Origin of the sequence: Klebsiella variicola (genome assembly GCF_000828055.2) — a bacterium.
Lineage (GTDB): Bacteria > Pseudomonadota > Gammaproteobacteria > Enterobacterales > Enterobacteriaceae > Klebsiella > Klebsiella variicola.
In genome coordinates, this window is the sequence record NZ_CP010523.2 from 1,646,099 (window position 1) to 1,876,784 (window position 230,686).

196 protein-coding genes, 3 tRNA genes, 5 pseudogenes, 1 riboswitch and 1 other annotated feature (2 of these 206 cut by a window edge) are annotated in these 230,686 nt (G+C 56.8%); of the genes and pseudogenes, 123 read left to right on the top strand and 81 right to left on the bottom strand.

All coding sequences use genetic code 11. The features are described from left to right. Both mglA and mglC read left to right on the top strand, forming a co-directional pair. A protein-coding gene (gene mglA / locus SP68_RS07830; RefSeq protein WP_008804029.1) for a galactose/methyl galactoside ABC transporter ATP-binding protein MglA crosses the window boundary here: on the top strand, positions 1-251 show its 3' end. The gene continues 1,270 nt to the left of window position 1, outside the view; the window shows 251 of its 1,521 coding nt (coding positions 1,271-1,521); its start codon lies off the left edge, out of view; the stop codon is at positions 249-251. A gap of 15 nt (positions 252-266) precedes the next feature. After that, positions 267-1,277: a galactose/methyl galactoside ABC transporter permease MglC gene (gene mglC, locus SP68_RS07835; protein ID WP_002912871.1), complete on the top strand. Its 1,011-nt coding sequence runs from the start codon at positions 267-269 to the stop codon at positions 1,275-1,277. Positions 1,278-1,318: 41 nt separating this feature from the next. Here mglC and SP68_RS07840 read toward each other — a convergent pair whose 3' ends face one another. From SP68_RS07840 to SP68_RS07870, 7 genes are all read right to left on the bottom strand, one after another. Continuing rightward, positions 1,319-1,765 (bottom strand): helix-turn-helix transcriptional regulator, encoded by a 447-nt coding sequence (locus tag SP68_RS07840; RefSeq protein WP_040968744.1) that lies wholly within the window; start codon positions 1,763-1,765, stop codon positions 1,319-1,321. Continuing rightward, positions 1,762-2,412 (bottom strand): HipA domain-containing protein, encoded by a 651-nt coding sequence (locus SP68_RS29190; RefSeq protein WP_223169293.1) that lies wholly within the window; start codon positions 2,410-2,412, stop codon positions 1,762-1,764. The genes SP68_RS07840 and SP68_RS29190 overlap by 4 nt, the downstream gene beginning before the upstream one ends. After that, positions 2,345-2,866, bottom strand: coding sequence for a hypothetical protein (locus tag SP68_RS29195; RefSeq protein ID WP_023340544.1), 522 nt, complete (start codon positions 2,864-2,866; stop codon positions 2,345-2,347). Before SP68_RS29195 ends, SP68_RS29190 begins: the two co-directional genes overlap by 68 nt. 114 nt (positions 2,867-2,980) lie before the next feature. Then, positions 2,981-3,712, bottom strand: a complete 732-nt coding sequence (gene sanA, locus SP68_RS07855) for an outer membrane permeability protein SanA (RefSeq protein WP_008804033.1) — start codon at positions 3,710-3,712, stop codon at positions 2,981-2,983. A gap of 292 nt (positions 3,713-4,004) precedes the next feature. Further along, a complete protein-coding gene (gene cdd / locus SP68_RS07860; RefSeq protein ID WP_012541034.1) occupies positions 4,005-4,889 on the bottom strand; it encodes a cytidine deaminase in 885 nt (294 codons plus the stop codon). A gap of 128 nt (positions 4,890-5,017) precedes the next feature. Continuing rightward, on the bottom strand, positions 5,018-5,713 hold the full coding sequence (locus SP68_RS07865) for a CidB/LrgB family autolysis modulator (RefSeq protein WP_008804035.1): 696 nt from the start codon (positions 5,711-5,713) through the stop codon (positions 5,018-5,020). Next, positions 5,703-6,107: a CidA/LrgA family protein gene (locus tag SP68_RS07870; protein WP_004201620.1), complete on the bottom strand. Its 405-nt coding sequence runs from the start codon at positions 6,105-6,107 to the stop codon at positions 5,703-5,705. Before SP68_RS07870 ends, SP68_RS07865 begins: the two co-directional genes overlap by 11 nt. Before the next feature lie 358 nt (positions 6,108-6,465). Between SP68_RS07870 and dusC the strand changes: the two genes are divergently transcribed. The 5 genes and pseudogenes from dusC (at position 6,466) to SP68_RS07895 (ending at position 13,524) form a co-directional block, all read left to right on the top strand. After that, on the top strand, positions 6,466-7,398 hold the full coding sequence (dusC, locus tag SP68_RS07875) for a tRNA dihydrouridine(16) synthase DusC (protein WP_012541036.1): 933 nt from the start codon (positions 6,466-6,468) through the stop codon (positions 7,396-7,398). 357 nt (positions 7,399-7,755) lie between these two features. Then, positions 7,756-9,120, top strand: coding sequence for a carbohydrate porin (locus tag SP68_RS07880; protein WP_012541037.1), 1,365 nt, complete (start codon positions 7,756-7,758; stop codon positions 9,118-9,120). 155 nt (positions 9,121-9,275) lie between these two features. Further along, positions 9,276-10,109: a transcriptional antiterminator BglG gene (gene bglG / locus SP68_RS07885; protein ID WP_002912842.1), complete on the top strand. Its 834-nt coding sequence runs from the start codon at positions 9,276-9,278 to the stop codon at positions 10,107-10,109. 30 nt (positions 10,110-10,139) lie between these two features. Continuing rightward, a pseudogene (gene bglF, locus SP68_RS07890) lies at positions 10,140-12,114 on the top strand (PTS beta-glucoside transporter subunit IIABC). Between the two features lie 15 nt (positions 12,115-12,129). Continuing rightward, a complete protein-coding gene (locus tag SP68_RS07895) occupies positions 12,130-13,524 on the top strand; it encodes a glycoside hydrolase family 1 protein (protein WP_008804039.1) in 1,395 nt (464 codons plus the stop codon). A gap of 33 nt (positions 13,525-13,557) precedes the next feature. On the opposite strand, the gene SP68_RS07900 is transcribed toward SP68_RS07895, so the two are convergent. Beyond that, complete coding sequence (locus tag SP68_RS07900) at positions 13,558-14,292, bottom strand: class I SAM-dependent methyltransferase (protein WP_008804040.1); 735 nt, start codon at positions 14,290-14,292, stop codon at positions 13,558-13,560. A gap of 128 nt (positions 14,293-14,420) precedes the next feature. On the opposite strand from SP68_RS07900, the gene mdtQ reads away from it, so the two are divergent. Beyond that, positions 14,421-15,860: a multidrug resistance outer membrane protein MdtQ gene (gene mdtQ, locus SP68_RS07905; RefSeq protein ID WP_008804041.1), complete on the top strand. Its 1,440-nt coding sequence runs from the start codon at positions 14,421-14,423 to the stop codon at positions 15,858-15,860. 32 nt (positions 15,861-15,892) lie between these two features. Here mdtQ and SP68_RS07910 read toward each other — a convergent pair whose 3' ends face one another. Then, positions 15,893-16,462 carry a DedA family protein gene (locus tag SP68_RS07910; protein ID WP_008804042.1) on the bottom strand — a complete coding sequence of 190 codons (570 nt, stop codon included), beginning with the start codon at positions 16,460-16,462 and terminating at the stop codon, positions 15,893-15,895. Between the two features lie 152 nt (positions 16,463-16,614). Here SP68_RS07910 and SP68_RS07915 point away from each other — a divergent pair, with 152 nt between their 5' ends. Both SP68_RS07915 and pbpG read left to right on the top strand, forming a co-directional pair. Continuing rightward, positions 16,615-17,202 (top strand): Yip1 family protein, encoded by a 588-nt coding sequence (locus SP68_RS07915; protein WP_008804043.1) that lies wholly within the window; start codon positions 16,615-16,617, stop codon positions 17,200-17,202. 188 nt (positions 17,203-17,390) lie between these two features. Further along, the gene (pbpG, locus tag SP68_RS07920) at positions 17,391-18,341 is read left to right on the top strand and encodes a D-alanyl-D-alanine endopeptidase (protein ID WP_022064810.1); all 951 of its coding nucleotides are present in this window, start codon (positions 17,391-17,393) and stop codon (positions 18,339-18,341) included. Between the two features lie 341 nt (positions 18,342-18,682). On the opposite strand, the gene SP68_RS07925 is transcribed toward pbpG, so the two are convergent. Continuing rightward, positions 18,683-19,237, bottom strand: a complete 555-nt coding sequence (locus SP68_RS07925; protein WP_008804045.1) for a GNAT family N-acetyltransferase — start codon at positions 19,235-19,237, stop codon at positions 18,683-18,685. An 85-nt stretch (positions 19,238-19,322) separates the two neighbouring features. Further along, positions 19,323-21,068 carry a D-lactate dehydrogenase gene (gene dld, locus SP68_RS07930; protein WP_008804046.1) on the bottom strand — a complete coding sequence of 582 codons (1,746 nt, stop codon included), beginning with the start codon at positions 21,066-21,068 and terminating at the stop codon, positions 19,323-19,325. Between the two features lie 194 nt (positions 21,069-21,262). Between dld and bglX the strand changes: the two genes are divergently transcribed. The 5 genes from bglX to SP68_RS07955 all read left to right on the top strand — a co-directional run bounded on the left by bglX (position 21,263) and on the right by SP68_RS07955 (position 27,440). Beyond that, positions 21,263-23,560: a beta-glucosidase BglX gene (gene bglX, locus SP68_RS07935; protein ID WP_071891534.1), complete on the top strand. Its 2,298-nt coding sequence runs from the start codon at positions 21,263-21,265 to the stop codon at positions 23,558-23,560. 136 nt (positions 23,561-23,696) lie between these two features. Next, a complete protein-coding gene (osmF, locus tag SP68_RS07940; protein WP_040968743.1) occupies positions 23,697-24,614 on the top strand; it encodes a glycine betaine ABC transporter substrate-binding protein OsmF in 918 nt (305 codons plus the stop codon). A gap of 7 nt (positions 24,615-24,621) precedes the next feature. Beyond that, a complete protein-coding gene (locus SP68_RS07945) occupies positions 24,622-25,779 on the top strand; it encodes an ABC transporter permease (protein ID WP_040968742.1) in 1,158 nt (385 codons plus the stop codon). Further along, entirely contained in the window at positions 25,772-26,719 is a 948-nt protein-coding gene (locus tag SP68_RS07950) for an ABC transporter ATP-binding protein (RefSeq protein WP_040968741.1), read from the top strand. Before SP68_RS07945 ends, SP68_RS07950 begins: the two co-directional genes overlap by 8 nt. Beyond that, positions 26,703-27,440 carry an ABC transporter permease gene (locus SP68_RS07955; protein ID WP_022064807.1) on the top strand — a complete coding sequence of 246 codons (738 nt, stop codon included), beginning with the start codon at positions 26,703-26,705 and terminating at the stop codon, positions 27,438-27,440. Before SP68_RS07950 ends, SP68_RS07955 begins: the two co-directional genes overlap by 17 nt. Here the strand turns inward: SP68_RS07955 and SP68_RS26205 are convergent. Continuing rightward, positions 27,415-27,528 (bottom strand): protein YohO, encoded by a 114-nt coding sequence (locus SP68_RS26205; RefSeq protein WP_002912762.1) that lies wholly within the window; start codon positions 27,526-27,528, stop codon positions 27,415-27,417. The genes SP68_RS07955 and SP68_RS26205 overlap by 26 nt on opposite strands. A gap of 229 nt (positions 27,529-27,757) precedes the next feature. Between SP68_RS26205 and SP68_RS07960 the strand changes: the two genes are divergently transcribed. Genes SP68_RS07960 through SP68_RS07970 form a run of 3 tightly spaced genes read left to right on the top strand, consistent with a single transcriptional unit; the run spans position 27,758 to position 30,677 of the window. Beyond that, a complete protein-coding gene (locus SP68_RS07960) occupies positions 27,758-29,446 on the top strand; it encodes a sensor histidine kinase (RefSeq protein WP_002912760.1) in 1,689 nt (562 codons plus the stop codon). After that, entirely contained in the window at positions 29,440-30,159 is a 720-nt protein-coding gene (gene btsR, locus SP68_RS07965; protein ID WP_008804052.1) for a two-component system response regulator BtsR, read from the top strand. The genes SP68_RS07960 and btsR overlap by 7 nt, the downstream gene beginning before the upstream one ends. A gap of 47 nt (positions 30,160-30,206) precedes the next feature. Continuing rightward, positions 30,207-30,677 (top strand): YehS family protein, encoded by a 471-nt coding sequence (locus SP68_RS07970; RefSeq protein ID WP_008804053.1) that lies wholly within the window; start codon positions 30,207-30,209, stop codon positions 30,675-30,677. 111 nt (positions 30,678-30,788) lie between these two features. Here SP68_RS07970 and metG read toward each other — a convergent pair whose 3' ends face one another. Then, a complete protein-coding gene (metG, locus tag SP68_RS07975; protein WP_002912753.1) occupies positions 30,789-32,822 on the bottom strand; it encodes a methionine--tRNA ligase in 2,034 nt (677 codons plus the stop codon). 153 nt (positions 32,823-32,975) lie between these two features. Between metG and apbC the strand changes: the two genes are divergently transcribed. Continuing rightward, positions 32,976-34,085: an iron-sulfur cluster carrier protein ApbC gene (gene apbC, locus SP68_RS07980; protein ID WP_008804054.1), complete on the top strand. Its 1,110-nt coding sequence runs from the start codon at positions 32,976-32,978 to the stop codon at positions 34,083-34,085. Here apbC and SP68_RS07985 read toward each other — a convergent pair. Both SP68_RS07985 and SP68_RS07990 read right to left on the bottom strand, forming a co-directional pair. Then, on the bottom strand, positions 34,082-34,543 hold the full coding sequence (locus SP68_RS07985; RefSeq protein WP_008804055.1) for a GNAT family N-acetyltransferase: 462 nt from the start codon (positions 34,541-34,543) through the stop codon (positions 34,082-34,084). The genes apbC and SP68_RS07985 overlap by 4 nt on opposite strands. Beyond that, the gene (locus SP68_RS07990) at positions 34,518-34,835 is read right to left on the bottom strand and encodes an RcnB family protein (protein WP_002912749.1); all 318 of its coding nucleotides are present in this window, start codon (positions 34,833-34,835) and stop codon (positions 34,518-34,520) included. Before SP68_RS07990 ends, SP68_RS07985 begins: the two co-directional genes overlap by 26 nt. A gap of 183 nt (positions 34,836-35,018) precedes the next feature. On the opposite strand from SP68_RS07990, the gene SP68_RS07995 reads away from it, so the two are divergent. Next, entirely contained in the window at positions 35,019-35,918 is a 900-nt protein-coding gene (locus SP68_RS07995) for a LysR family transcriptional regulator (protein ID WP_008804056.1), read from the top strand. On the opposite strand, the gene SP68_RS08000 is transcribed toward SP68_RS07995, so the two are convergent. Then, a complete protein-coding gene (locus tag SP68_RS08000; protein WP_012967563.1) occupies positions 35,908-37,251 on the bottom strand; it encodes an NCS2 family permease in 1,344 nt (447 codons plus the stop codon). The genes SP68_RS07995 and SP68_RS08000 overlap by 11 nt on opposite strands. A 2-nt stretch (positions 37,252-37,253) precedes the next feature. Continuing rightward, positions 37,254-39,065 (bottom strand): adenine deaminase, encoded by a 1,812-nt coding sequence (locus SP68_RS08005; RefSeq protein WP_022064804.1) that lies wholly within the window; start codon positions 39,063-39,065, stop codon positions 37,254-37,256. Between the two features lie 120 nt (positions 39,066-39,185). Between SP68_RS08005 and SP68_RS08010 the strand changes: the two genes are divergently transcribed. After that, positions 39,186-40,112 (top strand): LysR family transcriptional regulator, encoded by a 927-nt coding sequence (locus SP68_RS08010; protein ID WP_162499947.1) that lies wholly within the window; start codon positions 39,186-39,188, stop codon positions 40,110-40,112. Positions 40,113-40,194: 82 nt separating this feature from the next. Here the strand turns inward: SP68_RS08010 and SP68_RS08015 are convergent, their stop codons facing one another. Continuing rightward, positions 40,195-42,171, bottom strand: a complete 1,977-nt coding sequence (locus SP68_RS08015; RefSeq protein WP_040968739.1) for an alkyl/aryl-sulfatase — start codon at positions 42,169-42,171, stop codon at positions 40,195-40,197. Between the two features lie 202 nt (positions 42,172-42,373). Between SP68_RS08015 and SP68_RS08020 the strand changes: the two genes are divergently transcribed. After that, positions 42,374-43,009 carry a helix-turn-helix domain-containing protein gene (locus SP68_RS08020; RefSeq protein ID WP_008804061.1) on the top strand — a complete coding sequence of 212 codons (636 nt, stop codon included), beginning with the start codon at positions 42,374-42,376 and terminating at the stop codon, positions 43,007-43,009. A gap of 67 nt (positions 43,010-43,076) precedes the next feature. On the opposite strand, the gene SP68_RS08025 is transcribed toward SP68_RS08020, so the two are convergent. Further along, positions 43,077-45,053 (bottom strand): alkyl/aryl-sulfatase, encoded by a 1,977-nt coding sequence (locus SP68_RS08025; protein ID WP_040968738.1) that lies wholly within the window; start codon positions 45,051-45,053, stop codon positions 43,077-43,079. Between the two features lie 230 nt (positions 45,054-45,283). Next, a riboswitch (TPP riboswitch) is annotated at positions 45,284-45,381 on the top strand. 34 nt (positions 45,382-45,415) lie between these two features. Between SP68_RS08025 and thiM the strand changes: the two genes are divergently transcribed. The 3 genes from thiM (at position 45,416) to fbaB (ending at position 48,186) form a co-directional block, all read left to right on the top strand. Next, the gene (thiM, locus tag SP68_RS08030) at positions 45,416-46,189 is read left to right on the top strand and encodes a hydroxyethylthiazole kinase (RefSeq protein WP_012967567.1); all 774 of its coding nucleotides are present in this window, start codon (positions 45,416-45,418) and stop codon (positions 46,187-46,189) included. Further along, positions 46,186-46,986: a bifunctional hydroxymethylpyrimidine kinase/phosphomethylpyrimidine kinase gene (gene thiD / locus SP68_RS08035; RefSeq protein ID WP_040968737.1), complete on the top strand. Its 801-nt coding sequence runs from the start codon at positions 46,186-46,188 to the stop codon at positions 46,984-46,986. Before thiM ends, thiD begins: the two co-directional genes overlap by 4 nt. Positions 46,987-47,133: 147 nt before the next feature. Further along, positions 47,134-48,186, top strand: a complete 1,053-nt coding sequence (gene fbaB, locus SP68_RS08040) for a class I fructose-bisphosphate aldolase (RefSeq protein WP_004201578.1) — start codon at positions 47,134-47,136, stop codon at positions 48,184-48,186. 81 nt (positions 48,187-48,267) lie between these two features. On the opposite strand, the gene SP68_RS08045 is transcribed toward fbaB, so the two are convergent. Then, positions 48,268-49,209 (bottom strand): sugar-binding transcriptional regulator, encoded by a 942-nt coding sequence (locus tag SP68_RS08045; RefSeq protein WP_008804065.1) that lies wholly within the window; start codon positions 49,207-49,209, stop codon positions 48,268-48,270. 206 nt (positions 49,210-49,415) lie between these two features. Between SP68_RS08045 and dalD the strand changes: the two genes are divergently transcribed. The 10 genes from dalD (at position 49,416) to SP68_RS08095 (ending at position 61,064) form a co-directional block, all read left to right on the top strand. Beyond that, entirely contained in the window at positions 49,416-50,783 is a 1,368-nt protein-coding gene (dalD, locus tag SP68_RS08050) for a D-arabinitol 4-dehydrogenase (RefSeq protein WP_012541055.1), read from the top strand. 9 nt (positions 50,784-50,792) lie between these two features. Further along, on the top strand, positions 50,793-52,256 hold the full coding sequence (gene xylB / locus SP68_RS08055) for a xylulokinase (RefSeq protein WP_022065384.1): 1,464 nt from the start codon (positions 50,793-50,795) through the stop codon (positions 52,254-52,256). A 70-nt stretch (positions 52,257-52,326) separates the two neighbouring features. Next, on the top strand, positions 52,327-53,604 hold the full coding sequence (dalT, locus tag SP68_RS08060) for a D-arabinitol transporter (RefSeq protein WP_040968736.1): 1,278 nt from the start codon (positions 52,327-52,329) through the stop codon (positions 53,602-53,604). Positions 53,605-53,652: 48 nt separating this feature from the next. Beyond that, entirely contained in the window at positions 53,653-54,315 is a 663-nt protein-coding gene (locus tag SP68_RS08065; protein ID WP_040968735.1) for an HAD family hydrolase, read from the top strand. 297 nt (positions 54,316-54,612) lie between these two features. Then, positions 54,613-55,767, top strand: a complete 1,155-nt coding sequence (locus SP68_RS08070; protein WP_040968734.1) for a mandelate racemase family protein — start codon at positions 54,613-54,615, stop codon at positions 55,765-55,767. Positions 55,768-55,886: 119 nt separating this feature from the next. After that, the gene (locus SP68_RS08075; protein WP_040968733.1) at positions 55,887-57,509 is read left to right on the top strand and encodes an ABC transporter substrate-binding protein; all 1,623 of its coding nucleotides are present in this window, start codon (positions 55,887-55,889) and stop codon (positions 57,507-57,509) included. After that, positions 57,506-58,543 carry an ABC transporter permease gene (locus SP68_RS08080; RefSeq protein WP_040968732.1) on the top strand — a complete coding sequence of 346 codons (1,038 nt, stop codon included), beginning with the start codon at positions 57,506-57,508 and terminating at the stop codon, positions 58,541-58,543. The genes SP68_RS08075 and SP68_RS08080 overlap by 4 nt, the downstream gene beginning before the upstream one ends. Beyond that, positions 58,540-59,445: an ABC transporter permease gene (locus SP68_RS08085; protein WP_040968731.1), complete on the top strand. Its 906-nt coding sequence runs from the start codon at positions 58,540-58,542 to the stop codon at positions 59,443-59,445. The genes SP68_RS08080 and SP68_RS08085 overlap by 4 nt, the downstream gene beginning before the upstream one ends. Beyond that, positions 59,417-60,280 (top strand): ABC transporter ATP-binding protein, encoded by an 864-nt coding sequence (locus tag SP68_RS08090; RefSeq protein WP_040975965.1) that lies wholly within the window; start codon positions 59,417-59,419, stop codon positions 60,278-60,280. Before SP68_RS08085 ends, SP68_RS08090 begins: the two co-directional genes overlap by 29 nt. Before the next feature lie 10 nt (positions 60,281-60,290). Next, complete coding sequence (locus tag SP68_RS08095) at positions 60,291-61,064, top strand: ABC transporter ATP-binding protein (protein ID WP_040968730.1); 774 nt, start codon at positions 60,291-60,293, stop codon at positions 61,062-61,064. A 239-nt stretch (positions 61,065-61,303) separates the two neighbouring features. On the opposite strand, the gene yegS is transcribed toward SP68_RS08095, so the two are convergent. The 8 genes from yegS to SP68_RS08135 form a co-directional block, all read right to left on the bottom strand. Next, a complete protein-coding gene (gene yegS / locus SP68_RS08100; protein ID WP_162499946.1) occupies positions 61,304-62,227 on the bottom strand; it encodes a lipid kinase YegS in 924 nt (307 codons plus the stop codon). A 242-nt stretch (positions 62,228-62,469) separates the two neighbouring features. After that, on the bottom strand, positions 62,470-63,831 hold the full coding sequence (trhP, locus tag SP68_RS08105) for a prephenate-dependent tRNA uridine(34) hydroxylase TrhP (RefSeq protein ID WP_008804076.1): 1,362 nt from the start codon (positions 63,829-63,831) through the stop codon (positions 62,470-62,472). 320 nt (positions 63,832-64,151) lie between these two features. Beyond that, a complete protein-coding gene (gene baeR, locus SP68_RS08110) occupies positions 64,152-64,874 on the bottom strand; it encodes an envelope stress response regulator BaeR (protein WP_004201558.1) in 723 nt (240 codons plus the stop codon). Further along, a complete protein-coding gene (gene baeS / locus SP68_RS08115; protein ID WP_008804077.1) occupies positions 64,871-66,373 on the bottom strand; it encodes an envelope stress sensor histidine kinase BaeS in 1,503 nt (500 codons plus the stop codon). Before baeS ends, baeR begins: the two co-directional genes overlap by 4 nt. Then, the gene (mdtD, locus tag SP68_RS08120) at positions 66,370-67,785 is read right to left on the bottom strand and encodes an MFS transporter (protein WP_023297975.1); all 1,416 of its coding nucleotides are present in this window, start codon (positions 67,783-67,785) and stop codon (positions 66,370-66,372) included. Before mdtD ends, baeS begins: the two co-directional genes overlap by 4 nt. Before the next feature lies 1 nt (position 67,786). Further along, positions 67,787-70,864, bottom strand: a complete 3,078-nt coding sequence (gene mdtC, locus SP68_RS08125) for a multidrug efflux RND transporter permease subunit MdtC (RefSeq protein WP_040968729.1) — start codon at positions 70,862-70,864, stop codon at positions 67,787-67,789. After that, positions 70,865-73,987, bottom strand: a complete 3,123-nt coding sequence (locus SP68_RS08130; RefSeq protein WP_040968728.1) for an MdtB/MuxB family multidrug efflux RND transporter permease subunit — start codon at positions 73,985-73,987, stop codon at positions 70,865-70,867. Continuing rightward, a complete protein-coding gene (locus tag SP68_RS08135) occupies positions 73,987-75,225 on the bottom strand; it encodes an MdtA/MuxA family multidrug efflux RND transporter periplasmic adaptor subunit (protein ID WP_040968727.1) in 1,239 nt (412 codons plus the stop codon). The genes SP68_RS08130 and SP68_RS08135 overlap by 1 nt, the downstream gene beginning before the upstream one ends. Before the next feature lie 342 nt (positions 75,226-75,567). On the opposite strand from SP68_RS08135, the gene SP68_RS08140 reads away from it, so the two are divergent. Further along, on the top strand, positions 75,568-76,800 hold the full coding sequence (locus tag SP68_RS08140) for a dicarboxylate/amino acid:cation symporter (protein ID WP_155869522.1): 1,233 nt from the start codon (positions 75,568-75,570) through the stop codon (positions 76,798-76,800). Between the two features lie 274 nt (positions 76,801-77,074). Here SP68_RS08140 and SP68_RS08145 read toward each other — a convergent pair whose 3' ends face one another. From SP68_RS08145 to yegD, 5 genes are all read right to left on the bottom strand, one after another. Then, on the bottom strand, positions 77,075-77,686 hold the full coding sequence (locus tag SP68_RS08145) for a helix-turn-helix transcriptional regulator (protein WP_008804083.1): 612 nt from the start codon (positions 77,684-77,686) through the stop codon (positions 77,075-77,077). 115 nt (positions 77,687-77,801) lie between these two features. Beyond that, positions 77,802-77,942, bottom strand: coding sequence for a small membrane protein (locus tag SP68_RS28970; protein WP_046621842.1), 141 nt, complete (start codon positions 77,940-77,942; stop codon positions 77,802-77,804). A gap of 237 nt (positions 77,943-78,179) precedes the next feature. Beyond that, positions 78,180-78,881: a response regulator transcription factor gene (locus tag SP68_RS08150; RefSeq protein WP_012541069.1), complete on the bottom strand. Its 702-nt coding sequence runs from the start codon at positions 78,879-78,881 to the stop codon at positions 78,180-78,182. 14 nt (positions 78,882-78,895) lie between these two features. Next, entirely contained in the window at positions 78,896-80,752 is a 1,857-nt protein-coding gene (locus tag SP68_RS08155) for a sensor histidine kinase (protein ID WP_040975961.1), read from the bottom strand. Positions 80,753-81,041: 289 nt separating this feature from the next. Continuing rightward, positions 81,042-82,394, bottom strand: coding sequence for a molecular chaperone (yegD, locus tag SP68_RS08160; RefSeq protein ID WP_023322982.1), 1,353 nt, complete (start codon positions 82,392-82,394; stop codon positions 81,042-81,044). Positions 82,395-82,531: 137 nt separating this feature from the next. Here yegD and alkA point away from each other — a divergent pair, with 137 nt between their 5' ends. The 4 genes from alkA (at position 82,532) to asmA (ending at position 86,686) form a co-directional block, all read left to right on the top strand. After that, positions 82,532-83,380 carry a DNA-3-methyladenine glycosylase 2 gene (alkA, locus tag SP68_RS08165; protein WP_040968726.1) on the top strand — a complete coding sequence of 283 codons (849 nt, stop codon included), beginning with the start codon at positions 82,532-82,534 and terminating at the stop codon, positions 83,378-83,380. Positions 83,381-83,494: 114 nt separating this feature from the next. Next, positions 83,495-84,136 (top strand): uridine kinase, encoded by a 642-nt coding sequence (gene udk / locus SP68_RS08170; RefSeq protein ID WP_002912442.1) that lies wholly within the window; start codon positions 83,495-83,497, stop codon positions 84,134-84,136. A gap of 90 nt (positions 84,137-84,226) precedes the next feature. Then, positions 84,227-84,808: a dCTP deaminase gene (gene dcd / locus SP68_RS08175; RefSeq protein ID WP_004151145.1), complete on the top strand. Its 582-nt coding sequence runs from the start codon at positions 84,227-84,229 to the stop codon at positions 84,806-84,808. Positions 84,809-84,838: 30 nt separating this feature from the next. Continuing rightward, positions 84,839-86,686, top strand: coding sequence for an outer membrane assembly protein AsmA (gene asmA / locus SP68_RS08180; protein ID WP_022064670.1), 1,848 nt, complete (start codon positions 84,839-84,841; stop codon positions 86,684-86,686). Between the two features lie 400 nt (positions 86,687-87,086). On the opposite strand, the gene SP68_RS08185 is transcribed toward asmA, so the two are convergent. Beyond that, entirely contained in the window at positions 87,087-88,670 is a 1,584-nt protein-coding gene (locus SP68_RS08185; RefSeq protein WP_012541074.1) for a TerC family protein, read from the bottom strand. A gap of 770 nt (positions 88,671-89,440) precedes the next feature. On the opposite strand from SP68_RS08185, the pseudogene galF reads away from it, so the two are divergent. Together galF and SP68_RS08195 are read left to right on the top strand one after the other, a co-directional pair. Continuing rightward, positions 89,441-90,414, top strand: a pseudogene (gene galF, locus SP68_RS08190) (GalU regulator GalF). Between the two features lie 315 nt (positions 90,415-90,729). After that, positions 90,730-91,359, top strand: coding sequence for a phosphatase PAP2 family protein (locus SP68_RS08195; protein WP_040968725.1), 630 nt, complete (start codon positions 90,730-90,732; stop codon positions 91,357-91,359). 544 nt (positions 91,360-91,903) lie between these two features. Here the strand turns inward: SP68_RS08195 and SP68_RS29060 are convergent. Further along, positions 91,904-91,993 (bottom strand): annotated as a pseudogene (locus SP68_RS29060) (hypothetical protein); the annotation flags it as partial. 323 nt (positions 91,994-92,316) lie between these two features. Between SP68_RS29060 and SP68_RS08200 the strand changes: the two are divergent. From SP68_RS08200 to ugd, 20 genes are all read left to right on the top strand, one after another. Further along, on the top strand, positions 92,317-93,750 hold the full coding sequence (locus tag SP68_RS08200; protein ID WP_040968724.1) for a capsule assembly Wzi family protein: 1,434 nt from the start codon (positions 92,317-92,319) through the stop codon (positions 93,748-93,750). Between the two features lie 145 nt (positions 93,751-93,895). Beyond that, the gene (locus SP68_RS08205) at positions 93,896-95,029 is read left to right on the top strand and encodes a polysaccharide export protein (RefSeq protein WP_021469653.1); all 1,134 of its coding nucleotides are present in this window, start codon (positions 93,896-93,898) and stop codon (positions 95,027-95,029) included. A gap of 4 nt (positions 95,030-95,033) precedes the next feature. Continuing rightward, the gene (locus SP68_RS26210) at positions 95,034-95,468 is read left to right on the top strand and encodes an arsenate reductase/protein-tyrosine-phosphatase family protein (protein WP_071785244.1); all 435 of its coding nucleotides are present in this window, start codon (positions 95,034-95,036) and stop codon (positions 95,466-95,468) included. 14 nt (positions 95,469-95,482) lie between these two features. Further along, complete coding sequence (locus tag SP68_RS26215) at positions 95,483-97,633, top strand: polysaccharide biosynthesis tyrosine autokinase (protein WP_071891536.1); 2,151 nt, start codon at positions 95,483-95,485, stop codon at positions 97,631-97,633. Positions 97,634-97,706: 73 nt separating this feature from the next. Next, the gene (locus SP68_RS26220; protein WP_224224408.1) at positions 97,707-98,918 is read left to right on the top strand and encodes an oligosaccharide flippase family protein; all 1,212 of its coding nucleotides are present in this window, start codon (positions 97,707-97,709) and stop codon (positions 98,916-98,918) included. Further along, the gene (locus tag SP68_RS08215; protein WP_040968723.1) at positions 98,915-100,225 is read left to right on the top strand and encodes an O-antigen polymerase; all 1,311 of its coding nucleotides are present in this window, start codon (positions 98,915-98,917) and stop codon (positions 100,223-100,225) included. The genes SP68_RS26220 and SP68_RS08215 overlap by 4 nt, the downstream gene beginning before the upstream one ends. A gap of 12 nt (positions 100,226-100,237) precedes the next feature. Continuing rightward, positions 100,238-101,368, top strand: a complete 1,131-nt coding sequence (locus tag SP68_RS27315; protein ID WP_023147649.1) for a glycosyltransferase family 4 protein — start codon at positions 100,238-100,240, stop codon at positions 101,366-101,368. Positions 101,369-101,489: 121 nt separating this feature from the next. Next, positions 101,490-101,894 (top strand): acyltransferase, encoded by a 405-nt coding sequence (locus SP68_RS28755; protein WP_160118128.1) that lies wholly within the window; start codon positions 101,490-101,492, stop codon positions 101,892-101,894. Then, the gene (locus tag SP68_RS27760; RefSeq protein WP_071891542.1) at positions 101,887-102,429 is read left to right on the top strand and encodes an LbetaH domain-containing protein; all 543 of its coding nucleotides are present in this window, start codon (positions 101,887-101,889) and stop codon (positions 102,427-102,429) included. Before SP68_RS28755 ends, SP68_RS27760 begins: the two co-directional genes overlap by 8 nt. Beyond that, positions 102,422-103,348 (top strand): glycosyltransferase family 2 protein, encoded by a 927-nt coding sequence (locus SP68_RS26235; protein WP_071891544.1) that lies wholly within the window; start codon positions 102,422-102,424, stop codon positions 103,346-103,348. Before SP68_RS27760 ends, SP68_RS26235 begins: the two co-directional genes overlap by 8 nt. A gap of 7 nt (positions 103,349-103,355) precedes the next feature. Beyond that, positions 103,356-104,474, top strand: coding sequence for a GDP-mannose 4,6-dehydratase (gmd, locus tag SP68_RS08225; protein ID WP_040968722.1), 1,119 nt, complete (start codon positions 103,356-103,358; stop codon positions 104,472-104,474). Between the two features lie 3 nt (positions 104,475-104,477). Beyond that, on the top strand, positions 104,478-105,446 hold the full coding sequence (gene fcl / locus SP68_RS08230) for a GDP-L-fucose synthase (protein ID WP_040968721.1): 969 nt from the start codon (positions 104,478-104,480) through the stop codon (positions 105,444-105,446). 1 nt (position 105,447) lies between these two features. Beyond that, complete coding sequence (locus SP68_RS08235; protein WP_016244812.1) at positions 105,448-105,906, top strand: GDP-mannose mannosyl hydrolase; 459 nt, start codon at positions 105,448-105,450, stop codon at positions 105,904-105,906. Between the two features lie 11 nt (positions 105,907-105,917). Then, complete coding sequence (locus SP68_RS08240; RefSeq protein ID WP_040968720.1) at positions 105,918-107,132, top strand: glycosyltransferase WbuB; 1,215 nt, start codon at positions 105,918-105,920, stop codon at positions 107,130-107,132. 305 nt (positions 107,133-107,437) lie between these two features. Further along, on the top strand, positions 107,438-108,841 hold the full coding sequence (gene wcaJ, locus SP68_RS08245; RefSeq protein WP_021469641.1) for an undecaprenyl-phosphate glucose phosphotransferase: 1,404 nt from the start codon (positions 107,438-107,440) through the stop codon (positions 108,839-108,841). A 163-nt stretch (positions 108,842-109,004) separates the two neighbouring features. Further along, positions 109,005-110,411, top strand: a complete 1,407-nt coding sequence (gndA, locus tag SP68_RS08250) for an NADP-dependent phosphogluconate dehydrogenase (protein ID WP_032730785.1) — start codon at positions 109,005-109,007, stop codon at positions 110,409-110,411. Positions 110,412-110,593: 182 nt separating this feature from the next. Continuing rightward, positions 110,594-112,522, top strand: a complete 1,929-nt coding sequence (locus tag SP68_RS26240; protein ID WP_071891547.1) for a right-handed parallel beta-helix repeat-containing protein — start codon at positions 110,594-110,596, stop codon at positions 112,520-112,522. 289 nt (positions 112,523-112,811) lie between these two features. Continuing rightward, complete coding sequence (locus tag SP68_RS08255; RefSeq protein WP_023301774.1) at positions 112,812-114,227, top strand: mannose-1-phosphate guanylyltransferase/mannose-6-phosphate isomerase; 1,416 nt, start codon at positions 112,812-112,814, stop codon at positions 114,225-114,227. A gap of 22 nt (positions 114,228-114,249) precedes the next feature. Then, a complete protein-coding gene (gene rfbK, locus SP68_RS08260; protein ID WP_004899416.1) occupies positions 114,250-115,620 on the top strand; it encodes an O9 family phosphomannomutase RfbK in 1,371 nt (456 codons plus the stop codon). Positions 115,621-115,783: 163 nt separating this feature from the next. Then, complete coding sequence (ugd, locus tag SP68_RS08265; protein ID WP_000704907.1) at positions 115,784-116,950, top strand: UDP-glucose 6-dehydrogenase; 1,167 nt, start codon at positions 115,784-115,786, stop codon at positions 116,948-116,950. A gap of 423 nt (positions 116,951-117,373) precedes the next feature. Here ugd and SP68_RS27765 read toward each other — a convergent pair whose 3' ends face one another. Both SP68_RS27765 and SP68_RS08270 read right to left on the bottom strand, forming a co-directional pair. Further along, on the bottom strand, positions 117,374-117,496 hold the full coding sequence (locus tag SP68_RS27765) for a small membrane protein (RefSeq protein ID WP_004144151.1): 123 nt from the start codon (positions 117,494-117,496) through the stop codon (positions 117,374-117,376). Between the two features lie 399 nt (positions 117,497-117,895). Then, positions 117,896-118,900: an NAD-dependent epimerase gene (locus tag SP68_RS08270; RefSeq protein WP_040968719.1), complete on the bottom strand. Its 1,005-nt coding sequence runs from the start codon at positions 118,898-118,900 to the stop codon at positions 117,896-117,898. Positions 118,901-119,977: 1,077 nt separating this feature from the next. On the opposite strand from SP68_RS08270, the gene SP68_RS08275 reads away from it, so the two are divergent. The 8 genes from SP68_RS08275 to wbdC are packed head-to-tail and all read left to right on the top strand — an operon-like array spanning position 119,978 to position 131,883. Further along, positions 119,978-121,393 (top strand): mannose-1-phosphate guanylyltransferase/mannose-6-phosphate isomerase, encoded by a 1,416-nt coding sequence (locus SP68_RS08275; RefSeq protein WP_012967599.1) that lies wholly within the window; start codon positions 119,978-119,980, stop codon positions 121,391-121,393. A 22-nt stretch (positions 121,394-121,415) separates the two neighbouring features. Continuing rightward, positions 121,416-122,798 carry an O9 family phosphomannomutase RfbK gene (gene rfbK, locus SP68_RS08280; RefSeq protein ID WP_012967600.1) on the top strand — a complete coding sequence of 461 codons (1,383 nt, stop codon included), beginning with the start codon at positions 121,416-121,418 and terminating at the stop codon, positions 122,796-122,798. Positions 122,799-122,803: 5 nt separating this feature from the next. Beyond that, positions 122,804-123,589: an O9 family O-antigen export ABC transporter permease subunit gene (gene wzm, locus SP68_RS08285; RefSeq protein WP_012541095.1), complete on the top strand. Its 786-nt coding sequence runs from the start codon at positions 122,804-122,806 to the stop codon at positions 123,587-123,589. Between the two features lie 2 nt (positions 123,590-123,591). Beyond that, complete coding sequence (gene wzt / locus SP68_RS08290) at positions 123,592-124,887, top strand: O9 family O-antigen export ABC transporter ATP-binding subunit (RefSeq protein ID WP_012541096.1); 1,296 nt, start codon at positions 123,592-123,594, stop codon at positions 124,885-124,887. Positions 124,888-124,906: 19 nt separating this feature from the next. Further along, a complete protein-coding gene (locus SP68_RS08295; RefSeq protein WP_040968718.1) occupies positions 124,907-127,033 on the top strand; it encodes a class I SAM-dependent methyltransferase in 2,127 nt (708 codons plus the stop codon). 10 nt (positions 127,034-127,043) lie between these two features. Continuing rightward, the gene (wbdA, locus tag SP68_RS08300; protein ID WP_040968717.1) at positions 127,044-129,566 is read left to right on the top strand and encodes a polymannosyl GlcNAc-diphospho-ditrans,octacis-undecaprenol 2,3-alpha-mannosylpolymerase WbdA; all 2,523 of its coding nucleotides are present in this window, start codon (positions 127,044-127,046) and stop codon (positions 129,564-129,566) included. A gap of 46 nt (positions 129,567-129,612) precedes the next feature. After that, on the top strand, positions 129,613-130,758 hold the full coding sequence (locus tag SP68_RS08305) for a glycosyltransferase family 4 protein (RefSeq protein WP_008804110.1): 1,146 nt from the start codon (positions 129,613-129,615) through the stop codon (positions 130,756-130,758). Positions 130,759-130,767: 9 nt separating this feature from the next. Then, positions 130,768-131,883 (top strand): N-acetyl-alpha-D-glucosaminyl-diphospho-ditrans,octacis-undecaprenol 3-alpha-mannosyltransferase WbdC, encoded by a 1,116-nt coding sequence (wbdC, locus tag SP68_RS08310; RefSeq protein ID WP_004184789.1) that lies wholly within the window; start codon positions 130,768-130,770, stop codon positions 131,881-131,883. Positions 131,884-131,921: 38 nt separating this feature from the next. Here wbdC and hisIE read toward each other — a convergent pair whose 3' ends face one another. The 9 genes from hisIE to hisL all read right to left on the bottom strand — a co-directional run bounded on the left by hisIE (position 131,922) and on the right by hisL (position 139,158). Continuing rightward, positions 131,922-132,518, bottom strand: coding sequence for a bifunctional phosphoribosyl-AMP cyclohydrolase/phosphoribosyl-ATP diphosphatase HisIE (hisIE, locus tag SP68_RS08315; protein WP_008804111.1), 597 nt, complete (start codon positions 132,516-132,518; stop codon positions 131,922-131,924). Then, complete coding sequence (hisF, locus tag SP68_RS08320) at positions 132,512-133,288, bottom strand: imidazole glycerol phosphate synthase subunit HisF (protein WP_008804112.1); 777 nt, start codon at positions 133,286-133,288, stop codon at positions 132,512-132,514. The genes hisIE and hisF overlap by 7 nt, the downstream gene beginning before the upstream one ends. Beyond that, positions 133,270-134,007 carry a 1-(5-phosphoribosyl)-5-[(5-phosphoribosylamino)methylideneamino]imidazole-4-carboxamide isomerase gene (gene hisA, locus SP68_RS08325; RefSeq protein ID WP_004152515.1) on the bottom strand — a complete coding sequence of 246 codons (738 nt, stop codon included), beginning with the start codon at positions 134,005-134,007 and terminating at the stop codon, positions 133,270-133,272. Before hisA ends, hisF begins: the two co-directional genes overlap by 19 nt. Continuing rightward, complete coding sequence (gene hisH / locus SP68_RS08330; RefSeq protein WP_008804113.1) at positions 134,007-134,597, bottom strand: imidazole glycerol phosphate synthase subunit HisH; 591 nt, start codon at positions 134,595-134,597, stop codon at positions 134,007-134,009. The genes hisA and hisH overlap by 1 nt, the downstream gene beginning before the upstream one ends. Further along, on the bottom strand, positions 134,597-135,664 hold the full coding sequence (gene hisB, locus SP68_RS08335; protein WP_008804114.1) for a bifunctional histidinol-phosphatase/imidazoleglycerol-phosphate dehydratase HisB: 1,068 nt from the start codon (positions 135,662-135,664) through the stop codon (positions 134,597-134,599). Before hisB ends, hisH begins: the two co-directional genes overlap by 1 nt. Further along, positions 135,661-136,722, bottom strand: a complete 1,062-nt coding sequence (gene hisC / locus SP68_RS08340; RefSeq protein WP_040968716.1) for a histidinol-phosphate transaminase — start codon at positions 136,720-136,722, stop codon at positions 135,661-135,663. Before hisC ends, hisB begins: the two co-directional genes overlap by 4 nt. Further along, positions 136,719-138,023 (bottom strand): histidinol dehydrogenase, encoded by a 1,305-nt coding sequence (hisD, locus tag SP68_RS08345; RefSeq protein WP_008804115.1) that lies wholly within the window; start codon positions 138,021-138,023, stop codon positions 136,719-136,721. The genes hisC and hisD overlap by 4 nt, the downstream gene beginning before the upstream one ends. A 39-nt stretch (positions 138,024-138,062) precedes the next feature. Further along, on the bottom strand, positions 138,063-138,962 hold the full coding sequence (gene hisG / locus SP68_RS08350; protein WP_002912152.1) for an ATP phosphoribosyltransferase: 900 nt from the start codon (positions 138,960-138,962) through the stop codon (positions 138,063-138,065). 47 nt (positions 138,963-139,009) lie between these two features. Further along, positions 139,010-139,132, bottom strand: a sequence feature (His leader region). Beyond that, a complete protein-coding gene (gene hisL, locus SP68_RS27770; protein ID WP_004899375.1) occupies positions 139,108-139,158 on the bottom strand; it encodes a his operon leader peptide in 51 nt (16 codons plus the stop codon). Its footprint overlaps the feature before it by 25 nt. Positions 139,159-139,334: 176 nt before the next feature. Between hisL and SP68_RS08355 the strand changes: the two genes are divergently transcribed. The 4 genes from SP68_RS08355 (at position 139,335) to plaP (ending at position 142,736) form a co-directional block, all read left to right on the top strand. Then, positions 139,335-140,159 (top strand): SDR family oxidoreductase, encoded by an 825-nt coding sequence (locus SP68_RS08355; RefSeq protein WP_008804116.1) that lies wholly within the window; start codon positions 139,335-139,337, stop codon positions 140,157-140,159. 38 nt (positions 140,160-140,197) lie between these two features. Then, complete coding sequence (locus SP68_RS08360) at positions 140,198-141,088, top strand: LysR family transcriptional regulator (protein WP_032733324.1); 891 nt, start codon at positions 140,198-140,200, stop codon at positions 141,086-141,088. A gap of 237 nt (positions 141,089-141,325) precedes the next feature. Further along, positions 141,326-141,388, top strand: a complete 63-nt coding sequence (gene yoeI / locus SP68_RS29065) for a membrane protein YoeI (RefSeq protein WP_096335043.1) — start codon at positions 141,326-141,328, stop codon at positions 141,386-141,388. Then, positions 141,378-142,736, top strand: coding sequence for a putrescine/proton symporter PlaP (gene plaP, locus SP68_RS08365; protein WP_004148994.1), 1,359 nt, complete (start codon positions 141,378-141,380; stop codon positions 142,734-142,736). Before yoeI ends, plaP begins: the two co-directional genes overlap by 11 nt. A 2,824-nt stretch (positions 142,737-145,560) precedes the next feature. Here plaP and SP68_RS08370 read toward each other — a convergent pair. The 4 genes from SP68_RS08370 to nifL form a co-directional block, all read right to left on the bottom strand. After that, positions 145,561-146,076: a nitrogen fixation protein NifQ gene (locus tag SP68_RS08370; protein WP_040968715.1), complete on the bottom strand. Its 516-nt coding sequence runs from the start codon at positions 146,074-146,076 to the stop codon at positions 145,561-145,563. Beyond that, positions 146,076-147,482 (bottom strand): nitrogenase cofactor biosynthesis protein NifB, encoded by a 1,407-nt coding sequence (gene nifB, locus SP68_RS08375; RefSeq protein ID WP_040968714.1) that lies wholly within the window; start codon positions 147,480-147,482, stop codon positions 146,076-146,078. The genes SP68_RS08370 and nifB overlap by 1 nt, the downstream gene beginning before the upstream one ends. Positions 147,483-147,646: 164 nt before the next feature. Continuing rightward, on the bottom strand, positions 147,647-149,221 hold the full coding sequence (nifA, locus tag SP68_RS08380; protein ID WP_016161453.1) for a nif-specific transcriptional activator NifA: 1,575 nt from the start codon (positions 149,219-149,221) through the stop codon (positions 147,647-147,649). Further along, complete coding sequence (gene nifL / locus SP68_RS08385; protein WP_008804121.1) at positions 149,218-150,702, bottom strand: nitrogen fixation negative regulator NifL; 1,485 nt, start codon at positions 150,700-150,702, stop codon at positions 149,218-149,220. Before nifL ends, nifA begins: the two co-directional genes overlap by 4 nt. Positions 150,703-151,021: 319 nt before the next feature. Between nifL and SP68_RS08390 the strand changes: the two genes are divergently transcribed. Continuing rightward, complete coding sequence (locus SP68_RS08390) at positions 151,022-151,552, top strand: flavodoxin (RefSeq protein WP_040968713.1); 531 nt, start codon at positions 151,022-151,024, stop codon at positions 151,550-151,552. Positions 151,553-151,574: 22 nt separating this feature from the next. Here the strand turns inward: SP68_RS08390 and nifM are convergent, their stop codons facing one another. The 14 genes from nifM to nifH form a co-directional block, all read right to left on the bottom strand. Further along, positions 151,575-152,375: a nitrogen fixation protein NifM gene (gene nifM / locus SP68_RS08395; protein WP_040968712.1), complete on the bottom strand. Its 801-nt coding sequence runs from the start codon at positions 152,373-152,375 to the stop codon at positions 151,575-151,577. Then, on the bottom strand, positions 152,375-152,818 hold the full coding sequence (locus tag SP68_RS08400) for a nitrogen fixation protein NifZ (RefSeq protein WP_012541106.1): 444 nt from the start codon (positions 152,816-152,818) through the stop codon (positions 152,375-152,377). Before SP68_RS08400 ends, nifM begins: the two co-directional genes overlap by 1 nt. Further along, the gene (locus SP68_RS08405) at positions 152,815-153,072 is read right to left on the bottom strand and encodes a nitrogenase-stabilizing/protective protein NifW (protein WP_008804125.1); all 258 of its coding nucleotides are present in this window, start codon (positions 153,070-153,072) and stop codon (positions 152,815-152,817) included. Before SP68_RS08405 ends, SP68_RS08400 begins: the two co-directional genes overlap by 4 nt. A gap of 2 nt (positions 153,073-153,074) precedes the next feature. Then, a complete protein-coding gene (nifV, locus tag SP68_RS08410; protein WP_012967610.1) occupies positions 153,075-154,217 on the bottom strand; it encodes a homocitrate synthase in 1,143 nt (380 codons plus the stop codon). Positions 154,218-154,232: 15 nt separating this feature from the next. Then, a complete protein-coding gene (gene nifS, locus SP68_RS08415) occupies positions 154,233-155,435 on the bottom strand; it encodes a cysteine desulfurase NifS (RefSeq protein ID WP_023322950.1) in 1,203 nt (400 codons plus the stop codon). A gap of 15 nt (positions 155,436-155,450) precedes the next feature. Then, a complete protein-coding gene (nifU, locus tag SP68_RS08420) occupies positions 155,451-156,290 on the bottom strand; it encodes a Fe-S cluster assembly protein NifU (protein WP_008804128.1) in 840 nt (279 codons plus the stop codon). Between the two features lie 194 nt (positions 156,291-156,484). Then, on the bottom strand, positions 156,485-156,955 hold the full coding sequence (locus tag SP68_RS08425) for a NifB/NifX family molybdenum-iron cluster-binding protein (RefSeq protein WP_008804129.1): 471 nt from the start codon (positions 156,953-156,955) through the stop codon (positions 156,485-156,487). Then, on the bottom strand, positions 156,942-158,327 hold the full coding sequence (nifN, locus tag SP68_RS08430) for a nitrogenase iron-molybdenum cofactor biosynthesis protein NifN (protein WP_040968711.1): 1,386 nt from the start codon (positions 158,325-158,327) through the stop codon (positions 156,942-156,944). The genes SP68_RS08425 and nifN overlap by 14 nt, the downstream gene beginning before the upstream one ends. A gap of 9 nt (positions 158,328-158,336) precedes the next feature. Next, positions 158,337-159,710, bottom strand: a complete 1,374-nt coding sequence (nifE, locus tag SP68_RS08435) for a nitrogenase iron-molybdenum cofactor biosynthesis protein NifE (protein ID WP_012967613.1) — start codon at positions 159,708-159,710, stop codon at positions 158,337-158,339. A 555-nt stretch (positions 159,711-160,265) separates the two neighbouring features. After that, positions 160,266-160,928 (bottom strand): NifB/NifX family molybdenum-iron cluster-binding protein, encoded by a 663-nt coding sequence (locus SP68_RS08440; protein WP_012967614.1) that lies wholly within the window; start codon positions 160,926-160,928, stop codon positions 160,266-160,268. A gap of 10 nt (positions 160,929-160,938) precedes the next feature. Beyond that, positions 160,939-161,157 carry a putative nitrogen fixation protein NifT gene (gene nifT, locus SP68_RS08445; protein ID WP_004203557.1) on the bottom strand — a complete coding sequence of 73 codons (219 nt, stop codon included), beginning with the start codon at positions 161,155-161,157 and terminating at the stop codon, positions 160,939-160,941. A gap of 39 nt (positions 161,158-161,196) precedes the next feature. Further along, entirely contained in the window at positions 161,197-162,759 is a 1,563-nt protein-coding gene (nifK, locus tag SP68_RS08450) for a nitrogenase molybdenum-iron protein subunit beta (RefSeq protein ID WP_008804133.1), read from the bottom strand. 55 nt (positions 162,760-162,814) lie between these two features. Continuing rightward, complete coding sequence (gene nifD / locus SP68_RS08455; RefSeq protein ID WP_012541112.1) at positions 162,815-164,263, bottom strand: nitrogenase molybdenum-iron protein alpha chain; 1,449 nt, start codon at positions 164,261-164,263, stop codon at positions 162,815-162,817. Positions 164,264-164,279: 16 nt separating this feature from the next. Further along, positions 164,280-165,161, bottom strand: a complete 882-nt coding sequence (nifH, locus tag SP68_RS08460) for a nitrogenase iron protein (protein ID WP_004203553.1) — start codon at positions 165,159-165,161, stop codon at positions 164,280-164,282. Between the two features lie 403 nt (positions 165,162-165,564). Between nifH and nifJ the strand changes: the two genes are divergently transcribed. Then, positions 165,565-169,080, top strand: coding sequence for a pyruvate:ferredoxin (flavodoxin) oxidoreductase (nifJ, locus tag SP68_RS08465; RefSeq protein WP_040968710.1), 3,516 nt, complete (start codon positions 165,565-165,567; stop codon positions 169,078-169,080). A gap of 16 nt (positions 169,081-169,096) precedes the next feature. Here the strand turns inward: nifJ and SP68_RS08470 are convergent, their stop codons facing one another. Continuing rightward, on the bottom strand, positions 169,097-169,405 hold the full coding sequence (locus SP68_RS08470) for an ArsR/SmtB family transcription factor (RefSeq protein WP_008804136.1): 309 nt from the start codon (positions 169,403-169,405) through the stop codon (positions 169,097-169,099). A 240-nt stretch (positions 169,406-169,645) separates the two neighbouring features. On the opposite strand from SP68_RS08470, the gene fusA reads away from it, so the two are divergent. Next, the gene (gene fusA, locus SP68_RS08475) at positions 169,646-171,748 is read left to right on the top strand and encodes an elongation factor G (protein WP_008804137.1); all 2,103 of its coding nucleotides are present in this window, start codon (positions 169,646-169,648) and stop codon (positions 171,746-171,748) included. Between the two features lie 105 nt (positions 171,749-171,853). On the opposite strand, the gene sbcB is transcribed toward fusA, so the two are convergent. Beyond that, positions 171,854-173,278, bottom strand: a complete 1,425-nt coding sequence (gene sbcB / locus SP68_RS08480) for an exodeoxyribonuclease I (protein ID WP_023297932.1) — start codon at positions 173,276-173,278, stop codon at positions 171,854-171,856. A gap of 180 nt (positions 173,279-173,458) precedes the next feature. On the opposite strand from sbcB, the gene dacD reads away from it, so the two are divergent. The 6 genes from dacD to cobT all read left to right on the top strand — a co-directional run bounded on the left by dacD (position 173,459) and on the right by cobT (position 179,068). Further along, positions 173,459-174,622, top strand: a complete 1,164-nt coding sequence (gene dacD, locus SP68_RS08485; RefSeq protein WP_016161444.1) for a serine-type D-Ala-D-Ala carboxypeptidase DacD — start codon at positions 173,459-173,461, stop codon at positions 174,620-174,622. Between the two features lie 176 nt (positions 174,623-174,798). Continuing rightward, positions 174,799-175,272 (top strand): DNA gyrase inhibitor SbmC, encoded by a 474-nt coding sequence (gene sbmC / locus SP68_RS08490; RefSeq protein WP_012967620.1) that lies wholly within the window; start codon positions 174,799-174,801, stop codon positions 175,270-175,272. 98 nt (positions 175,273-175,370) lie between these two features. Then, complete coding sequence (locus SP68_RS08495; RefSeq protein WP_040968709.1) at positions 175,371-176,429, top strand: FUSC family protein; 1,059 nt, start codon at positions 175,371-175,373, stop codon at positions 176,427-176,429. 167 nt (positions 176,430-176,596) lie between these two features. Continuing rightward, complete coding sequence (locus SP68_RS08500) at positions 176,597-176,920, top strand: DUF496 family protein (RefSeq protein ID WP_002911883.1); 324 nt, start codon at positions 176,597-176,599, stop codon at positions 176,918-176,920. A gap of 312 nt (positions 176,921-177,232) precedes the next feature. After that, positions 177,233-177,973 (top strand): adenosylcobinamide-GDP ribazoletransferase, encoded by a 741-nt coding sequence (gene cobS, locus SP68_RS08505; RefSeq protein ID WP_008804142.1) that lies wholly within the window; start codon positions 177,233-177,235, stop codon positions 177,971-177,973. 27 nt (positions 177,974-178,000) lie between these two features. After that, complete coding sequence (cobT, locus tag SP68_RS08510; RefSeq protein WP_022065826.1) at positions 178,001-179,068, top strand: nicotinate-nucleotide--dimethylbenzimidazole phosphoribosyltransferase; 1,068 nt, start codon at positions 178,001-178,003, stop codon at positions 179,066-179,068. Between the two features lie 45 nt (positions 179,069-179,113). Here cobT and SP68_RS08515 read toward each other — a convergent pair whose 3' ends face one another. Further along, entirely contained in the window at positions 179,114-180,223 is a 1,110-nt protein-coding gene (locus SP68_RS08515) for an adenosylhomocysteinase (RefSeq protein ID WP_022065827.1), read from the bottom strand. Positions 180,224-180,423: 200 nt separating this feature from the next. Here SP68_RS08515 and SP68_RS08520 point away from each other — a divergent pair, with 200 nt between their 5' ends. Beyond that, positions 180,424-181,155 carry an HPP family protein gene (locus SP68_RS08520; RefSeq protein ID WP_040968708.1) on the top strand — a complete coding sequence of 244 codons (732 nt, stop codon included), beginning with the start codon at positions 180,424-180,426 and terminating at the stop codon, positions 181,153-181,155. Between the two features lie 21 nt (positions 181,156-181,176). Here the strand turns inward: SP68_RS08520 and SP68_RS08525 are convergent, their stop codons facing one another. Further along, a complete protein-coding gene (locus SP68_RS08525; RefSeq protein WP_008804146.1) occupies positions 181,177-181,566 on the bottom strand; it encodes a tautomerase family protein in 390 nt (129 codons plus the stop codon). A 115-nt stretch (positions 181,567-181,681) separates the two neighbouring features. Here SP68_RS08525 and SP68_RS08530 point away from each other — a divergent pair, with 115 nt between their 5' ends. Beyond that, the gene (locus tag SP68_RS08530; RefSeq protein WP_022065282.1) at positions 181,682-182,638 is read left to right on the top strand and encodes a LysR family transcriptional regulator; all 957 of its coding nucleotides are present in this window, start codon (positions 181,682-181,684) and stop codon (positions 182,636-182,638) included. Here SP68_RS08530 and SP68_RS08535 read toward each other — a convergent pair. Then, positions 182,598-183,338 (bottom strand): lipoyl protein ligase domain-containing protein, encoded by a 741-nt coding sequence (locus SP68_RS08535; RefSeq protein WP_022065281.1) that lies wholly within the window; start codon positions 183,336-183,338, stop codon positions 182,598-182,600. The genes SP68_RS08530 and SP68_RS08535 overlap by 41 nt on opposite strands. Before the next feature lie 46 nt (positions 183,339-183,384). Continuing rightward, positions 183,385-184,704, bottom strand: a complete 1,320-nt coding sequence (shiA, locus tag SP68_RS08540; protein ID WP_040968707.1) for a shikimate transporter — start codon at positions 184,702-184,704, stop codon at positions 183,385-183,387. A 306-nt stretch (positions 184,705-185,010) separates the two neighbouring features. On the opposite strand from shiA, the gene SP68_RS08545 reads away from it, so the two are divergent. Next, positions 185,011-185,508, top strand: coding sequence for a putative pterin-binding protein (locus SP68_RS08545; RefSeq protein ID WP_012541125.1), 498 nt, complete (start codon positions 185,011-185,013; stop codon positions 185,506-185,508). Positions 185,509-185,518: 10 nt separating this feature from the next. After that, the gene (locus SP68_RS08550) at positions 185,519-187,429 is read left to right on the top strand and encodes a putative bifunctional diguanylate cyclase/phosphodiesterase (RefSeq protein ID WP_012967625.1); all 1,911 of its coding nucleotides are present in this window, start codon (positions 185,519-185,521) and stop codon (positions 187,427-187,429) included. On the opposite strand, the pseudogene SP68_RS28760 reads toward SP68_RS08550, so the two are convergent. Then, positions 187,426-187,554, bottom strand: a pseudogene (locus SP68_RS28760) (hypothetical protein). The gene SP68_RS08550 and the pseudogene SP68_RS28760 overlap by 4 nt on opposite strands. A 97-nt stretch (positions 187,555-187,651) precedes the next feature. Here SP68_RS28760 and SP68_RS08555 point away from each other — a divergent pair. Together SP68_RS08555 and SP68_RS08560 are read left to right on the top strand one after the other, a co-directional pair. Continuing rightward, positions 187,652-187,984 carry a TehB family protein gene (locus SP68_RS08555; RefSeq protein ID WP_008804152.1) on the top strand — a complete coding sequence of 111 codons (333 nt, stop codon included), beginning with the start codon at positions 187,652-187,654 and terminating at the stop codon, positions 187,982-187,984. A gap of 6 nt (positions 187,985-187,990) precedes the next feature. Next, on the top strand, positions 187,991-188,326 hold the full coding sequence (locus SP68_RS08560; RefSeq protein WP_016161436.1) for a DUF1869 domain-containing protein: 336 nt from the start codon (positions 187,991-187,993) through the stop codon (positions 188,324-188,326). A gap of 5 nt (positions 188,327-188,331) precedes the next feature. On the opposite strand, the gene SP68_RS08565 is transcribed toward SP68_RS08560, so the two are convergent. Then, positions 188,332-189,246 carry a LysR substrate-binding domain-containing protein gene (locus tag SP68_RS08565; RefSeq protein ID WP_008804154.1) on the bottom strand — a complete coding sequence of 305 codons (915 nt, stop codon included), beginning with the start codon at positions 189,244-189,246 and terminating at the stop codon, positions 188,332-188,334. Between the two features lie 131 nt (positions 189,247-189,377). Between SP68_RS08565 and SP68_RS08570 the strand changes: the two genes are divergently transcribed. The 3 genes from SP68_RS08570 (at position 189,378) to SP68_RS08580 (ending at position 192,146) form a co-directional block, all read left to right on the top strand. Further along, positions 189,378-189,953: a hypothetical protein gene (locus tag SP68_RS08570; protein WP_012541129.1), complete on the top strand. Its 576-nt coding sequence runs from the start codon at positions 189,378-189,380 to the stop codon at positions 189,951-189,953. Between the two features lie 178 nt (positions 189,954-190,131). Next, the gene (locus SP68_RS08575) at positions 190,132-190,968 is read left to right on the top strand and encodes an alpha/beta fold hydrolase (RefSeq protein WP_008804155.1); all 837 of its coding nucleotides are present in this window, start codon (positions 190,132-190,134) and stop codon (positions 190,966-190,968) included. A 206-nt stretch (positions 190,969-191,174) separates the two neighbouring features. Then, positions 191,175-192,146 (top strand): sensor domain-containing diguanylate cyclase, encoded by a 972-nt coding sequence (locus tag SP68_RS08580; protein ID WP_008804156.1) that lies wholly within the window; start codon positions 191,175-191,177, stop codon positions 192,144-192,146. On the opposite strand, the gene SP68_RS08585 is transcribed toward SP68_RS08580, so the two are convergent. After that, the gene (locus SP68_RS08585; RefSeq protein WP_040968706.1) at positions 192,143-193,240 is read right to left on the bottom strand and encodes a protein kinase family protein; all 1,098 of its coding nucleotides are present in this window, start codon (positions 193,238-193,240) and stop codon (positions 192,143-192,145) included. The two genes, SP68_RS08580 and SP68_RS08585, sit on opposite strands and share 4 nt — an antisense overlap. Before the next feature lie 527 nt (positions 193,241-193,767). On the opposite strand from SP68_RS08585, the gene SP68_RS08590 reads away from it, so the two are divergent. Both SP68_RS08590 and SP68_RS08595 read left to right on the top strand, forming a co-directional pair. After that, positions 193,768-194,025 (top strand): AbrB/MazE/SpoVT family DNA-binding domain-containing protein, encoded by a 258-nt coding sequence (locus SP68_RS08590; protein WP_039104089.1) that lies wholly within the window; start codon positions 193,768-193,770, stop codon positions 194,023-194,025. Next, on the top strand, positions 194,026-194,358 hold the full coding sequence (locus SP68_RS08595) for a type II toxin-antitoxin system PemK/MazF family toxin (RefSeq protein WP_039104087.1): 333 nt from the start codon (positions 194,026-194,028) through the stop codon (positions 194,356-194,358). It begins immediately after the preceding gene. A 53-nt stretch (positions 194,359-194,411) separates the two neighbouring features. Here SP68_RS08595 and SP68_RS08600 read toward each other — a convergent pair. After that, positions 194,412-194,487 (bottom strand) — tRNA-Asn (locus SP68_RS08600). A gap of 5 nt (positions 194,488-194,492) precedes the next feature. Between SP68_RS08600 and SP68_RS29070 the strand changes: the two genes are divergently transcribed. The 3 genes from SP68_RS29070 (at position 194,493) to SP68_RS08610 (ending at position 196,321) form a co-directional block, all read left to right on the top strand. Continuing rightward, positions 194,493-194,672, top strand: coding sequence for a DUF5951 family protein (locus SP68_RS29070; protein ID WP_219163281.1), 180 nt, complete (start codon positions 194,493-194,495; stop codon positions 194,670-194,672). Between the two features lie 8 nt (positions 194,673-194,680). Continuing rightward, a complete protein-coding gene (locus SP68_RS08605) occupies positions 194,681-196,117 on the top strand; it encodes an EmmdR/YeeO family multidrug/toxin efflux MATE transporter (protein ID WP_016161429.1) in 1,437 nt (478 codons plus the stop codon). A 128-nt stretch (positions 196,118-196,245) separates the two neighbouring features. Continuing rightward, positions 196,246-196,321 (top strand) — tRNA-Asn (locus SP68_RS08610). Positions 196,322-196,489: 168 nt separating this feature from the next. Here SP68_RS08610 and SP68_RS08615 read toward each other — a convergent pair. Next, a complete protein-coding gene (locus SP68_RS08615; protein ID WP_008804170.1) occupies positions 196,490-197,944 on the bottom strand; it encodes an AMP nucleosidase in 1,455 nt (484 codons plus the stop codon). A gap of 130 nt (positions 197,945-198,074) precedes the next feature. After that, complete coding sequence (pmrD, locus tag SP68_RS08620) at positions 198,075-198,320, bottom strand: signal transduction protein PmrD (RefSeq protein WP_008804171.1); 246 nt, start codon at positions 198,318-198,320, stop codon at positions 198,075-198,077. A 270-nt stretch (positions 198,321-198,590) separates the two neighbouring features. Here pmrD and SP68_RS08625 point away from each other — a divergent pair, with 270 nt between their 5' ends. Next, positions 198,591-200,213, top strand: coding sequence for an alpha/beta hydrolase (locus tag SP68_RS08625; protein ID WP_032735978.1), 1,623 nt, complete (start codon positions 198,591-198,593; stop codon positions 200,211-200,213). Here SP68_RS08625 and SP68_RS08630 read toward each other — a convergent pair. From SP68_RS08630 to acuR, 3 genes and pseudogenes are all read right to left on the bottom strand, one after another. Then, entirely contained in the window at positions 200,124-201,056 is a 933-nt protein-coding gene (locus SP68_RS08630) for a nucleoside recognition domain-containing protein (protein ID WP_040968705.1), read from the bottom strand. The two genes, SP68_RS08625 and SP68_RS08630, sit on opposite strands and share 90 nt — an antisense overlap. Positions 201,057-201,173: 117 nt before the next feature. After that, positions 201,174-202,136 carry an MDR family oxidoreductase gene (locus SP68_RS08635; RefSeq protein WP_224224414.1) on the bottom strand — a complete coding sequence of 321 codons (963 nt, stop codon included), beginning with the start codon at positions 202,134-202,136 and terminating at the stop codon, positions 201,174-201,176. Then, positions 202,027-202,852 (bottom strand): annotated as a pseudogene (gene acuR, locus SP68_RS08640) (acrylate utilization transcriptional regulator AcuR). Before acuR ends, SP68_RS08635 begins: the two are co-directional and overlap by 110 nt. Before the next feature lie 559 nt (positions 202,853-203,411). Between acuR and SP68_RS08645 the strand changes: the two are divergent. The 8 genes from SP68_RS08645 (at position 203,412) to SP68_RS08680 (ending at position 211,801) form a co-directional block, all read left to right on the top strand. Then, positions 203,412-205,046, top strand: a complete 1,635-nt coding sequence (locus SP68_RS08645; protein ID WP_040968703.1) for a Na+/H+ antiporter — start codon at positions 203,412-203,414, stop codon at positions 205,044-205,046. Positions 205,047-205,473: 427 nt separating this feature from the next. Next, positions 205,474-206,430: a serine O-acetyltransferase EpsC gene (gene epsC / locus SP68_RS08650; protein WP_074188243.1), complete on the top strand. Its 957-nt coding sequence runs from the start codon at positions 205,474-205,476 to the stop codon at positions 206,428-206,430. 63 nt (positions 206,431-206,493) lie between these two features. Next, positions 206,494-207,399 carry a PLP-dependent cysteine synthase family protein gene (locus tag SP68_RS08655; RefSeq protein WP_012967642.1) on the top strand — a complete coding sequence of 302 codons (906 nt, stop codon included), beginning with the start codon at positions 206,494-206,496 and terminating at the stop codon, positions 207,397-207,399. Further along, on the top strand, positions 207,392-207,820 hold the full coding sequence (locus SP68_RS08660; protein WP_012541140.1) for a M67 family metallopeptidase: 429 nt from the start codon (positions 207,392-207,394) through the stop codon (positions 207,818-207,820). The genes SP68_RS08655 and SP68_RS08660 overlap by 8 nt, the downstream gene beginning before the upstream one ends. A 59-nt stretch (positions 207,821-207,879) precedes the next feature. Continuing rightward, positions 207,880-208,170, top strand: a complete 291-nt coding sequence (locus SP68_RS08665) for a MoaD/ThiS family protein (protein ID WP_008804180.1) — start codon at positions 207,880-207,882, stop codon at positions 208,168-208,170. Continuing rightward, positions 208,167-209,342: a molybdopterin-synthase adenylyltransferase MoeB gene (moeB, locus tag SP68_RS08670; RefSeq protein WP_012541141.1), complete on the top strand. Its 1,176-nt coding sequence runs from the start codon at positions 208,167-208,169 to the stop codon at positions 209,340-209,342. The genes SP68_RS08665 and moeB overlap by 4 nt, the downstream gene beginning before the upstream one ends. Positions 209,343-209,379: 37 nt before the next feature. Beyond that, a complete protein-coding gene (locus SP68_RS08675) occupies positions 209,380-210,324 on the top strand; it encodes a family 2A encapsulin nanocompartment shell protein (RefSeq protein WP_008804182.1) in 945 nt (314 codons plus the stop codon). Next, a complete protein-coding gene (locus tag SP68_RS08680; protein ID WP_032737119.1) occupies positions 210,311-211,801 on the top strand; it encodes a cysteine desulfurase in 1,491 nt (496 codons plus the stop codon). The genes SP68_RS08675 and SP68_RS08680 overlap by 14 nt, the downstream gene beginning before the upstream one ends. A 73-nt stretch (positions 211,802-211,874) precedes the next feature. Here the strand turns inward: SP68_RS08680 and SP68_RS08685 are convergent. Beyond that, a tRNA-Asn gene (locus SP68_RS08685) sits at positions 211,875-211,950 on the bottom strand. A gap of 330 nt (positions 211,951-212,280) precedes the next feature. Here SP68_RS08685 and nac point away from each other — a divergent pair. The 3 genes from nac (at position 212,281) to ldtA (ending at position 215,274) form a co-directional block, all read left to right on the top strand. Next, complete coding sequence (nac, locus tag SP68_RS08690) at positions 212,281-213,198, top strand: nitrogen assimilation transcriptional regulator NAC (RefSeq protein WP_002911729.1); 918 nt, start codon at positions 212,281-212,283, stop codon at positions 213,196-213,198. Positions 213,199-213,304: 106 nt separating this feature from the next. Beyond that, positions 213,305-214,255 carry an HTH-type transcriptional regulator Cbl gene (gene cbl, locus SP68_RS08695; protein ID WP_004180456.1) on the top strand — a complete coding sequence of 317 codons (951 nt, stop codon included), beginning with the start codon at positions 213,305-213,307 and terminating at the stop codon, positions 214,253-214,255. A gap of 77 nt (positions 214,256-214,332) precedes the next feature. Beyond that, positions 214,333-215,274: a L,D-transpeptidase gene (gene ldtA, locus SP68_RS08700; protein WP_040968702.1), complete on the top strand. Its 942-nt coding sequence runs from the start codon at positions 214,333-214,335 to the stop codon at positions 215,272-215,274. Positions 215,275-215,318: 44 nt separating this feature from the next. Here ldtA and SP68_RS08705 read toward each other — a convergent pair whose 3' ends face one another. Further along, positions 215,319-216,329, bottom strand: coding sequence for a GntR family transcriptional regulator (locus SP68_RS08705; protein ID WP_016161421.1), 1,011 nt, complete (start codon positions 216,327-216,329; stop codon positions 215,319-215,321). A 319-nt stretch (positions 216,330-216,648) separates the two neighbouring features. Here SP68_RS08705 and SP68_RS08710 point away from each other — a divergent pair, with 319 nt between their 5' ends. From SP68_RS08710 to SP68_RS27780, 14 genes are all read left to right on the top strand, one after another. Further along, complete coding sequence (locus SP68_RS08710) at positions 216,649-218,055, top strand: amidase family protein (RefSeq protein WP_040968701.1); 1,407 nt, start codon at positions 216,649-216,651, stop codon at positions 218,053-218,055. Positions 218,056-218,057: 2 nt separating this feature from the next. Then, positions 218,058-218,939, top strand: coding sequence for a polysaccharide deacetylase family protein (locus SP68_RS08715; protein WP_016161418.1), 882 nt, complete (start codon positions 218,058-218,060; stop codon positions 218,937-218,939). Between the two features lie 32 nt (positions 218,940-218,971). After that, on the top strand, positions 218,972-220,345 hold the full coding sequence (locus tag SP68_RS08720) for an MFS transporter (protein WP_022065160.1): 1,374 nt from the start codon (positions 218,972-218,974) through the stop codon (positions 220,343-220,345). A gap of 9 nt (positions 220,346-220,354) precedes the next feature. Beyond that, on the top strand, positions 220,355-221,131 hold the full coding sequence (locus SP68_RS08725; protein WP_077269393.1) for an SDR family NAD(P)-dependent oxidoreductase: 777 nt from the start codon (positions 220,355-220,357) through the stop codon (positions 221,129-221,131). 9 nt (positions 221,132-221,140) lie between these two features. After that, entirely contained in the window at positions 221,141-221,887 is a 747-nt protein-coding gene (locus tag SP68_RS08730; protein WP_022065159.1) for an SDR family NAD(P)-dependent oxidoreductase, read from the top strand. 10 nt (positions 221,888-221,897) lie between these two features. After that, positions 221,898-222,209 carry a hypothetical protein gene (locus SP68_RS08735; RefSeq protein WP_016161414.1) on the top strand — a complete coding sequence of 104 codons (312 nt, stop codon included), beginning with the start codon at positions 221,898-221,900 and terminating at the stop codon, positions 222,207-222,209. Next, the gene (locus SP68_RS08740) at positions 222,199-223,221 is read left to right on the top strand and encodes a CobW family GTP-binding protein (protein WP_040968700.1); all 1,023 of its coding nucleotides are present in this window, start codon (positions 222,199-222,201) and stop codon (positions 223,219-223,221) included. Before SP68_RS08735 ends, SP68_RS08740 begins: the two co-directional genes overlap by 11 nt. A gap of 4 nt (positions 223,222-223,225) precedes the next feature. Beyond that, positions 223,226-224,416 carry an ABC transporter substrate-binding protein gene (locus SP68_RS08745; protein ID WP_023297892.1) on the top strand — a complete coding sequence of 397 codons (1,191 nt, stop codon included), beginning with the start codon at positions 223,226-223,228 and terminating at the stop codon, positions 224,414-224,416. A 694-nt stretch (positions 224,417-225,110) separates the two neighbouring features. After that, on the top strand, positions 225,111-226,214 hold the full coding sequence (locus SP68_RS08750) for a hypothetical protein (protein WP_015875010.1): 1,104 nt from the start codon (positions 225,111-225,113) through the stop codon (positions 226,212-226,214). Between the two features lie 42 nt (positions 226,215-226,256). Next, entirely contained in the window at positions 226,257-226,805 is a 549-nt protein-coding gene (locus SP68_RS08755) for a winged helix-turn-helix transcriptional regulator (protein ID WP_015875009.1), read from the top strand. Between the two features lie 133 nt (positions 226,806-226,938). After that, positions 226,939-228,027 (top strand): multiubiquitin domain-containing protein, encoded by a 1,089-nt coding sequence (locus SP68_RS08760; protein WP_032447706.1) that lies wholly within the window; start codon positions 226,939-226,941, stop codon positions 228,025-228,027. Then, positions 228,024-229,394 carry a ThiF family adenylyltransferase gene (locus SP68_RS08765; RefSeq protein WP_015875007.1) on the top strand — a complete coding sequence of 457 codons (1,371 nt, stop codon included), beginning with the start codon at positions 228,024-228,026 and terminating at the stop codon, positions 229,392-229,394. The genes SP68_RS08760 and SP68_RS08765 overlap by 4 nt, the downstream gene beginning before the upstream one ends. A gap of 104 nt (positions 229,395-229,498) precedes the next feature. Continuing rightward, the gene (locus SP68_RS28825) at positions 229,499-229,741 is read left to right on the top strand and encodes a ubiquitination-like system serine protease family protein (RefSeq protein WP_224224413.1); all 243 of its coding nucleotides are present in this window, start codon (positions 229,499-229,501) and stop codon (positions 229,739-229,741) included. A gap of 300 nt (positions 229,742-230,041) precedes the next feature. Further along, positions 230,042-230,686 carry the 5' portion of a hypothetical protein gene (locus tag SP68_RS27780; RefSeq protein ID WP_136071152.1) on the top strand. 171 nt of this gene lie beyond the right edge of the window, so the window shows 645 of its 816 coding nt (coding positions 1-645); the start codon lies at positions 230,042-230,044; the stop codon falls past the right edge of the window.

The window sequence follows — 230,686 nt, forward strand, 5'->3', positions numbered from 1 at the left end:
AGCCGGAGATCCTGATGCTGGATGAGCCAACGCGCGGTATCGACGTCGGCGCCAAATTCGAGATCTACCAGCTGATTGCCGAGCTGGCTAAAAAAGACAAAGGGATCATTATTATTTCTTCCGAAATGCCGGAACTGCTGGGGATTACCGACCGCATTCTGGTGATGAGCAATGGCCTTGTCGCGGGCATTGTAGAGACTAAAACCACCACGCAAAACGAAATACTGCGTCTTGCGTCATTGCACCTTTAAGATCAGGGGCTTCACATGAGTGCGTTAAATAAAAAGAGTTTTCTCACTTACCTGAAAGAGGGTGGGATCTATGTCGTCCTTCTGGTCCTGTTGGCCATTATTATTTTCCAGGATCCGACATTTTTAAGTCTGCTCAACCTGAGTAATATTCTGACCCAGTCTTCGGTGCGTATTATTATTGCCCTGGGCGTGGCCGGACTTATCGTCACGCAGGGGACCGACCTCTCCGCCGGCCGTCAGGTGGGACTGGCGGCGGTGATTGCCGCCACCATGCTGCAGGCGGTGGATAATGCCAACAAGGTGTTCCCGGATATGGCGACCATGCCGATCCCGTTGGTGATCCTGCTGGTGTGCGCCATCGGGGCGGTCATCGGCCTGATTAACGGGATCGTCATCGCCTACCTGAACGTGACGCCGTTTATTACCACCCTCGGCACTATGATCATCGTGTACGGCATTAACTCGCTGTACTACGACTTCGTGGGCGCGTCGCCGATCTCCGGTTTTGACAGCCACTTCTCCCATTTTGCCCAGGGGTTTGTGGCGCTGGGCTCGTTCCGCCTGTCCTACATTACCTTCTACGCGCTGATTGCCGTCTTCTTTGTCTGGATCCTGTGGAACAAGACGCGCTTTGGTAAAAACATCTTCGCTATCGGCGGTAACCCGGAAGCGGCGAAAGTCTCCGGGGTTAACGTGGCGTTGAACCTGCTGATGATCTATGCCCTCTCCGGGGTGTTCTACGCCTTCGGCGGCCTGCTGGAAGCCGGGCGTATCGGCTCGGCGACCAATAACCTCGGCTTTATGTACGAACTGGACGCCATCGCCGCCTGTGTGGTGGGCGGCGTATCGTTCAGCGGCGGGGTAGGGACCGTATTCGGCGTGGTGACAGGGGTGATTATCTTCACCGTCATCAACTACGGCCTGACCTATATCGGCGTCAACCCTTACTGGCAGTACATTATTAAGGGGGCGATTATTATCTTCGCCGTGGCGCTGGACTCCCTGAAATACGCCCGTAAGAAATAAGATTGAACGCATCAAAAACCCGCGCCTGGCGCGGGTTTTTACTATTTAAATAGAGAAGAAATAAGTGTTTTAGAAATAGGGACGAGTCCTGTTTCAAGGCCAAACGGCTTATAGATTTTATTAATGATCTCGGCAGAATAATTGCCTTTATCATTTTCCACATCAGATAAGGTCTTACGAGAGACATCCACTAGCCGGGCATATTCATCCTGGCGTAAACCCAGAACTTCTACTCTCAGTTTTTTCAGGGCCTCTCCCTGGCTGATGGCGCCTAGCATGATGTCATAGATAATGGCGTGAATGACCGCCTGACGATCGACCGTTTTGACTTTTTTTAAACCAGCCGAGACGCGTTGTCTGCTTATCTCTGAACGAGCTTTTTTTTCCGTAGCCGTTACCCCGGTGGCGGGTAGGGATGGTGGGTTATCCGCCCGCAGCCTGGCTAAGGTATTTTGGATTTCTGTTTCTTTTTTATTCAGGGTCTTCATAACAGCCCCCAGCGAGCGAGTTTGTCAGGTATAAATTTAAAACCAATTGATGGCATTTCCAGAATCTGAACAGGAACGCCGCGTACTTTAAGACGGGATGGTAAATCAACGAGTTGAGATGCGGTTTCACTTAAAGCATTAAGCAATGTGTCAGGGGTGATCCATTCAGCCAAAGCTTGTGCGATGGCGCCAAAGTTATATTCGCCTCCTGATTCGCAGGCTAATGACCACTTCATCGTGCGCGGTATACCTTCCGGGTCGGCTTTCATTGGTGCAAAATCGTAGATTGGCGCAAGGATAATTTCATTATCTGCTTTCATAAATGCAGTATTACGTCCATGGTTATCACTATTGCCAAAAATAATGTTTAATAAGTCTCGACGTACCCAATCGATGATAAATCCTTGAACATCAAAGCGATAATTCTGTACTCTTACCATATTACTGGATGTGATCTTTTCGATTAGGATCCGCAACGTGGTTTCATGATCAAGTATCGTCGCTGGCGCTTTTTGTAACAGAGAATAGACTGACTCCATTCCCAATCTCATTATCCGGCCATCACCGTCTCTTCTGATATCAAATCGCGGCAACCAGAGAGAGGGATAATGTAGCCCCTCCTGCTGCGGCTCCTCGTTCCTGGTCATAGTCGAGAAAATCACTGGCACGATTCATGACATCAGTGACAGAGAACGTTTTACTGCTTGCCAGACTATCCCAGTCCGGCACCGAGTCTTTAATGCGTAAATTTCCCACTGGCGACATCGTGCCGAATTTGAGCAAGATGAAATTCTGCTGGCCCTGAGGAAGTTCACTGATATCTAAAAAGTTAACCCAGTAACGTCGGCTGGCGCCGCTTGGAATGATATCGTCTATAAATCTTAACCATCCAGGATTTCCGTGATCCTCAAAATAAAGCGAAACGGGATGGTTGAGCGACACGGCGTGATAGTCATCGCGTTCCAGAAAGTCGATGGCGTAATCGGTAAGATAGTCGATTTGTGTTGTAAACCAGTCCCCTTGCTCACTACCGGGGAATTTTATCAACGCAATGTCTTGCCACTCCGCATTGAGAAAGGCTTGTACCGTTAATGTTTCCATCTCGCCCTCCAAAAAGGATGATGAGTGAAATATTACGCATTAAAGAGCATTCATGCAATTAACGTTACTTATAATACGCATTGTTTTGGCATCGCATGATTAATGCATCTTATATCACTCATTGGCGGGTTTTGTGTTTTTCTGCAGTTCCAGCAGCTGCTCCGGAGTGACTGCCGGGTAGGACTGGGCGTCATCCGGTACGTCATGCTGTTGAGCCGGAATCGGGATGAGAGGGCCGAGAAAGCGCGGTTCCCGTTTGAAGATATAGAGGTCCGCCAGCGCGCCAAAGCGGGCGCCGAACTCGCGCAGCCGCACGCTCCACATATCCTTCGGCGACGGCACCGCGTAGCACTGGGCCTGGATCCCCATATGCAGGGCGATAAACAGCGCCCGTTCGCAGTGGAAGCGCTGGGTGATGATAATGAAGTCGTTGGTATCGAACACTTTGCGGGTGCGGACAATCGAGTCGAGCGTACGGAAGCCGGCATAGTCCAGCACGATATCGGCAGGATCGACGCCGCCTTTAATCAGGTCCCGACGCATGGTCATCGGTTCATTGTAGCTTTGCAGAGCATTATCGCCGCTCAGCAGCAGATAGTTGACCTTGCCGCTGTTGTAGGCGTTCAGCGCGCCCTGGATGCGGTAGCGGTAATACTGATTGATGACGCCGGTGCGGTAATATTTGGCGGTGCCCAGCACCACGCCGACCTGACGGTAGGGCAGGTCCTGCAGCTCATCATAGATATAGGGCGCGGTTTTCCAGCTCATCCAGCGGTCAAGGCCCAGCACGGTCAACAGCAGCAGGCCGAGCAGGACTAACAGGCTGTAGAACACACGCTTTAACATGAACTTGGCTCAATAATAGACAACGGAGTCTTCAGGCTACTTTACCCGCCGGGTAAGCGCAAGAAACCCGCGTTTGATTGCGGGGATTTTCAGCAATATAGACAGATCGCCGAACGCAGGTCGGGTAAGGCGTGAGCCGACACCCGGCATAGAGATCTTCAGCTCGCCATGGCGCGAACCGTAGGTCGGGTAAGCGTAGCGCCACCCGACAACATCTCGGTATATCAGGTCGACGGTATATCAGGTCGGCCGGATAAGGCGAAACCGTCATCCGGCAATCTGCTCAGGCTGATCAACCTAACAGGACGCGCTCGATATTCTGGCAGCCCAGCGCCTTCAGGGTTGCGACGGTGGCATCCCACTGGATCAGCGCCGCGTCGGCTTTCTCCGCGAGGATTGCCCGCTGGATAGCGGGATAATCATAGCCGTTGAGGCTCAGGAGATTCAGCGCCCCCTGCAGCGGCGGCAGCGTCGGATTGAACGCCGCGTTTTCCGCATAGCTGCCGCTGAAAATGGTGCCGTCTTTCAGCTCCAGCGCCACGCCGGAGGGCGAGTGGCTGTAGGGCGCATGGCAGCGGTTGGCGGCCTGAATGGCTGCCTGGGTCAGGGCATCGCCGCTCACCGGGAAGCCATGGTCCTGTGCATCCATCAGCAGGGTTTTGATCTCCAGATCTTTCGGACCAAAGGCGTCCGGCAGATAGTGCTCCAGGGCATGCGCTTCGCGGCCCGGCAGATGAATGCGCAGCGCCAGTCCGCTGTTCAGTTCGTTCATAAACTGACGGCAATGGCCGCACGGCGTGTAGTTCACCGTAATAGCGCGCAGGGAGGTCTCGCCGCGCAGCCAGGCGTGGCTGATGGCGCTCTGTTCGGCGTGAACGGTCTGCTGCATGGTCGCGCCGAGAAATTCCATATTGCCGCCAAAGTACCAGCGGCCGCTGACGCCGCGGGCGATCGCCCCGACGTTAAAATGAGAAAGGTCGGCGCGCGCGCAGGCGGCAGCAAGCGGCAGTAGCGCAAAGGCCAGCGCGTCTTCGTCCAGACCTGTCGCCTGCTGCAGCGTCGCCACCTGATCGGCTTCGAGCAGCGCCGGGAAGTGCGGGTCGGCGAGCATCGGGGCGATGGCCGCCTGCAGGTCTGCTGCCAGAGTCGTCAAAGCAGCTTGAAAACGTGAGTGCATAGCGTTGCCTCATAACAATGTAATGGGAAGCCAGTGTACGGGCGTCCAGCAGTCTCATATGTGATGAATATCTCATTGTTTATGCAACTTTGATTTGTTGCATTAAAAAATGTGATTTAAATCACAATTTATCCCACCACCGCGAGGATCAGCGGAAATAAGAACGGTGCCATCAACGAGGTGATGATCCCGCACAGCACCAGCGCCAGCGAGCTAAACGCCCCTTCCTGGTAGTCCAGTTCCGCACAGCGGGCAGTGCCGAGGGCGTGCGAGGCGGTACCCATTGACAGGCCGCGTGACGCTTTGGTGCGAATGCGCATCAGGTTAAGCAGCGTATGGCCGAATACCGCGCCGAGGATGCCGACAAAAATCACGCACACGGCGCTGATAGCCGGAATACCGCCGATGCTGCCGCTGACCGCCATGGCAATTGGCGTAGTGACTGACTTAGGCAGAATAGAGGCGGCGATTTGCGGCGTGGCGCCCATCAGCAGGGCGACGGTAGTACCGGTGATCATCGCCACGCAGCTGCCGATAAAGCAGATGGTGATGATTGATTTCCAGCGCGCGCGGATCTGGTGCAGTTGCTCATACAGTGGAAAGGCCAGCGCGACCACCGCCGGCTGCAGCAGATCGTTCAGGACTTTGCTGCCGGCAAAATAACGCTCATAGGAGATCCCGGTCAGCAGCAGAAACGGAATTATAACTACCATCGCCACCAGCAGCGGGTTGAGCAGCGGGAACTTAAAGCGGGCGGCCAGCCTGCGGGCGAGAAAAAAGACGATCAGGGTTAGCGGCAGCGACCACCAGATTTCATGCATCATTTTTCTTTTCCTTTTGCCCAATCACTTTACGTTCGCCATGCACCAGGTGAGAGCTCCAGCTCACCACCACAAACACCACCAGCGTGCTGATGGCGCAGGAGATGACGACTGGCCCCAGCTGGGCGCGCAGCAGATCCCAGTATTGCATCACGCCGACGCCGATGGGCACGAACAATAGCGCCATATAGCGGATCAGGATATTGCAGCCAGGATTGACCCACTGCGGCGGCATAATTTGCAGCGCCAGCAGCACGAAGAGGATCAGCATGCCGATGATGCTGCCGGGGATAGTGATGGGCAGCAGTCCGGCGATAAAAATTCCGGCGTATAAGCAGGCGTAAATCAGGACGAAGGCCCGCAGGTACTGCCAGATAATAGTCAGCGATTTACTCATGGTAATAACCCTTGATGAAGTGCATTCATCATACAATTAATCCCTAAAATGTGCTACCGATCACATCATGAATTCTACGCATAGCGCTGATAGCGTACGGGAACAATAGCCTCTCCCGGCAGGACCCGACAGCTCGCAGCTTAGGGTATATGGAGTCCCACGCTACCTTTTTGAACGAGGCGCGGCAAATAAAGGCGGCATGAGACGCCGCAGACTCCTGTAAAGCATAGAGATTATCTCCTCGCTTTGCCGCATTCGCCGAACGGGGAATGGCGTACGGCAGGCCGGACGCATTGAGCGCTTTCCACCAATGCCTGGAGGCGCTACCATAGCGCCTCTTTTTTTTCCGGATAACGATATGCGTGTTCTACTGGCGCCGATGGAAGGCGTGCTCGATTCGCTGGTGCGCGAGCTGCTGACCGAGGTTAACGATTACGATCTGTGCATCACCGAATTTCTGCGCGTGGTGGATCAACTGCTGCCGGTAAAATCGTTCTACAGGCTGTGCCCGGAACTGCATCATCAGAGCCGCACGCCGTCCGGCACCCGCGTGCGCGTCCAGCTGCTGGGACAATATCCCGAGTGGCTGGCGGAAAACGCCGCCCGCGCGGTGGAGCTGGGGTCGTGGGGGGTGGATTTAAACTGCGGCTGTCCGTCTAAGCTGGTGAACGGCAGCGGCGGCGGGGCGACGCTGCTGAAAGATCCGGAGCTGATCTATCGCGGTGCGAAAGCCATGCGCGAAGCGGTTCCCGATCATCTGCCGGTGACCGTCAAGGTGCGACTCGGCTGGGACAGCGGCGAACGGCGCTTCGAAATCGCCGATGCGGTGCAGCAGGCCGGGGCCAGCGAGCTGGTGGTTCACGGCCGCACCAAAGAAGATGGCTACAAAGCCGAACGCATTAACTGGCAGGCGATCGGTGAGATCCGCCAGCGTCTGACCATTCCGGTGGTGGCCAACGGCGAGATCTGGGACTGGCAAAGCGCCCAGGATTGTATGGCCGTCACCGGCTGCGATTCGGTGATGATTGGCCGCGGGGCGCTCAACGTACCGAACCTCAGCCGGGTGATCAAATACAACGAACCGCGCATGCCGTGGCCGCAGGTGGTTCAGCTGTTGCAAAAATATACCCGCCTGGAAAAGCAGGGCGACACCGGTCTGTATCATGTGGCGAGAATTAAGCAATGGTTAGGCTATTTACGCAAGGAATATAGTGAGGCGCTGACCCTGTTTAATGAAATTCGCGCCCTGCAAACGTCTGCTGAAATAGCGGCGGCCATCGCCCGCTATTAAACACCATACTGTTATTTGCTTCACATATTATTACTTGCCTGCCTATTGCTGGTAGGCATGAGTTGAATAAAGTGATAATGTGCGGTCAATCAATTCAGGATTGCTACTGAACCCAGGCAAAACCTAAGCACTTTCGTCATTCGTGGCGGAAAGTGCTTAGGTTTTTTTTTTTGCTAAAATTCAATGGTGAAAAAATGGTTATGTAAAACAATAGGTTGTAATTAACGTTTTCTCTGGCATCGTCGCGGTTTTATTACCGGCGGACGCCCTTTGCCATTCATTTTTTAAAAAAGAAAACAGGTAAATAAATAGCCTGGGGATCCCCTTTGTTTTTATTCAGTCACGGTGGATATCACAATGCATAACAAAAAAATAAATCAGCTTTTGATCGGCGCGGCGCTGGCGGCAATGGTGCCTGCCGTGAGCGCCGCGGAAACTCCGGCGTGGAACGGCAGCGTGCTGGGGTTCGAAGCCGGGCAGCAGGGGCTGCTGGGCGATATGCTGGGCATTCGTCCGATCCTCGAAGAGAACGGCTTTCATTATAATCTCGGGTATCTTAACGAGATGGCCTACAACGCCGGCGGCGGTTACGACCATGATAAACACCTGGCCTATATTGACCAGGTGGCGCTGACCTTTACCCAGGATCTGGAGCGCTGGACCGGCATACCGGATGCGCGTCTCGAAGGCAACATCGTCAACCGTAACCACGATGATAACCTCACCACGAAACGGCTGCAGGATCCGCGGGTGAGTTTCAACGATCTGTCGCAGGAGAGTTGGGGCGGCGGGTCGATCACCCGCCTCGGCTGGCTGACCTTTGCCCGCAGCTTTGACGACCGTCGCCTGACCTGGCGCATCGGCATGATGAACAAGGTGCAAACTTTCGACCAGATCATTCCCTGCGATTTTCAGCTACTGACCCAGTGCGGTGGGAAATCGGCCAACTCGCTGACCTGGAATAACTGGAACATCCACACCTGGGGCACCACCCTGGAGTACAAGCTGACGCCGACGGTCACCCTGAAAGGCGGGGTGATGGAGCAAAACCCGCAGGCTACCGCGCGCAGTCACGCCTGGAGCGGGTCGACGAAGGGCAGCAAAGGCATTTTACTGCCGATGGAGATCGAAACCCGTCCGCTGATGAATGGCCTGCCGGGAGCCTATAACCTGGGTGTGGTCTGGACCAACGCGCCGCAAACCGACCTCTACAGCGGCAAATCCGGCGGCGCCGGGGCGACCGATCCGCAAGGCTACGCCGAGCACGACAGCACCTGGTTTATGTACGCCGGCCTGAACCAGCAGATCACCCGCCACGCCGACGACCCGCTGCGGGGGATGAGCGTCTCGCTGAGCGGCAGCCTCAGCGACCAGCGCAGTAACTATATCCACTCCGCCGTCGCCGCCTCCATGCGCTACCGCGGGCTGTTTGACGCCCGCCCGGAGGACTGGATTGGCTTTGGTCTGACGTGGATCGACATGAGCAGCCACTACGCACGTAACCAGCGCTATATGAATCAACTCAGCGGCGCCACCGACTATAACGACCCGGCTTACCAGCCGGTGGCCGGTCATTCGCTGAACGGCGAGCTCTATTATCGCTTCCGCCCGGTCTCCTGGCTGGAGCTGCAGCCGGGCCTGCAGTACTGGCACCGTCCGGGCGGCGTCGCGCAGACCCAGGACGCATGGGTGGTGGAGTGGAAAACGGTGGTGACTTTCTGATAGTCGCGATCTTAATCACGTTTTTTCACTTGTCAGGTTGAGCGCGCAGCAGAAGTTGTTACAGTGCGGGTGTTGGATTGCAACTGCTGCGGCAGGCAAAACCTGATCACCTGGCGTTTCGTCGGGGGTCAGGTTTTTTTGTTTCTGGGGTCTATATGCAAATCGCCAAAGTACTCAATAACAATGTGGTGGTGGTTCTTGACGAGCACCGGCGCGAACAGGTGGTGATGGGGCGAGGGCTGGCCTTTCAGAAACGCCCGGGCGACGTGCTGGACGACAGTAAAATTGAAAAAGTCTTCGCCTTACAGAGCGATGAACTGGTAGGCCGCTTAGGTGAGTTACTCAGTCAGATACCGTTAGAAGTGATGACCACCTGCGATCGCATTATCGACCTGGCACGCGGGCGGCTGGGCAAGCTACAGGAAAGTTTGTACATCACATTAACGGATCACTGTCATTTTGCTATCGAGCGGCAGAAAAAGGGCATCGCACTGCGTAACGTGCTGCTGTGGGAGATTAAGCGGCTGTATCCGAAGGAGTTCGCGCTGGGTCAGGAGGCAAGGGCCATTATTGCCAAAAGGCTTGGTGTGGAGCTGGCGGAGGATGAAGCCGGATTTATCGCCCTGCATCTGGTGACGGCGCAGCTCAACAGCGAAATGCCGGAGGTCATGCACGTGACCCGGGTGATGCAGGAGATCCTGCAGCTGGTGAAGTATCAGCTGCAGCTTAACTATGACGAAGAGTCATTGAGCTATCAGCGCTTTGTCACTCATCTCAAGTTCTTCGCCCAGCGGATGCTGACGCGCACGGTGGTGGAAGATGACGACGTCTCGCTGCACAGCGCGGTGAAAGATAACTACGCTAAAGCGTGGAAATGTGCGGAAACGGTGGCGACGCATCTGCAAAAGCAGTATCAGCGGTCGCTGACCACCGAAGAGATTATGTTTCTTGCCATTCATATCGAACGGGTAAGAAAAGAGGGGCGTTAATTCCCCCCAACAAAACTGGATTGTTACTGCATGATGCAGGCAAAACCTGAGCGCGACGCCCACCGGCGTGGTTCTCGGGTTTTTTTATTTTTTACTACTCAGTCGCCGGTTGTCTGCGGGCAGCGGCAGTAAGGAAAAGAGCATGGAATATAAAGCACTCGCGCAGGATATTCTCAACCGCGTCGGCGGCAAAGAGAACATTGTGAGTCTGGTTCACTGTGCGACACGTCTGCGTTTTAAACTGAAAGATAACGGCAAAGCCGATGCTGAAGGGCTGAAGGCCAATCCGGGCGTCATTATGGTGGTGGAAAGCGGTGGCCAGTTTCAGGTGGTGATTGGCAACCACGTTCACGACGTCTGGCTGGCGGTGCGCCAGGAGGCGGGGTTAAGCGATGACAGCGAACCGGTTGCCGGGGAAAAAGCGGCCAAAGGATCGGTGTTAAGCCAGCTTATCGACATCATTTCCGGCATTTTTACACCGTTTATCGGCGTGATGGCGGCGACCGGTCTGCTGAAAGGCCTGCTGGCGCTGGCGGTGACCTGCGGCTGGCTTACGCCGGAGCAGGGGACTTATAAAATCTGGTTTGCCGCCAGCGACGCGCTGTTCTTTTTCTTCCCGCTGTTTCTTGGCTATACCGCCGGGAAGAAGTTTGGCGGCAACCCGTTTATCTCGATGGTGATTGGCGGGGCGTTAACCCACCCGCTGATGATTCAGGCCTTTGAGGCCAGCCAGGCGCCGGGCGCGGCGGTGGAGCACTTTCTCGGCATCCCGGTGACCTTTATCAACTACAGCTCGTCAGTGATCCCGATTATTCTCGCCTCGTGGGTCTGCTGCTGGCTGGAGCGCAAGAGCAACGCGCTGTTGCCGTCATCAATGAAAAACTTCTTCACCCCGGCGATCTGCCTGGCGGTGGTGGTCCCGCTCACCTTCCTGGTGATTGGCCCGGTCGCCACCTGGCTGAGCCATCTGCTGGCCAACGGCTACCAGTTCATTTATGCGTTTGCCCCATGGCTGGCGGGCGCGGTACTGGGCGCCATGTGGCAGGTGTGCGTTATTTTTGGCCTGCACTGGGGGCTGGTGCCGTTGATGATCAACAACATGACGGTACTTGGTCACGACTCCATGCTGCCGATTATTCTTCCGGCGGTGATTGCCCAGGTGGGGGCGGTTCTGGGGATTTTGCTGGCCACCCGCGATGCGCGTCAGCGGATGCTGGCCGGTTCCGCCTTCTCTGCCGGGCTGTTTGGCATCACCGAGCCGGCTATCTACGGACTGACCCTGCCGCTGCGTCGTCCGTTTATCTTCGGCTGTATCGCCGGCGCCATCGGCGGGGCGATCACTGCCTTCAGTAATAGCCATGCTTACTCGTTCGGTGTGCCGAATATCTTTTTCCCGGCGCAGATGATCCCGCCTGGCGGGATTGACGCCAGCGTCTGGGGCGGGCTTATCGGCACCGGCGTGGCTTTCGTGCTTGCCTGCGTGCTGACCTTCTTCGCCGGCATGCCGCGCGCCAGCGCTGCACCGGGCGCCGTGACGGTAGCCCCGGCCTCGGCAAACGATATTCTGGCGCCGATGAGCGGCAGCGTTATCGCCCTTGAGCAGGTGCCGGATAGCACCTTCGCCAGCGGCCTGCTCGGCAAAGGCGTAGCCATTATCCCGGCGGTGGGCCAAGTGATTGCGCCATTCCCGGGCGAAGTAGCTTCCCTGTTTCAGACTAAACATGCCATCGGCCTGCAGAGCGACAGCGGCATTGAGCTGTTGATCCACGTCGGCATCGACACGGTCAAACTCGACGGCGTGCCGTTTACCGCACATGTCAAAGAGGGCGACAGGGTGCAGGCCGGCGATCTGCTGATCGAGTTCGATCGTCAGGCGATTCTGGATGCCGGTTACGACCTGGCGACCCCGATCATTATCAGCAACAGCGACGACTACCGGGAAATTGATACGGTGGCGTCCAGCGCCGTCGAAGCCGGCCAGCCGCTGTTGTCAGTCAGCCATTAATCACAGGAGAGAGAGATGAAAACATTCCCGGCGGATTTTTTATGGGGCGGCGCGACCGCGGCGAATCAGGTGGAAGGGGCTTATCTGGAAGAGGGCAAAGGCTTATCCACCTCCGATGTGCAGCCGCACGGCGTGTTCGGCGAGGTGGTCGAGCGCGTACCCGGCGACAGCGGTATTAAGGATGTGGCGATCGATTTTTACCATCGCTACCCGGAAGATATCGCTCTGTTCGCCGAGATGGGCTTTAACTGCCTGCGGGTGTCCATCGCCTGGACCCGCATCTATCCCAACGGCGATGACGCCGAGCCCAACGAAGCCGGTCTCGCGTTCTACGACAAGCTGTTCGACGAGATGGCGAAGCACAACATCACCCCGCTGGTGACGCTGTCGCATTATGAAATGCCGTGGGCGCTGGTAAAAAACTACGGCGGCTGGGGCAGCCGGGAGGTGATTGGTTTCTTTGAGCGCTACGCCCGCACGGTGTTCAGCCGCTATAAAAATAAGGTCAAATTGTGGCTGACCTTTAACGAAATCAATATGTCGCTGCATGCTCCGATGACCGGCGTCGGCCTGCCGGCCGGCAGCAGCAAAGGCGAGGTGTATCAGGCGATTCACCACCAGCTGGTGGCCAGCGCTCTGGCGGTTAAAGCCTGTCACGAGCTGGTGCCCGAGGGCAAAATCGGCAATATGCTGCTCGGCGGGCTGATGTATCCCCTGAGCTGCAAACCGGAAGATGTGTTTGAGACGCTGCAGGAGAACCGCAGCTGGCAGTTCTTTGGCGACGTGCAGGCGCGCGGCGCGTACCCGGGCTATATGCTGCGCTTTTTCCGCGACAACGGTATCACACTCACCATTACCGATGCCGATCGTGAAGCGCTGAAAACCACCGTCGACTTTATCTCCTTTAGCTACTACATGACCGGCTGCGTCACCGCCGACGAGGCGCTGAACCAGCAGGCGCGCGGCAATATTCTCAGCATGGTGCCGAACCCGCACCTGGCGAGCTCGGAGTGGGGCTGGCAGATAGACCCGCTGGGCCTGCGTACGCTGCTGAACGTGCTGTGGGATCGCTATCAGAAGCCGCTGTTTATCGTGGAAAATGGTCTGGGCGCCAAGGATAAGGTGGAAGCCGATGGCAGCATTAACGATGACTACCGCATCAGTTACCTGAACGACCATCTGGTGCAGGCGCGGGAAGCCATTGACGATGGCGTTGAGCTGATGGGCTTTACCAGCTGGGGGCCGATTGACCTGGTGAGCGCCTCGAAGGCGGAGCTGTCGAAGCGCTATGGCTTTATCTATGTCGACCGTCATGATGACGGCACCGGCACCCTGGCGCGCAGTAAGAAGAAGAGTTTTGACTGGTATAAAGAGGTGATTGCCAGCCGCGGCGCCAGCCTGAAAGCGTAAAGCATGCCCGCCCGGCCATCGCCGGGCGGGGGATTAGCCCGGTTTACGCGCGCGCAGTAAAAAGATCATCGGACGTTCTTTCTCTTCATCCAGGGCGGGCTGTTGGACAATCTGTTCGGCGCTCGGACCCCACTCATCCAGCTGCTCCAGCACAAAACCCGCGGCGATAAGCGCGTTTATCCAGCTTGAGAGCTTGCGATGTTGCTTGATGACGCCCTCGGCAAACCAGTTGCTGACGCGCTCGCCCTCCTGCTGATAGTGACTGACCGGCCAGCTTTTCTGTCCCTGGTCATCCACCCGCCAGCCCTGCTGCAAGGGGGCGGTATAGATGGGATGTTCGGCGGAAAAGACCAGGGTGCCGCCGGGAACCAGCGCCTGCTGCAGGGTGGCGAAGAGCGGCGCAATGTCCGGTAAATAATGCAGCGCCAGCGAGCTGTAGACCAGATCGCAGCTGTTGGCGGGCAGCGTCAGGGTTTGCAGATCGGCGCAGCGGTAGACAATCTCATCCCCGCGGGTCATCTCCCGCGCCTGCGCCAGCATGCGCTGGGAGATATCAAAACCGGTTATCTGGCTGGCTCCCTGCTGCTGTGCCCAGCGGCAAAACCAGCCGTAGCCGCAGCCGAGATCCACCACCCGCAAACCGGTTATCGGCGGCAACATTGCCTGCAGGGAAGGCCACTCCGGTGCGCCATCCAGCCCCTTCACCGAGCGATCGAGGGTCGCATAGCCGGCAAAAAACTGCGGGTCGTCATAAATATTCTGACTCATATTCATCCCTTGAATTGATAAGGTTGTTTATTTTTAGCTAACTAATAATTTAGTCACACGCTTTACTAAACGCGTTTAATTCAATTAACTTATGATAACCAACCTGATTAAGTTATCTGACCTGTCTAATGAAATTGATATTAAATAAAAGCGTGCTGGCGGCATTGCCCCTGGCCATCGCGCTGGCTGGCTGCGCGCCATCTCATGAGGTTGCTAATCCGCCGCAGCAGCAAATTCCAGCCTCCCATGTTTCCATGGATCTCCCTGCCGCCGTGAAAAATGGCTGGCCGCAGACCGACTGGTGGAAAGACTACCACGATGCCCAACTGGATAATCTGATTCAGCGCGCACTCGCCAATGCGCCGGATATGCAAATTGCCGAACAGCGCATCAGGCTTGCCGAAGCGCAGGCGCGAATGTCGCAGGCGAATCTTGGCCCGGAGATGGATTTCTCCGCCGATGTTGAACGCCAGCGCATGTCGGCCGAAGGCCTGATGGGGCCGTTCGCCACCGACACCGACGGCAATACCGGCCCGTGGTACACCAACGGCACCTTCGGCCTGACCGCTGGCTGGGATCTGGACCTGTGGGGTAAAAACCGCGCGCTGGTGAAAGCGCGCATCGGCGAGCTGAAAGCCCAGGTGGCGGAGCAGGCCCAGACCCGCGAATTGCTTTCTGGCAGCGTGGCGCGCCTGTACTGGCAGTGGCAGACGGAAGCGGCGATTAAAGCAGTGCTGCAGCAGGTGAAGGGTGAGCAAAATAATATCGTGACGGTCGACAAGGCCCTGTTGCAGCGCGGGATCACCAACTCCGCCGAAGGGGCGGAGAACGATATTAACGTCAGCAAAACCGACCAGCAGCTGGCGGACGTGGCGGGCACGATGAAAGAGATTGAAGCGCGCCTGATGGCCCTGACCAACAGCCAGAGCCAGTCGCTGAACCTCAAACCGGTCAGCCTGCCGACGGTCAGCGCGCAGCTGCCTGATACCCTCGGCTATGAGCTGCTGGCGCGCCGCCCGGATCTGCAGGTTGCTCACTGGTACATTGAGGCATCGCTGAGCGAAGTGGACGCGGCGAAAGCGGCGTTTTATCCCGACATCAATCTGATGGCGTTCCTGCAGCAGGATGCCCTGCACTTAAGCGATCTTTTCCGTCACTCGGCGCAGCAGATGGGCGTCACCGCCGGACTGACGCTGCCGATCTTTGACAGCGGCCGCCTCAATGCCAATCTGGATATCGCCAGCGCGCAGAACAGCCTGTCGATAGCGCAGTACAACAAAGCGGTGGTGGATGCCGTCAACCAGGTGGCGAAAACCGCCAGCCAGGTCGAGACGCTGATGGCCAAAAGCCAGCAGCAGCAGCAGGTTGAAAAAGACGCCCAGCGGGTGGTGAACCTGGCGCAGGCCCGAATGGCGGCGGGGATCTTACCCGGCTCCAGAGTCAGTATGGCGAAGCTCCCGGCGCTGCAGGAGCGCATTACCGCATTGCGCCTGCACGGCCAGTGGATTGACGCCAGCATTCAGCTGACTTCTGCTCTCGGCGGCGGCTATCACCAGAGCGTGAAATAACCGGCGCAACGGCGCGCCTTCGGGGGCGCCGTTTAGTCTTTCTTCTTCCTTTCTCGCCGCCTGAGCCACCAGTGGGCGGCAACCACCAGTCCTACCGCGAGGATCAGCCAGATCCAGTGCTTCAGATGGGCGTCCAGATGGTGCAGCCACGGGCCAACCACCTCGCCGCCGAGATAGCCAATGGTGGTAAACAGCAGGGCCCACACCAGCGCTCCGACAATATTCAACGGCAGGAAAATGCGCGGCGGCAGGCGGCTGGCGCCGATCAGCAGGGGGCCGATTACCCGGAAGCCATACATAAAGCGGGTGCCGATGACAAACAGCCACGGCCGGTGCTGGATCATGCGCTGCGCTTTACGTATTCGCGCCTTCTGGCTGGCGAAACGGCGCAGAATGCGTCCCCCGAAGCGGCGGCCGACCAGATAGAGCAGCTGATCGCCAATCATCCCGCCGAGGGCGACGGCGATCACCACCAGGGGAAACTTCAGTAACCCCTGATGCGCTGCGACGCCGCCCAGCAGGGTAATGGTCTCACCTTCCGCCATGCTGCCGACGATCAGCGCCGCGTAGCCATACTGGGAAATCAGGTGATTGATATCCATAAACAGCTTATCTCCTTATCTCATCACCTTTAATCATACACCCTGCTGACCAAAACGCGGTGACGCAGATTTTTTGTGCTGTACACAAAATAATCTACAGGGTGAATTATACTTGGATCAGTGCAGTACGAAGCCGTGACAAGGGGGACGCTATGAACCATGTCTGGGGGCTCTTCGCTCATCCCAACCGGGAAATGAGCGTGATAAAGAGCGAGAACGAAACCATTTCTCATCACTATACGCACCATGTGCTGCTGATGGCGGCGGTTCCGGTGGTGTGCGCCTTTATCGGCACTACGCAGCTGGGCTGGAACTTCGGCGACGGCACCGTTATTAAACTGTCGATGTTGACCGGTCTGGCGCTGGCGGTACTGTTTTACGCCGTGATGCTGGCCGGGGTGGCGATCATGGGGCGGGTTATCTGGTGGATGGCCAGGCAGTATCCGCAGCAGCCTTCGCTGAAACGCTGCATGGTGTTTGCCGGCTATGTGGCCACGCCGCTGTTTCTGAGCGGGATTGTGGCGCTCTATCCGCTGGTCTGGCTGTGCGCGCTGATCGGTACCATCGCGCTGTTTTACACCGGCTATCTGCTCTATCTGGGCATCCCGACCTTCCTGAGCATTAACCGGGAAGAGGGGTTAAGCTTCGCCAGTTCGACGCTGGCCATCGGAGTGCTGGTACTGGAAGTGCTGCTGGCGATCACCGTGGTACTGTGGGGGTATGGTTACCGACTCTTCTGATCGCACGTCACTGGATAATATGCATTGCCGGCAAATATGTATTTTGTGTCGGCAATGCAGCATTTCTTCACGATTCTTATTAGGCACAGGGCCTTACGGCGCGGTATGATGGCGTTTGCCAGCGATGTTGCCCACTTAACCTCGCGGCGTACGTTCCATAACGTGCAAAAATACTTTTCAGAATGCCCATGATGCCGAAATTTCGAGTCTCTTTGCTCAGCCTGACCTTGCTGCTGGCTGTGCCTTTTGCGCCCCAGGCGTTAGCAAAAACCTCCGCGGCGGTTGCCGCCTCGCAGCCGGATATCGCCTCCGGCAGCGCCATGATCGTCGATCTGGCCACCAAAAAAATCATCTATGCCAGCCAGCCGGATCTGGTGCGCCCGATGGCGTCAATCACCAAAGTGATGACCGCCATGGTGGTGCTCGATGCCCATCTGCCGATGGATGAGATGCTGACGGTGGATATCAGCCATACGCCGGAAATGAAGGGGATCTACTCCCGCGTGCGCCTCAACAGCCAAATCAGCCGCCGCACGATGCTGCTGCTGGCGCTGATGTCTTCCGAGAACCGCGCGGCCGCCAGCCTGGCGCATCACTATCCAGGCGGCTACGATGCCTTCATTCGCGCGATGAACGCCAAAGCCCAGGCGCTGGGCATGACTCATACCCGCTACGTGGAGCCGACGGGCCTGTCGGTGCATAACGTCTCCACCGCCCGCGATCTGACCAAACTGCTGATCGCCAGCGAGCAGTATCCGCTGATTGGCCAGCTGAGCACCACCAAAGAAGAGACCGCCACTTTCGCCCATCCGGCCTACAGCCTGCCGTTCCGCAACACCAACCATCTGGTGTATCGCGATAACTGGAATATCCAGCTGACTAAAACCGGCTTCACCAACGCTGCCGGCCACTGCCTGATTATGCGTACGGTGATTAACCAACGCCCGGTGGCGCTGGTGGTGATGGATGCCTTCGGTAAATACACCCACTTCGCCGACGCCAGCCGCTTGCGGACCTGGATCGAGACCGGGAAAGTGATGCCGGTACCCGCCTCGGCGCTGAGCTATAAAAAGCAGCGCGAATCGCAGATGGCAGAGGCGATGCTGAAAGGCGGCGCGCAGACCGCGCAGAACGATTAATCTACATGTCCCCCGGATGGCGGCGCATTGCGCCTTATCCGGGCTACGTGATTTGGCGCCGGGTTCGCCCCCTTCGCAGGCCCGGCAAGCGCAGCGCCGCCGGGCAATATACCCGACACCGTGCCGCGTTTGTGCCGGATGGCGGCTCGCGCCTTATCCGGGCTACGTGATTTGGCGCCGGGTTCGCCCCCTTCGTAGGCCCGGCAAGCGCAGCGCCGCCGGGCAATCAGGCCGAGTGCCGGTGTTTGTGCCGGATGGCGGCTGACGCCTCTACGGAACCGCGCTGAACGGTAGCCCGGCTAAGGCGTTTACGCCGCGAGCCGGGGATTTGACGCCGGATATCACTCCGGCAGCGTCCAGTCGCCGTCACCCAGCGCGCGCTGCATAATCAACGTATCTCGCCAGTCGCCCATCTTGTAGCCCACGCTGCGCAGTTGACCCGCCACGGTAAAACCAAACTTTTTATGGATCGCCAGCGAACCGGCATTGTTATGGCCATCACCGATGATCGCCAGCATCTGCCGCCACGGGCCTTTCTCGCATTCGGCGATCAGCCGCGACAGCAGCGCGCTGCCGATGCCGCGCCCGCCCATCCCGGATTCCACGTAGATCGATTCCTCAAGCGTGTAACGATAGGCCGGACGAGGCCGATAGAAGGTGGCGTAGCAGTAGCCGACGATGGCGCCGCGCCACAGCGCCACCAGCCAGGGCAGCCCGTTATCGCGGACGGTTTTGATCCGTTTACGCATTTCGTCAACGGTAGGGGGGATCTCTTCAAAGGAAGCGCGGCCATTGAGCACGTGCCAGACATACAGCGCGGCGATGGCGTGCGCATCGTCGGGCAGCGCTTCACGAATTTCTAAATCACTGTCGAGTAACGGGGCCTCTGCGGGCATGGCGGCGCTCCTGAATCTGCCGGAGAGACATTCTCCGGCGTGCAGCGTAATACAGAAGCGCCAGGCTGAATAGTCCTGCCGCTGATTATTGCGGATCTGCCGGGGAGACCGGCGTTGGTGCCGCTTCACCCCAGTATTTCTGCTTACTGGTTTTACCAATCCCCGGGTTCATGCTGTTGGTCGGATCGTTCTGGCGATAGAACTGCTGCAGGCTCTCCGGGGCCTCATACAGATGACCCACGTTATGCTCCGCCGGGTACTGGGCGCCGCGCGCTTTCAGCAACGCCAGCATCTGCTCTTTCAGAGCGTGGGCGTCGACCCCTTTCTTGACGATGTAATCCTGATGGAACACATGGCACATAAAGTGGCCATAGTAGAGCTTATGCACCAGCTGGCTGTCGATCTCCGGCGGCAGATGTTCGAACCACTCGGTATCGTTGCGGCGCAAGGCGATATCCAGCGCCAGAATATCTTCCACTTCGTCAGCATGCACCGCCTGATAGCGGATGGCCGCGCCGGCGGCGGCAAAGCGGTGCAGAAACGCCTTGCTGCCTTCCTCCGGCGTACAGGCGAAGAAATCCCCCTCGGCCTGCTGGAAGTATTCCGTCAGCCAGCGCTGCGCTTCTTCGATGCCATCCCCGGCCATCTTCAGCAGCAGATGATGTTCATATTTATCACGCCAGGTTTTCATCCGCTCCGGTAAGTGCGCCGGGAAGACGTGGCCGAGCTTCTGCATAAAGCGGTCGGTAAAGTGCGGCTTAAACAGCGAGACTTTCTCCAGCATCGCGTCGGTGCGCCCCTTCATGGTGAAGAAGAACGGCATTTTGTCGGTGCCGAGCTTGTCGATCATCAGGAAGGTGTCTTTGCCATACTTCTCGGCGATATCGTAAATATCGCGGTGCATATATTCCCCGGCCACCGGCAGATGCTGGAACTCGGCGAGGATATGGCGGCGGATCTCGGTCAATACCTGCGGCTGGTTGGTGCCAATGTAAAACACCTGCTGGCGTTTTTCCGCCGGGAAGGTATCCAGACGCGCGGCGAAAACCGCCAGCTTGCCGGCGCAGCCGGAGGATTCGAACAGGCGGTCCGGGTCGGCGTTGTAGCGCGCCGGGGTGTCGGCATCGACATCGCGCACGCGGGTCACATAGTCGTGATCGTGGGCGTGGCGGCCGTCGTGCAGCACATCGCTATCGCTGATGCGCTCGTCGTCGAGGCGGCTGAGGATCTGCTCCGGCGTGCTGCCGAGATCAATGCCCAGATGGTTGACCAGCTTCAGCTTGCCGTCGGCGTCAATCTGCGCGAACAGCGACATTTCGGTATAGGCGGGCCCGCGCTGCACCAGCGAACCGCCGGAGTTGTTGCAGATCCCGCCGATCACCGATGCGCCGATGCATGACGAGCCGATCACTGAGTGCGGCTCGCGACCCAGCGGTTTGAGCGCTTTTTCCAGCGAATAGAGGGTAGTGCCGGGCCAGGCCAGCACCTGCTCGCCTTTGTCCAGCAGATGCAGTTTATCCAGGCGCAGAGTGCTGATAATCACGATCTCGCGATCGTAATCATTGCCGTTGGGGGTCGAACCTTCGGTCAGGCCGGTGTTGGCCGCCTGCATCAGAATAATTTTATCGGCGTCTACGCAGGCGTTAAGCACGCGCCAGAGTTCCAGCAGGGTGCCGGGAAAGACAACCGCCAGCGCCTCGCCCTGACCGGAGCGGAAGCCTTTGCGGTAGCGTTGGGTTTTTGCCGGGTCGGTCAGCAGATGCGAAGGGCCAACCAGGCGCGCCAGATCCGCCAGAAACGTTTTATGGGTATTAGTGGGTGCAGATGACATGTTCCACTCCTTGTGGTGGTGCGCGAAATATCGAGGATAAGCATAGCGCTTTGTATGACAATTTGATGCATGAATGTTTCGCAAAAATCAGAGAAGAACCTTAGCATTCTGCGGGCGCGTTGTTTATATATATGGCAAACTGCGGTTTTTATTATGTTTTACCGAGTCCCCGTCTGAGAAAAAGCGAGATAACAATGAAATGGCTCTGCACTGTAGGCGTCGCCGTGAGTCTGGCGCTGCAACCCGCGCTGGCGGATGAACTGTTTGGTAACCACCCTCTGACCCCGCAGGCGCGGGATGCCTTTGTCACCGATCTGCTGAAAAAAATGACGGTAGACGAGAAAATCGGCCAGCTGCGTCTGATAAGCGTTGGCCCGGATAACCCGAAAGAGGCGATCCGCGACATGATCAAAAACGGTCAGGTGGGGGCGATTTTTAACACCGTCACCCGGCCGGATATCCGCGTGATGCAGGATCAGGTGATGCAGCTTAGCCGCCTGAAGATCCCATTGTTCTTTGCCTACGATGTGCTGCACGGTCAGCGCACCGTGTTCCCGATAAGCCTCGGCCTGGCCTCATCGTTTAACCTTGACGCCGTGAAGACCGTGGGCCGCGTGTCAGCTTATGAAGCCGCCGATGACGGCCTGAACATGACCTGGGCGCCGATGGTCGACGTCTCCCGCGACCCGCGCTGGGGACGCGCTTCCGAAGGGTTCGGGGAAGACACGTATCTGACCACGATGATGGGCCAGGCGATGGTGGAGTCGATGCAGGGCAAGAGCCCGGCGGACCGCTATTCGGTGATGACCAGCGTCAAGCACTTCGCCGCCTACGGCGCGGTGGAGGGCGGGAAAGAGTACAACACGGTCGACATGAGCCCGCAGCGCCTGTTCAACGACTATATGCCGCCGTACAAAGCCGGGCTTGATGCCGGCAGCGGCGCGGTGATGGTGGCCCTGAACTCGCTGAACGGCACCCCGGCGACTGCTGATTCCTGGCTGCTGAAAGACGTCCTGCGCGACCAGTGGGGCTTTAAAGGCATCACGGTCTCCGACCACGGCGCCATCAAAGAGTTGATTAAGCACGGCGTGGCCTCCGACCCGGAAGACGCGGTGCGCGTGGCGCTTAAGTCCGGCATCAACATGAGCATGAGTGACGAGTATTACAGCAAGTACCTGCCGGGGCTGGTGAAGTCTGGCAAGGTGACCATGGCCGAGCTGGATGACGCCACCCGTCATGTGCTCAACGTCAAATATGACATGGGGCTGTTCAACGATCCTTACAGCCACCTGGGACCAAAAGATTCTGACCCGCAGGACACCAACGCGGAAAGCCGCCTGCATCGCAAAGAGGCGCGGGAAGTGGCCCGCGAAAGTCTGGTACTGCTGAAAAACCGTCTCGATACGCTGCCGCTGAAAAAATCCGGCACTATCGCGGTGGTCGGTGCGCTGGCGGACAGCAAACGCGACATGATGGGCAGCTGGTCCGCGGCCGGGGTGGCCGACCAGTCGGTGACCGTCCTGACCGGCATCAAAGAAGCGCTGGGTGATAACGGTAAAGTGATTTACGCCAAAGGGGCGAACGTCACTGACGATAAAGGCATCGTCGATTTCCTTAACCTGTATGAGAACGCGGTGCAGGTTGACCCGCGCTCGCCGCAGGAAATGATCGACGAAGCCGTCGCGGCGGCGAAGCAATCCGACGTGGTGGTTGCCGTGGTGGGCGAAGCGCAGGGCATGGCGCATGAGGCCTCCAGCCGGACCGACATCACCCTGCCGCAGAGCCAGCGCAATCTTATTGCCGCCCTCAAAGCCACCGGCAAACCGCTGGTGCTGGTGCTGATGAACGGCCGTCCGCTGGCGCTGGTGAAAGAGGATCAGCAAGCCGATGCGCTGCTGGAGACCTGGTTTGCCGGCACTGAAGGCGGTCACGCCATCGCCGACGTGCTGTTTGGCGATTACAATCCGTCGGGCAAACTGCCGATGTCTTTCCCGCGCTCGGTGGGGCAGATCCCAACCTACTACAGCCACCTGAATACCGGCCGGCCTTATAATCCGGAGAAACCGAACAAGTACACCTCGCGTTACTTCGATGAAGCCAACGGCCCGCTGTATCCGTTTGGTTACGGCCTCAGCTACACCACCTTTAGCGTCTCCGATGTCACCATGTCGTCAGCCACCCTGCCGCGCGACGGCAGCGTGACCGCCAGCGTGCAGGTGACCAACACCGGCAAACGCGAAGGGGCAACGGTCATTCAGCTGTATCTGCAGGACGTCACTGCCTCCATGAGCCGGCCGGTGAAAATGCTGCGCGGCTTTAAAAAGGTCAACCTCAAGCCGGGCGAAACGCAAACCGTCAGCTTCCCGATTGACGTCAACGCGCTGAAGTTCTGGAACCAGCAGATGAAATACGTTGCTGAGCCGGGCAAATTCAATGTCTTTATCGGCGTGGACTCCGCCCGCGTGAAGCAGAGCGAGTTTGAACTGTTGTAAGGAATAGCCCTTAAGCTCAACGTGACACGTTAAAGGCCGATTAATCGGCCTTTTCTTTTTCGCATCGCTGGCAAATGGACTACGCTTTTCTCTTAAGCTTCTGTAAGCGAAGCGCAAAAGAACTGAGGGAAGCGGGATGAAGATGGCAATGAAATGGTCCGGTGCGCTGGCGCTGGTCGCCCTGATAAGTTTACCGCTGCAGGCGGCGGAGCCGGTGAAGGTCGGCTCGAAAATTGATACCGAAGGCGCGCTGCTGGGCAATATGATCCAGCAGGTGCTGGAAAGCCACGGCGTAAAAACGATTAATAAAATCCAGCTCGGCACCACGCCGGTGGTGCGCGGAGCGATTGTCGCCGGCGAGCTGGATATCTATCCGGAATATACCGGCAATGGCGCCTTCTTCTTCAAAGATGAAAACGACCCGGCGTGGAAGCATGCCCAACAGGGCTATGAGAAGGTGAAGCGCCTCGATCAGGAGAAACATCAGCTGGTATGGCTCACCCCGGCGCCGGCCAACAATACCTGGACTATCGCCGTGCGCCAGGACCTGGCGGAGAAAAATCACCTGACCTCGCTGGCCGACCTCAGTCGCTACCTGAAGCAGGGCGGCGAATTTAAGCTGGCGGCCTCGGCGGAGTTTATTGAGCGCCCGGACGCGCTGCCGGCGTTTGAAAAAGCGTATGGCTTCAACCTCAACCAGAACCAACTGTTGTCGCTGGCCGGGGGCGATACGGCGGTGACCATCAAAGCGGCGGCGCAGCAGACCTCGGGCGTAAACGCGGCGATGGCCTACGGCACTGACGGCCCGGTCGCGGCGCTGGGGTTACAGACGCTGAGCGACCCGCAGGGCGTGCAGCCGATTTATGCCCCGACGCCGGTGGTGCGTGAGGCAGTGCTCAAAGCCTATCCGCAGATCGCCGACTGGCTGAAGCCGGTCTTTGCCAGCCTCGATGAAAAAACCTTGCAGCAGCTGAACGCCCGCATTGCGGTGGAAGGCCAGGATGCGAAGCGCGTGGCGGCAGATTATCTGCAGCAGAAAGGCCTGCTGAAGTAAGCCACCGGTGACCATTCGCTGTACTCACCGCGTCGGCCTGCTGCTGACAGGTCTGCTGCTGGTTACGCTGGCGCTGCCGTTTATTACTTACGCGCCGAATCGCTTACTCTCCGGCGAAGGGCGCGGGCTGTGGCAGGTGATGCCCTGGCTCGCCGGCGTTCAGCTGGCGGCAATCCTTGCCGGGATGCTGCTTTGCTGGCTGCCAGGCAGGGCCGCGCCGCTTCTTCACCTGCTGCTGGCCGAACTGCTCTTCCCGCTGCTTATCTGGGGCAGTGGACAGGCGGCGCTTGAGCTCTCCCGGCACGGCTCGCCGCTGGCGCGCACCTCGCCCGGCAGCGGCCTGTGGCTGTCGCTGGCGCTTTGTCTGCTGCTGGCCAGCGAGGCCATCCGTCATCTTACCGTCCGGCCGCTGTGGCGCTGGCTGCTTAATGCGCAAGTCTGGCTGTTGCCCATCATCCTGCTTGCTACCGGGGCGCTCGATCAGCTCTCTCTGCTGAAGGAGTATGCCAACCGTCAGGAGGTATTTGACGACGCCCTGCGCCAGCATCTGCTTTTGCTGTTCGGCACCCTGCTGCCGGGCCTGCTCATTGGCCTGCCGCTGGGGGTATGGCTGTGGCGACGTCCGCGCTGGCAGGCGCCGGCCTTCACCGTGCTCAATGTGATCCAGACTATCCCGTCGGTGGCGCTGTTCGGCCTGCTGATTGCGCCACTTGCCGGCCTGGCGCGCTATTTCCCGGCGCTGGGCGAGCTGGGCGTCTCCGGGACCGGCATGGCGCCGGCCCTGATCGCCCTGACTTTGTATGCGCTGCTGCCGCTGGTGCGTGGGGTGGTGACCGGCCTCCAGCAGGTGCCGCAGGATGCCCTGGAGAGCGCGACGGCGATGGGCATGAGCGCCGGGCAGCGCTTTCGTCAGGTGCAGCTTCCGCTGGCGATGCCGGTGTTGTTGCGCAGCCTGCGGGTGGTCAGCGTGCAAACCGTCGGCATGGCGGTAGTGGCCGCGCTGATCGGCGCCGGCGGTTTTGGCGCGCTGGTGTTTCAGGGGCTGCTGAGCAGTGCGCTGGATCTGGTGCTGCTGGGCGTGGTGCCGACCATTGCCCTGGCGGTGGTGGTGGATGCCCTGTTCGCCCTGTGGGGCGCCTGGCTAAAAGGAGAGGCCAATGATTGAGTTTGAAGGGGTCAGCAAAGTGTTTGCCGGCCACCCGGCGGTGAAGGACCTGACCCTGGAGCTGCGCGAAGGCGCCTTCTCGGTGCTGGTGGGGACCTCCGGCTCGGGCAAGTCGACGACGCTGAAGATGATCAACCGCCTGCTGGAGCCGGACCGTGGCACTATTCGTTTTGCCGGCGAGGACATCCGTCAGCAGCCGGTCCTGATCCTGCGACGGCGGATGGGCTATGCCATCCAGTCTATCGGCCTGTTTCCGCACTGGACGGTGGCGCAGAATATCGCCACTGTGCCGCAGCTGCAAAAATGGCCGCGGGTGAGGATCGCCGACCGGGTCGACGAGCTGATGGCGTTGTTAGGGCTGGAGGCGACGCTGCGCGACCGTTACCCGCATCAGCTCTCCGGCGGCCAGCAGCAGCGGGTGGGTGTGGCCCGGGCGCTGGCGGCGGATCCGGAGGTGCTGTTGATGGATGAGCCCTTCGGCGCCCTCGACCCGGTGACCCGCGAGGCGCTGCAGCAGGAGATGCTGCGCATCCACCGGCTGCTGGGGCGGACGGTTGTGCTGGTGACCCATGATATTGACGAAGCGCTGCGTCTGGCGGACCACCTGGTGCTGATGGACGGGGGCGAGGTGGTCCAGCAGGGGGCGCCGCTGGAGATGCTCCTGCGGCCGAAAAATAGCTTTGTGCAGACCTTTTTTGGCCGCAGCGAGCTGGGCGTGCGCCTGCTGTCGCTGCGCGAGGTGGGGGACTATTTGCGTCCCGGCGAACGGCTGGCGGGCGAGGGGCTGACCGTCACCATGACCCTGCGGGAAGCGCTGTCGCAGTTTGTCGCCCGGCGCTGCGAGGCGCTGTCGGTGGTCGATGCCGAAGGCAGGCCCTGCGGCACGCTGCATTTTGCCGATCTGCTGCGCCAGGAGGCGAGCCATGAAGGCGCTTCGTGAGCCGCTGTGGTGGCTTATCGCGCTGTTTATCGGTCTGCTGGTAGGGCTGCCCTACAGCGCGCCGCTGTTCAGTCGGCTGTTCCCGGAGCTGCCGCGGCCGGTCTATCAGCAGGAGAGCTTCTGGGCGCTAACCCTCGATCACGGCTGGCTGGTGGTGGCGTCCAGTCTCGCGGCAACGGTTGTGGGACTGGGGGCAGGGGTGGCGGTCACCCGGCCCGCCGGCAGCGCGTTTCGCCCGCTGGTGGAGACCATCGCCGCTATCGGGCAGACCTTTCCGCCGGTGGCGGTGCTGGCGATGGCGGTGCCGGTGCTGGGATTTGGCTGGCTGCCCGCGCTCATCGCCCTCGCGCTGTATGGCATACTGCCGGTGTTGCAGGGGACGCTGGCCGGGCTGGGGTCGATACCGTCGGGGGTGTCAGGGGTGGCCGAAGGGATGGGAATGACCGGCTGGCAGCGTCTGTATAAGGTGGAGCTACCGCTGGCGGCCCCGGTGATACTGGCGGGGATCCGCACCTCGGTCATCGTCAATATTGGTACCGCGACCATTGCTTCGACGGTGGGGGCCAGTACGCTCGGGACGCCGATCATCATCGGCCTGAGCGGCTTTAATACCGCCTATATTGTTCAGGGGGCGCTGCTGGTGGCGCTGGCGGCGATTATCGTCGACCGCGCGTTTGAGCGTCTGACCCGCTGGATCAGCCGACACCGCCACGCACAATAAAGGAATAGCCGGCCAGCATTACGCCGCTGATCCCGCCGATGGCCATAAGTAAGAAGAGGGTGACGACCGCGATTTTCGCTGGCTTCATAATAGGCTCCTGATGTTAACAGGGGGATTATACGGTGAAGCACAGGTGTTAATGAAACATTAATTGCGGTTTAGCGCGCCGCGTCGGGGTTTTTGCCGCGTTTACTGAGCAACGCGCCGGAAAAAAGTGTGATCCTGTCCGTCATTTTTCATTTTTATGCAGGGCTTCAAAGAAAGTTTTCGCCAGGCAGGGTATGGTACGCGCTTTCAGGCATGTGTGGTTTGCGGGTATGTACGAGTTTGATCTGGTGTTGCTGCTGCTTCAGCAGATGTGCGTATTTTTGGTCATCGCGTGGTTGATGAGCAAAACCCGGCTGTTTATCCCCCTGATGCAAGTCACCGTTCGCCTGCCGCACAAGCTGCTGTGCTACGTCACCTTCTCCATTTTCTGCATTATGGGGACCTATTTCGGTCTGCATATCGAAGACTCCATCGCCAACACCCGCGCCATCGGCGCCGTGATGGGCGGCCTGCTCGGCGGCCCGGTGGTCGGCGGGCTGGTGGGGCTGACCGGCGGCCTGCACCGCTACTCGCTGGGGGGAATGACCGCCTTAAGCTGCATGGTCTCCACCATCGTCGAGGGGCTGCTGGGCGGGCTGGTGCACAGCGTGCTGGTCAAACGCGGCCGGCCGGACAAGGTCTTTAGCCCGCTGACCGCCGGGGCGATCACCTTCGTGGCCGAGCTTGTGCAGATGATGATCATTCTGCTGATTGCCCGCCCGTTCCAGGACGCCCTGCATCTGGTGCAGAGCATTGCTGCGCCGATGATGGTCACCAATACCGTCGGTGCGGCGCTGTTTATGCGCATTCTGCTGGATAAACGGGCGATGTTCGAGAAATACACCTCCGCCTTTTCCGCCACGGCGCTGAAGGTGGCGGCGTCGACCGAGGGGATCCTGCGTCAGGGATTCAACGAAGAGAACAGCATGAAGGTGGCCCAGGTGCTGATCCAGGAGCTGGATATCGGCGCGGTGGCGATCACCGATCGCGACAAGCTGCTGGCGTTTACCGGCATCGGCGACGATCACCATCTGCCGGGCAAGCCTATCTCCTCCTCGTATACGCAACGGGCGATTGAGACCGGGGAGGTGGTCTACGCCGATGGCAACGAGGTGCCTTACCGCTGCTCGATTCATCCGCACTGTAAGCTGGGGTCGACGCTGGTGATCCCCCTGCGCGGTGAGAACCAGCGGGTGATAGGCACCATTAAACTGTATGAGGCGAAAAATCGCCTGTTCAGTTCGATCAACCGCACCCTCGGGGAGGGGATTGCCCAGCTGCTGTCGGCGCAGATCCTCGCCGGACAGTACGAGCGGCAGAAGGCGCTGCTGACGCAATCTGAAATCAAGCTCCTGCACGCCCAGGTCAACCCGCACTTCCTGTTTAACGCGCTTAACACGCTGAAGGCGGTGATCCGCCGCGACAGCGATCAGGCCGGCCAGCTGGTGCAGTATCTGTCGACCTTCTTTCGTAAGAACCTGAAACGGCCGACGGAAATTGTCACGCTTGCCGATGAGATCGAGCATGTTAACGCCTATCTGCAGATTGAGAAGGCTCGCTTCCAGGCTAACCTGCAGATCCAGATGGCGGTGCCCGAGGGGCTGGCGCATCACCAGCTGCCCGCTTTCACCCTGCAGCCGATCGTGGAGAACGCCATTAAGCATGGTACATCGCAACATCTTGGCGTCGGCGAAATTACCATCCGCGCCAGCCAGGACGATCGCTGGCTGCAGCTGGATATCGAAGATAACGCCGGGCTGTACCGGGCCAACCCCCAGGCCAGCGGGCTGGGGATGAATCTGGTGGACAGGCGTCTGCGGGCGCGTTTTGGCGCCGACTGCGGCATCAGCGTCACCTGCGAGCCGGAGCGCTTTACCCGTGTCACCCTACGTCTGCCCCTGGAGGAGAATGCATGCTGAGAGTATTGATCGTCGATGATGAGCCGCTGGCGCGGGAAAACCTGCGTATTTTGCTGGAGACTCAGCGCGATATCGAGATCGTCGGCGAGTGCGGCAACGCGGTGGAGGCGATTGGCGCAGTACATAAGCTGCGCCCTGACGTGCTGTTTCTCGACATCCAGATGCCGCGCATCAGCGGTCTGGAGATGGTCGGGATGCTCGACCCGGAGCATCGCCCCTATATCGTGTTTCTCACCGCTTTTGATGAGTACGCGGTGAAAGCCTTTGAGGAGCACGCTTTTGACTATCTGCTGAAGCCGATTGAGGCCGTGCGGCTGGAGAAAACCCTGGCCCGCCTGCGTCAGGAGCGCAGCCTGCAGGACGTGTCGCTGCTGGATGACGCCCGGCAGACGCTGAAATACATTCCCTGTACCGGCCACAGCCGTATCTGGCTGCTGCAGATGGAGGATGTGGCCTTCGTCAGCAGCCGGATGAGCGGCATCTACGTGACCGATCGCGAGGGAAAAGAGGGCTTTACCGAGCTGACCCTGCGCACCCTCGAGAGCCGCACGCCGTTGCTGCGCTGCCATCGCCAGTATCTGGTGAATATGGCGCACCTGAAGGAGATTCGCCTGGAAGAGAATGGCCAGGCGGAGCTGCTGATGCGCGCCGGGCAAACGGTGCCGGTGAGCCGGCGCTATTTAAAAAGCCTGAAAGAAGCGATTGGCCTGTAAAACTGCTACACTGCGCCCCATTGCAACATCGACAGTAAAAGGCACTCATGCTCAGTAATGATATTCTTCGTAGCCTGCGCTACACCCTGAAAGCCAATAATAACGATATGGTGCGCATTCTTGCGCTTGCCGATATGGAATCCACCGCCGCCAGCTTCGATACCTGGATGACGAAAGAGGATGAAGAGGGTTTTGTCCGCTGCCCGGATATTATCCTGTCGGGTTTCCTCAACGGCCTTATCTATGACAAGCGCGGCAAAGATGATTCGGCGCCAGAGCTGGCGCTGGAGCGTCGGGTGAATAACAACACGGTGCTGAAAAAGCTGCGGATCGCCTTCTCGCTGAAAACAGACGATATCCAGGCGATCATGAGCGAGCAGAAATACCGGGTGTCGGTGCCGGAAATCACCGCCATGATGCGCGCCCCGGAGCATAAAAACTACCGCGAGTGCGGGGATCAGTTTATGCGCAACTTCCTGCGCGGGTTGACCCACCGGGTGCATCACCCGAAGGCGTGATGTTTAGCCGGGTGGCGGCTTCGCCTTACCCGGCCGACAAAACCCGTAGGCCCGTGTAAACGTAGCGCCGCCGGGCAAAAAAAAAGCCGGAGATACTCTCCGGCTTTTTTGTTATTTCACCTGCTGACCCGGCTTCGCGCCGTCGTCAGGGCTTAACAGGAAGATATCCTTCCCGCCAGGGCCGGCGGCCATCACCATGCCCTCGGAGATGCCGAAGCGCATTTTCCGCGGCGCCAGGTTGGCGACCATCACCGTCAGGCGGCCAATCAGCGGCTGCGGATCCGGGTAAGCGGAGCGGATGCCGGAGAAGACGTTACGTTTTTCGCCGCCGAGATCCAGCGTCAGGCGCAGCAGCTTGTCGGAGCCCTCGACGAATTCCGCGTTTTCAATCAGCGCCACGCGCAGATCGACTTTGGCGAAATCGTCAAAGGTGATGGTCTCCTGAATCGGATCGTCCGCCAGCGGACCGGTGACCGGCGCCGCGGTGGCTTTCACCTCTTCTTTAGAGGCTTCCACCAGCGCTTCCACCTGTTTCATCTCGATGCGGTTATACAGCGCTTTAAACGGATTGACCTTATGCGCCAGCAGCGGCTGCTGAATGGCATCCCAGCTGAGTTCGCTGTTGAGGAACGCTTCCGCACGCGCCGCCAGCTGCGGCAGCACCGGCTTCAGCCAGGTCATCAGCACGCGGAACATGTTCAGACCCATGGTGCAGATGGCCTGCAGGTCGGCGTCGCGGCCTTCCTGTTTCGCCACCACCCACGGCGCCTGCTCATCGACGTAGCGGTTAGCCACGTCGGCGAGGGCCATGATTTCGCGGATTGCCTTACCGAACTCGCGGCTGTCCCATGCTTCGCCGATGCTTTCCGCCGCGTCGGTGAAGGTTTTATACAGCGCCGGGTCGGCCAGCTCAGCGGCCAGCACGCCGTCGAAACGCTTGCTGATAAAGCCGGCGTTGCGCGAGGCGAGGTTAACCACCTTGTTGACGATGTCGGCGTTCACGCGCTGCACGAAATCTTCCAGGTTCAGGTCGATGTCATCGATGCGCGAAGAGAGCTTGGCGGTGTAGTAGTAGCGCAGGCTGTCAGCGTCGAAATGATTTAACCAGGTGCTGGCCTTGATAAAGGTCCCACGCGACTTGGACATCTTCGCGCCGTTAACCGTCACGTAGCCGTGCACGAACAGGTTAGTCGGCTTACGGAAGTTGCTGCCTTCCAGCATTGCCGGCCAGAACAGGCTGTGGAAGTAGACAATGTCCTTGCCGATAAAGTGATACAGCTCGGCCGTGGAGTCTTTCTTCCAGTATTCGTCGAAGCTGGTGGTGTCGCCGCGCTTGTCGCACAGGTTCTTGAAGGAGCCCATGTAGCCGATCGGCGCGTCCAGCCAGACGTAGAAATATTTGCCCGGCGCGTTGGGAATTTCGAAGCCGAAGTACGGCGCATCGCGGGAGATGTCCCACTGCTGCAGGCCGGATTCGAACCACTCCTGCATTTTGTTCGCTACCTGCTCCTGCAGCGCGCCGCTGCGGGTCCACGCCTGCAGCATTTCGCTGAACGACGGCAGGTCGAAGAAGAAGTGCTCGGAGTCACGCATTACCGGCGTAGCGCCGGAGACCACCGATTTCGGGTCGATAAGTTCGGTGGGGCTGTAGGTCGCGCCGCACACTTCGCAGTTATCGCCATACTGGTCCGGAGATTTGCACTTCGGACAGGTGCCTTTCACAAAACGGTCCGGCAGGAACATGCCTTTTTCCGGATCGTAGAGCTGAGAGATGGTGCGGTTTTTAATAAAACCGTTCTCTTTCAGGCGGGTGTAGATAAGCTCCGACAGCTCGCGGTTCTCGTCGCTGTGCGTCGAGTGATAGTTATCATAGCTGATGTCGAAGCCGGCAAAATCGGTCTGATGCTCCTGACTCATTTCGCCAATCATCTGCTCCGGAGTGATACCGAGCTGCTGCGCTTTGAGCATGATCGGCGTGCCGTGGGCGTCGTCGGCGCAGATGAAGTTGACCTCGTGGCCGCGCATTCGCTGGTAACGGACCCAGACATCAGCCTGGATGTGCTCCAGCATGTGGCCGAGGTGGATGGAGCCGTTGGCGTACGGCAGGGCGCACGTTACCAGAATTTTCTTCGCGACTTGAGTCATAGTGAGCATTACATCTTCTGTTGTAAAAAGGGCTTCCGATATTACCAAAAGGGCTGTGGGTGCGCCATAAATGGCTGCCCATATATGGATAATCGTTAGCTGTGATAAACTCTGTGATTACTGAAAGCATCTCAAAACAACAAAGGAGTCGGGATGAATTCGCAATCCCAGGCCAAATCCCCTGAGCGCCTACGTGCGATGGTCGCCGGGACGCTGGCCAATTTCCAGCACCCAACCCTGAAGCATAATCTCACCGCCCTCAAGGCGCTGCACCATGTCGCCTGGCTGGACGATACCGTTCATATTGAGCTGCAGATGCCGTTCGTCTGGAGCAGCGCCTTCGAAGTGCTGAAAGAGCAGTGCAGCGCCGAGCTGCTGCGCATCACCGGCGCGAAGGCCATCGACTGGAAGCTGACCCACAGCATCGCGACCCTCAAGCGCGTGAAAAACCAGCCCGGGGTCAACGGCGTGAAGAACATTATCGCCATCAGCTCCGGCAAAGGCGGCGTCGGTAAATCTTCTACTGCCGTAAACCTGGCGCTGGCCCTGGCGGCGGAAGGGGCGAAGGTGGGCATTCTTGATGCCGATATCTACGGTCCGTCGATTCCGACCATGCTGGGCGCCGAAGACAGTCGCCCGACCTCACCGGACGGCACCCATATGGCGCCGATCATCAAGTATGGCCTGGCCACCAACTCTATCGGCTACCTGGTGACTGACGACAACGCCATGGTCTGGCGTGGTCCGATGGCCAGCAAGGCGCTGATGCAGATGCTGCAGGAGACCCTGTGGCCGGATCTTGATTACCTGGTGCTGGATATGCCGCCGGGCACCGGCGACATCCAGCTGACCCTGGCGCAGAACATTCCGGTGACCGGTGCGGTGGTGGTCACCACGCCGCAGGACATCGCGCTGATCGACGCCAAAAAAGGCATCGTGATGTTCGAGAAAGTGGAAGTGCCGGTGCTGGGGATCGTGGAAAACATGAGCATGCATATCTGCAGCAACTGCGGGCACCACGAGCCTATCTTCGGCACCGGCGGCGCGCAAAAACTGGCCGAGAAATACCACACCCAGCTGCTGGGTCAGCTGCCGCTGCATATTACGCTGCGGGAAGATCTGGATAACGGCACGCCGACGGTGGTGGCGCGTCCGGACAGCGAATTTACCGACATCTACCGCCAGCTGGCGGGCCGGGTGGCGGCCCAGATGTACTGGCAGGGAGAAGTGATCCCGGGTGAGATTGCCTTCCGCGCCGTTTAAGGCCGCGGCGAGCGCATCAGCCAGTATCTGCCCTCGGGCGACGCGCCCTGTGCTTCGATGGTCCAGCCATGACGCTGGTAGAAGCGCAGGGCGTTTTTATTTTCCATCAGGCATTTCAGCGTTCCGCTGGCGGTAAAGCTCCGTTCGACCTGCGCCAGCAGCGCGCTGCCGATATGTTTGCCCTGCCAGTCGGGGTCGACAAACAGATGGTGAAGGAAATTATCGGCGGTCCATACGGCGGCAAAGCCCACCGGCTGGCCGTCGCATTCCGCGACCCACAGTTGTTCATCCGCGGTGGCGGCATCGAAATCCTCCAGCCGCCACGCCGCGGCGGGAAGCCAGGTCCACGATAAACTGCGCGCCCGCAGGAAGATCTGGCGCAGCGCCGGAGAGTCCGCTGGCTCGCCGGGGCGGACGTGGAGGTTGCGCGGATCAGCGATGATAGAAGATCTCGCCATCGTACACTTTGAGGATTTTGCCTTCGGTATCGGTGATCAGCACGTAGTTACCGCCCATGTAGGTCCAGTGGCTGCCGGCGTCCGGTGCAGGCAGGTTACGCTGCTGCCACTGTTTGATGTTGTATTCCGGGGTGAGGTACATCGCCGGAACGGTGTCGCCGATGTGAAACTGGGTGAAATCGGCAGTGAACTCTTTCAGCGCATACTGATCGATCCCCGCGGCAGTAGCCGTCCAGCTGGCGCCAGCGGTGGCAAGAAGTACGCCCAGAAGCATCATTTTTGTTTTACGCATAATTTCCTCAATATTACCTGGACTCAAATTAGCAGCCTCGTATCATTCCTGATGCGTTGCTGAAATGGCAAGCACTGGATTTTTAAAAAGTGTAAGCAAAACACGGCACAAGTCTTGCGCCGCTTGCGTTGCAGCGACGGTGATGCGTATTTTGGGAGCAATCTGAAGCAGGGGAGAATCGGCATGTTCAGGCTGGAAGATCTGACCTTATTTGTCCGCGCCGCGGCACTGGGCAGTTTTAGCGACGCGGCGCGCGAGGCCGGACAGCAGCCGGCGCAGGTGAGCGCGGCGATTAAGCGTCTGGAGACGATCCTCAATATTCGCCTGTTTGCCCGTTCGACCCGCAGCCTGCGCCTGACGCCGGAGGGGGAAACCTGGCTGCCCTACGCCACTCAGATGCTCGATACCCTCGAGGCCGGTCTGCAGAAGATCCAGACCCCGGACGATGAAGTTCGCGGCATGTTGCAGATTGCCGTGCCGTCGGACCTCGGGCGTAACCTGCTCCTGACCCTGTTCCGAGATTTCCGCCAACGCCACCCGGCGCTGCGTTTGCGGTTGCTCTTTTCCGACCAGCTAACCGACGTGTTTAAAGATCCGGTGGACGTCGCGTTTCGCTATGGCAATAACGACGATGCCTCGTTTATCTCGCTGCCGGTGGCGCCGGAAAATCGTCGGGTGCTGGTGGCCTCGCCTGAGTGGATCGCCCGCCACGGCGAACCGCAGACCCTCGAGGAGCTCAGCCAGCACAATGCGTTGATCTACATTTTGCGCGGCCGTCCGTTCGACCGCTGGTCGCTGAGCCTCGACGGTGTGGTTCAGCAGCAGAAGGTCTCCGGCACGGTGATGAGCGACGACGCCGAGGTGATCCGTCGGCTGGCGGTGGCCGGGGAGGGCATTGCCTATAAATCGATGCTCGACGTCAGCGACGATCTGCGGGCGGGGCGCCTGCGGCGCCTGCTGCCGCGTTATCAGGGGGATGTGGTGCCGTTGAATCTGATTTGCCCGCACCGCAAACAGCTCTCTGCCGCGGTGCGTTTGTTATATGAAGAGGTGAAATCACATTGTGAAGGGCTTAATGCCTGACTAAGGTCGCGAAGTAATACACCAGCGGGACAGCCAGCACCCACAGGCCAATCGGGATTTCCCGCCACTTGCCGGCGATAGCCTTGATCACAATGTAAAACAGCAGCCCGCCGGCAATCCCGGTGCCGAAGCTGTTGGCGATAAGGGTGATCATCACCATCATCAGCACCGGCAGCCCGTCGGTGAAGTTGCCAAGATCCACTTTGCGCAGGCCGCTGAACATGTTGAGGCCAATCAGGATCAGCGCTGGGGCGGTGGCTTCTTTCGGGATCATCAACGCCACCGGCGTGAACAGCAGCATCAGCAGGAACATTACCGCCGCCGACAGGGCGGTGAGGCCGGTTTTGCCGCCGGCTTCCGCTGCCGCCGAAGACTCAATCAGTGCCGTCGCCGCCGGGATGCCCACCCATGGGCCGAGCGCGGCGGCAATCGAATCGACCATAAACGGGCGATTAATCTGCGGCATGTTGCCTTCTTCATCCAGCAGCCCCGCCTCGCCGCCCACCGCCAGCGTCGTCCCCATGGTGGAGAAAAACTCAGAAGCGAAAAAGACGAACAGGAACGGCAGGAAGGCGATGTTTAACGCCCCCAGCAGGTCAACCTGCCCCAGCACCGGGGTTAGCGAATGGGGAACGTCGATAAAACTTGTCGGCAGATGGGTGACGCCGAAGGGGATGCCCACCAGCGTGGCGCACAGAATGGCCCACAAAATCGCGCCCGGAACCTTACGCGCCTGCAGGGCTATCGCCAGGAACAGGCCGCACAGCGCCACCAGCGCGCCGGGGGCGAGAAAGTCGCCGAGCATCAGCGCGTTGGTTTTCGCATTGGCCAGCACCAGCCCGGCATTGCGAAAGCCGAGGACGGCGACAAACAGGCCGATGGAGGCGGTGAGCCCCAGCTTGATCGACTGCGGTACCGAGCGGGTGACCACTTCGCGCAGGCCAAAGCGGGTCAGCAGGAAGAAGAGGATCCCCGACCAGCAGGCAATCCCGAGGCCAGTCTGCCAGCCAATCCCTTCGCTACCGGCCAGCGTCACTCCCACCAGCACCGAGCCGCCAATCCCCGGGCCAACGATAAACGGCAGGTTGGCATAAAACGCCATCAGCAGAGAGCCGACGACGAAGACCAGAATGGTGCCGGTGGTGGCGGCGCCTTTGTCCATCCCGCCGATCGCCAGCAGCCCCGGGATGACCACCAGTAAATAGGCGGCGGCGAGAAAGCCGGTGATCCCGGCCAAGCATTCAGTGCGTAGCGTACCGCCGCGCGAGCGCAGCGCAAAGCGGCGCTCCAGCCAGTTAGCGCGGTCGGATGAGTGAAGTGTGTTATCGGCCATGCTCAGGCTCCCTGAGGATTATTGTTGTGATCGGTTGGCTCCGGGGTCTCCCGGCAGGCTATCAACGGGTCGACTATCTGACGGCTGCCGCCGTCGGTCAGACCCAAATCGGTTAAATGCGGCCCGGCGTTACAGGCAAGGCAGGTTCCTTCAATGGCCTTGAACACCCGGTACGGTGGCTCCCAGTCGGCGACTTGGCTGCTCAGATCGCGCAGCTCGCGGAACTGACGCGCCAGCTCGGCGGCCGGGAGATCCGACAGCATGCCGGCAATCGGCATTGCCACATGGGCAAGGATCTCGCCCTGTTGCGCCAGCGCCATCCCGCCGCCGGAGGCGATAAGCTGGTTGGCCGCCAGCGCCATATCATCAGCGTCGCGCCCGAGCACCACCAGATTGTGCGAGTCGTGGGAGTAGCTGGTGGCGATGGCGCCGCGCAGCTCACCCCAGCCTTCGAGCAGGGCGATTTGCGGTGTCGCCTCGTGGCGGCCGTGGCGGTGTTTAACCCAGATCAGACTGAAGCCGGCGGGCAGCTGGACTTTCCCGTCACGAACCTGCACTTCCACTTCGCCCCACTGGGTGAAGCGCGCGCCGCGGATATGACGCAGGCGGGCGACGCCGTGACGAATGCCCTGGACGCGCAGAACAAAGTCATCGGCGCGGAGGGGGGCGATCGGCAAAGTATCGCGCGGCGGCGTCACGCCCGGCGCGGGGGCGATCGGCTTCAGCAGGCGGCCAGCATGGGCCAGCCGTTCCCCCCCAACGTAGACTTCACGGGCCACCAGTTTCTCCAGGGAATCAAACACCACCAAATCCGCGCGCCGCCCGGCGGCAATCAGCCCGAGATCGTGGCGCTGCAGGCGAATAGCGGCGTTGAGGGTGGCGAATCGCAGCGCATCGACCGCCGGTAAACCGTGCTCGATCAGCAGGTTAAGTAGGGCGATGATCCCGCCTTTCTCCAGCAGCATATCCGGCGGCACGTCATCGGTGCAGACGGTGATTTGCGAGGAGAGGTGCGGCAGCGTTTTTAACGCCGCGACGATATCCGGCAGCAGATAGGGGTGCGAGCCGCGGATCTCGATCGTCAGACCGGCGCGCAGTTTTTCCAGCGCGTCGTCCGCCGAGGTCAGTTCATGATCGGAGGTGACGCCGGCGGCGAGGTAGGCCTGCAGGTCAGCGCCGCTCAGGCCGCGGGCGTGGCCTTCAATCAGTTTGCCGCTGTTGAGACCGGCCTGGACAATCTCCTGCATCCGCTCGCTACCGTGCAGCACGCCGTGCATATCCATCACTTCCGCCACACCGCGCACTTCCGGCCAGCCGAGCATGGTCTCCATCTCCGCGCCGGCGAAATCGGCGCCGGACATTTCGAGACCTGGCGTGGAGGGGACGCTGGACGGCGCGGCGACCATCACCTGCAGCGGCAGATGGCGGCTGGCGTCAACCGCGTAGCGCACGCCCTCGACGCCGAGGACGTTGGCCAGCTCATGCGGATCCCAGAACACCGCGGTGGTGCCCTGGGTGAGGACGATTTCCGCGTAGCGCTCCGGCGGCAGGTGCGAGCTTTCGAGGTGTACGTGGGTGTCCATCAGGCCGGGGGACAGGTAGCCACCGGCCAGGGAACGTACTTCATGGGCGTCGGTGCGGCTGCCGCGCGGGTGGACGCTGGCGATCATTTCGCCGACGATACCGACGTCAGCGGGGCGAATTTCGCCCGTGGCCATATCGACGATCTGCGCCTCGACCAGCAGCAGATCAAACGGGAATTCGCCGCGCGCGGCCTGCACGGCGCGACGACGGACTTGAGCATTGCTGGACATAACCACTCCGGCACAAGGATAATGCGGATACTCTATGGGCACAGCAAACGTTTGCCCAGATGAATAAATTTATCACCCGATAAGCTCGGGTTATTGTGCAGGACCACCGTAGCGAACCCGATAATGAACGAACCCTGGCAGCGTCTGCCCGCGCTCTCTCTTAAACAGCTTCAGTATTTCGTCACCCTGGCCCAGCTGCGCCATTTTACCGATACCGCCAGTCGGCTGGCGATTAGCCAGCCGGCGCTGAGCAGCGCGCTGCGGCAAATTGAAACGGTGCTCGGCGGCAAGCTGGTCAACCGTACCGCTTCGGCGGTCACCCTGACTGAACTGGGGGCGGCGATTTTACCCCACGCCCAGCGGATCCTCAGCGTAGCGCAGGCGGCCTTTTTCGATATGCAGCAGATCGTCGAGGCGGGCGGCGACGGGACAGTGCGCATCGGTCTGGTGCCGTCGGTCAGTTCGCTGCTGTTCCCATTGCTGCCGCAGACCCTGGCCCAGGCCTTTCCGCGTCTGCGCATTGAATTTCACGATCAGACCAACGATGCGCTTATCCAGGCGCTGCTGCGCGGCGAGATTGATTTCGGCATCGGGGCGATCGACAGCTCAGTGCCTGCTGAACTGCTGGTCTATCCGCTGCGCGAAGATCCCTTTGTGGCGGTGCTGCACCGTGACGATCCGCTGGCCGCGCAGGCGCACTTGCCGTGGAAACAGCTGGTGGGGCGGGATATTGCCGTCTTCTCGAAGGGTAATATTCAACGGCTGGTGGCGGCATTAGTGGAGAGCCATCGCCTGACGCTGACCACGCGCTATCAGGTGGACTATATCGAAACCCTGTATGGCCTGGTGCGCTCGCGCTTAGCGGTGGCCATTCTGCCGGCGCTGTACACTACCCATCTGCAGGACCCGGCGCTCAAGATCGCCCACCTGCAGCAGCCGGCGCTGACCCGTACGGTGGCCCTGATGCGCGGCCCGCAGGCGCTGCCGCCGCTTATCGAAGCCTGTTTTTCCCTGCTGCAGGGAGAATTGCGTCGCGCTGATGCCTGATCCGCACATTGATTATCGTGGCGGGGGGATCAAAAAATCCCCCGCGGCCTGACCGGCGACGGGGGATGTCCGCGTTAAACGCTTATGGTGTGACGATATTGAACCAGAAGGCGAATGTGTCCATGTAGCTCAGCATCTCGTCGAGCTTAGCGCCATTACCGCTAATCTTGACCTTGCCCTGAGCTTCAGCCTGCTTCAGCGTTTCCTGCTTGAGGATAATCTTATTCAGGGTGTCGCGGCTGAGCGAGATGCTGGCGTCGGCATTGTCCGCCACCGCGTTGTCGGTATGGTTAAGCACGCCGTTTTCCAGCTCCAGTTTGTACTTGCCGCCGTCTTTACCCAGGTCGATATTAAAGACCGCTTTAGCCGCCCCGGCTTTTTCGCCGTTGATATGCACCCCGAGGTAATCGAAGAACATTTCTGGCGTCATCGCCCGCACGGTATCCGGGCTGGCGGTGTTCGGCGTCGGCAGTTTCTGCACGCCGTTACGTAGCTCCTGAGCGCCGGTGAGGTAGAAGTTGCGCCAGGTCCCGGCTTCCGCCTGATATCCGAGCTGCTCCAGGGCGTCGGCTTCCAGATCACGCGCCTGCTGATTGTCAGGATCGGCGAAGACGATTTTGCTGGTCACCTGGGCCACCCAGCGGTAGTTCCCCTGCTGGTAGTCGGCTTTGGCTTTCTGCATGATGGCATCGGCGCCGCCCATATATTCCACGAACTTCTTCGCCGCCTGTTCTGGCGGCAGCTCGTCGAGGGTGGCCGGGTTGCCATCAAACCAGCCGAGATAGAAGACGTAGGTCGCTTTCACATCGTGGCTAACGGAACCGTAGTAGCCGCGGCTGGACCACTGTTTCTCCAGCGAATCCGGCAGCTTGAAGTTGGCGGCGATCTCATCGCGGGTCATGCCTAAGTTCGCCATACGCAGGGTCTGGTCGTTGATATAGCGATACATATCGCGCTGACCTTTCATCAGCTTCACGATATTGTCGTTCCCCCAGGTTGGCCAGTGGTGCTGAGCGATAATCACTTCCGCCTCGTTGCCCCAGCGGTCGATGGCGGCGTTGATGTATTTCGACCACGCCAGCGGATCGCGGATTTTGGCGCCGCGCAGAGAGTAAGTGTTGTGCAGGGTATGGGTCACATCCTCTGCCGCCTCGATCATTTTCTTCTCTTTGACATACCACAGCATTTCCGACGGCGCTTCCGAGCCCGGCGCCATCATAAAGTCATAGGTCAGACCGTCGATCACTTCCTGCTGACCGGTATGGGTAATGTAGTGGGTCGGCGGGATCAGCGTAACGGTACCCGCCGAGGTGGTGGTGCCGAGACCAGCGCCGACCTGTCCCTTAGCGTCCGGCTTCAGCAGGTTGCCGTACATGTAGCTGGCGCGGCGGCTCATCGCAGTACCGGCCATGATGTTCTCGGAAACCGCTTCCTCCATAAAGCCGGCAGGGGCGTAAATCTTCACTTTACCGGCTTTCACGTCAGCTTCATCGATCACGCCACGGATACCGCCGTAGTGGTCCACATGGCTGTGGGTAAACAGCACCGCCACCACCGGTTTTTTCGGCCGGTGGGCAAAATAGAGCGCCAGAGCCTCTTTGGCCGGTTCGGCGCTCAGCAAGGGGTCGATGACCGTAATCCCGGTTTTGCCTTCGATAATGGTCATATTGGAAAGATCGAGATTTCGGATCTGGTAAACGCCGTCGGTAACTTTGAACAAGCCGCCGATATTGAGTAATTGTGACTGTCGCCACAGGCTGGGATTGACAGTGTCCGGCGCCTTTTCGCCTTCTTTGACGAAATCATATTTGGCGGGATCCCAGATAATATTTCCCTGTGCGCCTTTGAGCATCGCTGGCGGCAGGGGCGCGATAAAGCCCTGATGGGCGTTGTTAAAGTCAGTTTTATCCGCGAACGGCAGTTTGCGGTATAGCGCCTGATTCGCCTCACGCGTGGCCGGTGTGGCATCCTGTTGTGGCGCGGCGGCAAAGGTGGTTATCGACAAAGACGATAACATTCCGGCCAGCGCCAGGTTTTTCGCTATCTGATTTAATTTCATGACAACCTCTCAGGTAATTTATTCCGCGGAAATAAAGAAATATTTCCGTTTTTAAAAATGGATGGCTTGCGGTTTATTCTAAAGACAAATATTGTGCTGAATAGTCCCATATGGGACTGACAGGGAGTCGCTTAAGGATCCGCTCGTCTTCGCCGGTCGAAGGCTGCTATACTGTTGCTAACGGCGCAGGCGAGGGCAGAGGATGAATTTCCAGGAAATACATAGTTATTATAAAACGTTAGCCATAGCCGACTTTTTTGCCGATATCGTTACGGAAGGTGAAGAGATTATTCTCGCCGCTAATAAAAAATGGCGCCCGGAGTCGGGTTATATTTATTTTTGTACCGAGGGTTCGTTATCAATATTAATGCCGGATGATGGCTTGAGTATCGGTAATTCCATTGAGTATATGCCGATTGGCCTGATGGAGCGGTATTGCCCGCTGGCGAAATTTGAATATACAGGCAGTGGCCCGGTGACGCTGCGAAAAATCACTTACGCGGCCTTCGATCGTCTGTTTATTGAAAATCATCCGCAGCGCGTTGAGGCGCTGGCGAAAGTGCTGGTGTTCATGAGTATCTTTACCATCGACCTGCACAATGAACGCCGTCAGGTGACCAGCTATCAGACGATTCGCCCGATGCTATATCGCTATCTTTATCGACAGCACACCCATGAGGGTGAAAATGAGGGACTGGCGTTATTTATCATCAGGCGTACCAATCTTTCGCGCACCCATGTGTTTCGCGTGCTGGCGGACTTAAAGGCGGGGGGATACATCACCATGAAACGGGGCAAGCTTATCTCTATCGATCGCCCGCTGCCCGCGGACTATTGAACGACGCTGAGAAGGGTAACAAGGCGGGATCGCCGCCTTGTTACTCAGGATAGCCGTCAGCAGATCATTACGGCGTCACGATGTTAAACCAGAAGTCAAACTTGTCCATATAGCCCAGCATTTCATCGAGTTTAGCCCCGTTACCGCTGATTTTAACTTCCCCTTTCTCTTCCGCCTGCTTCAGGGTCTCTTCTTTGAGAATGATTTTATTCAGGGTGGCGCGATCCAGCGTCAGGGTGGCATCCGCCTCTTTCGCTTCCGCATTCGCGGTGTGGTTCAGCACGCCGTTTTCCAGTTCCAGTTTATATTTACCGCCGTCATTGCCCAGATCGATATTGAACACCGACTTCGCGTTACCCGCTTTTTCGCCATTGATATGGACCGCCAGATAATCAAAGAACATTTCCGGGGTCATGGCGCGGACGGTGTCCGGGCTGGCGGTGTTCGGGGTCGGGCCTTTCACCACACCGTTACGCAGCTCCTGGGCGCCGGTGAGGTAGAAGTTACGCCACGGGCCGGATTCCGCCTGATAGCCTAACTGCTCCAGGGCATCGGCTTCCAGATTACGCGCCTGCTGGTTGTTGGGGTCGGCGAAGACAATTTTGCTGACCACCTGGGCGACCCAGCGGTAGTTACCCTGGTCGTAATCTTCTTTCGCTTTCTTCAGGATCGCATCCGCACCGCCCATATAATCGACGAATTTCTTCGCCGCTTCTTCCGGCGGCAGTTCGTCGAGGGTCGCCGGGTTGCCGTCGTACCAGCCGAGATACAGCACGTAGGTGGCTTTCACATCGTGGCTGACCGAGCCGTAGTAGCCGCGGTTAGCCCAGGTGTTGGCCAGACTGTCCGGCAGCTTAAAGTTAGCGGCGATTTCATCGCGGGTCAGGCCTTCGTTAGCCATCCGCAGGGTCTGGTCGTTGATGTAACGATACAGATCACGCTGGCTCTTCAGCAGGTTAACCACGTTTTCGTTGCCCCAGGTCGGCCAGTGGTGCTGAGCCATAATGATCTCAGCCTTATCGCCCCAGCGAACGATCGCCTGGTTGATATATTTCGACCACGGCAGCGGTTCACGGATCTTCGCCCCGCGCAGCGAGTAGGTGTTATGCAGGGTATGGGTGACGTCTTCTGCGGATTCGATCAGTTTCTTCTCTTCGATATACCACAGCATTTCTGACGGCGCTTCGGAGCCCGGCGCCAGCATAAAGTCGTAGGTCAGGCCGTCGATCACCTCTTTCTGGCCATCCTTGTCAATAATATTGGTTGGCGCAATCAGGGTGACGGTACCCGCAGAGGTGGTGGTGCCCAGCCCGGCGCCCACCTGGCCTTTGGCCTCTGGCTTCAGCAGGTTGCCGTACATATAACTGGCGCGGCGACTCATGACGTTCCCGGCCATGATGTTTTCCGCCACGGCAGCTTCCATAAAGCCGGCCGGCGCGTAGATTTTCACTTTGCCGGACTTCACATCCGCTTCATCAACCACACCGCGCACGCCGCCGTAGTGGTCAACGTGGCTGTGGGTGTAGATCACCGCGACGACCGGTTTTTTACCGCGGTTTTTGTAATACAGGTCCATGCCCACTTTGGCGGTTTCTGCCGAGACCAGCGGGTCAACGACGGTGATCCCCTCTTTACCCTCAATAATTGTCATATTGGAGAGATCGAGGTTGCGGATCTGGTAGACCCCGTCGGTCACTTCAAACAGGCCGCTGATGTTAATCAGCTGCGACTGGCGCCACAAACTCGGGTTCACCGTCTCCGGCGCTTTTTCCCCTTCTTTAATGAAGGCATACTGGCCCGGATCCCAGATGACATTGCCTTGTTCGCCTTTAATGACTTCCGGCGGCAGGGCGGCAATAAAGCCTTTATGCGCATTGGTGAAATCGGTGTTATCGGAGAAGGGGAGTTGATTGTAGAGGGCATCGTTCGCTTTTTTGGTCGCTTCGGTCGCCTCTTTGGCTGACGTGTCCGCCGAGGCGGCGAAAGCGAGACTATTTAACAAACCCGCTAACGCTAACCCTTTTACTATCGGGGTCAATTTCATTGGAATCCTCATTAATGGCATGGTTTATTCGGTTTTACCGATTTAACGCAGGTGGTTGTTTGTTACAGGTTTTTTAAATATAACCATGCATTAACATTCATCCAGTTTTGCTTACAAAAAATGCGTGTTTTACTCCTTTTGTAGTACTTACATAAACGGGAAAAGAAATCAGGTCGGCTTGTGTTACACCGCCACATTTCGTACCCTGCTGACTGAAAATGTTGTACCGCTTTTATGACTCGGGGTGCCCTTCTTCGTTGAAGGCTGAGAAATACCCGTACCACCTGATCTGGATAATGCCAGCGTAGGGAAGTCAGAGACCGCAGGGTCATTGCTTCTACCTCGTCTGGCGGGAGCAAACCATGCCTGAGCTGCTGAATCCCGCGCCTGTCGCGCACCTGCGCCATCTGCTGCGCGCCCATTCCCCCCTTGTGCACTGCATGACCAATGATGTGGTGCAGACCTTTACCGCCAATGTTCTGCTGGCCGTCGGCGCCTCGCCGGCGATGGTGATCGATCCCCGCGAAGCGGCGCAGTTTGCCGCTATCGCCGATGCGCTGTTAATTAACGTCGGTACCCTGACCGAAGATCGCGCCGTGGCGATGCGCGCCGCGGTGGAGCACGCCCGTCAGGCCGGCAGGCCCTGGACGCTGGATCCGGTGGCGGTCGGCGCCCTGACCGTGCGCACGGCCTTTTGTCATGAGCTGCTGGCCCTCCAGCCGGCGGCCATTCGCGGCAATGCCTCTGAAATTCTGGCGCTGGCCGGGATGAGCGCCGGCGGGCGCGGGGTGGATACCACCGATACGGCCGCCGCGGCGCTGCCGGCGGCCCAGGCGCTGGCTCGCCGGCTGGCTACCGTGGTGGCGGTCACTGGCGAGGTGGACTACGTCACCGACGGCGAGCGGGTGCTCAGCGTGGCGGGGGGTAATCCGCTGATGACCCGGGTGGTGGGCACCGGCTGCGCGCTGTCGGCGGTGGTGGCGGCGAGCGCGGCGCTGCCGGGAGACCGGCTGGAAAACGTGGCCGCCGCCTGCGGGCTGATGAAGCAGGCCGGGGAGATCGCCGCCCGTCAGGGAGGCCCTGGCAGCTTTATTCCGGCGTTTCTCGACGCGCTGTATCAGGAGGTGCAGGGATGAAATGCATCAACGCCCTGACCATCGCCGGCACCGATCCCAGCGGTGGGGCCGGTATCCAGGCCGATCTGAAAACCTTCTCCGCGCTGGGGGCCTATGGCTGCTCGGTGATCACCGCCCTGGTGGCGCAGAATACCCGCGGCGTGCAGTCGGTCTATCGCATCGAACCGGATTTTGTGGCCGCGCAGCTCGACTCGGTGTTCAGCGATGTGCGTATCGATACCACCAAAATCGGCATGCTGGCGGAGACCGATATTGTGGAAGCCGTGGCCGAGCGGCTGGCGCGCTACCGGGTGGCCAACGTGGTGCTGGATACCGTCATGCTGGCGAAAAGCGGCGATCCGCTGCTGTCGGCCTCGGCGGTGGAGACCCTGCGTCAACGATTGTTGCCGCAGGTGTCATTGATCACCCCGAACCTGCCGGAAGCGGCCGCGCTACTCGATGCCCCCCATGCGCGCACCGAGCGCGAGATGCTGGAGCAGGGGCGGGCGTTGCTGGCGCTGGGCTGCGGCGCGGTATTAATGAAGGGCGGCCATCTCGACGACGCCGAAAGCCCGGACTGGCTCTTCACCCGCGAAGGGGAACAGCGGTTTACCACGCCTCGCGTGCAGACCAAAAATACCCACGGCACCGGCTGCACGCTCTCCGCCGCGCTGGCGGCGCTGCGCCCCCGTCATGCGGACTGGGCGGCCACCGTCGCCGAGGCGAAGGCCTGGCTGTCGGCGGCCCTGGCGCAGGCCGACTCTCTGGAAGTGGGCCACGGCATCGGGCCGGTGCACCATTTCCACGCCTGGTGGTAAATGGCAGCGCAACGGGACAGCAGAATCTCCTGAAAAAATGGCCCCCCGGCTGGAAAATAGGCTAAGTCGGTACCAGGCTTAACCTGCCCAAAAAAATTGGGTTGGGATAATGCATGCCGGCTTCGGCCGGCCTTACGGGAGATTGCTATGACTGATATTACGCAGTTGCTGGGCAAAGATGCCGAGAGCCTGTTGCAGCACCGTTGTATAACCATTCCGGCCGACCAGCTGTATCTGCCTGGGGCAGATTATGTTGATCGGGTGATGGTGGATAATAACCGACCACCGGCGGTGCTACGCAATATGCAGACCCTGTACAATACCGGACGCCTGGGAGGAACCGGCTACCTTTCCATTCTGCCGGTTGACCAGGGCGTGGAGCACTCGGCGGGCGCCTCCTTTGCCGCCAACCCGCTGTACTTTGATCCGAAAAATATCGTCGAGCTGGCGATCGAAGCCGGCTGTAACTGCGTGGCGTCGACCTACGGCGTGCTGGCCTCGGTGTCGCGCCGCTACGCGCATCGCATCCCTTTCCTGGTGAAGCTCAACCATAACGAAACGCTGAGCTACCCCACCGAATACGACCAGACCCTCTACGCCAGCGTTGAGCAGGCGTTCAATATGGGGGCGGTGGCCGTGGGAGCGACGATCTATTTCGGCTCGGAACAATCGCGTCGTCAGATAGAAGAGATTTCCGCCGCCTTTGAGCGGGCCCATGAGCTGGGCCTGGTCACCGTGCTGTGGGCCTATCTGCGCAATTCGGCGTTCAAGAAAGATGGCGTCGACTATCATGTCTCCGCGGACCTGACCGGTCAGGCCAACCACCTGGCGGCCACCATCGGCGCCGATATCGTTAAGCAAAAAATGGCGGAGAATAACGGCGGCTACAAAGCGGTTAACTTCGGCTATACCGACGACCGGGTGTACAGCAAACTGACCAGCGATAACCCCATCGATCTGGTGCGCTACCAGCTGGCCAACTGCTATATGGGCCGCGCCGGGCTGATTAACTCCGGCGGCGCGGCGGGCGGGGAGACCGACCTTGCCGACGCGGTGCGCACAGCGGTGATCAATAAACGCGCCGGCGGTATGGGGCTGATCCTTGGTCGCAAAGCGTTTAAGAAATCGATGGCTGACGGCGTGAAGCTGATCAATGCCGTGCAGGACGTCTACCTTGACGGGAAAGTGACTATCGCCTGATAAGCACGAGTATCGTTGGGATCCCCGGTGGCGCGACGCGCACCGGGGTTACCGTTGTGTATGCGCCTTCAGGCCGCGCCGTTACCGCGTCAGCAGCCAGCGGGCGGTATGTTCATCGGTCACCAGACCATTGATCCAGCCGCCTTTAAGGGCCGCCAGGATCGCCGGTCGTTTGTATTCTCCACAGGCCGCGGCAATACGCGGGCAGTGGTTCTGACGGATATCATAGCTGGTGATCATGCGGTTGATCTCGCTGTCTACCACGTGGCCTTCCGCATCGATAAACCGTCCGAGGATCTCTCCGATGCCGCCGCGCGCGGTCAGCTCATCCATTTGCGCCTGATTGATAAACCCGTCTTTAAAGATCGGACTTTGCGTGCCCAGGGGACCAATGCCGACAAAAATCACGTCCGCCTCTTGTGCGACGCCGGAGACGCTGCGGAATAAGCGGTTGGTGCACCACATCTCATGCTCCTCCGCGCTCTGGGCGTAGCGCGGCGCCGGCCACTGATAGTACTTGGCCTTAATTTTGCGGGTCAGCAGCAGGGGCACGTCATCGTAATAATTGCACTGCCCGTCGGCGTTCATGGCGCTGATCAGCGCCACGCAGCGGGTATTCAGGCTGTCAAAATCGATGCGCTGCAGCGCTTTTTTCAGGGTCAGGCCCGAGCCCAGGCCGATGATTTTCTCCTTATCATCCTGCAGATAGCGAGCCATCAGCTGATAGCAGCCAAACGACACGCTGTCGAGGGTGCTTTCTTCGCTAAAGGCGGGGACCACATTGCACTCGATCAATCGATACTTTTCCTGCAGCAACTGCGCATAATCGAGGCAGTTTGCTACCGGATGGTGCAAATTAATCGACACTATCCCTTCTTCTTTCGCGGCGGCGATCAGCCGTTGCACCACCGGTCTGGAGGTGCCCAGCTGGCTGGCAATCTCGCTCTGATTCTGACCGGCGATGTAGTACATCCATGCGGCACGCACCTTCTGATCCAACCGGATATCGTCTTCTTTACTCATGGTTTCCCGCCCTAAGTTGCTGACCAGGGCTCGCAATTGGCCCGGCGAATACCCGCATTCTCGCCGTGGTTGGCATAACTGGCAAGCTTTTGCTCTTGTCTGGTCATTTGTAATTTAATTGGGTAATTGTTCTTTTGTGATCCGTGGCTCTTATTTTGGTCAAATGATCAATTACAGTGGCGCCATCAACTCAAGGAGAACAGAACATGAACAATCAATTCACATGGCTTCATATCGGTCTGGGTTCTTTTCATCGCGCGCATCAGGCGTGGTATCTGCATCGTCTGATAGCGTCCGGGGATAAGCGCTGGCACATCGCGGCAGGAAATATTCGTAACGACGCCGAGCAGGTGGTGCAGGCGCTGGCGGCGCAGGGAGGACGTTACGTCCTGGAGACCGTCAGCCCGGAAGGGGAGCGCGAATATGAAGAAATTACTTCTATCCAGAAATTGCTGCCGTGGCAGGCCGGGCTGCAGCCGCTGATTAACGAAGGGGCGAACCCGCAGACCAAAGTTATCGCCTTTACTGTGACGGAAGGGGGGTACTACCTGAACACCCGCCATCAGCTGGAAACCAGTAACCCCGATCTGCAGGCCGACCTGCAAGGCGAGTGCAAAACCATTTATGGCACCCTCGCGCGGATCCTGGAGAAGCGCATGGCCGACGACGCCGGGCCGCTGACCCTGCTCAACTGCGACAACGTGCGCCACAACGGCGAGCGTTTCCACGACGGCATGGTCGAGTTCCTGCAGCTCACCGGCAAACAGGCGGTGATTGACTGGATGGCGGCCAATACCACCTGTCCGAACACCATGGTGGACCGCATCACCCCGCGTCCGGCGGCCGATCTGCCGGCCCGTATCAAAGCGCAAACCGGGATTGATGACAAAGCGCCGGTGATGGGGGAGACCTTTATCCAGTGGGTGGTGGAGAACCACTTCCGTGATGCCCGCCCGAACCTGGAAGCGGTCGGCGTGGAGATGGTCGAGTCGGTCATCCCGTATGAAGAGGCGAAAATCCGCATTCTGAACGCGTCGCACAGCTGCATTGCCTGGGCGGGAACCTTAATTGGCCAGCAGTATATTCATGAAAGCACGCTGACCGATGCTATCTACGCCATTGCCGACCGCTACGTCACGGAGGATGTCATTCCCTGCCTCGGCGATAACGGCATTGATCTGCCCACCTACCGGGATGTGGTGCTTAAGCGCTTTACCAACCCCTATATCCAGGACACCAACCAGCGCGTCGCCGCCGACGGCTTCTCGAAAATTCCGGCGATGATCGCCCCCACGCTGCAGGAGTGCTATCAGCGCGGCGTCCGCCCTGAGGCGACCGCCATGCTGCCGGCGCTGTTCTTCGTCTTTATGGAGCAGTGGCATAAGGGAACGCTGCCCTATCAGTACCAGGACGGCATCCTGGATGCGCAGGCGGTGCATGAGATGTATGAGGCTCAGGATCCGGTGGCTGTCTATGCCCGCGATAAAGCCCTGTTTGGTGACCTCGCCAACAACGCGGATTTTCTGGCGCTGATGCGCGAGAAAGTCGCCGCCGTTTACACGCTGATTAAATAAGAGGTGGCTATGTATCTGGGTATCGATCTCGGCACATCGGAAGTCAAAGCGCTGGTCATTGATGAGAACTATGAGGTTATCGCCAGCCATAGCGCGCCGCTGAGCATTCAGCGGCCCCATCCGCACTGGTCAGAACAAGCGCCGGAGCTATGGTGGGAGGCGACGGAGTACCTGATGAGCACGCTACGGGAAAAATGCGCGCAGCACTGGCCGGCCATCAAGGCGATTGGCCTCTCCGGACAGATGCACGGCGCGGTGTTGCTGGATGAAGAGGGGGAGACGATCCGTCCGGCCATTCTGTGGAACGACACCCGCTGCGCCGCAGAGTGCGCCGAGCTGGAGGCGATGGCGCCGGAGCTGCATCAGGTGGCGGGCAACCTGGCGATGCCGGGCTTTACCGCGCCGAAGCTGCTGTGGGTGCGCCGTCATGAGCCGCAACACTTTCAGCGCACCGCAACGGTGCTGCTGCCGAAGGATTATCTGCGCTATCGGATGACCGGGAAGAAAGTCTCCGACATGTCGGACGCCGCCGGGACGCTGTGGCTGGACGTGGCGAAGCGCGACTGGTCCGACGCTCTGCTGGACAAGTGCGGCCTGTCGCGCAGCCACATGCCGACACTGGTCGAAGGCTGCGAGGTTTCCGCCACCCTTGATCCGCAGGTGGCGGCGCGCTGGGGGCTGAACGCCTCGGTGGTGGTGGCCGGGGGCGGGGGGGATAACGCGGTTAGCGCCATTGGCGTCGGCGCGGTCTCGCCGGGGGATGCGTTTATTTCGCTCGGCACCTCCGGGGTGCTGTTTGTGGTGACCGACGCCTATCGTCCGGCGCCGCAGTCGGCGGTACATGCGTTTTGTCACGTGCTGCCGAACCTGTGGCACCAGATGAGCGTCATGCTGAGCGCCGCCAGCTGTTTGCAGTGGTTCTGCCGCCTGACCGGCACCACGGAGGTGGCGCTGCTGGCGGAAATTGCCGAGCTCAGCGAGGAGGAGAAAGCCCACGCCCCGTTCTTCCTGCCCTATCTCTCCGGCGAACGTACCCCGCATAACGATCCTGACGCGCGCGGCATGTTCTGGGGCATGACCCACGCCAGCCTGCGCGCCCAGCTTGGCTACGCGGTGCTGGAAGGGGTGAGCTTCGGTATCAACGACGGCCTGCAGGCGTTGAAAGAGAGCGGTACGCCCATCGCGCAGTGCTCGCTGGTGGGCGGCGGCGCCCGCAGTCCTTTCTGGGCCCAGCTGCTGGCCGACATTCTCGCTATGCCGGTGGTGACCCATAAAGGGGGAGAGACCGGCGGCGCGCTGGGCGCGGCGCGGCTGGCCTGCCTGGCGGCGGGCAAACCGATTGCCGCGGTGTGTGAAAAACCGGAAGTCTGGCAGACCTGGCGTGCGGATCCCGTTCGCCACCACACCCTGATGCAACGCTACGCGCAGTTTAAAGACCTGTATTTAAACGACCTGAATTATCGGCAGCACTGATTTTCATCATAACAGCCGCTTCGTTGCACATCGCGGAGCGGCCACCCTGTACCCTGAAAACGAGGTCATTATGTCTATCAATAATAAACAGTGGCTCGGTTTACCCCTGAACCTGCTCTGGGGATACATCGCCATTGCCGTATTTATGACCGGCGACGGTTTTGAATTAGCCTTTCTGTCGCACTATATCAAAGCGCTCGGCTTCTCTCCGGCGGAGGCCTCCTTTGCCTTTACCCTCTACGGCCTGGCCGCCGCGCTATCGGCGTGGATTTCCGGCGTGGTGGCGGAAATTATCACCCCGCTGAAAACGATGATGATTGGCTTCGTGCTGTGGTGCGTGTTCCACGTGCTGTTCCTCGTTTTCGGCCTCGGTCACGCCAACTATGCGCTGATCCTGATTTTCTACGGCATCCGCGGCTTCGCCTATCCGCTGTTCCTCTACTCGTTTATCGTGGCGATTGTCCATAACGTCAAAAGCGACAATGCCAGCTCGGCCATCGGTTGGTTCTGGGCGGTCTATTCCATCGGCATCGGCGTGTTCGGCAGTTATATTCCGAGCTTCACCATTCCGCACATTGGCGAACTGGGGACTTTATGGCTGGCGCTGGCCTTCTGCGTCACCGGGGGCGTGATTGCCCTGGCTTCCCTGCGCCATATTCAAACGCCGCAGCATATGCAGAATCTCACCACTCGCCAGAAATTTTCCGAGCTGGGACGCGCCGCGACGCTGCTCTATACCAACCGCAATATTCTGCTGTCGAGCATGGTCAGGATTATCAATACCCTCTCGCTGTTCGGTTTTGCGGTCATTATGCCGATGATGTTTGTCGATGAGCTGGGCTTCACCACTTCAGAATGGCTCCAGGTATGGGCAGTCTTCTTCTTCACCACCATTTTCTCTAACGTGCTGTGGGGGATCCTGGGGGAAAAACTGGGCTGGATGAAGGTGGTGCGCTGGTTCGGCTGCATCGGGATGGCGCTCTCCAGCCTGGCGTTTTACTACATCCCTCAGCACTTTGGCCATAGCTTTGCGATGGCGCTGATCCCCGCCATCGCCCTCGGGATCTTTGTCGCCGCCTTCGTGCCGCTGGCCGCTGTGTTCCCGGCGCTGGAGCCGAAGCACAAAGGCGCGGCGATTTCGGTCTATAACCTGTCGGCGGGGATGTCGAACTTTCTCGCGCCGGCGATTGCCGTGGTGTTGCTGCCGTTCTTCAGCACCATCGGGGTGGTGATCGCCTACACCGCATTGTACGTGGTGGCCTTTTTCCTCTGCGCCTTTATCCGCGTGGAGCAGCCGGGGTTCTCCCACAAGGAAACAACCGCCCGCGAGCAGGTTGAATTCTCTTAGGTGATGCGGCTGGCATGAAGCGCATGCCAGCCTTAATGAGGTGAACGAATGAGTATGCAGGCGGTTATTTTTGACATGGATGGCGTGATTATTGATTCCGAGGCGCTGTGGCGCCAGGCGCAGATTGACGCCCTCGCGCAGTGGGGGGCAACGGCGAGCGTGGATGAGTGTGAAACCCTCACCAAAGGCAAACGCCTCGACGAAATCGCCGGCACCTGGTGCCGCTATTTTCAGCTTGATCTCGACCCGCAGCGGCTTGAAGCCGCGATATTGCAGCGTATTACCGGCTTGATCGCCACCGAAGGCAAGCCGATGCACGGCGTGCATGAGGCGTTACGCTATTTTCGCGAGGCGGGCTATCAAATTGCGCTCGCCACGTCATCATCCCGCCAGGTTATTGCCGCTGTGCTGAACAAGCTCTCGCTCTGGCACTTTTTCGACGTGGTTTGCAGCGCGGATGATGAACCACGCGGCAAACCGCACCCGGCGGTGTACCTGACGACGCTGCGCAAGCTCAATCTCAACGCCAGCCAGTGCCTGGTGATTGAAGACAGTTACAACGGTTTTTGCGCGGCTCAGGCCGCTGGCATTCCAACGGTGGTTGTCGCCGAAGATAGCCGACAGGGGCGCTATCAGGCCGCTGTCGGCCGCTATCAAACTTTACCTGAACTGCTGGAAGCGCTTAACGCCGAGCCAGCGACGGTCGCATAACTTACGCTTTCGTGAGCGCAGAAAATTCCGGGATGTACACGGTCGGTCACTCTCTTTTCTGCGCTCACGCCCTTTTTTCTCCATGCCGATCCGCCTCACATTTCGCTCATCTTTTGTGAAAACAGTCACGTCTTGTTGTGCCAATGCCCAAATTTATGGCCTTGCTTAGCGGTGTTTGTCCGAGGCACTGCTACGTAATTGTGCTTAGATTATATATTGAAACATATTTTCAATAATGTGAAACCGCTTTGCCGATTTACCTCTGTCGATCGGATTTGGCCGTGATAAGGATTGAGCATGAAAATTGAATCTGTGAATGTCACCGTTTTCCAGTATCCCACTCGTCGGGTTTCCGACAGCGCCGGGCACTCCCATCCGGGGGCTGAAAGCATGGCCAAAATGGCGATGCTGACCATCACCGCTGATGATGGGGCGCAGGGTTTTTCGTTTGCGCCTCCGGAAGTCGTGCGCCCGTTCGTGGTGAATACTTTTTTTCGCAAAGTGCTGGTGGGGCAGGACCCGTTTAACCGCGAGCGTATCTGGCAGGATCTTAACCACTGGCAGCGCGGCAGCGCACATCAGCTAACGGAGCGCGCGCTGTCGTTTGTTGAACAAGCGCTGTGGGACCTGATTGGCCGCAGCCTCAGGATGCCGGTCTACAAGCTGCTTGGCGGCTATCGCGACACCGTCCCGGCTTACGGTAGCACCATGTGCGGCGACGATCTACCGGGCGGCCTGTCGACCCCGGAAGAGTATGCCGCCTTTGCCGAAAAGCTGGTCGCCCGCGGCTACAAGGCCATCAAACTGCACACCTGGATGCCGCCAATCTCTTTTGCGCCCAATCCCAAAATGGATATTAAAGCCTGCGCGGCGGTGCGCGAAGCGGTAGGGCCGGATATTGACCTGATGATTGATGGCTATCACTGGTACAGCCGCGCCGAGGCGCTGTGGATCGGCAAAGCGCTGGAAAAACTCAATTTCGCCTGGTTTGAAGAGCCGATGGAGGAGGATTCGATGTCCTCCTACGCGTGGCTGGCGGAAAACTTGTCGATTCCCATCGTCGGGCCGGAGAGCTTCGGCGGCAAGTACCACATGCGCGCCGAATGGGTGAAAGCCGGAGCCTGCGACATTCTGCGCGCCGGCGCTAACGGCGTGGGGGGCATTACCCCGACCATGAAGGTGGCGGCGCTGGCGGAATCTTTCGGCATGGATTGCGAAGTCCACGGCAACGGCGCGGCAAGCCTGGCGGTGGTCGGCGCGATCCGTAACTGCCGTTGGTATGAGCGCGGCCTGCTGCATCCGTTCCTCGACTACGATGAACCGGCGGCCTATCTCAACAGCATTGTCGACCCGATGGATGATCAGGGATTTGTGCATTTATCACAACGTCCGGGCCTCGGCGAAGACATTAATTTTGCGTATATCGAAGCCAATACCGTTAGCCACGACTGATTTAAAAAAATAAATGCCCGATGGCGCTGCGCTTATCGAGCCTGCGGCCCGGTAGACCGGATAAGGCGAAAATGCCGCCATCCGGCAACATGTACCCTACAGTACAGGCAAACAGAGATATGAAAAAAACCTCCTTACTGGGAGCGTGTATTCTCGCGCTCGCCATGTCGATGGGGAGCGGAGAGGCGGTGGCGAAAACCCCGCCCGACCAGCTGATCATCGGGATGAATATGAATAACCTGCTCACCCTTGACCCGGCGGCGATGACCGGTAACGAAGTGGTGGGGATCGTGGTCAACCTCTACGACTCGCTGGTGGAGCTGGACCCTGAGCAGCTCACCACCGTTAAGCCCGCGCTGGCGAAATCCTGGGATATCAGCCCCGACGGCAAAACCCTGACCTTTCATCTGCGCGACGACGTCAAGTTTCACTCCGGCAACCCGCTGACCGCCGCCGACGTCGTGTGGTCAATGCGGCGCATCCTGCACCTCAACCTGGCCCAGGCCTCGGTATGGAAATCCTATGGCTTCAGTAAGAAAAATATCGACAGCCAGGTCAGCGCGCCGGACCGCTTCACGGTGCAAATCGTATTACCCAAAGATAACGATCCGCAGCTGGTGATTTACTCGCTGGCGGCGCTGGGCAACCTCGGGGTGCTGGACAGTAAAACGGTGCAAAGCCACCAGCAGGATAACGATTGGGGCAACCGCTGGCTAACCACCCATGAAGCCGGTTCCGGGCCGTTTACGCTGGAAACCTGGCAGGCAAAAGAGGTGCTGCGCATGAAGCGCAATCCTGACTACTGGCGCGGCGAGGCGAAAATGAGCCGCGTGGTGCTGCGCCATTTCCAGGAGTCGCAAACTCTGCGCCTGATGATCGAAAAAGGCGACCTCGATATTGCCAACAACATGGCGGTTTCCGATATCAACGCCCTGCGCAGCGACCCGCAGCTGACCGTCGATGCGGTGCAGCGCGGCACCATGTACTACGTGGCGATGAGCATGAAAGAGGCGCACTTCGCCAATCCGAAAGTGCGCGAGGCGGTGCGCTATCTGATTGATTATCAAGGTATCAATAAAGCGCTGATGCCGGGCTACGGCGTGCTGCACCAGCGGCCGATTAAGGCGGGCATGCCATCCACGCTGCCCGACCCTGGCTATAAGCTGGACGTGGCGCGGGCGAAAAAGCTGCTGGCGGAAGCAGGATATCCCAACGGCTTTGATACCACGCTGCGGGTACTCTCCGATCAGCCATTTCTTAACATCGCTATCGCCGTGCAGTCGACGCTGATGCAGGCGGGGATTAACGCCAAAATCATCACCGGCACCGGTAACCAGATCTACGGCGCGATGCGTGAGCGTAAATTTGACCTGCTGGTAGGTCGCGGCGGCAGCGGGATGGAGCCGCATCCTCACTCCAGCCTGCGCGCGCTGGTCTATAACCCGGATAACAGCGATAAGGCGCGTCTGACCAACTTCCAGGGATGGCGTACCGGTTTTTACGACCCGCAGCTTAATACGATGATTGACCAGGCCCTGCTGGAACGCGATCCGCAAAAACAGGTGGCTGACTACCAGGCCATCCAGACACGCTACGACCAGCTGGTTCCGGCTTTAATTCCGCTTTCGCAGATGGTTGATTCGGTCGTCGTGCGCAACGAGGTACGGGAGTATCAGCCGCACCCCTCCGCCACCACTTTTCTGCGTGACGTCTATAAAGTCCGCGAAGGAGAGAAAGGATGAGTACCGCAATCCTTGCGCCCGGCTCACGCGGCCGGCGCTTATCCAAACGGCTACTGCAGGTGGTGATTACGCTGTTCGGCCTGCTGCTGCTGACCTTTACCATTGGCCGCGTCATGCCCATCGACCCGGTGCTGGCGATTGTCGGCCCGGATGCTGACCAGAGCACCTATCAGCAGGTTTACCAGCAGCTGGGGTTTGATAAATCGCTGACCACCCAGTTTGGTATCTATTTCGTCAACCTGCTGCACGGCGATCTGGGCAATGCGCTGCTGACCGGGAAACCGGTGGTGGACGATATTATCCGCGTCTTCCCGGCCACCATGGAGCTGGCAACGATGGCGATTATTGTCGGCGCGGGTCTTGGTATTCCGCTGGGCGTGTTGGCGGCGGCGCGGCGCAATAGCGTCTCCGATTATGTGGTACGCATTATCAGCCTGGCGGGCTACTCGACGCCGATCTTCTGGGTCGGAATGATGGGACTGCTGGTGTTCTATGCCTGGCTTGGCTGGGTAGGCGGCGCCGGGAGGGTAGATCTCGGGCTGGATGGTGTGGTGCCGCGCCGCACCGGCCTGATGACCGTTGATGCGCTGCTGGCAGGCAACGGCCAGGTGTTCTGGAACGCCATTAATCATCTGATTCTTCCCGCCTCGCTGCTGGGTTTTCACTCGCTGGCTTATATCAGCCGTATGACCCGCAGCTTTATGCTGGCCCAGCTGTCGCAGGAGTTCATTATTACCGCGCGGGTGAAAGGGCTGACCGAGCGTCAGGTTATCTGGAACCATGCGTTTCGTAACATCCTCGTGCAGCTGCTGACGGTAGTGGCGCTGGCCTACGGCGCGCTGCTGGAAGGCGCGGTGCTGATTGAAACCGTCTTCTCATGGCCGGGTTTCGGCTCCTACCTTACCGGTAGCCTGCTGCTGGGCGATATGAATGCGGTGATGGGCTGCGTGCTGCTGGTGGGCGCGATCTTCGTGATGCTCAACCTGCTCTCCGACATGCTGTATCAATTCTTTGACCCGAGGACAAAATCATGACCGTTTCTCTGGATTCGCCGCTTTCGGGCGGTGCGGGCGAAGGCCGTCAGCGGCTGCAACGCGCGGCGGCGCGGGCCGTCGGGTTTATCGGCAAAATGGCGCGCAATCCGCTCACGGCCATCGGCGGAGGCATTATCTTTCTGCTGCTGGTGGTGGCGATTTTCGCGCCGCTGATTGCGCCTTATAACCCGCTGGTACAGGACCTGAATAGTGCGCTGGTCGCGCCGAATACACAGCACTGGTTCGGCACCGATGAGTTTGGCCGGGATATCTTTAGTCGCCTGGTGTACGGCTCCCGCATCACGCTCTATATCGTGCTGCTGGTCTCGGTGACTGTCGGTCCGCTCGGGCTGCTGCTGGGCGTCAGCGCTGGCTATTTCGGCGGTAAAGTCGATATGGTGCTGATGCGCGTCACCGATATTTTCATCTCCTTCCCGAGTCTGGTCCTGGCGCTGGCGTTTGTCGCCGCTTTAGGACCGGGGCTGGAGCACGTGGTTATCGCCATCACGCTGACCGCCTGGCCGCCGATTGCCCGTCTGGCGCGCGCCGAAACGCTCTCTCTGCGCCAGGCCGATTTTATCTCCGCCGTGCGTCTGCAGGGCGCTTCATCGGCCCGCGTCCTCTGGCGCCATATCGTGCCGCTGTGTCTGCCCTCGGTCATTATCCGTATCACCATGAATATGGCCGGGATCATTCTGACCGCGGCCGGCCTCGGCTTTCTCGGCCTCGGCGCGCAGCCGCCAGAGCCGGAGTGGGGAGCGATGATCTCCAGCGGGCGCACTTATATGATGGAGTGCTGGTGGGTCGTAACCATTCCGGGGCTGGCGATTCTGATCAATAGCTTAGCGTTCAACTTCTTAGGAGATGGCCTACGTGACATCCTCGATCCCCGCAGTGAATAATGTACCGCTGCTCGACGTGCGCGATCTGTGCGTCGACTTTGTTAACGGTAGCGCGGTGACCCACGCCGTACGCGGCGTCTCCTTCCAGCTGGGGCATGAGAAGCTGGCCATTGTCGGCGAGTCCGGTTCGGGTAAGTCCACCGTTGGGCGCGCGCTGCTGCAGCTGCATCCGAAAAAGGCCCGCGTCAGCGCCAGCCGGATGCAGTTTGCCGACCTCGATCTGCAGCATCTAAGCGAAGCGCAGATGCGCGGCGTACGCGGCAAACGTATCTCTATGATTATGCAGGACCCGAAATATTCGCTTAATCCGGTGGTCTGCGTGGGTAAGCAAATCGCCGAGGCCTGGCTTACTCATCATCCCGGGCGCAAAGATGAGGCGAAAGCCAGGGCGCTGGAGATGCTGAAGGTGGTGCGTATTCGCCAGCCGGAGCGCGTTTATCAGCTTTATCCGCATGAAATATCCGGCGGACAGGGGCAGCGCATCATGATCGCCATGATGCTGATTACCGACCCGGAACTGATCATTGCCGATGAGCCCACCTCCGCGCTGGACGTGTCGGTGCGCCTGCAGGTGCTGGGCCTGTTGGATGACCTGGTTCAGTCGCGCGGGCTGGGGCTGATTTTTATCAGCCACGATATCAACCTGGTGCGCAGCTTCTGCGACCGCGTACTGGTGATGTACGCCGGACGGGTAGTGGAGTCCATCGCCGCTAAAGATCTCGATAACGCCCGTCACCCCTACACTCAGGGATTGATTAACTCGCTGCCGGATATGCTGCATCGTCGCCCGATACTGCCGGTGCTGCAGCGTCAGGCCAGCTGGTTAACGGATTAAGGAGCGGATAATGATTGAAGTTCAACATCTCAACCTCGCGTTTGGCGAGGGGGAGAAGCGTAACCAGGTGCTGTATGACGTCAGTTTCCACGCTAAGCCCGGCGAGATCTACGGTCTGGTAGGAGAGTCCGGTTCCAGTAAAACGACGGTGCTCAAGTGCCTGGCGGGGCTGTTTACCCACTGGCAGGGGGAACTGACCATCGATGCTCAGCCCTTAGGGCATGAAATTAGCCGCGAGCGCTGCCGTCAGGTGCAGATGGTATTTCAGGACCCCTACGGATCGCTGCATCCCCGTCACACCATTGGCGATATCCTCGAAGAGCCGCTGCAGATCCATCGTTTCAATGACCGCGACCGGCGGATCAATGCGCTGCTGGATAAAGTTGGCCTCAACCGCGCTTTTCGTGAGCGCTATCCGCATCAGCTCTCCGGCGGGCAGCGGCAGCGCGTGGCGATAGCCAGAGCGCTGATTCTTGAGCCACAGGTGCTGCTGCTGGATGAGCCGACGTCGGCGCTGGATGTGTCGGTGCAGGCTGAGATCCTTAACCTGCTGGCGGAATTGCAGCGGGAGGCGAAGCTCACTTACCTGATGGTCACCCACGATCTCGGGGTTATTGCCCACTTATGCCAGAAAGTGGCGGTGATGCAGTACGGGAAGATCCTCGAAACCCTGACGGTCGATGCGTTGGTCAGCGGCGAGGCGCGGACGGCCTATACGCAGATGCTGGTTAACGCCAGTCGGCAATATACGCGCGAAATGGCGCGCGAGGTGGCGGACTACTAAGCTTGATGGCGCATTGTCTCACGGCAGATGCGCCCATTTTAATGGGTAATTATTTGATATTATGTGAGTTTGAGGTTGTAGATATCGTCTATTAATGTAAGTGCGGTGTTTGGATCGATATCCTGCCCAGGTTTTTCCGGCAGCCGCAGGTGCCGTTTTACCTTAACATTCAGAGGCTCAATCAACGAACCCGGCTGCTGTATACCAGCCGGGCGCCGTCTTTGCTTTGCGAAGCCTGATCAACGTAGCAGCGGGCAGTCGGGCGGCAGCCGGCAGCGCAGGGCCGCCGGTAACAGCTCCATGCGGAAGGTTTTGCCGCTGAGCGGCTCGCCGTCGAGGTTAAACGTCATCTCATGGGGCGCGGTTATTTCAAACCACGAGGAGACACCGTCAACAATATTCGGCGAGTTTTCCGGATTCGCCAGGGTGCTGAACAGGGCAGGGATCAGCTCTTCGCCGGTGAAAATGCGCAGATGCAGCAGGCCATCGTTAATCAACGCCTCCGGGCACAGCTGCTGGCCGCCGCCGGCCTGGCGGCCGTTGCCGATGCCGATGACCAGCGCATCGCCCTGCCAGTGAAAGTTCTCCCCGCGGATCTCGCAGCGGTCCGGCTTCAGGGTATCCATACGCATCAGACCATGGATTAAATAAGAGACACCGCCGAGCGCGGCTTTGAGTTTTTCCGGCGTTTCGGTGGTGATTCGGGTGCCGAACCCGCCGGTCGCCATATTAATAAAGCCGGTTTTATCATTCACCCGGGCGATATCTATCGGCACATCGCGGCCGACGATCGCCAGCTTGAGGGCGCTGGCCAGATCCTGCGGAATGCCGACGCTGGTGGCAAAGTCGTTGGCCGTGCCCAGCGGTAAAATCCCCAGCGCCATCTTGCTACCGCGCTCCACCAGCGCCATCTTGCTACCGCGCTCCACCAGCGCGGTCGCCACTTCATTAATGGTGCCGTCGCCGCCGCCGGCGATCACCGTTTCAACGTTCAGCTGCAGGGCTTCATCGATAAACCGCACGGCATCGCCCTTTTCCCAGGTGACGCGGACGTGAATATCGATCCCTTCGTCGCGTAACAGGTTAACCGCCTCGCGTAACTGCGGTTCATTGGCACCTTTGCCGTTAAGGATCAGTAAGCTGGCAGGAAACGTAGACATCATCAAGGGAACCTTTATTGCTTAATGTTGCATAAAGTGTACCGCATGACGCAAGCGAAGACCGGAGGAGAGGCAAAAAAATAAGCCCGCGTAAGGGAGATTACGCAGGCTAAGGAGGTGGTTCCTGGTACAACTAGCATTTATGGGTTATGTTTTTCAGCGAAATGGATGATACCTGTTTCGATCGAAACGGTATGTGATCCGATTCTAATATCCTTACATCATGAAAAAATAACGCAAATTAACTAGTTACCGTGCGGATTTCTGGTTGTCTGACCAGTGAAGTTGCGCATCAGCAGCGCATACTGCAGGGGCAGGTCGTCCGGCACAGGCAACCATACGGTATAGCCGTCGCCCGGGGCCACCGGCATGGCTTCGCCTTTGCCATTTTCCATATGCTCGAGGGTGAAGTTGACGTTACCCTGCGGGGTCATCAGCTCGAGGCTGTCGCCGACGCTGAACTTATTTTTGACCGCCACGGCCGCCAGCGGGCCGTTACGCTCCCCGGTGAATTCGCCGACAAACTGCTGGCGCTCGGAGAGGGAGTAGCCGTACTCATAGTTCTGGTAATCGTCATGGGTATGGCGGCGCAGGAAGCCTTCGGTGTACCCGCGGTGGGCCAGTCCTTCCAGGGTCTCCAGCAGGCTGGTATCAAACGGTTTTCCGGCGGCGGCATCGTCGATCGCCTTGCGGTAAACCTGGGCGGTACGCGCGCAGTAGTAGAAGGATTTGGTGCGGCCTTCGATCTTCAGCGAGTGAACGCCCATCTGGGTCAGACGCTCAACGTGGGCGATAGCCCGCAGATCTTTCGAGTTCATGATGTAGGTGCCGTGCTCGTCCTCAAAGGCGGTCATATACTCGCCCGGACGTTTGGCTTCCTCAATCATAAAGACTTTATCGGTCGGCGCGCCGATGCCGAGGGTGGGCTCCACGGTCTGCACCGGGATCGGCTCATATTTGTGGACGATGTTACCGACGTCGTCCTCTTTGCCTTCCGCCACGTTGTATTCCCAGCGGCAGGCGTTGGTGCAGGTCCCCTGGTTCGGGTCGCGCTTGTTGATATACCCGGAGAGCAGGCAGCGGCCGGAGTAGGCCATGCACAGCGCGCCGTGGACGAAAATCTCAATCTCCATCTCCGGCACCTGGCGGCGAATCTCTTCGATTTCATCCAGCGACAGTTCACGCGACAGGATCACCCGGGTGAGCCCCATCTGCTGCCAGAATTTGACCGTCGCCCAGTTGACAGCGTTGGCCTGCACTGAAAGATGGATCGGCATCTCCGGGAAGTGTTCCCGCACCAGCATGATTAAACCCGGATCGGACATGATCAGCGCGTCCGGCCCCATCTCCACCACCGGCTTCAGATCGCGAATAAACGTTTTCAGCTTGGCGTTATGCGGGGCGATGTTGACCACCACATAGAATTTTTTACCCAGCGCGTGGGCTTCATTGATGCCGAGCTGCAGATTTTCGTGATTGAATTCGTTGTTACGCACGCGCAGCGAGTAGCGCGGCTGGCCGGCATAAACGGCATCGGCGCCATAGGCGAAAGCGTAACGCATATTCTTCAGCGTTCCCGCCGGGGAGAGGAGTTCTGGTTTAAACATGGTGTTCTCGTTCTGATGACAGGTCAGATTCGCCGCACCTGGTGCGGCGAGTTGGGGAGTGTCCCCACATTAAGGGCGGGCATTGTAGCGCCGCGGCGAAGGGGAGTAAATATCAGATGGGTATCTTTCAGTATGGCTAATTTGTTTGCCATTTTGAACCTGGGCAGTGCTCACACTGACAGCACTCATAACGCCTGGGGGGGGGTAGGCTCTATGGCGTTCCCCGGGTTGCGGCGTAAACGCCTTACCCGGGCTACGGTGTGCAGATGGCGGTGAACGTGTAGCCCGGCTAAGCGCAGCGCGAGCCGGGAAAAGGCTAACTATGCCAGTCGACAGGCGTCCGCTTCCCAGCGGTAGCCAACGCCATACACCGCGCGAATAAACGACTGCTCGGCGTCCAGCGCCTCCAGCTTGCGCCGCAGGTTTTTGATGTGGCTGTCGATGGTGCGGTCGGTGACTACCCGATAATCGTCATACAGATGGTTGAGCAACTGTTCGCGGGAGAAGACCTTGCCCGGCTCCTGGGAGAGGGTTTTCAGCAGCCGGAACTCGGCGGGAGTGAGGTCCAGCAGCTTGTCGCGCCAGGAGGCCTGAAAACGACCTTCGTCGACAATCAACGGGCTCTGGGCGTCCAGCGCCTGCAGATCGCGCTGCGGCTTGCAGCGGCGAAGAATGGTTTTCACCCGGGCGACCACTTCCCGCGGGCTGTAGGGCTTGCAGATATAGTCGTCGGCGCCAATTTCCAGCCCCAGCAGTCGGTCGATCTCTTCGATTTTCGCCGTCACCATCACCACCGGAACGTCGGAGAAGCGGCGAATTTCCCGGCACAGCGTTAAACCGTCGGTGCCGGGCAGCATCAGGTCCAGCAGGATCAGGTGCGGCGGCGTCTGCCGAACGTAGGGCAGGACCTTGTCACCGTGGTTAATCAGCGTAGGCGCATAGCCGGCGGCTTGCAGATAATCAATCAGCAGCTGGCCGAGCTTCGGTTCATCTTCCACGATAAGAATGCGTGGGGTGTTTTCATCTACAGGCAATTCAGTCATACGTCTCTCGGTAAATCATGTTCCAGAGGTAACTCAACTTTAATGCTAACCCCGCCAAAAGGCGAATGGTCGGCACGCAGGGTGCCGCCGTGGGCCGCGACAATATTGAGGCAAATCGCCAGTCCGAGGCCGGAGCCGCCGCTGGCGCGATTGCGCGATCCTTCCGCCCGGTAAAAGCGTTCGCACAGGCGGGCCAGCTGCTCATCGCTGACGCCGGGGGCGCTGTCGGCGAAGTCAATCACCAGCATTCGGCCGCTGCGACGGGCGGTGATGTGCAGGCTGCCGCCGCTGTCGGTATAGCGCAGGCTGTTCTCCAGCAGATTGTTGAAGAGCTGCATCAGGCGGTCGCGGTCGCCGAAGATCATCGCCTGCTCGGGGAGCGACACCTGAATGCTCAGCTGCCGGCTGGCGAAGCGCTCGCGAAAAGCGCCCGCGGCCACCTCCAGCAGGGTGATGATATCCAGCGACGTTTTCTGGTAGGCCAGCGCCCCCTCGTCGGACATCGACAGCTGATGGAGGTCGTCCACCAGCTTGGTGAGGGTAGCCACCTCGGCCTGCAGGGAGGGGATGGACTCGGGAGTGAAGCGCCGGACCCCGTCCTGAATCGCCTCCAGCTCGCCGCGCAGCACCGCCAGCGGAGTACGCAGTTCATGGGAGATATCGGCCATCAGATCGCGACGCATCTGCTGGTTGCGCTCCAGGGTGCTGGCGAGCTGGTTAAAATCCTGCGCCAGGCGGCCGAGCTCGTCGCCGCCGGTCACTGTCACGCGGGTGGAAAAGTCGCCCGCCGCCAGCTTATGGGTGCCTTCCACCAGCCGCTTCACCGGCGCCAGCAGGCCGCGGGCCAGCGGGAAAGTGGCCAGCGCGGCAAGCAGGGTGGCAAGGGCGACAATCAGCCAGCTGGTGCGCTTTTGCTGCCGGTCGAAGTTAATATCGGTATTGCGCGTCAGCCGCTCTACCGGCGAGGCGATCACTTTGCCTACCTCCACGCCGTTGACCACAATGCTGCGCTGGGTGCCGTCCTCCGGTACGCGCTCACGGGGCCCCACCAGCACGCGGCCCGACTGATCGACCACCCAGAACATGGTGCGCCAGCCGTGGGGCGGCATTTCCGGCCTCGGCGGCGGGGTGTCGCTGGAGCCGTCGGGCGGCCCATCCGGCGGCGGCCCATCCGGCCCCTGACCCTCCATCGGACCCGGCTTCATGCCGTGTCCCGGCGGCGAACGGTCGTCGTTATCCCGTTCGAAGGTGCGCAGCAGCTGGAAGATAAAGCGGTCGTTGTTGCGCAGAAACGCCCAGCTGCCGTGCTGGGCATACTGCTCACTCAGCGCGTCGCTGAGCATGGTTAACCGCTGCTCATTACCGCGCTTGATGTAGTCGATAAACCCACGTTCGAAACTGATACGCACCGCCCAGTGCATGCTGATCAGCAGCACGATGCAGGTGGCGAAAATAGCGAGGAACAGCTTACCGGTAATGCCCGGGCGCCAAAATTTCACGATCCACTCCTGTTGCGTCGACGGATGACGGTATTAGTGCCGACGTCATCCGGTACCCGGGAAAAGATGAGCGCCGGGAGGGCGATGATCGCCGCCATGCTCAGATAGGTATAGAGAAAGACCTGATGGGTGCTGGCGGCGTCGAGGCTCATATGCTGCTGGCCATACAGCCCCAGCAGCAGCCCGGCGATGGTCACGCCGATACTCATCGACAGCTGCATCACCATCGACAGCAGGCTGTTGCCGCTGCTGGCCAGATCGTCCGGGAGATCTTTCAGCGTCAGGGTATTCATTGAGGAGAAGCGGCTGGAGTTGATCATCCCCTGCAGAAACAGGACCAGCGGCAACGCGTAATACCAGCCGGCCAGGGCGCTAAACATAAACAGCAGACTGACCGCCGCCAGGCCCAGGGTGCTGGCGACCAGCACCCGACGGTAGCCAAAGCGGTTGACCACCTGGACCACGATCCGCTTCATGCCCATGCTGCCGAGCACCATCGGGATCATCATCAGCCCGGCGTGAAAGGGGGAGAAGCCGAGGCCAATCTGCAGAAACACCGGAGTCATAAACGGCAGCATGCCGCTGCCGATGCGTCCGGCGAAGCTGCCGCCGAGGCCGAGGGAGAAGGTGCGGTTACGAAACAGGTTGAGGCTGAACAGCGCCCGGGCGTTACCGCGGGCGTGCCACAGGTACAGCAGCAGGGCGGCGAGGCCGACGGCCACCAGCCCCGCCAGCCAGCGTGACGATATACCGAGCCCTTTCTGGCCGTCCAGCGCCAGGGTCAGGGTCGCCATCCCGGCGGCCAGCAGCAGAAAGCCGGAGAGATCGAAGCGCCGGGTCTGCAGAGTGTAGTTGGGCATCAGGCAGAGGGTGGCGATGGCGCCGACGATCCCCACCGGGATATTGATGAGGAAGATCCAGTGCCAGGAGGCATACTCCACCAGCACCCCGCCCAGCGCCGGGCCGAGCAGCGGGCCAACCTGGCCCGGCAGGGTGACGAAAGTCATCGCCGCCATGTACTGATCGCGTGGGACGATCTTCATCACCGTCAGGCGACCCACCGGCACCATCATCGCGCCGCCGACCCCCTGCAGCACCCGCGCCATCACCAGCTGGTCAAGGGTGCTGGCCTGGGCGCAAAACAGCGACCCGGCGGTAAACAGCACGATGGCGGTGAAGAAGATATTGCGCACCCCGACCCTGTCGGCCAGCCAGCCGCTGGCCGGGAGCATGACCGCCACCGTCAGGACATAGGAGACGATGATCATATGCATATGCAGCGGGCTCTCCCCGAGGCTTTTGGCCATCGAGGGGAGGGCGGTGTTAACGATGGTGGTGTCCAGCGACTGCATAAAGAAGCCGAACGCCACTATCCATAGCTGCCAGCGCACGCTGGCCGGGAGGTCTGTCATGTTATTCGCTTACCGGTTGAGAGGAGTGACGCGAAAAACGCAACCGCAGACGGTCAAAGAAAAGATAGACCACCGGCGTGGTGTAGAGCGTTAACAGCTGGCTCATCACCAGACCGCCGACGATGGTGATCCCCAGCGGCTGGCGCAGCTCAGAGCCATCGCCCCCGGAGAGCACCAGCGGCAGGGCGCCGAACAGCGCCGCCAGGGTGGTCATCATAATCGGCCGGAAACGCAGCAGGCAGGCCTGGAAAATCGCCTCTTCCGGCGCCAGATTGCCGGTGCGCTGCGCCTCAAGGGCAAAATCAACCATCATGATGGCGTTTTTCTTCACGATGCCAATTAATAACATGATCCCGATAAGGGCGATTAGGCTGAACGGGGCATCGAATATCTCCAGCGCCAGCAGGGCGCCCACCCCGGCGGAGGGCAGCGTCGAGAGAATGGTCAACGGATGCACATAGCTCTCATACAGCATCCCCAGCACGATATAGACCGTAGCGATAGCCGCGAGGATCAGGATCACCTGCGCGTTCATGGTCTGCTGGAACACCTGAGCGGTACCGGCAAAGGAGCCGCGTACGGTGGACGGCACGCCGAGCTGGGTCATCGCGCGGTTAATTGCGTCGCTGGCTTCCGACAGCGAGCGGCCGGTGGGCAGGTTAAAGGAGATAGTGGACGCCGCCGACAGCCCCTGGTGGTTCACCGACAGCGGGGCGTTGGCCGGTTGCCATTTGGCGAAATAGGCCAGCGGGATCGGCTTGCCCTCGCTATTGATAACAAACATCTTGTCGAGGGCGCTGACGTCCTGGGTATAGGCCGGATCCACCTCCATCACCACCTTGTACTGGTTGAGCGGCTGGTAGATGGTGGAGATTTGCCGCTGGCCGAAGGCGTTGTTCAGCAGGTTGTTGGCGTCCTGGACGCTGATGCCGAGGCGCGACATCGTGTCCCGGTCATAGACCAGGTCCATTTCGGCGCCATTGTCCTGCTGATCCGAGTTGACGTCCGCCAGCTCAGGCAGCGCCGCCAGCGCTTTGCGGATCTTCGGCTCCCACTCGCGCAGCGCCGACAGGTCGTCGGACAGCAGGGTGTACTGATAGCTGGCGTTCGACTGCCGGCCGCCGACGCGAATATCCTGCACCGCCATCAGGAACAGGTTGGCCCCGGGCTCGTTGGCCAGCTTTTTGCGCAGCCGGTCGATCACCTGCTGCGCCGTCTCGTGGCGCTGGTCGCGCGCCTTGAGGGTGATAAACATCATCCCGCTGTTGACCCGCGAGCCGCCGGTAAAGCCGGTGACGTTATCCACCGCCGGATCTTCGCGAATGATCTTCATAAAGTCCTGCAGCTTGCCGCGCATCGCCTGGAAGGAGATGCTCTGGTCGGCCTGAATGCCGCCCATCAGCACCCCGGTGTCCTGCTCCGGGAAGAAGGTTTTCGGGATCGAAATGTAGAGCCAGACGCTGAGGGCGATGGTGCCGAGCACCACCAGGCCGGTCAGCCGGCTGTGCCTGAGCACCCATTTTAACGATTTCCCATAGCCGCCCTGCACGGCCACCAGCAGGCGGCCAAAGCCGCGGTTGCGCGTCGGCTGGTGGGGCTTACCGCTTTTCAGCAGCCAGCCGCACATCATCGGCGTCAGGGTGAGGGACACCGCCAGCGAGATGCCGATCGCCACCGACAGGGTGACGGCGAACTCGCGCAGCAGGCGGCCGGGCAGGCCGCCCATCAGCAGCAGCGGCAGAAACACCGCCACCAGCGACAGGCTCATCGACAGCACGGTAAAGCCGACTTCGCGGCTCCCCTGCAGCGCCGCCTGCAGAGGTTTCATCCCCGCTTCCAGATGGCGGGAGATATTCTCCAGCACCACGATAGCGTCATCCACCACGAAGCCGGTGGCGATGGTCAGAGCCATCAGCGACAGGTTATTGAGGCTGAAGCCGCACAAATACATCGCGGCGAAGGTACCGATTAAGGAAACCGGGACGGCGACGGCCGGGATCAGCGTGGCGCGCCCCGAGCGCAGGAACAGGAATACCACGAGGATCACCAGCGCCACCGATATCACCAGCGTCTGCTCCACCTCCTCCAGCGAAGCACGGATGGTCGGCGAGCGGTCCTGGGCGATCTGCAGGTCGATAGCCGCCGGAATGGTCTGCTGCAGCTCCGGCAGGCGGGCGCGGATGCTGTCCACTGTCTGGATAATATTGGCTTCCGGCAGTTTGCGGATCATCAGCAGGATCGCCGGTTTGGCGTTGGTCATCCCGGCGTTGCGCACGTCCTGCACCGAATCCGAGACGGTGGCGACATCCCCCAGTCGCACTGCGGCGCCATTCTGGTAGTGGACGATCAGCGGCTGATAGTCGGCGGCGGTCTTCAGCTCATCGTTGGTCTGCACCTGCCAGCGGTGCGCGCTGTCCTCCAGCGCCCCCTGCGGTTTGCGCACGTTAGCGTCGCTGATGGCGGTGCGCACCGCGTCCAGCGACACGCCCTGGTTGAACAGCGCCTGCGGGTTGAGGTCGACGCGCACTGCCGGCAGGGAGCTGCCGCCGACGTCGACATCACCCACGCCGTCAATCTGCGCGATGGTCTGCGCCAGCTGGGTGGAGGCGAAATCATACAGCTCACCCTGGGAGTAGGTGTCCGAGGTCAGCGTCAGGATCATGATCGGCGCATCCGACGGGTTGGCTTTGCGGTAGGTCGGCCGGCTGGGCATCCCGCTCGGCAGCAGGCTTTGCGCGGCGTTGATCGCCGCCTGAACGTCGCGCGCCGCGCCGTTGATATCGCGGTCGAAGTTAAACTCAAGAATGATGCGCGTACTGCCCAGCGAACTGGAGGAGGTCATCTCATTGACCCCGGCTATCCGTCCCAGGGAGCGTTCCAGCGGGGTGGCCACCGACGAGGCCATGGTTTCCGGGGAGGCTCCCGGCAGCGAGGCGCTAACCATGATCACCGGGAAGTCCACCTGCGGCAGCGGGGCTACCGGCAGCAGCCGGAAGCCGAGAATGCCGCATAGGGTGATGGCCAGCGAGATGAGGATCGTCGCCACCGGGCGGTAAATGAAGAGGGCGAAAAACTTCACTTACGCCTCCTCTTCCTGACGCGGGAAGCGGCGCTTCAGGTGCAGCGACAGGCGGTCGAACAGCAGATAGATCACCGGGGTGGTGAACAGGGTCAGCACCTGGCTGAGCATCAGACCGCCGACCATGCCGATCCCCAGCGGACGCCGCAGCTCAGCGCCGACGCCGGTGCTCAGCATCAGCGGCAGGGCGCCGAGCAGGGCGGCGAGGGTGGTCATCAGGATCGGCCGAAAACGCAGCAGACAGGCCTGGTAGATCGCTTCCCGCGGCGGCATGCCCTGTTCGCGTTCGGCGGCCAGCGCGAAGTCGATCATCATGATGGCGTTCTTCTTCACGATGCCGATCAGCAGAATGATGCCGATGATGGCGATCACGTCCAGCTCGCTGCCCGCCAGCCACAGCGCCAGCAGCGCCCCGACCCCGGCGGTGGGCAGGGTGGAGAGGATCGTGATCGGATGGATAAAGCTTTCATACAGCACCCCCAGCACGATATACATCGCCACCACCGCGGCGACCACCAGCCAGACGGTGCTGCCGAGCGCCGACTGGAAGGCCAGCGAGCTACCCTGGAACTGGGTGCGGATATCGGTCGGGAAATCCAGCGACTGTTCGGCGGCGAGGATCGCGTCCACCGCTTCGCCCAGCGAATAGTTGTCCGGGACGTTAAACGAGATGGTAGTCACCGGGAACTGATCGAGGTGGTTCACCGACAGCGGGGTAAAGCGCTGCTCCACCGTGGCGATGGCGGTCAGCGGCACGATGCCGCCGTCGCTGCTGGTCAGGCGGATATTATCCAGCGCCGCCAGGCCCGGCGTCGCCTCGGTATCCTGCTCGAGCACCACGCGATACTGATTCGCCTGAGTGTAAATGGTGGAGATCAGCCGCTGGCCGAAGGCGTTGTACAGCGCGTTATCGACATCGGCCATTGAGATGCCGAGGCGGCTGGCGCTGTCGCGATCCACCTTGATATAGGCGGCCAGGCCTTTGTCCTGCCAGTCGCTGCTGACGTCGGCCAGCTGCGGCTGGGCCTGCAGGCGGCTGAGCAGCGGTGGCACCCAGGTACTCAGCGCCTCGAGGGAGTTTGCCTGCAGGGTGAACTGGTACTGGGTGCGGCTCACCGTGGTGTCGATGGTCAGATCCTGGGTCGGCTGCAGGTAGAGCGCCACGCCCGGGACGCCGTCCACCGCCTGCTGCAGGCGGCTAATCACCGTCTGGACGCGGTCATCGCGTTCATCCAGCGGCTTGAGGTTGATCTGCAGACGGGCGCTGTTCAGCGCCGGGTTGGTGCCGTCGACGCCGACGAACGAGGTCAGGCTCTCCACGGCCGGATCCTTAAGGATAATGCTGGCCACCTGCTGCTGGCGCTCGGCCATGCTGGCGAAAGAGACCGACTGCGGCGCCTGGAGGGTGCCCTGAATAATGCCGTTATCCTGGATCGGGAAGAAGCCTTTCGGGATAAAGACCCACAGGATTATCGACAGCGCCAGGGTGCTCAGCGCGACGCCGAGCGTCAGCCACGGATGGTTCAGCACCCGGCTCAGCCAGCGGCCATAGACGGCGATCACCCGTTCGAAGAAACGCTCGCTGGCCCGGGAGAAACGGTTCTGCTTGCGCAGCGATTCGTGGCTTAACATGCGGGCGCACATCATCGGCGTCAGGGTCAGGGAGACCACCGCCGAGATAAGAATAGCGACGGCAAGGGTGACGGCGAATTCGCGGAACAGACGGCCGACGATATCGCCCATAAACAGCAGCGGGATCAGCACCGCGATCAGCGAGAAGGTGAGGGAGATAATGGTGAAGCCGATTTCCCCGGCGCCTTTCAGCGCGGCGGCCAGCGGCTTCTCGCCTTTTTCGATATAGCGCGAGATGTTCTCGATCACCACGATGGCATCATCCACCACAAAGCCGGTGGCGATGGTCAGGGCCATCAGCGTCAGGTTATTGATCGAGAAGTCGAGGAACACCATCACCGCGAAAGTGCCCACCAGCGACAGCGGCACCGCGACGCCGGGAATAATGGTCGCCGGGACATTGCGCAGGAACAGATAGATGATCATCACCACCAGGGCGATGGCCAGCATCAGCTCAAACTGGGTGTCGCGCACCGAGGCGCGAATGTTGGTGGTCCGGTCGGAGAGGACCTGCACCTTCACCGATTTCGGCAGGCTCTCGGTGAGCTGCGGCAGCATCTGGCGAATGCTGTCGGCGGTGTCGATGATGTTGGCCCCCGGCTGACGCTGAACGTTCATCACGATGGCCCGCTGCTGGTTGGCCCACGCCCCGAGCCAGCTGTTTTCGGCCCCTTGTTCGACGCTGGCGACATCGCCGAGACGGATCGGCGCCCCGTTCTGATAAGCGATAATCAGCCGGCGGTAATCCTCAGCGGACTGCATCTGATCGTTAGCGGAAAGCGTCACCGCGCGGGCCGGGCCGTCGAGGCTGCCTTTCGCGGAGTTAACGTTGGCGCTGGTGATAGCGGTACGCACGGTTTCGCTGGTCAGGCCGAGGGCGGCGATGGCCTGGGCGTTAAGCTTCACCCGCACCGCCGGGCGCTGACCGCCGGCGAGGGTCACCAGACCGACGCCGGAAACCTGGGAGATCTTCTGCGCCACCCGCGTCTCCACCATGTCCTCTACCTGGGTCATCGGGATCGCGGAGGAGGTGACGGCGAGGGTCATGATCGGCGGATCCGCCGGGTTCACCTTGCTGTACACCGGCGGGTTGGGCAGAGCGCTCGGCAGCAGGTTGGTGGCGGCGTTAATGGCCGCCTGCACTTCCTGCTCGGCGACGTCCAGCGGCAGGGTTAGCTGGAACTGCAGCGTGACGACCGAGGCGCCGCCAGAGCTTTGCGACGACATCTGCTTAAGGCCGGACATCTGGCCGAACTGGCGCTCCAGCGGGGCGGTGATAGCGGAGGTCACCACGTCCGGGCTGGCGCCCGGATAGAGGGTAACCACCTGGATGGTCGGGTAATCGACCTCCGGCAGGGCGGAGACCGGCAGGAAGCGGTAGCCGATGATCCCGGCTAACAGGATCGCCACCATCAGCAGAGTGGTGGCGACCGGACGCATAATAAACAGCCGGGACGGGCCGCCGGTGCGGCCTGGGGGTAACACCTGCATCAGGAACGCGCTCCGTGTTTACCGCTCTGGCGTGGAGCGGGCTGCACCTGCTCGCTGCCGCTGGCGGTGACAACTTCCACCTTCGCCCCCTCGGTCAAGCGGTCAATCCCGTCGGTGACCACGCGATCCCCGGCGGAAAGCCCGGCGCTGATGACCACTTTCTGGCTGTCCTGGATGCCGGGCGTCACGCTGTGTTTGCTGACCTTATTCTCATCGTTCAGCACCCACACAAAATGCCCTTCGTTGCCCATCTGCAGGGCGGCGGCGGGGATCACCACCGCGTTCTCTTCGGTATCCACCAGCAGGCGGGCGTTAACGAACTGGTTGGGGAACAGCGCGTCATCCAGATTGCTGAAGCGCGCCTTCAGCTTAATGGTCCCGGTGGTGGCATCGATCTGGTTGTCGAGACTCAGCAGCTCGCCGACGCTGATTTTCTGCTTATTGGTGCGATCCCAGGCTTCGACGCTGAGCGCTTTGCCCGCTTTCTGCGCCTGCACCACCGTGGCGATGCTGTTTTCCGGCAGGGTGAAGACCACATCGATCGGGTGCGTCTGGGTGAGAACCACAATCCCGGTGGTATCTCCGCTGGAGATCTGGTTGCCAATATCCACCTGCTTTAAGCCGACGCGGCCGTCAATCGGCGCGGTGATGCGGGTCCAGTCGAGCTGCAGCTGGGCGCTGGCGACGGCGGCTTCATCGGCCTTTACGGTGCCAGCGGATTCCACCACCAGCGACTGCTGGGTGTCGAGCTCCTGGCGGGAGACGAGGTTGGTTTTCACCAGCTGCTGGTAACGGGCGAGATCGCGGCGGGCGTTCGCCAGGGTGGCGTTATCTTTCGCCAGCTGACCCTGCGCCTGGGCGAGGGCGACTTTAAACTGGCTGGGGTCGATCTGCGCCAGCAGGTCGCCGGCTTTGACCTGCTGTCCCTCCTGGAAGTGAAGACTCAGCAGCTGGCCGTCGACCCGGCTGCGCACGGTCACGGTATTGGCCGCCGTCACGGTACCCAGCCCGGTGAGATAGCGCGGCACCGCTTGCTCGGTCGCGGTCGCCGCCTGCACCGGCGCCAGCGCGCCGCCGAAACGGCCATGACGCGCGCCGCCCGGCCCCTGCGGGCCTTGTCCTGCTGCGGGAGCGCTGCTGCCGCTCGTACCACGATCGTGCCAGAACCAGTAGGCGGCTCCGGCGATAATCACTACCGCCAGCGCGGCGCCCCAACGACGTATGTTACTGCCTTTCATTAGTTTACGGTCTCATCCTGAAGCGTTTCGCTGAATGATACTAGTTTAGTGAGGGAAGGGGCCGTAAAAATGGAGGAATTATGAAAAGAAGGTTGAGAAATGTCTGGATAACCGCCGCGACGCCGGGCGGTCTCGTTGGAGATTTCCGGGGTGATATCAACTTTTAGTTTAAAAAAGTAAAAAATAGTTGTATCCGGGAGGGCTTTAATTAGATTTATGCGGTGAATAAATCTGTGCATTTTCATAATAATAACATATGCACTTAAAAATCAACGTGTTAAATAATCAGGGGTCATTGCTGTGGCAAACGCAAACAAACTCACGCTCTTCATCGTCATTTTTATGCTGATGGGGATCCTCTCCGGCGCGGCTATCCATGCCTACGCGACGCCGACCACCATCTCCGCCTGGGCGGACAACATTACGCTGCTGACCGATCTGTTTCTGCGGTTGATCAAAATGGTCATCGCGCCGTTGGTGTTCAGCACCCTGACGGTCGGCATTATGCGTCTCGGCGAGACGGCGACCATTGGCCGGGTAGGCGGGAAGGCGATGGTGTGGTTCATCACCTCCTCGGTATTATCCATTCTCGTCGGGCTGGTGATCGTCACCTTCCAGCACCCGGGCGCCGGGTTAAACCTGGCGGTGCCGAAAGAGGCGGTGGATACCGGCCTGGCGGTCAGCGGCATGAGCCTGAAAGGATTCCTGTCGCACACCATCCCCACCAGCATCACCGAGGCGATGGCCAACAACGAGATCCTGCAGATTGTGGTGTTCTCGATGTTCTTTGGCATCGCCGGCGCGTCGCTGGGCGAGAAGTTTAATGCCCCGCTGGTGGCGGCTCTCAATGTGGTGTCGCACATTATGCTGAAGGTGACGGGCTACGTGATGTACGTTGCGCCGCTGGCTATCTTCGCCGCCATTTCGTCGGTGATTGCCTCCCAGGGGCTGGGGATCCTGCTCAACTACGCTTCGTTCATCGGCGGTTACTACCTGGCGGTGCTGTTGACCAGCGCGGTGCTGATTGCCGTTGGTTATATGGTGCTGAAGAAAGAGGTCTTCCGTCTGCTGAACATGCTGAAGGACCCGGTGCTGGTCGCGTTTACCACCAGCAGCTCCGAAGCGGCCTATCCGAAGACCCTTGAGCGGCTGGTGAAGTTTGGCTGCTCGCGCAATATCGTCTCGTTCGTCCTGCCGATTGGCTACTCGTTCAACCTCGTGGGCTCGATGGTCTACTGCTCCTTCGCCGCGATGTTTATCGCTCAGGCCTATAACGTACCGCTGAGCTTTAGCGAGATTACGGTCATGATGCTGACCCTGATGCTGGCCTCGAAAGGCATCGCCGGGGTGCCGCGCTCGGCGCTGGTGGTGCTGGCGGCCACGATCCCCAGCTTCAATATTCCAGTTGCCGGGATCCTGCTGCTGATGGGTATCGACCATTTCCTCGACATGGGGCGCTCCGCCATCAACGTGTTGGGTAACGGCATTGCCACCGCCATGCTGTCGAAAAACGAAGGTCTGCTGACCGACGAGGAAGCACAGCCGGACTGGGAAGCCGAGAAAGCGGAAGCCTGATCCTGCTGCGCCCTTTCACAGAGGGCGCCATTCCGCACGGAAAAAAAGACCCCTGACAGGCACGTCAGGGGTAATGTGACGAAGTATCAGTTTTCCTCGTAACTAGTCTTTTTTCTTATATAAAAACGCGCGGTAACGTCTTTATACCGAGGAAGCGTCAGAGTTTAACGTTATGTTCGGCAGCGCTGGCGCTTTTTTAGCATCCTGCGGCTATTTTCGGATTCCAGACAATGTCACTACGGGAATATCTTATTCTCTTCTGTTCGCTATTTGCCTACCAGCGCTCACGTAACAGATTCATAAACTGGAAAAAGTCGTGATTATTATTCAGGCTGTATTTTTCCATAATCTTATTCTTATGGTAAGCGGCGGTGCGGGGACTGACGCGCTGCAGGGCGGCGATTTTACTCATGTCCAGCCCTTCAAGAATACCGTGCACCACAGCGGTCTGCGACCGCGACAGGACACGATGCGGGCAGCTGGCGCAGCTCAGTTCCCGGCTCGTGGCGTCAGTGGCCGACGGGTCCATACAATGCTGTAGTTCGCTTTTAATGATCGCCAGCAGTTGTGGAATACTGGCCGTTTTCAGCGAGACAAAAATGACTCCTTTCAGGCAATTAATCATGAAATCGTCTTCCGGTAGCTGGTCGTAGCTGTGGAGGATAATCAGGGAGCTGCCTTTTTTTCTGTTTTTAATCAGGGTATTGCACAGATAGATTTCACCAGGGATCACTTCGCATATAATAATATCTTCGTCTGACAGGTCGTTATTGCGCCAGGAGAAACGGGCCCGCATATCGTCCCGGGAGAGATCATTAACCATGGCCACCAGCGATTCACGTACAAAGGTGTTGCGGGTATTGATGGTGACATTAATGTTTCTCATGGCGTTATTTCCTTATGCAAAACATAACGCCATGCTGTGACAAATCCTCCGGGCGTATGCGGTGTGTTGATTTTATAAACGTACCTGTAATCGTTTTTAATTATTATAAAGTGAATTATTTACGACGCGTCGAACGCTTATCGTTAAACGTAAACTTCTGCCGTCTCCTGTCTTTTAGATAGGAAATAAAACTGTATACAGAGATGCTGAAGAAAAATATGCATAGCAATAATATTAACCACGTTTGCATGGCCATCGTTTTTACCTTGTTTGTGCTGCATGGTGTCAGAATTTACCGCGAACGGCTATTACGTTTTGTTATATGTTTTCCTGTCCACTGAAAATCATACGACATCATCCTGATGTGCTAGCACTATAAGAAAGTTCTTAAGCACGTCGTCAGTCTCATTCCTCTCATTTCTCTCAGAAAATGAGAAAAATTAACACTTGCGAGTTATTCACACCCCGCGCAGCGGCCAGATCGCGCTTTCGATCAGGAAATAAACGCCAGTCCTTTGCCAAAGATCGCTCGTACGGGCAGGTGGATCCCTTGCTGGCGCGCCTTATGGCGCAGGCGGCTAATCACCACGTCGATGCGGTGCAGGTCAGGCTCGCTGTCGTGGGAAAACAGGCAGGCATGGAGATCCAGCTTGCTGCACACCTCGTTGCGATTGCGCATTAACAGCTCCACCAGACGGTACTCCTGCTGGGTTAACTCCAGCGTCCGGGCATCGGGAGAAATCAGTTTATCCTCATGCAGACGCCACAGTCCGGTGGCGGCGGATGACGCGGTGCCGGGCGCCTCCGATGGAAGGGCGGCGGGTCGATCCTGCTGCAGGCGGGCGCCAAGGGCGGTGAGGGTCTCCGCAAGGTGGGCGAAGTTAACCGGCTTAATCAGGTAAGCATCGGCCCCAAGGCTGAGCGCCTGCAGTTTATCCTGCTGCTGGCCGCGGGCGCTGACCACCACCAGACCGTAATGCCCCAGCTCATGCAGGTAGCTCAGCACGCTGAAGCCATCTTCCCCGGGCAGGCCGATATCAATCAGCACGATGTCCACCGGATGGCTATGCAGTTGTCGCCAGAAGGCTTCGGCGCTGCGCGAGCCCCACACCTCGAAGCCGCGATAGCCCAGCCAGGCCAGCAGTTCATCCAGCAGATCGGCGTTATCTTCAATTATCGCCAGCCGTAAAGCCATACGTCGTTCTCCTCTTAAGCAACTGTCGGGAGGGTGAGAATAAAGGTGCAGCCGTCCGGGCCATGCTCGGCCAGCCACAGTTTGCCATCATGAGCCTGCACGATCTGACGCGCAACATACAGTCCGAGACCGGTGCCGCCCGGCACCGGCGACGTGTGCTCGCCGCGGCGGTAGCGCTCAAAGATCAGTTCCGCTTGCCCGTCGGGCAGGCCCGGGCCGTGGTCGCGAATGCGCAGCTCGGTATGCCCGGCTTCGGAGCGGATATCGATGGCGATTTCACCGGGGGGCGAATACTTCACCGCGTTATCCAGCAGATTGGCGATGGCGATGCACAGCAGGCCGGCATCGGCCTGCAGTTGCGGGCTTTCCACCGCGCCGTGATGGCGGATGTTCAGGTAATGGTCGTGGGAGATGGCCACCACCGAGGCGGCCATGTTGATCACCGACAGCAGGGCGATCTGCTGGCGATCGACGTGCAGGTCGTGTGAGGCGAGCCGGGCGTCGGCGAGGCAGTTATCGGTGAGCTGCACCAGACGGGTGGCGGCGCGCCCGATGCGATCGAAGCGCGCCTCCTGGCTGGCCGAGGCGGCCGAGAGGCGGAGATTTTCCAGCGCCGCCTGGATCACCGCCAGCGGCGTGCGGAATTCGTGCGCTACCATGCCCATAAACTGTCGCTGATGGAAGCTGGCTTCACGCTCAATCTGCAGCTCACGCGCCAGGCGCTGCTTCTGCTCCAGCTGGCGGTTTTCAGCGCGCACCCGCAGGATGGCAATGATCAGCACCGTAATGATGTGGACGATCAGCGCATACTGCCAGAGGGAATAGATCGCCATATGGAACGGGATTATCCCGTGGATCGACAACTGCACCAGCACCGCGGCGGCGACGTAGAACGGCGGCAGCAGACCCAGCAGCAGAGTGTTACGGTCGATGGCTTTTTTGCGCCACAGCCACCAGGAGGTGAACAGCAGCACCGGGGTGATAATGATGAAGATCACCCCTTCAATCTGCATCGCGAAGCCGTAAAACCCCAGTGGAATGCTGCACTGCAGCACCAGGTTGAGCACCACCGCGGCGATCAGTAGCTGATGAAGCCGCGGCATATTCTTCTTCAAATCAAAAATCTCGCTGTGCAGCCAGAGGGCGGTGGCATAGCTGAACAGGGAGAGGCTGCTGATCATAAAGTCCTGGAACGGCAGCGCCGCGTGGCCGAAAAACCACTCCGGGAAGCCGTGCAGGGCGGCCACCAGCGGATAATTGAGCGAGAAAAGACAGATGCCCCACAGCAGACGCCGGCGCAGGGCTAGCGCCAGCCACAGCGCCACGCCGCTGGCGACGGCGGCCAGGCCGAAGTAGAAGCTCCAGAAAGCGGTGTCGGCGGTCGCCCGCTGCACAAATTCCTGCGGCGAAGAGAGCGAGGCCAGCAGGATCAGGGTGCTGGTGCTGTGCAGGCGAAAGACCACCTCATAGCCAGCGGCGGTTGGCGGCGGGGGGATAATCAGCACGCTTTCCCGGTAGTGCAGGTCGCTCTCGCGGGCGACGTCGCGGTCGCCAAAGGTGCGCTGTTCCCAGGGGGCATCGCTGCCCAGAGGTCGGTAGTAAATGGTCAGATGGTCGACAAAAGAGGGGCCCAGCTGCAGCCAGCGCGGCTCCCCGGCAAACCACGTTCCCGGCAGCTCGCTGCGCAGCCACCAGGTTTTTCGCGAATAACCAAAGGAGGGGATCTGCCGGGTGGTGGCGAGCTGGTCTGTGGGCAGGGCGGCGAAGCGATCGATGGTCATCTGGCCGCTGGCGTCCGCGTACCACTGGACCGGAATATCAATGCCCACCTGGCCCGTCGCCGCCTGCGCCTGTGGGGCGACCAGCAGCAAGAATAATCCACAGCTGAGCAGCCAGCCTGCCAGGAACTGCGGCCGGCAACGCCGGACCGCTGCGAAGATCGCAGACACCCTTTTCAATCACGCCCCCTTGCGGCATGCCAACGATACAGACCGCAGACATCTGGCTACGGTATGGATAATACGCCCCCTGAAATGGGGAAGAGTGGACAGGCCTGTCCGGACGAACAGGCCATTTTGCGTGGGAGACCAGGAATATTCCAGCGTAATCTGCAGCGCCACGATCAGGACAGACCTGCTGCGCGGCGGCAACGGGCTGGGGTTAGCGGAAAACCACCTGCGCCCAGCGGGCCAGCCCGGCGGTTACCGAGCCAAAATCATCGCCACCGGCCAGCGGAATACCCGGCAGCTGGGCGGCCAGCGCCTTTTTGATCAGCGGCGAGCGGGCGCTGCCGCCGGTAAGATAGATCACGTCCGGGGTGGTCTGGCTGCTGTCGAGCGCGAGCTGCACCTGTTCCATAATGCGGGTCAACGGTTGATCCAGCGCCGCTTCCAGACCCTGCTGGGCGATGGCGGTGGCCAGCTCGTCCTGAATAAACGGCAGCGCGGTTTCGACGCTGGCGGCGCTGGAGAGGGCGATTTTGCTCTCTTCGGCGCTGCGCACCAGACGATAGCTGAGACGCTGGCGCCAGACCTTCAGCAGCAGAGCCACCTTGTCGGCATCCCGGGCGCTGCGCAGCAGATCGTTAAGCAGACGGCCGTTGGCGGTGCTGTAGAAATCGCTCTGCGCCGGCACGTCGTTGATGGCCACCGCGTTCCACCACGGGAGGATCGGCAGCGCAGTGCCTTTCTCCGTTTCGCCGCCCATACCGAGGAGGGGCATCAGGCATTTGAAGGCCAGGGCAATGTCGAGGTCGTTGCCGCCGATGCGGCAGCCGCTGTGGCCGAGCAGGCTCTGCTGGCGGTCGGCGCGCTCCCGCCACTGCGGGCCCATCAATAGCAAGGAACAGTCGGTGGTCCCACCGCCGATATCGACGACCAGTACCCGCTTTTCTTCATTGAGGGTGGCTTCGAAATCGAGCCCGGCGGCAACCGGTTCAAACTGGAAGACCACATCGCGGAAACCGGCGCGGAGAGCCGCCCGCTCAAGGATCCCCTGCGCCTGGGCGTTCGCGTCGTCGCCGCCGAGGCCCTGGAAGTTAATCGGTCGGCCAATCACCGCCTGGTCGATCTGCTCGGGCAGCTGGCTTTCGGCCTGCAGTTTGATGTGCAGCATCATGGCGCAGACCAGGTCTTCAAACAGGGCCACCTGCTGCGGCTTCAGCCCGCTGGCGCCGAGGAAGGATTTTGGCGATTTAACGAAGTAGACCTCTTCCGGATCTTCAACATACTGATGCAGCGAGGCGAGACCGAACTGCACGCTGTTGCGCAGCACCTCGATGTCTTCGTCGCGGTTGGCGGCAATGGCCCGGCGCAGCAGCGCCTGGTTTTCATCGCTGTGGGTGGGGACGTCATGATGGCGATAGAGCCACTCGCTGACCGCTTCGCGCGTTGGCGCGCAGAGCATCGAGGGCAGCAGCGCGCTGCCGTTTTCCAGTGTCAACAGCTGAGGGGTGTTTTCCCGCATCACGGCCACCGAACAGTTGGCGGTGCCGTAGTCAAAACCAATAAACATCGTCTGCAAAATCCCCATGCCGGTGAAGAAGGGGGGCGACTTTAGCGGATCGTCGCCAAGCCGACAACTGGAATTTAAAAGCAAGGCGCTGACGGTCAAGGGCGACTATCATTGAAACGCTATATAAAGGAGAGCTTATGGAGCTGTTACCCTGGACCCCGCCTTACGACTGGGCGTGGATGGTTGGTTTTCTGCAGGCGCGTGCCGTCGCCGGCGTCGAGCGCTTTGATGAAGGAGGCTATAGCCGCAGCTTTGGCGTTGAAGGGCATCGCGGGCTGATTCATCTGGCGCCGGACGAGGAGGCGCAGGGCCTGCGGGTGACCCTCTCCCCGGGGCTGCAACCGGTGGCGGAGATCTGCTATGCGCGAATTGGCCAGCTGTTTGATTTAGCCTGCGACCCGCGGCAGGTCGCCGGGGCGTTGGGCTCTCTGGCCGAGGCGCGGCCGGGGCTGCGCCTGCCGGGGGCGCTGGATGCCTTCGAACAGGCGGTGCGGGCGGTGCTGGGCCAGCTGGTGAGCGTGGCGATGGCCGCCCGGCTCACTGCCAAAGTGGCGGCTGGCTGGGGCGAACCGCTGACGGAGGCGCCCGGCTATGTGTTATTCCCGACGCCAGAGGCGCTGTCCCGGGCCGACCCGCAGGCGCTGAAGGCGCTGGGAATGCCGCTTCGGCGTGCGGAGGCGCTGATCCACCTCGCCCGGGCGGCGCTCAGCGGCGAGCTGCCCCTGACGGCGCCAGCGGACATCGACGCTGGGCTGCGTCAACTGCAGAGCCTGCCCGGGATTGGCCGCTGGACGGCAAACTACTTTGCTCTGCGCGGCTGGCAGGCGAAAGATATCTTTTTGCCGGATGATTACCTGATTAAACAGCGCTTTCCGGGAATGACCCCGGCCGCCATCGCTCGCTATGCCCGTCGCTGGCAGCCGATGCGATCGTATGCGCTGTTGCATATCTGGTATACCGATGACTGGATCCCGGCGGCGGAATAGCCGTCCGGGGCGCATACCACTGGTATCGGGACGCTGAAATCCCTATAATTGCCGCGTTTGGCGGTCCGCCGCCACCCTCCATCTCTATCCAGGTTAATCAGGTCGCAAAAATTTATGACTGATATGTCCCATCAGTGCGTCATTGTAGGTATCGCCGGCGCATCGGCTTCTGGCAAAAGTCTTATTGCCAGTACTCTCTATCGCGAATTGCGTGAACAAGTTGGCGACGAACATATTGGCGTCATTCCGGAAGACAGCTATTACAAAGATCAAAGTCATCTGTCGATGGAAGAGCGCGTCAAAACCAACTATGACCACCCGAGCTCAATGGACCACAGTCTGTTGTTCCAGCACCTGCAGATGCTGAAAAGCGGCCAGCCGATTGAACTGCCGGTCTATAGCTACGTCGAGCATACCCGCACGCCGAACACCATTCACGTCGAGCCGAAGAAGGTGATCATTCTTGAAGGGATCCTGCTGCTGACCGACGCGCGCCTGCGTAACGAGCTTAACTTCTCTATTTTCGTCGACACCCCGCTCGATATTTGCCTGATGCGCCGTATTAAGCGCGACGTTAACGAGCGCGGCCGCTCCATGGACTCGGTGATGGCCCAGTACCAGAAGACTGTGCGCCCGATGTTCCTGCAGTTTATTGAACCGTCGAAGCAGTATGCCGACATCATCGTGCCGCGCGGCGGCAAAAACCGCATCGCGATTGATATTCTGAAGGCCAAAATCAGTCAGTTCTTTGAATAACCTGGCCGAATTGTGTAACGTGCAAAGAGTAGCCCTGTTGCCCTCTCCGCCGCGAAGCGTGCGGGAAGCAGCCTTATAAGGAGAAAGCCCATGCGTCTGTGTGACCGAGATATCGAAGCCTGGTTGGATGAAGGGCGACTCGCCATCAATCCGCGCCCACCCGTTGAGCGTATTAATGGCGCGACGGTTGATGTACGGCTGGGTAATAAATTCCGCACCTTCCGCGGCCACACGGCGCCGTTTATCGATTTAAGCGGTCCGAAGGCCGAGGTCAGCGCCGCGCTGGACCGCGTGATGAGCGAAGAGATTGTCCTGCCGGAAGGGGAGGCCTTTTTCCTGCATCCGGGCGAACTGGCGCTGGCGGTGACCTATGAGTCAGTCACCCTGCCTGCCGATCTGGTGGGCTGGCTGGACGGACGCTCCTCACTGGCGCGGCTGGGGCTGATGGTGCACGTTACCGCGCACCGCATCGACCCGGGCTGGTCCGGCTGCATCGTGCTTGAGTTCTACAACTCCGGCAAACTGCCGCTGGCGCTGCGCCCGGGAATGCCTATCGGCGCGCTGAGCTTTGAGCCATTATCGGGCCCGGCGGCCCGGCCGTATAACCGCCGTGAAGACGCCAAATATCGCGACCAGCAGGGCGCGGTAGCGAGCCGAATCGACAAGGATTGATAACGTCAACGGGGTGTTGCTGAGGGTGCCATGAGACGAATACTGACAACGCTGATGATCCTGCTGGCGGTCATTGTCGCCGGGCTTACCTCGTTGGTATTGCTGGTCAATCCCAACGATTTTCGCGCCTATATGGTGCATGAGGTGGCAGAGCGCAGCGGTTATCAGCTTGAACTCGATGGCCCGCTGCGCTGGCACGTCTGGCCGCAGCTCAGCATTCTCAGCGGACGCATGACGCTGACCGCCCGGGGCGCTGAAGAGCCGGTGATCCGCGCCGACAACATGCGCCTCGACGTGGCGCTGCTGCCGTTGCTGTCGCACCAGCTGCAGGTGAAGCAGGTGATGCTCAAGGGGGCGGTGATCCAGCTGACCCCGAAAACCGAAGCGGTTCGCGATAGCGCTGCGCCGGTGGTGCCGCATGACAACACCCTGCCGCAGGCCCCGGAGGACCGTGGGTGGTCCTACGACGTGCGCCAGCTGCAGGTGGCCGACAGCGTGCTCTTCTTCCAGCATGAGAACGGCGAGCAGGTGACTGTGCGTGATATCCGCCTGCAAATGGAGCAGGATGAGAATCACCGGGCCACCGTCGACTTCTCCGGCCGGATCAACCGCGACCAGCGCGACCTGGCGCTGAGCTTCTCCGCTACCGTGCAGGGCGGCGACTATCCCCACTCCTTAAAAGCCGACTTTAGCCAGCTAAGCTGGCAGCTGCGCGGCGCCGAGCTGCCCCCTGATGGCATTAATGGCCAGGGCAGTCTGCAGGCCAGCTGGCAGGAAGATGGCAAAACTCTGCGCTTTGACAACCTGAATCTGATGGCCAGCGGCAGTACCCTTACCGGCAACGGCAGCGTGGTGCTGGGGGATCGCCCGGACTGGTCGCTGGATCTCCACGCGACCACCCTGAATCTCGACAGCCTGCTGGCGCCCTCCTCGCCAGCGACCGACAGCAGCGCCAGCCAGCAGGGCCAGAGCCAGACGCGACCGCTGCGTCCGGTGATCGCCGACAGCGATGAGCGCGAAGATTACCAGAGCCTGCGCGGCTTTAACGGCCGGATGGCCCTGAGCGCCGACCAGTTGCAGTGGCGTGGCCTGAACTTCACCCAGGTGCAGAGCGAAATCAGCAACCAGCAGGGGCTGCTGACGGTCAGCAAAATGCAGGGCAACCTCGACGGCGGGCAGCTCTCTCTCCCCGGCACTCTGGATGCCCGAGGCGACACGCCGCACGCGACGTTCCAGCCGGCGCTGCAGAATGTGGAGATCGGTTCGCTGATCAAAGCCTTTAACTATTCATTAAACCTGACCGGCAAGCTGTCGCTGACCGGCGAGTTTTCCGGAACGCGCATTGACGCGGATGATTTCCGCCGTCACTGGCAGGGGCAGGCCCAGCTGCAGATGGCCGATACCCGTACCGAGGGGTTGAATTTCCAGCAGCTGGTGCAGCAGGCCGTGGAGCGCAGCACCAACGTGCGGGCGCAGGAGAATTACGACAATGCCACCCGCCTGGATTCCGTGAGCAGCCAGCTGACGCTGGATAACGGGGTGGTGACGCTGAACCGCCTGCAGGGGCAGTCCGACGTGATGGCGATGACCGGCGAAGGTCAGCTTGATCTGCAGAAAGAGAACTGCGATATGCGCTTTAACGTGCGCGTGCTCGGCGGCTGGAAAGGGGAGGGCAAACTTATCGACCGCCTGAAACAGACCGCCATCCCGCTGCGCATCTACGGCGACTGGCAGTCGCTGAGCTACAGCCTGCAGGTTGATCAGATCCTGCGCAAACAGCTACAGGATGAAGCGAAGCAGCGTCTCAACGACTGGGTTGAGCGTAATAAAGGCAGCAAAGAGAGCAAAGACGCCAAAAAGCTGCTCGATAAGCTGTAATCTCCACCACCGCGGCCCGGGCCTTCCGGGCTGTGAGATTGTCGTCAGAGGGTGATGTCATGTTGATGCCGGGTGGCGGCTGCGCCTGACCCGGCCTGGGTTGTGCGCAATATCATCCGTTTGCGTCGCCAATTAATGTAGGCCTGATAAGCGCAGCCCCATCAGGCAGTGTGGCAGGTGTAGAGCCTCAATTCTCCGCGATGTGAGAATGTCGCCAAAGCGTGGAGCCCCGTTGATGCCGGGTGGCGGCTGCGCCTGACCCGGCCTGGGATGTGCGGTGGGGGTAATACCCCGGTCTGCATTGCCATCCCGTAGGCCTGATAAGCGAAGCGCCATCAGGCATGGGTTTGATTATCCATCCCACCGCCCGGGATACCCCGGGCCGTTTTATGCCTGACGATTACACCTCATAATCCAGCTCATCCTGCTTTGCCGGCGGGACGATCTGCACCTTCTGCACCCGATGGCTGTCGACCTGCAGCGTGCGCAGGGTATAGCCATCAATCTCAATGGTTTCTCCCACCTGCGGCACATGCTGCAGATACTCCATCAGCAGACCGGCGACGGTGTGGTACTCCCGTTTATCATCCAGCGGCAGCGGAACGTACTGCACCAGGTCCTCCAGCGGCATATGGCCGTTAACCGTCCACGAACCGTCCTGATGATGCTGAATATCGTGCCGGGCGTCGATCTCCTCCACCTCGTTGGGCAGATTACCGGCGATAGTCTCCATCACGTCGCTCAGGGTCACAATCCCCTCGACGGAACCAAACTCATCGACCACAAAGGCGAAGTGGGTGCGGGCCTGACGGAACTGCTCAAGCGCGGAGAGGAGCGGTAACCCCTCCGGAAAGACCAACGGCTGCCGCACCAGCACCTGCAGATCCAGCGGCTCCTGGCGCAGGGACTGCTGGAGCAGGTCAATAACATGAACCACTCCCAGCAGGTCTTCATTATCTTTCCCGCCGGTCACCACCAGCCGGGTGTGCTGATTTTTCTCCACCAGGCTGCGGATCTCTTCCTCCGGCGCGCTGAGGTTGATGCGCTCGATATCATGGCGCGACGTCATAATACTGCTGACGCTGCGCTGATTAAGGTTCAGCACCCGCTCAATCATCAACCTTTCCTGCGGATTAAACAAAGGATGATGGTCCTGATCGGCCACCAGCGACGCCGTGTCAGCATCCAGTTCAGCTTTTTCCTTCTGGCCGCTCAGCAGGTTCATCACCGCCTCGGTGGTGCGCTGACGCAGCGTCATATTGGCCGACAGGAAGCGACGGCGGTTAAACAGCGCCAGCTGGTTAAGGGCTTCAATCATGACCGAGAAGCCAATTGCCGCGTACAGATAACCTTTCGGGATAATAAAGCTGAAGCCTTCAGCAATCAGGCTGAAGCCGATCATCAGCAGGAAGCTCAGACAGAGGATGACAATGGTCGGGTGGCTGTTAACGAAGCGCGTCAGGGCCTTGCTGGCCATCAGCATCAGGCTGATGGCGATGATCACCGCGGCCATCATCACCGCCAGGTGGTCGACCATGCCGACGGCAGTGATCACCGAGTCGAGCGAAAAGATGGCGTCGAGCACCACGATCTGCGCCACCACGGCCCAGAATTTCGCCCCTCTGCGCTGGGTGGGATTATCGCTGTCCTTCCCCTCCAGCCGTTCGTTGAGTTCGACGGTGGCTTTAAACAGCAGAAATAAGCCGCCGAACAGCATAATTAAATCGCGGGCGCTAAAGCTGAAGTCGTGAAAAACAATCAGCGGTTTGGTCAGGGTCACCAGCCAGGAGATAGAGGCCAGCAGCAGCAGACGCATGACCATCGCCAGCAGCAGACCGGTGATACGAGCGCGGTCGCGCTGGGCGGGCGGCAGCTTTTCGGCGAGGATAGCGATGAAAACCAGGTTATCGATACCCAACACCAGTTCGATAACCACCAGCGTGACGAGACCTGCCCAGATTGACGGATCGGCAATCCATTCCATATGTATTAAAACCTGTACGACTGCGGTATGTGTTACCACGATCATGGATAAGATGAGTCTAAAATGCAATAACGACGCGGATTTCACTCCGCCAGGGGTGGATATATTTCCAGCAAATTAAGAGAACAGAAAAGAATTATGTTCCAGAAAAGATCAGCGGAAAAATAACAATATGGCGGAACGCGCTGGAATAAGCTTGCTGATATCAGAACCATAACCCGCTGCGTTCTGCCCGGCGCAAAAGCGCGGGCAGTCCCGTCGTTCTTCACGGTAGGCACCCGTCCTCATCCCCGGGTGAAGTGCGAAGCCCGCTCACAAAATCGGCATAATTCACATCATGAAGTGAGCGCAGAATAGCGCCGATCGCAGTTCTCTGCCGTGTATTACGGTTATTATCCTGCCATATCTGGCTGTTTGTGCTGAAATATATTGCCTGGCGAAATTAATTATCTATATCTATTCTTTCCGCACACATGGGCGCCGCAGCCTGCAGCTGGCAGGGGCTGCGTACCAAAGGCCGCGATGTATGGGCCTTGCGGCGACATCGCGCTGTGCAGGAAAGCGGGCCGCTGAATATCCTGATGGAGAATAAGATTATTCTCACTTCAAACTGTTGGTAAAAGGAAGTTGTGTGTATTCTTTTAGGTGACAGTGAATTTAAGAATTTGGCGGGCAGATGCCCGGGCAGTATCCGTGTATTATCAGTTCCAATGGATTTGTGACATGTACAATTTTGCAAAACTGCGTGTTTTGCAACCAAACAGGTGAAGATGAATATGGCGAATTTGAAAGCGGTTATTCCGGTCGCAGGACTTGGCATGCATATGCTGCCGGCCACAAAGGCAATTCCAAAGGAGATGCTGCCGATCGTTGATAAGCCAATGATTCAGTACATTGTTGACGAAATCGTCGCCGCCGGGATCAAAGAGATTGTCCTGGTGACGCACTCCTCGAAGAATGCAGTGGAAAACCACTTTGATACCTCCTACGAGCTGGAAGCCCTGCTTGAGCAGCGCGTGAAGCGCCAGCTGCTGGCGGAAGTCCAGGCCATTTGCCCGCCGGGCGTAACCATCATGAACGTGCGCCAGGCACAGCCGCTGGGTCTGGGCCACTCCATCCTCTGCGCCCGCCCGGTAGTCGGGGACAACCCGTTTGTCGTAGTGCTGCCGGATATCATTCTCGACGGCGGCACCGCGGACCCGCTGCGCTATAACCTCGCCGCCATGGTCGCTCGCTTTAACGAGACCGGCCGCAGCCAGGTGCTGGCGAAACGCATGCCAGGGGATCTCTCCGAATACTCCGTTATCCAGACCAAAGAGCCAATGGTGGCCGAAGGGCAGGTGGCGCGTATTGTCGAGTTCATTGAAAAACCGGACGAACCGCAGACCCTGGACTCTGACCTGATGGCAGTGGGCCGCTACGTGCTGTCGGCAGATATCTGGGCTGAACTGGAGCGTACCGAGCCAGGCGCCTGGGGCCGTATCCAGCTGACCGATGCCATTGCCGAACTGGCGAAGAAGCAGTCCGTTGACGCGATGCTGATGACCGGCGAAAGCTATGACTGCGGTAAAAAAATGGGCTACATGCAGGCCTTCGTCACCTACGGAATGCGTAACCTGAAAGAAGGCGCCAAATTCCGCGAAAGCATTAAAAAACTGCTGGCCTGACAGCTGGTGTGAAGATGAGCGGCATGGCAAAGGCTTTCGCCACGCCGCTCATAACGTTATGCAGAAATTATTCATAACGTGAATGTTATAACGATTGTAAAGAAACGTATGGCTTCGGAGACTTCTGGTAGTTTGTCTCTGGCCTCTGTGGTGCAATGGTCGGAGTAGCGGCAATAATGCTTTGTGAATAGTCACTTAGTGCGACAATTCCTAAAGCTCAGGGAAAGCGGTCAACGTCAGCCAAAAATAAAACTTGACTGCGATCATGTTTCCGCTTTAAACATCTCACTTGCATGCATAAAAATGTGAAATGAATTGGCATGCGAGCTGGTACAGACATTACGGATAATCCCTGAGCACGGCAGTGGACATCATCGAAGGATCACAGGTATATGAACTGGCAACTCATCTCATTTTTTGGCGATAGCACCGTTTTGCTGCCCAGCGCAGCGGCGCTGTTTATTGTCCTGATGCTGCGTAAAACGTCGCGGTTGCTGGCGTGGCAGTGGAGTTTGCTGTTCGGCATCACCGGCGCCATCGTCTGCGCCTCCAAACTGGCCTTTATGGGCTGGGGGCTGGGTATTCGCGAGCTGGATTACACCGGCTTCAGCGGCCACTCAGCGCTTTCCGCGGCCTTCTGGCCTATCTTCCTGTGGCTGCTTAGTGCTCGTTTTTCCGCGGGCTTGCAAAAAGCAGCCGTCGCCACCGGCTATATTCTGGCCGCTGTGGTGGGGTATTCACGGCTGGCCATCCATGTGCATTCTGTCTCGGAAGTGATCGCTGGCCTGCTGCTCGGCGCTGCTGGCAGCGCTTTGTTCCTGATGCTGCAAAAACGTACCACCCATTCGGAAAGCGTGAGTATTTCCTGGGGCGGCGTCGTGTGCCTTGTGATGGTCCCGCTTATCCTGTTGCATAGCGGCAATAAAGCGCCGACTCAGTCCCTGCTGGGGCAAATCGCCACCGCGGTGGGACCACTGGATAAACCCTTTACGCGTACCGATCTGCATAAGCAAGCCTGGTAATCGCCATTTGTTTTACAAGGGAAATTAAGTTTTCGCCGATTAATTAGACAAATAAGAAAATAATCTACTATATGCCAGTCAATTGATAATTCATATTTATGAAATAATGCAGTGCTACTACATTGTTAGTGCCAATTTGCGTGGATATAGCCGTGGTCAGACGTTTCTTAAATGCGTTCAGAAATCACAGCTCCACATTGGATGAATAATTCTATATCGACAAACTATTAGAAATTGTAGTTGACTGTCTCGTCATCATCTGATTTTGGAATGACGTAAACATGATGAAAAAGATCTTTTTTTACAAATAGTTATCTTCGCCGATGTCGGCATGGTGGCGCCAGGCAGATGTTAGGTAGTTAAGAGCAATAAATAATCTTTATTGGCGAACCGCTTATTTTTCGCCAATAAAACAGCGGATGGGATTAATTGGCAGATATTCAGCAGTAAGACTCCCAATTGTGACCGAAATCCCGTAGACTTAACGCCGCAAAAAATAAAGGCCTGACCAATTTATCACCCACAGGCCGATTAAATACGCCGTTCAGGTAGTCAGTGCGCTGGTAGCTGTTAAGCCAGGGGCGGTAGCGTCGCTGAAACTACCTGCTGCTGCACAAATACCTTCTCTGAATGCCTATAAAAATCGATGCACTTTGGGTGATTAACGCCATAAGATATCTATGATGCTCAACAGATATCCTCATAAAGGGGTCAGGAGCGGCTGCTGATATCGCCTGTACACTAACTTTCCTGTCTCATTGATAGCCTGTACGGTAAAATTCGCCTACATTGTGAGCTGGGTGGATGTGATAAGGGTGACAAGCAGCTTAGGGTAACTGTACTTGCCTCGCCGGTGTTGCACAGTGAAGTCAGCTGGTGCCGCGAGCGCTTTCTATCTTGGTATTCCCCTCATTCTCATTGAGATACGACAGCGGGGCTGAAAATGGATCTTGTACAATGATAAAAATTGCGCGCATTGCCGTGACATTGGGCTTGCTTTCCTCATTGGGAGCCCAGGCTTACGCGGCCGGGTTAGTAGTAAATGATAACGATCTGCGAAACGACCTTGCCTGGCTTTCCGATCGCGGGGTCATCCATCTGAGCTTGTCGACCTGGCCGCTGAGCCAGGAAGAGATCGCCCGGGCGCTAAAAAAGGCCAAACCTTCTTATTCTTCTGAGCAGGTAGTTCTGGCCCGTATCAACCAGCGAATGTCTGCTTTAAAAGCCGATTTCCGGGTCACCGGCTATACCTCGACCGACCAGCCGGGCACTCCGCAGGGGTTCGGTCAGACGCAGCCGGCAGATAACTCCTTAGGCCTGGCGTTTAATAACAGCGGCGAGTGGTGGGATGTCCACCTCCAGGGCAACGTCGAAGGGGGAGAGCGGATCAGCAACGGATCGCGCTTCAACGCCAACGGCGCCTATGGCGCGGTGAAGTTCTGGAATCAGTGGCTCTCCTTTGGCCAGGTACCGCAGTGGTGGGGACCTGGGTATGAAGGTAGCTTGATCCGCGGGGATGCGATGCGGCCGATGACCGGCTTTCTGATGCAGCGGGCTGAGCAGGCGGCACCGGAAACCTGGTGGCTGCGCTGGGTGGGCCCATGGCAGTATCAGATCTCAGCCAGTCAGATGAATCAGTATACCGTTTATCCTCATACGAAAATTATAGGCGGCCGTTTCACGTTTACGCCCTTCCAGTCATTAGAATTAGGTGCGTCGCGCATTATGCAGTGGGGCGGCCAGGGACGACCACAATCGTTTAGCAGCTTTTGGGATGGGTTTACTGGCCATGATAATACCGGGACTGATAACGAACCGGGTAACCAACTTGCCGGTTTTGACTTTAAGTTCAAACTCGAACCGACTCTAGGCTGGCCGGTCAGTTTCTATGGTCAGATCATCGGTGAGGATGAAGCGGGTTATCTACCATCATCAAATATGTTCCTCGCAGGTATAGAAGGGCATCATAGCTTGGGAAAAGATGCGGTAAATTGGTATGTTGAAGCTCATGATACGAGAACAAATATGAGTGGAACACGATACAGTTACTGGCATCATATTTATACTGACGGTTATTACCAGCAAGGGTATCCACTTGGGGATGCAATGGGCGGCGATGGTCAACTTTTGGCTGGAAAAATAGAGCTAATGACCGAGAGTAATCAGCGATGGAGCACCCGTTTGGTTTTTGCCAAAGTCAACCCAGACAATTTAGTAATCAATGGTGCTTTCCCTCATTCAGATACTTTGAAAGGTGTGCAGTTGGGATGGAGTGGAGATGTTTATCAGTCGGTTCGTCTGAATACCTCACTGTGGTACACCAACGCTAACAATAGCGACAGCGATGACGTTGGGGCCAGCGCAGGGATAGAGATACCGTTTAGTTTATAAGGCTGAATGCTGAAAACAGGGGAGAGAGGGTGGTAGCGCTGCAGGACGCGGTCAGCTTATATCTCTCCACAAGTCGGCAGGGAAGTAACGGCTATGACAGCTGCTCAGGAATTGGCAAATTTTGATTTACTGATGATGTGACATTATGAAGAAAAAAATTGTTAGATTTTCGGCATTGGCGTTGACAATTGGATTTTTATCGGGTTGTACCATTATCCCTGGTCAGGGATTAAACAGTCTGCGTAAGAACGTAGTCGAACTCCCGGACAGTGACTACGATCTGGATAAACTGGTCAATGTCTACCCGATGACACCGGGCCTGATCGATCAGCTTCGACCGGAAACTGTTCTGGCCCGTCCAAATCCACAGTTAGATAATTTACTGCGTAGTTATGAGTATAGGATCGGGGTAGGCGATGTGCTAATGATCACCGTATGGGATCATCCAGAGTTAACAACCCCTGCAGGACAGTACCGTAGTGCGAGTGATACCGGTAACTGGGTCAATTCAGATGGTACTATTTTCTATCCTTATATCGGTAAGGTGCAGGTGGCGGGTAAAACCCTTAGCCAAGTTCGCCAAGATATTGCAAGTCGTTTAACTACATATATTGAAAGCCCACAGGTTGATGTAAGTGTTGCAGCATTTCGATCACAAAAAGCATATGTTACTGGTGAGGTTGTAAATTCTGGCAAACAACCTATCACCAACATCCCATTAACAGTGATGGACGCAATCAATGCTGCCGGAGGTTTAGCCCCAGATGCGGATTGGAGAAATGTCGTTCTGACGCATAACGGTAAAGATACAAAAGTGTCTCTTTATGCATTAATGCAAAAAGGAGATCTTACTCAGAATCACTTACTCTATCCAGGAGACATTCTGTTTGTCCCTCGTAACGATGATTTAAAAGTATTTGTAATGGGGGAAGTGGGAAAACAGAGCACATTGAAAATGGATCGAAGCGGGATGACTCTCGCAGAAGCAATTGGAAATGCGGAAGGGATGTCGCAAGCGTTTAGTGATGCAACTGGCGTGTTCGTGATTCGCCAATTAAAAGATAGTAAAGAAGGTAAAATTGCGAATATATATCAGTTAAATGCTCAAGATGCATCTGCAATGGTATTAGGCACTGAATTTCAATTACAACCTTATGATATCGTCTATGTAACTTCTGCTCCTTTGGTTCGCTGGAATCGTGTAATTTCCCAGCTAGTACCAACCATTACAGGAGTGCATGATATGACTGAGACTGGAAAATTTATTCGTACTTGGTGATTTTATGTTTAATTCAATTTTGGTTGTATGTACAGGAAATATTTGTCGTTCACCAATTGGTGAACGCTATTTACAAAAGTTGCTGCCAAATAAGATTGTGGCGTCCGCAGGCACTGGTGCATTAGTAGGCCACGAAGCAGATGAAACAGCTTTAAAAATATCACAACAAAATGGTCTCTCGTTATCAGGGCATGTAGGTAAGCAATTTAATGTAGAGCTAGGGTGTCAATTTGACCTAATATTAGCAATGGAGAGAAAACATATTGAATATATATGTCAGATTGCGCCTCAATTGCGTGGAAAAACAATGCTTTATGGTTATTGGGTTAACAATTTAGAAATACCTGATCCTTATCGTAAAAGTGAAGAGGCCTTTTCATCAGTATATAAACTTATTGAACAAGCTGCTAATTGCTGGGCGGATAAACTAGGTAATTAATCAGGGAAAATTGTATGACCACTGTAAATAACCAAAAAAACTCACCGACAGAAGCAGAAGAGATAGATTTAGGGCGTCTCATCGGTGAGCTAATTGATCATCGCAAGTTGATAATAGCAGTTACCTCCTGTGTGACGTTTATCGCGCTTTTCTATGCAATATTAGCGACGCCTATTTACCAATCTAATGCTTTAATACAAGTTGAGCAAAAGCAAGGGAACGCGATACTAAGTAGCCTTACACAAATTTTACCTGATGCTCAACCACAGTCAGCACCAGAAATAGCATTGTTAAAATCAAGGATGATACTCGGTAAGACAGTTGATGATCTTAATTTGCAAACTCAAGTCGAGCCTAAGCACTTTCCAATAATTGGAGATGGGATAGCACGATTACTAGGGAAAGAAAATGGTCATATTGACATTAGTACTTTATACATTCCTCAGAATAATGGAACCAAGACTCCGGAAATAATTCTTACTATTAAAGGTGCAGGAGAATTTGAAGTTGAAAGCAATTCATTTACAGCTACAGGAAAGGTTGGTGAATTGTTTCAAAAAGATGGTGTAAAGCTCATTGTAAATGGTTATGACGCAAAAGAAGGAGATAGATTTGTTGTTAAATATTTTACAAGATTGAAAGCAATTAGTAATCTCCAAGATGCGTTTAGTGTTTCAGATCAAGGAAAAGATACTGGAATGCTTACTTTAACATTAACGGGACCTAAGCCGAAACAGATTTCGGAAGTTTTAAATAATATTTCTGAAAATTATTTAGAACAAAACGTTGCTCGACAAGCAGCACAAGATGCCAAAAGTTTAGATTTCCTTAATAAACAATTGCCGATTGTTCGTACAGATCTTGATAATGCTGAAAATAAACTTAACAGCTATAGAAAACAACGAGATTCAGTCGATTTATCCATGGAGGCTAAATCTGTATTGGATCAGATTGTCAACGTTGATAATCAGTTAAATGAAATTACTTTCAGAGAGGCTGAAATATCACAACTGTATACCAAGGAGCATCCGACTTATAAAGCCTTAATAGAAAAGAGGCAGACGTTACAGAATGAAAAAACAAAATTAAATAAAAGAGTGAGTAGTATGCCTACTACTCAGCAAGAAGTTTTGCGCTTAAGTCGAAATGTTGAGTCTGGTCGAGCGGTATATTTACAATTATTGAACCGTCAACAAGAACTAAGTATTGCAAAATCAAGTGCAATTGGTAATGTTAGGATCATTGACAAAGCAATAACAGAACCGCAACCGGTCAAGCCCAAAAAATCGTTAGTTGTAATAATTGGGTTTATCCTTGGTTTATTTATAGCTGTTTCCGCAGTATTAATTCAAGTCTTTTTGCGTCGTGGAATAGAATCTCCAGAACAATTAGAAGAAGCTGGAATAAATGTTTACGCGAGTGTTCCTGTTTCAGAATGGTTAACAAAGAATCATAACAGAAATAAAAATTGGAGAAAAGAAACTACTAAACTTCTTGCTGTCGAGAATCCCACTGATTTAGCTGTTGAAGCGATACGTAGTTTACGAACAAGTCTCCATTTCGCTATGTTAGAAGCGAAAAATAAAGTACTTATGATATCTGGGGCAAGCCCGAATGCAGGGAAAACTTTTGTAAGTACAAATTTAGCAGCTACAATAGCGTCAACAGGTAAGAAGGTATTATTTATAGATGCAGATCTCCGGAAGGGATATGTCCATAAAATATTAGGCAACACTAAACAAGTAGGCGTATCCGATATTTTATCAGGTCAGTGTAAAATTGAAGATGCATTAACAAGAGCTTCAAGTGGAGACTTTGATTATATAAGTCGTGGTAAAAATCCACCGAATCCTGCTGAGTTACTAATGCATCCAACATTCGAGAAGTTATTAAAATGGGCTGATGATAATTATGATCTGGTTATCATAGATACGCCCCCAATATTAGCCGTTACTGATGCTGCAATTATTGGTAGATATGCAGGTACGACACTATTAGTAGCTAGATTTGAGAGTAACACTGTCAAAGAACTTGCTGTTAGTGTTTCAAGATTTGAGCAGAGTGGAATTGTAGTTAAAGGTTGTATATTGAATGGAGTGGTCAAAAAAGCCAGTAACTATTACGGGTATGGATACGGGTACTACGATTATTCCTATAAAAAATAATCAATATTAATATAACCAAAGTGCCTTTTAGAAAGGCACTTTGTACTAGAATTCAAACTCTATTGGGGGTTACTTGCTTAGGAAACAGATAGTTTGGTCATTATTTGAAAAAATGATGAAATCGGTTACTGCTATTGCAACACTCTCTCTAATATCAAGAAGTTTAAGCGAATTGAATTTTGGTGAGTATGTTACACTTGTTTCACTTGGCGGTGTATTTTTAGCGTTAACGAATATAGGTGCTGAAAGTTTAATACCAAAAATCATTTCTAAAAAAGATTCTGGCAGTGAGTTTTATTTATTGAAACTTACAGCAACGTTTTTGTTTTGTATGATATTTTTAATAATATGTTTTACTTATTACAAAAATATTTCATGGCAATATATATTAATTTTTAGTATTTCTTTTTTTTGTTATTTTTATAGTTATAGTGAGTATGTTGCTAACCAGAAAGGACTAATTAGTCTTTTTTCTAAAATTTCCATTAGTATACAATCCATATCTTTATTATTAAAGGGACTGTATGTGTATTATGGTGGAGATAATATTGTTTTTTGGTTATGCATATTTTCTGTTGAATATTTATTGACTGGTTTAATATCATATTTACTATTAAAAGAGCCTGTAACATTTAAAGGGATTGATAAAAGTAAACTGCAATTAATGATGAAGGACGTATCTTTCATCTTGTTATCGTCTGCTACGATCGCTGCTTATATGAGGATTGATACCTTAATGATCAGCTATTACCTTGGTAGTGATGCAGCCGGTAAATATTTTGCAGGTTCCCGACTTAGTGAAGGGGTTTATTTTATAGGTATTTCAGTTGCCAATATCTTTTATTCCCAAACGTTAAGAGATAATATAGCCGAGAAAAAAACAGTATCGAGAGATATAAAAAAATATATATTGTTTCTATTCGTATTAGGTGTCGCAGGTACAAGCTTCATAAATTTATTCTCAAATATGGCTATTAATTTTTTATATGGTAAAGAATTTTCCGTAAGTGCAAAAATACTCTCAATACATAGTATATCAATAGCGTTTGTTTTTATTGGCGGATATCTCAGTCGCTTATATATTGGGTGCGGTTATGCTAAAAAGAATTTCAGACGCACTTTTTTCTCTTTGATTATAAATGTAGCTTTAGTTTATTATATGATCCCGCACTTTGGAATATCAGGTGCAGCCTATGCAATGGTCATTAGCCAGATATTCTCTAGTTTCATAATGTTTATAATTGATAAGGAATTTATGTCTAGGCTGGCTAAAGGGAAAATATGAGCTTACTAATAACATTCTTACTTGTATTACATCTTCTTTTATGTTTTTTCAAAATCAAATCAGATATAAGGAGTCAAAGATTTGGGTTAATAACGGGCTATTTTTTGAGTATTATTTATTTTATTATTATACCTCTTTTTTATTATGTGCTTAACGGAGAACTGAACTTAAATGATGCGACAGCACCTGCAACATATTACTATTTAGAAAGTGATTATAATACACAGTCGAATATCTTGCTGTTTTTAGTATCATTCTTAATAGCAAATATAATTATAATAATATTTGAAAATATTTTTGCAAATACTTTAAAAATAGGAACAAAAAAATATGATTTTGAAACGGATTCTAAGCTAAATATAGCATGGTTGTTTAGTTTTGGTTTTTTGATTGCATATTATTTTATTGTGATGAAAGGTGCCGATCATTGGTATCATGCTAAAGGCGAGTTTTTTGAAAACTATGGTACCGTTGGGGTTATCTTTGGTTTCTTATTGTTTGGTTCGAAAATGTATTTTCTCAGTGAGTTTTTTAAAGCCATTGATAAAAATCATAACAAACTTAAATTAGCGTTATATGCCATGTCAATTATAGCCGCAGAATTGTATGTGACTGGCAATCGCGTATTTATATTTGTGTTTGCATATACCTTTTTATTTTATTTAATTCTAAATAAAAAATATAAATATTTATTATGGTTGTTAGTAATATCTGTAATATCAGCTTTCGTATTGGGTTGCTATTCTGTATTTAGAAGTTACCTATATTCAGAAGGCTTTGAAGTTGCATTAGATAGAACTATTGAATTTATAGCAACTAATAGTGTTATATATGATTATGTTTTTAAAGCAATATTTGAGACAGTAAATATAAATATTTTAATGTCTCTATATAAATCAGCAGACTTTATAAACTTGGATTTAACGCATTTAACCTTTTTAAAGCCATTTATTTTCTTTATTCCGCGCAGTTTGTTAGAAAATAAAATTGAATCTGTGACTGTTATCGCGGGTCAAATGTTAGATGGTAGGGAAGGCCTATCACTAGTTACACTTCTTCCAGGTGAGGCGATATTAAATTTTGGATGTGTTTTTTTCATTTTTTTACCATTTGTGGTGGTAATATTTAATCGATTTGCATTGCTTATCAGTAAAGGAAATGTTAATAACTGGGCTTTACTTGGATATGGGTTATTAATTATGCGATTTCCTTTTTCAGATGTTTTTATCCAGTATATCGCTACGACATTGTTGATTATGTTTGGTAATCGATTGTCAAAATTTAAATTCAAAAAAACTTACAGATAAAAAGGTATTAAAATGCAAAAAGTAGCAGTAATATATCATTTTTTTCCTCATTATCGGTCTGGCATTATAAAAGAATTATTAAAGTCAAATGAATATGAGTTCCATTTTTTTGGTGATAATATACAACAATATCAAGGCATCAAACGTTATAAAGATATACCTGAAGATAGATTCCATGTCATTAAATTTAATAATTATAAAGGACTTATTTTTCAACATGGCTTAATGAGATTAGCAACTGACAAAGACTTTTCTAAGATAATAATACTCGCCGACCCTCATTTTGTTATGTCGTGGCCTCTATGTGTTTTAGGCAAATTGCGTGGAAAAAAAATAATATATTGGACGCATGGATGGACTAAAAATATAAGTGGTCTAAGATATTTTATAAAAAAGAAATATCATAATTTAGCTGATGATTTACTTCTGTATGGTAATCGTGCAAAAGATCTCGCAATACAATCAGGATATCCAGAGAAAAATTGCCATGTGATTTATAATAGTCTTGATTACGAAAATCAAGTGCTGGCACGGAATAAATTAGCTAATATTGATCGTGATACAAATAGGAAAGAGAAATTTGGAGTTACGGATGGGGCAATTGTTACGGTTGCTCGATTAATTGAGAGTTGTAGATTTGACCTATTAATTGAGTCGCTTAAATTGATTAAAGAACAAAAAAAGTTAGCACCAAAAGTTATCATTATAGGTGAAGGCCCAGAGAAGAATAAGTTACAAATAATGGCTAGTGAACTTGACGTTGCGGATCAGATAACATTTATGGGGGCTTGTTATGACGAAGCTGTATTGTCTGAAATAATTTACGCTGCTGATGTAACTGTTTCTCCTGGTAAGGTTGGGCTCTTGGCCATGCATAGTTTGAATTATGGTACACCTGTAATTACACATGACAATTTTGAAAAACAAATGCCAGAATATGAAGCAATTATTCCTAATAAAACTGGATCGTTTTTTAAACATAATGATGCAAATTCACTTGCGGAAGAAATAATAAAATGGATCGTCAATAAAAAAGATGCCCAAGTTATTGAGAATTGCCATAGTGTTATAGATTATAAATATAATCCTCTCGTGCAAAGTAAAATTATTCATGAGGTTTTGAATGATAATAAACAAAAATAGCTTTGTTTATCGTATTCTACGAAGAACGAAATGCAAGTTTTCGCATTTAAGGTACAGAGTAAAGCAAGTACATTATTCCGCAATGATAAGTTCAGGATGTGATATCTCTAACGACTTGATTATGGAAGCTGAAACCTATATTGGGCCTAATTGCTTGATTGGACCCAATGTTGTTATCAAAAAGTTCGCAATAATTGGCCCCAATGTTTCTATAGTTGGACACGATCACATATTTGATAAAGTTGGAGTACCCATTATTTATTCTGGTAGACCGTATGGAGAAGCAAAGACATATATAGGTAAAGATGCTTGGATTGGTGCGGGTAGCATAATATTAAGTGGTGTGAATATCGGTTCAGGAGCTATTGTGGCTGCCGGCTCAGTCGTTACAAAAAATATCCCTGAATGCACTATTTATGGTGGTGTACCGGCGCGATTCATTAAAAATAGGTTTTCTGAAGATGATAAAATGAAACATTTAAACCTAATCGAAAATGAGAATTTAACTGGTGACTATTGTGAATAATAGCTATGAGCTGAATTTTTTTAGCCGTGCAAATAAAATATACCGTGTAGCATGGAGTATATTTTATATTATTTTTTTCAAATATACTCCCCCCCAGTTATTTTCTTATAGAAATTTTGTTTTAAAGATTTGGGGAAGCAAAATCCAATCAGGAGTGCGTATATATCCTACGGTCAAGATTTGGAGCCCCAAGAATCTTGTCATGAAAAAGGGCTCATCGATTGGACCGCGAGCATATATATACAATCAAGGAAATGTCGAGATTGGTGAATATAGTATTATAAGCCAAGATGTAACCATTTGTGCTAGTACACATAATTATAAAAGATACGATCATCCCTTGGTATTAAAAAACATTACTATCGGAAAACGAGTATGGGTCTGTGCAGAGTCTTTTATCGGACCTGGTGTGACTTTAAATGATGGTTGTATTCTAGGAGCTCGTGGTGTTGCTAAAAAAAATTTGGATGCTTGGTATGTATATGATGGGAATCCGTGTCAAAAAATTAAAAAAAGGGTGATGGAAAATGAGTAATAAAAAAGTCACAGTTTTTATTTTGACAAAAAATGAGTCATTACATATTAAAAGGTGTCTTGATTCCTTACGGAATATAGCTGATAAAATAGTAATTATTGATTCTTACTCTACTGATGATACGAAAGAAATATGTCTATCATACGGAGATCTAGTCGAGTTTTCTGAGCATCCTTGGAAAAATTACGCTGACCAATTTCAATGGGGGTTAGATAACCATACAGTAAATACTGAATGGTGTATGCGAATGGATGCAGATGAATATATTGATTCAGAGCTACAGAATGAATTACTGTCAAAGTTACCAGAACTTCCAAGTGATATAAATTGTATATTTATCCGCAGGAAATATATTTATAAGAACAAATGGATTAGACATGGTGGTGTTTATCCTTTGAATTTGCTTCGCGTATGGCGTGCAGGAACTGGTAGAATTGAGCAGCGCTGGATGGATGAGCATATTGTTGTACAAAACCCGAGAACAACTCAATTCCATGGGCATATATATGATCATAATTTAAATGATATAAGATGGTGGAGTGATAAACATTTAAATTATGCAGATAGAGAAGTTGTAGATCTTTTAAATATCAAGTATTCACTATTTAAAAAGGATGATGAAGTTAAAAAAAATGGAGGTTTTCAGGAAAAAATAAAACGTCTTTTAAAAGAAAAAATCTATTTTAAGCTACCACCTTCTTTAAGATCTTTATTATATTTTCTATATAGATATCTATTAAGGTTGGGTTTCATGGATGGTTCTAAGGGATGGGACTATCATTTCTTACAAGGGCTTTGGTATAGAAGTTATGTCGATATTAGATTTAAAGAATTAGATAATGCTATTTCATCTATTACTAACAAAGATGAAGTATTGGATTATTTATCTGTTAAAACTGGATTGAATTTTAAGCGCTGAGGTTTATATGCATAAGAAAGCTTTGATTACTGGTGTTACTGGTCAAGATGGTTCATATTTAGCTGAGTTTTTACTTGAAAAAGGCTATGAAGTTCATGGTATTAAGCGTAGATCATCATCATTTAATACAGATCGTGTAGATCATATCTATCAAGATCCGCATTCTTCTAATCCTAAGTTTCATTTGCATTATGGTGATCTTAGCGATACTTCAAACTTAACAAGATTATTGTCAGAAATTCAGCCAGATGAAGTATACAATTTAGGGGCTATGAGTCACGTCGCTGTATCTTTCGAATCACCAGAATATACAGCAGATGTTGATGCAATAGGCACTCTTCGTCTATTAGAGGCAATTCGTTTTCTTGGTCTTGAGAAAAAAACTCGCTTCTATCAGGCATCTACTTCTGAACTTTACGGTTTAGTACAAGAAATTCCGCAAAAAGAGACAACCCCTTTCTATCCCCGTTCACCTTACGCAGTTGCGAAGCTTTATGCATATTGGATTACTGTTAACTATCGCGAGTCATATGGAATGTACGCGTGCAACGGCATTCTTTTTAACCATGAATCACCACGCCGTGGCGAAACGTTTGTAACACGAAAAATTACACGTGGGCTTTCCAATATAGCTCAAGGTTTAGAAAAATGTCTTTATCTTGGTAATATGGACTCCTTACGAGATTGGGGACATGCGAAAGACTATGTCAAAATGCAATGGTTAATGCTGCAACAAGAACAACCCGAAGATTATGTTATTGCAACTGGGGTACAATACTCGGTACGTCAATTCGTTGACTTTGCCGCATCCGAGTTGGGTATTAAATTACGCTTTGAGGGGCATGGCGTTGATGAAGTCGGAATTGTAGAGAGTGTTTCTGGTGAAGATGCACCTGCAGTTAAAGTAGGCGACATAATTGTAGCTGTTGACCCACGTTATTTCCGTCCGGCTGAAGTGGAAACCTTACTTGGAGACCCTTCGAAAGCTCACGATAAGTTGGGCTGGAAACCAGAAACAACCTTACAAGAGATGGTTGTCGAAATGGTTAGAAAGGATCTGGAGGCTGCTAAAAAACATTCTCTACTCAGATCACATGGTTACGAGGTTTCGATTTCTCTGGAGTAAAAAATGACAATTAAGAAGAGAGTTTTTGTTGCTGGGCATAATGGTATGGTTGGTTCAGCAATCGTAAGACAATTGAAAAACAGAGACGACATTGAGCTCGTACTGCGTTCACGTCAGGAGCTCAACCTGCTTAATGCTCAAGACGTAAATAATTTTTTCGCTAATGAGCGTATTGACGAAGTGTATTTAGCTGCTGCAAAAGTTGGCGGAATAGTTGCGAATAATACTTATCCTGCTGATTTTATATATGAAAATATTCTCATTGAAGCTAATATCATACATGCTGCACATGTAAATGATGTCTATAAGCTTATGTTTCTAGGTTCATCTTGTATTTATCCAAAATATGCTAAGCAACCGATTAGTGAGTCCGAGTTACTACAAGGAACACTTGAATCAACGAATGAACCTTATGCTATAGCAAAAATCGCCGGTATTAAACTGTGCGAGTCTTATAATCGGCAATATAATCGCGATTATCGTTCAGTAATGCCAACTAACTTATATGGAGAAAACGATAATTTCCATCCTTCTAATTCGCATGTAATTCCTGCATTACTACGCCGTTTTCATGAAGCAAAGTTAGAAGGTCTACCACAAGTTGTTGTATGGGGTAGCGGGACACCGATGCGCGAGTTTCTGCATGTTGATGATATGGCTGCTGCATCTATTTATGTCATGGAGCTTGATAAAGCACTTTGGCAGGAGCAAACACAACCAATGCTGTCACATATTAACGTAGGCACTGGCGTTGATTGTTCTATTAAAGAGTTAGCGGAAACAATTTCAAAAGTTGTTGGTTATCAAGGGGAGGTCGTTTTTGATTCTACCAAACCTGACGGCACTCCTAGAAAGTTATTAGATGTTTCGAGATTGGAAGGTTTAGGCTGGAAGTATCAGATTAACCTTGAAGCAGGCTTGGCACGGACTTATGAATGGTTTTTAAAAAATCAACAAAGCTTCCGGAGTTAATATGTTTTTAGATGATAATACATTTAAAAATGTAATAAGGAATACACCACTAATTTCAATTGATTTGATCATTCAAAATGAGAAAGGTGAGTATTTAGTTGGTAAGAGAAACAACCGCCCCGCAAGGGGCTTTTGGTTTGTTCCTGGAGGGCGGATACAAAAAGATGAGTCATTGGACAATGGTTTCGCCAGACTGACCCAAAATGAAATTGGCATAAAAATGATACGAAATGAAAGTACTTTTCTTGGTGTCTTTCAACATTTCTATGATGACAATTTTTTTAATACTGAGTTCAGTACGCACTATATAGTATTGGCGTATGAAATATCTATTATCTCCAGCGGTCTTGTATTTCCACATGAGCAACATAATGAATATCACTGGATGAGGGTGGATGAAATACTAAATAATGATTTAGTACATTTTAATACTAAAGCTTATTTTATGGATGTTGCTTAGGACTTTTAAGTATGAAATTACTTGTATATGGCATCAATTATCGTCCTGAATTAACTGGTATTGGCAAGTATAGTGGTGAAATGGTGAAGTGGTTTGTTGATAATGGTCTTGATGTTAGAGTCATTACTGCTCCGCCATATTATCCTGCATGGAAGGTTGCAAATGATTATTCTGGATGGAAATACACGAAAGAAAAACATCCAGAAATAGTATACAGATGTCCTCTTTATGTACCTAATAAACCCTCAACAATAAAGCGTTTATTACATTTGTCCAGTTTTGCATTCAGTTCATTTTTTCCTCTTGTAATGCAGGCGCGTTGGAAACCTGATTATATTATTTGCGTTGTACCCACGTTATTTTATGTGCCAGGGGCTCTGCTATTAAGAAAACTAACTCGTGCCAAGGTAATCATTCACATACAGGATTTCGAGGTCGACGCTATGCTCGGCTTGGGTATGGCTAAAAAAGGTGTGTTTGCTACATTTGCCAAAAAGTTTGAAAAATGGTGTCTAACGTCTGCAGATAAAGTGTCCTCTATTTCTAAAACAATGTTGTTGAATGCTTCTGGTAAAGGTGTGCCACAAAGTAATCTGATATTTTTCCCTAACTGGTCTGAACTAGAAAGATTCAAAAATGTCAAAAGTGAGCAGTCAGTCAAGCTTAAAGAAGAATTTGGAATAGCTGAGGAACAAAAAGTTATTCTTTACTCAGGCAATATAGGTGAAAAGCAGGGGCTTGAAATCGTTATCAGTGCTGCACAGAAAATGACAGCGAATAATTATGTTTTCTTATTTGTTGGCCAGGGTGGGGGTAAGGAAAAATTAGAAAGAATGAGCGCTGAACTGGATTTGAAAAATGTTCTTTTTAAACCTTTACAACCTTATGAGCTATTACCAGCACTATTAAATATTGCCGATTGTCATCTCGTCGTTCAAAAGAAAGGCGCTGCTGATGCGGTTCTGCCTTCTAAGCTTACGAATATCCTCGCTATTGGTGGAAATTCTGTTATAACTGCAGAGGAAAGTACTGAGCTTGGTCAGTTATGCAAAAATAATCCTGGTATCGCACAATGTGTTGAGCCTGAATCTGTTGATGCTCTCATTTCTGGTATTGAAAAATGTTTGCTAATGCCTCGTCACAACGATGTAGCGGTCAAATATGCAAATGCCTCACTTGATATGAATAATGTTCTTTCAAAATTCATAACAGATATGCAAAATTAGAACTAGTATTTTCAAAGGAATTATTATTTAAGTTGCTTCTGGTGGAATGGACTCCGCTATTCTTTATTGTTAATTTTTTATTACACTTATGCTTTTTTACTGGAGTGTGCTTTATGGAAATCACTGGCATTCATTAAAATCAATGTTATTTGTGCCTTTGTTTTCATTTTGCTTATTCTCTAACTGCTATTATATTGGTGTAAGAGGTAGAGATTAATTGTGTAATAAACCTTTAATCTTGTAAACTTCAGGATTTCTATTGCAAATTATTATTTCATAAGGTTCAATATTTTAAGGAAATCTTCATGGCAACCTTGTATCATCGGACTCGCTCGAATGCGAATGCTTCTTTGATCTCAATGGCTCAACGCTTTTCCGATGTGGTCATAATCTTTTTGGGATTATATTTGGTATGTATTATCAATTCAGTCTCATTTGAATACCAACATGCTCTCATGTTTTTACTATCTTTGGTTATTTTCCAGATGATAGGTGGTATCACTGATTTTTATCGTTCCTGGCGCGGCGTTGCTTTTTCCACTGAGTATATTTTAATTTTTAAAAACTGGACTCTTAGTTTATTAATTGCTTTAGGACTTTTATCTTTAGACTCATCAATTGATACGCGGTTTTTCTTTTTTATTGAATGGTACTTGTTAGTTGATGTTGGTTTATTTATCTGCCGCTCAGTTATCAGATTGATCTCGGGATTGCTCAGGAAATTTGGTTATAATACCAGAAGAGTTGCTGTTGTCGGTTCATTGCCTGCGGGCATTAACTTGTTGAAAAGTTTTATTGAACAGCCATGGCTAGGTTTCGTTGTTAAAGGTATTTATGATAATATAAAATTGGATAGTGTCGAATACGACAACGTACCTTATGCTGGGAATATAGATAAGCTTATTCAGGAAGCCCGTGAGGGGGAAATTGATCGTATTTATATTGCGATGAGTATGCATGATGAGTCCAAAATAAAGGATGTAGTTAGACAATTAACCGATACTACTTGTTCCGTATTATTAATTCCTGACATTTTTACTTTTAACATTCTTCAGTCTCGCACAGAGGAAATAAATGGTGTACCGGTTGTTCCTTTATTCGATTCACCATTAAATGGCATCAACATGGTGTTTAAACGGTTGGAGGATATAATTGTATCATCTTTAATTCTTATACTGATATCGCCAATTCTTCTGGTTATTGCTGCAGCTGTTAAAACTACGTCGAAAGGGCCGGTTATTTTTCGCCAGGTACGTTATGGAATGGACGGAAAACCTATAAAAGTCTGGAAATTTCGCTCGATGACTGTGATGGAAAACGACGACAAAGTTATTCAGGCTACAAAAAATGATATCCGCGTAACTAAAGTCGGCAAGTTCTTACGCAGTACTTCCTTAGACGAACTACCGCAGTTCTTTAATGTACTTTTTGGTCAGATGTCCGTTGTAGGACCTCGGCCACATGCAGTTTCACATAACGAGCAATATCGTTCATTAATTCAGGGATATATGCTTCGTCATAAGGTTAAGCCAGGTATCACGGGCTTAGCACAAATTAATGGTTGGCGTGGTGAAACTGATACTTTGGAAAAAATGGAAAAACGAATCGAATATGATTTGTTATATATAAGAGGATGGAGCATTTGGTTAGATCTAAAAATAATATTCCTTACTGTCTTTAAAGGGTTTATTAACAAATCTGCTTATTAATCAGATGCTGCTTAAGACAAACTTTGTGCATTTATAGTCCAAAATTAATATGTTGTGCTAGTCTACAAATTTTCACTATGAGCTCTTTGTACTTTGGGCTAACATTATCATCACATTTAAGCTGCGAACGTGTCGCAGTGACCACACCAGACAGGAGTATGTAATGTCCAAGCAACAGATCGGGGTTGTCGGTATGGCTGTGATGGGGCGTAACCTTGCGCTGAACATCGAAAGCCGTGGTTATACCGTCTCCGTTTTCAACCGCTCCCGTGAAAAGACCGAAGAAGTGATTGCCGAAAACCCAGGCAAGAAACTGGTCCCTTACTACACAGTACAAGAGTTTGTTGAATCCCTTGAAACACCACGTCGTATCCTGTTGATGGTGAAGGCTGGGGCTGGCACCGACAGCGCCATCGATTCCCTGAAGCCTTACCTCGATAAAGGCGACATCATCATTGATGGTGGTAACACCTTCTTCCAGGACACCATCCGTCGTAACCGTGAGCTGTCTGCCGAAGGTTTTAACTTTATCGGTACCGGTGTTTCTGGTGGTGAAGAGGGTGCTCTGAAAGGGCCTTCCATCATGCCTGGTGGGCAGAAAGAAGCCTATGAGTTAGTTGCTCCGATTCTGAAGCAGATTGCTGCGGTTGCTGAAGACGGTGAGCCATGTGTGACCTATATCGGTGCTGACGGTGCTGGCCATTATGTGAAGATGGTTCATAACGGCATTGAGTATGGCGACATGCAGCTAATTGCTGAAGCTTATGCGCTTTTGAAAGGCGGTCTGGCTCTTTCAAACGAAGAGCTGGCGCAAACCTTCACCGAATGGAACGAAGGTGAGCTGAGCAGCTACCTGATCGACATTACCAAAGATATCTTCACCAAGAAGGATGAAGAAGGTAAGTACCTCGTTGATGTTATTCTTGATGAAGCTGCAAACAAAGGTACCGGAAAGTGGACCAGTCAGAGCTCACTGGATCTCGGCGAGCCTCTGTCTCTGATCACTGAGTCCGTCTTTGCCCGCTATATCTCTTCGCTTAAAGACCAGCGTGTAGCCGCTTCGAAAGTGCTGAGCGGTCCGCAGGCTCAGCCGGCCGGTGATAAAGCGGAATTTATCGAAAAAGTGCGTCGCGCGTTGTACCTCGGTAAAATCGTCTCCTATGCTCAGGGCTTCTCCCAGCTACGAGCTGCTTCTGATGAATACAACTGGGATCTGAACTACGGCGAGATCGCTAAGATTTTCCGCGCTGGCTGCATAATTCGTGCGCAGTTCCTGCAGAAAATCACCGATGCTTATGCGCAAAAGGCTGGCATTGCTAACCTCCTGCTGGCGCCGTACTTCAAACAGATCGCTGATGACTATCAGCAGGCGCTGCGTGATGTCGTGGCGTATGCCGTACAGAATGGTATTCCGGTACCGACGTTCTCTGCGGCAATTGCCTACTATGACAGCTACCGTTCCGCAGTTCTGCCCGCTAACCTGATTCAGGCTCAGCGTGATTACTTTGGCGCGCACACTTATAAGCGTACCGATAAAGAAGGCGTTTTCCACACTGAGTGGTTAGAATAAATATAATTGATTGCAATAAATAAAAGCCCATTTGTTTTTGGGCTTTTATTTTATATATTTTAAAATTCATTTGATGAGCGTGTTTTATTTCCACTGATTTTTTAACGAGGGCTTGGTTACATAACTATTAATGCTGAAATAATTTCTAAAGTCATTTCGAGGTAAAAGATTGAGGGGCAGCTATGAATAGGCGTTTATTATTTAAGCAAGTTTTGGCTTTTTTGTTTGTTAGTCCCCTAACAAGAGCTAAGGTCAGTCTACAGGATTATAAAAGTAATTTATTTGAATTAATACCTTCATTATTCTCATTGAATAATGAAATGAATTCATCACTAAGATATAAAATCTCTTTTATTGTCGATGCCAATGATGATAGCAAGAATGTATATTTTAAGAACGAGAATGGTACTTTTAATATACTAAAGGAAGATGTTTATTTCGATAAAGGTTTATTTTATTCTACAAATGGGCAGGTGTTGAGCATTTACGTTCGACCAAATACACCCGCCAGAATTTATAATAGAGAAGATAGAAGCCATAAATTCGTATCGGATGTTTATTTAGGGAAGATTGATACTTCAACTTCAACTTCAACTTCAACTTCCTCTGTTGATGAAAAGGTCGGGAGCACAGGTAAATTTCATAAATTTATAACTCCTGAATATTTCGGTGCGGCTGGTGATGGTATAACAGATGATACAGTTTGCATCAATGAGGCAATAGCTAGCGGCTATTCTGTTTTTTATTCAGCACGATATTTAATTAGCTCTTCAATTTCCCCAGTAAATAATCAAAAGTTTGTTGGTGTTAATAATGCTGAGTTAATTCTATTGAAGCCAAAAACTTCGCTCATCAAAACCAAGGGTGTTTCTGATGTTGTCATTAAAGGTCTCGTTTTAACTACACATCCTACATTAAGCAAACCTTATAATGGTTCATGTATAGAAATTGAGGGCGCTAAAGGATGGTATATTGGCAATAACGTGTTCTCCAATTATGGCGCCTCTGCAATATTTTGCCGCAACTCGAGTGAAATGTTTATATATAACAATATGTTCGCTGGATCCAAAGGAGCTGCTGGTGATGTTACATTGTGGGGAAGTACTTGTCAGAGCAAGATTAAAAATAACACTATGCTATCAGGTTCAGACTCTGCAATAATTATTCAAACCATTGTCGATGGTGATTTTTGCAGTGATAACCTTATTCAAGATAATAATATTTCGAATTGTACTCGATATGGTATTGTTGTTTATAATAATCTTTCATCTAAAAAAAGTATTCTTCGCAATACAAAAGTAATTGGTAATAAAATATATAATATTCTTGGCCAAGTTAAAAACCCTTCTGTTCATAATACTAAAACTTATGGTGCAGGGATCTATGTTCTAAGTGCTGAAAATATAACTATCCAGTATAACGAGGTTTCTAAATGTAATCTTTTAACTAACTCATCAACTTTAGCTCCGGGTTGCATAGGGCTCAATGCCACATCAAATGCGATTGTTAGTGATAACATTATATCCGATGGGGCTTATTATGGTATTTTTATAGGTGATGCGCTTCAACAAGGAAAAGGAAGTAATGCAAACTCTCCTGATTTTATACCTGATGGAATTGTCTATGTTCAACGCAATAGAATAATAAATTGTAAGCGTGATGGGATATTTATTATTAATAAACACTCCGTCATTATTAACGATAATATGGTTGAAGGTAATCAGGGTTGTGGAATTTCAACATCTGTAAGTAATAATGAATTTTATCATTCTATGAAAAATATAACAATAGCTAATAATTCATCGTGTAAGAACAAGCTTGATGGCATAAATCTTAGCGATGCTTATTGTGCTCGTATTTCTGGTGGGACTTATTCTAATAATGATCGGTGCGGCATTAATCTAACTTCTTTTGGTACTGAGGTTTCCTTATTGCAATGTCAAGACAATAAGATAGGTATTTCAATATCTGATAAAGGAATGAAATGTCGTATTGAAGATTGTAATTTAACGTCTAATGATGTTGGAGTGCTGTCTGTAGTTCCTTATGATGAGCGTGGTTGTGCATTTTCTAAAAATAAACTGTCACGTAAGATTAATGCCTCCTCTTAGAATGAATGTTTTTTACTGCTAATTGTTGAAGTTTTTATTTGTTTTACTTTAGTCTTTCAATTTTTCTATTTTGAGCATAAATTAAAAAGTATTTCTTATTTGCTAAAATTTAATTGTTGAACTGATAAAATTATTTTCTATATTCTAGACGATGTAGTAATAGCCCTTTTTGTGATGGTGAATGAACATAGATAATGCAATCTTCATCAGATTAGTGTATTGACAATAAAATTTAATTTTTGTTGTGGTTTATATGCTTTTTCATAATTAATATACAAAGGAATTCATTATGTTACTTCCTGTAATTATGGCTGGTGGTACCGGCAGTCGTCTCTGGCCGATGTCTCGCGAGCTTTACCCGAAACAGTTCCTCCGGCTGTACGGGCAGAACTCCATGCTGCAGGAAACCATCACCCGACTCTCGGGCCTTGAAATCCATGAACCGATGGTCATCTGTAACGAAGAGCACCGCTTCCTGGTGGCCGAACAGCTGCGCCAGCTCAACAAGCTGTCCAGCAACATTATTCTTGAGCCGGTCGGGCGCAACACCGCCCCGGCCATCGCCCTGGCGGCCCTCCAGGCCACCCGCCACGGCGACGACCCGCTGATGCTGGTCCTCGCCGCCGACCATATCATCAATAACCAGCCGGTCTTCCACGACGCCATCCGCGTCGCCGAGCAGTATGCCGATGAAGGCCATCTGGTCACCTTCGGTATCGTGCCGAACGCCCCGGAAACCGGCTACGGCTACATCCAGCGCGGCGTGGCCCTCACCGACAGCGCCCACACCCCGTACCAGGTGGCCCGCTTCGTGGAGAAGCCGGACCGCGAGCGCGCCGAGGCCTACCTCGCCTCCGGGGAGTACTACTGGAACAGCGGCATGTTTATGTTCCGCGCCAAAAAATACCTCTCCGAGCTGGCCAAATTCCGCCCGGATATCCTCGAAGCCTGCCAGGCCGCGGTCAATGCCGCCGACAACGGCAGCGACTTCATCAGCATTCCGCATGACATTTTCTGCGAGTGCCCGGACGAGTCCGTGGACTACGCGGTGATGGAGAAAACCGCCGACGCGGTGGTGGTCGGTCTCGATGCCGACTGGAGCGACGTCGGCTCCTGGTCCGCCCTGTGGGAGGTCAGCCCGAAAGACGAGCAGGGTAACGTCCTCAGCGGTGACGCGTGGGTGCATAACAGCGAAAACTGCTACATCAACAGCGACGAGAAGCTGGTGGCGGCCATTGGCGTGGAGAACCTGGTGATTGTCAGCACCAAGGACGCCGTGCTGGTGATGAACCGCGAGCGTTCCCAGGACGTGAAGAAGGCGGTCGAGTTCCTCAAGCAGAACCAGCGCAGCGAGTACAAGCGCCACCGCGAGATTTACCGTCCCTGGGGCCGCTGCGACGTGGTGGTCCAGACCCCGCGCTTCAACGTCAACCGCATCACCGTGAAACCGGGCGGCGCCTTCTCGATGCAGATGCACCACCACCGCGCCGAGCACTGGGTCATTCTCGCCGGCACCGGCCAGGTGACGGTCAACGGCAAGCAGTTCCTGCTGACCGAGAACCAGTCCACCTTTATTCCGATTGGCGCCGAGCACAGCCTGGAAAACCCGGGCCGTATTCCGCTGGAAGTGCTGGAGATCCAGTCGGGGTCGTACCTCGGCGAGGACGACATTATTCGTATTAAAGACCAGTATGGTCGTTGCTAATTTTTTCGGGACAAAACGCAGAATGACACAGTTAACATGCTTTAAGGCTTATGACATCCGTGGTGAACTGGGCGAGGAACTGAACGAGGACATCGCCTACCGTATCGGCCGCGCCTACGGCGAATTTCTGAAACCCGGGAAGATAGTGGTGGGGGGCGATGTGCGCCTCACCAGCGAGTCGCTGAAGCTGGCGCTGGCCCGCGGGCTGATGGACGCCGGCACCGACGTGCTGGATATCGGCCTGAGCGGCACGGAAGAGATTTACTTCGCCACTTTCCACCTCGGGGTGGACGGCGGTATCGAGGTGACGGCGAGCCATAACCCGATGAACTACAACGGCATGAAGCTGGTGCGCGAGAACGCGAAGCCCATCAGCGGCGACACCGGCCTGCGGGATATCCAGCGCCTGGCGGAGGAGAACCAGTTCCCGCCGGTGGACCCGGCGCGTCGCGGGACCCTGCGCCAGATATCGGTGCTGAAGGAGTACGTTGACCACCTGATGGGCTACGTGGACCTGGCGAACTTCACCCGTCCGCTGAAGCTGGTGGTGAACTCCGGCAACGGGGCGGCGGGGCACGTGATTGATGAGGTGGAGAAACGCTTCGCGGCGGCCGGGGCGCCGGTGACCTTTATCAAGGTGCATCACCAGCCGGACGGCCATTTCCCGAACGGTATCCCGAACCCGCTGCTGCCGGAGTGCCGTCAGGACACCGCCGATGCGGTGCGTGCGCATCAGGCGGACATGGGTATCGCCTTTGACGGCGACTTCGACCGCTGCTTCCTGTTCGATGACGAGGCGTCGTTTATCGAGGGGTACTACATTGTCGGCCTGCTGGCGGAAGCGTTCCTGCAGAAGCAGCCGGGGGCGAAAATCATTCACGACCCGCGTCTGACGTGGAACACGGTGGACATCGTGACCCGCAGCGGCGGCCAGCCGGTGATGTCGAAGACGGGGCATGCGTTCATCAAGGAGCGGATGCGCCAGGAAGACGCCATCTACGGCGGGGAGATGAGCGCGCACCATTACTTCCGCGACTTCGCCTACTGCGACAGCGGGATGATCCCGTGGCTGCTGGTGGCGGAGCTGCTGTGCCTGAAGAACAGTTCGCTGAAATCGCTGGTGGCGGACCGCCAGGCGGCGTTCCCGGCGTCGGGGGAGATCAACCGCAAGCTGGGAAATGCGGCGGAGGCGATAGCGCGCATCCGGGCACAGTATGAGCCGGCGGCCGCACACATCGACACAACGGACGGTATCAGTATTGAATACCCTGAGTGGCGCTTTAACCTGCGCACGTCCAATACCGAGCCGGTGGTGCGTCTGAACGTTGAGTCCAGAGCGGATACTGCGTTAATGAATGCAAAAACCGAAGAGATTTTAGCTCTTCTCAAGTAATGCATTATCCATAATGGAAGCCATAGGGTCAGATTTTAATCGTATTATTGACCTTATGGCTTATTCTTGACATCCCACTGGTCAAAGCGTAAAACCGCGCACAGTATTATTTAATTTCGTGGCTATCCGCCATTATCCAGTTAACTGATTAAAGTGTAATCTCATGAAAATTACTATTTCCGGTACAGGTTATGTTGGTTTATCGAACGGTGTCCTGATTGCGCAAAACCACGAAGTGGTTGCCCTGGATATCGTACAGGCCAAAGTGGATATGCTTAACCAGAAGATCTCTCCGATTGTGGATAAAGAGATTCAGGAATATCTGGCAGAAAAACCGTTAAATTTCCGTGCGACCACGGACAAGCACGACGCCTATCGTAATGCCGACTACGTGATCATTGCGACGCCGACCGATTACGATCCCAAAACCAACTACTTCAACACCTCTACAGTGGAAGCGGTTATTCGCGATGTCACAGAGATCAACCCGAACGCGGTGATGATCATTAAATCGACCATCCCGGTGGGGTTCACCCGTGACATCAAAGAACGTTTAGGGATTGATAATGTTATTTTCTCTCCTGAGTTCCTGCGTGAAGGCCGCGCGCTGTACGACAACCTGCACCCGTCGCGCATTGTTATCGGTGAGCGCTCTGCACGTGCCGAACGTTTCGCAGACCTGCTGAAAGAAGGCGCGATCAAGCAGGATATCCCGACCCTGTTTACCGACTCCACTGAAGCGGAAGCGATCAAACTGTTCGCGAACACCTATCTGGCGCTGCGCGTTGCCTATTTCAACGAGCTCGACAGCTATGCTGAAAGCCAGGGGCTGAACAGCAAGCAGATTATCGAAGGGGTATGCCTGGATCCGCGTATCGGCAACCACTACAACAACCCTTCCTTTGGCTATGGCGGCTACTGCCTGCCAAAAGATACCAAGCAGCTGCTGGCGAACTACGAATCGGTTCCGAACAATATCATCGCCGCTATCGTGGATGCTAACCGTACCCGTAAAGACTTTATCGCGGATTCTATTCTCGCCCGTAAGCCGAAAGTGGTGGGTGTGTATCGCCTGATCATGAAGAGTGGTTCGGACAACTTCCGTGCCTCTTCTATTCAGGGCATTATGAAGCGCATCAAGGCAAAAGGTATTCCGGTTATTATCTATGAACCGGTGATGCAGGAAGATGAGTTCTTTAACTCCCGCGTCGTGCGCGATCTGGATGCCTTCAAACAAGAGGCGGATGTGATCATCTCTAACCGTATGGCGGAAGAGCTGGCGGATGTGGCGGACAAGGTCTACACCCGAGATCTGTTTGGTAACGATTAATTCTGCCTGTCTGACACTGGCGGTTCCCTGCCGCCAGTGTTCTTCTTTATCTTCCCCGTTATATCCCTCACTCCGCGTATTTCTCACACATTCAGATTAACCTCAATAAATTGTGATGGACATTACGATCCTGCTCAAAAGCCGTTGCGGGTTGAAAACAGGTCCGATAAGTTAAACTTACCTTGTGAAGAGCTACCGTCACTGTGATGTAGATGCCGGAGATAAGCGCCGGGAGGTAAAACAAAGCCTGCAACGCAGGCTTTTGTTATTTATGCCCTATGGAAATATGATGAACAGGGCGCGATTAACACTATTTTTTCTTGCCTTAATGCCACGCCAAAACGCAGAATGAACGCTCATTCTGTAATATCATTTTTTTATCTCTTAATGTTATCTTAATCTAATTGCAATACGGAGCGGTCCTTACCACTTGCGTTTATTAAACGTCAGTTTCGTTTTCTTTCTGTCTTTTAAATAAGAAATCAAGAAATAAACGGAAACAGCAAGTAGTATGGCAGCCACCACTAAGAAAAATAGGTTTTCCATAATATCTACCACAGAGCGTATGTTGATTGAATTATTAGTTTGATAAGCAATGCACCAGTTTTGTTCTGTTGCATGGCTTGCTCTAACATATCCTGGATTTAGGAAAATTCCTACAGAGAGTAATGTTTTTGCTCAATCAGCATATAATGCTGTTTCCACTCACCAAATTGGGATGGATGACAGAAAAGTTTGAGTGCCTGGCGCGCGGATATTTGCTTTTTTGAAAAAGGCTGGATGAAACTGGTTTCAGGCGTGCGAGAAAAAAGGCAAAAAATCTGTCTATAGCACAAAATATTATATATAAAACAATGAATGTGCATTCCGTCGACATATAGTCAGGATAACGGAGGTTCCATAGAAGAGGTTGCCGCAACCTGACGATTGCGGCAGGGCAGGGGATTAGATCTGATAGTAATCCTTATACCACTCGACAAAGTTCTTCACGCCTTCCTTCACTGACGTCTGCGGCTTGAAACCCACCAGGTCATATAGCGGTTGGGTGTCTGCGCTGGTGTCCAGCACATCGCCCGGCTGGATCGGCATCATATTCTTCTTCGCTTCCATCCCCAGCGCCTCTTCCAGGGCGGTGATGTAGTCCATCAGTTCCACCGGCGAGCTGTTGCCAATGTTATAGACCCGATATGGCGCGGAACTGGTGGCCGGGGAACCGCTCTCAACGGTCCAGTCGGCATTAGCCTGCGGGATCACATCCTGAACGCGCACCACCGCCTCGACGATGTCGTCGATATAGGTAAAGTCGCGCTTCATTTTGCCGTAGTTGTAGACGTCAATACTTTTTCCTTCCAGCATCGCTTTCGTGAACTTGAACAGCGCCATATCCGGGCGGCCCCAGGGGCCATAGACCGTAAAGAAGCGCAGCCCGGTGGTCGGGATGCTGTACAGATGGGAATAGGTATGCGCCATCAGCTCATTGGCTTTCTTGGTAGCGGCATACAGGGAGACCGGATGATCGACGGAATCTTCGGTGGAGAACGGCATTTTACGGTTGAGGCCGTAAACCGAGCTGGAGGAGGCGTACACCAGGTGTTTCACTTTGGTATGGCGGCAGCCTTCCAGAATGTTCAGATAACCCATCAGGTTAGCGTCCGCATAGGCATACGGATTTTCCAGCGAGTAACGCACACCGGCCTGAGCCGCCAGGTGGATCACTCGATCAAATTGCTCTACGGCGAACAGCTTTGCCATACCTTCCCGGTCGGCCAGATCCAGCTGCTGGAAATGGAATGCCGGAGATGCCAGGCGATCCAGACGGGCCTGCTTCAGGCTGACGTCATAATAGTCGTTCATGTTGTCGATCCCGACAACATCATGCCCTTCATTCAGCAGGCGCTGCGCGATATGAAAGCCGATAAAACCTGCGGCACCAGTGACCAAAAACTTCATATTTTTCCTCCGGGGTGTGGATATCCCGTTCTACATAAGTGCCGATTTTACACTGGCTTGCGGTTGGGATCACTTGCTTTGCCGCGTCATCTCCGCCAGACGTGAGGTGAAGGACGTTTTTTCTGGCAAAATAACCGTGGCAAAAGGTGATAAATAACAACGTTTCTTATTTGACTGTTAGCATCCGAATAATAACCTTGTGACTTGTCAGCGGTTTAGCGATTTGTGGCTAAACACAAAGGCAACAAATACCCATTGAGCCCGGCATAAGTTTGTTTAAAGTTATATTTTTTGTGCCCGGTTTATTTATCAAACGGGCTAAAAGCGCGCAATGATGGCTTTCTTTTCTTCATGGATATCAACAAATTGCTCTTTTTTTGCTTGTTTAATGAATGTTTATGATGTGTGTCATTTGAGTAATCCATTAATCAGTAGGCTTTTTTATTTTTATTCCCGCCGACCAGCGCTATAATCTGCGCACGATTTTCTTTGTGGAATGTGCAGTGTAGAGGCATGAGTCGTTTATCCCACCTATCGGAACATAGCGCCGTTGTTGTGTGCGCAGGGCCATCAAGCCTGAATGCGCGTGGTCTCCCTGGCGGCGAAGGCGATGTCTCTTCTTATCTTTCCCCACGTCGTAAACGCTCCTTTCTGACGGTTGCCAGCATCGGCTGGGCGCCCGTTGCGCTTTTTTCGGTGGCGGTAAGGGCATGTGTTTTGCCCTGCGTAAATGAGAAAGTCCTGATGGTTAACCCGGCGGCAAATGCGGAAAGTGTGGTGCGTTTGGCGGCCAGGTGAGGGAAGATGCATGTTAAAAGCAGAGATATGCCTGAAGGTATATCTCTGCTTTTAGGTTTTCAGGACACGCGTTCCGCCAGGCTGTCATTGTAGCCGCTGACTGAACGATCTGCCGACAGCCTGAAGCGAAAGAGGGTGGCGCTTAGCCTGGAGCACGGGAGCAGTACGCATTTTGGTTGCGACAGCCAATGGCGGTAGCGTGCCTCAAAAAGGCCACGCCACCTGACGGTCGATTGATTGATAGTAAAATAAAGCAATTATTTATTTAAGGATTTCATTATGTTACTTCCTGTAATTATGGCTGGTGGTACCGGCAGTCGTCTCTGGCCGATGTCTCGCGAGCTTTACCCGAAACAGTTCCTCCGGCTGTACGGGCAGAACTCCATGCTGCAGGAAACCATCACCCGACTCTCGGGCCTTGAAATCCATGAACCGATGGTCATCTGTAACGAAGAGCACCGCTTCCTGGTGGCCGAACAGCTGCGCCAGCTCAACAAGCTGTCGAACAACATTATTCTTGAGCCGGTCGGGCGCAACACCGCCCCGGCCATCGCCCTGGCGGCTCTTCAGGCCACCCGTCACGGCGACGACCCGCTGATGCTGGTCCTCGCCGCCGACCATATCATCAATAACCAGCCGGTCTTCCACGACGCCATCCGCGTCGCCGAGCAGTATGCCGATGAAGGCCATCTGGTCACCTTCGGTATCGTGCCGAACGCCCCGGAAACCGGCTACGGCTACATCCAGCGCGGCGTGGCCCTCACCGACAGCGCCCACACCCCGTACCAGGTGGCCCGCTTCGTGGAGAAGCCGGACCGCGAGCGCGCCGAGGCCTACCTCGCCTCCGGGGAGTACTACTGGAACAGCGGCATGTTTATGTTCCGCGCCAAAAAATACCTCTCCGAGCTGGCCAAATTCCGCCCGGATATCCTCGAAGCCTGCCAGGCCGCGGTCAATGCCGCCGACAACGGCAGCGACTTCATCAGCATTCCGCATGACATTTTCTGCGAGTGCCCGGACGAGTCCGTGGACTACGCGGTGATGGAGAAAACCGCCGACGCGGTGGTGGTCGGTCTCGATGCCGACTGGAGCGACGTTGGCTCCTGGTCCGCCCTGTGGGAGGTCAGCCCGAAAGACGAGCAGGGCAATGTCCTCAGCGGTGACGCGTGGGTGCACAACAGCGAAAACTGCTACATCAACAGCGACGAGAAGCTGGTGGCGGCCATCGGCGTGGAGAACCTGGTGATTGTCAGCACCAAGGACGCCGTGCTGGTGATGAACCGTGAGCGTTCCCAGGACGTGAAGAAGGCGGTCGAGTTCCTCAAGCAGAACCAGCGCAGCGAGTACAAGCGCCACCGCGAGATTTACCGTCCCTGGGGCCGCTGCGACGTGGTGGTCCAGACCCCGCGCTTCAACGTCAACCGCATCACCGTGAAACCGGGCGGCGCCTTCTCGATGCAGATGCACCACCACCGCGCCGAGCACTGGGTCATTCTCGCCGGCACCGGCCAGGTGACGGTCAACGGCAAGCAGTTCCTGCTGACCGAGAACCAGTCCACCTTTATTCCGATTGGCGCCGAGCACAGCCTGGAAAACCCGGGCCGTATTCCGCTGGAAGTGCTGGAGATCCAGTCGGGGTCGTACCTCGGCGAGGACGACATTATTCGTATTAAAGACCAGTATGGTCGTTGCTAATTTTTTCGGGACAAAACGCAGAATGACACAGTTAACATGCTTTAAGGCTTATGACATCCGTGGTGAACTGGGCGAGGAACTGAACGAGGACATCGCCTACCGTATCGGCCGCGCCTACGGCGAATTTCTGAAACCCGGGAAGATAGTGGTGGGGGGCGATGTGCGCCTCACCAGCGAGTCGCTGAAGCTGGCGCTGGCCCGCGGGCTGATGGACGCCGGCACCGACGTGCTGGATATCGGCCTGAGCGGCACCGAAGAGATTTACTTTGCCACCTTCCACCTCGGGGTGGACGGCGGCATCGAGGTGACGGCGAGCCATAACCCGATGAACTACAACGGCATGAAGCTGGTGCGCGAGAACGCGAAGCCCATCAGCGGCGACACCGGCCTGCGGGATATCCAGCGCCTGGCGGAGGAGAACCAGTTCCCGCCGGTGGACCCGGCGCGTCGCGGAACCCTGCGCCAGATATCGGTGCTGAAGGAGTACGTCGACCACCTGATGGGCTACGTGGACCTGGCGAACTTCACCCGTCCGCTGAAGCTGGTGGTGAACTCCGGCAACGGGGCGGCGGGGCATGTGATTGATGAGGTGGAGAAACGCTTTGCGGCGGCCGGGGCGCCGGTGACCTTTATCAAGGTGCATCACCAGCCGGACGGCCATTTCCCGAACGGTATCCCGAACCCGCTGCTGCCGGAGTGCCGCCAGGACACCGCCGACGCGGTGCGTGCGCATCAGGCGGACATGGGTATCGCCTTTGACGGCGACTTCGACCGCTGCTTCCTGTTCGATGACGAGGCGTCGTTTATCGAGGGGTACTACATTGTCGGCCTGCTGGCGGAAGCGTTCCTGCAGAAGCAGCCGGGGGCGAAAATCATTCACGACCCGCGTCTGACGTGGAACACGGTGGACATCGTGACCCGCAGCGGCGGCCAGCCGGTGATGTCGAAGACGGGGCATGCGTTCATCAAGGAGCGGATGCGCCAGGAAGACGCCATCTACGGCGGGGAGATGAGTGCGCACCATTACTTCCGCGACTTCGCCTACTGCGACAGCGGGATGATCCCGTGGCTGCTGGTGGCGGAGCTGCTGTGCCTGAAGAACAGCTCGCTGAAATCGCTGGTGGCGGACCGCCAGGCGGCGTTCCCGGCGTCGGGGGAGATCAACCGCAAGCTGGGGAATGCGGCGGAGGCGATAGCGCGCATCCGGGCGCAGTATGAGCCGGCGGCCGCACACATCGACACAACGGACGGTATCAGTATTGAATACCCTGAGTGGCGCTTTAACCTGCGCACGTCCAATACCGAGCCGGTGGTGCGTCTGAACGTTGAGTCCAGAGCGGATACGGCGTTAATGAATGAGAAAACCGCCGAGCTGCTCAACCTGTTAAAAGAGGAATCGCTTTGAGTCCTATGTTTTCAGCGATCTATCGCTACCGTGGCTTTATTATTGACAGCGTTAAACGGGACTTTCAGTCCCGTTACCAGACCAGTTTTTTAGGCGCGGCATGGCTGATCTTACAGCCGATCGCCATGATTTCCGTCTATACATTAATTTTTTCAGAGTTAATGCGTGCCCGCCTGGCGGGCATGGATGGTCCTTTTGCCTACAGTATCTACCTCTGTTCCGGGGTATTAACCTGGGGGTTGTTTACGGAAACGCTCGGCAATCTGGTCAACGTTTTTCTGACCAATGCCAATATCCTCAAGAAACTGAGCTTTCCGCGGATCTGTTTACCGATCATTGTCACCGCCTCGGCGTTCATTAACTTCCTGATCATTTTTGGTCTGTTTGTACTGTTTCTGATCGTCACGGGCAATTTCCCGGGCATGATTTTCTTTGAAATCATTCCGGTGCTGATCGTCCAGATGCTGTTTACTCTTGGCCTGGGGATTATCCTCGGGGTGCTGAACGTTTTTGTCCGCGACGTCGGGCAGTTCGTCAATATCCTGCTGCAGTTTTGGTTCTGGTTTACGCCGATTGTTTACGTATCCAAAACGCTGCCGGAATGGGTATCAGGTCTGCTGGCGTATAACCCGATGGCGACCATTATCGGTTCCTACCAGAACGTGATGCTCTATCACCAGAGCCCTAACTGGATGGCGCTGCTTCCGGTCACAGTGGTGTCGGTCATTCTGTTTTTATTTGCCTGGCGTTTATTTAAAAAACATGCCGCTGATATTGTGGACGAGATTTAATCATGAGTATCAAAGTTCAGCACGTCGGCAAGGCGTATAAATATTATCCATCTAAATGGAACCGGGTCATTGAGAAACTACTGCCGGGCGATAAACCGCGGCACAGCAAGAAATGGGTATTGAAAGATATCAATTTCAGCATTGAACCCGGTGAAGCGGTCGGCATTGTTGGGGTGAACGGCGCAGGTAAAAGTACGTTACTGAAGCTGCTGACTGGCACCACTCAGCCCACCAAAGGCAGCATTGAAATCCAGGGGCGCGTCGCCGCGCTGCTGGAGCTGGGCATGGGCTTCCATCCTGACTTTACCGGCCGGCAGAACGTGTATATGTCCGGGCTGATGATGGGCCTGGGCCGGGAAGAGATCGAGCGCTTAATGCCGGAGATCGAAGCCTTCGCCGATATTGGCGACTACATTGAAGAACCCGTGCGCATCTATTCCAGCGGCATGCAAATGCGCCTGGCGTTCGCTGTCGCCACGGCCTCCCGGCCGGATATTCTGATCGTCGATGAAGCGCTCTCCGTGGGTGACTCCCGTTTTCAGGCGAAATGCTATGCTCGCATCGCGGACTTCAAAAAGCAGGGGACCACGCTGCTGCTGGTTTCCCACAGCGCCGGGGATATCGTCAAGCACTGCGACCGCGCCATTTTCCTCAAAAATGGTGACATCTGCATGGACGGCACCGCCCGCGACGTGACCAACCGTTACCTGGATGAGCTGTTTGGCAAACCGGATAAAGACAGCGCGACAAAAAGCGCAACGGCTATCTCGTCAGCCAGTGGCGAAAGCCAGATGTCTCTCGATGAGATTGAAGATGTGTACCACACGCGCCCAGGCTACCGTCCGGAAGAATATCGCTGGGGGCAGGGTGGCGCGAAAATCATCGATTATCATATCCAGAGCGCCGGGGTTGATTTTCCTCCCTCACTGACGGGCAATCAGCAGACCGATTTTCTGATGAAGGTCGTGTTTGAATACGATTTTGATTGCGTGGTGCCAGGCATCCTGATTAAGACCCTCGATGGCTTATTCCTCTACGGAACCAACTCTTTCCTCGCCTCTGAAGGGCGGGAAAATATTTCGGTTTCCCGCGGCGATGTTCGGGTCTTTAAATTTAGCCTTCCGGTTGATTTAAACAGTGGCGATTACCTGCTGTCATTTGGTATCTCTGCCGGCAACCCACAGACGGATATGACGCCGCTGGACAGACGTTACGACTCCATTATTTTACATGTGACCAAGAGCATGGATTTCTGGGGTGTCATCGATCTTAAGTCGTCCTTTACTAGCTACCAATGACGTTGAGAAAAACGATTCCATGACTAAAGACTTAAACACGCTGGTTAGCGAATTACCTGAGATTTATCAAACTATTTTTGGCCATCCCGAATGGGATGGCGACGCCGCTCGTGATTGTAATCAACGCCTCGATTTGATTACCGAACAGTACGATAACTTATCCCGTGCGCTGGGGCGCCCGCTTAACGTTCTCGATCTGGGCTGCGCGCAGGGCTTTTTTAGCCTGAGTCTGGCAAGCAAAGGCGCGACTATCGTTGGTATCGATTTCCAGCAGGAAAATATTAACGTGTGCCGCGCGCTGGCCGAAGAGAACCCCGATTTTGCCGCCGAGTTCCGGGTAGGCAGAATTGAAGAGGTGATCGCCGCGCTGGAAGAGGGCGAGTTTGATCTGGCCATTGGCTTAAGCGTGTTTCACCATATTGTTCACCTTCATGGTATCGATGAAGTTAAACGTCTGCTCTCGCGCCTGGCCGATGTCACCCAGGCGGTGATCCTTGAGCTGGCGGTGAAAGAAGAACCGCTTTACTGGGGCGTTTCTCAGCCGGACGACCCGCGCGAACTGATTGAGCAGTGCGCGTTTTATCGCCTGATCGGTGAGTTTGACACCCATTTATCCCCCGTACCGCGCCCGATGTACCTGGTCAGCAACCACCGGGTGCTGATCAACGATTTTAATCAGCCGTTCCAGCACTGGCAGAATCAGCCCTATGCCGGGGCCGGCCTCGCGCATAAGCGCAGCCGTCGCTACTTCTTTGGCGAAGATTATGTATGCAAGTTTTTCTATTACGACATGCCCCACGGCATCCTGACGGCGGAAGAGAGCCAGCGTAATAAACATGAACTGCATAATGAAATAAAGTTCCTGGCGCAACCGCCAGCGGGCTTTGACGCGCACGCATTACTGGCCCACGGCGAAAATGCTCAGTCTGGCTGGCTGGTGATGGAAAAACTCCCGGGTCGTTTGCTGAGCGATATGCTGGCAGCCGGGGAGGAGATCGATCGTGAAAAAATCCTCGGTAGCTTGCTTCGTTCCTTAGCGGCGCTGGAGAAACAAGGGTTCTGGCATGACGATGTACGCCCGTGGAACGTGATGGTCGATGCCCGACAGCATGCCCGCTTAATCGACTTCGGCTCTATCGTTACCACGCCGCAGGACTGCAGCTGGCCGACGAACCTTGTCCAGTCGTTCTTCGTGTTTGTGAATGAGCTGTTTGCCGAAAACAAAAGCTGGACTGGTTTCTGGCGCTCGGCGCCTGTTCATCCGTTTAATCTGCCCCAGCCGTGGTCTAACTGGCTGTATGCGGTCTGGCAGGAGCCGGTTGAACGCTGGAACTTTGCCCTGCTGTTGGCGCTGTTCGAGAAGAAAGCGAAGCTGCCTTCAGCTGAACAGCAGCGCGGGGCGACGGAACAGTGGATCATCGCTCAGGAGACGGTGCTGCTGGAGCTCCAGTCCCGGGTGCGTCATGAAAGCGCCGGCTCGGAGGCGTTGCGCGGCCAAATCCATACCCTGGAAGAGCAGATGGCTCAGCTGCAGGCCGCTCAGGATGCGTTAGTCGAGAAAGCTCAACAACCTGTGGAAGTCAGCCATGAACTCGCCTGGCTTGGTGAGAATATGGAGCAGCTGGCGGCGCTGTTGCAGTCGGCACAAGCGCACGCCCAGGCTGACGTTCAGCCCGAGTTGCCCCCTGAAACCGCTGAGCTACTGCAGCGACTGGAAGCCGCTAACCGGGAGATCCACCATTTAAGCAACGAAAACCAGCAGCTTCGCCATGAAATCGAAAAAATCCATCGCAGCCGTTCCTGGAGAATGACCAAAGGTTATCGTTATCTGGGCCTGCAGATCCATTTGCTGAGGCAGTATGGTTTCGTGCAGCGGTGTAAACATTTTATTAAGCGCGTCCTGCGGTTTGTTTTCTCGTTTATGAGAAAACATCCGCAGGTAAAACATACCGCGGTAAATGGTTTACATAAGCTGGGCCTTTATCAGCCGGCCTATCGTTTGTATCGTCGTATGAATCCACTGCCGCACAGTCAGTATCAGGCTGATGCGCAGATTTTATCGCAGACTGAACTGCAAGTGATGCATCCGGAGCTTTTACCTCCGGAGGTTTATGAAATTTATCTCAAACTAACGAAAAATAAATAAGGAGATTAACTTGCATATTTTGATTGATGTCCAGGGTTACCAGTCGGAAAGTAAATTCCGCGGTATTGGTCGCAGTACCCTGGCCATGAGCCGCGCCATTATTGAAAATGCCGGTGAGCATCGCGTCAGTATTTTGATCAATGGTATGTACCCCATTGATAATATCAATGATGTCAAAATGGCCTATCGGGACCTGCTGACGGATGAAGATATGTTCATCTTCTCAGCCGTTGCGCCAACGGCCTATTGCAACATCGAAAACCACGGTCGTAGCAAGGCAGCCCAGGCGGCCCGCGATATCGCTATCGCCAATATCGCGCCTGATATCGTCTATGTTATTAGCTTCTTCGAAGGCCATGGGGATAGTTATACCGTGTCTATTCCGGCGGATAATGTGCCCTGGAAGACGGTGTGTGTATGCCACGATCTGATCCCGTTGTTAAATAAAGAGCGTTACCTCGGCGATCCGAATTTCCGTGAGTTTTATATGAACAAGCTGGCGGAATTTGAGCGGGCAGATGCGATCTTCGCTATTTCGCAGTCGGCAGCTCAGGAAGTGATCGAATATACCTACATCGCCAGCGATCGGGTACTGAACATCTCCTCGGCGGTGGGCGAAGAGTTTGCGGTGATCGATTATTCCGCTGAGCGTATTCAGTCTTTAAAAGAGAAATACAGCCTGCCGGATGAGTTTATCCTAACGCTGGCGATGATCGAGCCGCGGAAAAACATTGAAGCGCTTATTCATGCTTACAGCATGCTGCCTGCCGAGCTGCAGCAGCGCTATCCGATGGTGCTGGCGTATAAGGTGCATCCTGAAGATCTGGAGCGTATTCTGCGTCTGGCGGAAAGCTATGGCCTGTCACGCAGCCAGCTTATCTTTACCGGCTTCCTGACCGACGACGATCTGATTGCCTTGTACAACCTTTGCAAACTGTTTGTGTTCCCGTCGCTGCATGAGGGATTCGGCCTGCCGCCGCTGGAAGCGATGCGCTGTGGGGCAGCGACCCTGGGTTCAAACATTACCAGCCTGCCGGAAGTCATTGGCTGGGAAGATGCCATGTTCAATCCGCATGATGTGCAGGACATTCGCCGGGTCATGGAAAAGGCGCTGACCGATGAGGCGTTTTATCGTGAGCTGAAAGCGCATGCTCTCGCGCAGTCGGCCAAATTCTCGTGGGCCAATACCGCCCATCTGGCGATCGAGGGTTTCACTCGTCTGCTGCAGTCGTCCCAAGAGGCGAATGCCGGGCAGGCGGAAAGCGTGACCGCCTCCCGTATCCAGACGATGCAGAAAATCGATGCGCTGAGCGAAGTCGACCGTCTTGGTCTGGCATGGGCGGTTGCGCGCAATAGCTTTAAGCGCCATTCCCGCAAGCTGCTGGTGGACATTTCGGTTCTGGCGAAACATGACGCGAAGACCGGGATCCAGCGCGTCTCGCGCAGTATCCTCAGCGAATTACTGAAATCTGGCGTGCCGGGTTACGAGGTTTCCGCTGTCTACTACACCCCTGGCGAGTGTTATCGCTACGCCAACCAATATCTGTCCAGTCATTTCCCGGGCGAATTTGGCGCTGACGAACCGGTGCTGTTCAGCAAAGACGATGTGCTTATCGCCACCGATCTGACCGCGCATCTCTTCCCGGAGGTGGTGACGCAAATTGACAGCATGCGCGCCGCCGGGGCGTTCGCCTGCTTCGTGGTGCATGATATTCTGCCATTACGCCGCCCGGAGTGGAGTATCGAAGGCATTCAGCGTGAATTCCCGATCTGGCTGTCCTGCCTCGCAGAGCACGCCGATCGGCTGATCTGCGTCTCTGCCAGCGTCGCCGAGGATGTGAAAGCGTGGATTGCGGAAAATCGCCATTGGGTGAAACCGAACCCGCTGCTGACCGTCAGCAACTTCCATCTGGGAGCCGACCTCGATGCCAGCGTACCGTCCACTGGCATGCCGGATAATGCACAGGCGCTGTTAGCAACGATGGCTGCAGCCCCGTCATTTATCATGGTGGGTACCATGGAGCCGCGCAAAGGCCATGCCCAGACGCTGGCCGCCTTCGAGGAACTGTGGCGCGAGGGCAAAGACTACAACTTGTTTATCGTCGGCAAACAGGGCTGGAACGTTGACAGCTTGTGCGAAAAATTACGCCATCATCCGCAGCTGAACAAAAAGCTGTTCTGGCTGCAGAATATCAGCGACGAGTTTTTGGCCGAGCTATACGCTCGTTCACGCGCGCTGATCTTTGCCTCGCAGGGAGAAGGCTTTGGCCTGCCATTGATTGAAGCGGCGCAGAAAAAGCTGCCAGTGATTATTCGCGACATTCCGGTGTTTAAAGAGATTGCTCAGGAACATGCCTGGTATTTCTCCGGTGAAGCGCCGTCCGATATCGCGAAGGCGGTAGAAGAATGGTTAGCCCTGTACGAGCAAAACGCGCATCCTCGTTCCGAAAATATCAACTGGTTAACCTGGAAACAGAGCGCGGAATTTCTCCTGAAAAACCTGCCGATTATCGCGCCAGCCGCGAAGCAATAATCGCTATCAACAGGGCTACTCCGGTGGCCCTTGTGATGAGTTCGTTATGAAAATTATTTTTGCTACTGAGCCAATTAAATACCCATTAACGGGCATCGGTCGGTATTCCCTGGAGCTGGTTAAGCGGCTGGCGGTTGCCCGTGAAATCGAAGAGCTGAAGCTGTTTCACGGCGCGTCGTTTATCGATCAGATCCCCCAGGTGGAGAATAAAAGCGATACCAAAGCCAGCAATCATGGTCGTCTGTCGGCGTTTCTGCGTCGCCAGCCGCTGCTGATTGAGGCGTATCGCCTGCTGCATCCGCGGCGCCAGGCGTGGGCATTGCGCGATTACAAAGACTACATTTACCATGGTCCCAATTTCTATCTGCCGCATCGCCTGGAACGCGCCGTGACCACGTTTCATGACATCTCCATTTTTACCTGCCCGGAATATCATCCAAAAGATCGGGTTCGCTATATGGAGAAGTCCCTGCACGAGAGCCTGGATTCGGCGAAGCTGATCCTGACCGTCTCCGACTTCTCGCGCAGTGAAATCATCCGCCTGTTCAACTATCCGGCGGATCGGATCGTCACCACCAAGCTGGCCTGCAGCAGCGACTATATTCCGCGCAGCCCGGCGGAGTGCCTGCCGGTCCTGCAGAAATATCAGCTGGCGTGGCAGGGGTATGCGTTATATATCGGCACCATGGAGCCGCGTAAAAATATCCGCGGTCTGCTGCAGGCCTATCAGCTGCTGCCGATGGAGACCCGCATGCGCTACCCGCTGATCCTCAGCGGTTATCGCGGATGGGAAGACGATGTGCTGTGGCAGTTAGTCGAGCGCGGTACGCGTGAAGGGTGGATCCGTTACCTGGGCTATGTCCCGGATGAAGACCTGCCTTATCTGTACGCGGCGGCCAGAACCTTTGTTTATCCCTCCTTCTATGAGGGATTCGGTTTACCTATTCTTGAAGCGATGTCTTGCGGTGTGCCGGTAGTATGTTCCAATGTCACTTCTTTGCCTGAGGTGGTTGGCGATGCCGGCCTCGTTGCCGATCCTAATGATGTAGACGCGATTAGCGCGCATATTTTGCAGAGCCTGCAGGATGATAGCTGGCGGGAAATCGCCACCGCGCGCGGTCTTGCCCAGGCGAAACAGTTTTCGTGGGAGAACTGTACGACCCAGACCATTAACGCCTATAAATTACTCTAAGGGTGTCAGTTGAGAGTTCTACACGTCTATAAGACCTACTATCCCGATACCTACGGCGGTATTGAGCAGGTCATTTATCAGCTAAGTCAGGGCTGCGCCCGCCGGGGAATCGCAGCCGATGTTTTTACTTTTAGCCCGGACAAAGAGACAGGTCCTGTCGCCTACGAAGACCATCGGGTCATTTATAATAAGCAGCTTTTTGAAATTGCCTCCACGCCGTTTTCGTTGAAAGCGTTAAAGCGTTTTAAGCAGATTAAAGATGATTACGACATCATCAACTACCATTTTCCGTTTCCATTCATGGATATGTTGCATCTTTCGGCGCGGCCTGACGCCAGAACGGTGGTGACCTATCACTCGGATATTGTGAAACAAAAACGGTTAATGAAGTTGTACCAGCCGCTGCAGGAGCGATTCCTCGCCAGCGTAGACTGCATCGTCGCCTCGTCGCCCAACTACGTGGCCTCCAGCCAGACCCTGAAAAAATATCAGGATAAAACCGTGGTGATCCCGTTTGGTCTGGAGCAGCATGACGTGCAGCACGATCCGCAGCGGGTGGCGCACTGGCGGGAAACCGTCGGCGATAACTTCTTCCTCTTCGTTGGCGCTTTCCGCTACTACAAAGGGCTGCACATTCTGCTGGATGCCGCCGAGCGTAGCCGGCTGCCGGTGGTGATCGTCGGGGGCGGGCCGCTGGAGGCGGAAGTGCGGCGTGAGGCGCAGCAACGCGGGCTGAGCAATGTGGTGTTTACCGGCATGCTCAACGACGAAGATAAATACATTCTCTTCCAGCTCTGCCGGGGCGTGGTCTTCCCCTCGCATCTGCGCTCCGAGGCGTTTGGCATTACGTTACTGGAAGGCGCGCGCTTCGCCAGGCCGCTGATCTCCTGCGAGATCGGCACCGGGACCTCGTTCATTAACCAGGACAAAGTGAATGGCTGTGTGATCCCGCCGAATGACAGTCAGGCGCTGGTGGAGGCGATGAATGAGCTCTGGCATAACGATGAAACCGCCAGCCGCTATGGCGAAAACTCGCGTCGTCGTTTTGAAGAGATGTTTACTGCCGACCATATGATTGACGCTTACGTCAATCTCTACACTACGCTGCTGGAAAGCAAATCCTGAGGCCTGCTACCCCCGCCGTTGCGGCGGGGGTTAACGCGTTAGTGACGACTCTTCAGATTATCAATCACTTCCCCGAGATCCAGCCCCTGGTCCTGCAGCAGCACCAGCAGGTGGTACATCAGGTCCGACGCCTCATTCTTCAGCTCGAAGCGGTCGTTCACCGTGGCGGCCAGCGCGGTCTCGACGCCTTCTTCCCCCACTTTCTGCGCAATACGCTTGGTGCCGCTGGCGTACAGCTTCGCCGTGTAGGAGCTCTCCGGGTCGGCGTGCTTACGCTCGGCCAGCAGCTGCTCCAGCTGATAGAGGAACAGCCACTGGTGGCCGGTTTCGCCGAAGCAGCTGGTGGTGCCTTTATGGCAGGTCGGCCCGATCGGGTTCACCAGCACCAGCAGCGTATCGTTATCACAGTCCGGCGTGATGCTCACTACGTTGAGGACATTGCCCGAGGTTTCACCCTTGGTCCACAGCCGCTGTTTGGTGCGTGAGTAAAAGGTGACCTTGCCGGTGGCTTCGGTTTTCTCCAGCGCCTCCTTGTTCATGTAGCCCAGCATCAGCACTTCGCCGGATACGGCGTGCTGCACGATGGCCGGCATCATGCCGTCCGTTTTTTCCCAGTCCAGCTGTTCAGTCAACATACCCTTATCTCCACGCCCTGTGCCGCCAGGTACGCTTTCAGTTCGCCAATATTAATAATCTGTTTGTGGAATACCGAGGCCGCCAGCGCGCCGTCAACGTTGGCGTCGCGGAAGGCTTCGAGGAAGTGTTCCATGGTGCCCGCGCCGCCGGAGGCGATCAGCGGGACATGGCACACCGCGCGAACCTTCGCCAGCTGCTGCAGGTCGTAACCGTTGCGCACCCCGTCCTGGTTCATCATATTGAGGACGATCTCGCCCGCGCCGCGCTTCTGCACTTCCTCCACCCAGTCGAGGGTTTCCCACTGTGTCACCCGGGTGCGGGTCTCGTCGCCGGTATACTGGTTGACGTGATATTTGCCGGTCTCTGCATCAAACCAGGTATCAATCCCCACCACAATGCACTGCACGCCAAAGCGGTCGGCAAGGCGGGTGATCAGCGTCGGGTCGGCGAGAGCAGGGGAGTTAATCGAAATCTTATCGGCGCCGAAGGAGAGGATCTGCGCCGCGTCTTCCAGCGACTTGATCCCACCCGCCACGCAGAAAGGAATGTCGATCACTTCCGCCACGCGCGACACCCAGCTCTTGTCGACCACCCGACCGTCGCTGGAGGCGGTGATATCATAGAACACCAGTTCGTCGGCCCCTTCGTCGGCATAGCGCTTGGCCAGCGGGACGATGTCGCCAATGATCTCGTGATTACGGAACTGCACGCCTTTCACTACCTGGCCGTCGCGGACGTCGAGGCAGGGGATTATCCGTTTTGCCAGCATTGAATGGCCTCCGTTACGTTGAATTTACCTTCCAGCAGCGCGCGACCGACAATCACGCCGCGCACCCCGGTGCCGCGCAGCGCGGCAATATCTTTGAGATCGCCGATGCCGCCGGATGACTGAAACGCCACCTGCGGGTAGCGGGCGCAGACTTCCTCGTACAGCGAGACGTTAGAGCCTGCCAGGGTGCCGTCGCGGGAGATATCGGTGCACAGCACATGCTGCAGGCCGACCGGCAGATAACTCTCCACCAGCTCCTCCAGCGTCACGCCGGAGTTTTCCTGCCAGCCGCTGACTGCCACCTGCTTGTTGCCGTCGGCGTCAATGCGCACGTCGAGCGCCAGCACCAGCCGCTCAGGGCCAAAGCGTTTAAACCAGCCTTTCACTTCCTCCGGGGATTTCACCGCGGTGGAGCCGACCACCACGCGGGCGACGCCGGCCTCAAGCAGGGCCGCGACATCCGCTTCGGTCCGCACGCCGCCGCCAACCTGTACCGGGACGTCAACGCCGGCGACCAGCGATTTCAGCAAGGGGATCTGGCGTTTCGCCGGATCCTTCGCCCCGGTCAGGTCGACCAGGTGCAGGACTTCCGCCCCCTGAGCGGCATAGGACTGCAGGCGCGGCAGCGGATCGCTGCCATAGTCGCGCTGCTGGCCGTAATCGCCCTGGTGGAGACGAACGACGGTGCCGTCGATTAAATCTAAAGCAGGAATAATCATCACATCTCCAGGAAGTTTTTCAGCAGCTGCGCCCCGGCGCTCCCGGAGCGCTCCGGGTGGAACTGCACGCCAAAGAAGTTATCTTTCTGCACCGCGGCGGTGAACGCCTCGCCGTAATTGCACTGGGCGATGGTATACGGGTTGACCGGCATGGCGTAGCTGTGCACGAAGTAGAAATACGCGCCTTCTTCAATGCCGCGGAACAGACGATCGCCTGCTTTGGCATACACCCGGTTCCAGCCCATGTGCGGCAACGGCAGACCGTGGTCGGTCATCTTCGGCACCTCTTCTTCGATAATGCCCAGCAGATCGACGCCGTTGTTCTCCTCGCTGCGCTTGCCGAGCAGCTGCATGCCCAGGCAAATCCCCAGCACCGGCTGGGTACAGGCTTTGATCAGGTCGATCAGATCGCGGTCGCGCAGCTGGTCCATCGCCGCCTGGGCGGTGCCGACGCCGGGAAGAAACAGTTTATCGGCACGCAATACCACCTCCGGATCGCGGCTGACCACCGGCTCATAGCCGTGGCGGCCAATCGCCGATTTCACCGAATTGAGGTTGGCGCACCCGGTATCAAGGATCACCACATTCATCACAGCACCCCTTTGGAAGACGGCAGGGCATCGCCCTGGACGCGGATCGCCTGGCGCAGCGTACGGCCAAAGGCTTTGAACAGGCTCTCCACGCGGTGGTGATCGTTCTTGCCCTTGGTTTTCAGGTGCAGGGTCACCGCCATGGTGTAAGAGAGCGAGCGGAAGAAGTGTTCCACCATCTCGGTGCTCAGATCGCCGACGCGCTGATAGGTGAAGTCCGCCTTATACTCCAGGTGCGGACGGCCGGAGATATCCAGCGCGCAGCGGGCGAGACACTCGTCCATCGGCAGCACGAAGCCGAAGCGGTTGATGCCGCGCTTGTCGCCAAGCGCCAGCTTCAGGGCTTCGCCGAGGGCCAGGCCGGTATCTTCCACGGTGTGATGATCGTCGATGTACAGATCGCCGCCGACGTTGATCTCCATGCGGAAGCCGCCATGGGTGGCGATTTGGTCGAGCATATGGTCAAAAAAGCCGACGCCGGTGTGGATCTTGCTGCCGCCTTCGCGGTCCAGCCACACCTTCACGTCCACCTGGGTCTCTTTGGTGATGCGCTCGACGTGGGCATAGCGGTCGCGGCGGGTCAGCTGCTCGCTGATGGTCGGCCAGTCCAGGGTCTCACGGTCATAGCGCAGGCCGGTAATCCCCATGTTATCCGCCAGCTCAAGGTCGGTGGCCCGGTCGCCAATCACATAGCTGTGGCTTTTATCCAGTACGCCGTCTTCCAGCCACGGCAGCACCAGCTGCGTTTTCGGTTTGCGGCAGGCGCAGTTGTCGCCCGGGAAGTGCGGACAAATCAGCACCTCTTCGAAATTGACGCCCTGCGAGGCGAAGATCTGCATCATCAGGTTGTGCGGGCCATCAAATGCTTCCTGCGGCAGACTGTCGGTTCCCAGGCCATCCTGGTTGGTGATCATCACCAGCTTATAGCCTTCCTGCTGCAGCTTCAGCAGCGCCGGGATCACCTGCGGCTCAAACGCCAGCTTGTCGAAACGGTCCACCTGGAAATCCACCGGCGGTTCGGAAATCAGGGTGCCGTCACGGTCAATAAAGAGATACTTCTGGGTCATACATTCTCCGCAGTCAAGGCGTCAATCACGCGCTGGCTCTCAGCACGGGTACCGATAGTGATACGCAAACAGCCGCTTAATGAAGGTTGTTTATTCTGGTCACGTAAGATAATGCCCTGATCCCACAAAGATTTAAACACTGCGCTGGAGGCGGTTATCCGCGCCAGAACGTAGTTCGCCTCGGAATCGAAGACCTGCTCCACGCAGGCGATGCCGCGCAGCTGTTCCACCAGGTAGCGGCGCTCGTCGAGGATCTGCGCCACGCGCTGGCACATCGCCGCGATGCCTTCCGCGCTCAGCGCCTGGGCGGCGATATCGGCCACCGGCGTGGAGAGCGGATACGGAGCGATCACTTTCAGCAGCACGTTAATCACCTCGGCGTTGGCGAGGGTGAAGCCGCAGCGCAGGCCGGCAAGGGCGAAGGCTTTGGACAGCGTGCGCAGCACCACCAGGTGCGGATAGTCGCTGAGCCAGCCGGCGAGCGTCGCCTGCGGGCAGAATTCAATATAGGCTTCGTCGGCGACCACGATGGCTTTATCGCGAGTCATCTCCAGCAGGTCGCGTATCGACTGCGGATCGATGATCTGACCGGTCGGGTTGTTCGGGCTGCAGACAAAGACCACCTTCACGCCGTCCAGCTGCGCCTCGATACCCGGCAGGTCGAGCTGCCAGTCGGCGAGGGTCGGCACGGTGCGGCATTCGACGCCGATGGTCTCGGCGCTGACGCTGTACATGCCGTAGGTGGGCGGGCAGTAGAGTAGCGCGTCTTTGCCGGGCTCACAGAAAGCGCGGATCAGCAGCTCAATCCCTTCGTCGGCGCCGCGGCTGACCAGCACCTGCTCCGGTTTGACGTCGGCGTAGCGGGCGTAGCTCTCGATGACTGCCTTCGGCTGCGGCTCCGGATAGCGGTTCATCGTTTGCGCGGTAAGCTGGAAAGCCACGGCGGTCGGGAATTCGTTGGCGTTCAGCCAGACGTCGCCTTTGCCGCCCAGACGGCGAGCGGATTGATACGGGGTCAGCGCACGGACGTTGGCGCGGGCTAAATCTTCAATGCTCATGCTTGCTCCTTCAGGGCGGCAACGCGCAGCGTTACGGCGTTTTTGTGGGCGTCAAGGCGCTCGGCGGCGGCCAGGATCTCAATCGTTGAGGCGAGGGCGGCAAAGCCGTCGCGCGACAGCTCCTGCACGGTCATCCGCTTCTGGAAGTCGGCCAGGCCGAGGCTCGAACAGGTGGCGGTATACCCATAGGTCGGCAGGACGTGGTTGGTGCCCGAGGCGTAATCGCCCGCGGATTCCGGTGACCAGTCGCCGAGGAAAACCGAACCGGCGCTGGTGATGCTGTCCACCAGCTCGCGGGCCTGACGGGTCTGAATGATCAGGTGTTCCGGACCATACTGGTTGGAGATAGCCACGCACTGCGCCAGGTCGCGGGCCACGATGATCCGGCTGGCGGAGAGGGCCACGCGGGCGGTTTCCGCGCGCGGCAGGGCGGCCAGCTGGCGTTCGACGGCCTCAGCGACGCGGCTGCCGAGGTCGGCGTCCGGGGTCAGGAGGATCACCTGCGAGTCCGGGCCGTGTTCCGCCTGCGACAGCAGGTCGGAAGCGACAAAGTCCGGGGTGGCGCCGCTGTCGGCGATCACCAGCACTTCCGACGGGCCGGCCGGCATGTCGATGGCTGCGCCGTCCAGACGCTGGCTGACCTGACGTTTGGCTTCCGTGACGTAAGCGTTACCCGGGCCAAAGATTTTATCCACCTTCGGCACCGACTCGGTCCCGAGGGCGAGGGCGGCGATGGCCTGGGCGCCGCCAACGTTAAAGATGGTTTTCACGCCGCACAGCTGCGCGGCATAGAGGATCTCATCGGCGATCGGCGGCGGCGAGCAGAGCACCACCTGCTGACAGCCGGCGATGCGCGCCGGCGTTGCCAGCATCAGCACCGTGGAGAACAGCGGCGCCGAGCCGCCCGGAATGTACAGCCCGACGGAGGCGATAGGGCGGGTGACCTGCTGGCAGCGCACCCCCGGCAGCGTTTCGACATCCACCGCCTGCAGCTGTTGCGCGTTGTGGAAGGTCTCGATGTTTTTCACCGCCACCGCCATCGCCTGCTTCAGCTCGTCGCTGAGGCGTTCGCCGGCGGCGGCGATCTCCGCCTCGCTCACCTGCAGCGCGGCGACGGTGGTTTTATCAAACTTCGCGCTGTATTCGCGCAGCGCCGCGTCGCCGTTGGCTTTGACGTTATCGAGGATCTCCGCCACCGTTTTACTGATGCTGTCGGAGGCGGAAATCGCCGGGCGCGTTAAGAGTTGTTGCTGTTGGTCTGCGCTACAGCCGTTCCAGTCGATGATTGTGTTGAAGCTCATGATTGTTTTCCCCTGTGTGTCCCGTGACCGGCTGGCCGATTACTCCATCATCTTCTCAATCGGCAGCACCAGAATGGAGCTGGCGCCCAGCGCTTTCAGTTTTTCCATGGTCTCCCAGAACAGGGTTTCGCTGCTGACCATGTGCATCGCCACGCGCTGCTTGTCGCCTGCCAGCGGCAGAATAGTCGGACGCTCGGCGCCCGGCAGCAGGGCAACCACTTCTTCCAGGCGTTCGGTCGGAGCGTGCATCATGATGTATTTCGACTCGCGGGCCTGGATCACGCCCTGAATACGGGTCAGCAGGCGGTCAATCAGCTGCTGTTTGGCGTCGGCCATCTCGCCGTCGCGCTGGATCAGGCAGGCTTTGGAGCGGTAGATCACTTCCACTTCGCGCAGGCCGTTGGCTTCCAGGGTGGCGCCAGTGGAGACGAGGTCGCAGATGGCGTCGGCGAGGCCGGCGCGCGGCGCCACTTCCACGGAGCCGTTCAGCAGACAGGATTTAAAGGAGATACCTTTTTGATCGAGGTAGCGCTTCAGCAGGTGTGGGTAAGAGGTGGCGATGCGTTTGCCGTCCAGCGCCGCCGGGCCGTTCCAGGCTTCATCCACCGGGGTCGCCAGCGACAGGCGGCAGCCGCCGAAGTCGAGACGGCGCAGGGTGAAGTAGCGCGGGTCTTCGCCCTGAGCGCGGCGGCTGAGCAGCTCTTCTTCCAGCACGTTTTCGCCGATAATGCCGAGGTCGACAACACCGTCCATCACCAGGCCCGGGATATCGTCATCACGCACGCGCAGAATGTCGATTGGCATATTTTCCGCCAGCGCAATCAGACGCTGGGTGTGCAAATTGACTTTAATGCCGCAGCGGCTGAGTAATTCGCGTGAATCTTCGCTTAAACGGCCTGATTTCTGAATAGCTATGCGTAAACGGGTGTTGTCTAACATTGTTCTTTTCCTCTGAATACCTGTCTGAATCTGTCCGAATTTGGTCCAAAAAAAAGCCCCCGGAAGTGAATCTTCCGGGGGCTCTCTGCGCGTTCATGCACCACTGGAAGATCCAAATGTCTTCCAGCACACATCGCCTGAAAGACTAGTCAGGATGATGGTGATGATGGTGGTGTTTAAATTGAACGCGGTTCATAAAAATTCTCTGTGAATGACTATGCATTTGATGTCCTTTAACCTAAACCACTTCCGCCGCAGAAAGCAAGGGCTTTTTTCTATCATTAATTCATTTCACATTGAGCGAAGAAATTGTCAGTTGCCGCTGGCTGGCGTAGCCTGTAATTAGCACAGCGAAAGAGTCAGGAGCCTGGGATGAAAAAGGTCGCGATAGTCGGTTTGGGATGGCTGGGAATGCCGCTGGCGCTGTCATTGATGGCGCGAGGTTGGCAGGTCACCGGCAGTAAAACCACGCAGGATGGCGTGGAGGCGGCGCGGATGTGCGGGATTGACAGCTATCCGCTGCGCCTGGAGCCGCAGCTGGTCTGTGATACCGAGGACCTCGACGCGCTGATGAACGTCGATGCGCTGGTGATCACGCTGCCGGCCCGGCGTACCGGGGCGGGAGAAGGGTTTTATCTGCAGGCGGTGCAGGAGATTGTCGATACCGCGCTGGCGCACCATATTCCGCGGATCGTCTTCACCAGTTCCACCTCGGTGTATGGCAACGTCAATGGCACGGTGAAAGAGAACTCCCCGCGTCTGCCGCAAACCGCCAGCGGGCAGGTGCTCAAGGAGCTGGAGGACTGGCTGCACAACCTGCCGGGAACCTCGGTGGATATTCTGCGTCTGGCCGGGCTGGTGGGGCCTTCCCGTCATCCGGGACGTTTTTTTGCCGGCAAGTCGGCGCCGGATGGCCAGCACGTGGTCAATCTGGTGCATTTGCAGGATGTGGTGGCCGCTATCGAACTGCTGTTGCAGGCCCCGAAGGGCGGGCACATCTATAATCTATGTGCGCCCCGCCATCCGGCGCGTGGCCTCTTTTATCCGCAAATGGCCCGTGAACTGGGGCTGCCGCCGCCGGTGTTCAGCGACAGCCCGGACGGCGGTCAGGGCAAGATTGTGGATGGCAATCGTATCTGCAATGAGCTGGGGTTTGAGTACCAGTACCCCGATCCGCTGGTGATGCCGATGGAGTGATCTACCAGCGGTGATTCGCATACCGTAAGGGGGTAGCGATGAAACCACTGCTGGATGTCCTCGTGATCCTCGACGCGCTGGAAAAAGAGGGGAGCTTTGCCGCCGCGTCGGCAAAGCTCTTTAAAACGCCCTCGGCGCTGAGCTACACCATTCACCGGCTGGAAAGCGATCTCAATATTCAGCTGCTCGACCGCAGCGGCCACCGCGCGCGCTTTACCCCCACCGGACAAATGCTGCTGGAGAAAGGGCGGGAGGTGCTGCATATCGCCCGCGAACTGGAGATCCGGGCGGTCAAACTGCAGCAGGGGTGGGAGCACACCCTCCGCCTGACGGTGGACAGCACTTTTCCCGTGGCGCAGCTTTCGCCGCTGATTGCCGCATTTTATCAACAACAGCCGCTGACCCGGCTGCACTTCACGCAGAACCCCTCGCTGCTGGACTGGCGGCCGCTGACTGACGGGCAGGCCGATCTGCTGCTGGGCGCCCTCGGCGAGCCGCCGCCGCTGAGCGGTTATGACTATCTCCCCCTCGGCGAGCTGGAGCTGCTGCTGGTGGTTTCCCCGCAGCATCCGCTGGCGCGACACCGCGCTCCGCTGAGCTGGCGGACCCTGCGCCGTTACCGGGCGGTGGCCACCGGCGAGGGCGGGGCGCTGCTCAGCGATCAGGAGACCCTGACGGTGTGTGACGCCGCGGGGCAGCTGGCGCTGCTGCGCATGGGGCTGGGCTGGGGCTGTCTGCCGCGTTACCAGGTGCAGGGGCTGCTGGAGAGCGGCGAGCTCATCAGCATGGCGGTTCGCGGGCTGTCGCCCCGCCAGCATGCCTGGATCGCCTGGAATGACGCCACCTGCGGTTTGGCCAGCAAATGGTGGCGGGAAACGCTATTAGCAAATAGTGCTATTTTTACAATTTATCATACGGAAATCGTATAGATATTAGCACGTTAAAAAATACGCTTACGCAATGAACTTCATAACATCTTGTCAACGCCGTTGAATTTGTTGCAAAATATGCGGCCTGAAAACCAGAGACTAGCCGACGCTTTTTTTAAAAGTGTCGGTTATTTTTTTGGTCGAAAGACACATCATTCAATACCAAGAGGCCGGGCTTCGTACCGGATAGATATTTACTAAAAACCGACAGTCGTTGTCGCTGAGGAATAGAAAGAAATGGGGCAATTTTTTGCTTACGCGCTGGCGTTCACCGTAAAAGGGGATAACTATGTCGCATAACGCTACTCCAAATACCTCTCGCGTGGAATTACGTAAAACGCTTACGTTAGTTCCGGTTGTAATGATGGGCCTGGCCTATATGCAGCCGATGACGCTGTTCGATACGTTTGGTATCGTCTCTGGTATGACCGACGGTCACGTGCCGACGGCCTACGCCTTTGCGTTAATCGCTATCCTGTTTACTGCCCTGAGCTACGGCAAGCTGGTACGTCGTTACCCGTCCGCCGGCTCGGCGTATACCTATGCGCAGAAATCCATCAGCCCGACCGTCGGCTTTATGGTGGGTTGGTCCTCGCTGCTCGACTACCTGTTCGCGCCGATGATCAACATTCTGCTGGCGAAAATCTATTTTGAAGCGCTGGTGCCTTCGATTCCGTCGTGGGTGTTTGTTATCGCGCTGGTCGCCTTTATGACCGCCTTTAACCTGCGCAGCATTAAATCCGTGGCCAACTTCAACACCGTGATCGTGGTGCTGCAGGTGGTGCTGATTGCCGTTATTCTCGGCATGGTGATTTATGGCGTGTTTGAAGGCGAAGGCGCCGGTACGCTGGCCAGCAGCCGTCCGTTCTGGTCCGGTGACGCGCACGTGATCCCGATGATTACCGGGGCGACGATCCTGTGCTTCTCGTTTACCGGCTTCGACGGCATCAGCAACCTGTCTGAAGAGACCAAAGATGCAGAGCGCGTCATCCCGCGGGCGATCTTCCTGACCGCGCTGATTGGCGGCCTGATCTTCATCTTTGCCACCTACTTCCTGCAGCTGTACTTCCCGGACATCTCGCGCTTTAAAGATCCGGATGCGTCACAGCCGGAAATTATGCTCTACGTAGCAGGTAAAGCCTTCCAGGTTGGCGCGCTGATCTTCTCCACCATCACCGTGCTGGCTTCCGGTATGGCGGCGCACGCTGGCGTGGCGCGTCTGATGTACGTGATGGGCCGCGACGGCGTGTTCCCGAAAAGCTTCTTCGGCTACGTTCACCCGACCTGGCGCACCCCGGCGATGAACATCATCCTGGTCGGCGCTATTGCGCTGCTGGCGATTAACTTCGACCTGGTGATGGCGACGGCGCTGATTAACTTTGGTGCGCTGGTGGCGTTTACCTTCGTTAACCTGTCGGTGATTTCGCAGTTCTGGATCCGTGAGAAACGCAACAAGACGCTGAAAGACCACTTCCAGTATCTGTTCCTGCCGATGTGCGGCGCCCTGACCGTTGGCGCGCTGTGGGTCAACCTGGAAGAGAGCTCGATGATTCTGGGCCTGATCTGGGCCGGTATCGGTCTGGTCTATCTGGCCTGCGTGACCAAAAGCTTCCGCAACCCGGTGCCGCAGTATGAAGATGTGGCCTAAGGCATAGCGTGATGTAAATGAGAAAAGCCGGAGGGAAACCTCCGGCTTTTTTTTCGTTTGGCCCGGTGCGATACCTTTTGCCCGGCGGCGCTGCGCTTGCGCGGGCCTACGGTGATGGTTAACCATCTGAAATTTAATGGTTATGTAGGCCGGGTCAGGCGCAGCCGCCACCCGGCAATATGTTGGGCACGGAAACGACGACCGGACGGTTCCCTCTCCCTCCGGGAGAGGGTTAGGGTGAGGGGAAGCACTGCAGTGTGGTTGTTTATGTTATCTGTGGCTTCAGCGCACATTGCGCTCCCGGTTAGTTTTCTGCGTTATGTCTCTCATGGCGCAGGGAGCGCACAGAGGGCGGCCAGCCGCCGCCGCCCCCTGTACCCCCGGGCTCCGGCCGGCAAAATCGCCACTGCGTGGTACCTTCGACTTATCCCTGCAGGCTTCGGGTCGGGCCGAGGCAGCGTCCGTGCAAAACACGGCCCTCAGCCCGCATCCATGCGGGCTGCCCCGGCCTGCCGGGAACGTCTCAGCGATTTTGAGGCCGCCAGCACCGGCAGTTTCAGCGGCCCCTGATCCAGTGGTGATTTGGGGTTGTAGGCCGGGTCAGGCGCAGCCGCCACCCGGCAATATGTTGGGCACGGAAACGACGACCGGACGGTTCCCTCTCCCTCCGGGAGAGGGTTAGGGTGAGGGGAAGCACTGCAGTGTGGTTGTTTATGTTATCTGTGGCTTCAGCGTAGTTTGCGCTCCCGGTTAGTCTTCTGCGTTATGTCTCTTATGGTGCTGGGAGCGCACAGGGGGCGGCCAGTCGCCGCCGCCCCCTGTACCCCCGGGCTCCGGCCAGCAAAATCGCCACTTCGTGGTACCTTCGACTTATCCCTGCAGGCTTCGGGTCGGGCCGAGGCAGCGTCCCTGCAAAACACGGCCCTCAGCCCGCATCCATGCGGGCTGCCCCGGCCTGCCGGGAACGTCTCAGCGATTTTGAGGCCGCCAGCACCGGCAGTTTCAGCGGCCCCTGATCCCGTGGTGATTTGGGGTTGTAGGCCGGGTCAGGCGCAGCCGCCACCCGGCAATATGTTGGGCACGGAAACGACGACCGGACGGTTCCCTCTCCCTCCGGGAGAGGGTTAGGGTGAGGGGAAGCACTGCAGTGTGGTTGTTTATGTTATCTGTGGCTTCAGCGTAGTTTGCGCTCCCGGTTAGTCTTCTGCGTTATGTCTCTTATGGTGCTGGGAGCGCACAGGGGGCGGCCAGTCGCCGCCGCCCCCTGTACCCCCGGGCTCCGGCCAGCAAAATCGCCACTTCGTGGTACCTTCGACTTATCCCTGCAGGCTTCGGGTCGGGCCGAGGCAGCGTCCCTGCAAAACACGGCCCTCAGCCCGCATCCATGCGGGCTGCCCCGGCCTGCCGGGAACGTCTCAGCGATTTTGAGGCCGCCAGCACCGGCAGTTTCAGCGGCCCCTGATCCAGTGGTGATTTGGGGTTGTAGGCCGGGTCAGGCGCAGCCGCCACCCGGCAATATGTTGGGCACGGAAACGACGACCGGACGGTTCCCTCTCCCTCCGGGAGAGGGTTAGGGTGAGGGGAAGCACTGCAGTGTGGTTGTTTATGTTATCAGTGGCTTCAGCGCACATTGCGCTCCCGGTTAGTCTTCTGCGTTATGTCTTTCATGGCGCAGGGAGCGCACAGGGGGCGGCCAGTCGCCGCCGCCCCCTGTACCCCCGGGCTCCGGCCAGCAAAATCGCCACTTCGTGGTACCTTCGACTTATCCCTGCAGGCTTCGGGTCGGGCCGAGGCAGCGTCCGTGCAAAACACGGCCCTCAGCCCGCATCCATGCGGGCTGCCCCGGCCTTCCGGGTACGTCTCAGCGATTTTGAGGCCGCCAGCACCGGCAGTTTCAGTGGCCCCTGATCCAGTGGTGATTTGGGGTTGTAGGCTGGGTAAGCGAAGCTCCACCCGGCACAAAAGCGGCTCCGCGCCCGCTGTCCTTGCCCGGCGGCGCGGCGCTTGCCGGGCCTACGGTGTTGAGTAACCTTTTTATATGTAAATGTCTTTGTAGGCCGGGTAAGCGAAGCGCCACCCGGCAACATGCTGGGCACGGAGCCTGATGTATTGCCCGGCGGCGGGGAGACTGTTATCGGTTTACCACGTTCTCAGACTCCGTAGGCCGGGTCAGGCGCAGCCGCCACCCGGCAATATGTTGGGCACGGAAACGACGACCGGACGGTTCCCTCTCCCTCCGGGAGAGGGTTAGGGTGAGGGGAAGCACTGCAGTGTGGTTGTTTATGTTATCTGTGGCTTCAGCGCACATTGCGCTCCCGGTTAGTCTTCTGCGTTATGTCTCTCATGGCGCAGGGAGCGCACAGTGGGCGGCCAGCCGCCGCCGCCCCCTGTACCCCCGGGCTCCGGCCAGCAAAATCGCCACTTCGTGGTACCTTCGACTTATCCCTGCAGGCTTCGGGTCGGGCCGAGGCAGCGTCCCTGCAAAACACGGCCCTCAGCCCGCATCCATGCGGGCTGCCCCGGCCTGCCGGGAACGTCTCAGCGATTTTGAGGCCGCCAGCACCGGCAGTTTCAGCGGCCCCTGATCCAGTGGTGATTTGGGGTTGTAGGCTGGGTAAGCGAAGCGCCACCCGGCAACATGTTGGACACGGAGCCTGATATATTGCCCGGCGGCGCTGCGCTTGCCGGGCCTACGGTGATGGTTAACCTTGTGATATATAAATGGCTTTGTAGGCCGGGTAAGCGAAGCGCCACCCGGCAGAAACCCGCGTAAAGGGGTTAAACGCGAGTGTGGTTGGGTCAGCCGCAGGGGGCTGCGGCTTGTTTATTGCGGCGGCGGTTCGAAGCAGAGGCTGCGCTCCAGGCATTCGTCGCAGCTCGGCGATCGGCAGACAATCTCCCCCTGCGACTGCAGGCAGCGCTGGCGATAAAAGAACTTTTTCCAGCGCATATGGTGGACGTTCTGCACCACCAGCTGCGGAAAGCAGTCGCTCATCAGTCGGCCCAGTTCCGCCCGCGAATCGAGTCCCAGATCCTCCCACAGATGGTTAAACGCCAGCGCCACCTCGGCAACGATCTGCGCCATCGGTGCAGCCCCCGGCGCCATCCACTCCGTCAGCCACTGCCCCAGCTGCCGACGCTCTTCGTCGCGGGTGGCATTCAGCTCGGTCATCAGCCGACGGCGGCTCAGCGTCGCGCTGTCCAGCGGAGTCGCCACCTCGCCCAGCCGCTGCTGCAGCGACCGCCATGCCGCGGGAGTCAGCCCCATCCGCAGCGGAAAGCAGCCTTTTCCGGCGTGATACAATCGCCACAGGCGGGTCAACCAGTCGACCGGCGCCATCAGGCGACCCCCTGACGCAGACGCGATGCCGCCAGGCTCTGGCGCCGCCGCTGCCACCAGGCAGGCAGCACCTCGGCGACCGAACGCCACGCGCCGTCCACCTGCGGCTCAATGCCCTGCAATTCCAGCTGCTGCCATGGCGTATGGCCGATACGCACGCAGAACACCGCTTTTACGTCGGCGAGCAGCGCCAGCAGCGCCGCCAGTCTGGCCTCGTTCTCCTGTGGATCACACTCCTCTTCGCCGCGGCAATATTTTGGCGTAAAGCGCTCGCCCACCAGCACCATACCGGCGGCCGACAGGCTGTAGATCGAGAAGCGGTCGGCATGGCCAAAATGACAGTCAATGACCTCGCCGTGGCGGGAGGCCACGGCCACCAGACAGGCGTCATCCGCGTCCGACTCCCCCTGCGTAGCGAGGCTGGCATGAAGTTCGGCGCGCTGGTGGAGGATGGGCAGCCAGTCGGGGAGGCTGTCCGGGTCCGGCAGCCGGGTGAACTGCTGGCTGCGATCTTCGCCCAGCATGCCGATGGCGTCGGCACGGCACTGGTGGCAGTGGGTCATCTGCGGCATCACCTCCCCGCACTGGCTGCGGATCGCGGCGAGCATCCCGGCGTCCGGCTCCGGCTGGCCGTTGAGACCAAAAACCGTGCCGTGCTCCGGTCTGGCAATCAGCGGCATAATATTGTGAATAAACGCGCCGCTTTCCCGCAAACGACGGCCGACCTCGGCCATGCCACCGTCGTTGATCCCCGGGATCAGCACCGAGTTTATCTTGACCAGCACCCCCGCGGCGGTCAGCCTGCGGACCCCTTCAAGCTGGCGGGCAATCAGGATCTCCCCGGCTTCCCGGCCGCGGTAGCGTTCGCCGTCGAGCCACAGCCAGGCATAGATTTGCCCGGCGATATCGGCATCCAGGGTATTGATGGTCACCGTGACGTGATCCACGCCGACCTCCAGCAGGCGATCGACCGCGTCGGGCAGCATCAGCCCGTTGGTCGACAGGCATAATTTGAGGTCCGGAAGCTGGTCGCGGACCAGCTCCAGGGTGCGGAAGGTGCGGGTCATATTGGCCAGCGGATCGCCGGGCCCGGCTATGCCGACCACCGACAGCTGCGGGATGGCCTGGGCCACCTGGCGCACTTTCAACACCGCCTGCTCGGGGGTCAGCAGCGTCGATGACACCCCGGGACGGGACTCATTGCTGCAGTCGAATTTACGGTTGCAGTAGTTGCACTGCAGATTGCAGGCCGGGGCGACCGGAAGATGCATCCGGGCGAAACGGTGGTGCCCGCTGCGGGAGTAGCAGGGGTGCGCGGCGACCTTGTCGGCCACCCGCGGCGCTAACGCGCTGGTGTCCGCCGACTGACAGGCGTTACCGCCGGAAAAAGAAGAGCAGGAAGTCATGGTCGTACCTTCATGGTTGGGCGATACCTTCCTGCTGCAAACGACGTACCAGAGACGAATTTTTTATCTGGCTGAAAAATAAAGCGTTATCCCGCATCCCTGCGGCACAACATTGTCGCGTTCCTGCCGCACTGACGACAATGTCCTGAACCTGACACCGCGGCCTACAGACGCGGCAGGGTGATATCCATGATCTGGATCCGGTAAGCGACCTGGCGCGGCGTCATCCCCAGTAGCCGTGCCGCCTTGGCCTGCACCCAGCCGGCTTTTTCCAGCGCGGCGATCAGTCGCTGACGTTCGTCCAGGCTGTTGTCCAGCCAGCTGTCTTCCGCTGGCCCGCTGGCAGGCAGGGCTTTGGCGGGACGATCCTGGTGAGTGAAGAGGATCACGTCGCGATCGATCAGGCCACTCTCCGACATCACCGCCGATCGTTCGAGGCAGTTCTCCAGTTCGCGAACGTTACCCGGCCAGCTGTACTCCATCAGCAGGCGGATCGCGCCCTCGCTGATCCGCAGCGTGCGCCCCTGATGCTGGCCGATTTTGCGCACCAGGAAGTGCGCCAGCTCGGCGATGTCCTCCTGACGCTCGCGCAGCGGGGGCAGGGCGATGGGCATCACGTTCAGACGATAATAGAGATCCTCGCGGAAATGGCCCAGCCGGACCTCCTCCTCCAGGTGACGGTTGGTGGCGGCGATGATGCGGACATTCACCCGCAGGGTCTCATCGCCGCCGACCCGCTCCATCTCCCCCTCCTGGAGGATACGCAGTAGCTTGGCCTGGAACGAGGCGCTGCTTTCACCAATCTCATCGAGGAACAGGGTGCCGCCATCCGCCAGCTCAAAACGTCCTTTACGCTGACGCACCGCCCCGGTAAAGGCGCCTTTCTCATGGCCGAACAGTTCGCTTTCCAGCAGGGTGTCCGGCAGCGCCGCGCAGTTAAATTTGACGAAGGCGGCGCCAGCCCGTGGCGAATGGTGATGGATGGCGTTGGCGATCAGCTCTTTCCCGGTGCCGCTTTCGCCGCGTACCAGCACGGTGGTGTCCCAGCGCGAAACCTGACGGATCACCTCCACGATCTGGCGCATCGCCGGGCTCTTGCCGACCATATTGTCAAGGCCCACGCCGCGCGACGACGAGCAGGCCGGCGGCCGTTCCACCTTCGGCGGCTGGCGGCTCGACAGGGCGGGTGAGGCCGGAAGGATCATCAGCCGGATGGTCTGGGCGACGAGGTTGGCGACGGTTTCGAGAAAACGGGTGCAGGCCGGTAGCCGCTCTTCCTGGCGCGCCATCGGCTGGGCCGCCAGCACCCCTATTGGCCGGGCGTTGGGCCCCATCAACGGTACGGCGATAAACGGCAGATCGTAATCGTAGAGGCTCAGGCGGTCGAGAAAACGCTGATCGTCGGCGACCCGGGGCAGCACCAGCGACTGCCCCTGGGCCAGCACGGTCCCCACCAGTCCCTCGCCGGGGCGATAGCGGATCTGCGTGCTGCCGGGGAGGGGCTGCTGGCCGGTTTGCTGCAGCGCTTCGATACTGAGGATCTCCTGCTCGCTGTCGTACAGGCAGATCATCCCGTGCTGCATAAAGGCATCGTTGTGCAATACGCTGAGCACCTCCTGCAACGTTTTGCTGGCCTCGGTGGCCCGGCTCAGCACCACGCTTATCCGCTGCATGGCGGTGAACTGCTGAGAGAGGTCGAAGCGTCTGACGGTGGTGTCCGGCTCGGATTCAGGGATCATGCTTCACCTCCGGTCAGGGTGTTAAACAGCGGGAAACGCAGGGTCAGGCAGGTGCCGCCCTGCGGTCGGGAAGCCAGCTCAATGGCCCCGCGATGGTGCGCCACCAGGGTCTGGATCAGCCGCAGCTCCATGCCTTTGCCCGGCGAGTTCAGCGCGTCGGGGGAGTGAGCGTAGCGCACCTGCAGCAGCGGTACGTTGTCAGTCAGGTACAGCGACAGCCAGCCGTCGTTCTCCTCGGCGTAGAGCTGCATCGCCAGCGGCACGGAGGGGAGTTCGGCGGCGAGGGCCAGGGTGCGATCGAGCCACAGGCTTAAGCACGCCAGCAGCGGGGTGCGCTGGCCAAAGCCGATCAGATGCGGTGAGGCCATGTCGACCTGCAGCCCGTCGGGATCGAAGCGGGTACGGTAGAGGGCGCACAGATCGTCGAAAAAGGGCTGCAGCGGCCAGACGGCGGGGTTTTCGAGTTCCAGCGATGGGCGACAGCGCTGGAGCCGCGCCATCGCCTCTTCCCCTTCACGCCAGGCGGCCTCCAGCGCCACATTCCCGCTTCCCTCGCCGTTCAGCCGACGGGCTGCCGCCAGCATATTAATCGGGCAGTTCAGCTGGATCAGCGCGGCGTCCAGCGACTCGCGGATCGCCGCCAGCAGCTTGCCGGCGGTCATTTGCTGCTTCAGCCGGTCAAGGCGCCCTTGCTCCTGCTGCTGACGCTGCTGGGTACAGTCGGCGATCACCACCAGGGTCCGCGCCAGCGCGCTGTCGATAAAGTAGCGGCTGGCCTCTTCACTGACGCCGGGCAACGGCCAGCAGGTTACCGACAGCCAGCGCGCGGCCCCGCGCAGCGCCACCGGCAGGATCGCCTCCACGCCGGGCGTCATCCGGCCAGGGGAGACCTGCAGCTCGGTGAGCAGCTCCCGGCCGCCGCAGTCAGCGCAGAAGGTTTTATAGGCGAGGTTGTCCATCACCACCCGATCCTGCTCGTCCACCACTACCACGGCGGCGGGGATATTATTCAGCACCGCCTCCATCAGGGTCATATGGTTGCGCAGCCGTTGTTCGAGGGTGTAGCTGACGCTGATATCCCGCTGCATCGCCAGATAATGCTCCAGTTCCCCTTGCGGGCTAAGCACCGGGGTGATGTCAATCTCCACCAGGTACAGGCCGCCGTCCCGACGCTGATTAATCAGCTGACCGCGCCAGGGCTGACGCTGGAGCAGGGTATGCCACATCTCTTGATAGATCTCGCGCGGCGTCTGGCTGCTGGCCAGCAGGCGCGGGTTCTGGTTTAACAATTGCGCCAGCGAATAGCCGGTCTGGCGGCAAAACGCCGGGTTGGCGTAAATGATCCTGGCGCTGGCATCGGTGAGGGAGATGGCCACCGAGGCCTGTTCCACCATGGTAAAAAACAGCCCCGGATGTTGTTGAATCAGCGCGCCGGCGATGGCCTCCGGCGCGGCGTTATCGAGCATCATATTCAGGGTCATCGCAAACTCCTGTGTCGCAGTTATGACAAATTGTCCGACACCGTGCGCAAAACGCGGCGGGGTAAGCCGAACCCGGATAACCATGCAAAGTGTGCGCCCTTATCGGAACGACCACGCGAAACATTGATCCGACAGGGGGAAAATTCACGGATTTTTACCTTTCGCCCCGCCGGGTGCGCCTTTGGCGCGCGGCATCGTGATGCGAAGCGATCCTGATGGGGCAGGGATGGGCCGTCGCGGTGCAGGGCAACCTGGCACAGCCTTCGCAATACCTCTGTCGTCATTCCTTTTTTCAACACCATTCCGACAGGAGCGTACTATGGCGAACATTGGCATTTTCTTTGGTACCGATACCGGTAAAACCCGCAAGATCGCGAAAATGATCCACAAGCAGCTGGGGGAGGCCGCCGCCGCCCCGGTCAATATTAACCGCGCCACGCTGGCGGACCTGCTGGCCTACCCGGCCCTGCTGTTGGGGACGCCGACGCTGGGCGACGGCCAGCTGCCGGGCCTTGAGGCCGGGGGCGAGAGCGAGTCGTGGGCCGAGTTTATCCGCAACCTCGGCGACGTCAGCCTGCAGGGGAAAACGGTGGCGCTGTTTGGCCTCGGCGATCAGCGTGGCTATCCGGATAACTTCGCCAGCGGGCTGCGGCCGCTGTACGACGCCCTGTGTGCCCGCGGGGCGACGATGATCGGCAGCTGGCCGAACGAGGGGTATGAGTTCAGCGCCTCATCGGCGCTGGAGGGGGATCGCTTTGTCGGACTGGTGCTGGATCAGGATAACCAGTTCGACGAGACCGACGCGCGGCTGGCGACCTGGCTTGAGGAGATTAAACCGCATCTGCTGTAGGCGATGGCGGGTAGCCTGTCGGCTACCCGCACAGCCCCGGCTGGCGCGCTAGCATCTCGGCCAGCCACTGGCGCTGGTGGCGGCGCTGGCTCTGTTGACTGAGGTAATCGCGGGCGCTTTCCAGCGCCTGCTCAGGCGTCATCGGCGCGGCAGGGCGAATGGCCTCACACCAGATCAGATGCCAGCCGAGCTCACTGGCCACCGGCGCGCTCAGCGCATTTTCCGCCAGCGCAAACAGCGCCTCCTCCAGCTGCGGATAGAGCAGCCCCCGGCCGATCCAGCCCAGCAGTCCGCCGTCCAGCGCGCTCGGGCAGTGGGAGTGTCGCTGGGCCAGCGGCGCAAACGCCTCGCGGGAGGCTTCGATTTGCCCATGAAGCTCCCGTATACGCGAGTAAACCGCCTGGTCGTCGCCATCGACGGTGAGCAGCAGATGGCGGGTCAGGCGCTGTTCCGGGCGCATAAACTGCGCCTGATGCCGCAGATACCAGGCCTGCACCGTGGCGGGATCCGGCCGCGGCGCCTGGCTGGCAATCCCGGCGAAGGCGGTTTCCAGCCGGGCGTGGTGCAGGACGATCGCCGCCCGCTCCGCTGGCGTAAATCCTCCCTCATCCAGCCAGGCGCCCAGCGAAGTGGCGAGGCCCTCCTGCAGCGCGGCGGGGATCGCCTCCGGCGCAATCTGGGCGACAATAACCTGCTCCATCTGGGCCTGGCGCTGCCAGGCCGCCTCGAAGGCCTGCCGGTCGACCGCGGCGATGGCCGCCGGCTCGCAGTTCCAGCGGCTCTGCGCCAGCCGCTGCCGGCCAAATCGTTGCCAGGGCTCCATTATTCTTCCTCCTCTGCCAGCGCCAGCGCGCTTACCGGGACCTGGAACCAGCGGCCGCCGAAGTCGACGATATAGCCGTCGCCATGCTCGCCCCGGTCGGTGGCTTCGATGCGCCCCAACTGACCGACGCTGACCACCATCTCGCCCTGCATCGCCAGCGCCGTCTGACAGATTACGCTATCGCCATACTGCAGATTGCCGGCCAGCCAGGGCCGATCGCCGGCAATCAGCTCCTGTTCGCGACAGCCGACCACCCGGTCGCAGTCCGGGAAGTGGATCTGGTAGATGATCTGGTCCTGCAAGAATACTCCCCAGTCGCGGACATAGCCGATGCTGCCCCGGCGCACCAGCAGGGCGCCGGACGGCAGGCCCGCATAGGTGCCATCGTTACGGATGGCGCGCACGACGCGGACCGCTTCGCTAAAGGTAAATCGGGGTCTCATGGCGTGTTCTCCTCGAACTGTTGCTGATAACTCTCCGCCAGCAGTCGGCGCGCCAGCAGCCAGTGCGCGCGCGGGTTATCCTCCAGCTGGTTGAGCAGAGGCACTTCCGCCTTCAGCTTGCGGTGAAAGGTGGCCAGCACCGGCAGGCTGCAGTGCGCCAGGCGCTCGGGCTGGTAGGGAACGGCGAAAAACTGAAAGAACGCATCGGCGGAGCGCAGGTCGCCCACGCCGGGGATCTGATAAAACCACTCCATACTCACCCCCTGGCCTGCAGCGTTTCGGCGCTGCAGAGCGCGTGGTAGATTGCCGCCAGCTCATCATCCCGCGGGCTGCGTTTGCCGTTTTCGGCAAAGCGACGGAGCGCTGGCAGCAGCTGGTCAATTTGCGCTGATGTCAGGTGATAACCCATCCGATCGAAGACGCCGTTAACCGCCTGGCGACCGGAGTGTTTGCCCAGCACCAGCCGATAGCCGCGGCCCAGCAGGGCGGGGTCGATCGCCTGATAGCTCTCGCTGTCGCGCAGCAGCGCCGCAACGTGCACGCCGGATTCGTGGGTAAAGACCAGCTCGCCCACCAGCGGCTGCTGGGGGTCCACCGGGCGGCGGGTGGCGAGGGCCACCTGTTCGCACAGCGCCGGCAGGGCGGTGAAACGCACGCCGGTCTTGACCTCCAGGCAGCGCTCCAGTCCGAGCGCCACGGTCTCCAGCGCCGCGTTGCCCGCGCGTTCGCCCAGGCCCAGCACGGTGGTGTTCACGCTGGTGGCCCCGGCGCGCACCGCCGCCAGGGTGTTGGCGGTAGCCAGGCCCAGATCGTTATGGGCGTGCATCTCGAGTTCGCCGGGCCAGACGCGGCGCAGGGCGGCGATCTGCGCCGCGGTGGTGAACGGGTCGAGGATACCGACGGTATCGGCATAGCGCAGACGGGTGGCTCCCGCCTCCCGGGCCAGGCGGGCAATGTCCTGCAGCGTCGCGTCGCTGGCTCGCGAGGCGTCCTCACAGCCAATGCAGACCTTCAGGCCAAGGGTGTGGGCGAGGTGGATCAGGGCCGCCAGCCGCTCCAGCAGCAGCGGTAAGCCTTCGCGCAGTTTGTACTGCCGCAGCTTGTCGGAGGCGGGGATGGAGATATCCACCCAGTCCATGCCCAGGTCGGCGCTCTGGCGAATTTCTCCCGCCTGCATCCGGCACCAGGTCATCAGCGTGGCGCCCGGGAGCTGACGGCGCACCTGCCGGATGCGGGCGCACTCCTCCTCGCCCATCGCCGGGGTGCCGACCTCCATGGCCTCGATCCCCGCCGCGTACAGCGCCTCGGCGATGGCGATCTTTTCGCTGGCCTGAAAGGCCACGCCGGGACTCTGTTCACCATCGCGCAGGGTAGTGTCGTTAATCAGTACGCGTCCCATCATTGTCTCCCCGCCTTAGCCGTAGACCGGCGTGAAGGCGCCATCCTGCAGGTGCGGCTGACCCTGTCGCCAGTAGGGCGACAGGGCGCGCAGCCGGTCGATAACCGACGGCAGGGTGGCGATGACGTAGTCGATCTCTTTTTCCCGGGTATAGCGTGAGAGGGAGAAGCGGATGGTGCCGTGGGCCGCAGTGTAGGGGATATTCATTGCCCGCATGACGTGCGACGGCTCCAGCGAGCCGGAGGTGCAGGCGCTGCCGCTGGAGGCGGCGATCCCGGCCTGATTCATCAGCAGCAGGATTGCCTCGCCCTCGATACACTCGAAGGCCAGATTGAGAGTGCCGGGCACCCGCGGCTGGCTGCCGCCCATCACCGTCACCGCCGGGATAGTGGCCTGGAGATGCTGTTCAAGACGATCGCGCAGCTGGCTAATCTGCGCCATGCCCGGCAGATGAATCTGTGCCAGCTCGCTGGCGGCGCCCATCCCGACAATGCCGCTGATATTTTCCGTACCGGCCCGCCGGCCATGCGCCTGGTGGCCGCCGCGCAGCAGCGGGCGAAAACGCGTTCCCCGCCGCAGCCAGAGGCAGCCCACCCCTTTGGGACCGTGGAATTTATGCGCCGAGCAGGAGAGCATATCGATCCGCGTCTGGCTGAGCGCCATCGGGATTTTGCCCACCACCTGCACCGCGTCGCAGTGAAACAGCGCGCCCTGCTCATGAGCCAGCTCCGCCAGTTCAGGCACCGGGAACATGACGCCGGTTTCGTTATTGGCCCACATGATGCTGACCAGCGCCACGCGCGGGCTAAGCGCCGCCCGAAATTGCGCCATATCCAGGGCGCCCTGCTGATCCACGGCGATACGGTGGATCAGGTATCCCTGGCGCTCCAGCTGCTCGCACACCGCCAGAGTGGCGGGATGTTCGACCACGCTGGTGATGATTTCGCGCCGCTCCGGCATCAGGGCCACCGCCGAGGCGATAGCGGTGGTGGTGGCTTCGGTGGCGCAGGAGGTAAAGATGATCTCGCTGGGGTAGTCGGCCCCGAGCAGGGCGGCCACCTGCTGGTGCGCCCGTTCAAGGGCCGCCTGCGCCGGCAGACCAAAATCGTGTATCGACGAAGGGTTGCCGTAAAAGTCGGTTAAAAAGGGCATCATCGCGTCGAGAACCATCGGGTCGAGACGGGTGGTGGCGTTGTTATCGAGATAAACAGGTTTCATCGTATCCCCCTTGGGTTAGTTAACCGCGGCTGGGGCCGCCACCACGTCCATGTAAGTTCCGGTACGCTCCATCAGCTTTTGCTGCAGCCAGGCGAGGGTCATGTCGGTCATCATGCAGCCGCTGCAGCTGCCGGAGAGGCTGACGGTCACCTGACGCGGGGTGACGTTGAGCAACGTCATGTCGCCGCCGTCGGCCTGAATGTGCGGGCGCAGTTCGTTGATGGTATCGACCACGCTTTGCCAGTGCGCATCGTGGGCCGTCTCCGCTGGCAGGGGCGCTGGCGGCTGTTGGGCGAGGATCGCCGCCAGCGCCAGCTCAATTTTTTCATGGCAGGCGGTGCAGCCGCCGCCGGCTTTGGTGTAGTTAATCACTTCTTCGAGGGTGGTCAGGCCGTTGTTCACCACGGCCCGGCGAATATGCCCTTCGTCGACGCCGAAGCATTTACAGATCAGCTTGCCCTCCTCATGCTCCTCCTCAAGGCTTTCGCCGCGAAAATGGGCGATGGCCGCACGCAGCGCTTCCTGGCCCATCACCGAGCAGTGCATTTTTTCCGGCGGCAGACCGTCGAGGTAGTCGGCGATCTGCTGGTTGGTGATCTGCCCGGCTTCGGTCAGGGTGTGGCCGATAATCAGCTCCGTCAGCGCGGAAGAGGAGGCGATGGCGCTGCCGCAGCCGAAGGTCTGGAAGCCCGCCTCCTCGATGATCTCGGTCTGCGGATCAACCCGCAGCATCAGGCGCAGCGCATCGCCGCAGCTTAATGAACCCACATCGCCCACCGCGTTGGCGTTGTCGACCACGCGCGCGTTGCGGGGATGAAAAAAATGGTCTTTCACTTTCTCGGAGTAGTTCCACATGCTGTCAGCTCCAGGGATGATGACGAAAACGCCGGGGCGCGGTACACCGCAGACTGGCGGTGGTACTGACCCCCAAGCAATTGCGATACCAACGCATAAAAACCTTATTTGTTAATGACCTGGCGGGTTAAGCGCCCCCGACAGGGCCGACACTGTTGTGGCGTTTTGTGGGCTTTGTCACATAAACGACAGGATCAGGGGAGCGGGTCGGGTTCCTCCCGCCACGCCGGCTCCTCCAGCAGGCGGTTAAAGCGCTGCGGATCGCGTTGCCGCGCGCTGCGGCGCTGCGCTTTTTCATACCAGGAGAGTTGGATCTCCTGCAGCAAGCCGAGGATGGTGGTCTGGTCTGGGACGCGTTCGGCGCGGACGCCCACCTGCAGCAGCTGGCGAAAAACCGCCTCGCCAATCGCCACGCAGAACAGGGTGACGCAATCCTCAAGGGCGTGGATGCGCTCGGCTATCTTCTCGGTCTGGTGACCGCTGGCGACCGGGAACTCCACCACCCGCAGCAGGGTGACCCGGTCGGCTTTGACGCCGTAGACCACCAGCCGCGGCGTGGCGCCGAAATGCTGATCGACGTGGCGGTAATCGGAGCTGGCGAAGGCGACTTTCATCGACCACTCGTCGGCGTGGACCATATCAAACTGACGATTAATGGGCGGCATAAGCGTCTCCTGAAGCCGGCAGGGGGTCGGCGCCCTGGCGAAGCGGCGAGTGGTAGAGGGCGGTGTGGTGATGGCGGTCGCGCAGCAGATTGGCCAGCTCAAACAGCGTATCTCGCATACCGGCGTACCCCTGGCGGACGCGACGAAACTCACCGAGCCGGTCGAAGAGGGGAAAACCGACGCGGATCAGCGGCAGGGCAAACTGCTCCGCCAGATCGCGGGCGTGAGAGTTAGCCACCAGCAGATCGGCGGGTTGGTGGCTCAGCAGCTGCTGCAGATCCTCAAGATCCCCCGGCACGACTTGCTCGACCGGCAGCTGGCGCAGGCTGGGGTGGCTGGTGGGGGCGACCAGCGGGCCGGGCTGCATCCCCTGGCTGCGGGCGAAATCACACCACGCCGCCAGCAGGTCGCCCTCCGCCGCCATCGCCATGCGCTGGCCCTGAAGCCACATATGGCAGTCGATCATCGCATCCTGCAGCTGGCCGCGCTGGCGCTCAATCCAGGCCGGTACGCGGCGTCCGGACATCTTCGCCAGCTGATGGATAAAGGTATCGCAATGGTCGAGGGTCATCAGATGCGGCAGGGCGATCACGTCGCCGCGGCTGCGTTGGGTCAGGAGCGATGCCGCCCGCTGGAGCGACACGCCAATGGCGAAGCTGCCCAGACTCTGGCCCATCTGGGCAATCTGGCGCAGCGAGGCGCCGCCCTGGGTCAGGGGCGTAAAATCCCCTTCACCGAGGTGGCCATCCATTGACTGCGAGAGGTCCGGCAGGATCACCGGCTGCAGGCCAAAGGCCTCCACGCAGCGGCCCAGCCATTCGATATCCCCTGGCGAACAGAGGTGGCTGACCAGCAGGTTGACCCGCCGGGGCCGCTGCCCCGGACGCGGCGTCGGCGCGACCCACTGCTCGATCACGCTCTCGATCACCGCGCTGTAGCCGTTTTCCATCGAGCCAAAAAAATCCGGGGTATTGACGGTGAGGATCGCCACGCCGTTATGGCGCGGATGCGCCTCACGAAACTGGCGCACCACCCGGGCGATATCGCTGCCCTGCGCTTCCGCCAGACCGGTGCTGAGCAGCACGATGGCCTGCGGGCTGTGGCGCTGGCAGAGGGTGTCGAGCGCGGTGAAGATATTGCCGTCGGCCCCCATGATCGTGGCGGTCGGATCCATAGCCGTCGACTGCAGCGGCACCGGGTCATGGAAATGCTGAATAAAGAAAACTTTGGCGAAGGCGCTGCAGCCCTGGGCGCCGTGGACCAGCGGGATGGCCTGGGCCAGCCCGAGGCTGGCGAGGATCGCCCCGAGCGGTTGCCCGGTTTTAATCGGGCTCACCGCCAGCGGTTTTTCACTGCGGATAATGTCCGCCATGGTGTTCTCCTAGCGCCACGGGGCGCGGGTATGCGTTTGCGGCCAGACGGGGCTGGCGAGGGTCAGACAGAGCTGGCGGGCGAGGGTGATGATGCCCTGATAGCCGGCGTAGGCGTGCTCGCGCTCCTGATTGATATCGAGAAACGGCAGCCGGGCTTTCCAGGCGGTGTACATATTGCGTCCGCCGGCGATCATCAGGTCGGCCTGATAGCGGTACACCACGTCGAGCAGGGTGCGGGCATTGCCCTCCTCAAGCATCACCGCCTCGTCGCCCATCAGCTCACGGATCCGCTGTTTGTCCTCCTCGGTGGATTTCCGCGTGCCGGTGGCCACCACGGTCATGCCGAGATCCTGCAGGGCTGATACCACCGACCAGGATTTCACGCCGCCGGTGTAGAGCAACACTTTGCGCCCACGGAGCTGCTCGCGCCACGGCGCCAGCGCCTGCTCCGCCGCCTGCTCTTCGCGGGCGATCAGCGCCTCGGTGCGGCGGCACAGGTCGTCATCCCCCAGCAGCGTCGCCAGCTGGCGCAAGGCGTCGGAGGTGGCGCGGATCCCGTAGAAGCTGCCTTCAAACCACGGCGTGCCGTAGCGCAGCTCCAGCCCCCGGGCGACGTTGATCAGCGCGCGCGAGCACACCAGCATATTGGCCTGCGCCCGGTGCAGGGTCTGGATCTCGGCAAAGCGGCCGTCGCCGGAGAGGCTGCCGAGGACGCGGATCCCCAGCTCGTCGAGCAGCGGCTGGACCTGCCAGAACTCGCCGGCGATATTGAATTCGCCAATCAGGCCGATATCGTGGCGCTGGGCCGGGGCAAAGGGCGTGTTGTCTGGCCACGGGGCCGGTTCGCGCTGGCCAATCACCTGCCTGAGCATCACGTCGCCCGCCATTCGGTTGCCAAGATTTTTACTGCCGTAGAAACCGGCGGCGTCAATGGCGATGACCGGGACGCCGGTGGCGGTCTGTGCGGCCTGGCAGACGGCCTCCAGGTCATCCCCCTCCATCGCCGGTACGCAGGTGTTGTAGATAAAGACCGCCGCCGGATGATAGCGGTCGACGATGTGACGGACGGCGTGGAACAGGCGGCGTTCGCCGCGGCCCATAATCACATCCTGTTCGTTAAGATCGGTGGTAAAGCCGAGCCGGTTGAGGGCCGGGCCGGCGCTGACGCTGCCGCGGTTATCCCACGAGCTGCCCGCGCAGCCGATGGGGCCGTGCACCAGGTGCGCGACGTCGGCGATGGGCAGGAGCGTTATCTGCGCGCCGTCGAAGGCGCAGCCGCCGGCGGTAGCGCCGGGCTTAGGAGCGCTGCAGCCGGATTTTTGCTTCTGGTTGTGCTCGCAGGCGGGTTCGTCCAGCAGCGCCAGAATTTCCTTTCCCTTCATAGTGACCTCGTTGACGGTGGGAGACCGGAGAGGTGATGCAATTCGCGCTCCAGGGAGATGGAGATTGATTTTTAAGGGAAAAGGGTTGTGGGTTTTGCGACAAAGGCAACAATCGGACAGGGGGAAAGCGTGGATTATCCCCTGTTGACGCGACAGTATTGCCGCATATTGGCGAATGACTCGCCGCGAGGGGGTTGGGGCGCGTAAAGAAAATTGGCGAGAACGCAGGCGCACATCAAGGGCTGGCCGCCAGGACGGCGGCCAGAGGGCGGTCGAGACAGGGATGTCGAGTCCGCCCGTCCCGCCAGATGAAGCCGGAGTGGAGCGTACCGCGCAGCGGCAATTTTCAGCGCAATGCCGGGGGTCATGGGGGGCGAGCGAAACGCCCCCCATGCCGTTCACCTGTTGAGAAGTTTATTTATGACTAAGGAGTGAATGTGAACGGAACCTTCTGTTAAACAGAATTTTTTTGCCTTCGTGCGGCAGTGGTTTGCGATAATCTGGCCAGAAAAAAAAGGCCCGCGGGGTCGGCGGGCAACAAGCAAAACGCAACGATTAAAAAACACGTTCCTCCAGAGGGTTATCCCGGTTGAGGCGCTTCGCCAGCCACGGCGGCAGCCGACCGGCCAGCATCGCGCTTACCGCGTCGCACTGCGCCTGAATCGTCGTGCCCGGCGGCGCTTTCATCGGATGGATCTGATGGCGGATCAACCTCGCGGCGGCAGGCCCGCCAATCTCCTGACAAAACAGCAGATGGCAATCCTCCAGCAGCCTGGCGCGCATCTCGCTGGCGTCCGACGCCGCAGAAGAAGACGCATAGCGGCGCAGATCCGCCAGCCAGCCGCCCTGGTCATCGAAGGCATAGATAAAAAACAGCCGGTTCTGGCCAAAATGACCATTGATGGCCAGGCCATCCTGCGAGCAAAAAGCGACCCGCAGCTGCGGCGTTCGCTGAGGGGGGCGGGCGATGCGCAAATGGCCGGGCAGCACCCCCTGCAGGCAGGCGATGACCCGCGCCCAGCGGGCCGGGGACATCACCGCCGTCGCCGAAGGAAAGCTGGCGGCCAGCTGAGGCTGCGTCAGGGTGGTTAACCGTGCCGGGGTCAACGTTTCGCCGCACTCCTGCGCCAGCCAGTCGACGACTTGCACCGGCTGCAGCTCCGGCAGCGTCTGGAACAGCGCCAGCAGACGCCAGAAAAGGGTATCGTTGTCGGACATTTCCAGCTCCTTATAGCAGCGTGCTGCGAGTGGCGCGCAGGCTTATCGGGAAGACGGGTCGCCCCGGCTGCGGATTGACGTAGTAGCGACGTCCCCCTTCGAGGGCAATCGCGCCGCCCCAGCGGTCCGTCTCGTCATGTTCGACCTGGAGCACCCGGGCCTCCAGATCCTGTTTGGCGATATAGGCATACAGCGCCTCGCCGCGCTCACGGAAAATCACGATGGGCATACTCCCTCCTGGCCCCGCCTGCGGCGGGGCGCCTGATGGTTAACGAACGAGGTCGAAGCTGTAATCGGTTTTGCCCAACTGGCTGGTGTCGTGGTCCAGTTTTTCCAGCACGGCGTTCACCAGCGTCGTGACGATGTTCATTGCGCCTTCATAGCCCCAGGTGGTCTGGCGGTGCAGATGATGGCGGTCGAACAGCGGAAAGCCCAGACGGATCAGCGGCACTTCGAAGGCTTTGCCCTTTGCCAGGGTATCGCGCTGGATAAACTTGCCGTAGGAGTTACCGATCATAAAGTCCGGCTGACGGGTGAACATCAGCGACCGGAAGTGCCACAGGTCGCAGTTGATGAACACTTCGCTTTCCTGACCGTACGGCGAGGCATCGAGCATTTTCTTCATCGCTTTTTGCCAGCGTTTATTGGCGTTATGACTGAGGATCACCGTCGGCTCGCAGCCCAGCTCCAGCAGGAAGCGCGTCAGCCCCATCACGAAATCCGGATCGCCGTAGAGGCCGAATTTTTTGCCATGCAGCCAGGTGTGGGAATCCAGCATCATGTCGACCAGCCGGCCGCGCTCCAGAGTCAGAGCGTCGGCGATCGGTTTGCCGGTCAGCTGACTGACGGTCATCAGCAGGGCGTCGGTGGCGGCCAGGCCCAGCGGAACGGCCACCTCGGTGGCGGGCTGGTTCCACATCTCCTGAACCACCTTTTTGCTTTTCACCAGCTGCCACGGCTGCAGCAGCAGGGTGTCAATGGCGTCCGGCGCGGTTTTGATCTCCTGCTGGCTGGTGCCGCCGGCGTACATCCGGTAATGGCCGTCGGCGGGGGTGTCGAGCACCTCTGATGGGTCGGAGAGCAGGCTGCACGGGACATCCATCTGCGCCATCATCCGCTTCAGCACGCGGAAGTTGCCGAGATAGGTCTCAAATCCGGTCACCAGATTGAGCTTTTGCTGTTTGCCCGGCTGCCCGGCGTAGTCAGCGGTAAAGGTCTTCGCAAACCCTTCGAACATATTGTCCCAGCCGGTGACATGGCTGCCGATAAAGCTGGGGGTATGGGCGTAAGGAATGGCGATGCTGTCGTCAACAAATCCCTCTTTTTTGGCGTTGGCGATAAACGCCTGCAGATCGTCGCCGATCACCTCGGCCATACAGGTGGTGGAGACGGCGATAATCTCGGGTTTATACAGCGCGCTGGCATTCTGCAGGCCCAGATTCATGTTGTTGTTGCCGCCGAACACCGCCGCGTCCTCGGTCATGGAGTCGGAGACGCAGGCGACCGGCTCTTTAAAATGGCGGTTAAAGTAGGTGCGAAAATAGGCGACGCAGCCCTGGGAGCCGTGCACGTAGGGCAGGGTGCCGGCGAACCCCAGCGCGCAGAGTACGGCGCCGAGCGGCTGGCAGGCTTTGGCCGGGTCGACGGTCAGCGCCTCGCGCTGGAAGTTCAGCGCTTCATACTCGGCGGTGGTGGTCCAGGCAAAAACCTCCTGCACACGCTGCGCGTCGTGCGCCTCTTCAAGGGTCTTTTTATTCTGGAACAGGGTCTGGTATTCATCCTGTTCAAACAGCGGATAACAGCTGTGAATTTTATCGATCGTTTGGCTCATGGTGTTCTCCTCCCGCGCCACAAATCGGTGGACTGACGGGACAGTGAAGGGGCAATCACGCAGACTTCAGCCACGGGGCAGTCAGTTCGTTCCACGCCGGATTGTTCAGGGTCATATCCATATCGCGGGCAAAGATGGCGAAGCCGTCATAGCCGTGATAGGGGCCGGAATAGTCCCAGGAGTGCATCTGGCGGAACGGCACCCCCATTTTCTGGAAGATATATTTCTCTTTGATCCCGGAGCCGATGAGGTCAGGTTTCAGCGCTTTGACGAAGGCCTCCAGCTCATAGCTGCTGGCATCGTCAAACAGCAGGGTGCCCTCTTTCAGGTCCGGCAGGGTGCGGTCGTAATCATCGTTATGGGCAAACTCGTAGCCGGCGGCGATGATCTCCATCCCGAGATCCTCATAGGCGCCGATGACGTGGCGCGGCCGCAGCCCCCCCATGTACAGCAGCACTTTGCGCCCCTCCAGCCGCGGGCGATATTTGGCGATGATGGCCGCCATCTGCCCCTCATATTTGGCGATCACCGCTTCCGCATTGGCGCGAATGGTGTCATCAAATTGATCGGCGATCTTGCGCAGCGATTCGGCGATTTTGGTCGGGCCGAAGAAGTTATATTCCATCCACGGGATCTGATGTTTCTCCTCCATATGGCGGGCGATATAGTTCATCGAACGGTAGCAGTGGACGAGGTTAAGCTTAACGAATGGGGTGTTCTCCATCTCCACCAGGGTGCCGTCGCCGGACCACTGCGCCACTACGCGCAGCCCCATCTCTTCCAGCAGAATGCGCGAGGCCCAGGCGTCGCCGCCGATGTTGTAATCGCCAATGATGGCAACATCATACGGGGTGCTGGCAAACGGCTGCCCTTCGCGATTGTTCAGCACCCAGTCGCGCACCACGTCGTTGGCGATATGGTGGCCCAGCGATTGCGATACGCCGCGAAAGCCTTCGCAGCGCACCGGGATCACCGGTTTATCCAGCGCCTTGCTGCTGGCGTTGGCCACGGCGCTGATGTCATCGCCGATCAGGCCCACCGGGCACTCCGACTGGATGGTGATCCCTTTGGTCAGCGGGAACAGCAGCTCCATCTCTTCGATCAGTTTGGTCAGCTTTTTATCGCCGCCGAAAACAATATCGCGCTCCTGAAAATCAGAGGTGAAGTTCAGGGTGCCGAAGCTGTCGACACCGCTGACGCCGGTATAGTAGTTGCGCCGTCCGGCGCGCGAATACTGGCCGCAGCCGATGGGGCCGTGCGAGATATGGGCCATGTCTTTGATTGGCCCAAACACCACCCCTTTCGAGCCCGCATAGGCGCAGCCGCGCACGGTCATCACCCCGGGCTGCGATTTACGGTTCGAGATAATGCACTTGCCGACGCTCTCCATCTGCGGATCGCTGATCATCATGTGCTTTCTGCGCTCTTTGCGCGCGGTTTCGGGAAACACCTCCAGGACTTCCTGGATGAGCGCAAGGTTACGTTCGCCTGTTGCGTTGGTCATGGTGAGGATCCTGTGCTCAGGCCGCGTTTTCTTCAGCGGCGGTTTTACCAATGATGCTGGTGTCTTCTTCTTCCATGATGCCGAACTCCATCAGCAGCGATTCCAGCTCGTCCATGGTGCACGGCGTCGGCACCACTTTTTTGGTGTTATTGACGATCTTCTGCGCCAGTTGACGATATTCGTTGGCCTGCTGACAGGTCGGGTCGTACTCGATCACCGTCATCCGGCGGATCTCCGCGCGCTGCACAATGTTGTCGCGGGGAACGAAGTGGATCATCTGCGTGCCAAGCTTCTCCGCCAGGGCGATGATCAGTTCGTCTTCCCGGTCGGTTTTGCGCGAGTTACAGATCAGGCCGCCGAGGCGCACCTTGCCGGATTTGGCGTACTTCACGATCCCTTTGGAGATATTGTTGGCGGCATACATCGCCATCATCTCGCCGGAGCAGACGATGTAGATCTCCTGGGCTTTGTTTTCGCGGATCGGCATGGCGAAGCCGCCGCAGACCACGTCGCCGAGGACGTCATAGAAGACGAAATCCAAATCTTCTTCATAGGCGCCTTCTTCCTCGAGGAAGTTGATGGCGGTGATCACCCCGCGTCCGGCGCAGCCGACGCCTGGCTCCGGGCCGCCGGATTCGGCGCAACGGACATCGCCATAGCCGATTTGCAGAACGTCTTCGAGCTCCAGATCCTCGACCGAGCCCACTTCCGCCGCCATCTCCATGATGGTGTTCTGGGCTTTAGCGTGGAGGATCAGACGGGTGGAATCCGCTTTCGGATCGCAGCCGACGATCATCACTTTCTTACCCATCTCGGCGAGGGCCGCGACGAGATTCTGGGTGGTGGTGGATTTACCGATACCGCCTTTACCGTAGATAGCGCATTGACGCATGGTCATGGTGACTTCTCCTGTTGTTGAGTGTTTGCCAGCAGAGAAGTGCAGGGAACGTACCAGCTGCGAATTTTTGCTCAGTTCTTTGATAAATAAGTGTTTTTTGTAAAACAGCCGCGCCGGGAGGCTGAGCAAACGGCACAATAACGCTACCAAATGTGCGAAACAGAACAATTTCCCCCCACGGGCCCGGCGCGGCGCTTTGTCACCTGTTCAACAGCTTGTCGCGCACAGTGTCTTATTCCCCGCAATCCCGCCGGACGGGCCTGCGCGTTTCTTCCTTTAACCTGTTGAATTGATGAGTGACAGGCGGCAATTCGCGAGCTGGCACAGGCTGTGCTTGGAGAGGTGACAGGGTTTGCCGCGGGCTGCCGCGGTAAAGAGAACGCTCACCTTTGAGGATTGAACGATGTCCGGAAACATGAAAACAATGGATGGCAACACGGCGGCGGCCTGGATCTCCTACGCCTTTACCGACGTGGCGGCCATCTACCCCATCACCCCCTCCACGCCGATGGCTGAAAATGTCGATGAATGGGCCGCTAAGGGGAAAAAGAATCTGTTTGGCCAGCCGGTGCGCCTGATGGAAATGCAATCCGAAGCCGGTGCCGCAGGGGCGGTGCACGGCGCGCTGCAGGCGGGAGCGCTCACCACCACCTACACCGCGTCGCAGGGGCTGCTGCTGATGATCCCCAATTTGTACAAAATTGCCGGTGAACTGCTGCCGGGTGTTTTTCACGTCAGCGCGCGGGCGCTGGCGACCAATTCGCTGAATATTTTTGGCGACCACCAGGACGTGATGGCGGTACGGCAGACCGGCTGCGCCATGCTGGTGGAGAATAACGTTCAGCAGGTGATGGACCTGTCGGCGGTGGCGCACCTGGCGGCGATCGCCGGGCGGATCCCGTTTATCAACTTTTTCGACGGCTTTCGCACCTCGCACGAAATACAGAAGATTGAGGTGCTGGCGTATGAGCAACTGGCGACGCTGCTGGACCGGCCGGCGCTGGAGCGCTTTCGTCGGCAGGCGCTGCACCCGGATCATCCGGTGATCCGCGGCACCGCGCAAAATCCGGATATCTACTTCCAGGAGCGGGAGGCCGGTAACCGCTTCTACCTCGCGCTGCCCGATCTGGTGGAAAGCTATATGGCGAAGATCACCGCGCTGACCGGGCGGGAATATCACCTGTTTAATTACCACGGCGCGCCGGATGCCGAGCGGGTGATTATCGCCATGGGCTCAGTGTGCGACACCGTCCAGGAGGTGGTGGAGACGCTGAATGCGGCGGGGGAGAAGGTGGGGCTGCTCAGCGTCCATCTCTATCGGCCGTTCTCGCTGGCGCACTTTTTCGCGCAACTGCCCGGCAGCGTGCAGCGTATTGCCGTCCTTGACCGTACCAAAGAGCCGGGGGCGCAGGCGGAACCGCTGTGCCTCGACGTCAAGAACGCCTTCTATCAACGCGACGATGCGCCGCTGATCGTCGGCGGCCGCTACGCGCTCGGCGGTAAGGACGTGCTGCCCAACGATATCGCCGCGGTGTTTGACAACCTCAGGCAGCCGCTGCCGAAGGACGGTTTTACCCTGGGTATTGTCGATGATGTCACTTTTACCTCGCTGCCCGCCCGGCAGGAACCGCTGGCGGTCTCCCATGCCGGGATCACCGCCTGTAAATTCTGGGGCATGGGCTCGGACGGCACCGTCGGGGCAAACAAAAGCGCCATCAAGATCATCGGCGATAACACGCCACTCTACGCCCAGGCCTACTTTTCCTACGACTCGAAAAAGTCCGGAGGGATCACCGTTTCGCACCTGCGCTTTGGCGACAGGCCGATCACCTCGCCCTACCTGATCCACCGGGCCGATTTTATCGCCTGCTCTCAGCAATCCTATGTCGACCGCTATGACCTGCTGGAGGGGCTGAAGCCGGGAGGCACCTTTCTGCTCAACTGCAGCTGGTCCGAGGCAGAGCTGGAGCAGCACCTGCCGGTCAGCGTCCGACGCTATCTGGCGCAGGAAAAGATCGACTTTTATACCCTTAATGCGGTGGACATTGCCCGCGAGCTGGGCCTCGGTGGGCGCTTTAACATGCTGATGCAAGCGGCGTTCTTTAAGCTGACGGCGATTATCGATCCGCAAACGGCGGCAGACTATCTCAAGCAGGCGGTGGAGAAAAGCTATGGCAGCAAAGGGGCGAGCGTCATTGAGATGAACCAGCGGGCTATCGAGCTGGGGATGGCGGCGCTGCACCGGGTGACGGTACCCGCCCACTGGGCGACCCTCGAGGCGCCGGCACCGCAGGCGAGCGCCCTGATGCCGGACTTCATCCGCGATATCCTGCAGCCCATGAACCGCCAGCGTGGCGACCTGTTGCCGGTGAGCGCCTTCGCCGGGATGGAAGACGGCACCTTTCCCTCCGGCACCGCCGCCTGGGAGAAGCGCGGCATCGCGCTGGAGGTGCCGGTCTGGCAGCCTGACGGCTGTACCCAGTGTAACCAGTGCGCCTTTGTCTGCCCGCATGCGGCGATCCGCCCGGCGTTACTGAGCGCTGAAGAGCAGGACACGGCTCCCGCCGGGCTGCTGAGTAAACCCGCCCAGGGGGCCAAAGACTATCACTATCATCTGGCCATCTCGCCGCTGGACTGCTCCGGCTGCGGCAACTGCGTGGAGAGCTGCCCGTCGCGCGGCAAGGCGCTGCAGATGGTCTCCCTCGACAGCCAGCGTGCGATGGCTCCGGTCTGGGATTACGCCCTGGGACTGGCGCCAAAAGATAACCCGTTTCGCAAAACGACGGTCAAAGGCAGCCAGTTCGAAACGCCGCTGCTGGAGTTTTCCGGCGCCTGCGCGGGTTGCGGAGAAACGCCCTATGCCCGGCTTATCACCCAGCTGTTTGGCGACCGGATGCTGATCGCCAACGCCACCGGCTGCTCTTCGATCTGGGGCGCCAGCGCGCCTTCGATGCCCTATACCACCAACCATCGCGGACACGGACCGGCGTGGGCAAACTCGCTGTTTGAGGATAACGCCGAGTTCGGTCTCGGCATGATGCTTGGCGGCCAGGCGATCCGCCAACAGATCGCCGAGGAGATGACCGCCGCGCTGGCGCTGCCGGTCAGCGACGCGCTTCACGCCGCGATGCGGCAGTGGCTGGCGCAGCAGGATGAGGGGGAGGGGACCCGTGAGCGCGCGGACCGCCTCAGTGCGTTGCTGGCGGAGGAAAAAGAGGGCGTCCCGCTGCTGGAGCAGCTCTGGCAGAACCGCGACTATTTCGTCCGGCGTTCGCAGTGGATCTTCGGCGGCGACGGCTGGGCCTACGATATCGGCTTCGGCGGCCTCGATCATGTGCTGGCCAGTGGGGAAGACGTCAATATTCTGGTGTTTGATACCGAGGTCTACTCCAACACCGGCGGCCAGTCGTCCAAATCGACCCCGGTGGCGGCGATCGCCAAATTTGCCGCTCAGGGAAAACGCACGCGCAAAAAAGATCTCGGCATGATGGCGATGAGCTACGGCAATGTTTACGTCGCCCAGATCGCCATGGGCGCCGATAAAGATCAGACCCTGCGGGCCATCGCTGAGGCCGAGGCCTGGCCGGGACCGTCGCTGGTGATCGCCTATGCCGCCTGTATCAACCACGGCCTGAAAGCCGGGATGCGCTGCAGTCAGCGCGAGGCGAAGCGGGCGGTGGAGGCGGGATACTGGCACCTGTGGCGCTATCATCCGCAGCGGGAAGCCGAAGGCAAAACGCCGTTTATATTGGACTCCGAAGAGCCGGAAGAGAGTTTCCGCGACTTTTTGCTCGGCGAGGTGCGCTACGCCGCGCTGCATAAAACCACGCCGGATCTGGCGGACGCGCTGTTCCGGAAAACGGAGGACGATGCCCGGGCCCGTTTCAGGCAGTATCAGCGGCTGGCGGGAGAGGAGTAGGCTGTCGGTTAGCGATTCACGGCTGCTGCATGACGTTCAGCAGCGTATCCAGCAGGCCGGGAAAACGGGCGTCCAGATCTTCCCGGCGCAGCGAAATCATGTTCTCCCGTCCCTGAGGCCGTTGCCAGATCACACCGCTGTCGCGCAGGACGCGCCAGTGGTGGGTCATGGTGGACTTGGCCACCTCTTCCTGGCGCAGAGCGTTGCAGCTCAGCTCGCTGCCGTCGGCCAGCGTGCGGATGATCTCCAGTCGCAGTGGGTTACCGAGCGCGGAAAGGACATTTTCCAGGCGAATTTGTTCTCGTTCGGGGTGATTGGCGATCATAATAATCCTGTGTCGGCGGTGGCGCGGCGCATGGCAGCCGCAGCCCATATCGGCGGCTGGCGGCTACTATACCCAAACTCCGGTTCTGATGCCACGCGCGCCGCCGCAACCTGACCAATCGTAATAATAGCAAAAATAGTTCGAATATACTCGTACAGTTGTACTATGATAGGCGGCAGTTAAATGAACTGCGGATCATTCCGACCGCAGACTGACAGTCAAAACGACTAAGGACGCATCATGCCCCGACCCATCCCCCTCGAACGTTATCGCAACATCGGTATCTCCGCGCATATCGATGCCGGTAAAACCACCACCACCGAGCGCATCCTGTTTTATACCGGGATGAGCCATAAGCTGGGTGAAGTACACGATGGCGCGGCAACCACCGACTGGATGGCCCAGGAGCAGGAGCGCGGGATCACCATTACCTCGGCGGCGGTAAGCTGCTTCTGGCCGGGTATGGACCGCAGCTTCGAGCCGCACCGGATCAATATCATCGACACCCCGGGGCACGTGGATTTCACCATTGAGGTGGAACGTTCCATGCGCGTGCTCGACGGCGCGGTGATGGTGTATGACTCCGTCGGTGGGGTGCAGCCCCAGTCGGAGACCGTCTGGCGCCAGGCGAATAAATACCACGTTCCGCGGCTGGCCTTCGTCAACAAGATGGACCGCCCCGGCGCGGACTTCTTCCGCGTGGTGCAGATGATGATCGACCGTCTGAAGGCTAACCCGGTGCCGATTGTGATCCCCATTGGCGCCGAAGAGCATTTCACCGGCGTTGTCGATCTGGTGAAAATGCGCGCCATCCTGTGGGATGACGCCACCCAGGGCATGACCTTCAGCTATGGGCCTGTCCCTGACGATCTGCTGGCGACGGCGCAGCAGTGGCGGGAGAAAATGGTCTCGGCGGCGGCGGAAGCCAGCGATGAGCTGATGGATAAATACCTGGAAACCGGCGAGCTGGACGAGGCGGAGATCGTTGCCGGTCTGCGCCAGCGCACGGTGAAGGGGGAAATCCAGGCGGTGCTCTGCGGGAGCGCCTTTAAAAACAAAGGCGTGCAGCGCATGCTCGATGCGGTGGTGGAGCTGATGCCGTCGCCGCTGGATATTCCGGCGATACAAGGCGTTGATGAGAAAGGCCAGCCGGCGGAACGCCATCCGAGCGACGATGAGCCGCTGTCGGCGCTGGCGTTTAAACTGATGACCGACCCCTACGTCGGCCAGCTGACCTTTATCCGCGTCTACTCCGGGACGCTGAAGAAAGGCGATGCGGTGTGGAACCCGGTGAAGGGCAAGAAAGAGCGCATCGGGCGTATCGTGCTGATGCAGGCCAACGACCGCCATGAAGTTGACGAACTGCACGCCGGGGATATCGCGGCCTGCGTCGGTCTGAAGGATGTGACCACCGGTGATACGCTGTGCGATCCGGATGCGATCATTACCCTCGAACGGATGGAGTTTCCGGAGCCGGTGATTTCGCTGGCCATCGAGCCGAAGACCAAAGCGGATCAGGAGAAAATGGGCATCGCGCTGCAGCGGCTGGCGGCGGAAGATCCGTCGTTCCGTCTACATACCGATGAAGAGTCTGGCCAGACGATTATCTCCGGCATGGGCGAGCTGCATCTGGAGATCATTGTCGACCGGATGAAGCGCGAGTTTGGCGTCGAGGCCAACATTGGTCGTCCGCAGGTCACCTACCGCGAAACCCTGCGCAAGAAAGTGACGGACGTGGAAGGCAAATTTGTGCGCCAGTCCGGCGGCAAAGGGCAGTACGGGCACGTCGTGCTGACCCTGGAGCCGCTGGAGCCGGGCAGCGGTTTCGTCTTCGAGGACGCCACCAAAGGCGGCGTGGTGCCACGCGAGTACATCCCTTCCGTGGAGAAAGGGCTGCGCGAAGCGATGGGCACCGGCGTGCTGGCGGGTTATCCGGTGGTTGACGTGAAAGCGACCCTGACCTTCGGGTCGTACCACGACGTGGACTCCTCGGAGATGGCGTTCCGCATGGCGGCGATCTTTGGCTTCCGGGAAGGCGCGCGCAAAGCGGATCCGGTGATCCTTGAGCCGGTGATGCACGTCGAGGTGGAGACGCCGGAAGAGTACGCCGGGAATATTATGGGCGATCTCTCTTCCCGTCGCGGGATGGTGCAGGGGATGGAAGAGCGCTTCGGCAGCCAGATCATCCGCGCCGACGTGCCGCTGGCGGAGATGTTTGGTTATTCCACCACGCTGCGCTCGATGTCTCAGGGACGGGCAACCTACAGCATGGAGTTCCACCATTACGCGGAAGCGCCGCGTAATGTGGCGGATGAAATCATCGCCAGCCGCGCGAAAAGCTAAGCAACGTTCCCGGGGGCGACGCGAGGCGTCTTACCCGGGCTACGAGTCCAGCCATCGTTTGTAGCCCGGGTAAGGCGTTAGCCGCAACCCGGGAATGTCAGCCAATCAGACAATATCCTGTGCGTATTGCCACAGCGCCTTCAGCTGCGCCAGCTTCTCTTTATCATCCGCATACTGTTGATACAGCATCTGCAGCTCATCGGCATAGGCCTGCAAAAACTCTGGCGTAAACACCTGACGACGGTGCTCTAACCAGCGCTGCTGCTCATGTTCATCGAGCGTGCCGGGGAAGTTGCGCGCCCGATAGTTAAACAGCAGGCGTTCGATACGCTTATCGGCGAAGGTAATATCCAGCGCCGGCAGATTGCGCGGTTCGGTTTCCAGCACGATTTTCATCGCCGCGCGGTCGGCATCGCTAAAGAACCCATTGTAAAGCTGGGCGTCGACGTTTTCGGACGGCACGAACGGCTCGGCTTCGGCATAGACCGCCACCACTTTCTCGCGCACCTGCGGATTCGCCCGCAGCAGCTGGGCATTCTCCAGACAGCGCTGAATGGAGATCCCCAGCCGGTCGGCATCCAGCGGGCGCAGGGTATTGGCCTGAGCCAGCACCGGACATTTATTGAGATGCACCAGCTTGATCGGCGCCGCCGGCAGATCGCCAAGCTCGGCGCGCGGGGTGTAAAGCCGCTCGCGCAAGGCATCGGCATCGAGCTCCAGCAGCGGCGCCATATCGCCCGCCAGATCGACCATAATCACCGCATTGCGGTTTTCCGGATGCCAGGCCAGGGGCGCCACCAGGCTGGTGTTGCCGCGCGCGGCGCCAAACATGCCGGAGACATGCACCAGCGGTTTCATCTGCGGCACGTCGATGAGCGTCGCCAGCTTGCGCTTATTGCGGTGGCTGTAGAGATAATCAAACAGCCGCGGCTGCCGGGTTTTCACCAGCTTCGCCATGGCGATGGTGGCGTACACATCGGCCATCGCGTCATGGGCGTTCTGGTGTTCAATACCGTTGGCGACGGTCAGATGTTCAAGCCGGAAGCTGGGCAAACCCTCGTCATTCTCCGGCCAGGTGATCCCTTCCGGACGCAGGGCATAGCAGGCGCGCATCACGTCGAGCAGATCCCAGCGCGAGTTATCGTGCTGCCAGCTCCAGGCATAAGGGTCATAGAAGTTGCGATAGAAGATATTCCGCGTCACTTCGTCATCAAAGCGCACGTTGTTATAGCCGACGATGCAGGTTTGCGGCACCGTGAACAGATCGTGGATGCGGCGGGCAAACGCGGCCTCATTATCCCCTTTGGCCAGCGCTTCCTGCGGGGTGATCCCGGTGATCATCACCGCCTGCGGCTGCGGCAGATAATCGTCAGCGGGCTTGCAGTAAAACACCTCGGGCTCGCCGATCACGTTCAGCTCCGCGTCGGTGCGGATGGCGGCGAACTGCGCCGGCCGGTCGAGGGAAGGGCTGGTGCCGAAGGTTTCATAATCGTGGAATAAAAATCCGGGCTGGTTGACGCTATCTTGCATAGTCTGTTCATTATCCGTGGTGGCGTGCGACCGGTATGGTAAACGATTTGCCCGGTCATCAGAAGGGTAACGGCAAGCAACTTCCTCTGCTGTGTCATATTTTCTTGCAATTAAACCCTGATATGAAACGCGAAGTTCCGTAAAAAGGACGGCGGATCTGTAAATCTAGAGGATATGCCGTTGAAAGGCCGTTTGTTTATTGCTGTATCTTTGCTCGCTTCGAGCGTTTCCTGCGCATTTGCCGTCGACTTCCCTGCTACGGTCGCGCCACCGGCTATTCAGGCTGGCTCCTGGGTGCTGATGGATTACACCACCGGTCAGGTCCTGACCGCGGGTAACGAACATCAGCAGCGCAATCCTGCCAGTCTGACCAAACTGATGACCGGCTACGTGGTCGACCGCGCCATCGACAGCCATCGTATCACCTTTGACGACATCGTCACCGTGGGTAAAGACGCCTGGGCGAAGGGCAACCCGGTGTTCGACGGGTCATCCCTGATGTTCTTAAAACCAGGGGATCGGGTCAGCGTCCGCGACCTCAGCCGTGGGCTGATTGTCGACTCCGGTAACGACGCCTGCGTCGCGCTGGCCGACTATGTCGCCGGCGGCCAGCCGCAGTTTGTCGCCCTGATGAATCAGTATGTCGAAAAATTGCACCTGCGGGATACCCATTTCGAAACCGTCCACGGCCTCGACGCCCCGGGCCAGCACAGTTCTGCCTATGACCTCGCGGTGCTGTCGCGGGCGATTATTCATGGCGAACCTGACGTCTACCACATGTACAGCCAGAAAAGCCTGACGTGGAACGGGATCACCCAGCAAAACCGTAACGGTCTGCTGTGGGATAAAACCATGAACGTCGATGGCCTGAAAACGGGCCACACCTCGGGCGCCGGGTTCAACCTGATCGCCTCGGCGGTGGATGGCCAGCGCCGGCTGATCGCCGTGGTGATGGGGGCGGACAGTCCGAAAGGCCGCGAGCAGCAGGCCGCTAAACTGCTGCACTGGGGGCAGCAGAACTTTGACACCGTGCAGGTGCTGCAGAAAGGCCAGAAGGTCGGCACCGAACGCATCTGGTACGGCGATAAAGAGCAGATTAAGCTCGGCACCGATCAGGATTTCTGGTTAGCGCTGCCGAAGGCGGAAGTGTCGCGGATTAAAGCGAAATATGTGCTGGATAAGAAGGATCTGGAGGCGCCGATCGCCGCCAACCAGCGGGTCGGCGAGATTTCGCTGTATGACGGCGACAAGGTGGTGGGGCACTATCCGCTGGTCACCCTCGAAAGCATCAATAAAGGCGGGGTGTTCTCGCGAATGAGCGATTACCTGCACCACGAGCTGTAACCATGATAACCGCCTCTTTGCAGGCGGTTTTTTTTCGTCTGTCGCTCCTGCTGGCGGGGCGCCTGTTTTTTCAGCAGTGTGATGGCGACTCTGTGAATTCGCGCACATACTGAGGGGGGATCTCCTGTTAAATTAACTGTATATTCATACAGTCATTTATCTCCAAAGGAGGCAAGATGAACTACAGCATCACCACCCTCGGCAAGAAAACCATTGCCGGTTTCCATCTGGTCGGGCCCTGGGATCAAACGGTCAAGCAGGGGTTTGAGCAACTGATGATGTGGGTTGAGAACCATCAGGTGCCCGCCCGTGAATGGCTTGCCGTCTACTACGATAACCCGGAGGAAGTGCCGGCGGAAAAACTGCGCTGCGCCACCGTGGTCGCCGTTGACGAGGATTACGTCATTCCCGCCAACAGCGAAGGGGTGATACTGGCGGCGGTTGCCGGCGGGGATTACGCCTGCGCCCGCGCGCGGGTGGTGGATTACGATTTTGCCACCCCGTGGATGCAGTTTTTCGACAGCCTGCTGCAGAGCACAACGTATCGCGTGGCCCCCAGGCCCTGTTTTGAGATCTATCTCAACGACGGCAACCACGACGGCTACTGGGATATCGACATGTATGTCCCCGTTGAGCGCGTCGCGTCGTAGCGGTTTACCCCTGTTCCGGACAAGGATTTTTACATTCCCGGCACGCTCCGGGCGAAAAAGCAGTTACAATTGGCCTTTTCGTTTTGCCGGAGAGGGTTGTGCGCGCTGATAAATCACTCACGCCATTTGAGATCCGCTTGTATCGCCATTATCGGGTGGTGCATGGCGTGCGGATTGCGCTGGCCTTTGTGCTCACTTTTTTGCTGGTGCGGCTGCTGAACGTGCCTGAGGGGACCTGGCCTCTCATCACCCTGGTGGTGGTGATGGGTCCGATCTCCTTCTGGGGCAACGTCGTGCCGCGGGCGTTTCAGCGCATCGGCGGCACGATCCTCGGCTCGGCGCTGGGGCTGGTGGCGCTGAAGCTTGAGCTCATCTCCCTGCCGCTGATGGTCCTCTGGTGCGCGGCGGCAATGTTCCTCTGCGGCTGGCTGGCGCTGGGCAAGAAACCCTATCAGGCCCTGCTGATCGGCATTACCCTGTCGGTGGTGGTCGGGGCGCCGCCCGGCGATATGCATACCGCGCTGTGGCGAAGCGGCGACGTGATCTTCGGCTCGCTGCTGGCGATGCTGTTTACCGGTATCTGGCCGCAGCGGGCGTTCATCCACTGGCGCATCCAGATGGCCAGCTATGTCACCAACTTTAACCGCCTCTACCAGGCCGGCTTCTCGCCAAATCTGGTGGATCGGCCGCGGCTGGAAAAGCATCTCCAACAGGCGCTGAACGACGTCGTCAAAATGCGCGGGCTGATCACCCCCGCCAGCAAAGAGACGCACATCCAGAAGGCGATCTTCGAGGCTATCCAGACCGTCAGCCGCAACCTCGTCTGCATGCTGGAGCTGCAGATCAACGCCTGGTGGGCCACCCGTCCGGGTCATTTTGTGATGCTCAATGCGCACACCCTGCGGGAGACGCAGCAGATGACCCAGCAGACCCTGTTGGCCATCGCCCACGCCTTGTATGAAGGGAACCCTCAGCCTGTGCGCGCCAACAATGAAAAGCTGAATGAGATCGTCCTCGAACTGCGCCAGCTGATGAAAGAGCAGGGTGACGACAGCCTGGCGGAAACCCCAATTCATGGCTATGTTTGGCTCTCGATTGAACTGGCGCGTCAGCTGGAGCTGCTGTCGCATCTGATCTGCCGCGCGTTGCGCAAATAAGCACCAGATGCACCGGGTAACTGCATGGGTTGTTTCGATTCAGCAGCGTTTAGGGTTATGATAAACGCAAAGGAAAAAACATTGTCATCAGCGACTGCTAGCAGTTATGTTAGCCCTATAACGCAGTCGCTTTACGAATCCGAATCTCAATTATTAGGGGTGTAAAAATGGAAACAACTAAGCCTTCTTTCCAGGACGTACTGGAGTTTGTTCGTCTGTACCGTCGTAAGAACAAACTGCAGCGTGAAATTCAGGACGTTGAGAAAAAGATCCGTGATAACCAGAAGCGCGTTCTGCTGCTGGACAACCTCAGCGACTACATCAAACCGGGCATGAGCGTGGAAGCTATCCAGGGCATCATCGCCAGCATGAAGAGCGATTACGAAGATCGCGTTGATGATTACATCATCAAAAATGCCGAGCTGTCCAAAGAGCGCCGCGACATCTCCAAAAAACTGAAAGTGATGGGCGAAGCCAAAGTCGAAGGCTAATCCCTGCCGGTCCGGCGGCGATCGACGTCGCCGGGCTGTTCTGCTCTACCTCCCCATTCGTCTCTTTTTCTGCAAAACTTTGTCCCGGCAACTGACTCTCCTCACCGACTCTTTGCTATACTGCCCCGCGAAAACGTATTGATATCGGAAAGGTTTCTCTCATCCTGGCCGGGCATCTGACGCAGCGGCGTCAGAGCGATATCTCAACACCTCTCACCTCTCCGACGATCGATTCGCCAGAAGACAAACTCAGGTGCTGACCGGGCGCGACCGAACTCTTCCGCTGCTTTCGCCGACAGGAGTCAACCTCACGTGATTAAGTCATTCTTTGCTGCACTCTCGTTTATCAGCCGCCTGCCGGTCCCGGCGCGGTTATCTCAGGGCCTGGAGATCGAACAGTACCAGCGCAGTATCGTCACCTTTCCGCTGGTCGGTTTACTGCTCGGCGCCATCGCCGGCGCGGTGGCGCTCCTCCTGCAGCCGTGGTGCGGCGTCCCGCTGGCGGCGCTGTTCGGCGTGCTGGCGCTGGCGCTGCTCACCGGCGGATTTCACCTTGACGGGCTGGCTGATACCTGCGACGGCATCTTCTCCGCCCGCACCCGCGATCGGATGCTGGAGATCATGCGCGACAGCCGGCTGGGCACCCACGGCGGGCTGGCGCTGATCTTCGTGCTGGTGGCGAAAGTGCTGGTGGTCGGCGAGCTGCTGCTGCGCGATACCCACCCCATCGCCGCGCTGGCGGCGGCCTGCGCCGTCGGTCGCGGAATGGCGGTGCTGCTGATGTATCGTCATCGCTACGCGCGGGAAAAGGGGCTGGGCAATCTGTTTATTGGCAAAGTTAGCCTGCAGCAGACGCTGGTGACGATGGCGATGGGGGTAGCGCTGGCCACCGTCCTGCTGGGGCTGCAGGGCCTGCGCGCCGCGCTGATCACCCTGGTGCTGATCTGGGGTCTGGGATGGGCGCTGAAGCGAACCCTCGGCGGGCAGACCGGGGATACTCTCGGGGCGGCGATTGAGCTGGGTGAATTACTCTTTTTACTGGCGCTGCTGTAAGGCCTGGCGCCAACGATGAGGAACAGAATGGAAACACTTTCTGCGTTACTGGCTGCCATTCCGCAGCCCGATGTGGCGGGCATGGCGCGCGCTCAGCAGCATATTGATGGCCTGTTAAAGCCGCCCGGTAGCCTTGGACGTCTGGAGACGCTGGCCGTGCAACTGGCTGGTCTGCCGGGGCTGCAGGGGCAGCTGGCGCTGGCGGAGAAGGCGATAGTGGTCATGTGCGCCGACCACGGCGTCTGGCATGAAGGCGTGACGCCTTCGCCGCAGGTGGTGACGGCCATTCATGCCGGCAATATGGTGCGGGGCAACACCGGCGTCCGCGTGCTGGCGGCGCAGGCCGGGGCCAGGGTGCAGGTGGTGGATGTCGGCATCGATGCCGACCCGCTGCCGGGCCTGATTAACCTCAAGGTGGCCCGCGGTAGCGGGAATATCGCCCGGACGGCGGCGATGAGTCGCCAGCAGGCGGAGACGGTGCTGCTGGCCAGCATGCATCTCACCCGCCAGCTCGCCGCCGACGGGGTGAAAGTTTTTGGCGTCGGCGAACTGGGAATGGCCAATACCACCCCGGCCGCAGCCGTGATCAGTGTCCTGACGGGCAGCGATCCTGACGCCGTGGTGGGCTGTGGGGCCAATCTGCCGCTGGCGCAGCGGGGCCATAAGGTGGCGGTGGTGCGCCAGGCGATAGCCCTTAACCAGCCGAACCCGGAAGAGGGGCTGGATGTCCTGGCGAAGGTGGGCGGTTACGATCTGGTGGGCATGACCGGGGTGATCCTCGGGGCGGCCTCCTGTGGCCTGCCGGTGGTGCTGGATGGCTTCCTCTCCTATGCCTCTGCCCTGGCGGCGTGTCGCATGGCCCCGACGGCGCATCCTTATCTTATCCCTTCGCACTTGTCGGCGGAGAAAGGGGCGCAGATCGCCCTGGACGCGCTGGGTCTGCGGCCGTATCTCGATATGGACATGCGCCTGGGAGAGGGCAGCGGCGCCGCGCTGGCGATGCACCTGCTGGATGCCGCCAGCGTGATGTACAACCAGATGGGAACGCTGGCGCAGAGCAACATTGTGCTGCCCGATACCGCGCCGTCGTCCTGATGGTAGAGCGCATCGTCTCCACGATGGGGGGACGATGCGCTGCGTTTACAGCGCCTGCTGCCAGACCGCCTGGGGCAGGAGGTAAACCTGCGCCGGGGCGCGCATGCCGTCGGTGACAATATGGCGGATGCCGCTGGCCATCACCGCCAGGGTGACGTCAAAAGCGTTCAGGCTGTCGCCGAAGCCCGCGGTCAGGTTGAGCATCGAACCATTGGCCAGCAGATAGATGGTTTTGTCGGCCATGTGGTAGGCGTTGATATACGGCATCACCTCTTCCTGAGGGTACTGGCGCAGGTACTCGCCGTCGATCTCTTCCGCCACGTGGCCGACGTTAAGGATAAAGACTCCCGCTTTCGCGCGCTCCAGCGCCTGGCGATTAACCACGTTTTTCCCGCCTGTCGCCGTGGCCACCACGTCCGCCGAGGCGATAGCCTCCTGCAGATCCACCACGTGCCAGCCGTCGTAGGCCGCCTGCAGACGACGGGCAGGATCGATCTCCGCCACCATCACCTGACCGCCAAAGGCTTTTGCCGCCGCCGCGACGCCCTGGCCGACCAGGCCGTAGCCGATCACCAGCACTTTTTTCTCATGCAGGGTGAGATGAGTGGTCTGGAAGAAGGTGTGCCAGGCGGTGAGACCGACCATATGGCGGTTGTGCAGCCCCTCTTTGACCGGCAGATCGTCCCAGTTAAAGATCGGATAGCCTGGCTGAATATCGCCCAGCCGATTGACGCCCGAGCCAGTGGCTTCCAGACCCGCCACGATGTTACCGAACTCGCCGCGCTGGTGGAGCAGGGTGGTGATATCGGCGCCCATCTCGCACAGGTGAGTGGGCTGCCAGGCAATCGCTTTTTCCCATGACTGTTGCCAGTCGGCGTCGCTCATATTGCGCCACGCGTAGGCCTCGGCGCCGCGCTCCACCAGCCAGGCCACCACGTCGTCCTGCACGGTGGTGGGGTTACAGGTGGTTAAAAAGACCTGAGCGCCCTTGTCGAGGATCCCCTGCACCAGCGGGATCATTTTCATGTCGAGGTGCATACAGCAGGCCAGGCGCACGCCGCTGAGGTCGGGCAGGGCGGCGACCTGACGCAGGGTACGCGGCATATTCTGGCTGGCCCATGCCACTTCTTTCGCTAAAGAGATTTTATTATTCACTGGGTTATGACCTTCAGTTCGCAAAAGGGGTATCCCCCTGACAGAAAAGGGATTCTATCAGCCCACGCGAGAATTCACAGCCCTGTGCCCTCTGGACGATATTGCCCACGCTATCCCCCTGTGAAATACATGGTTGTTAATGTAAGGTTAAAAAAAGAAAATAAAATATAAGTAATTCCTATGACCTAAGCGATAAAGCGATGTTGAGTGTCATTTCTGCGGGGCTGTTTTCACGGCTGCGGATTTTCCTTGGGCGCCTGAAGCCGCACGCGCTACCGGTGGCCCGCCGGCATATCGTGCTGGGATCCATTGGCGCCGGCACCGGGCTGGCGGTGACCAGCGTGTTCAGCCACTGGCTGCTCGGCGAAGTCAATTTGTGGTTTATTGCCCCCATGGGCGCGTCGGCGGTGCTGTTATTTGGCGTGCCGAGCAGCCCGCTGGCGCAGCCGTGGTCGATTGTCGGCGGTAATGTGCTGTCGGCGCTGATCGGCGTCACGGTGGGCATGCTGGTTCCCGACCCGGCGCTGGCCTGCGGGCTGGCGGCCGCGCTGGCGATCGCCGGGATGTATTTTCTGCGCTGTCTGCATCCCCCCGGCGGCGCGGTGGCCCTGACGGCGATCCTCGGCGGCGCCGGGGTGCACAGCGAAGGCTATCACTTTGTACTGACGCCGGTGCTGCTCAACTCGCTGATGCTGGCGCTGCTGGCCATCGTGTTTAATAACCTGGTTGGCCGCCGCTATCCGCATCCGCTGGCGGCGGAGGAGGTCAAGCCCCGGGCGGTGCCACTGGGCATCTCGGTCACCCGGGAGGATATTCACGCCGCGCTGCTGGAAGGCCAGTTCCTCGACATTGATGAAGACGATGTCCAGGAACTGCTGGAGAATATCGAGCAGCAGGCGCGCCAGCGCATCGCGACGGCTGCCCGCCGCTAAGGGCGCGCTTCGGGCTGCGGGTTACAGATCGCCGGTAAGATACTGCGCGACCCCGCGGCCAAAGCTCCAGTCACCTTTCTGATTACTGATAATCGACACCATCACATCATCGCCGCTCAGGCCGCAGTGCTCCGCCAGCTCCTCCTGCAACAGGGCGAAGAAGCGTTGCTTCTGCGCCTCGCTGCGCGGGCTGGTATAGACCCGCACCACCACCAGATCCCGCGTGCGGGTCAGTCCGAGGCCGGTATCGTCAATCACCATATGGTGGGCTTTGTTTTCGTGAACAATCTGGTAGCGGTCGCGTTCCGGTACCTCGAAGGCACGCAGCACGGCGCGATGGGCGGCATCCAGCAGGGTTCTGATCTCCTGTTCCGTACGGCCTTCAATCAGGTCAAATGTCAGTAATGGCATGCAGGTGTTCCTTATCGTTAGGGAATAATGACGGGCTGAACAGGATGCTAGCCGATGCCGTCGCGGGCAAAAACCGCTATAGTTGAATACATTGTTTTTACTGGTGAACAATCACATGAGCGAGAGTCGTCCGGAGAGTTACTGGGCCCATCTGTACTGGCTGACGGTGCTGGAAGAGCAAAAAAGCTATACCCGGGCCGCGGAAAAGCTGGGGATCAGCAAGTCGGCTATCAGCCAGAAAATCAGCGAGCTGGAGCGGGTGACTGGCAAAACCCTGGTCCATCGCACTACCCGCAGCGTGAGCCTCAGCGAAGACGGACTGCGGCTGGTGGCGGAACTCAACGAGCCGTTTGGTCAGTTGCGGGATATTTTCACCGGCGCCTGCGATGAGGGCGGGCCGCTGCGGGGAACGCTGCGCCTGACCGCGCCGGTGGCCTTTTCCCGCCAGCAGCTGGTCCCGGCGATCGCGCCGTTTTTGCATCAGCATCCCCAGCTGCATTTGCAGCTGGAGGTGACCGACCGGCTGGTCTCTCTGGCCAGCGAAGGGTTCGATCTTGCCATCCGCCACTGTCGGCGCGAGGCGCTCCCGGACACCCACGTCGCCTGGCCGCTGTGTCACACCGCGACGCTGATCGTCGCGTCCGCCGACTATATTCGCCGCCATGGCCGCCCGGAGACCCCCGACGATCTGCGCCACCACCAGTGCCTGACCTATCCCCGTGGGCCACAGCGCCCGCAGTGGACGTTCGCCTCCCGCCAGACGCCCGATGAACGGGTGACCATCAATGTGCAGGGGCCCTTCGCCACGAATAACAGCGAGTCGCTACGCGATGCCGTGCTGGCGGGGCTTGGGGTGGCGCTGCTGCCGGATTTCAGCGCCCAGGAGGCCATCGGTCGCGGGCTGGTGCAGGAGCTGCTCCCGGCGTGGCAGCCGGTGGAGGTGTTTGCCGATAAGCTGTACGTCATCCGGCCCTATACCCCGCGCGTGTCGCGCGCGGTGGAAACCTTCAGCCGCTACCTGAAAGCGACCTTCAGCGAGCCGCGTCCAGCTCCCGCGCCAGCGCCTCGCTAAAGCGGGGAAGCAGATGGCGCTCGCCGGGAAGCCGCTGCGCGAGGGTGACGGTTTTGTCGGCGCAATAGACCCGCTCGCTGCCGAGCTGCGCTTCAAAGGCGTTCGCCGCCTGATGCGCCGCGCTCAGATCGGCGTCAATAAGGATCACCGCATGAGCCAGCACCACGTGGCCGCGGCCTGCCGTCAGCGGCCGCCAGTACTGGGCGGTACCGACAATCTTGCGCGCCGCCTCGCCCTCCCCGCAGGCGAGGTTATACCGGCCATCGCAAAAGGAACCGTTTACCGCCCGGGCGTGGCTGGCAACGCCGAAGCGCGCGAGGGTACGCTGCAGCACCGCGCACAGCGAGTGATAGATGGGTTCGGCGGCCTCGCCGAGCGACTGCTGCACCGGCCAGGCGAGGCTAAGGTTGATAATTCCCGGCCCCTGAGGCACCAGCCCGCCCCCGGAGCGGCGGAGCCATACCGGCCAGCCGCGCGCGGCAAAATGCGCACTGACCGCCGGCAGATCCGCAAACTGACGATAGCTCCCCGGCACCACAAATCCCTGCGGCGCCTGCCAGAGCTGGGCGACGGCTTCCCCGGCGCAGGCTTTGGCAAACAGCGGCTGTTCCGCCTGGGTGGGGTCCTCGCAAAACTGCAGCGCCAGCGAGGAGGGGGTAAAACGGCGAGGCCAGCAGTCGGCCAGCGATAACAGAGACATGCATTCTCCTTACCGGAGGGCGCGGGTCACGCCCCCCGCAGGTGGGTCAGTGGACGGTCTGTTTTTTCATCAGCAGGGCGGTGAGCGCCGATAGCAGGCATCCCGCGGTCAGATAGAGGGCCACGCTGTGCCATGAACCGCCGGAGAAGGTGACCAGCGCCGCGGCGATAAACGGAGTAAAACCGCCGCCGACCACGCTCGCCACCTGGTAGCCGACGCCGGCGCCGCTATAGCGATAGCTGGCGCCGAACAGCTCGGTAAACATCGCCTGCTGGACGCAGACCACCATATCATGGGCGATATTGGCCAGCATCAGGGCGAAGAACAGGATCCAGAAAACAGACTGACTCTCCAGCGCCATAAAGAACGGAAAACCGCTCAGCGTGCCGATCAGCGCGCCGGTGATATAGATCCGTCGGCGACCAAAGCGGTCTGCCAGCCAGGCGAAGCAGGGGATAGTCAGGCAACTGAGTCCGCCCACCAGCAGGCCGATGTTGAGAAACAGCTCGCGCGGCAGGCCGAGGTTTTGCGTGGAATAGTTGAGGGCGAAGGCGGTGACGATATACATCGTCAGCAGTTCGCACAGCCGCAGGGCGATAATCAGTAAAAACGCTCCCGGATGGCGAAGCAGGGCTTCCACCACCGGTAGTCGCTTTTTCTCCGGCTGAAGGCTGGCCTGGCTCTGCTGCGCTTCAAATTCCTGCGATTCCGCCATGCCGTTACGGATCCACAGCGCAATAAGGACCAGCACCACGCTGAACAGGAACGGTAAGCGCCAGCCCCAGCTGAGGAACTGCTCGTCGGTGGTCAGGCTGCTGATCAGCGATACCAGCCCGGTGGAGAGCAGCAGGCCGACGCCGTAGCCTACCTGCACCCCGCTGCTGTAAAAGGCTTTTTTCCCCTGCGGGGCGTTCTCCACCGAGAGCAGCGCCGCGCCGCCCCATTCCCCGCCGACGGCAAACCCCTGAACGGCCCGCAGGAACACCAGCAGCGCCGGCGCCCACCAGCCGATCTGGCTGAACGAGGGGAGCAGGCCGATGCAGGCGGTGGCGATACCCATCATCCAGACGGTCATCATCAGCATCCGTTTACGCCCGAGGCGGTCGCCGAAGTGGCCAAAGATAATCCCGCCGAGCGGGCGAAAGAGAAACCCGACGCCGAAGGTGGCAAAGGCGGCAAGCGTCCCCATCGCCGGGCCGATCTGCGGGAAAAACTCGCGGTTAAACACCAGCGCGGCGGTAATGCCATAGAGAAGAAAATCGTACCAGTCGACCACCGCGCCGGCAAAACTGCCCCATGCCGCCCGCCGGGCGCGAAGCAGTGAATCTGGCGCCTCGGCGGGCTGCACGCTTATTGTTGAATCCATACCCTGTCCTGTCTGTCACATAATTTGTCGTTATTGGAATGAGACGCTTTTACTGTTGCGTCAGCGTTGAGACTACCGCGCAGCGGCCGTGGAGGAAAGTAGTTTGCCTGCTAAGCGGGGAGATGGCGCAAAAAAGAAGCGACGGGAAAGGCGGGCTAAATCACACCCTGTACTAAACAATCTGGCAATTTGCCAGCCAGCTTATACTTTTAATTAAATCAACGGATAACAAAGAGGGACACCTTTTAAGAATTGACGTAAATGGTTTACACTTAACATGTCTCCTTCTCTGGAATGGTGAGTTAAATGCGTCTACTTCTTGCAGTGTTATTTTGTTCTGTCATGTTGCCTTCCGCTTACGCTGAAAAACTGCCTGCGCCGACAGGAAAACCTGTACTGACCATTTCCGGAAAAATCGGGAATACGAACGTCGGTGACAAAGCCGTTTTTGACCTCGCGGCGCTGGAAAAACTGGGGATGAAAACGGTGGAAACCACCACCCCCTGGTACACCGGTAAGGTTCGTTTCGATGGCATTCCCCTTAATAAACTCATGGATTTAGTCGGCGCTAAGGGCAAATCCGCGCGCGTGCTGGCGCTTAACGACTACACCACCATTATCCCGATTGATGATTTTTATAAATTCCCGGTCATTATGGCCTTAAAAATGAACGGCGAATATATGCGCGTTCGTGATAAAGGTCCATTATTTATCGTCTACCCTTACGACAGCAGCACTGAATTACAAAACCAGATCTATTATTCCCGATCGGCCTGGCAAGTTTCTAAGATTATTATAGAGTAAGGGTTGGATCTTGAATCGAATACTCACGGCTATTATTTTGTCGTTATTTATTGTTACCGGATATATTACCTATCTGGTGCATGAGCGACAAAGTGAGTTGCAAAAATTTACCCGCTATACAGACTCGTGGTCAATGTCGCAGATGGTGTCGGAATATATGCGACTGGAGTCTCGTCTGGCGGGAATGGCGATCGGGGCCGAAGGGGCGGACCACGATGAGGTGCGCCTGCGCCTGGAGATCATGATGAGCCAGATCGAACTCCTGCAGCAGGGCGATCTGGGTAAATTTATTAATAAAAGCGAACAGCGGAAGACGGTGGTCGCGACGCTGATTCGTAATCTTCATCTGCTTGATAAACAAGTTGATACCATGACGCCGGAGCAGGTCAAACAGATCCTGCCGGTGTTGAGTGAACTGGATGGCCCCCTGACCTCAATGGCCGCCGCCACCCTGACGCAAGATATTAATATCGTTAATATCACGCATGATAAAATCCAGCATCTTTATTATATCTACTCGGTGATCTCCATTCTGCTGATCGCCATGTGTATTACCCTCGGCCTGTTGATGCTCCGGCAGAATAATAACCTGCGTCGCGCCCATGTGCGCATGAAGACGCTGGCCAACGATCTGCAGGCCTCGAAAGAGAAGTTGCAGGTACAGAACCGCCGACTGCAGTACGATGCCTACCATGATTCGCTGACCGGTATGCCGAATCGTCTCTCTTTCTGGCAGCGGTTGCAGGAGATTGTCAACCAGGTGCGCCCCTATCAGGGGTGCGCGGTGGTGATGCTGTTCGACCTCGACAGCTTTAAGGATGTGAACGATACCCTCGGCCATGATGCTGGCGATAAGCTGCTGCAGGATCTGGCCAGTCGTCTCTCTTTTTTCCGTAAAACCTCCGAGACGCTGTATCGCCTTGGCGGCGATGAGTTCGCGATGCTCTCTTACGATCTGACTGAAGAGATGGCTCTCGAGCGCGCCAATGTTATTCGGGAGAAGATCAGCCAGCCCTATCAGATCTACGATGCGCAGATTAATATCGACGCCTGCATCGGGATCGTTATCTCTGACGGCGAAAGCCGGACCGATTATCTGTACAAGTGTGCCGACCTTGCGCTGTACGAGGCAAAAAAAGAGGGCAGCGGTCATGTGCAAATTTTCCGGCCGGGCATGCTGCAGCGCCTGCAGGAGAATAAATCGTTCGAAGATGACCTACTGCAGGCGCTGGCCCATGACGAATTTAAAGTCTACTACCAGCCGATCGCCGATACCGTCACGCGTGAAATCTACGGCTATGAAGCGCTGGTTCGCTGGTTCCATCCCGTGCGCGGCGCTGTGCCGCCGACGGTGTTTATTCCCGTCGCGGAGAAAATCGGCCTGATCAATACCCTCGGCGAGTGGGTGCTGAAAACCGCCTGCGCCGAAGCGGCCAGTTGGGCGACGCCGCTAAAAGTCTCGGTCAACGTTTCGCCGATTCAACTGATGAACACGTCGTTGACCGATACCATTATCGGCGTGCTGCAGCAGACCGGCCTCGATCCGCGACGTCTGGATCTGGAGATCACCGAGTCGGATGTGTTCAATGAGAATACCCGTTCGCTGGAAATTCTCAGCCAGCTGCGCGAGCAGGGCATTCAGATTTCCATTGATGACTTTGGTACCGGCTATTCTTCCCTGTCCCGTTTAAGCTACTTCCCGTTCGATAAAATCAAAATTGACCGCTCGTTTGTTATCAATATTCCGGAGCAAAAAGACGATTTGGATATCGTTCGCCTGATTATCAGTATGGGAAAGAGCCTGCATATGCGCATTGTGGCGGAAGGCGTAGAAACCGAAGAGCAGTTGACCTCGCTGCAGGCGCTGGGGTGTGACCTGGTGCAGGGGTATTTAATCGGCAAGCCGAGTCCGCTGCGCTAACAAATTTTTAACGCGGTTACTTTTATTCTCCCGGGCGATTTCAGGATCCTGAAATCGCCTTTTTTATTTTACCGCGTCGCTAATCCCTGAGAGGTATAAAAAGGAGTAGACGGTAAAAGCAGCAACAAAATAATATCCTTAGCGTTTAAAAGGGGTATATGATATGCATCATATAGGCTATTTCTGAACGTCGCATTTGAGACGGTAAAGTGAGGCACCATCATGCAGCGAATCATTATTCCTACCCATTACGTTCACACCCGCAGCACGCCGCTGTGGACCAGGGAGACCGCCCCGGCCTCTATCTGGCGTCGCCATCTGGATGCCGGCACCCGGCAGGGCGTCTATCCTCGTCTCTCGGTGATGCAGGGGGCGATCCGCTATCTCGGCTATGCCGATGAAACCAGCCCCGAGCCTGTTGAAACGCTGACCATTGAAGCCGGGCAGTTTGGCGTTTTTCCGCCGGAGAAATGGCACTGTATTGAGGCGCTCAGCGAGGACACGGTTTTTAATGTCGACTTCTACGTCGATCCGAAAATTCTCATCGAGGGATAACAAGAGATGAACAGCGAAAATAAAGGCTATGCCTTGGCGGTTGAGAATGGCCAGCGTCAGGAAAAACGCGAAAAAATATATCTCAAACCGATGGCGCTTTATATTCCGCAGCACGCGGTGGAGGCGGTAAATAGTCTGCTGGATGACCTGCCAGCTGGCAATGAAGAAGAGGAGTGGGTGTTAACCGTCACCAATAATAATAACGGCGTCTCGGTTGATAAAACCTTTTCCTCGCTGGCGGCGCTGCGCGACCCGCTCACCGCCGCTGATACGGTGAAGGATCTGATCAATATCGTTCGCGGCTACGAGTCCGATGAAGAGACCAACGTTTGCGGCTGGTAAGCCCGCTACTCTTCCGCCGGATGGCGACCGTCACCTAATACCATCTGGCCGACCAGCCACTCCCGCAGAGCGATAATATCCGCGCGCTGCGCCGCAGCCTCGGTGGTGACCAGGTAGTAGCAGGCGCCCGGTAATGCACAGCTAAACGGCGCGGACAACACCCCGCGCTGCAGCAGATCCCGCGCCAGCAGTTCGCTGGCGATCACCACCCCCTGGCCGGCCACCGCCGCCTGCAGGGCATGGGTCTCATCGCTAAAGGTTAACCCCGCATCAATATTCAGCGTCGACGGCCCATAGCGGCGGCGCCAGTTCTCCCAGTTTGGCGAGTCGGCCGGCACGCGGCGGTTGGCGACGTGAAACAACGTCACCCGCTGCAGATCTTCAGGCCGGGCGAGGCCCAGGGACGGGCTGGCGACCACGATAAAACGATCCTCATACAGCAGCGTACAGCACAGGTCTGGTTCCGGCGTTTCACGATAGCGAATCGCGGCGTCCACGGTACCCAACTGTAGATCCACCCGTTCGACGCTGGTGTGCAGACGCAGGTCGATAGCCGGAAAGCGAGCGGTAAAGTCCGCCAGCCGTGGCACCAGCCAGTGGGTGAGAAAATTGGAGGTGGTGGTGACGGTTAAGGATGGTGGCTGACGGGCATGAGCGATCTGGACGACGGCCTGTTCCAGGGCGCTAAAAGCGCGCTGCGTGGCGGCGTAGAGGATCTCGCCATCCGCAGTCAGACTAACGCCCTGTGCGCTGCGTTCGCACACCCGGCACTCCAGCACCGACTCCAGCAGTTTAATCTGATGGCTGACCGCCGTCGCGCTGACGCCGAGCGCCCCGGCGGCCTGTTTAAAACTGCGGTGGCGGGCGACGGCATGAAAGGCGCGCAGCGCCCCCAGCGGCGGTAGACGGGGTGTTCTCATGGCTGAGTTTTTCTCATCTATGGCTGAAAACTATGCGTTTGTGTAAGGCAATATAGTGGCGCTAGGCTACGGGCATGTAAAGACAGTGGCATGAATTAAATTCATGCTGCTTCACCTGTCAGGAGTCAACTATGCACGTTGTAAGCCGCTACACCGCCGCGGACGCGGCGGGGATTATCGAGCCGCGTGGCCGCGCCATCGCCCTGAGCGTGGCTTTTGCCGCCGGAGCCTTGCTGTTAAACATGGTTCCCGTTATCGGAGTGACCGGCACGCTGAGTCTGCTGACGGCACTGAGCGCCGCCTGCGGCGCCGGGTGGGGATCCACACGCGGGCATTCCTGGCTTTATCGCTCGCCCCTGGCGGCGACGCGCTGGGCCTTTCTGCTGTCGGCGGCCGGCTGGCTGCTGGCACTGGTGGCCTGGTATGGCGGGCAGGACTGGCCCGCCATGCTGCCGGGCGTGGCGTGCGGCGGGGCGGGGGCGGCTGTCGCCTGGCGGATTGCGGCGGGACGGTCGATGCAGTGTGGGCCCAGACTCGGTGGCGCAACGCTGCTGAGCGTGGTCGTTGTCATCGCGGCGACGCTATTGGCCCAACACACTGCCGGGGCCGGGCGCAGCGGCGTGTGCTTCGCCTTCGCCGTGCTGCTGGACCTGTCGCTGCTCGGCGCGCTGATCGTGCGCATCAGGCAGCTGGAGAGTGCGGCGTAAGTGAGTCCGGGAGGCAAATGAAACGAGACGGGGTAAGTCACCCGGCGTGGTGACAAATTTCTTCTACACTGTTACAGGCATCACATTCCTGTGCGGTCGGCACTCCTGCCGGCCGCCGTCGGCGTTCAGCCCAGGCACGGGCCTGCAGGCTGGTTATCCTGAAAGAGGAGTCTGTAACATGGCATTTGTCACCACCCAAGACGGCGTCAACATTTACTTCAAAGACTGGGGTCCAAAGGAAGCTCAGCCGATTGTCTTTCATCACGGCTGGCCCCTGAGCGCCGACGACTGGGATAACCAGATGTTGTTTTTCCTTGCCGAAGGTTTTCGGGTCATCGCTATCGACCGTCGGGGTCATGGCCGCTCCGATCAGGTTAGCGAGGGGCACGATATGGACCATTACGCGGCGGACGTTTCGGCGGTGGTGGAACATCTGGATCTGCACAATGCGGTCCACGTCGGGCACTCCACTGGCGGCGGCCAGGTTGCCCGCTACGTCGCCCGCTACGGCCAGCCGCAGGGGCGGGTGGCGAAAGCGGTGTTAATTAGCGCCGTCCCGCCGCTGATGGTGAAAACCGAGCAGAATCCGGGCGGTACGCCGATCGAGGTGTTTGATGGTTTCCGCAAAGCGCTGGCGGCGAACCGCGCCCAGTTCTATCTCGACGTCGCCTCTGGCCCGTTCTATGGCTTCAATCGTGACGGGGCAGAAGTGTCGCAGGGGACGATCCAGAACTGGTGGCGACAGGGAATGATCGGCAGCGCCAAGGCCCATTATGAAGGTATCAAGGCGTTTTCAGAGACTGACCAGACGGAAGACCTTAAGTCGATCACCTTGCCGGTGCTGGTGATGCAGGGGGATGACGACCAGGTGGTTCCCTATAAAAATGCGGCCATTCTGCAGGACAAACTGCTGCCGAACAGCCAGCTAATCATTTATCCTGGCTTCCCGCACGGGATGCACACCTCCCACGCCGATACCATCAACGCCGATCTGCTGGCGTTTATCCGCGCCTGATCTTCCCCCTTTGCCGGGCAGAGTGCCGTTAATGGCATTCCGCCAGCGCCCTGGTCGCCAGTCGCCGGGGCGCGCTGGTTGACGAGCAGGGGAAATCTGCTTAACTCATGGGATACCTGACGACTATTTTCCCCCTGGCAGGATAAAACGCCGGGTTTCTCTGTGGAAACCCGGCAGAATTCTGCGCAAGAGACAAGAGAGAGACAATGAAATTAGCCGGACTTCATCCCGACGAGCAGCGTCGCCTGCAATCGCTACGCTCTTCCGGGCTGTTGAATAGCGGAAAAGAAGAACGCTTCGATCGCCTGACCAGGCTTGCCCGTTCGCTGTATAACCTGCCGGTGGCGTCCATCAGTCTGGTGGGGGAAGATCTCCTGCATATCAAGTCCTGTGCCGGCCTCGATGTGGACACGGTGCCGAGAGATATTTCATTTTGCGCCCATACCATCCTGCAAACCGACCCGCTTATCGTCAACGACATGCAGCAGGACGAGCGCTTTCACGATAACCCGCTGGTCATTGCGGCGCCGTTTATCCGTTTTTACGCCGGGTATCCGGTGCAACTGCCGGATGGCGCGACCGTCGGGTCTTTTTGTCTGATGGACCATCAGCCGCGTTCGTTTTCCGCCCATGAAATGCAGATTTTAAGCGATCTGGCGGCGATCGTGGAGGATGAGTTCAAGGTGCTGGATGCGGCCACCTCTGATGAGCTGACGGGACTGTTTAATCGCCGGGGGTTCCTCACCCTGGCGGAGTATGCCCTGCTGACGGCCCAGCGCCGCCATGAGCCGGTAAGCCTCGCCTTTGTCGACCTCGACCGCTTCAAGCACATCAATGATACCTGGGGGCATGAAGAGGGCGACCGCGCGCTGATCGCCATCGCCGATTTGATGAAAGCGGCCTTCCGTGAGTCCGATATCCTCGCCAGGCAGGGTGGGGACGAATTTATCATTCTGTTCGCCAATACCAGCCGCCACGATGCCGCGACAGCGATGGAGACGCTCAGTCACAACGTGGCCCGTTTCAACCAGCAGGCGGCTCACCCCTGGCAGCTGGCGTTCTCCTGGGGCTGCGTCGAGTACGATCCCGCCAGCCATCCCAGTCTCAACGCGCTGGTGGCCACCGCTGACCGGCTGATGTACCAGGCGAAGCAGAAGCAGGGTCGCGAGCGTCGCTAACCTGGCGTGGAGGCGTTCTGCAGGTACCGCTGCGCCTGCTGCCGCTTCTGCGCATAGCTGCTGAGCAGCGCCTGCTGTGATTTGCCTTCGTTATCGTAAAACAGACCGCCTTCGTCGGCGATAAAGCGATAATGCTGTTCCAGCTGGCCTATCACCCAGTCGATACGTTGCAGAGTGAGTAAGGTACACGACTGGCCATGCAGATCGTCTTCGATATCCAGCACGTGGGAGCGGAAAGCCTCCACGGCAAATAACCGGCGCAGCGCGGCTGGGTCCGCCAGCGCCGACGCCCAGCGCGCCGTTATCTGCTGAAAATGGGCCTGCACCTGCGGGGCGGCCTGTCGGGCGCGGAGCCAGGCGAGCTTGCGCCGGTAGCTTTCGAGCGCCAGCCGCTTCAGATCGCGATAGTGCGCCAGCTGCTCCGCGCCGGGAACCTGGGTCATCAGCCAGCTAAAAAAGAAGCGGGTCTCAAAGCGCTCGACAAAGTGGAACAGCGGATCGGCCAGACCGTTGCTGTTGAATTCCCTGAGCGGATCGAAGGGATACATGTAGCCAAAATCGAACAGCCACAGCTGCTCCTGATGGTCCACCAGCAGATTTCCACGACAGAGATCCCACTCCATCAGCCCCTGTTCTTCGCAGGCTTCCAGGGTAGTAAATAGCTGGGCGATCAGCGGCGGGGTCAGCTGGTGAATCAGCTCGCCATCGATCCACGGCGAGAGCAGGATGCCGAGGCGATAATCGGCATACAACGTCGGAACGATGTGGGTGAAGCGCGGGGCGGTGACCGGGTTATCCTTCAGCCGCTGCAACGCCTGCCGGCACTGCACTTCATTTAAAAACGACAGCTGGCCGTTGAGGTTGGCGACGCCGGCGACGGCGCGTCGTTTTTTTAAATTGTACTCCTTGCCAGCGATGCGCAGCCGGTAAACCTCCCCGGTCAGGCCTGAGCCGTATACCTGCACCACATAAGGGGAATCGGGGCCCAGTGCGGCGAGGGTTTCGGGTGGCAGCGGGCAATGGCTGACGTCGCCGACGATAAGGGGTTCTCCGCTGCGATCGAACGCCTGCTGTCGCTGTTGTCTGAGGTTCATGGTGCCTCCGGGTATAACGTTATACAGCGTGGATAATCCACGCTATCTCACCCGCAAGCGGTAGTGAATTCATCCTACTGGCGGGGGCTTTTTCAGGCTGACCTGGGGGGCGTTCACGGAGGATACACGGGGCGTAGGGAGGCGGCAGGGAAGGGCATCGCGCCTGAGCAAATCTGGCCTTCGCGCTATCGCTGATGTTCCTCCAGCGCAACCCGGATACGGAAGCAGCGCCGCATTTTATTTATCTGATTCGCCATAATCCTTTGAACCCCAGAATCAGTTTTCTATTATCGCCTTCTTACAACGAAATCAGTTCTCGCCTGCACACAATGCTTCCTGACCTGCAAGAAGTGCCCGATGTATCAGGATGGTCGCCGTTTTACAGGTCATCACACCGCTGAAAACTGGGATCTGTCCTTCGATGGATTGCGGTTTATTACGCTAAGGAAATCACCATGAATCTGATGAGTAATTGTGCACAATCCACCCTGGATGTTATATTAAAATATAATATTCGGAGGTCCTCTATGTACAAAACTCGCCTGAAAAAGGTTGGCGGATCCATCATGCTGGCGGTTCCTCCCGCCGTGCTGAAAGCGCTGGAGCTGTCGATAGACAGCGAAGTGGGTATGACTATAGATAATGGCTGCCTGATTATTGAACCGCAGAAACGGCCCCATTATTCGCTTGAGGAACTGTTGGCGCAGTGCGATCCGCACGCCGAAATGAGCGAAGAGGATCGGGAATGGATTGATGCGCCTGCGGTGGGCAAGGAGATTCTGTAAATGGACAGAGGGGAAATCTGGCTTGTTTCACTGGATCCGATTGCTGGCCACGAGCAAAGTGGAAAACGTCCGGTCCTCATTGTATCGAAGGCATCGTTTAACAAGCTGACCCGGCTACCGGTCGTGGTTCCCGTCACCAGCGGCGGAAACTTTGCACGTACAGCAGGCTTCACGGTTTCACTGGAAGAGGCGGGGACCAAAACAACAGGCGTTATTCGCTGCGACCAGCCCAGAACTATCGATATGGCGGCCCGGAACGGCAAGCGTCTGGAACGCATACCTGACGCCATTATCAATGAAGTGCTTGCCAGGCTGGATGCGATTCTCAGTTAACGTCAGCGACGCAAAAAAGCAAAAAGCCTGCTCGAAAGCAGGCTTTTTAAATTTGGCTCCTCTGACTGGACTCGAACCAGTGACATACGGATTAACAGTCCGCCGTTCTACCGACTGAACTACAGAGGAATCGTGTGGAGTCGTATCTTAGCGGCGAAAAATCTTTTGTCAAACATCAATTCGCCTGTTCAGGCGCAACTGCCGCTTCCATCAACAATTTGTTGTCATTTCCGACAATTATTCAGGAAAAATACTTTGCAGGATATCCATTTCTCAATCATCATTTGAAATGTTGTTTCAACATCTCTCACTAAGGTCTCTCTTGAACGTCACCTCCGCCGTACGCCAGGCCGTCGAACGGACATCCTGGTTTAAAAAACGTCAGCGTTATCGTGTGCTGTACTGGCGCGAAATCAGCCCTCTCGCTGTCCCCATTCTGCTGGAAAATGCCTGTGTGCTGTTGATGGGGGTATTGAGCACCTTCCTTGTCAGCTGGCTGGGAAAAGAGGCCATGGCCGGGGTGGGGCTGGCCGATAGCTTTAACATGGTGATCATGTCGTTCTTTGCCGCCATCGATCTTGGCACCACGGTGGTGGTCGCTTTTAGCCTTGGCAAGCGCGATCGGCGGCGGGCGAGAGCGGCCGCGCGTCAGTCGCTGGCCATTATGACGCTGTTTTCCATTTTGCTGGCGGGAGTGATCCATGCCTTTGGGCAGGAGATTATTGATTTTGTCGCCGGTGACGCCACTGCGCAGGTCAAGGCCCTGGCCCTGACCTATCTGGAGCTGACGGCGCTGAGCTATCCGGCGGCGGCGATTGCGCTGATCGGTAGCGGTGCACTGCGCGGCGCCGGAACCACCAAAATCCCGCTGCTGATCAATGGCGGGATGAATATCCTCAACATCTTAATCAGCAGCGTGCTCATCTATGGCATCTTCTCCTGGCCGGGGCTGGGGTTTGTCGGCGCCGGTCTTGGGCTGACGATTGCCCGCTATATTGGCGCGATAGCCACGATCTGGGTGTTGATGGTGGGTCTCAATCCGGCGCTGAGGCTGTCGCTGAAGGGCTACTTCAAACCCTTTAACTTCGCCATTATCTGGGAGGTGATGGGGATCGGCATCCCGGCCAGTATCGAATCGGTCCTGTTCAATGGCGGCAAGCTGCTGACCCAAATGTTTGTCGCCGGGATGGGTACCAACGTTATCGCCGGCAACTTTATCGCTTTTTCAGTGGCCTCGCTGATTAACCTGCCGGGCAACGCCCTCGGCTCCGCCTCGACGATCATCACCGGTAAGCGACTGGGAAAAGGGCAGATTGGTCAGGCTGAATTCCAGGCCTGGCACGTATTTTGGCTGTCGACGATCATTCTGACGCTGATCGCCTGGGGCAGCGCCCCGTTCGCCGGCTTCATTGCCTCGTTCTATACCCATGAAGACGACGTGAAAGAGGTGGTGAAGCAGCTCCTGTGGCTCAACGCCCTGTTTATGCCAATCTGGTCGCTGTCGTGGACCTTACCCTGCGCGTTTAAGGGGGCCCGCGACGTTCGCTATACCATGTGGGTGTCGATGCTGGGCATGTGGGGCTGCCGGGTGGTGGCGGGCTATACGCTGGGTATCGTGCTGGGGATGGGCGTGATAGGCGTGTGGTTGGGGATGGTGCTCGACTGGGCGGTGCGCGGCGTGCTGTTTTACTTCCGCATGGTGAGCGGTCGCTGGCTGTGGAAGTACCCGCGCGTGAAGGCCACGTCGGAGGAAACCTGAGCCGTTTGCGGGGATGAACGCCATTTTTTGCGCAAAGTGAAGAATAATTCGGCAAACGATTCATTTTATTGAAAACAGGCTTTGACAGCGCCGGGCGTCATCGATAATATGCGCCCCGTTCACACGATTCCTCTGTAGTTCAGTCGGTAGAACGGCGGACTGTTAATCCGTATGTCACTGGTTCGAGTCCAGTCAGAGGAGCCAAATTTAAGAAGCCTGCTTTCGAGCAGGCTTTTTGCTTTTCTGCGCGCCACGCTTCCCTGTGGACGCACATCCAAAGTTCTCGCCGGGCCGTTCGTTTCGCTCATCCCGGCACTGACGATCCCCTGCGGGGAACGCCAGCGTGTTTCCTTTCTAGCTCTGCGTCACCGGTTAGCGGAACGGCGGTTCGTTGAAGGTACGCAGCTTACGCGAGTGCATGTGATCCCCCTCGGCGCGCAGCAGGTCGATCGCCCGGATGCCTATCTGCAGATGCTCGGAGATAGCGCCCTCGTAGAAACGGTTGGCCTGGCCGGGAAGCTTAATTTCACCGTGCAGCGGTTTGTCCGAGACGCAGAGCAGCGTGCCGTAAGGCACGCGGAAGCGATAGCCCTGGGCGGCGATGGTCGCGCTCTCCATATCGATAGCCACCGCGCGGCTGAGATTAAAGCGCAGCGCCGAAGCAGAATAGCGCAGCTCCCAGTTACGGTCGTCGGTGGTGACCACCGTTCCGGTACGCAGCCGCTGCTTCACCTCCTCGCCGGGCATCCCGCTCACCTGCTTGGTGGCGTCGTACAGCGCACGCTGCACTTCGGCAATGCTGGGGATCGGAATATCTGGCGGCAGTACCGCATCCAGCACATGGTCGTCGCGCAGATAGGCGTGGGCCAGCACATAGTCGCCGATAGCCTGGCTTTCACGCAGGCCGCCGCAGTGGCCAATCATCAGCCAGACATCGGGGCGCAGTACCGCCAGATGGTCACAAATGGTTTTGGCGTTAGCCGGGCCGACGCCAATGTTAATCAGGGTGATCCCTTTGCCGTCGTGGGTGATCAGATGCCAGGCTGGCATCTGGTGCTTCTTCCACGCCAGATCGGAAATGGCCTGTTCCGGCGCTTCCGTTTCCGCGGTGATCCAGATCCCGCCGGCGCAGGAGAGGGCGATATAGGGGCTGTCGGGATCGAGGATCTGGCTGCAGCCCCAGCTGACGAACTCATCCACATAGCGGGTATAGTTGGTGAACAGCACGTAGGGCTGGAAGTGTTCCGCCGGCGTGCCGGTGTAGTGACGCAGACGCGCCAGCGAAAAATCGACGCGGCGGGCGTCAAAGTGCGACAGCGGATAGAACTCGGTAGGGTGGAACAGGCCATCCGCGGTCTCATCGCCAATCTGTGACAGCTCGGTGGTGGGAAAATAGCGCGTCAGACCAGCGCTCATCGAGCGGTCGAGGGTCAGGGTGGAGCCATCTATCACATAAGGATAGGGGATCTCATGCTGCGACAGCTCGACGCTGATATGCGCGCCATAGTCCTGATACAGCAGGGTCAGCTGTTCCAGCAAATAGTGGCGGAACAGTTTCGGATTCGTAATGGTGGTGGTATAGCAACCGGCATGGGTGAAACGTCCCCAGGCGCGCGTTTTGAGGGCTTTATGATCGGCGCCGTCCCAGGAGACCGACAGCTGCGGGTAGACAAAAAGGCCTTCCGCACGGGCTTCGGTATCAGGGAGCGTATTATGGTCGATATAGTCGCCGATGGCCTTGCGTAACGCCGTGACCGAGGCTTCATAGCGCGCTTCCAGCTCGGCAAGCGCTTGTTCCGGGGTCAGACTGGCGGCCTTGTGATTCATTATTCGCTCCTTGTTTCAGGTCTGCTGACATTCCCGATAGTATGTCACAGCGTGAAAAGGACGAAGGGGAATTTATATATTGGATGCGAAGATACTGAGACTATAACTGGCTAAGGGCCGGACGTGCTCTTTATCCGCCGAGTTTGGCCCAGCGCTCACTGCTATAATGAGTGGCTTTGAGGATCTTCAACGTCTGCGCCGGGTTATTATTCAGACAATAACGAGCATTGGCCAGCGGAGTGAGTTTATCGCCTTCCTGCAGGTGGAGGCGACAGGCTTCAATTTCCGCAATCATCTCCAGCGCACCGCTCTGCAGCACGACGCAGCAGGAGCTGGTCATTGAATTTTTTCGTACTTTTTTTACCCACCACTCCATCTATATCTTCCTGTCCTGATCGCGTCCCTGCCGATAATTCATGTTTCCTCAAGGTCTGACAATAAGATTATCCCCTTGGTTTATACAGTGTTTAAAAATACGCGACCGAACGTTGATCTCATCGGTAGGCTTTTTTTCACCGAACATGAATGATCTGCCGGGTTTAATTTGCCGGAACCGATGACTATGCTGAGAAGCAGACAGTGAAAATAGCCTGTCAGGAATAGGGCAGATGAGTTCGGCTACGCGAAAAATATAAGAGGGAGCGTCATGAAGCATGTTTTACGCCACTGGCGAACGTCGGGCGCCGTGATTGGCTCACTGCTAAAAAAAGGGATCATTGCGGTACTGGTGCTGCTGGTGGTCTTTCTCGCCGGGCGGATCTATGAGTCCCAGCGTGGCCCGGCCCTGCATCGCTGGCATACCTGGAGCGCCAACGAGATGTCGGCCGAAGAGATCGACCAGGCGACCTTTGCCCAGTATCTGGCGCGGGAGAAGACGATTTTCGCCGATCTCCAGCACGAGGTGACAGAGGCTTTGCCGGAGGAAGATAAAACCCCGGTCAACCGCTTTTATCGTCACAGCCGGGTCTGGCCGGGGCAGTTTAAGCAGGACTGGAATCGTTCTTTTGTGCTGTTGCCGCAGGGCAAGCCGCGCGGCAGCGTGGTGCTGCTCCATGGCCTGACTGATTCGCCCTACAGCGTGCGCTATCTGGCGCAACTCTGGCAGCAGCGGGGTTATGTGGCGGTGGTGCCGCGTTTGCCGGGACACGGCACCGCGCCGGGGGCGTTAACGGCGGTGGACTGGGAGACCTGGCTGGCGGCGACGCGTCTGGCAGTGCGCGAAGCGACGCGCCTGGCCGGGGCGGACGTGCCGCTGCATCTGGTCGGTTACTCTAACGGCGGCGCGCTGGCGCTCAAGTATGCTCTTGATAGCCTGGAAGACAATCACTTGCGCCAGCCGCAGCAGATTATCCTGCTGTCGCCGATGATCGGTGTGACCGCGTTTGCCCGTTTCGCTGGCCTCGCCGGGCTGCCGTCCATCTTCCCGGCGTTCGCCCGCGCGGCCTGGCTGAACGTGGCGCCTGAGTTTAATCCCTTCAAGTACAACTCCTTTCCGGTCAAGGCGGCAAGACAGTCCTGGTTATTGAGCCAGGCGCTGCAGCAGCAGATTATCCGCGCGTCCCGTCAGGGCGAGCTGAAAGCGCTGCCGCCGGTCCTGACCTTTCAGTCGGTGATGGATTCCACGGTCAGCACCCGCGCGGTGGTGGAGTCCCTGTATCGCTACCTGCCGGATAACGGCAGCGAGCTGGTGGTGTTCGACATTAACCAGGCGGCGGATCTCCGGGTCCTGTTCCGTCCCGCGCTCTATGCGGCAGTCAATACGCTGCTGCCCCCGGCGCCGCGGGCCTATACCACCACGGTGGTGACCAACGCGACGGCGCACACGCTGCAGACCATCGCCCGTACCACGCTGGCGCAGGAGCAGGATGAGCATCGTTATCCGTTGCATCTCGCCTGGCCGGCGGATATGTACTCTCTGTCGCATGTGGCGGTGCCGTTTCCCCTGAGCGACTCGCTGTACGGTCGCGAGCCGGACGAGAAGAACCGCTACGGCATCAGCCTGGGCACCATTTCACTGCGAGGGGAAACCGGAACGCTGAGCGTGGGGCTGGAGACGTTAATGCGCGTCACCTCCAATCCTTTCTTTCCGTGGATGCTGGCGCGCGTCGATGAGCATATCACCTGCGGCGAGCAGGCGGCGGTGACGGCCTGCCTGAAAGCGCAGGCCAGAGCAGAGGCGTTAAAACAGGAGCAGGTGCAGAACGGTACGCAGCAGGATGCCGACGATCGCCGCGGGAACGACAAAGCGAAACAGGCGGACAAACCGTGAGCTGATGCCGAGAAAAATACCGATACCGGGTAGATCAAAGGTCTGGATCAGCAGGCCGGCCGAGGCGTTGACCTGGCTGACGGTCACTTTGCCCTGCTGGATCAGCTCAGAAATGACGCCAAAGTAGGCGGTGCCCCCGGCGACGCACTTCACCAGCGCCGGCAGCACAAAGTTCTGCGGGATATGCAGCCAGCCAAGTACCGGCTTCAGCGCCTGCTGTAGCAGGTCAATGGCCCCGGCGCCCTGCAGCAGCCCGACGATGGTTAACGACAGGATCAGCATCGGGACTGCGCCGAGCGCCAGGCGGATGGCGTCGGAGCCGGCGCTGTTGATCACCGCCAGTATGCCCTGGCTGTTTTGCTCGGCGTTGGGCAGCGCTTCCGCGCGGGGATTCTCGGCGACCGATAAGCGCCGTCCGGTGACGTGCCAGGCGACGGCGGCCGCGCACAGCCCGCCGATCACCGAGATAACGATCGAGGCCAGCCAGTGCAGACCAAAAGGGGTGAGGGGATAAAAGACGTTGCCTTGCCCCATGGCGAACACCATGGCCAGCGTGGCGGCCATTTGCCGGTCCGAGACGCCGCGTTTGTCCATAATCGACAACGTCGCAAGCGGGGCGGCAAAGCTGACAAAGTTAATCTGGATCAGGGCGAAGGCGCTCATCCCGGTTAAGCCGAAGGGCTTCAGCAGCGGGGCAACCCAGCGAACAATCACATCGAGGATGCCGCGGACCTCCAGATATTTCATGATGATCAGCATGATCACCATAATCGGCAACAGCGTATACAGTGCAACGTCAACGGATGATTTACCCGCCGCCATAATGATGCTTATGACATCCATTTACTTTTTACCACTCGCAAAGGCATCGGTTCGCGTCATCATAATCCCGTGGGGAAGGAAATGATATGCCTTGATCCTCTCGAAGTCCGGCGCCCCACGGGCGCCGGGAGAAGAGGATTACTGGCCGATATTGACCAGCGTCCGGCCGTGAATCGTGTTGCTGAGAAAATCTGCGGCATACGCTGGCGCCTGCTCCAGCGTGATTTCGGTGGCCGCCTGCTGGTAGTAGCTTTCCGGCAGAAGCTGGGCCAGACGCTGCCAGACGGCGTCGCGTTCAGCGGTCGGCACCATCACCGAGTCCACCCCCTGCAGGCGCACGTTGCGCAGAATAAACGGCATCACGGTGGTCGGTAGATCGAAGCCCCCGGCCAGACCGCAGGCGGCGACGCAGCCGCGGTATTGCGTCTGCGCCAGCACTTTGGCCAGCATCGTGCCGCCAACGGTATCCACCGCGCCCGCCCACAGCTGTTTCTCCAGCGGACGGGTCTCCGCGAAGTCGCTGCGCGGCAGGATCGCATCGGCGCCCAGCTGACGCAGGTAATCGTGCGTCGATTCCCGGCCCGATACCGCCGTCACCCGGTAGCCCAGCGCTTTCAGCAACACCACGGCGGTGCTGCCGACCCCGCCGCTGGCGCCGGTAACCAGGATATCCCCGCTTTCCGGAGTGACGCCCGCATTGACGAGGGCATCAACGCACAGCATCGCGGTAAAGCCGGCGGTGCCGATGATCATCGCCTGGCGCGCGCTGAGCGCCGCCGGCAGGGCAACCAGCCAGTCACCTTTGACGCAGGCTTCGGTGGCCAGGCCACCCCAGTGGTTTTCGCCTACGCCCCAACCGGTCAGGATCACGTCCTGACCGGGAGCAAAGCGCGGATCGCGGCTTTCACTCACCCGTCCCGCAAAATCGATGCCAGGCACCATCGGGAACTGACGGATGATTTTGCCTTTGCCGGTGATCGCCAGGGCATCTTTATAGTTGAGACTCGACCAGTCGATAGCGACCCGAACGTCGCCTTCGGCAAGGGCGGGCAGGTCGATCGCTTTGATGGCGGCGACGGTGCGGTTGTCGATCTGGTCCAGAACTAATGCTTTCATGACAGAGTATTCCTCGTCGGAAGGGGGTTATCGGCGCTAACGCCGTCCTGTGCAGGTGTTTTTGTTGTCATACTGTGCGCAAAAAATTCCCAGTACTGGTGAAGCGGTGCGGCGGACTGGCACAGCCTGGCGCGCATCACCGCGCCTTCCCAGCCGATCCAGAAGACCTGGGCCAGCGCGTCCGGTGAGGCGTCGCGGGCGATCGCTCCGGCAGCCTGCGCCTCGTGCAGGCAGCGGGCCACGCGCGACTCCCATGCCGCCAGAATCGCTTTTAATCGCCCGGGAAAGGTGTCGGGTAACAGCGGGGCTTCCTGCAGGAGGTTGCCCACCAGGCAACCGCGGCGAAACTGGTATTTCTCCATCCCCTGGCCGGCATGACGCACAAAAGCCGCCATCCGTTCCAGCGGCGGCACGGCGTCGTCCAGCAGGAATTTATCTAATTTATGCGCAAAAAAGTCGCCATAGGCGCTAAGCACGGCCAGGCCAAAGGCCTCCTTGCTTTTAAAGCAGTGATAAAACGATCCCTTGGGCACATCGATATTCCTGATAACGGCCTCGATACCTGCCGCGAGATAGCCCGTTTCGGTCAGCACTTCAAGGCCTGAGCGAATCAGCGCCTGGCGCGTATCGTCAAACTGGCGATCGACCTTGGGTGGACGACCGCGGCGGGGCTTCAGGACGGCGGAGGTATCGGGATTCATCATTTAGACCGTGTGGTTTAATTGTTGGTCAGGGTACGCCCAAACCCGGGATGGGGCAAGCGCAGCGTGGCGGAGGAGAGGGATGTCGAAAACCAGGGTCAGGAAGGCGGCCTGGCATGAGCATGTTCTGGCACTGTACGGCGATAACCGTTGTTTTCGGCAGTGAAATATTACTCTGCGAATTCTATTATGTTGCCTGGTAATATCCGTATTCGAAATACGATAAGAAGAACTAATAATATAAAAATATATTGATCCGTGATTACCATCAGGTGGGATAGACGAGCGCCAGAGATACCTGCATTGCGCTGTCGCAGACGCGGATTGTCAATTATTTGCAGACGATGGCGGATTGACAAAGGCGGTACGATAAAACACATTGTCACCCCTGGTTCGGCATGAGGCGCACCGTAGTTTAAATAACATCGCCATCATACAGAGATTGCTGACCTCTATTATCGGCGTCTGAAGCAATAAACCGGCGATGAAACAACACCTGCAAGGAAAGGAATAAAAGCGTGATGTACAGAATGAGTATTGCCGTCAGAGGAGGGGGCGAATGTCGCTAATTACTATTGTGTTGGTCTTTATGATGGCCATCGTCGTGACCGTGTTCGTGTCTCATCTTCTGCCCGTTAAGGTGCCGCTGCCGCTGATCCAGATCGCCGCAGGCGCTGCGCTGGCCGCTGGCGGATTTCAGGTCGATTTCGATCCGCATATCTTTTTGCTGCTGTTTATTCCGCCGCTGCTTTTCCTCGATGGCTGGCGGATCCCCAAAGACGCCTTTTTCAGGGATATGAAGCCGATTCTGTCGCTGGCGATAGGCCTGGTGATGGTGACGATCCTCGGCATTGGTCTGTTTATACACTGGCTGATCCCGGCTATCACCGTGGCCGCGGGGTTCGCCCTCGCGGCTATTCTGTCACCCACCGATCCGGTGGCGGTATCGGCAATGACCGCCAGCTCGCCGCTTCCCTCAAGGATGGCGCATATTCTCGAAGGGGAGTCGCTGTTAAACGATGCTTCAGGCCTTGTCGCCTTTAACTTCGCCATCGCCGCGGTGCTGACCGGCAGCTTCTCGCCGGGAGACGCAGTGGTGAAGTTTTTCCTGATGGCGTTTGGGGGGATCCTCAGTGGCCTCGTGGTGGTGTGGGTCACCGGCAAATGCAACAACTTTCTCGTGCGGCGCACCCGCGAGGAGCCGGCAATTCAGATCCTGATAAGCCTGCTTATCCCCTTCGCTGCCTATTTGCTGGCCGAGGCGTTCCATGTCTCAGGCATTCTTGCTGCGGTGGCCGCCGGCATTGCGATGCACTATGAGCAGCTGTCGGGTCCCCGACTGCCGGCGACGCGTATGAAAAGCAGCGCGGTGTGGACCATGCTGCAGACCACCCTCAACGGCATGATTTTTCTCATGCTGGGCGAGCAGCTGCCGCGCATGCTGAAAACGCTTCCTGCGGTGGCCAGTCAGGCCGGCGTCTCGTCTCCCTGGTATCTGCTGCTGTACGCGGTGGCCATCACCCTGGCGCTTGGCCTGATGCGCTTTGCCTGGGTATGGCTGTCGATGACCCTGACGATTTTCCGCCGTAAGCGCCGGGGCAAGGCTATCACTATTCGTCCGCGATTCAGCATTATGGCCGTCATGGCGCTGGCGGGGGTAAAAGGTTCCGTCACCCTTGCCGGTATCCTGACACTACCGGTATTGCTGGCGGATGGCTCGCCGTTTCCGGGGCGGGAACTGCTGATCTTTCTCTCAATGGCGGTGATCCTGATATCGCTCATCGTGGCGGCCGTCGGCCTGCCGTACATGACCCAGTATCTGGCCGATGATTTACCCCATGACACCGGGAAGGACAATATCGGTGCGGTGATGACCGAAGTGGCGATTAACCGTCTGAATGCGCTGCTGGACGAGCCGGTGGACGATCCGAATGAGCAGGCTTTGCGGGTCGATGCAGGCAATATGCTGCTGGAAACGTACCAGCGGCGGCTGCACTATAACGACAGTGACGAGGGGCAGGACGTCGGGCTGGAGCTGGCGAAGCGCGCCAGGCTGGAGAAGTATATGCAAAGAGAGGTTATTATCGCCCAGCGCCAGGAGCTGTTCCGGCTGCGGCGTGCCCATAACATCAGTGATACGACCTTTTATGAAGTGCTGCGGGAGATAGACCTCAAGGAAGAAAGCTTGCGCTAACAAACATGGCCGGTGGGCCGGGGCGTAAGCGCTGAAAGGGGCTGGTTCGCCTTCCGGAAGAGGTGTTCTGCCGCGGTATAAAACAAAGCCTGCTGGAAAGCAGGCTTTTTTTATGTTGGCGGCCTGGACTGGCGAACAGTGGCAGATGGGGCGAGTTGCTCTGAAAGCAAACCTCTGGCTCTACTTATTGCAAGGAACCTGCTTTTCCCCATCTCACTGGGGTTTGACGCCTGCAATGCTTGACCAGGCGGGATGCAATGTCGCGACTGAGTGAGGTGAGGGGGGAAGAATACCTTGATTTTTAACTATTTATTCTTTTCAGCTATTTAAAGTCAATAAGGTTATTTGTTTTTAATGTGGGTAATGCATAAAAGTGAGGTAACGCCAAAAAGAATTTTATCGATGTGCTTTTATGAAGGATATTATTATGCCGGAAGCGGGTGAATTGTATCTCTTGCCGAAAAGAGAAAATAACTGGCATTTAAATAATGTCGTCAATGAATTGCGTCGCGTTCGCCAGGCGTGGCGCGATGAGCACGCGAAGAATAATTATCGTAATAAACGGAGTTTACCTTCCCGGGAAAGCGTTAATTCCGTCGCGGATACATTGATAAAAGTGCTTTATCCGATGCGCTTAGGCGACGTGGACTTACGCAAAGAGGGGGAAGATTATTACGTCGGCCATTTGCTGGGCACCGCGCTGGACAGGCTCACCGAAGAAGCACTTCTGGAACTCTATTATCAGTCGGATGAGCAGGCGGAAAATGAGGTCCTGTTGCAGGAGGCGGCCAGACGCGTTCAGCAGTTTGCCAACCGTTTACCGGTGATTCGTCAGCGTCTTGACGGTGATATCCTCGCCGCTTATCAGGGTGACCCCTCCGCGCGCAGCATGGATGATGTGCTGCTCTGCTACCCGGGAATTCATGCGGTGATGCACTATCGGCTGGCCCATGAGCTGCATCAGCTCGACCTTCCGCTGCTGGCGCGCATCATCACGGAAAAGGCGCATAGCCAGACCGGAATCGATATTCATCCCGGTGCGCAGATTGATGACGGATTCTTTATCGATCACGGAACCGGCGTGGTCATTGGTGAAACCGCCATCGTCGGTAAACGAGTACGTATTTATCAAGCCGTCACCCTGGGGGCCAAACGTTTCCTCGTCGGTGAGGACGGACAATTGCAAAAAAATTATCCTCGCCACCCTATTATTGAAGATGACGTTGTGATTTATGCCGGCGCGACAATCCTCGGGAGAATTACCATTGGGGCGCGCTCCAGCATCGGAGGAAATATCTGGCTAACCCGTGATGTGCCACCGGACAGTAATGTTCAACAGGCGCGAATACAGCAGAGACATTTCAGCGACGGCGACGGCATTTAATCATTACAAGAATAAATAAACCTATCGTTCCCGTACCATTAAAATAGCAGCGTGATCATTATTATGAATTTACTTGAAACGATTGGCGAGACGCCTTTAATAGCCTTGCCCTCTTTTTCTGCAGAATTATCGGGTGTCACGCTGCTGGCAAAAGCTGAATTTATGAATCCCAGCGGCTCGGTGAAAGACCGCGCGGCAAAAGCGATGGTACTGGACGGAATTGCGCGGGGGTTATTGACGCCGGATAAAACTATTATTGATGCGACCAGCGGTAATACCGGAATTGCTTACGCGATGATCGGCGCCGCGCTGGGGTATCACGTTCGGCTGTATCTCCCGCAGAATACCAGCCCGGAGCGTAAAAAAATAATTCGTCAGTATGGCGCCACGATTGTGGAGACTGATCCGCTTGAAGGTTCCGATGGCGCTTATCTTGAAGTCCAGGCCCAGGTCGCCGCACACCCGGAGCGCTATTTTTATCCCGACCAGTATAACAACCCCGTTAATCCGCAAACGCATTTCGCGACCACCGGGAAAGAGATCTGGGAGCAAAGCGGAAAGCAAGTCACCCATTTTGTCGCCGGGATGGGCACGTCAGGCAGTTTTGTCGGCACCGCCCGGCGGCTGAAGTTTGAGGATCCGCGGGTGAAAACCCTCGCCGTTCAGCCCGCTTCGCCATTCCATGGCATTGAAGGGACTAAGCATATGGGCAGCAGTATTAAACCCGGCATTCTCGACGAAACCCTGTTTGATGATGTGATTTCCGTCACCACCGAGGAGGCCTATGCGAGTGCGCGACGCCTCGCCCGGCGGGACGGCATTTTTGTCGGTATTTCATCTGGCGCCAATGTTGCCGCCGCCGCACGGCTGGCCCGCACGCTGCCGGCTGGTTCGGTGGTGGTCACGCTGCTGTGCGATGTGGGCTCCCGCTATTTGACCGACCCTTTCTGGAATGAAACCCATGATTGAATTGACTCGTGAAATCGCCAGACAGATTGGCGCTGAAGGGGAAAAGACCTATCCCAATGAATGCTGTGGTGCGCTTTTTGGTCATTTATCTGCGCAGGGCGATGGCCGCGTGACGGCGATTTTCCCCATCGTCAACGCGCGGGAATCGGAAGAGCAGTACCACCGCTTTGTTATCACCGCCGACGACGCCTTGCGGGCGGAGCGTGCTGCGCTGGCGGAAGGTGTGGATGTCATCGGCTATTACCATTCGCACCCCGATCATCCGGCCATTCCATCGGAATTTGACCGTGAACATGCCCTGCCGTTTTACGCCTACATCATCGTGGCGGTCGCGCAGCGGCAGGCGGGGGCGCTGACCAGCTGGCGGCTCACGCAGGACCGCCTGCGCTTTTTGCAGGAGGAAGTGCACATCGTTTCATGACGTGAATAACAGGCACAACGTTGCCGGAAACCAGAGCAAAACACGGAGAGATTATCACTATGGCATCGACATTACTGATCCCCACTGCGCTACGCGCGTTCACCGACGGTCAGGGGAAGGTGACCCTCGAAGGTCACACCGTTGGGCAACTGGTCGCGGCGCTGGCGGCGCGATATCCGGACATTCAGCCGCATCTGTATGACGACGCAGGCGCGTTGCGCAGCTTTATCAATCTGTATGTGGGTGAGCACAATATTAAAACTACCGGTGGGCTGGAGACGCCGGTTAGCGATGGGGCGGAAGTGTTGCTGGTTCCCGCCATTGCCGGTGGCGTCGGGAAGGCGATATGAGCAGACCGAGCATTATCCCGGACGACCGTCTGTCGGCGCTGACGCATGCTGAGATTGCCCGCTACAGCCGCCACTTGCTGCTGCCGGAAGTCGGGCTTGAGGGGCAAAAGCGTCTGAAGGCCGCCCGCGTGTTACTTATTGGCACCGGCGGGTTGGGGGCGCCAGTGGCGCTTTATCTGGCCGCGGCGGGGGTTGGTAAGCTGGGGATTGTCGACTTTGATTTTGTCGATATCTCCAACCTGCAAAGGCAGATTATTCACAGCACCAAAGATATTAACCGCCCCAAAGTCGCTTCGGCGAAAGACAAGATTAAAGCAATTAACCCCGAGATTCAGGTGGAAACCTATAACACCACCCTGAGTAGTAAAAACGCGCTCGAGATCATCCGCGAATACGACCTGGTGGTCGACGGCACGGACAATTATCCCACCCGGTATCTGATCAACGATGCCTGCGTGTTACTGGGTAAGCCGCTGGTCTACGGCTCCATCTTCCAGTTTGAAGGGCAGGCCAGCGTTTTTTATGCCGGGCAAGGGCCCTGCTACCGCTGCCTTTATCCCGAGCCACCGCCGCCGGGGCTGGTGCCCTCCTGCGCGGAAGGCGGCGTGGTCGGTGTGTTGCCGGGCATTATTGGCACTATTCAGGCCGCGGAAGCCATCAAGCTTATCGTCGGCGGCAGCGAGAGCCTGATCGGCCGTCTGCTGCTCTTCGATGTGTGGCAGATGAAGCAACGTGAACTGCGGCTGGAGAGGGACCCCGGCTGTCCGGTCTGCGGTGAGCATCCGTCGATCCATGCGCTCATCGACTATGAGGAGTTTTGCGGGCTGAAACCTGATGAGTCAGAAGCACCCATTGAAAGCGTCACGGCGCTTGAGCTTCATGCGTGGATAGAGGAGGGAAAACCCCTGCAACTGATCGACATTCGTGAGCCCCACGAAAGAGCGATCGCAAAATTTCCGCAGGCCAAAGTGATGCCGCTGGGCCAGATAGTCAGACGTATCGATGAATTCGATCCGACGGTCGATGCGGTGTTTCTGTGCAAGATAGGGCAGCGCAGTATTTTCGCCATTCGGGCACTCCAGCGCGCAGGTTATCAGGGGCGCGTGATGAATTTAAAAGATGGCCTAAACGCCTGGGCGCGGGATGTCGATACCCGTTTACCGCAGTACTAACCTTCAGCTCCACTCTTTCAAACACTAAGGACTTATCATGGCAGAACAAAAAAGCATTAATGCACTGGGGCGTGAAGCCGCGTATCAGTTAGCGAATGTGACCAAAACGGCGCCGCAATTTGCGGCAATTACTCCGCGCTGGGTCAGTCGTTTTCTCGATTATAAAGGGCTGGAGTCGGGCATTTATCGCGTCAACAAGGTCGTGGAGGGGGAGACGCCGCTGGACGTATTATGCAGCCAGGACCCTTCACGCGTAGAGATACCACAGGGCTATATTGAGTATCAGACCACACCGCGCGAATATCAGCTGGATTCGATCTCGACCATTATTAACGTTGATACCAAAATTGCCGATCTCTACAGTTCGCCCTATGACCAGGCGTCAGAGCAAATTGCGCTGGCGATCGAAAGCCTGCGTGAACGCCAGGAAAGCCAGCTTATTAATAATGATGAATATGGACTGCTGAAAAATATTGATGACTCGCAGCGCATTCAGACCCGCAACGGCCGCCCGACGCCGGATGATCTGGATGAGTTGTTGTCAAAAGTGTGGAAAGAGCCTTCCTTCTTCCTCGCCCATCCGCGGGCCATTGCCGCCTTTCAGCGTGAAGCCACGCGACGCGGTGTGCCGCCGGTCACGGTGAACCTGCATGGCGGGACTTTTATTCTGTGGCGCGGTATTCCGCTGATCCCTTCCGATAAACTTTTTGTCGACGGACTGAAGAACCCAAAAAGCCAGGGCGGGAAAACCAATATTCTGCTGATTCGCTCCGGGGAAAGTAAACGCGGCGTGCTGGGGCTTTATCAGGAAGGGCTGCCAAACGAGCAGTCTCGCGGGCTGTCGGTGCGCTTCCGCGGGATCGATGATAACGGCGTGGCCTCTTATTTACTCTCACTTTATTGCTCCGCCGCGATCCTGGCCGATGATGCCATTGCTGTGCTGGAAGATGTTGAAGTGGGTGAATATTATGACTACGAGTAATTTATTCACGCTTCCCTTTGCGCCGGGCGGATGGCCCGGCGAGGCGGATGACGCCCCCTCTGCACGCGATTATGGTCTGCCCGACGCGCGGGATCTGCAAGGGTTGCTGAGCGATACGCCCGCCCGTCCGCGCGGAGTGGAGACGGCCTACGCGCCGCGGGTGGTGCCACTGGGCCAGGAGGGCAGGGCGGATATCACCCCTCGCGGGTTTGCAACATTGCCTGCTTTCGGCTCCCGGCCTGCGCCAGCGGCGCGGGTTGGGCAGATCCCGGTTGAGCGGATCCGTGCAGATTTTCCGATCCTTGCCGAACAGGTGGAGGGGCATCCGCTGGTGTGGCTGGATAATGCCGCGACGACCCAGCGCCCGAAGCAGGTTATCGATCGCATCAGCCATTATTATTTGCACGAAAACTCGAACGTTCATCGGGCGGCGCATACGCTTGCCGCTCGTTCCACCGATGCTTATGAAGCCGCGCGAGAGAAAGTATCGCGTTTTATTGGCGCCCGCGGCCCGGAGAATATTATCTTTGTGCGCGGCACCACGGAGGGACTCAATCTTATCGCTCACAGCTACGTGAAGCCGCTGCTACGCCCTGGGGATGAAATTATCCTCACGCAGCTTGAGCATCACGCCAACATTGTGCCGTGGCAACTTATTGCGCAGGAGACGGGCGCGACGATCCGCGTTGCGCCGGTTGATGAGCACGGACAGCTGATTGTCGAGGAGTATATTCGGTTATTCAACGATAAAACCCGTTTTGTGTCCGCTACTCACGTTTCCAACGCCCTGGGGACCGTGACGCCGGTTCAGGAACTGGTGCAGATCGCCCATCGTTTTGGCGTGCGTATCGCCATCGACGGCGCGCAGTCTATCTCACATATCCCGACCAACGTCACGGCGCTGGATGCCGATTTCTTTGTCTTCTCCGGGCATAAAATTTTTGGACCTACCGGGATCGGCGTCGTCTATGGCAAGCAGGAGGTGCTGGAAGAGGCGCGCCCGTACCAGGGCGGCGGGAACATGATTGCCGACGTGACCTTTGAGCTGACGCGCTACCAGCCTTCGCCGAATAAATTTGAAGCGGGAACGGGCAATATTGCCGATGCCGTCGGGCTGGGGGCGGCCATCGACTATGTGACCTCACTGGGGATCGAAAATATTGCACAGTATGAGCATGCCTTACTGGAGTATGGGATAGCGAAGCTGTCGGCTATTCCGGGCCTGACGCTGGTCGGCACCGCGGCGAACAAAACCAGCGTCTTGTCTTTTGTGCTGGCGGGGCATGAAAATGAAGCCGTGGGGCGCTATCTCAGTCAGGTTGGCATCGCTGTGCGGTCCGGGCATCACTGTGCGCAACCGATCCTGCGTCGTTTGGGCTATGAGAGTACCGTCCGGCCTTCGCTGGCTTTTTATAACACGCCGCAGGAAATTGATTTTCTCGCCGAACAGGTTGCCCGATTTGCCGCGCGGCAATGACGCCGTAAACCGCGTAAGGCCGCATGAAAACCGAAAAGCAAAAAGCCTGCTCGAAAGCAGGCTTTTTTAAATTTGGCTCCTCTGACTGGACTCGAACCAGTGACATACGGATTAACAGTCCGCCGTTCTACCGACTGAACTACAGAGGAATCGTGTGAACGGGGCGCATATTAACGATGCCATCCGGCCTTGTCAAAGCCTGATTCAAAGAATTGCGTTCAACTGCTGACAATTTCAACAACCCCTGGCTGGGCGCCGCTTTTTTCACCATTACGCACCGTTGCGGTGCAAAAATACCCCTAATGGGGCATACCACAATCTGCTTACCGGGCAAATAAAAGTTGGATTGTTATCACTATCCCTTATAACACGGCTTCTGGCGGGCAGCGGCAGCGCAATTGAAAAGCTGGCAAGCAAATTGCAAAACCAGTTACATCATACTTCCAGCGTTGACGCTGGCGTTCCTTACAGGAGGCAAAATGAACTTAAGACGACTGAAATATTTTGTGAAAATCGTCGATATCGGCAGTCTGACCCAGGCCGCTGAAGTCTTGCACATCGCACAACCGGCCCTGAGCCAGCAGGTCGCGACCCTGGAAGGTGAAATGGACCAGCAGTTGCTGATACGCACCAAGCGAGGGGTCACGCCAACGGAAGCCGGTAAAATACTCTACACCCATGCGCGGACCATCCTGCGCCAGTGTGAGCAGGCGCAGCTGGCGGTCAATAACGTCGGCCAGACGCTGCGTGGTCAGGTCTCGATTGGCCTGGCGCCGGGCACGGCGGCTTCTGCCATTACTATGCCGTTGCTGCAGACGGTGCGTAATGAGTTGCCCGAGGTGATGGTCTATCTGCAGGAGAGCAGCGGCACTGCGCTGAATGACAAGCTGCTGGCGGGTCAGCTGGATATGGCGGTGCTGTATGAGCGTTCGCCAGTGGCCGGTATCGTCAGCCAGCCGCTGCTGAAAGAGGATCTCTATCTGGTGGGTACCCGCGACTGCCCGGGACAGAGCGTGGATCTCACGGCGGTGGCGGAGATGAACCTGTTCCTGCCGCGGGATTACAGCGCGGTACGGGCGCGGGTCACCGAGGCGTTCACCCTGCGTCGTCTGTCGGCGAAAATTATCGGCGAGATCGAATCCATTACCACCCTGACTGCGGCTATCGCCAGCGGCATGGGGGCGACGGTCCTGCCGGAATCCGCTGCCCGCTCCCTGTGCGGCGCGGCAAACGGCTGGATGGCGCGGATTAGCACGCCGTCGATGAGCCTGTCGCTGTCGCTGAATATGTCGGCACGCGGTAGTCTGTCGCCGCAGGCGCAGGCGGTGAAAGAGATCCTGCTGTCTCTAGTGAGCCGCCCGTCGCTGGAGAACCGTGAACTGCAGCTGGTTAGTTAGGCTATATTCTCTTAAGGAATAAGTTGCTGGTTTTTATTATTTGTTACCTGGGACAACAGACTTTAACAATAGCAGATATGTTAAGTCCATTGGCCCGGAGGAAAGGGTGAACTTCCAGCAACTGAAAATTATCCGTGAGGCGGCCCGTCAGGATTACAACCTGACGGAAGTCGCGAATATGCTCTATACCTCGCAGTCAGGCGTCAGCCGCCATATCCGGGAACTGGAAGAGGAGCTGGGGATTGAGATCTTTATCCGTCGCGGTAAGCGCCTGTTAGGCATGACCGAGCCGGGTAAAGCGCTGTTATCCATTGCCGAGCGCATCCTCAATGAAGCCAGCAACGTCCGGCGGCTGGCGGATCTCTTTACCAATGATGCCTCCGGCGTCTTAACCATCGCCACCACCCACACCCAGGCGCGCTACAGCCTGCCGCCGGTGATTAAAGCCTTCCGCGAGCTGTTCTCAGATGTTCGCGTCGAGCTGGTGCAGGGCACCCCGCAGGAAATCGAAGCGCTGCTGCATAACGGCGGGGCGGATATCGGTATCGCCAGCGAGCGCCTGAGCAATGACCCGACGCTGGCGGCTTTCCCCTGGTTCCGCTGGCATCACAGCCTGCTGGTGCCGAAGGATCATCCGCTGACCCAGGTGTCTCCCCTGACGCTGGAGGCGATCGCCCGCTGGCCGTTAATCACCTATCGCCAGGGGATCACTGGCCGTTCGCGAATCGATGAGGCCTTCAACCGCAAGGGGTTGATGCCGGATATCGTGCTGAGCGCCCAGGATTCCGATGTCATCAAGACCTATGTCGAGCTGGGGCTGGGCGTCGGGCTGGTTGCCGAGCAGTCCGGAGATGCCCGGGAAGCGGACACCTTTACGCGTCTCGATACTCGCCATCTGTTCGATGCCAATACCGTGTGGCTGGGGTTGAAGCGGGGCCAGCTGCAGCGTAACTACGTCTGGCGCTTTATCGAACTGTGCAATGCCGGACTGTCGCTGGATGAAATTAAGCGTCAGGCGATGGAGCCGGAAGAGGCCGCTATCGACTATCAGATTTAAGCCATCGTGGTCAGCGGATCGAGGCGAGGAAATAACGCTATAATTCACACACGAGAGTCGCGACTGAGGAAGGGAAAATGACGATGCGGCGTGTGAAATTACTTTGTTCTGCGCTGATGCTGCTCGCCAGCCACGGCGCGCTGGCCGTCAGTTATCCGCTGCCGCCGGAGGGAAGTCGTCTGGTGGGCAGCGCATTTACCATCGCCGTGCCGGAGAACAACACCCAACCGCTGGAAAGTTTTGCTGCCCAGTACGGCCAGGGGTTGAGCAATATGCTGGAGGCCAACCCCGGCGTCGATGTCTATTTGCCGCACTCCGGTTCGACGCTGATTATTCCGCAACAGTTGATCCTGCCTGACACCGTGCGCGAAGGGATCGTCATCAACGTCGCCGAAATGCGTCTCTATTATTACCCGCCGCTGGGCAATAGTGTGGAAGTGCTGCCAATCGGCATTGGCCAGGCCGGACGCGAAACCCCGCGTAACTGGGTGACGGCGGTAGAGCGCAAGCAGGAGGGACCGACCTGGGTTCCGACCGCCAATACCCGGCGCGAGTATGCGAAAGAGGGCAAAACCCTGCCGGCGCTGGTGCCGCCCGGGCCTGATAATCCGATGGGGCTGTATGCGATCTACATCGGCAGGCTGTACGCCATCCACGGCACCAACGCTAACTTTGGCATTGGGCTGCGCGTCAGCCAGGGATGCATTCGCCTGCGCAATGACGATATTAAATTCCTGTTTGATAACGTACCGGTGGGGACGCGCGTCCAGCTAATCGATCAGCCGGTGAAGTACACCGTGGAGCCGGACGGCAGCCATTGGCTGGAGGTGCACGAGCCGCTGTCGCGCAACCGGGCGGAATTTGAATCCGACCGAAAGGTCCCGCTACCGATGACCTCGGCGCTGCGCGAGTTTACTCAGGGGCCGGGAGTGAGTCCTTCGCAGGCCGAGCAAACCCTGCTGCGCCGCTCCGGCATGCCGGTGAATATCAGCGCTGCAGCGGTGCAGGGGAGTTTGTAAGTGTCGAACGACTGGCTGTCCCTGGCGGGCTGACCGCCCTCTGCTTAGTTCGCTTCCATAAAGTTGGGTAAGTCGGGGACAGGCAGCACGGAAAGCACTTTTAAGCGCTGAAGGGTCCGGGATTGCGCGCGTTCAAGGTGATCTTTCAGGCAGGCGGCCGCCAGCGCCCAGTTTCCTTTCAGCAACATGTCATACACCAGAGCGTGTTCTTCCAGGGTGGCGGTTTCTACCGGAATGGCCAGTAAATCATAGAAGATACGCGTGATGATGAAAGGAGACTGATGCTGGCGCAGGATCTGCATCATCAGCTTATTACCTGCGGGCTCGAGGCAGCGGATGTGAAGATCTTCTTCCAGTAACTCCAGTTCCGCGGCAGTCAATTGTCGACCTTTATAACCTTGCGTCTTTTGCAGCATGGACGCCAGCCACGCCGAGGAAAGGTGAGGTCCAGCCTTGCACAACGCTGCGGGTTCGAGGCTGGCGCGGATCTCGAAGTGATCGGCGATTTCGCGCGCGGTAAGCGGGCCGGTCAACCACTGTGAGTAAGGCTCTTTTTCTACCAGTCCCTTGTCGCGCAAACGCATCAGACTTTCACGGATTACCGAGCGGCTAACATTATAATATTGTGCCGCTTTTTGCTCATTAACCGAATAACAGCCAAATACCATGGCTGTTGAGAGTACAACCTGCAGGTTCTCCAGCACCTTTTCACCACTGGTGCGGGTATCCACCAATGGCTGCTGTTCATCAAGGCCGAAGAGCTCCCTGGTCAAGGCGAGGCGCAATGGCTCGACCTCTTCGTCAGGCTGTGCCACGATAAAACCACGCCCCTCGAAGCGGGTAATTAACCCTTCTTCATGTAACAGACTGAGCGCCCGACGCACCGGCACCCGGCTGGTACCGAATAGTTGTGCTAACGGACCCTCCAGAAGTACCAGCCCCTTTGGCACTCGCTGGGCAACCAGAATATGACGTAAAAACTGACGAATAACTTCATAGCGCGCAGCGGCGGTATCTTCCGTTGCCGCATGCGAAGGGTTTGTCTGCATGACCATATTTTCGATCCTTACCTCATCAAACTTACCTTATCACATCCTGAGCGGTGTCATACCAACCCCCATCATTAGCACCGCGGTAGTGCAGGCTGCCCATTAATGGATCATTACATAAAATATACATTTATAACTCCTGTTCATGATGCTCTTCTACACTTGTTATCTCATTACCCTACCCGCTTATATCTTCTTGAAATTACTGCAATAAAACAAAATTAATACGATATGATCACATTTTAGACACTTTGTTGTCATTCTTCTGGCACTTGTTTTGCTATGTTTAAATGGATTTTTATTTAAATATACATTTAAGGGTGATATGAACGCGAATACGATTCGCCTGCAATTTCAGCGGGGCCAGATTGATGCTTGTGCCATTGCGGCGCTGTTTGCCAGAGGTCAGCTTTCGCCACTTGCCTTTACGGAAGCCTGCCTGACGGCGGCCAAAGAGACCCAGGGGATTTTTATTACGCTGACTCCCGGACGCGCCCGTCAGGAGGCTGCCGCCTCGACGCAGCGCTGGCGCGAGGGCGCGCCGCTGAGCCCATTGGATGGTATTCCGGTCTGCTGGAAAGATTTATTCGATATCGCCGGGACCCGAACCACTGCAGGATCCGCAACCCGCCTGGATGCGCCTCTCGCGACACACGATGCCGGAATGGTGGCGCGCCTGACGCAGGCGGGAATGGTGACTATCGGCAAAACCAATCTGAGTGAGTTTGCCTTTTCCGGTCTGGGTATTAACCCAACGTTTACCACGCCGGCATTACTGGCAACCGATGGCGAGGAACATGTTCCTGGCGGCTCTTCCAGCGGCGCGGCGCGAGCGGTTGCTCAAGGGGTGGCCTGCATTGCAATAGGAACGGACACCGCGGGTTCCGTGCGCATCCCTGCTGCGTTTAGCGGAGTGATCGGTTTTCGCGCCAGCCGTCATCGCTATGACGCGAGCGGAGTGTTTCCCCTGGCGGCGTCTCTCGATACGCTCGGGCCTCTTTGTCGCAGCGTCCGTGATGCTTACGCCCTTGATGTCATTCTCTGTGGCGAGGAGACGTCGTCGTCGACGGTGTCACGGTTAATTGTCGATCCGGAAATTCTCAATGCCGCTGATATTAGCGTCCGTGACAACAGTGCTTCGTTGCTGTCCCGATTAGCGGCGTCAGGCGTCGTTGTTGAATATCGGCGCCTGCCAGCCTTACATGAAGCACTTACCTGGATTGCTCACCATGGCTGGCCAGGGGCGATTGAAGCCTTTCAGTTACATGCCTCTCTGCTGGCGTCACCGGCAGCAACAGCGATGGATCCCCTCATTCGCCGCCGACTGCTGGCCTCCGGCACGATTGATCCGGCGGTGCTCACCACCTTTTTGCGTCTACGTCCGATCTGGCAGCAGGCACTGGCTGAAGAACTCAATGGCGCGATTTTGGTGACACCAACGGTCGCGCATACCGCGCCGCGGCTGGCGCCCTTGCAGGCGGATGCCGAGGCATTTGCCTTCGCCAATAGCGCCACGCTGCGCTTAACCATGCCAGGCAGTTTACTGGATATGCCCGGTCTCGCTGTGCCAAGCGGTACGACCGCGAACGGCCTGTATACCAGTCTGCTTTTCTCTTCACCGAACGGTGAAGATCGCTCGCTTTTAAGCGCTGCCTGTGCGGTAGCGCATCTGCTGGCGCCTTCCAAAGGTGATGGCGCTAATTCGTTATCCCTCAACTCAAAAGGAAAATAAACATGGCCAAAGAAATCCTTTGCGCATTTGGTGTGGACGTTGATGCCGTTGCCGGCTGGCTGGGGTCATACGGTGGCGAAGATTCTCCGGATGATATTTCACGCGGCTTATTTGCCGGGGAAGTGGGCGCGCCGCGGCTGCTGAAACTGTTCGCGGAGCAGCAATTACGTACGACGTGGTTTATTCCCGGGCATTCGATAGAAACCTTTCCGGAGCAGATGAAAGCGGTTGTGGAGGCAGGACATGAGGTGGGGATCCATGGTTATAGCCATGAGAACCCGATTGCCATGACGCCTGCCCAGGAGGAAGCGGTGCTGGATCGTAGCATCGAACTGGTGACGCAGTTAGCCGGTAAACGCCCGACCGGGTATGTGGCGCCGTGGTGGGAGTTTAGCAATGTGACTAACGAGCTGCTGTTAAAAAAGGGCATTAAATACGACCACAGTCTGATGCACAACGACTTCCATCCGTACTATGTCAGGGTTGGCGACAGCTGGACAAAAATCGACTACAGCAAGCATCCCGATGCGTGGATGAAACCATTGCAGCGCGGACAGGAGACGGATCTGGTTGAAATTCCAGCCAACTGGTACCTCGACGATCTACCACCGATGATGTTTATCAAAAAATCCCCTAATAGCCATGGCTTCGTTAACCCTCGTCATCTGGAGGAGATGTGGCGCGACCAGTTCGACTGGGTCTATCGCGAAAATGAGTACGCCGTCTTCACCATGACTATCCATCCCGATGTTTCCGGCCGTCCTCAGGTGTTGTTGATGCTTGAACGCCTGATTCAGTACATCCGTAGCCACGATGGCGTTCGCTTCGTGACCTTTGACGAAATTGCAGATGATTTTAAAGCGCGCAAACCGCGCTCGGCATAATGTCATTTACCCCCTGACAGAGGGATTACGCTATGAGCATTTTTAACAAAACTTCCGTAAACGGCTGGCAGCCGCAGCAGTTAACCATCAAGGATGTGAAATTTGCCACCTGGATTGCCTTTTTTGCCTGGGTTTTCGCTGTCTACGATTTCATCCTTTTTGGCACATTATTGCCGGAAATCGGTCTCCATTTTGGCTGGGATGAGGTAGAGCAAGCGGAAATCGCCACCTGGGTGGCGGTTGGCGGCGCAGTGATTGCGCTGGCGATTGGTCCGCTGGTCGATCGTCTGGGACGCCGGATGGGGATTGTCATTACCGTTGGCGGTGCCGCGTTGTGCTCATTATTGACCGCTGTGGGCGGTGCATGGGGGAAAGGGGCGCTGACGGCCATTCGCTCTGTCGCGGGGTTGGGCTACGCGGAACAAACGGTGAACGCTACCTATTTATCAGAACTGTATACCGCGCTCGACGATCCAAAACTCAATAAACGTAAAGGGTTTGTCTACAGTCTTGTGCAAGGTGGTTGGCCGGTCGGTGCACTAGTCGCTTCAGCGCTGACCGCCATTTTAATGCCCATCATCGGCTGGCAGGGCAGCTTCATTTTTGCAGCATTACCCTCACTGGTTATCGCTGTGCTGGCGCTAAAACTTAAAGAAACACCTCAATTCCAGGTACAAAAGAAAATCCAACATTTGCGTGAACAAGGGCAGGTCGCCGAAGCCCGTCAGGTAGCCCAGGATTATCAGATTTCATGGGAGGAACATCACCGCGGTGGAATTGCCGCAGCGTTTCGAGGCACATCGCTGCGCGCCACCCTGGTACTGGGGGCGGCGGTACTGATCAACTGGTTTGCCATTCAGATTTTTAGCGTGCTCGGTACGACGGTCATCACCAAAACCCATGATGTTTCTTTTAACAACTCGTTGCTTATCTTAATCCTGTCCAATCTGGTGGGCTATTGCGGTTACCTGGCCCATGGCTGGCTGGGTGACCGGATTGGGCGTCGTAATACTATCGCGGTCGGCTGGATGCTGGGGGGGGTGGCGTTTGCTGGCATGCTCTACTGCCCGGACAACTTTGCCACTATCGTCACGCTCTACAGTATTGGTTTGTTCTTCCTGATTGGTCCCTACGCTGCAGCGCTGTTTTTCATTAGTGAAAGCTTTCCTACCGCCATCCGTGCTACGGCAGGGGCGTTGATTGGCGCGATGGGACCGGTCGGGGCGATCATCGCCAGCGTTGGTACCACCGCAGTGTTAAGCCATGGAGGGCACTGGCAGGATGCTGCGCTGTGGTTTGGCGCCATACCCTGCTTTATCTCAGGTGTGGTGATGTGGCTGGCGCGTGGCGATGTCCAGCGCGCGTCAGGGATGAACAAGACCGTTAACACACAACCTCAGGCGTAAGGAGCGATGATGGAAACCACAAACATCAGTCAGCGAGTAGCGGCAATCAGTGGTGCGGCAAGCGGCATTGGTCTGGCGCTGGCCACCCTGTATGCCCGCCGCGGAATACGGGTGATCGCCGGTTACTACCCGGACGATCCGCATGACCCTACTGTCGCTGCTGCACAGGTTGAGGAGGCTGGTGGCGATGCACTCTGGCTGCCGCTGAATGTCGCCGATACGGCGTCGGTTGATATGTTTATAGCGCAAGGCGTCGCTCATTATGGCCGTCTTGATTATGTCATCGCCAATGCGGGGATCTTACGCTGCGCGTCTATTGAAGAGATGAACGACGACCGCTGGAACGAAATGCTTAATGTGGACCTCACCGGCGTGATGCGGTGTTTCCGGGCGGCTACGCCACGACTGATCAGCGGTGGGAGTTTGGTCGCAATCTCATCGATTGCCGGGGGCGTCTATGGCTGGCAGGAGCACGCCCACTACGCGGCGGCGAAAGCCGCAGTCCCAGGGATTTGTCGCTCACTGGCCGTTGAGCTTGCACCGCGAGGTATTCGCTGCAACGCCGTGATCCCCGGATTGATTGAAACCCCACAGTCGCTGGATAAGCAGAACTCTCTGGGGCCGGAGGGGCTGGCAAAAGCAGCCAGATCGATTCCACTGGGACGGGTTGGCTGTCCGGATGATATCGCTCGCGTAGTGGCTTTTCTCACCAGCGACGAAAGCCGCTATCTGACCGGGCAAAGCCTTATTGTCGACGGTGGTTTGACCGTCCGCTGGCCGGATTAAGGAGCCACTATGCAGTTGCAAAACAGACGTTGTGTTGTGACGGGCGCGGCAAGTGGTATCGGCGAGGCTATCGCACTGCTTTTTGCCGGCGAAGGGGCTCGACTGATACTCACCGACCGGGACCGTAATAAACTGGAAGGGGTGGTACAGCGTTGTCGGTTAATTGGGGCGCATTGCTATGGCGTGGTGGCTGATGTCGGCGAGGTCGACGGGGCAACGGCTGGCGTGGATGCCTGCCTGGGGCACTATGAAGGGATTGACGTGCTGGTCAACAATGCAGGTATGCTTACCCAGGCTCCCTGCACCGATATCACTCTGGATATGTGGGAAACCATGATGGCCGTCGATCTGCGCAGCGTGTTTCTGGCCTGCCAGCGAGCTCTGCCAGTGATGTTAAGCCAACGCTGGGGACGCATTATCAATATCGCTTCCCAACTGGGCATCAAAGGTGGGGCAGAGCTGTGTCACTATGCGGCCGCTAAGGCTGGCGTGATCGGCCTGACGAAATCTCTGGCGCTGGAAGTCTCCAGCCGAAATGTGCTGGTTAACGCTATCGCCCCAGGACCGATTGAAACCCCGCTTATTGAGGGTATTCACCAGGCGTGGAAAACGGCCAAAACGGCGGAGCTGCCGCTGGGGCGCTTTGGGCGAGCAGAAGAAGTGGCGCCGGTGGCGCTGCTGCTGGCCAGCGAGCCTGGGGGTAACCTGTTCGTTGGCCAGACGCTAGGGCCAAATTCGGGTGATGTGATGCCTTGAGGAGTGGATGATGTGCGGAGTGTGCGGCCTGCTTGATAACGGGCCGCAGTGGAGCGATCCGCTGCGGCAGGATATTCCCCTACGCCAGCTGCGTCTGCGGCAGCTGGCATTACTAAACCGTACGCTGAAGCCCTGGCGCCTCTCGCTGACGGAGTTTCATGGTCAATGGCTGCTGGCCAGCCCGACGGGACAACAGGTGCTGGTCCACTCCCTGGATCGGTTGTGGAAAGAAGCCGAGAACATGCTGCATCAGGCGATCGATCCGCTCGATGATGCCTGGTTAGCATCGCTTGAGGCCAAAGGGGAAAACGATGCCTGCTGAAGAGAAATTACCCCTCCATGTGCTGAGCGGGTTCCTGGGTAGCGGTAAAACAACGCTGCTGAAAAACTGGCTCGCCCGGCAGGACGTGAACGATATTGCTCTGCTGGTGAATGAGTTTGGCGAGGTGGGGATCGACCATCATCTGCTTCACGCAGTCGCGCCGGATACTGTGTTATTGCCGAGCGGTTGCGTATGCTGTCAGATTCGTGGGGAATTGCAGGCCGCTCTGCTGGCGCTTTATGAACGGCGGGCGCGCGGCCTGATCCCGGCGTTTCGCTACGTTGTTCTGGAAACCAGCGGGCTGGCCGATCCGGCTCCCATCTTATCGACACTTCTCCACGATCGTCAGTTGCAGAGCCATTTCACGCCAGGGACGCTGGTCACACTCGTCGATGCGGAACATGCCCACCGTCAAGCCGATCTTCAGCCCGAGTGGCTTGCGCAGGTGACGGCGGCGGACAAACTGCTGGTGAGTAAAAGCGATCGCATTGCCCCCGAGGAGACGGTGACGCTCGAGCAGTGGCTGCGTCAGCTTAATCCGCTGGCGGAAGTGAGCACTACGCGGCTGGCGCAGGATACCCCGGACTGGCTGTTCCGAAGTGAAGTATTTCGCGGCTCTTATGAACAGCGTTTCCGCTGGTTAGGGTCATGTGCTGACAACACGTTTTCGTTGGTGCCAAAGCGCGATGGCGGGGCGCATCCCACGACAGAAACATGCGTGATTTCGCTTGAGCAGTCGTTAAACTGGCCCGCTTTTGCTATCTGGTTATCCATGCTATTACATTGCCATGGTAGCGCGGTGCTGAGAATGAAAGGCATTTTGCGTGTAAGCGACAGTGAGACTCCGGTGGTTATTCATGGTGTACAGCACACGTTGCATCCTCCGGTGCATTTGGATGACTGGCCTGGAGCCTTAAGCCATTCAACGTTGGTATTTATCTTACGTGGACTGGAGGCGCATCGCTTGCAGCAAGCCTTTAGCCGCTTTATGCAAGTATCACAGGAGTCCTGAAGGGATGAGTTCTGCGGCGATTATTTCTCCTCCATTAACACTTCGGGTGTTGGGCACGTCGGTGACATTACTGGAGATATTGCGTGTTCGCGCTGAGCAGGAGCTGGGGATTAAGATCGAATACCTGCTGCATAGCGTGGAAGATGCCCAGCGCATCGCGGTTATGCAACCTGACAGTTACGATCTCTATGACCAGTGGTTTCATAATATCGATTTTGTCTGGCCGGCCCGTGCTATTCAGCCGCTGGAGGTGAAGCGGCTGAAATATTGGGACGAGGTGAACGAACTGGCGAAGCAGGGCACCCTGAACGGCGTTGTGGCCGATGGCAGCGTACCGTCCCAGCGCTTGTACGTTCAACGGGATCGCCATTTAAGCAGCCAGCCGAGCGATCTCATCAGCATGCTGCCATTGACGCATAATGCCGATAGCTTTGCTTATCATGTCGACCGTCTTCCCGAGGCGCTTCAGCAGGAAGAAGAGAGTTGGGGATGGTTACTGCATAGCGCGCTTACTGGCGCGGTCGCCCTGCAGGAGGATGCAGCTATGGGAGGGATCGATGCCGCTCTGGCCATGCAGGGCGCGGGGATGGCGCAGTTTGCCGATATTGGCAATTTGACGTTGGAAGAGATCGATGTTTTGACACAAGGATTAGCCCATCTTAATCGCCAGGGACACTTTGCCGCATTCTGGTCGTCCCAGGAGCAGGCATGCGATTTAATCGATAATCGATGCGTTGAGGTCCAGAGCTTATGGGCTCCCATCTATTTCCGGCACCATTTCCATCAGCGAGGCTATAAAATGGCGCGCCCGCGTGAAGGCTATCGGGCGTGGTATGGCGGCATGTCGCTGTCTCGCTGCGTGACTGGGAAGGTAAAAGAAGCGGCTTATGATTACCTTAACTGGTGGCAGTCTGGTTGGCCCGGCGCAGTAATGGCCCGGCAGGGGTATTATATTTCCAACCCTCAGCGGAGCCGCGCTTGTCTGTCTCAGGCCGAATGGGACTATTGGTATGCAGGAAAACCGGCAGCTGAATTACTCCTCGATGCCTCTGGCGCGCCGCTTATTCCTGCGGGTGAGCGTCGGGATGGTGGAAGCTACGAGCAGCGGATGGGACATATTGCGGTATGGAATTCGGTGATGGATGAACATAACTATCTGACGCGACGCTGGCAGGAGGCGCTGATGCGCCGCTAGCTCTTATGCGGCTGGGCCGGACAGAACTGAGGCAGACCTGACGGAAGCTAAAAAGCAAAAAGCCTACTCGAAAGCAGGCTTTTTTAAATTTGGCTCCTCTGACTGGGATCGCCTTTGCCAATAACTGGCTAATAAGTAAGCTAAACCTGAAAACTCTCCCTGTCAAGACCACCAGAATGACCACCAATCAAAACTGATTTGAGCAGTCTCATGCATTTGGAGATCGCTACTATTGTCACATCTACAATTCAATCGCCACGGGTTTAACAGACACCTCAGAGTCCATTAAGATGGCTTAAAGAGAGGTGCCCATGAGCGGTATGAGTCGCAATGTCTTCATGGGGAGGTGGATGCTTTTCCTGGGATGATCACTCTGTGCGCCTCTTATAAAGATTTTTTCAGAATACTGGCTGTTGACAGTGGTAAATTGAGTGGGTTTCAGTTAGAAAATGTTATTAATAAAGTAACGGAGGGACAGGATGATAATCGCGCATGAGGCCAGCGCATCGACCGCTAGCTATCTGTATCTGGGTCGCTACGCGTTGCTAAAAAGTCTGAAAGTTACTGTTAGCAGTATAACATGTTTTTTACATAATATGTTCTGGTATGCGAAACGAATCAGTCAATGGGTCGTGCAATGCAATGTTATGTTATGTAACATTTACAAACTCCCTCTCTTTAAGGATGCTGTCGGGTGTTGTTCGATATAGAGAAAATCAAAGAGCTACTTCGTGAATTTCCTGGACTGACAGGGAAGCAAATAGCCAAAAAGCTTGGGTATCCTGATAAATCTGCCCTGAATTCATTTTTATACAGCAATCTAGAGGGCCTCAAACAGGTCGAATGGAAATGGTATGTAGAAGATGAATATGTGTTGGTTTTGGATGCTGACGTTTGGATCGATGAAGACATTTTTGAAGCTAACTTATCGGCTGCAGGCTGCCTATTGGGCGCTTCAGCAAACAGGTGCAGAATATGCTTTCCGGAGAATTGCCGGATTTTATTGGCAGCTGGTGCGAGAGTGATTGCTCTGTCAAATCAGGCTGCTTTTTTGGGGAAGGCGATCGAACTGGATTTCAGTAAATGTCCATCGACGAAAGACTTTTTGGACCGGTTGGGTTTTTTTGACCATTTACATCCGGCTGTAAGGGTCCAGCCAGAGAGGCCAACGGAATCTAGGGCAAAACGCTACCGGGGAAATAATGACAACCTGGTTGAGATAGCATCCATTAACTTGGATGATTTCGATGATTCAATTCCGGTGAAACTGACTAAACAATTCGCGCTCCATGCCGGCCAGGAATATTACATGGCTGTGTTTACAATTTTTTCTGAGCTCATTGGTAATGTACGAGATCATAGCGAGACTCCTATTCCTGGGTTCGCGGCGTTGCAGTTGTACAAGGGGAAGCGACGTCATATCCAGACTGTAATTTCAGATAGTGGTTTAGGCATAGCAACAACTTTGAAACGAAACCTTAAAATATATTACCCTGAAATTTTTAAGGAACTTGAATCTTTATCCGAAGATCCTGACATATTTTTGGTTAAGCATGCACTAAAAAAAGGTGGGTTGAGTCAGTTTGGCTCCGCGCCTGATGAGGCAGCTCGCGGACTGGGATTGAAACGGTCTCAAGAGTTGGCCGCCAGATATGATGCAGTTGTGCTGGTTCGACAGCCAAACTTCGAGTTGAGAATCATATATAAAGACGGTGAACTCACCGACATTATAGGAAAAAAAGGGTTGGCGTTGATCAAAGGTACCCAAGTTTGCTTTGATTTTTTTCTTAGGCTATGATTAATGCCATCTCCTTAAATTAACCATAAGAAGCAGGCTTGTATGAAAGTCAAACTGCTGGAACTCACTGAAAACAATGACCACCCATTTGGAAATGTTTTGGGACGGGAAGTGTTTAAGCGACTTCAAAGAGTTGTTGACTCACATCCTAGTTGCAAGGCATTTGAAATTTCTCTTGAAGGTATCATCGCTACCGATTCTTCCTTTCCGCGGGAAAGTGTAATTGCACTTGCAAAACAGCTTTGTGGCGAAAAGTACTTCTTTATCACAGATGTCAGTTCTGTAGATCTCATTGATAACTGGGATTATGCGGCAACAGCAAAGCAGCAGTCTTTGATTGTGATGCTTGATAAGGAAGTGCGTATCATTGGTCCTGAAGCAAAAAGTTCGACAAAGGCATTGCTCGATGTCGTGTTAAGCCGGGATGGAGCCAGTACCGCCAATGTTGCTAAAGCCCTCAATATCACTGTACAGAATGCAAGTACAAGGCTCAAAAAGCTTGTAAGTGAAGGACTTATTATGCGTTCAGAGGTATCATCACCAACAGGTGGTATTGAGTTTATCTACACTGGCCCCGGAATTTCTGATTAAACAGATTGATTTAACCAGATTGAGTGGTGTATAGTCACTTTCATGGGCAATGATTTTTATTGCCCTCTGGTTAAACAGCTTTATTTAATGAGATTTGGCGGCAATGCCACTGTATAAAATACCGGAGGTACTTATGAACGACCTGCAATCACAACATCCCCACCATCGTATCATTGAGGTGGCGGACGAGAGCCTCGCTTACCGTCAGGTAACCGTGGAGGATAACACGCCTACCGGCGCACAGATTTCAGCTGCATCAGGGTTTAAACCTGATCAGCTACCTGTAGTGCTGATGTTGCTTTCTGATGGCTCTCTGGAGGACATCCGTCCCGATGAAGTTGTGGATCTTGGCTCTGAGGTTCGCCGCTTTATCATTGTCGAGTCAGACCGCACCTATTTGTTTACTATTGATGGCACTCGTATGGAGTGGCCATGTCGTTTAATTACCGGCTATGTTGTCCGTAAACTTGGCAATGTTGATGATAATAAAAAACTGTTACTGGAGCGTGAAGACGAAGCTGATCTCGAAATCCAGAATGACCAGTTTATCGATCTGGATGGGGATGGTATTGAGCGCTTCATTAGCAGGAAGGAATCATGGAAACTGAATGTTCAGGGTAAGGAATTTACTTTTGATACCCCGACAATTGTAATCCGTGACGCCGTTATCCGTGCAGGGCTGAATCCCGGTCAGGCATGGCATATTTTCCTCAAAGTCGAAGGACAGCCTAAGGTTGAGAAGAATATTGATGACGTCATTGATTTGCGTACGCCTGGCATTGAGAAGCTGCGCCTTACGCCGAAAGATGTGAATAATGGCGAAGCATCCGGGGTAACCCGTCGTGAGTTCAATTTGCTACCTGCAGATGAGCAATATCTTGATGGAATGGGATATTCCTGGGAAACCTGCCTGAACGGCAATGCTCGCTGGCTGATTATCCACGATTATGAACTACCGGAAGGGTATAACCATCATAACATTAAACTGGCTCTGTTGATTACCTCCGGTTATCCCGTAAACATGCTGGATATGTTTTACGTATATCCGCCACTGTCGCGGGTCAATGGCGTCAACATTCCAGCGACGGAAGCTACGGCGGTTATTGATAGTGTCGCGTATCAGCGATGGTCCCGCCATCGCTCATGGGATCCTGAAACAGATTCCGTCATCTCTCAACTGGCGATGGCGGATGGTTGTCTTCAAAAGGAGGCCGGACAATGAGCACCGGGAGTCGCCTGATATTGACGCAGGAGCTTCATGCCTCACTCCGGAAACATCTGTTCCCGGGAGACGGAAAAGAGGCTGCTGCAATTCTGGTCTGTAATCGTTACGACGGTACTCGTCTGAAGCTCCTGGCTAAGAAGCTCATTCTTGTTCCATATCAAGAGTGTAAATCCAGGACGATCGATTTTATTTCTTGGCCGGGTAGCTATCTGGAGAAGGCCATTGATACTGCAGAAGAAAAATCGATGTCAATTATCCTCGTCCATTCGCATCCTGGTGGTTTCCTGGCTTTCTCTGATATGGATGATGCAAGTGATGTGCAGACTATGGCGTCACTTTTTCAGGGCGTTAATACCATTCATGGTTCGGCAATTATGATTCCTGACGGGAATATGCGTGCACGTTTCTACCGGGAGGGGAAGTACTCTGAGAATGTGGAACTGGTAACCGTCGCGGGTGATAATATTCACTACTGGTGGGACGGGCTCGCTGAGCCACGACCGCCTGCAATGGCTTTTACATCGGGGATGACGGACACTTTTAACAAGCTCACCGCAGCTGTCATTGGGGTATCCGGTACAGGGTCGATTGTGGCCGAGCAGGTAGCAAGGCTGGGCTTTGGCGAAATTATTTTGATTGATCATGATCATATAGAAAAGAAAAATCTGAACCGGATCCTGAACTCGACCCTTGAAGATGCGATGGTCTGCCGACCAAAGGTAGACATGTTCGCGGAAGTTATTAAGCGTATTCGAGGGGGCGATATTGCCCGGCCCATTCACAATACTATTTTCTCGCGGGAGGCCGTTCTTGCTGCAGCAAACGCAGATATAATCTTTTGCTGCGTTGATACCTACCATGCCCGAATGATTGCAGATCGTATTGCTTCTGCTTTTTTAATCCCATTGCTTGATGTGGGGGTGAAAATTCCGACTCATGTTGATCCTGACGATGGGCGAAAAATTACGGACGTGACTGGCCGGATCGATTATGTAAAACCTGGTGGTTCTACTTTATCTGATCGTCATGTGTATACACCTGAGCTTATATACCGGGAAAACCTGAGCGCGAAGGATTATGAAGATCAGGTCGGGAGAGGTTACATCACGGGGGTTCAGGAAGAGGCGCCATCAGTAATCACCCTGAATATGCGAGCAGCATCGGCTTGTGTGTCAGAATTTATCGCAAGGTGTTTCCCTTTTCGCGAATATCCTAATAAGAGATTTGCCCGTACTATGTTCAGTCTTTCAGGTGCTGAAGAAGACTATATCGATGAAAGTGAAATAGAGAAGGCGCTGAATCCACGGCTTGCAGTCGGATGTGAAGAGCCTCTTTTAGGGATCCCGGAACTGGGAGGGAAATAATGTCTATTTTCGACAGGCTGTTCTACTATGTCTTATGTAAACTGGAACCGTGGCTTACGCCACGGCGTCTGAAAATTATCAATGGAGACTCATTACCCACAAAGATGCCTTTACGTTCAATTATTCTTGCCAGAGATGGGGATGAAGACTGGTGCATCGGATTCAGGTGCCCTTGTGGATGTTGTCGTACTATTGAACTACTTGTTATAGATGAAGCCAGCCCTCGATGGGATTACTCATTAGATAATAATAAGTTACTCACGCTGCATCCGTCTGTATGGCTTAAAGATGGCTGTAAATCTCATTTTTGGCTAAAAAAAGGACGAGTATTTTGGGTGCAAATATAATGGTGGAGTATTAATTTATTTTGGCCTGAAATAAATATTGTGGTTGTTTGTGATGCGAATAAAAAGATAGGCGTTTTGGATGATATTTTAATGTGATGCGTAATTTATAATCACATTAAAGTGGAACTATGCCATGCCTATTTGTCTGCGTTATCGTAGGTAGGAAATGATTTACCGCATCATCAGAAACTTGGTGGGGTCTTTTACTGTAGTGATATATTGTAATCAACCGATAGATGAAAGATTTTTTGGTAAGTAGTGCTTGTATGTTAAGTATTTTAATCCTCAGGGCGACAACTTATGTTTGACAATATATTTAGCGTTGAATCCATTGTTTCTTTAGCAATAACCATTACGGTTAGCTTTGCTGTTACCTTTAAAATTATAAAGTTAAATCTAACTATAAAAAACAAATCACATACTATTAAAGGTGACGGGAATAGCATCGAGCATAACGAATTCAACATCGTTATGAAAGAAACACAAGGTGAATTTAGGAATCTAAGTTTGCTTCTTGGTGGGATTATTATTTTACTGCTTCCATATTGTGGCTCTTTTGTCAATTATTTCTTATATAATTTTTCACGTATTGCTCCTTATTTTTGTGTTGTTGGCATCGTTTTTACCCTATGGGCTAGAGGCTTTTCTAATCGGTTTTTTGATTGTTTCTATATTGTGCCGACGTTATTTAATGTTTATTTCGCATCACGCGCAGTTGAAAATTCATATTATTTTATGAGCCATTTTGATGGCTTGTATGATAGAATTTTAAGCTCTTTTGTTTCTATTCTTTTTTCTGCGGGAAAGTTTGAATACTTTAGTAACTCAATTTTTTATTTTTTAGAACAGATCGCTATTTTTTCATCCGTTATAGGGTTTGTAACGGTGTCTGTAATGTTGTTGTATGCAACTTTTGGTTATATAAAACAACGCAGTTTCTCCAGT

What these genes read in the sequence shown, in the direction of transcription:
- SP68_RS08085 (WP_040968731.1), top strand. Translation starts at nt 58,540, where the DNA reads ATGACCGTTTCTCTGGATTCGCCGCTTTCGGGCGGTGCGGGCGAAGGC.
- SP68_RS08355 (WP_008804116.1), top strand. Translation starts at nt 139,335, where the DNA reads ATGAAAAAGGTCGCGATAGTCGGTTTGGGATGGCTGGGAATGCCGCTG.
- SP68_RS08765 (WP_015875007.1), top strand. Translation starts at nt 228,024, where the DNA reads ATGAGCACCGGGAGTCGCCTGATATTGACGCAGGAGCTTCATGCCTCA.
- gmd (WP_040968722.1), top strand. Translation starts at nt 103,356, where the DNA reads ATGCATAAGAAAGCTTTGATTACTGGTGTTACTGGTCAAGATGGTTCA.
- SP68_RS08740 (WP_040968700.1), top strand. Translation starts at nt 222,199, where the DNA reads ATGCCTGCTGAAGAGAAATTACCCCTCCATGTGCTGAGCGGGTTCCTG.
- SP68_RS08270 (WP_040968719.1), bottom strand. Translation starts at nt 118,900, where the DNA reads ATGAAGTTTTTGGTCACTGGTGCCGCAGGTTTTATCGGCTTTCATATC.
- wcaJ (WP_021469641.1), top strand. Translation starts at nt 107,438, where the DNA reads ATGGCAACCTTGTATCATCGGACTCGCTCGAATGCGAATGCTTCTTTG.
- SP68_RS08760 (WP_032447706.1), top strand. Translation starts at nt 226,939, where the DNA reads ATGAACGACCTGCAATCACAACATCCCCACCATCGTATCATTGAGGTG.
- SP68_RS08075 (WP_040968733.1), top strand. Translation starts at nt 55,887, where the DNA reads ATGAAAAAAACCTCCTTACTGGGAGCGTGTATTCTCGCGCTCGCCATG.
- SP68_RS08095 (WP_040968730.1), top strand. Translation starts at nt 60,291, where the DNA reads ATGATTGAAGTTCAACATCTCAACCTCGCGTTTGGCGAGGGGGAGAAG.
- trhP (WP_008804076.1), bottom strand. Translation starts at nt 63,831, where the DNA reads ATGTTTAAACCAGAACTCCTCTCCCCGGCGGGAACGCTGAAGAATATG.
- SP68_RS08590 (WP_039104089.1), top strand. Translation starts at nt 193,768, where the DNA reads ATGTACAAAACTCGCCTGAAAAAGGTTGGCGGATCCATCATGCTGGCG.
- SP68_RS26210 (WP_071785244.1), top strand. Translation starts at nt 95,034, where the DNA reads ATGTTTAATTCAATTTTGGTTGTATGTACAGGAAATATTTGTCGTTCA.
- SP68_RS08525 (WP_008804146.1), bottom strand. Translation starts at nt 181,566, where the DNA reads ATGCCATTACTGACATTTGACCTGATTGAAGGCCGTACGGAACAGGAG.
- hisB (WP_008804114.1), bottom strand. Translation starts at nt 135,664, where the DNA reads ATGACCCAGAAGTATCTCTTTATTGACCGTGACGGCACCCTGATTTCC.
- SP68_RS26205 (WP_002912762.1), bottom strand. Translation starts at nt 27,528, where the DNA reads ATGAAGCCAGCGAAAATCGCGGTCGTCACCCTCTTCTTACTTATGGCC.
- SP68_RS26235 (WP_071891544.1), top strand. Translation starts at nt 102,422, where the DNA reads ATGAGTAATAAAAAAGTCACAGTTTTTATTTTGACAAAAAATGAGTCA.
- SP68_RS07995 (WP_008804056.1), top strand. Translation starts at nt 35,019, where the DNA reads ATGTTCAGGCTGGAAGATCTGACCTTATTTGTCCGCGCCGCGGCACTG.
- bglG (WP_002912842.1), top strand. Translation starts at nt 9,276, where the DNA reads ATGCAAATCGCCAAAGTACTCAATAACAATGTGGTGGTGGTTCTTGAC.
- SP68_RS08205 (WP_021469653.1), top strand. Translation starts at nt 93,896, where the DNA reads ATGAAGAAAAAAATTGTTAGATTTTCGGCATTGGCGTTGACAATTGGA.
- nifA (WP_016161453.1), bottom strand. Translation starts at nt 149,221, where the DNA reads ATGATCCCTGAATCCGAGCCGGACACCACCGTCAGACGCTTCGACCTC.
- SP68_RS08145 (WP_008804083.1), bottom strand. Translation starts at nt 77,686, where the DNA reads ATGAGAAACATTAATGTCACCATCAATACCCGCAACACCTTTGTACGT.
- SP68_RS28755 (WP_160118128.1), top strand. Translation starts at nt 101,490, where the DNA reads ATGGAAGCTGAAACCTATATTGGGCCTAATTGCTTGATTGGACCCAAT.
- ldtA (WP_040968702.1), top strand. Translation starts at nt 214,333, where the DNA reads ATGACGATGCGGCGTGTGAAATTACTTTGTTCTGCGCTGATGCTGCTC.
- SP68_RS08660 (WP_012541140.1), top strand. Translation starts at nt 207,392, where the DNA reads ATGATTGAATTGACTCGTGAAATCGCCAGACAGATTGGCGCTGAAGGG.
- SP68_RS08295 (WP_040968718.1), top strand. Translation starts at nt 124,907, where the DNA reads ATGACTAAAGACTTAAACACGCTGGTTAGCGAATTACCTGAGATTTAT.
- SP68_RS07955 (WP_022064807.1), top strand. Translation starts at nt 26,703, where the DNA reads ATGAAGGCGCTTCGTGAGCCGCTGTGGTGGCTTATCGCGCTGTTTATC.
- sbcB (WP_023297932.1), bottom strand. Translation starts at nt 173,278, where the DNA reads ATGCAAGATAGCGTCAACCAGCCCGGATTTTTATTCCACGATTATGAA.
- SP68_RS08140 (WP_155869522.1), top strand. Translation starts at nt 75,568, where the DNA reads ATGCTGATGGGGATCCTCTCCGGCGCGGCTATCCATGCCTACGCGACG.
- nifN (WP_040968711.1), bottom strand. Translation starts at nt 158,327, where the DNA reads ATGGCGGACATTATCCGCAGTGAAAAACCGCTGGCGGTGAGCCCGATT.
- SP68_RS08405 (WP_008804125.1), bottom strand. Translation starts at nt 153,072, where the DNA reads ATGGAGTGGTTTTATCAGATCCCCGGCGTGGGCGACCTGCGCTCCGCC.
- yegS (WP_162499946.1), bottom strand. Translation starts at nt 62,227, where the DNA reads ATGATGTCTACGTTTCCTGCCAGCTTACTGATCCTTAACGGCAAAGGT.
- dusC (WP_012541036.1), top strand. Translation starts at nt 6,466, where the DNA reads ATGCGTGTTCTACTGGCGCCGATGGAAGGCGTGCTCGATTCGCTGGTG.
- SP68_RS08755 (WP_015875009.1), top strand. Translation starts at nt 226,257, where the DNA reads ATGAAAGTCAAACTGCTGGAACTCACTGAAAACAATGACCACCCATTT.
- nifJ (WP_040968710.1), top strand. Translation starts at nt 165,565, where the DNA reads ATGTCCGGAAACATGAAAACAATGGATGGCAACACGGCGGCGGCCTGG.
- pmrD (WP_008804171.1), bottom strand. Translation starts at nt 198,320, where the DNA reads ATGGAGTGGTGGGTAAAAAAAGTACGAAAAAATTCAATGACCAGCTCC.
- SP68_RS08500 (WP_002911883.1), top strand. Translation starts at nt 176,597, where the DNA reads ATGGAAACAACTAAGCCTTCTTTCCAGGACGTACTGGAGTTTGTTCGT.
- SP68_RS08020 (WP_008804061.1), top strand. Translation starts at nt 42,374, where the DNA reads ATGAATTTCCAGGAAATACATAGTTATTATAAAACGTTAGCCATAGCC.
- SP68_RS08215 (WP_040968723.1), top strand. Translation starts at nt 98,915, where the DNA reads ATGAGCTTACTAATAACATTCTTACTTGTATTACATCTTCTTTTATGT.
- sanA (WP_008804033.1), bottom strand. Translation starts at nt 3,712, where the DNA reads ATGTTAAAGCGTGTGTTCTACAGCCTGTTAGTCCTGCTCGGCCTGCTG.
- nifH (WP_004203553.1), bottom strand. Translation starts at nt 165,161, where the DNA reads ATGACCATGCGTCAATGCGCTATCTACGGTAAAGGCGGTATCGGTAAA.
- nifL (WP_008804121.1), bottom strand. Translation starts at nt 150,702, where the DNA reads ATGACCCTGAATATGATGCTCGATAACGCCGCGCCGGAGGCCATCGCC.
- SP68_RS07865 (WP_008804035.1), bottom strand. Translation starts at nt 5,713, where the DNA reads ATGATGCATGAAATCTGGTGGTCGCTGCCGCTAACCCTGATCGTCTTT.
- SP68_RS08535 (WP_022065281.1), bottom strand. Translation starts at nt 183,338, where the DNA reads ATGTCTCTGTTATCGCTGGCCGACTGCTGGCCTCGCCGTTTTACCCCC.
- SP68_RS07915 (WP_008804043.1), top strand. Translation starts at nt 16,615, where the DNA reads ATGAACCATGTCTGGGGGCTCTTCGCTCATCCCAACCGGGAAATGAGC.
- SP68_RS08235 (WP_016244812.1), top strand. Translation starts at nt 105,448, where the DNA reads ATGTTTTTAGATGATAATACATTTAAAAATGTAATAAGGAATACACCA.
- SP68_RS08630 (WP_040968705.1), bottom strand. Translation starts at nt 201,056, where the DNA reads ATGGATGTCATAAGCATCATTATGGCGGCGGGTAAATCATCCGTTGAC.
- SP68_RS08575 (WP_008804155.1), top strand. Translation starts at nt 190,132, where the DNA reads ATGGCATTTGTCACCACCCAAGACGGCGTCAACATTTACTTCAAAGAC.
- SP68_RS08135 (WP_040968727.1), bottom strand. Translation starts at nt 75,225, where the DNA reads ATGAAAGGCAGTAACATACGTCGTTGGGGCGCCGCGCTGGCGGTAGTG.
- apbC (WP_008804054.1), top strand. Translation starts at nt 32,976, where the DNA reads ATGAATTCGCAATCCCAGGCCAAATCCCCTGAGCGCCTACGTGCGATG.
- epsC (WP_074188243.1), top strand. Translation starts at nt 205,474, where the DNA reads ATGCCGGAAGCGGGTGAATTGTATCTCTTGCCGAAAAGAGAAAATAAC.
- ugd (WP_000704907.1), top strand. Translation starts at nt 115,784, where the DNA reads ATGAAAATTACTATTTCCGGTACAGGTTATGTTGGTTTATCGAACGGT.
- SP68_RS07970 (WP_008804053.1), top strand. Translation starts at nt 30,207, where the DNA reads ATGCTCAGTAATGATATTCTTCGTAGCCTGCGCTACACCCTGAAAGCC.
- SP68_RS08360 (WP_032733324.1), top strand. Translation starts at nt 140,198, where the DNA reads ATGAAACCACTGCTGGATGTCCTCGTGATCCTCGACGCGCTGGAAAAA.
- fusA (WP_008804137.1), top strand. Translation starts at nt 169,646, where the DNA reads ATGCCCCGACCCATCCCCCTCGAACGTTATCGCAACATCGGTATCTCC.
- SP68_RS08275 (WP_012967599.1), top strand. Translation starts at nt 119,978, where the DNA reads ATGTTACTTCCTGTAATTATGGCTGGTGGTACCGGCAGTCGTCTCTGG.
- asmA (WP_022064670.1), top strand. Translation starts at nt 84,839, where the DNA reads ATGAGACGAATACTGACAACGCTGATGATCCTGCTGGCGGTCATTGTC.
- SP68_RS07900 (WP_008804040.1), bottom strand. Translation starts at nt 14,292, where the DNA reads ATGAGTCAGAATATTTATGACGACCCGCAGTTTTTTGCCGGCTATGCG.
- rfbK (WP_012967600.1), top strand. Translation starts at nt 121,416, where the DNA reads ATGACACAGTTAACATGCTTTAAGGCTTATGACATCCGTGGTGAACTG.
- SP68_RS08520 (WP_040968708.1), top strand. Translation starts at nt 180,424, where the DNA reads ATGTTGAGTGTCATTTCTGCGGGGCTGTTTTCACGGCTGCGGATTTTC.
- SP68_RS08130 (WP_040968728.1), bottom strand. Translation starts at nt 73,987, where the DNA reads ATGCAGGTGTTACCCCCAGGCCGCACCGGCGGCCCGTCCCGGCTGTTT.
- SP68_RS08070 (WP_040968734.1), top strand. Translation starts at nt 54,613, where the DNA reads ATGAAAATTGAATCTGTGAATGTCACCGTTTTCCAGTATCCCACTCGT.
- SP68_RS08005 (WP_022064804.1), bottom strand. Translation starts at nt 39,065, where the DNA reads ATGTCCAGCAATGCTCAAGTCCGTCGTCGCGCCGTGCAGGCCGCGCGC.
- SP68_RS08720 (WP_022065160.1), top strand. Translation starts at nt 218,972, where the DNA reads ATGAGCATTTTTAACAAAACTTCCGTAAACGGCTGGCAGCCGCAGCAG.
- nac (WP_002911729.1), top strand. Translation starts at nt 212,281, where the DNA reads ATGAACTTAAGACGACTGAAATATTTTGTGAAAATCGTCGATATCGGC.
- plaP (WP_004148994.1), top strand. Translation starts at nt 141,378, where the DNA reads ATGTCGCATAACGCTACTCCAAATACCTCTCGCGTGGAATTACGTAAA.
- rfbK (WP_004899416.1), top strand. Translation starts at nt 114,250, where the DNA reads ATGACACAGTTAACATGCTTTAAGGCTTATGACATCCGTGGTGAACTG.
- SP68_RS08470 (WP_008804136.1), bottom strand. Translation starts at nt 169,405, where the DNA reads ATGATCGCCAATCACCCCGAACGAGAACAAATTCGCCTGGAAAATGTC.
- SP68_RS08185 (WP_012541074.1), bottom strand. Translation starts at nt 88,670, where the DNA reads ATGGAATGGATTGCCGATCCGTCAATCTGGGCAGGTCTCGTCACGCTG.
- SP68_RS07880 (WP_012541037.1), top strand. Translation starts at nt 7,756, where the DNA reads ATGCATAACAAAAAAATAAATCAGCTTTTGATCGGCGCGGCGCTGGCG.
- SP68_RS08655 (WP_012967642.1), top strand. Translation starts at nt 206,494, where the DNA reads ATGAATTTACTTGAAACGATTGGCGAGACGCCTTTAATAGCCTTGCCC.
- SP68_RS08710 (WP_040968701.1), top strand. Translation starts at nt 216,649, where the DNA reads ATGAACGCGAATACGATTCGCCTGCAATTTCAGCGGGGCCAGATTGAT.
- nifE (WP_012967613.1), bottom strand. Translation starts at nt 159,710, where the DNA reads ATGAAGGGAAAGGAAATTCTGGCGCTGCTGGACGAACCCGCCTGCGAG.
- moeB (WP_012541141.1), top strand. Translation starts at nt 208,167, where the DNA reads ATGAGCAGACCGAGCATTATCCCGGACGACCGTCTGTCGGCGCTGACG.
- SP68_RS08560 (WP_016161436.1), top strand. Translation starts at nt 187,991, where the DNA reads ATGAACAGCGAAAATAAAGGCTATGCCTTGGCGGTTGAGAATGGCCAG.
- hisH (WP_008804113.1), bottom strand. Translation starts at nt 134,597, where the DNA reads ATGAATGTGGTGATCCTTGATACCGGGTGCGCCAACCTCAATTCGGTG.
- hisIE (WP_008804111.1), bottom strand. Translation starts at nt 132,518, where the DNA reads ATGTTGACTGAACAGCTGGACTGGGAAAAAACGGACGGCATGATGCCG.
- SP68_RS08025 (WP_040968738.1), bottom strand. Translation starts at nt 45,053, where the DNA reads ATGAAATTGACCCCGATAGTAAAAGGGTTAGCGTTAGCGGGTTTGTTA.
- SP68_RS08665 (WP_008804180.1), top strand. Translation starts at nt 207,880, where the DNA reads ATGGCATCGACATTACTGATCCCCACTGCGCTACGCGCGTTCACCGAC.
- SP68_RS08015 (WP_040968739.1), bottom strand. Translation starts at nt 42,171, where the DNA reads ATGAAATTAAATCAGATAGCGAAAAACCTGGCGCTGGCCGGAATGTTA.
- nifM (WP_040968712.1), bottom strand. Translation starts at nt 152,375, where the DNA reads ATGGAGCCCTGGCAACGATTTGGCCGGCAGCGGCTGGCGCAGAGCCGC.
- SP68_RS08705 (WP_016161421.1), bottom strand. Translation starts at nt 216,329, where the DNA reads ATGGTCATGCAGACAAACCCTTCGCATGCGGCAACGGAAGATACCGCC.
- SP68_RS08625 (WP_032735978.1), top strand. Translation starts at nt 198,591, where the DNA reads ATGAAGCATGTTTTACGCCACTGGCGAACGTCGGGCGCCGTGATTGGC.
- btsR (WP_008804052.1), top strand. Translation starts at nt 29,440, where the DNA reads ATGCTGAGAGTATTGATCGTCGATGATGAGCCGCTGGCGCGGGAAAAC.
- SP68_RS07895 (WP_008804039.1), top strand. Translation starts at nt 12,130, where the DNA reads ATGAAAACATTCCCGGCGGATTTTTTATGGGGCGGCGCGACCGCGGCG.
- SP68_RS28825 (WP_224224413.1), top strand. Translation starts at nt 229,499, where the DNA reads ATGCCTTTACGTTCAATTATTCTTGCCAGAGATGGGGATGAAGACTGG.
- wzm (WP_012541095.1), top strand. Translation starts at nt 122,804, where the DNA reads ATGTTTTCAGCGATCTATCGCTACCGTGGCTTTATTATTGACAGCGTT.
- SP68_RS08580 (WP_008804156.1), top strand. Translation starts at nt 191,175, where the DNA reads ATGAAATTAGCCGGACTTCATCCCGACGAGCAGCGTCGCCTGCAATCG.
- SP68_RS27765 (WP_004144151.1), bottom strand. Translation starts at nt 117,496, where the DNA reads ATGGAAAACCTATTTTTCTTAGTGGTGGCTGCCATACTACTTGCTGTT.
- SP68_RS08565 (WP_008804154.1), bottom strand. Translation starts at nt 189,246, where the DNA reads ATGAGAACACCCCGTCTACCGCCGCTGGGGGCGCTGCGCGCCTTTCAT.
- SP68_RS08240 (WP_040968720.1), top strand. Translation starts at nt 105,918, where the DNA reads ATGAAATTACTTGTATATGGCATCAATTATCGTCCTGAATTAACTGGT.
- SP68_RS26215 (WP_071891536.1), top strand. Translation starts at nt 95,483, where the DNA reads ATGACCACTGTAAATAACCAAAAAAACTCACCGACAGAAGCAGAAGAG.
- SP68_RS08200 (WP_040968724.1), top strand. Translation starts at nt 92,317, where the DNA reads ATGATAAAAATTGCGCGCATTGCCGTGACATTGGGCTTGCTTTCCTCA.
- SP68_RS08370 (WP_040968715.1), bottom strand. Translation starts at nt 146,076, where the DNA reads ATGGCGCCGGTCGACTGGTTGACCCGCCTGTGGCGATTGTATCACGCC.
- hisG (WP_002912152.1), bottom strand. Translation starts at nt 138,962, where the DNA reads ATGTTAGACAACACCCGTTTACGCATAGCTATTCAGAAATCAGGCCGT.
- SP68_RS08615 (WP_008804170.1), bottom strand. Translation starts at nt 197,944, where the DNA reads ATGAATCACAAGGCCGCCAGTCTGACCCCGGAACAAGCGCTTGCCGAG.
- SP68_RS08570 (WP_012541129.1), top strand. Translation starts at nt 189,378, where the DNA reads ATGCACGTTGTAAGCCGCTACACCGCCGCGGACGCGGCGGGGATTATC.
- SP68_RS08255 (WP_023301774.1), top strand. Translation starts at nt 112,812, where the DNA reads ATGTTACTTCCTGTAATTATGGCTGGTGGTACCGGCAGTCGTCTCTGG.
- thiD (WP_040968737.1), top strand. Translation starts at nt 46,186, where the DNA reads ATGAAATGCATCAACGCCCTGACCATCGCCGGCACCGATCCCAGCGGT.
- dalD (WP_012541055.1), top strand. Translation starts at nt 49,416, where the DNA reads ATGAACAATCAATTCACATGGCTTCATATCGGTCTGGGTTCTTTTCAT.
- yegD (WP_023322982.1), bottom strand. Translation starts at nt 82,394, where the DNA reads ATGTTTATTGGTTTTGACTACGGCACCGCCAACTGTTCGGTGGCCGTG.
- gndA (WP_032730785.1), top strand. Translation starts at nt 109,005, where the DNA reads ATGTCCAAGCAACAGATCGGGGTTGTCGGTATGGCTGTGATGGGGCGT.
- xylB (WP_022065384.1), top strand. Translation starts at nt 50,793, where the DNA reads ATGTATCTGGGTATCGATCTCGGCACATCGGAAGTCAAAGCGCTGGTC.
- hisD (WP_008804115.1), bottom strand. Translation starts at nt 138,023, where the DNA reads ATGAGCTTCAACACAATCATCGACTGGAACGGCTGTAGCGCAGACCAA.
- wzt (WP_012541096.1), top strand. Translation starts at nt 123,592, where the DNA reads ATGAGTATCAAAGTTCAGCACGTCGGCAAGGCGTATAAATATTATCCA.
- shiA (WP_040968707.1), bottom strand. Translation starts at nt 184,704, where the DNA reads ATGGATTCAACAATAAGCGTGCAGCCCGCCGAGGCGCCAGATTCACTG.
- SP68_RS08745 (WP_023297892.1), top strand. Translation starts at nt 223,226, where the DNA reads ATGAGTTCTGCGGCGATTATTTCTCCTCCATTAACACTTCGGGTGTTG.
- SP68_RS08675 (WP_008804182.1), top strand. Translation starts at nt 209,380, where the DNA reads ATGGCAGAACAAAAAAGCATTAATGCACTGGGGCGTGAAGCCGCGTAT.
- bglX (WP_071891534.1), top strand. Translation starts at nt 21,263, where the DNA reads ATGAAATGGCTCTGCACTGTAGGCGTCGCCGTGAGTCTGGCGCTGCAA.
- SP68_RS27315 (WP_023147649.1), top strand. Translation starts at nt 100,238, where the DNA reads ATGCAAAAAGTAGCAGTAATATATCATTTTTTTCCTCATTATCGGTCT.
- SP68_RS08000 (WP_012967563.1), bottom strand. Translation starts at nt 37,251, where the DNA reads ATGGCCGATAACACACTTCACTCATCCGACCGCGCTAACTGGCTGGAG.
- nifU (WP_008804128.1), bottom strand. Translation starts at nt 156,290, where the DNA reads ATGTGGAACTACTCCGAGAAAGTGAAAGACCATTTTTTTCATCCCCGC.
- SP68_RS07840 (WP_040968744.1), bottom strand. Translation starts at nt 1,765, where the DNA reads ATGAAGACCCTGAATAAAAAAGAAACAGAAATCCAAAATACCTTAGCC.
- hisF (WP_008804112.1), bottom strand. Translation starts at nt 133,288, where the DNA reads ATGCTGGCAAAACGGATAATCCCCTGCCTCGACGTCCGCGACGGCCAG.
- SP68_RS08645 (WP_040968703.1), top strand. Translation starts at nt 203,412, where the DNA reads ATGTCGCTAATTACTATTGTGTTGGTCTTTATGATGGCCATCGTCGTG.
- cobT (WP_022065826.1), top strand. Translation starts at nt 178,001, where the DNA reads ATGGAAACACTTTCTGCGTTACTGGCTGCCATTCCGCAGCCCGATGTG.
- sbmC (WP_012967620.1), top strand. Translation starts at nt 174,799, where the DNA reads ATGAACTACAGCATCACCACCCTCGGCAAGAAAACCATTGCCGGTTTC.
- SP68_RS08555 (WP_008804152.1), top strand. Translation starts at nt 187,652, where the DNA reads ATGCAGCGAATCATTATTCCTACCCATTACGTTCACACCCGCAGCACG.
- fcl (WP_040968721.1), top strand. Translation starts at nt 104,478, where the DNA reads ATGACAATTAAGAAGAGAGTTTTTGTTGCTGGGCATAATGGTATGGTT.
- dcd (WP_004151145.1), top strand. Translation starts at nt 84,227, where the DNA reads ATGCGTCTGTGTGACCGAGATATCGAAGCCTGGTTGGATGAAGGGCGA.
- nifS (WP_023322950.1), bottom strand. Translation starts at nt 155,435, where the DNA reads ATGAAACCTGTTTATCTCGATAACAACGCCACCACCCGTCTCGACCCG.
- nifV (WP_012967610.1), bottom strand. Translation starts at nt 154,217, where the DNA reads ATGGGACGCGTACTGATTAACGACACTACCCTGCGCGATGGTGAACAG.
- dld (WP_008804046.1), bottom strand. Translation starts at nt 21,068, where the DNA reads ATGTCATCTGCACCCACTAATACCCATAAAACGTTTCTGGCGGATCTG.
- SP68_RS28970 (WP_046621842.1), bottom strand. Translation starts at nt 77,942, where the DNA reads ATGGCCATGCAAACGTGGTTAATATTATTGCTATGCATATTTTTCTTC.
- nifB (WP_040968714.1), bottom strand. Translation starts at nt 147,482, where the DNA reads ATGACTTCCTGCTCTTCTTTTTCCGGCGGTAACGCCTGTCAGTCGGCG.
- SP68_RS08585 (WP_040968706.1), bottom strand. Translation starts at nt 193,240, where the DNA reads ATGAACCTCAGACAACAGCGACAGCAGGCGTTCGATCGCAGCGGAGAA.
- SP68_RS07960 (WP_002912760.1), top strand. Translation starts at nt 27,758, where the DNA reads ATGTACGAGTTTGATCTGGTGTTGCTGCTGCTTCAGCAGATGTGCGTA.
- hisA (WP_004152515.1), bottom strand. Translation starts at nt 134,007, where the DNA reads ATGATTATTCCTGCTTTAGATTTAATCGACGGCACCGTCGTTCGTCTC.
- SP68_RS07910 (WP_008804042.1), bottom strand. Translation starts at nt 16,462, where the DNA reads ATGGATATCAATCACCTGATTTCCCAGTATGGCTACGCGGCGCTGATC.
- SP68_RS08730 (WP_022065159.1), top strand. Translation starts at nt 221,141, where the DNA reads ATGCAGTTGCAAAACAGACGTTGTGTTGTGACGGGCGCGGCAAGTGGT.
- nifK (WP_008804133.1), bottom strand. Translation starts at nt 162,759, where the DNA reads ATGAGCCAAACGATCGATAAAATTCACAGCTGTTATCCGCTGTTTGAA.
- SP68_RS08045 (WP_008804065.1), bottom strand. Translation starts at nt 49,209, where the DNA reads ATGAGTAAAGAAGACGATATCCGGTTGGATCAGAAGGTGCGTGCCGCA.
- SP68_RS26240 (WP_071891547.1), top strand. Translation starts at nt 110,594, where the DNA reads ATGAATAGGCGTTTATTATTTAAGCAAGTTTTGGCTTTTTTGTTTGTT.
- osmF (WP_040968743.1), top strand. Translation starts at nt 23,697, where the DNA reads ATGAAGATGGCAATGAAATGGTCCGGTGCGCTGGCGCTGGTCGCCCTG.
- SP68_RS08400 (WP_012541106.1), bottom strand. Translation starts at nt 152,818, where the DNA reads ATGAGACCCCGATTTACCTTTAGCGAAGCGGTCCGCGTCGTGCGCGCC.
- dalT (WP_040968736.1), top strand. Translation starts at nt 52,327, where the DNA reads ATGTCTATCAATAATAAACAGTGGCTCGGTTTACCCCTGAACCTGCTC.
- hisC (WP_040968716.1), bottom strand. Translation starts at nt 136,722, where the DNA reads ATGAGCATTGAAGATTTAGCCCGCGCCAACGTCCGTGCGCTGACCCCG.
- mglC (WP_002912871.1), top strand. Translation starts at nt 267, where the DNA reads ATGAGTGCGTTAAATAAAAAGAGTTTTCTCACTTACCTGAAAGAGGGT.
- SP68_RS08065 (WP_040968735.1), top strand. Translation starts at nt 53,653, where the DNA reads ATGAGTATGCAGGCGGTTATTTTTGACATGGATGGCGTGATTATTGAT.
- SP68_RS29190 (WP_223169293.1), bottom strand. Translation starts at nt 2,412, where the DNA reads ATGACCAGGAACGAGGAGCCGCAGCAGGAGGGGCTACATTATCCCTCT.
- SP68_RS08725 (WP_077269393.1), top strand. Translation starts at nt 220,355, where the DNA reads ATGGAAACCACAAACATCAGTCAGCGAGTAGCGGCAATCAGTGGTGCG.
- metG (WP_002912753.1), bottom strand. Translation starts at nt 32,822, where the DNA reads ATGACTCAAGTCGCGAAGAAAATTCTGGTAACGTGCGCCCTGCCGTAC.
- nifT (WP_004203557.1), bottom strand. Translation starts at nt 161,157, where the DNA reads ATGCCCATCGTGATTTTCCGTGAGCGCGGCGAGGCGCTGTATGCCTAT.
- SP68_RS08440 (WP_012967614.1), bottom strand. Translation starts at nt 160,928, where the DNA reads ATGTCCGACAACGATACCCTTTTCTGGCGTCTGCTGGCGCTGTTCCAG.
- baeR (WP_004201558.1), bottom strand. Translation starts at nt 64,874, where the DNA reads ATGACTGAATTGCCTGTAGATGAAAACACCCCACGCATTCTTATCGTG.
- SP68_RS08545 (WP_012541125.1), top strand. Translation starts at nt 185,011, where the DNA reads ATGCGTCTACTTCTTGCAGTGTTATTTTGTTCTGTCATGTTGCCTTCC.
- thiM (WP_012967567.1), top strand. Translation starts at nt 45,416, where the DNA reads ATGCCTGAGCTGCTGAATCCCGCGCCTGTCGCGCACCTGCGCCATCTG.
- cdd (WP_012541034.1), bottom strand. Translation starts at nt 4,889, where the DNA reads ATGCACTCACGTTTTCAAGCTGCTTTGACGACTCTGGCAGCAGACCTG.
- mdtQ (WP_008804041.1), top strand. Translation starts at nt 14,421, where the DNA reads ATGAAATTGATATTAAATAAAAGCGTGCTGGCGGCATTGCCCCTGGCC.
- alkA (WP_040968726.1), top strand. Translation starts at nt 82,532, where the DNA reads ATGGAGCTGTTACCCTGGACCCCGCCTTACGACTGGGCGTGGATGGTT.
- SP68_RS08715 (WP_016161418.1), top strand. Translation starts at nt 218,058, where the DNA reads ATGGCCAAAGAAATCCTTTGCGCATTTGGTGTGGACGTTGATGCCGTT.
- SP68_RS07990 (WP_002912749.1), bottom strand. Translation starts at nt 34,835, where the DNA reads ATGCGTAAAACAAAAATGATGCTTCTGGGCGTACTTCTTGCCACCGCT.
- SP68_RS08530 (WP_022065282.1), top strand. Translation starts at nt 181,682, where the DNA reads ATGAGCGAGAGTCGTCCGGAGAGTTACTGGGCCCATCTGTACTGGCTG.
- SP68_RS07925 (WP_008804045.1), bottom strand. Translation starts at nt 19,237, where the DNA reads ATGCCCGCAGAGGCCCCGTTACTCGACAGTGATTTAGAAATTCGTGAA.
- SP68_RS08680 (WP_032737119.1), top strand. Translation starts at nt 210,311, where the DNA reads ATGACTACGAGTAATTTATTCACGCTTCCCTTTGCGCCGGGCGGATGG.
- SP68_RS08305 (WP_008804110.1), top strand. Translation starts at nt 129,613, where the DNA reads ATGAAAATTATTTTTGCTACTGAGCCAATTAAATACCCATTAACGGGC.
- SP68_RS07950 (WP_040968741.1), top strand. Translation starts at nt 25,772, where the DNA reads ATGATTGAGTTTGAAGGGGTCAGCAAAGTGTTTGCCGGCCACCCGGCG.
- SP68_RS08150 (WP_012541069.1), bottom strand. Translation starts at nt 78,881, where the DNA reads ATGGCTTTACGGCTGGCGATAATTGAAGATAACGCCGATCTGCTGGAT.
- fbaB (WP_004201578.1), top strand. Translation starts at nt 47,134, where the DNA reads ATGACTGATATTACGCAGTTGCTGGGCAAAGATGCCGAGAGCCTGTTG.
- SP68_RS08080 (WP_040968732.1), top strand. Translation starts at nt 57,506, where the DNA reads ATGAGTACCGCAATCCTTGCGCCCGGCTCACGCGGCCGGCGCTTATCC.
- mdtD (WP_023297975.1), bottom strand. Translation starts at nt 67,785, where the DNA reads ATGACAGACCTCCCGGCCAGCGTGCGCTGGCAGCTATGGATAGTGGCG.
- SP68_RS29195 (WP_023340544.1), bottom strand. Translation starts at nt 2,866, where the DNA reads ATGGAAACATTAACGGTACAAGCCTTTCTCAATGCGGAGTGGCAAGAC.
- SP68_RS08735 (WP_016161414.1), top strand. Translation starts at nt 221,898, where the DNA reads ATGTGCGGAGTGTGCGGCCTGCTTGATAACGGGCCGCAGTGGAGCGAT.
- SP68_RS08195 (WP_040968725.1), top strand. Translation starts at nt 90,730, where the DNA reads ATGAACTGGCAACTCATCTCATTTTTTGGCGATAGCACCGTTTTGCTG.
- SP68_RS08595 (WP_039104087.1), top strand. Translation starts at nt 194,026, where the DNA reads ATGGACAGAGGGGAAATCTGGCTTGTTTCACTGGATCCGATTGCTGGC.
- SP68_RS07870 (WP_004201620.1), bottom strand. Translation starts at nt 6,107, where the DNA reads ATGAGTAAATCGCTGACTATTATCTGGCAGTACCTGCGGGCCTTCGTC.
- pbpG (WP_022064810.1), top strand. Translation starts at nt 17,391, where the DNA reads ATGATGCCGAAATTTCGAGTCTCTTTGCTCAGCCTGACCTTGCTGCTG.
- udk (WP_002912442.1), top strand. Translation starts at nt 83,495, where the DNA reads ATGACTGATATGTCCCATCAGTGCGTCATTGTAGGTATCGCCGGCGCA.
- SP68_RS08425 (WP_008804129.1), bottom strand. Translation starts at nt 156,955, where the DNA reads ATGCCGCCCATTAATCGTCAGTTTGATATGGTCCACGCCGACGAGTGG.
- SP68_RS07985 (WP_008804055.1), bottom strand. Translation starts at nt 34,543, where the DNA reads ATGGCGAGATCTTCTATCATCGCTGATCCGCGCAACCTCCACGTCCGC.
- SP68_RS08390 (WP_040968713.1), top strand. Translation starts at nt 151,022, where the DNA reads ATGGCGAACATTGGCATTTTCTTTGGTACCGATACCGGTAAAACCCGC.
- nifD (WP_012541112.1), bottom strand. Translation starts at nt 164,263, where the DNA reads ATGACCAACGCAACAGGCGAACGTAACCTTGCGCTCATCCAGGAAGTC.